This window comes from Superficieibacter sp. HKU1 (assembly GCF_029319185.1).
In the GTDB taxonomy this organism is placed as follows: domain Bacteria; phylum Pseudomonadota; class Gammaproteobacteria; order Enterobacterales; family Enterobacteriaceae; genus Superficieibacter.
On sequence record NZ_CP119754.1, the window covers coordinates 2,532,052 to 2,762,737 of the forward strand.

At 54.7% G+C, this 230,686-nt stretch carries 225 protein-coding genes, 5 tRNA genes, 6 pseudogenes and 1 riboswitch (2 of these 237 running past the window's edge); of the genes and pseudogenes, 87 read left to right on the forward strand and 149 right to left on the reverse strand.

Annotated elements, in window-relative coordinates; translation table 11 throughout:
- From purU to P0H77_RS12135, 3 genes are all read left to right on the forward strand, one after another.
- Positions 1-552: the 3' portion of a formyltetrahydrofolate deformylase gene (gene purU / locus P0H77_RS12125; RefSeq protein WP_276157165.1), read on the forward strand. It extends 291 nt beyond the left edge of the window; only the last 552 of its 843 coding nucleotides appear in the window; its start codon lies beyond the left edge, outside the window; the stop codon is at positions 550-552.
- Positions 553-713: 161 nt separating this feature from the next.
- Positions 714-798 (forward strand) — tRNA-Tyr (locus tag P0H77_RS12130).
- Between the two features lie 26 nt (positions 799-824).
- Positions 825-906: transfer RNA gene (locus P0H77_RS12135), tRNA-Tyr, on the forward strand.
- 62 nt (positions 907-968) lie between these two features.
- Here P0H77_RS12135 and P0H77_RS12140 read toward each other — a convergent pair.
- The 15 genes and pseudogenes from P0H77_RS12140 to P0H77_RS12210 all read right to left on the reverse strand — a co-directional run.
- Entirely contained in the window at positions 969-2,153 is a 1,185-nt protein-coding gene (locus tag P0H77_RS12140; RefSeq protein ID WP_276157166.1) for a glycosyltransferase, read from the reverse strand.
- Positions 2,153-2,695, reverse strand: coding sequence for a hypothetical protein (locus P0H77_RS12145; RefSeq protein ID WP_276157167.1), 543 nt, complete (start codon positions 2,693-2,695; stop codon positions 2,153-2,155). Before P0H77_RS12145 ends, P0H77_RS12140 begins: the two co-directional genes overlap by 1 nt.
- Entirely contained in the window at positions 2,692-3,819 is a 1,128-nt protein-coding gene (locus P0H77_RS12150) for a glycosyltransferase (protein ID WP_276157168.1), read from the reverse strand. Before P0H77_RS12150 ends, P0H77_RS12145 begins: the two co-directional genes overlap by 4 nt.
- The gene (locus tag P0H77_RS12155; RefSeq protein ID WP_276157169.1) at positions 3,816-4,778 is read right to left on the reverse strand and encodes an NAD(P)-dependent oxidoreductase; all 963 of its coding nucleotides are present in this window, start codon (positions 4,776-4,778) and stop codon (positions 3,816-3,818) included. Before P0H77_RS12155 ends, P0H77_RS12150 begins: the two co-directional genes overlap by 4 nt.
- Entirely contained in the window at positions 4,775-5,887 is a 1,113-nt protein-coding gene (locus P0H77_RS12160; RefSeq protein WP_276157170.1) for an acyl-CoA desaturase, read from the reverse strand. Before P0H77_RS12160 ends, P0H77_RS12155 begins: the two co-directional genes overlap by 4 nt.
- On the reverse strand, positions 5,874-6,998 hold the full coding sequence (locus tag P0H77_RS12165; RefSeq protein ID WP_276157171.1) for a sterol desaturase family protein: 1,125 nt from the start codon (positions 6,996-6,998) through the stop codon (positions 5,874-5,876). Before P0H77_RS12165 ends, P0H77_RS12160 begins: the two co-directional genes overlap by 14 nt.
- Positions 6,991-7,605, reverse strand: coding sequence for a phosphatase PAP2 family protein (locus P0H77_RS12170; protein ID WP_276157172.1), 615 nt, complete (start codon positions 7,603-7,605; stop codon positions 6,991-6,993). Before P0H77_RS12170 ends, P0H77_RS12165 begins: the two co-directional genes overlap by 8 nt.
- Positions 7,605-8,891, reverse strand: coding sequence for a F390 synthetase-related protein (locus tag P0H77_RS12175; protein ID WP_276157173.1), 1,287 nt, complete (start codon positions 8,889-8,891; stop codon positions 7,605-7,607). Before P0H77_RS12175 ends, P0H77_RS12170 begins: the two co-directional genes overlap by 1 nt.
- Entirely contained in the window at positions 8,888-9,694 is an 807-nt protein-coding gene (locus tag P0H77_RS12180; RefSeq protein ID WP_276157174.1) for an MBL fold metallo-hydrolase, read from the reverse strand. The genes P0H77_RS12175 and P0H77_RS12180 overlap by 4 nt, the downstream gene beginning before the upstream one ends.
- Entirely contained in the window at positions 9,672-10,685 is a 1,014-nt protein-coding gene (locus P0H77_RS12185) for an NAD(P)-dependent oxidoreductase (RefSeq protein WP_276157175.1), read from the reverse strand. The genes P0H77_RS12180 and P0H77_RS12185 overlap by 23 nt, the downstream gene beginning before the upstream one ends.
- Positions 10,682-11,689: a 3-oxoacyl-[acyl-carrier-protein] synthase III C-terminal domain-containing protein gene (locus tag P0H77_RS12190; RefSeq protein ID WP_276157176.1), complete on the reverse strand. Its 1,008-nt coding sequence runs from the start codon at positions 11,687-11,689 to the stop codon at positions 10,682-10,684. Before P0H77_RS12190 ends, P0H77_RS12185 begins: the two co-directional genes overlap by 4 nt.
- Positions 11,690-11,793: 104 nt before the next feature.
- The gene (gene narI, locus P0H77_RS12195) at positions 11,794-12,471 is read right to left on the reverse strand and encodes a respiratory nitrate reductase subunit gamma (RefSeq protein WP_276157177.1); all 678 of its coding nucleotides are present in this window, start codon (positions 12,469-12,471) and stop codon (positions 11,794-11,796) included.
- Positions 12,471-13,181: a nitrate reductase molybdenum cofactor assembly chaperone gene (gene narJ, locus P0H77_RS12200; RefSeq protein ID WP_276157178.1), complete on the reverse strand. Its 711-nt coding sequence runs from the start codon at positions 13,179-13,181 to the stop codon at positions 12,471-12,473. Before narJ ends, narI begins: the two co-directional genes overlap by 1 nt.
- Positions 13,178-14,713: a nitrate reductase subunit beta gene (gene narH / locus P0H77_RS12205; RefSeq protein WP_276157179.1), complete on the reverse strand. Its 1,536-nt coding sequence runs from the start codon at positions 14,711-14,713 to the stop codon at positions 13,178-13,180. The genes narJ and narH overlap by 4 nt, the downstream gene beginning before the upstream one ends.
- A pseudogene (locus P0H77_RS12210) lies at positions 14,710-15,894 on the reverse strand (molybdopterin dinucleotide binding domain-containing protein); the annotation flags it as partial. The pseudogene P0H77_RS12210 and the gene narH, both read right to left, overlap by 4 nt.
- On the opposite strand from P0H77_RS12210, the pseudogene P0H77_RS12215 reads away from it, so the two are divergent.
- Positions 15,891-16,277: pseudogene (locus tag P0H77_RS12215) on the forward strand (LuxR C-terminal-related transcriptional regulator); the annotation flags it as partial. The pseudogenes P0H77_RS12210 and P0H77_RS12215 sit on opposite strands and share 4 nt — an antisense overlap.
- A gap of 5 nt (positions 16,278-16,282) precedes the next feature.
- On the opposite strand, the gene P0H77_RS12220 reads toward P0H77_RS12215, so the two are convergent.
- On the reverse strand, positions 16,283-17,668 hold the full coding sequence (locus tag P0H77_RS12220) for a YchO/YchP family invasin (RefSeq protein ID WP_276157180.1): 1,386 nt from the start codon (positions 17,666-17,668) through the stop codon (positions 16,283-16,285).
- A 153-nt stretch (positions 17,669-17,821) separates the two neighbouring features.
- Between P0H77_RS12220 and P0H77_RS12225 the strand changes: the two genes are divergently transcribed.
- The 4 genes from P0H77_RS12225 (at position 17,822) to P0H77_RS12240 (ending at position 21,148) form a co-directional block, all read left to right on the forward strand.
- On the forward strand, positions 17,822-18,373 hold the full coding sequence (locus tag P0H77_RS12225) for a YbhB/YbcL family Raf kinase inhibitor-like protein (RefSeq protein ID WP_276157181.1): 552 nt from the start codon (positions 17,822-17,824) through the stop codon (positions 18,371-18,373).
- A 72-nt stretch (positions 18,374-18,445) separates the two neighbouring features.
- Entirely contained in the window at positions 18,446-18,799 is a 354-nt protein-coding gene (locus tag P0H77_RS12230) for a DsrE/DsrF/TusD sulfur relay family protein (RefSeq protein WP_276157182.1), read from the forward strand.
- A 106-nt stretch (positions 18,800-18,905) separates the two neighbouring features.
- A complete protein-coding gene (locus tag P0H77_RS12235) occupies positions 18,906-20,690 on the forward strand; it encodes a methyl-accepting chemotaxis protein (RefSeq protein ID WP_276157183.1) in 1,785 nt (594 codons plus the stop codon).
- A gap of 212 nt (positions 20,691-20,902) precedes the next feature.
- Complete coding sequence (locus tag P0H77_RS12240; RefSeq protein WP_276157184.1) at positions 20,903-21,148, forward strand: DUF1883 domain-containing protein; 246 nt, start codon at positions 20,903-20,905, stop codon at positions 21,146-21,148.
- Between the two features lie 35 nt (positions 21,149-21,183).
- Here the strand turns inward: P0H77_RS12240 and P0H77_RS12245 are convergent, their stop codons facing one another.
- Entirely contained in the window at positions 21,184-21,864 is a 681-nt protein-coding gene (locus P0H77_RS12245) for a gamma-glutamylcyclotransferase (protein WP_276157185.1), read from the reverse strand.
- 160 nt (positions 21,865-22,024) lie between these two features.
- Positions 22,025-22,255, reverse strand: a complete 231-nt coding sequence (gene chaB / locus P0H77_RS12250) for a putative cation transport regulator ChaB (RefSeq protein WP_276157186.1) — start codon at positions 22,253-22,255, stop codon at positions 22,025-22,027.
- A 263-nt stretch (positions 22,256-22,518) separates the two neighbouring features.
- On the opposite strand from chaB, the gene chaA reads away from it, so the two are divergent.
- Together chaA and P0H77_RS12260 are read left to right on the forward strand one after the other, a co-directional pair.
- A complete protein-coding gene (gene chaA, locus P0H77_RS12255) occupies positions 22,519-23,619 on the forward strand; it encodes a sodium-potassium/proton antiporter ChaA (RefSeq protein WP_276157187.1) in 1,101 nt (366 codons plus the stop codon).
- 109 nt (positions 23,620-23,728) lie between these two features.
- Positions 23,729-24,886 (forward strand): DDE-type integrase/transposase/recombinase, encoded by a 1,158-nt coding sequence (locus P0H77_RS12260; RefSeq protein WP_276157188.1) that lies wholly within the window; start codon positions 23,729-23,731, stop codon positions 24,884-24,886.
- A gap of 238 nt (positions 24,887-25,124) precedes the next feature.
- On the opposite strand, the gene kdsA is transcribed toward P0H77_RS12260, so the two are convergent.
- From kdsA to hemA, 6 genes are read right to left on the reverse strand one after another with little or no spacing between them, the layout of a single operon-like run.
- Positions 25,125-25,979, reverse strand: a complete 855-nt coding sequence (gene kdsA, locus P0H77_RS12265) for a 3-deoxy-8-phosphooctulonate synthase (protein ID WP_276157189.1) — start codon at positions 25,977-25,979, stop codon at positions 25,125-25,127.
- A gap of 39 nt (positions 25,980-26,018) precedes the next feature.
- Positions 26,019-26,825 (reverse strand): invasion regulator SirB1, encoded by an 807-nt coding sequence (gene sirB1, locus P0H77_RS12270; RefSeq protein WP_276157190.1) that lies wholly within the window; start codon positions 26,823-26,825, stop codon positions 26,019-26,021.
- A gap of 3 nt (positions 26,826-26,828) precedes the next feature.
- Complete coding sequence (gene sirB2, locus P0H77_RS12275) at positions 26,829-27,221, reverse strand: invasion regulator SirB2 (protein ID WP_276157191.1); 393 nt, start codon at positions 27,219-27,221, stop codon at positions 26,829-26,831.
- A gap of 7 nt (positions 27,222-27,228) precedes the next feature.
- A complete protein-coding gene (gene prmC, locus P0H77_RS12280; protein WP_276165118.1) occupies positions 27,229-28,068 on the reverse strand; it encodes a peptide chain release factor N(5)-glutamine methyltransferase in 840 nt (279 codons plus the stop codon).
- Positions 28,068-29,150: a peptide chain release factor 1 gene (gene prfA / locus P0H77_RS12285; protein WP_276157192.1), complete on the reverse strand. Its 1,083-nt coding sequence runs from the start codon at positions 29,148-29,150 to the stop codon at positions 28,068-28,070. Before prfA ends, prmC begins: the two co-directional genes overlap by 1 nt.
- A 35-nt stretch (positions 29,151-29,185) precedes the next feature.
- Positions 29,186-30,442, reverse strand: coding sequence for a glutamyl-tRNA reductase (gene hemA, locus P0H77_RS12290; RefSeq protein WP_176917871.1), 1,257 nt, complete (start codon positions 30,440-30,442; stop codon positions 29,186-29,188).
- A gap of 195 nt (positions 30,443-30,637) precedes the next feature.
- Between hemA and lolB the strand changes: the two genes are divergently transcribed.
- The 4 genes from lolB to dauA all read left to right on the forward strand — a co-directional run bounded on the left by lolB (position 30,638) and on the right by dauA (position 35,010).
- Positions 30,638-31,255, forward strand: coding sequence for a lipoprotein insertase outer membrane protein LolB (gene lolB, locus P0H77_RS12295; protein ID WP_276157193.1), 618 nt, complete (start codon positions 30,638-30,640; stop codon positions 31,253-31,255).
- On the forward strand, positions 31,252-32,121 hold the full coding sequence (gene ispE, locus P0H77_RS12300) for a 4-(cytidine 5'-diphospho)-2-C-methyl-D-erythritol kinase (protein WP_276157194.1): 870 nt from the start codon (positions 31,252-31,254) through the stop codon (positions 32,119-32,121). Before lolB ends, ispE begins: the two co-directional genes overlap by 4 nt.
- Before the next feature lie 126 nt (positions 32,122-32,247).
- Positions 32,248-33,195: a ribose-phosphate diphosphokinase gene (prs, locus tag P0H77_RS12305; RefSeq protein ID WP_012017724.1), complete on the forward strand. Its 948-nt coding sequence runs from the start codon at positions 32,248-32,250 to the stop codon at positions 33,193-33,195.
- Positions 33,196-33,345: 150 nt separating this feature from the next.
- Positions 33,346-35,010 carry a C4-dicarboxylic acid transporter DauA gene (dauA, locus tag P0H77_RS12310; RefSeq protein WP_276165119.1) on the forward strand — a complete coding sequence of 555 codons (1,665 nt, stop codon included), beginning with the start codon at positions 33,346-33,348 and terminating at the stop codon, positions 35,008-35,010.
- A 47-nt stretch (positions 35,011-35,057) separates the two neighbouring features.
- Here dauA and ychH read toward each other — a convergent pair whose 3' ends face one another.
- Positions 35,058-35,330, reverse strand: coding sequence for a stress-induced protein YchH (gene ychH / locus P0H77_RS12315; protein ID WP_276157195.1), 273 nt, complete (start codon positions 35,328-35,330; stop codon positions 35,058-35,060).
- Between the two features lie 269 nt (positions 35,331-35,599).
- Here ychH and pth point away from each other — a divergent pair, with 269 nt between their 5' ends.
- Both pth and ychF read left to right on the forward strand, forming a co-directional pair.
- Entirely contained in the window at positions 35,600-36,184 is a 585-nt protein-coding gene (gene pth / locus P0H77_RS12320) for an aminoacyl-tRNA hydrolase (RefSeq protein ID WP_276157196.1), read from the forward strand.
- A 116-nt stretch (positions 36,185-36,300) separates the two neighbouring features.
- Positions 36,301-37,392: a redox-regulated ATPase YchF gene (gene ychF / locus P0H77_RS12325; protein ID WP_194206724.1), complete on the forward strand. Its 1,092-nt coding sequence runs from the start codon at positions 36,301-36,303 to the stop codon at positions 37,390-37,392.
- A gap of 73 nt (positions 37,393-37,465) precedes the next feature.
- On the opposite strand, the gene P0H77_RS12330 is transcribed toward ychF, so the two are convergent.
- Entirely contained in the window at positions 37,466-38,218 is a 753-nt protein-coding gene (locus P0H77_RS12330; RefSeq protein WP_276157197.1) for a PhnD/SsuA/transferrin family substrate-binding protein, read from the reverse strand.
- 132 nt (positions 38,219-38,350) lie between these two features.
- Here P0H77_RS12330 and P0H77_RS12335 point away from each other — a divergent pair, with 132 nt between their 5' ends.
- The 9 genes from P0H77_RS12335 to P0H77_RS12375 all read left to right on the forward strand — a co-directional run bounded on the left by P0H77_RS12335 (position 38,351) and on the right by P0H77_RS12375 (position 49,663).
- A complete protein-coding gene (locus P0H77_RS12335) occupies positions 38,351-39,331 on the forward strand; it encodes a helix-turn-helix domain-containing protein (protein WP_276157198.1) in 981 nt (326 codons plus the stop codon).
- A 78-nt stretch (positions 39,332-39,409) separates the two neighbouring features.
- Positions 39,410-40,420 carry a type I glyceraldehyde-3-phosphate dehydrogenase gene (gene gap, locus P0H77_RS12340; RefSeq protein WP_276157199.1) on the forward strand — a complete coding sequence of 337 codons (1,011 nt, stop codon included), beginning with the start codon at positions 39,410-39,412 and terminating at the stop codon, positions 40,418-40,420.
- 129 nt (positions 40,421-40,549) lie between these two features.
- Positions 40,550-41,875, forward strand: a complete 1,326-nt coding sequence (locus P0H77_RS12345) for a cation:proton antiporter (RefSeq protein ID WP_276157200.1) — start codon at positions 40,550-40,552, stop codon at positions 41,873-41,875.
- 154 nt (positions 41,876-42,029) lie between these two features.
- Positions 42,030-42,590 (forward strand): aldehyde dehydrogenase iron-sulfur subunit PaoA, encoded by a 561-nt coding sequence (gene paoA, locus P0H77_RS12350; RefSeq protein WP_346429436.1) that lies wholly within the window; start codon positions 42,030-42,032, stop codon positions 42,588-42,590.
- The gene (locus P0H77_RS12355; protein ID WP_276157201.1) at positions 42,587-43,537 is read left to right on the forward strand and encodes a xanthine dehydrogenase family protein subunit M; all 951 of its coding nucleotides are present in this window, start codon (positions 42,587-42,589) and stop codon (positions 43,535-43,537) included. Before paoA ends, P0H77_RS12355 begins: the two co-directional genes overlap by 4 nt.
- A 4-nt stretch (positions 43,538-43,541) precedes the next feature.
- Positions 43,542-45,749 carry an aldehyde oxidoreductase molybdenum-binding subunit PaoC gene (gene paoC, locus P0H77_RS12360; RefSeq protein ID WP_276157202.1) on the forward strand — a complete coding sequence of 736 codons (2,208 nt, stop codon included), beginning with the start codon at positions 43,542-43,544 and terminating at the stop codon, positions 45,747-45,749.
- 5 nt (positions 45,750-45,754) lie between these two features.
- Entirely contained in the window at positions 45,755-46,687 is a 933-nt protein-coding gene (locus P0H77_RS12365) for an XdhC family protein (RefSeq protein WP_276157203.1), read from the forward strand.
- Entirely contained in the window at positions 46,687-47,259 is a 573-nt protein-coding gene (locus P0H77_RS12370) for an NTP transferase domain-containing protein (RefSeq protein ID WP_276157204.1), read from the forward strand. The genes P0H77_RS12365 and P0H77_RS12370 overlap by 1 nt, the downstream gene beginning before the upstream one ends.
- 10 nt (positions 47,260-47,269) lie before the next feature.
- The gene (locus P0H77_RS12375; protein WP_276157205.1) at positions 47,270-49,663 is read left to right on the forward strand and encodes a phosphoketolase family protein; all 2,394 of its coding nucleotides are present in this window, start codon (positions 47,270-47,272) and stop codon (positions 49,661-49,663) included.
- A 200-nt stretch (positions 49,664-49,863) separates the two neighbouring features.
- Here P0H77_RS12375 and P0H77_RS12380 read toward each other — a convergent pair whose 3' ends face one another.
- The 7 genes from P0H77_RS12380 to P0H77_RS12410 form a co-directional block, all read right to left on the reverse strand.
- Positions 49,864-50,616 (reverse strand): amino acid ABC transporter ATP-binding protein, encoded by a 753-nt coding sequence (locus P0H77_RS12380; protein WP_276157206.1) that lies wholly within the window; start codon positions 50,614-50,616, stop codon positions 49,864-49,866.
- Positions 50,616-51,680, reverse strand: a complete 1,065-nt coding sequence (locus tag P0H77_RS12385) for an amino acid ABC transporter permease (protein WP_276157207.1) — start codon at positions 51,678-51,680, stop codon at positions 50,616-50,618. The genes P0H77_RS12380 and P0H77_RS12385 overlap by 1 nt, the downstream gene beginning before the upstream one ends.
- Positions 51,681-51,689: 9 nt before the next feature.
- Positions 51,690-52,901, reverse strand: coding sequence for an ABC transporter permease subunit (locus P0H77_RS12390; RefSeq protein WP_276165120.1), 1,212 nt, complete (start codon positions 52,899-52,901; stop codon positions 51,690-51,692).
- A 26-nt stretch (positions 52,902-52,927) separates the two neighbouring features.
- Positions 52,928-53,980: an amino acid ABC transporter substrate-binding protein gene (locus P0H77_RS12395; protein WP_276157208.1), complete on the reverse strand. Its 1,053-nt coding sequence runs from the start codon at positions 53,978-53,980 to the stop codon at positions 52,928-52,930.
- A gap of 110 nt (positions 53,981-54,090) precedes the next feature.
- Complete coding sequence (locus P0H77_RS12400; RefSeq protein ID WP_276157209.1) at positions 54,091-54,852, reverse strand: sulfite exporter TauE/SafE family protein; 762 nt, start codon at positions 54,850-54,852, stop codon at positions 54,091-54,093.
- Between the two features lie 11 nt (positions 54,853-54,863).
- Positions 54,864-56,186 carry an MmgE/PrpD family protein gene (locus P0H77_RS12405; RefSeq protein ID WP_276157210.1) on the reverse strand — a complete coding sequence of 441 codons (1,323 nt, stop codon included), beginning with the start codon at positions 56,184-56,186 and terminating at the stop codon, positions 54,864-54,866.
- Positions 56,183-57,577: an MmgE/PrpD family protein gene (locus P0H77_RS12410; protein WP_276157211.1), complete on the reverse strand. Its 1,395-nt coding sequence runs from the start codon at positions 57,575-57,577 to the stop codon at positions 56,183-56,185. Before P0H77_RS12410 ends, P0H77_RS12405 begins: the two co-directional genes overlap by 4 nt.
- Before the next feature lie 236 nt (positions 57,578-57,813).
- Between P0H77_RS12410 and P0H77_RS12415 the strand changes: the two genes are divergently transcribed.
- On the forward strand, positions 57,814-58,467 hold the full coding sequence (locus tag P0H77_RS12415) for a GntR family transcriptional regulator (protein WP_276157212.1): 654 nt from the start codon (positions 57,814-57,816) through the stop codon (positions 58,465-58,467).
- 15 nt (positions 58,468-58,482) lie between these two features.
- On the opposite strand, the gene P0H77_RS12420 is transcribed toward P0H77_RS12415, so the two are convergent.
- Genes P0H77_RS12420 through P0H77_RS12430 form a run of 3 tightly spaced genes read right to left on the reverse strand, consistent with a single transcriptional unit; the run spans position 58,483 to position 59,816 of the window.
- Complete coding sequence (locus P0H77_RS12420) at positions 58,483-58,854, reverse strand: cupin domain-containing protein (RefSeq protein ID WP_276157213.1); 372 nt, start codon at positions 58,852-58,854, stop codon at positions 58,483-58,485.
- A complete protein-coding gene (locus P0H77_RS12425; protein WP_276157214.1) occupies positions 58,817-59,002 on the reverse strand; it encodes a hypothetical protein in 186 nt (61 codons plus the stop codon). Before P0H77_RS12425 ends, P0H77_RS12420 begins: the two co-directional genes overlap by 38 nt.
- A 34-nt stretch (positions 59,003-59,036) precedes the next feature.
- Entirely contained in the window at positions 59,037-59,816 is a 780-nt protein-coding gene (locus P0H77_RS12430; protein WP_276157215.1) for a helix-turn-helix transcriptional regulator, read from the reverse strand.
- A gap of 119 nt (positions 59,817-59,935) precedes the next feature.
- Between P0H77_RS12430 and P0H77_RS12435 the strand changes: the two genes are divergently transcribed.
- Positions 59,936-61,147, forward strand: coding sequence for an MFS transporter (locus P0H77_RS12435; protein ID WP_276157216.1), 1,212 nt, complete (start codon positions 59,936-59,938; stop codon positions 61,145-61,147).
- Between the two features lie 122 nt (positions 61,148-61,269).
- Here P0H77_RS12435 and P0H77_RS12440 read toward each other — a convergent pair whose 3' ends face one another.
- Positions 61,270-61,839, reverse strand: a complete 570-nt coding sequence (locus P0H77_RS12440; RefSeq protein ID WP_276157217.1) for an ABATE domain-containing protein — start codon at positions 61,837-61,839, stop codon at positions 61,270-61,272.
- A gap of 156 nt (positions 61,840-61,995) precedes the next feature.
- Between P0H77_RS12440 and P0H77_RS12445 the strand changes: the two genes are divergently transcribed.
- The 3 genes from P0H77_RS12445 to P0H77_RS12455 all read left to right on the forward strand — a co-directional run bounded on the left by P0H77_RS12445 (position 61,996) and on the right by P0H77_RS12455 (position 67,300).
- Positions 61,996-62,874 carry an alpha/beta hydrolase gene (locus P0H77_RS12445; protein ID WP_276157218.1) on the forward strand — a complete coding sequence of 293 codons (879 nt, stop codon included), beginning with the start codon at positions 61,996-61,998 and terminating at the stop codon, positions 62,872-62,874.
- Positions 62,875-63,309: 435 nt separating this feature from the next.
- The gene (locus tag P0H77_RS12450; protein ID WP_276157219.1) at positions 63,310-64,989 is read left to right on the forward strand and encodes an alpha,alpha-trehalase; all 1,680 of its coding nucleotides are present in this window, start codon (positions 63,310-63,312) and stop codon (positions 64,987-64,989) included.
- A 193-nt stretch (positions 64,990-65,182) separates the two neighbouring features.
- Entirely contained in the window at positions 65,183-67,300 is a 2,118-nt protein-coding gene (locus tag P0H77_RS12455) for a TonB-dependent siderophore receptor (protein ID WP_276157220.1), read from the forward strand.
- 48 nt (positions 67,301-67,348) lie between these two features.
- Here P0H77_RS12455 and P0H77_RS12460 read toward each other — a convergent pair whose 3' ends face one another.
- The gene (locus P0H77_RS12460; protein WP_176917839.1) at positions 67,349-67,600 is read right to left on the reverse strand and encodes a GlsB/YeaQ/YmgE family stress response membrane protein; all 252 of its coding nucleotides are present in this window, start codon (positions 67,598-67,600) and stop codon (positions 67,349-67,351) included.
- 198 nt (positions 67,601-67,798) lie between these two features.
- Between P0H77_RS12460 and P0H77_RS12465 the strand changes: the two genes are divergently transcribed.
- Positions 67,799-68,530 carry a flagellar brake protein gene (locus P0H77_RS12465; protein WP_276157221.1) on the forward strand — a complete coding sequence of 244 codons (732 nt, stop codon included), beginning with the start codon at positions 67,799-67,801 and terminating at the stop codon, positions 68,528-68,530.
- Here P0H77_RS12465 and emtA read toward each other — a convergent pair whose 3' ends face one another.
- The gene (gene emtA, locus P0H77_RS12470) at positions 68,531-69,142 is read right to left on the reverse strand and encodes a membrane-bound lytic murein transglycosylase EmtA (RefSeq protein WP_276157222.1); all 612 of its coding nucleotides are present in this window, start codon (positions 69,140-69,142) and stop codon (positions 68,531-68,533) included.
- Between the two features lie 95 nt (positions 69,143-69,237).
- On the opposite strand from emtA, the gene ldcA reads away from it, so the two are divergent.
- Positions 69,238-70,152, forward strand: coding sequence for a muramoyltetrapeptide carboxypeptidase (gene ldcA / locus P0H77_RS12475; protein WP_276157223.1), 915 nt, complete (start codon positions 69,238-69,240; stop codon positions 70,150-70,152).
- 97 nt (positions 70,153-70,249) lie between these two features.
- Positions 70,250-71,986 (forward strand): potassium/proton antiporter, encoded by a 1,737-nt coding sequence (locus P0H77_RS12480; protein ID WP_276157224.1) that lies wholly within the window; start codon positions 70,250-70,252, stop codon positions 71,984-71,986.
- A 787-nt stretch (positions 71,987-72,773) separates the two neighbouring features.
- On the opposite strand, the gene P0H77_RS12485 is transcribed toward P0H77_RS12480, so the two are convergent.
- Positions 72,774-73,931: a DDE-type integrase/transposase/recombinase gene (locus P0H77_RS12485; protein ID WP_276157188.1), complete on the reverse strand. Its 1,158-nt coding sequence runs from the start codon at positions 73,929-73,931 to the stop codon at positions 72,774-72,776.
- Positions 73,932-74,077: 146 nt separating this feature from the next.
- Complete coding sequence (locus P0H77_RS12490) at positions 74,078-75,007, reverse strand: Rpn family recombination-promoting nuclease/putative transposase (protein WP_276157225.1); 930 nt, start codon at positions 75,005-75,007, stop codon at positions 74,078-74,080.
- Positions 75,008-75,094: 87 nt separating this feature from the next.
- On the opposite strand from P0H77_RS12490, the gene P0H77_RS12495 reads away from it, so the two are divergent.
- A complete protein-coding gene (locus P0H77_RS12495; protein ID WP_276157226.1) occupies positions 75,095-75,217 on the forward strand; it encodes a hypothetical protein in 123 nt (40 codons plus the stop codon).
- Positions 75,218-75,232: 15 nt separating this feature from the next.
- Here P0H77_RS12495 and dadX read toward each other — a convergent pair whose 3' ends face one another.
- Together dadX and P0H77_RS12505 are read right to left on the reverse strand one after the other, a co-directional pair.
- Positions 75,233-76,303, reverse strand: a complete 1,071-nt coding sequence (dadX, locus tag P0H77_RS12500) for a catabolic alanine racemase DadX (RefSeq protein ID WP_276157227.1) — start codon at positions 76,301-76,303, stop codon at positions 75,233-75,235.
- Between the two features lie 9 nt (positions 76,304-76,312).
- Entirely contained in the window at positions 76,313-77,611 is a 1,299-nt protein-coding gene (locus tag P0H77_RS12505; protein WP_276157228.1) for a D-amino acid dehydrogenase, read from the reverse strand.
- Positions 77,612-77,932: 321 nt separating this feature from the next.
- Here P0H77_RS12505 and P0H77_RS12510 point away from each other — a divergent pair, with 321 nt between their 5' ends.
- Positions 77,933-79,465 carry a SpoVR family protein gene (locus tag P0H77_RS12510; protein WP_176918809.1) on the forward strand — a complete coding sequence of 511 codons (1,533 nt, stop codon included), beginning with the start codon at positions 77,933-77,935 and terminating at the stop codon, positions 79,463-79,465.
- A 49-nt stretch (positions 79,466-79,514) separates the two neighbouring features.
- Here P0H77_RS12510 and fadR read toward each other — a convergent pair whose 3' ends face one another.
- Positions 79,515-80,234 carry a fatty acid metabolism transcriptional regulator FadR gene (gene fadR / locus P0H77_RS12515; RefSeq protein ID WP_276165121.1) on the reverse strand — a complete coding sequence of 240 codons (720 nt, stop codon included), beginning with the start codon at positions 80,232-80,234 and terminating at the stop codon, positions 79,515-79,517.
- A gap of 286 nt (positions 80,235-80,520) precedes the next feature.
- On the opposite strand from fadR, the gene dsbB reads away from it, so the two are divergent.
- Complete coding sequence (gene dsbB / locus P0H77_RS12520; protein ID WP_276157229.1) at positions 80,521-81,051, forward strand: disulfide bond formation protein DsbB; 531 nt, start codon at positions 80,521-80,523, stop codon at positions 81,049-81,051.
- 64 nt (positions 81,052-81,115) lie between these two features.
- On the opposite strand, the gene umuC is transcribed toward dsbB, so the two are convergent.
- Both umuC and P0H77_RS12530 read right to left on the reverse strand, forming a co-directional pair.
- The gene (gene umuC / locus P0H77_RS12525) at positions 81,116-82,387 is read right to left on the reverse strand and encodes a translesion error-prone DNA polymerase V subunit UmuC (RefSeq protein WP_276157230.1); all 1,272 of its coding nucleotides are present in this window, start codon (positions 82,385-82,387) and stop codon (positions 81,116-81,118) included.
- 2 nt (positions 82,388-82,389) lie between these two features.
- Entirely contained in the window at positions 82,390-82,809 is a 420-nt protein-coding gene (locus P0H77_RS12530) for a translesion error-prone DNA polymerase V autoproteolytic subunit (RefSeq protein ID WP_276157231.1), read from the reverse strand.
- Positions 82,810-83,445: 636 nt separating this feature from the next.
- On the opposite strand from P0H77_RS12530, the gene P0H77_RS12535 reads away from it, so the two are divergent.
- Together P0H77_RS12535 and P0H77_RS12540 are read left to right on the forward strand one after the other, a co-directional pair.
- Complete coding sequence (locus tag P0H77_RS12535) at positions 83,446-83,619, forward strand: KGG domain-containing protein (protein ID WP_276157232.1); 174 nt, start codon at positions 83,446-83,448, stop codon at positions 83,617-83,619.
- 192 nt (positions 83,620-83,811) lie between these two features.
- The gene (locus P0H77_RS12540; protein ID WP_276157233.1) at positions 83,812-83,949 is read left to right on the forward strand and encodes a hypothetical protein; all 138 of its coding nucleotides are present in this window, start codon (positions 83,812-83,814) and stop codon (positions 83,947-83,949) included.
- A gap of 51 nt (positions 83,950-84,000) precedes the next feature.
- Here the strand turns inward: P0H77_RS12540 and P0H77_RS12545 are convergent, their stop codons facing one another.
- From P0H77_RS12545 to P0H77_RS12555, 3 genes are all read right to left on the reverse strand, one after another.
- Positions 84,001-84,177, reverse strand: a complete 177-nt coding sequence (locus tag P0H77_RS12545) for a hypothetical protein (protein WP_276157234.1) — start codon at positions 84,175-84,177, stop codon at positions 84,001-84,003.
- Between the two features lie 641 nt (positions 84,178-84,818).
- Positions 84,819-84,959 carry a hypothetical protein gene (locus P0H77_RS12550; protein WP_276157235.1) on the reverse strand — a complete coding sequence of 47 codons (141 nt, stop codon included), beginning with the start codon at positions 84,957-84,959 and terminating at the stop codon, positions 84,819-84,821.
- 146 nt (positions 84,960-85,105) lie between these two features.
- Positions 85,106-85,441 (reverse strand): hypothetical protein, encoded by a 336-nt coding sequence (locus P0H77_RS12555; RefSeq protein WP_276157236.1) that lies wholly within the window; start codon positions 85,439-85,441, stop codon positions 85,106-85,108.
- Between the two features lie 553 nt (positions 85,442-85,994).
- Here P0H77_RS12555 and P0H77_RS12560 point away from each other — a divergent pair.
- Genes P0H77_RS12560 through P0H77_RS12570 form a run of 3 tightly spaced genes read left to right on the forward strand, consistent with a single transcriptional unit; the run spans position 85,995 to position 86,833 of the window.
- Positions 85,995-86,156 (forward strand): hypothetical protein, encoded by a 162-nt coding sequence (locus tag P0H77_RS12560; RefSeq protein WP_276157237.1) that lies wholly within the window; start codon positions 85,995-85,997, stop codon positions 86,154-86,156.
- Between the two features lie 19 nt (positions 86,157-86,175).
- A complete protein-coding gene (locus P0H77_RS12565) occupies positions 86,176-86,274 on the forward strand; it encodes a YoaK family small membrane protein (RefSeq protein WP_103675988.1) in 99 nt (32 codons plus the stop codon).
- 4 nt (positions 86,275-86,278) lie between these two features.
- Positions 86,279-86,833 (forward strand): GNAT family N-acetyltransferase, encoded by a 555-nt coding sequence (locus tag P0H77_RS12570; RefSeq protein ID WP_276157238.1) that lies wholly within the window; start codon positions 86,279-86,281, stop codon positions 86,831-86,833.
- 19 nt (positions 86,834-86,852) lie between these two features.
- On the opposite strand, the gene P0H77_RS12575 is transcribed toward P0H77_RS12570, so the two are convergent.
- A complete protein-coding gene (locus P0H77_RS12575; protein WP_276157239.1) occupies positions 86,853-87,434 on the reverse strand; it encodes a TetR/AcrR family transcriptional regulator in 582 nt (193 codons plus the stop codon).
- A gap of 78 nt (positions 87,435-87,512) precedes the next feature.
- On the opposite strand from P0H77_RS12575, the gene bdcA reads away from it, so the two are divergent.
- Positions 87,513-88,226: an SDR family oxidoreductase gene (gene bdcA / locus P0H77_RS12580; RefSeq protein WP_276157240.1), complete on the forward strand. Its 714-nt coding sequence runs from the start codon at positions 87,513-87,515 to the stop codon at positions 88,224-88,226.
- A gap of 9 nt (positions 88,227-88,235) precedes the next feature.
- Here the strand turns inward: bdcA and P0H77_RS12585 are convergent, their stop codons facing one another.
- The 3 genes from P0H77_RS12585 to P0H77_RS12595 form a co-directional block, all read right to left on the reverse strand.
- Positions 88,236-88,682: a YcgN family cysteine cluster protein gene (locus tag P0H77_RS12585; protein WP_276157241.1), complete on the reverse strand. Its 447-nt coding sequence runs from the start codon at positions 88,680-88,682 to the stop codon at positions 88,236-88,238.
- Positions 88,683-88,775: 93 nt separating this feature from the next.
- Positions 88,776-89,435: a fumarylacetoacetate hydrolase family protein gene (locus tag P0H77_RS12590; protein ID WP_276157242.1), complete on the reverse strand. Its 660-nt coding sequence runs from the start codon at positions 89,433-89,435 to the stop codon at positions 88,776-88,778.
- A gap of 36 nt (positions 89,436-89,471) precedes the next feature.
- Positions 89,472-89,747, reverse strand: a complete 276-nt coding sequence (locus P0H77_RS12595) for a YcgL domain-containing protein (protein ID WP_276157243.1) — start codon at positions 89,745-89,747, stop codon at positions 89,472-89,474.
- Between the two features lie 126 nt (positions 89,748-89,873).
- On the opposite strand from P0H77_RS12595, the gene minC reads away from it, so the two are divergent.
- Genes minC through minE form a run of 3 tightly spaced genes read left to right on the forward strand, consistent with a single transcriptional unit; the run spans position 89,874 to position 91,680 of the window.
- Positions 89,874-90,575, forward strand: coding sequence for a septum site-determining protein MinC (minC, locus tag P0H77_RS12600; protein ID WP_276157244.1), 702 nt, complete (start codon positions 89,874-89,876; stop codon positions 90,573-90,575).
- A gap of 22 nt (positions 90,576-90,597) precedes the next feature.
- Entirely contained in the window at positions 90,598-91,410 is an 813-nt protein-coding gene (minD, locus tag P0H77_RS12605) for a septum site-determining protein MinD (RefSeq protein WP_176918827.1), read from the forward strand.
- A gap of 3 nt (positions 91,411-91,413) precedes the next feature.
- On the forward strand, positions 91,414-91,680 hold the full coding sequence (gene minE / locus P0H77_RS12610) for a cell division topological specificity factor MinE (RefSeq protein WP_049840897.1): 267 nt from the start codon (positions 91,414-91,416) through the stop codon (positions 91,678-91,680).
- A 46-nt stretch (positions 91,681-91,726) separates the two neighbouring features.
- Here the strand turns inward: minE and rnd are convergent, their stop codons facing one another.
- The 5 genes from rnd to P0H77_RS12635 form a co-directional block, all read right to left on the reverse strand.
- Positions 91,727-92,845, reverse strand: coding sequence for a ribonuclease D (rnd, locus tag P0H77_RS12615; protein WP_276165122.1), 1,119 nt, complete (start codon positions 92,843-92,845; stop codon positions 91,727-91,729).
- A gap of 81 nt (positions 92,846-92,926) precedes the next feature.
- Positions 92,927-94,612, reverse strand: a complete 1,686-nt coding sequence (gene fadD / locus P0H77_RS12620; RefSeq protein WP_276157245.1) for a long-chain-fatty-acid--CoA ligase FadD — start codon at positions 94,610-94,612, stop codon at positions 92,927-92,929.
- A 205-nt stretch (positions 94,613-94,817) separates the two neighbouring features.
- Entirely contained in the window at positions 94,818-95,399 is a 582-nt protein-coding gene (locus P0H77_RS12625) for a Slp/YeaY family lipoprotein (RefSeq protein WP_276157246.1), read from the reverse strand.
- Between the two features lie 37 nt (positions 95,400-95,436).
- Positions 95,437-96,132: a tRNA (adenosine(37)-N6)-threonylcarbamoyltransferase complex dimerization subunit type 1 TsaB gene (gene tsaB, locus P0H77_RS12630; RefSeq protein ID WP_276157247.1), complete on the reverse strand. Its 696-nt coding sequence runs from the start codon at positions 96,130-96,132 to the stop codon at positions 95,437-95,439.
- A gap of 63 nt (positions 96,133-96,195) precedes the next feature.
- Positions 96,196-98,106, reverse strand: a complete 1,911-nt coding sequence (locus P0H77_RS12635; RefSeq protein WP_276157248.1) for an ATP-dependent DNA helicase — start codon at positions 98,104-98,106, stop codon at positions 96,196-96,198.
- Positions 98,107-98,235: 129 nt separating this feature from the next.
- Here P0H77_RS12635 and P0H77_RS12640 point away from each other — a divergent pair, with 129 nt between their 5' ends.
- Complete coding sequence (locus P0H77_RS12640) at positions 98,236-98,580, forward strand: RidA family protein (RefSeq protein ID WP_276157249.1); 345 nt, start codon at positions 98,236-98,238, stop codon at positions 98,578-98,580.
- Between the two features lie 62 nt (positions 98,581-98,642).
- On the opposite strand, the gene P0H77_RS12645 is transcribed toward P0H77_RS12640, so the two are convergent.
- Positions 98,643-99,704, reverse strand: coding sequence for a hypothetical protein (locus P0H77_RS12645; RefSeq protein ID WP_276157250.1), 1,062 nt, complete (start codon positions 99,702-99,704; stop codon positions 98,643-98,645).
- 5 nt (positions 99,705-99,709) lie between these two features.
- The gene (locus P0H77_RS12650; protein ID WP_276157251.1) at positions 99,710-99,889 is read right to left on the reverse strand and encodes a YoaH family protein; all 180 of its coding nucleotides are present in this window, start codon (positions 99,887-99,889) and stop codon (positions 99,710-99,712) included.
- An 83-nt stretch (positions 99,890-99,972) separates the two neighbouring features.
- Here P0H77_RS12650 and pabB point away from each other — a divergent pair, with 83 nt between their 5' ends.
- The 4 genes from pabB to P0H77_RS12670 all read left to right on the forward strand — a co-directional run bounded on the left by pabB (position 99,973) and on the right by P0H77_RS12670 (position 105,179).
- Positions 99,973-101,334: an aminodeoxychorismate synthase component 1 gene (pabB, locus tag P0H77_RS12655; RefSeq protein WP_276157252.1), complete on the forward strand. Its 1,362-nt coding sequence runs from the start codon at positions 99,973-99,975 to the stop codon at positions 101,332-101,334.
- Between the two features lie 3 nt (positions 101,335-101,337).
- Positions 101,338-101,916 carry a CoA pyrophosphatase gene (locus P0H77_RS12660; protein WP_276157253.1) on the forward strand — a complete coding sequence of 193 codons (579 nt, stop codon included), beginning with the start codon at positions 101,338-101,340 and terminating at the stop codon, positions 101,914-101,916.
- Positions 101,917-102,078: 162 nt separating this feature from the next.
- Complete coding sequence (gene sdaA, locus P0H77_RS12665; RefSeq protein WP_276157254.1) at positions 102,079-103,443, forward strand: L-serine ammonia-lyase; 1,365 nt, start codon at positions 102,079-102,081, stop codon at positions 103,441-103,443.
- 137 nt (positions 103,444-103,580) lie between these two features.
- Positions 103,581-105,179, forward strand: a complete 1,599-nt coding sequence (locus P0H77_RS12670; RefSeq protein ID WP_276157255.1) for an EAL domain-containing protein — start codon at positions 103,581-103,583, stop codon at positions 105,177-105,179.
- 3 nt (positions 105,180-105,182) lie between these two features.
- Here the strand turns inward: P0H77_RS12670 and yoaE are convergent, their stop codons facing one another.
- Complete coding sequence (yoaE, locus tag P0H77_RS12675; protein WP_276157256.1) at positions 105,183-106,742, reverse strand: CNNM family cation transport protein YoaE; 1,560 nt, start codon at positions 106,740-106,742, stop codon at positions 105,183-105,185.
- A gap of 440 nt (positions 106,743-107,182) precedes the next feature.
- Here yoaE and manX point away from each other — a divergent pair, with 440 nt between their 5' ends.
- The 5 genes from manX to mntP all read left to right on the forward strand — a co-directional run bounded on the left by manX (position 107,183) and on the right by mntP (position 111,329).
- Positions 107,183-108,151 carry a PTS mannose transporter subunit IIAB gene (manX, locus tag P0H77_RS12680; RefSeq protein ID WP_276157257.1) on the forward strand — a complete coding sequence of 323 codons (969 nt, stop codon included), beginning with the start codon at positions 107,183-107,185 and terminating at the stop codon, positions 108,149-108,151.
- A gap of 62 nt (positions 108,152-108,213) precedes the next feature.
- Positions 108,214-109,014, forward strand: coding sequence for a PTS mannose transporter subunit IIC (manY, locus tag P0H77_RS12685; RefSeq protein WP_176918842.1), 801 nt, complete (start codon positions 108,214-108,216; stop codon positions 109,012-109,014).
- Positions 109,015-109,026: 12 nt separating this feature from the next.
- Positions 109,027-109,878: a PTS mannose transporter subunit IID gene (manZ, locus tag P0H77_RS12690; RefSeq protein WP_176918843.1), complete on the forward strand. Its 852-nt coding sequence runs from the start codon at positions 109,027-109,029 to the stop codon at positions 109,876-109,878.
- Between the two features lie 52 nt (positions 109,879-109,930).
- A complete protein-coding gene (locus P0H77_RS12695) occupies positions 109,931-110,386 on the forward strand; it encodes a DUF986 family protein (RefSeq protein ID WP_276157258.1) in 456 nt (151 codons plus the stop codon).
- A gap of 199 nt (positions 110,387-110,585) precedes the next feature.
- Positions 110,586-110,764: riboswitch (yybP-ykoY riboswitch) on the forward strand.
- 1 nt (position 110,765) lies between these two features.
- The gene (gene mntP / locus P0H77_RS12700; RefSeq protein WP_276157259.1) at positions 110,766-111,329 is read left to right on the forward strand and encodes a manganese efflux pump MntP; all 564 of its coding nucleotides are present in this window, start codon (positions 110,766-110,768) and stop codon (positions 111,327-111,329) included.
- Here mntP and rlmA read toward each other — a convergent pair.
- From rlmA to mgrB, 6 genes and pseudogenes are all read right to left on the reverse strand, one after another.
- On the reverse strand, positions 111,326-112,120 hold the full coding sequence (rlmA, locus tag P0H77_RS12705; RefSeq protein WP_276157260.1) for a 23S rRNA (guanine(745)-N(1))-methyltransferase: 795 nt from the start codon (positions 112,118-112,120) through the stop codon (positions 111,326-111,328). The genes mntP and rlmA overlap by 4 nt on opposite strands.
- 61 nt (positions 112,121-112,181) lie before the next feature.
- Positions 112,182-113,927 carry a peptidoglycan glycosyltransferase FtsI gene (gene ftsI, locus P0H77_RS12710; RefSeq protein ID WP_276157261.1) on the reverse strand — a complete coding sequence of 582 codons (1,746 nt, stop codon included), beginning with the start codon at positions 113,925-113,927 and terminating at the stop codon, positions 112,182-112,184.
- A 217-nt stretch (positions 113,928-114,144) separates the two neighbouring features.
- Positions 114,145-114,354, reverse strand: a complete 210-nt coding sequence (cspE, locus tag P0H77_RS12715) for a transcription antiterminator/RNA stability regulator CspE (RefSeq protein ID WP_001062678.1) — start codon at positions 114,352-114,354, stop codon at positions 114,145-114,147.
- Between the two features lie 39 nt (positions 114,355-114,393).
- Positions 114,394-114,515, reverse strand: a pseudogene (locus tag P0H77_RS23200) (DUF2627 domain-containing protein).
- 642 nt (positions 114,516-115,157) lie between these two features.
- The gene (locus P0H77_RS12725; RefSeq protein WP_276157262.1) at positions 115,158-115,445 is read right to left on the reverse strand and encodes a YebO family protein; all 288 of its coding nucleotides are present in this window, start codon (positions 115,443-115,445) and stop codon (positions 115,158-115,160) included.
- A gap of 72 nt (positions 115,446-115,517) precedes the next feature.
- A complete protein-coding gene (mgrB, locus tag P0H77_RS12730; protein WP_276157263.1) occupies positions 115,518-115,661 on the reverse strand; it encodes a PhoP/PhoQ regulator MgrB in 144 nt (47 codons plus the stop codon).
- Positions 115,662-115,821: 160 nt separating this feature from the next.
- Here mgrB and P0H77_RS12735 point away from each other — a divergent pair, with 160 nt between their 5' ends.
- Positions 115,822-116,058 (forward strand): YobH family protein, encoded by a 237-nt coding sequence (locus P0H77_RS12735; RefSeq protein WP_276157264.1) that lies wholly within the window; start codon positions 115,822-115,824, stop codon positions 116,056-116,058.
- 41 nt (positions 116,059-116,099) lie between these two features.
- Here the strand turns inward: P0H77_RS12735 and kdgR are convergent, their stop codons facing one another.
- Positions 116,100-116,891, reverse strand: a complete 792-nt coding sequence (kdgR, locus tag P0H77_RS12740; RefSeq protein ID WP_276157265.1) for a DNA-binding transcriptional regulator KdgR — start codon at positions 116,889-116,891, stop codon at positions 116,100-116,102.
- Between the two features lie 177 nt (positions 116,892-117,068).
- Here kdgR and P0H77_RS12745 point away from each other — a divergent pair.
- A pseudogene (locus P0H77_RS12745) lies at positions 117,069-118,441 on the forward strand (MFS transporter).
- Between the two features lie 45 nt (positions 118,442-118,486).
- Here the strand turns inward: P0H77_RS12745 and htpX are convergent.
- Positions 118,487-119,368, reverse strand: coding sequence for a protease HtpX (htpX, locus tag P0H77_RS12750; RefSeq protein ID WP_276157266.1), 882 nt, complete (start codon positions 119,366-119,368; stop codon positions 118,487-118,489).
- 651 nt (positions 119,369-120,019) lie between these two features.
- Here htpX and P0H77_RS12755 point away from each other — a divergent pair.
- Positions 120,020-120,424, forward strand: a complete 405-nt coding sequence (locus tag P0H77_RS12755; protein ID WP_346429437.1) for a DUF2778 domain-containing protein — start codon at positions 120,020-120,022, stop codon at positions 120,422-120,424.
- Positions 120,425-120,700, forward strand: a complete 276-nt coding sequence (locus P0H77_RS12760; protein ID WP_276157267.1) for a hypothetical protein — start codon at positions 120,425-120,427, stop codon at positions 120,698-120,700.
- A gap of 78 nt (positions 120,701-120,778) precedes the next feature.
- On the opposite strand, the gene prc is transcribed toward P0H77_RS12760, so the two are convergent.
- From prc to P0H77_RS12775, 3 genes are all read right to left on the reverse strand, one after another.
- A complete protein-coding gene (gene prc, locus P0H77_RS12765) occupies positions 120,779-122,827 on the reverse strand; it encodes a carboxy terminal-processing peptidase (RefSeq protein WP_276157268.1) in 2,049 nt (682 codons plus the stop codon).
- A 19-nt stretch (positions 122,828-122,846) separates the two neighbouring features.
- Positions 122,847-123,533 (reverse strand): RNA chaperone ProQ, encoded by a 687-nt coding sequence (proQ, locus tag P0H77_RS12770; protein WP_276157269.1) that lies wholly within the window; start codon positions 123,531-123,533, stop codon positions 122,847-122,849.
- 98 nt (positions 123,534-123,631) lie between these two features.
- Positions 123,632-124,129 (reverse strand): GAF domain-containing protein, encoded by a 498-nt coding sequence (locus P0H77_RS12775; RefSeq protein WP_276157270.1) that lies wholly within the window; start codon positions 124,127-124,129, stop codon positions 123,632-123,634.
- A gap of 144 nt (positions 124,130-124,273) precedes the next feature.
- On the opposite strand from P0H77_RS12775, the gene yebS reads away from it, so the two are divergent.
- The 5 genes from yebS to P0H77_RS12800 all read left to right on the forward strand — a co-directional run bounded on the left by yebS (position 124,274) and on the right by P0H77_RS12800 (position 130,324).
- The gene (gene yebS / locus P0H77_RS12780; RefSeq protein ID WP_276157271.1) at positions 124,274-125,557 is read left to right on the forward strand and encodes a membrane integrity lipid transport subunit YebS; all 1,284 of its coding nucleotides are present in this window, start codon (positions 124,274-124,276) and stop codon (positions 125,555-125,557) included.
- Positions 125,526-128,159: a PqiB family protein gene (locus P0H77_RS12785; protein ID WP_276157272.1), complete on the forward strand. Its 2,634-nt coding sequence runs from the start codon at positions 125,526-125,528 to the stop codon at positions 128,157-128,159. The genes yebS and P0H77_RS12785 overlap by 32 nt, the downstream gene beginning before the upstream one ends.
- Before the next feature lie 76 nt (positions 128,160-128,235).
- The gene (rsmF, locus tag P0H77_RS12790) at positions 128,236-129,672 is read left to right on the forward strand and encodes a 16S rRNA (cytosine(1407)-C(5))-methyltransferase RsmF (RefSeq protein ID WP_276157273.1); all 1,437 of its coding nucleotides are present in this window, start codon (positions 128,236-128,238) and stop codon (positions 129,670-129,672) included.
- A 115-nt stretch (positions 129,673-129,787) separates the two neighbouring features.
- The gene (locus P0H77_RS12795; RefSeq protein ID WP_194206617.1) at positions 129,788-130,027 is read left to right on the forward strand and encodes a YebV family protein; all 240 of its coding nucleotides are present in this window, start codon (positions 129,788-129,790) and stop codon (positions 130,025-130,027) included.
- A 105-nt stretch (positions 130,028-130,132) separates the two neighbouring features.
- Complete coding sequence (locus tag P0H77_RS12800) at positions 130,133-130,324, forward strand: YebW family protein (protein WP_194206616.1); 192 nt, start codon at positions 130,133-130,135, stop codon at positions 130,322-130,324.
- Between the two features lie 503 nt (positions 130,325-130,827).
- On the opposite strand, the gene P0H77_RS12805 is transcribed toward P0H77_RS12800, so the two are convergent.
- Genes P0H77_RS12805 through yobA form a run of 3 tightly spaced genes read right to left on the reverse strand, consistent with a single transcriptional unit; the run spans position 130,828 to position 132,432 of the window.
- Complete coding sequence (locus P0H77_RS12805) at positions 130,828-131,169, reverse strand: YebY family protein (RefSeq protein ID WP_276157274.1); 342 nt, start codon at positions 131,167-131,169, stop codon at positions 130,828-130,830.
- Positions 131,170-131,186: 17 nt separating this feature from the next.
- Positions 131,187-132,056: a copper homeostasis membrane protein CopD gene (gene copD, locus P0H77_RS12810; RefSeq protein ID WP_276157275.1), complete on the reverse strand. Its 870-nt coding sequence runs from the start codon at positions 132,054-132,056 to the stop codon at positions 131,187-131,189.
- Between the two features lies 1 nt (position 132,057).
- Positions 132,058-132,432, reverse strand: coding sequence for a CopC domain-containing protein YobA (gene yobA, locus P0H77_RS12815; protein ID WP_276157276.1), 375 nt, complete (start codon positions 132,430-132,432; stop codon positions 132,058-132,060).
- Positions 132,433-132,568: 136 nt separating this feature from the next.
- Between yobA and P0H77_RS12820 the strand changes: the two genes are divergently transcribed.
- Both P0H77_RS12820 and exoX read left to right on the forward strand, forming a co-directional pair.
- Positions 132,569-132,799 (forward strand): DNA polymerase III subunit theta, encoded by a 231-nt coding sequence (locus tag P0H77_RS12820; protein ID WP_176918866.1) that lies wholly within the window; start codon positions 132,569-132,571, stop codon positions 132,797-132,799.
- Positions 132,800-132,832: 33 nt separating this feature from the next.
- Entirely contained in the window at positions 132,833-133,495 is a 663-nt protein-coding gene (exoX, locus tag P0H77_RS12825; protein WP_276157277.1) for an exodeoxyribonuclease X, read from the forward strand.
- Here exoX and ptrB read toward each other — a convergent pair.
- From ptrB to P0H77_RS12845, 4 genes are all read right to left on the reverse strand, one after another.
- Positions 133,492-135,552 (reverse strand): oligopeptidase B, encoded by a 2,061-nt coding sequence (gene ptrB / locus P0H77_RS12830; RefSeq protein ID WP_276157278.1) that lies wholly within the window; start codon positions 135,550-135,552, stop codon positions 133,492-133,494. The two genes, exoX and ptrB, sit on opposite strands and share 4 nt — an antisense overlap.
- Positions 135,553-135,639: 87 nt before the next feature.
- The gene (locus P0H77_RS12835) at positions 135,640-136,299 is read right to left on the reverse strand and encodes a tellurite resistance TerB family protein (protein WP_276157279.1); all 660 of its coding nucleotides are present in this window, start codon (positions 136,297-136,299) and stop codon (positions 135,640-135,642) included.
- 99 nt (positions 136,300-136,398) lie between these two features.
- Positions 136,399-136,758: a protein YebF gene (gene yebF, locus P0H77_RS12840; RefSeq protein ID WP_276157280.1), complete on the reverse strand. Its 360-nt coding sequence runs from the start codon at positions 136,756-136,758 to the stop codon at positions 136,399-136,401.
- Between the two features lie 79 nt (positions 136,759-136,837).
- Positions 136,838-137,125, reverse strand: a complete 288-nt coding sequence (locus tag P0H77_RS12845; protein WP_276157281.1) for a YebG family protein — start codon at positions 137,123-137,125, stop codon at positions 136,838-136,840.
- Positions 137,126-137,265: 140 nt separating this feature from the next.
- On the opposite strand from P0H77_RS12845, the gene purT reads away from it, so the two are divergent.
- Entirely contained in the window at positions 137,266-138,444 is a 1,179-nt protein-coding gene (gene purT / locus P0H77_RS12850) for a formate-dependent phosphoribosylglycinamide formyltransferase (protein ID WP_276157282.1), read from the forward strand.
- Between the two features lie 34 nt (positions 138,445-138,478).
- Here purT and kdgA read toward each other — a convergent pair whose 3' ends face one another.
- The 3 genes from kdgA to zwf form a co-directional block, all read right to left on the reverse strand.
- Positions 138,479-139,120, reverse strand: coding sequence for a bifunctional 4-hydroxy-2-oxoglutarate aldolase/2-dehydro-3-deoxy-phosphogluconate aldolase (gene kdgA, locus P0H77_RS12855; RefSeq protein ID WP_276157283.1), 642 nt, complete (start codon positions 139,118-139,120; stop codon positions 138,479-138,481).
- 38 nt (positions 139,121-139,158) lie between these two features.
- Positions 139,159-140,970 carry a phosphogluconate dehydratase gene (edd, locus tag P0H77_RS12860; RefSeq protein WP_276157284.1) on the reverse strand — a complete coding sequence of 604 codons (1,812 nt, stop codon included), beginning with the start codon at positions 140,968-140,970 and terminating at the stop codon, positions 139,159-139,161.
- Positions 140,971-141,189: 219 nt separating this feature from the next.
- Positions 141,190-142,665, reverse strand: coding sequence for a glucose-6-phosphate dehydrogenase (gene zwf / locus P0H77_RS12865; protein ID WP_194206607.1), 1,476 nt, complete (start codon positions 142,663-142,665; stop codon positions 141,190-141,192).
- A 357-nt stretch (positions 142,666-143,022) separates the two neighbouring features.
- Here zwf and P0H77_RS12870 point away from each other — a divergent pair, with 357 nt between their 5' ends.
- On the forward strand, positions 143,023-143,913 hold the full coding sequence (locus P0H77_RS12870; protein WP_276157285.1) for a MurR/RpiR family transcriptional regulator: 891 nt from the start codon (positions 143,023-143,025) through the stop codon (positions 143,911-143,913).
- Between the two features lie 105 nt (positions 143,914-144,018).
- Positions 144,019-145,461, forward strand: a complete 1,443-nt coding sequence (gene pyk / locus P0H77_RS12875) for a pyruvate kinase (RefSeq protein ID WP_276157286.1) — start codon at positions 144,019-144,021, stop codon at positions 145,459-145,461.
- A gap of 79 nt (positions 145,462-145,540) precedes the next feature.
- On the opposite strand, the gene lpxM is transcribed toward pyk, so the two are convergent.
- The 3 genes from lpxM to znuA form a co-directional block, all read right to left on the reverse strand.
- Positions 145,541-146,515: a lauroyl-Kdo(2)-lipid IV(A) myristoyltransferase gene (gene lpxM / locus P0H77_RS12880; RefSeq protein ID WP_276157287.1), complete on the reverse strand. Its 975-nt coding sequence runs from the start codon at positions 146,513-146,515 to the stop codon at positions 145,541-145,543.
- Between the two features lie 117 nt (positions 146,516-146,632).
- On the reverse strand, positions 146,633-147,952 hold the full coding sequence (gene mepM / locus P0H77_RS12885; RefSeq protein WP_276157288.1) for a murein DD-endopeptidase MepM: 1,320 nt from the start codon (positions 147,950-147,952) through the stop codon (positions 146,633-146,635).
- Positions 147,953-147,967: 15 nt separating this feature from the next.
- Positions 147,968-148,912 (reverse strand): zinc ABC transporter substrate-binding protein ZnuA, encoded by a 945-nt coding sequence (znuA, locus tag P0H77_RS12890; protein WP_276165123.1) that lies wholly within the window; start codon positions 148,910-148,912, stop codon positions 147,968-147,970.
- Positions 148,913-148,989: 77 nt separating this feature from the next.
- Between znuA and znuC the strand changes: the two genes are divergently transcribed.
- Positions 148,990-149,745, forward strand: a complete 756-nt coding sequence (znuC, locus tag P0H77_RS12895) for a zinc ABC transporter ATP-binding protein ZnuC (RefSeq protein ID WP_276157289.1) — start codon at positions 148,990-148,992, stop codon at positions 149,743-149,745.
- Positions 149,742-150,527: a zinc ABC transporter permease subunit ZnuB gene (gene znuB, locus P0H77_RS12900; protein WP_276157290.1), complete on the forward strand. Its 786-nt coding sequence runs from the start codon at positions 149,742-149,744 to the stop codon at positions 150,525-150,527. Before znuC ends, znuB begins: the two co-directional genes overlap by 4 nt.
- 84 nt (positions 150,528-150,611) lie before the next feature.
- Here znuB and ruvB read toward each other — a convergent pair whose 3' ends face one another.
- The 3 genes from ruvB to P0H77_RS12915 all read right to left on the reverse strand — a co-directional run bounded on the left by ruvB (position 150,612) and on the right by P0H77_RS12915 (position 153,027).
- Positions 150,612-151,622, reverse strand: a complete 1,011-nt coding sequence (gene ruvB / locus P0H77_RS12905) for a Holliday junction branch migration DNA helicase RuvB (RefSeq protein ID WP_276157291.1) — start codon at positions 151,620-151,622, stop codon at positions 150,612-150,614.
- Between the two features lie 8 nt (positions 151,623-151,630).
- Positions 151,631-152,242, reverse strand: a complete 612-nt coding sequence (ruvA, locus tag P0H77_RS12910; RefSeq protein ID WP_276157292.1) for a Holliday junction branch migration protein RuvA — start codon at positions 152,240-152,242, stop codon at positions 151,631-151,633.
- A gap of 107 nt (positions 152,243-152,349) precedes the next feature.
- Positions 152,350-153,027, reverse strand: coding sequence for a hypothetical protein (locus P0H77_RS12915; protein WP_276157293.1), 678 nt, complete (start codon positions 153,025-153,027; stop codon positions 152,350-152,352).
- A 409-nt stretch (positions 153,028-153,436) separates the two neighbouring features.
- On the opposite strand from P0H77_RS12915, the pseudogene P0H77_RS12920 reads away from it, so the two are divergent.
- Positions 153,437-154,009, forward strand: a pseudogene (locus P0H77_RS12920) (YebB family permuted papain-like enzyme).
- Here the strand turns inward: P0H77_RS12920 and ruvC are convergent.
- The 4 genes from ruvC to aspS are packed head-to-tail and all read right to left on the reverse strand — an operon-like array spanning position 154,006 to position 157,554.
- Positions 154,006-154,527 (reverse strand): crossover junction endodeoxyribonuclease RuvC, encoded by a 522-nt coding sequence (gene ruvC / locus P0H77_RS12925; RefSeq protein ID WP_276157294.1) that lies wholly within the window; start codon positions 154,525-154,527, stop codon positions 154,006-154,008. The pseudogene P0H77_RS12920 and the gene ruvC overlap by 4 nt on opposite strands.
- Before the next feature lie 36 nt (positions 154,528-154,563).
- Positions 154,564-155,304 carry a YebC/PmpR family DNA-binding transcriptional regulator gene (locus tag P0H77_RS12930; protein ID WP_276157295.1) on the reverse strand — a complete coding sequence of 247 codons (741 nt, stop codon included), beginning with the start codon at positions 155,302-155,304 and terminating at the stop codon, positions 154,564-154,566.
- A gap of 26 nt (positions 155,305-155,330) precedes the next feature.
- Entirely contained in the window at positions 155,331-155,783 is a 453-nt protein-coding gene (gene nudB / locus P0H77_RS12935) for a dihydroneopterin triphosphate diphosphatase (RefSeq protein WP_276165124.1), read from the reverse strand.
- Positions 155,776-157,554 carry an aspartate--tRNA ligase gene (gene aspS, locus P0H77_RS12940; protein ID WP_276157296.1) on the reverse strand — a complete coding sequence of 593 codons (1,779 nt, stop codon included), beginning with the start codon at positions 157,552-157,554 and terminating at the stop codon, positions 155,776-155,778. The genes nudB and aspS overlap by 8 nt, the downstream gene beginning before the upstream one ends.
- A 254-nt stretch (positions 157,555-157,808) precedes the next feature.
- Here aspS and P0H77_RS12945 point away from each other — a divergent pair, with 254 nt between their 5' ends.
- From P0H77_RS12945 to cmoB, 5 genes are read left to right on the forward strand one after another with little or no spacing between them, the layout of a single operon-like run.
- Positions 157,809-158,375, forward strand: coding sequence for a hydrolase (locus tag P0H77_RS12945; RefSeq protein WP_276157297.1), 567 nt, complete (start codon positions 157,809-157,811; stop codon positions 158,373-158,375).
- Positions 158,372-159,190 carry a DUF72 domain-containing protein gene (locus P0H77_RS12950; protein ID WP_276157298.1) on the forward strand — a complete coding sequence of 273 codons (819 nt, stop codon included), beginning with the start codon at positions 158,372-158,374 and terminating at the stop codon, positions 159,188-159,190. The genes P0H77_RS12945 and P0H77_RS12950 overlap by 4 nt, the downstream gene beginning before the upstream one ends.
- Before the next feature lie 52 nt (positions 159,191-159,242).
- Positions 159,243-159,638, forward strand: coding sequence for an MAPEG family protein (locus P0H77_RS12955; protein ID WP_276157299.1), 396 nt, complete (start codon positions 159,243-159,245; stop codon positions 159,636-159,638).
- Between the two features lie 40 nt (positions 159,639-159,678).
- Positions 159,679-160,422, forward strand: a complete 744-nt coding sequence (cmoA, locus tag P0H77_RS12960; RefSeq protein ID WP_276157300.1) for a carboxy-S-adenosyl-L-methionine synthase CmoA — start codon at positions 159,679-159,681, stop codon at positions 160,420-160,422.
- Positions 160,419-161,390, forward strand: a complete 972-nt coding sequence (gene cmoB / locus P0H77_RS12965) for a tRNA 5-methoxyuridine(34)/uridine 5-oxyacetic acid(34) synthase CmoB (RefSeq protein ID WP_276157301.1) — start codon at positions 160,419-160,421, stop codon at positions 161,388-161,390. The genes cmoA and cmoB overlap by 4 nt, the downstream gene beginning before the upstream one ends.
- Before the next feature lie 81 nt (positions 161,391-161,471).
- On the opposite strand, the gene cutC is transcribed toward cmoB, so the two are convergent.
- The 3 genes from cutC to P0H77_RS12980 are packed head-to-tail and all read right to left on the reverse strand — an operon-like array spanning position 161,472 to position 163,497.
- Positions 161,472-162,221: a copper homeostasis protein CutC gene (cutC, locus tag P0H77_RS12970; RefSeq protein WP_276157302.1), complete on the reverse strand. Its 750-nt coding sequence runs from the start codon at positions 162,219-162,221 to the stop codon at positions 161,472-161,474.
- Positions 162,222-162,231: 10 nt separating this feature from the next.
- A complete protein-coding gene (locus P0H77_RS12975; protein WP_276157303.1) occupies positions 162,232-162,870 on the reverse strand; it encodes a DUF2238 domain-containing protein in 639 nt (212 codons plus the stop codon).
- Between the two features lie 54 nt (positions 162,871-162,924).
- Entirely contained in the window at positions 162,925-163,497 is a 573-nt protein-coding gene (locus P0H77_RS12980) for a VOC family protein (RefSeq protein ID WP_276157304.1), read from the reverse strand.
- A 182-nt stretch (positions 163,498-163,679) separates the two neighbouring features.
- On the opposite strand from P0H77_RS12980, the gene argS reads away from it, so the two are divergent.
- Positions 163,680-165,413 (forward strand): arginine--tRNA ligase, encoded by a 1,734-nt coding sequence (gene argS / locus P0H77_RS12985; RefSeq protein WP_276157305.1) that lies wholly within the window; start codon positions 163,680-163,682, stop codon positions 165,411-165,413.
- 42 nt (positions 165,414-165,455) lie between these two features.
- Here argS and P0H77_RS12990 read toward each other — a convergent pair whose 3' ends face one another.
- The 25 genes and pseudogenes from P0H77_RS12990 to flhD form a co-directional block, all read right to left on the reverse strand.
- Positions 165,456-165,875 (reverse strand): hypothetical protein, encoded by a 420-nt coding sequence (locus P0H77_RS12990; RefSeq protein ID WP_276157306.1) that lies wholly within the window; start codon positions 165,873-165,875, stop codon positions 165,456-165,458.
- Positions 165,866-166,282, reverse strand: coding sequence for a hypothetical protein (locus P0H77_RS12995; RefSeq protein WP_276157307.1), 417 nt, complete (start codon positions 166,280-166,282; stop codon positions 165,866-165,868). Before P0H77_RS12995 ends, P0H77_RS12990 begins: the two co-directional genes overlap by 10 nt.
- 6 nt (positions 166,283-166,288) lie before the next feature.
- The gene (locus P0H77_RS13000; protein ID WP_276157308.1) at positions 166,289-167,083 is read right to left on the reverse strand and encodes a hypothetical protein; all 795 of its coding nucleotides are present in this window, start codon (positions 167,081-167,083) and stop codon (positions 166,289-166,291) included.
- 267 nt (positions 167,084-167,350) lie between these two features.
- Positions 167,351-168,490 (reverse strand): glycoside hydrolase family 105 protein, encoded by a 1,140-nt coding sequence (locus P0H77_RS13005; RefSeq protein WP_276157309.1) that lies wholly within the window; start codon positions 168,488-168,490, stop codon positions 167,351-167,353.
- 4 nt (positions 168,491-168,494) lie between these two features.
- A complete protein-coding gene (locus P0H77_RS13010) occupies positions 168,495-170,078 on the reverse strand; it encodes an MFS transporter (protein ID WP_276157310.1) in 1,584 nt (527 codons plus the stop codon).
- Positions 170,079-170,339: 261 nt separating this feature from the next.
- Positions 170,340-170,732: a flagellar protein FlhE gene (locus P0H77_RS13015; protein ID WP_276157311.1), complete on the reverse strand. Its 393-nt coding sequence runs from the start codon at positions 170,730-170,732 to the stop codon at positions 170,340-170,342.
- The gene (flhA, locus tag P0H77_RS13020; RefSeq protein ID WP_276165125.1) at positions 170,732-172,810 is read right to left on the reverse strand and encodes a flagellar biosynthesis protein FlhA; all 2,079 of its coding nucleotides are present in this window, start codon (positions 172,808-172,810) and stop codon (positions 170,732-170,734) included. Before flhA ends, P0H77_RS13015 begins: the two co-directional genes overlap by 1 nt.
- Positions 172,803-173,951 (reverse strand): flagellar biosynthesis protein FlhB, encoded by a 1,149-nt coding sequence (gene flhB / locus P0H77_RS13025; protein WP_276157312.1) that lies wholly within the window; start codon positions 173,949-173,951, stop codon positions 172,803-172,805. The genes flhA and flhB overlap by 8 nt, the downstream gene beginning before the upstream one ends.
- A gap of 171 nt (positions 173,952-174,122) precedes the next feature.
- Entirely contained in the window at positions 174,123-174,764 is a 642-nt protein-coding gene (cheZ, locus tag P0H77_RS13030; RefSeq protein ID WP_176918909.1) for a protein phosphatase CheZ, read from the reverse strand.
- Positions 174,765-174,773: 9 nt separating this feature from the next.
- On the reverse strand, positions 174,774-175,163 hold the full coding sequence (gene cheY, locus P0H77_RS13035) for a chemotaxis response regulator CheY (protein WP_042307777.1): 390 nt from the start codon (positions 175,161-175,163) through the stop codon (positions 174,774-174,776).
- A gap of 17 nt (positions 175,164-175,180) precedes the next feature.
- Positions 175,181-176,230 (reverse strand): chemotaxis response regulator protein-glutamate methylesterase, encoded by a 1,050-nt coding sequence (locus tag P0H77_RS13040; RefSeq protein ID WP_276157313.1) that lies wholly within the window; start codon positions 176,228-176,230, stop codon positions 175,181-175,183.
- Positions 176,227-177,093, reverse strand: coding sequence for a protein-glutamate O-methyltransferase CheR (cheR, locus tag P0H77_RS13045; RefSeq protein ID WP_276157314.1), 867 nt, complete (start codon positions 177,091-177,093; stop codon positions 176,227-176,229). The genes P0H77_RS13040 and cheR overlap by 4 nt, the downstream gene beginning before the upstream one ends.
- A 19-nt stretch (positions 177,094-177,112) precedes the next feature.
- Positions 177,113-178,714 (reverse strand): methyl-accepting chemotaxis protein IV, encoded by a 1,602-nt coding sequence (gene tap, locus P0H77_RS13050; protein ID WP_276157315.1) that lies wholly within the window; start codon positions 178,712-178,714, stop codon positions 177,113-177,115.
- 42 nt (positions 178,715-178,756) lie between these two features.
- Complete coding sequence (tar, locus tag P0H77_RS13055; protein WP_276157316.1) at positions 178,757-180,406, reverse strand: methyl-accepting chemotaxis protein II; 1,650 nt, start codon at positions 180,404-180,406, stop codon at positions 178,757-178,759.
- Positions 180,407-180,498: 92 nt separating this feature from the next.
- A complete protein-coding gene (locus tag P0H77_RS13060; RefSeq protein ID WP_276157317.1) occupies positions 180,499-181,458 on the reverse strand; it encodes a spore coat U domain-containing protein in 960 nt (319 codons plus the stop codon).
- Positions 181,455-183,845 (reverse strand): annotated as a pseudogene (locus P0H77_RS13065) (fimbria/pilus outer membrane usher protein). Before P0H77_RS13065 ends, P0H77_RS13060 begins: the two are co-directional and overlap by 4 nt.
- Positions 183,821-184,585 (reverse strand): molecular chaperone, encoded by a 765-nt coding sequence (locus P0H77_RS13070; RefSeq protein ID WP_276157318.1) that lies wholly within the window; start codon positions 184,583-184,585, stop codon positions 183,821-183,823. The pseudogene P0H77_RS13065 and the gene P0H77_RS13070 overlap by 25 nt, the downstream one beginning before the upstream one ends.
- 16 nt (positions 184,586-184,601) lie before the next feature.
- Positions 184,602-185,084: a spore coat U domain-containing protein gene (locus tag P0H77_RS13075; protein ID WP_276157319.1), complete on the reverse strand. Its 483-nt coding sequence runs from the start codon at positions 185,082-185,084 to the stop codon at positions 184,602-184,604.
- Between the two features lie 71 nt (positions 185,085-185,155).
- Positions 185,156-185,716: a spore coat protein U domain-containing protein gene (locus P0H77_RS13080; RefSeq protein ID WP_276165126.1), complete on the reverse strand. Its 561-nt coding sequence runs from the start codon at positions 185,714-185,716 to the stop codon at positions 185,156-185,158.
- Positions 185,717-186,286: 570 nt separating this feature from the next.
- Positions 186,287-186,790, reverse strand: a complete 504-nt coding sequence (cheW, locus tag P0H77_RS13085) for a chemotaxis protein CheW (RefSeq protein ID WP_276157320.1) — start codon at positions 186,788-186,790, stop codon at positions 186,287-186,289.
- Positions 186,791-186,811: 21 nt separating this feature from the next.
- Positions 186,812-188,803 carry a chemotaxis protein CheA gene (gene cheA, locus P0H77_RS13090; protein ID WP_276157321.1) on the reverse strand — a complete coding sequence of 664 codons (1,992 nt, stop codon included), beginning with the start codon at positions 188,801-188,803 and terminating at the stop codon, positions 186,812-186,814.
- Between the two features lie 4 nt (positions 188,804-188,807).
- The gene (gene motB / locus P0H77_RS13095) at positions 188,808-189,737 is read right to left on the reverse strand and encodes a flagellar motor protein MotB (RefSeq protein ID WP_276157322.1); all 930 of its coding nucleotides are present in this window, start codon (positions 189,735-189,737) and stop codon (positions 188,808-188,810) included.
- A complete protein-coding gene (gene motA, locus P0H77_RS13100) occupies positions 189,734-190,624 on the reverse strand; it encodes a flagellar motor stator protein MotA (RefSeq protein ID WP_276157323.1) in 891 nt (296 codons plus the stop codon). The genes motB and motA overlap by 4 nt, the downstream gene beginning before the upstream one ends.
- Positions 190,625-190,745: 121 nt before the next feature.
- Positions 190,746-191,333 carry a flagellar transcriptional regulator FlhC gene (gene flhC / locus P0H77_RS13105; RefSeq protein ID WP_276165127.1) on the reverse strand — a complete coding sequence of 196 codons (588 nt, stop codon included), beginning with the start codon at positions 191,331-191,333 and terminating at the stop codon, positions 190,746-190,748.
- Positions 191,330-191,677 (reverse strand): flagellar transcriptional regulator FlhD, encoded by a 348-nt coding sequence (flhD, locus tag P0H77_RS13110; protein ID WP_176918922.1) that lies wholly within the window; start codon positions 191,675-191,677, stop codon positions 191,330-191,332. The genes flhC and flhD overlap by 4 nt, the downstream gene beginning before the upstream one ends.
- A gap of 784 nt (positions 191,678-192,461) precedes the next feature.
- On the opposite strand from flhD, the gene uspC reads away from it, so the two are divergent.
- The gene (gene uspC, locus P0H77_RS13115; RefSeq protein WP_276157324.1) at positions 192,462-192,884 is read left to right on the forward strand and encodes a universal stress protein UspC; all 423 of its coding nucleotides are present in this window, start codon (positions 192,462-192,464) and stop codon (positions 192,882-192,884) included.
- Between the two features lie 45 nt (positions 192,885-192,929).
- Here the strand turns inward: uspC and otsA are convergent, their stop codons facing one another.
- The 6 genes from otsA to P0H77_RS13145 all read right to left on the reverse strand — a co-directional run bounded on the left by otsA (position 192,930) and on the right by P0H77_RS13145 (position 199,740).
- Positions 192,930-194,354 (reverse strand): alpha,alpha-trehalose-phosphate synthase, encoded by a 1,425-nt coding sequence (gene otsA, locus P0H77_RS13120; RefSeq protein ID WP_276157325.1) that lies wholly within the window; start codon positions 194,352-194,354, stop codon positions 192,930-192,932.
- Complete coding sequence (gene otsB, locus P0H77_RS13125) at positions 194,329-195,135, reverse strand: trehalose-phosphatase (protein WP_276157326.1); 807 nt, start codon at positions 195,133-195,135, stop codon at positions 194,329-194,331. Before otsB ends, otsA begins: the two co-directional genes overlap by 26 nt.
- A 164-nt stretch (positions 195,136-195,299) precedes the next feature.
- Entirely contained in the window at positions 195,300-196,280 is a 981-nt protein-coding gene (araH, locus tag P0H77_RS13130; RefSeq protein ID WP_276157327.1) for an L-arabinose ABC transporter permease AraH, read from the reverse strand.
- Between the two features lie 13 nt (positions 196,281-196,293).
- Positions 196,294-197,808: an L-arabinose ABC transporter ATP-binding protein AraG gene (gene araG, locus P0H77_RS13135; RefSeq protein WP_276157328.1), complete on the reverse strand. Its 1,515-nt coding sequence runs from the start codon at positions 197,806-197,808 to the stop codon at positions 196,294-196,296.
- A 78-nt stretch (positions 197,809-197,886) separates the two neighbouring features.
- On the reverse strand, positions 197,887-198,867 hold the full coding sequence (locus tag P0H77_RS13140) for an arabinose ABC transporter substrate-binding protein (protein ID WP_176918928.1): 981 nt from the start codon (positions 198,865-198,867) through the stop codon (positions 197,887-197,889).
- A gap of 315 nt (positions 198,868-199,182) precedes the next feature.
- Complete coding sequence (locus P0H77_RS13145) at positions 199,183-199,740, reverse strand: DJ-1 family glyoxalase III (protein ID WP_276157329.1); 558 nt, start codon at positions 199,738-199,740, stop codon at positions 199,183-199,185.
- Between the two features lie 542 nt (positions 199,741-200,282).
- On the opposite strand from P0H77_RS13145, the gene P0H77_RS13150 reads away from it, so the two are divergent.
- On the forward strand, positions 200,283-200,786 hold the full coding sequence (locus P0H77_RS13150) for a non-heme ferritin-like protein (RefSeq protein WP_276157330.1): 504 nt from the start codon (positions 200,283-200,285) through the stop codon (positions 200,784-200,786).
- Positions 200,787-201,008: 222 nt separating this feature from the next.
- Entirely contained in the window at positions 201,009-202,352 is a 1,344-nt protein-coding gene (locus P0H77_RS13155) for an anaerobic C4-dicarboxylate transporter (RefSeq protein ID WP_276157331.1), read from the forward strand.
- Between the two features lie 40 nt (positions 202,353-202,392).
- Here P0H77_RS13155 and P0H77_RS13160 read toward each other — a convergent pair whose 3' ends face one another.
- Positions 202,393-202,644, reverse strand: a complete 252-nt coding sequence (locus P0H77_RS13160; protein WP_276157332.1) for a DUF2766 family protein — start codon at positions 202,642-202,644, stop codon at positions 202,393-202,395.
- A gap of 101 nt (positions 202,645-202,745) precedes the next feature.
- Complete coding sequence (gene azuC, locus P0H77_RS13165; protein WP_103676150.1) at positions 202,746-202,829, reverse strand: stress response protein AzuC; 84 nt, start codon at positions 202,827-202,829, stop codon at positions 202,746-202,748.
- A 199-nt stretch (positions 202,830-203,028) separates the two neighbouring features.
- Here azuC and P0H77_RS13170 point away from each other — a divergent pair, with 199 nt between their 5' ends.
- On the forward strand, positions 203,029-204,450 hold the full coding sequence (locus tag P0H77_RS13170) for an MFS transporter (protein ID WP_276157333.1): 1,422 nt from the start codon (positions 203,029-203,031) through the stop codon (positions 204,448-204,450).
- A gap of 143 nt (positions 204,451-204,593) precedes the next feature.
- Here P0H77_RS13170 and P0H77_RS13175 read toward each other — a convergent pair whose 3' ends face one another.
- Positions 204,594-205,232: an RpiB/LacA/LacB family sugar-phosphate isomerase gene (locus tag P0H77_RS13175; RefSeq protein ID WP_276157334.1), complete on the reverse strand. Its 639-nt coding sequence runs from the start codon at positions 205,230-205,232 to the stop codon at positions 204,594-204,596.
- A gap of 244 nt (positions 205,233-205,476) precedes the next feature.
- On the opposite strand from P0H77_RS13175, the gene P0H77_RS13180 reads away from it, so the two are divergent.
- The 3 genes from P0H77_RS13180 to ftnA all read left to right on the forward strand — a co-directional run bounded on the left by P0H77_RS13180 (position 205,477) and on the right by ftnA (position 208,794).
- A complete protein-coding gene (locus P0H77_RS13180; protein WP_276157335.1) occupies positions 205,477-207,654 on the forward strand; it encodes an HD domain-containing phosphohydrolase in 2,178 nt (725 codons plus the stop codon).
- Between the two features lie 106 nt (positions 207,655-207,760).
- Complete coding sequence (yecR, locus tag P0H77_RS13185) at positions 207,761-208,099, forward strand: YecR family lipoprotein (RefSeq protein WP_276157336.1); 339 nt, start codon at positions 207,761-207,763, stop codon at positions 208,097-208,099.
- Positions 208,100-208,296: 197 nt separating this feature from the next.
- Complete coding sequence (ftnA, locus tag P0H77_RS13190; protein ID WP_176918936.1) at positions 208,297-208,794, forward strand: non-heme ferritin; 498 nt, start codon at positions 208,297-208,299, stop codon at positions 208,792-208,794.
- A 30-nt stretch (positions 208,795-208,824) separates the two neighbouring features.
- Here ftnA and P0H77_RS13195 read toward each other — a convergent pair whose 3' ends face one another.
- Positions 208,825-209,064, reverse strand: coding sequence for a YecH family metal-binding protein (locus P0H77_RS13195; RefSeq protein WP_276157337.1), 240 nt, complete (start codon positions 209,062-209,064; stop codon positions 208,825-208,827).
- Between the two features lie 198 nt (positions 209,065-209,262).
- Here P0H77_RS13195 and tyrP point away from each other — a divergent pair, with 198 nt between their 5' ends.
- Complete coding sequence (gene tyrP, locus P0H77_RS13200; RefSeq protein WP_276157338.1) at positions 209,263-210,474, forward strand: tyrosine transporter TyrP; 1,212 nt, start codon at positions 209,263-209,265, stop codon at positions 210,472-210,474.
- Between the two features lie 230 nt (positions 210,475-210,704).
- Here the strand turns inward: tyrP and P0H77_RS13205 are convergent, their stop codons facing one another.
- The 13 genes from P0H77_RS13205 to uvrY all read right to left on the reverse strand — a co-directional run bounded on the left by P0H77_RS13205 (position 210,705) and on the right by uvrY (position 225,154).
- Positions 210,705-211,379: a YecA family protein gene (locus tag P0H77_RS13205; protein ID WP_276157339.1), complete on the reverse strand. Its 675-nt coding sequence runs from the start codon at positions 211,377-211,379 to the stop codon at positions 210,705-210,707.
- Positions 211,380-211,439: 60 nt separating this feature from the next.
- Complete coding sequence (locus tag P0H77_RS13210) at positions 211,440-211,985, reverse strand: NUDIX hydrolase (protein ID WP_276157340.1); 546 nt, start codon at positions 211,983-211,985, stop codon at positions 211,440-211,442.
- A gap of 82 nt (positions 211,986-212,067) precedes the next feature.
- On the reverse strand, positions 212,068-212,844 hold the full coding sequence (locus P0H77_RS13215) for a DUF2135 domain-containing protein (protein WP_276165128.1): 777 nt from the start codon (positions 212,842-212,844) through the stop codon (positions 212,068-212,070).
- Positions 212,845-212,857: 13 nt separating this feature from the next.
- Positions 212,858-214,507, reverse strand: a complete 1,650-nt coding sequence (locus tag P0H77_RS13220) for a DUF2300 domain-containing protein (protein WP_276157341.1) — start codon at positions 214,505-214,507, stop codon at positions 212,858-212,860.
- Positions 214,508-219,013, reverse strand: a complete 4,506-nt coding sequence (locus P0H77_RS13225) for an alpha-2-macroglobulin (protein ID WP_276165129.1) — start codon at positions 219,011-219,013, stop codon at positions 214,508-214,510.
- A gap of 50 nt (positions 219,014-219,063) precedes the next feature.
- Positions 219,064-219,660 carry a DUF1175 family protein gene (locus tag P0H77_RS13230; RefSeq protein ID WP_276165130.1) on the reverse strand — a complete coding sequence of 199 codons (597 nt, stop codon included), beginning with the start codon at positions 219,658-219,660 and terminating at the stop codon, positions 219,064-219,066.
- Positions 219,661-219,689: 29 nt separating this feature from the next.
- On the reverse strand, positions 219,690-221,399 hold the full coding sequence (locus tag P0H77_RS13235; protein WP_276157342.1) for a DUF2138 domain-containing protein: 1,710 nt from the start codon (positions 221,397-221,399) through the stop codon (positions 219,690-219,692).
- Positions 221,400-221,627: 228 nt separating this feature from the next.
- Positions 221,628-221,714, reverse strand: a tRNA-Leu gene (locus P0H77_RS13240).
- Positions 221,715-221,726: 12 nt separating this feature from the next.
- Positions 221,727-221,800 (reverse strand) — tRNA-Cys (locus tag P0H77_RS13245).
- A gap of 39 nt (positions 221,801-221,839) precedes the next feature.
- A tRNA-Gly gene (locus tag P0H77_RS13250) sits at positions 221,840-221,915 on the reverse strand.
- Positions 221,916-222,062: 147 nt separating this feature from the next.
- Positions 222,063-222,611: a CDP-diacylglycerol--glycerol-3-phosphate 3-phosphatidyltransferase gene (pgsA, locus tag P0H77_RS13255; RefSeq protein WP_276157343.1), complete on the reverse strand. Its 549-nt coding sequence runs from the start codon at positions 222,609-222,611 to the stop codon at positions 222,063-222,065.
- Positions 222,612-222,668: 57 nt separating this feature from the next.
- Positions 222,669-224,501, reverse strand: coding sequence for an excinuclease ABC subunit UvrC (gene uvrC, locus P0H77_RS13260; RefSeq protein ID WP_276157344.1), 1,833 nt, complete (start codon positions 224,499-224,501; stop codon positions 222,669-222,671).
- A complete protein-coding gene (gene uvrY, locus P0H77_RS13265; protein ID WP_276157345.1) occupies positions 224,498-225,154 on the reverse strand; it encodes a UvrY/SirA/GacA family response regulator transcription factor in 657 nt (218 codons plus the stop codon). Before uvrY ends, uvrC begins: the two co-directional genes overlap by 4 nt.
- Before the next feature lie 428 nt (positions 225,155-225,582).
- On the opposite strand from uvrY, the gene P0H77_RS13270 reads away from it, so the two are divergent.
- The gene (locus tag P0H77_RS13270) at positions 225,583-225,807 is read left to right on the forward strand and encodes a DUF2594 family protein (RefSeq protein ID WP_276157346.1); all 225 of its coding nucleotides are present in this window, start codon (positions 225,583-225,585) and stop codon (positions 225,805-225,807) included.
- A gap of 67 nt (positions 225,808-225,874) precedes the next feature.
- Here the strand turns inward: P0H77_RS13270 and sdiA are convergent, their stop codons facing one another.
- From sdiA to fliZ, 6 genes are all read right to left on the reverse strand, one after another.
- Entirely contained in the window at positions 225,875-226,597 is a 723-nt protein-coding gene (sdiA, locus tag P0H77_RS13275) for a transcriptional regulator SdiA (RefSeq protein WP_276157347.1), read from the reverse strand.
- A gap of 292 nt (positions 226,598-226,889) precedes the next feature.
- Positions 226,890-227,642, reverse strand: coding sequence for an L-cystine ABC transporter ATP-binding protein TcyN (tcyN, locus tag P0H77_RS13280; protein ID WP_276157348.1), 753 nt, complete (start codon positions 227,640-227,642; stop codon positions 226,890-226,892).
- A complete protein-coding gene (gene tcyL, locus P0H77_RS13285; RefSeq protein WP_276157349.1) occupies positions 227,639-228,307 on the reverse strand; it encodes a cystine ABC transporter permease in 669 nt (222 codons plus the stop codon). The genes tcyN and tcyL overlap by 4 nt, the downstream gene beginning before the upstream one ends.
- A 15-nt stretch (positions 228,308-228,322) precedes the next feature.
- The gene (gene dcyD, locus P0H77_RS13290) at positions 228,323-229,309 is read right to left on the reverse strand and encodes a D-cysteine desulfhydrase (RefSeq protein WP_276165131.1); all 987 of its coding nucleotides are present in this window, start codon (positions 229,307-229,309) and stop codon (positions 228,323-228,325) included.
- Positions 229,310-229,403: 94 nt separating this feature from the next.
- Complete coding sequence (gene tcyJ / locus P0H77_RS13295; protein ID WP_176918948.1) at positions 229,404-230,204, reverse strand: cystine ABC transporter substrate-binding protein; 801 nt, start codon at positions 230,202-230,204, stop codon at positions 229,404-229,406.
- Positions 230,205-230,290: 86 nt separating this feature from the next.
- Positions 230,291-230,686, reverse strand: the 3' portion of a protein-coding gene (gene fliZ, locus P0H77_RS13300) for a flagella biosynthesis regulatory protein FliZ (RefSeq protein ID WP_276157350.1). 156 nt of this gene lie beyond the right edge of the window; the window shows 396 of its 552 coding nt (coding positions 157-552); the start codon falls outside the window, past its right edge; the stop codon is at positions 230,291-230,293.

Sequence of the window (230,686 nt, forward strand, 5' to 3'; positions counted from 1 at the left end):
CTGGGCGATCTGCTGATGAAAGCCAATTATGGCGGTCTGGATGTGGAAATTGCTGCTGTTATCGGCAATCATGAAACGCTGCGCACCCTGGTAGAACGTTTTGAGATCCCGTTTGAGCTGGTGAGCCATGAAGGCCACACCCGTGAAGAACACGATCAACTGATGGCCGATGCGATTGAAGCGCACCAGCCTGATTATGTCGTTCTGGCTAAATATATGCGAGTCCTGACGCCTGAGTTTGTCTCTCGCTTCCCGAACAAGATTATCAATATTCACCACTCCTTCCTGCCAGCTTTTATTGGTGCTCGACCTTATCATCAGGCATACGAACGTGGCGTGAAGATCATCGGTGCCACCGCGCATTACGTAAATGATAATCTGGATGAAGGCCCCATTATCATGCAGGATGTGATTCATGTGGATCACACCTACACGGCCGAAGATATGATGCGTGCCGGGCGCGACGTTGAAAAAAATGTCTTAAGCCGCGCGCTTTATCAGGTGCTGGCTCAGCGGGTATTTGTCTACGGCAACCGGACGATTATTCTTTAATCGGTAATGAAATGAATTGATTAGCATTGCTGCGTTACGGATGAAAAGTACGCAAACGATTCATGTTAAGCAAAGGAATGCTTTACAGCGGCGCGTCATTTGATATGATGCGCCCCGCTTCCCAGATTGGAAGCAGGCCAGAGTAATATGCATTGCCCCGTGGTGGGGTTCCCGAGCGGCCAAAGGGAGCAGACTGTAAATCTGCCGTCATCGACTTCGAAGGTTCGAATCCTTCCCCCACCACCATTTTCAAATCACTGAGCATTACCCCTGGTGGGGTTCCCGAGCGGCCAAAGGGAGCAGACTGTAAATCTGCCGTCACAGACTTCGAAGGTTCGAATCCTTCCCCCACCATCATCTTCCAGAAAATACAAAACTTAATAATAATTCTTACCTTACCTGTTTGCCCCGACGGTTTACCCTACCAGTTTACGCAGCACATCCCCTCCCTGCTCAAGGCTGGCAAGCCCGCCACGCAACCAGACGCCTCTCCCGCTGTACTCCAGCCTCGCGGCATGGTCGAACTGGTCATAATCGACCGGATAGACCAGCGCCGGAATGTTGCGCGTCAGACAATGCCACAGAATTCCCGCGCCGCCGTGGTGGATCACCGCATCATAGCGGGATAACCAGCGGTCATAATCTACCCATGCTACCCGAGAAAAATTACCCTGCTGATGGCGCTGTACGCCCTGCCCGTCGCCGTCGGTAAAATGGAACTCCCACTCCGGCATCGTCTCCGCCAGCACGGCAATGGCACTGGCGACAGCATCTTTGTGCCAGTCCAGATGGGTGCCGAGCGTGACCAGCACATGTCTTTTGCCTTCTTTAAAGGCAGGCTCCTCATAGCCGAGCGGCGGCGTATAAAGCGCCGGGCCAATAAATCGCAGTGAATCAGGCCAACGTTGCGGGAATTCAAACTCGGGTTCACTGAGGGCGAGGATCCGCGTCGGCGAGTAGGCGCTTTCACTGCCGTCGGAACGGTAGAGACGCGTGATGCCTGTCTGGCGGATCACATCACGAAAAAGCCAGAAGACAGCGCGCTTAAAGATCCTGACTTTTTGGCGATGCACAGCGTGCCAGGCACGCTCTCTTGCGTTTTTAGCCGGCATTAAACCACCGCAGTAGGCGGGTGGACCGTCCGGGCTTTCCAGTACGCAGGGCGACGGCATACTGGTCCACCAGGGCAGCGCAAATTGATGGCAGACCTCTCCCACTATCGGTAGCGTAAAATCGGCTATAGCCAGTTCGGGAATACCGTGCTGACGCCACAGCTGCGCCAGTTCATCGGCAAAATTTTTCAGCAGCCCGACAACCGCACGGAACTGGCGGTACAACTTTATCGGACTGGATTTGATCGCATAATTCGGGTTTGCCACCGCCAGCAATGGCCCATCGTATTCACCGGGCAGGATCAGCGCCGCAAGTCCGGCCGCCTCGATCCGCTTCTGCGCCCCTGAGGTGTTGATTATTCGGACCTGATAATGCGCCGATAACGCTCTCCCCATGGCGAGAACCGGATGCAAATGCCCGGCAAATGGCGGAGCCAGCAGATCAATGCGGCTGATACCAGCGGGGATCAAATCGAGTAAGCGTTGCATTAAAGGGTCCTGATAAAACGTGTGCACCTGTCAGTCAGCTCAGGTTGAGAAAGATAATTCATATGCCCGCAGGCAATATATTCATCCACATCGCGAAACCATAACCGGGAAATCCAGTCCTGCCGTCCCTGAACCAGCAAGTGCCTGCACGCCGGGCGACGCCGGGCTACCGGCCCGAAGGCAAAAATACTCACCCGCGGCATCACTGAAGCAGGAAGCTGAAGATTATTAAACAATTCAAGCCCACAACTTCCGCACAGCAGCAGCGTATGATCGGCAGATGCCAGCAGCGCCAGCGCCCCCGCCTGATAAGCGCCGACGAACGCCGGACGGCGCGAGCCAAGATAATCTCGCGCGTTGTTGATACTCGCTCGCAGCAACGGCGTGGCTTGCCAGGCTTCGCCTTGCGCTATCCACGGGAAATTTACCGCTATGCCTTCAGTATTCTTTCCCAGCCCGGCCATAAAAGCGTGCTGTTCCGGGCTTAACGAGGTGTTTCCCGGCTGGCTTCTGCCGGTAAGAAATGCAATTTGTAAGCTCATCGTGAAATAAAACGATCGTTGCTGAAAATACGGTAGCGCCGTGAGCGCCAGTAAATGGTGTGGTTAACAAGCGCATGGAGCAAATGCAGCGGCTGGAGCAACTCGGATAACAGCGAGAGCAGCGGATGCGATGAGATATGCGTTGAAACCTCGCGTTGTACCCGGCGTAGCACAAGGTGGCGAATAACCAGAACACCCGTCATGATAGCCGCGTCAACCGCATCGCCACTCAGGGCCAGAATTAACATCGACCAGAGTAACAGCGGATGAAGGCCCTGAAGCAGGAAAATAGCCAGATTGACCGGCACCGATTTCTCCCGCATCAGCAGCGTGGCAAACAGAAACCAGCGATGCATCTGGCGGCTATAGCGCCTGAAATCCGGCACGCTGGTTTGTACCTGAACGGACGCCGTGGACTGAACGATATTGACCTTTTCACGCGCCAGCAGGCTTGCCAGCGCCAGATCGTCCGTCAAATGATGCATGATCGATGTAAACCCTCCAACCCTTTCCAGCACGGCGCGATGCAAAACATAACACATGCCGTTCAGGGTTAACGGACGAGTAAAAGGCAATAAGGGAAGATAGGTCAGCGCCGCGTTATCGTTAACGAACTGCGCCAGCAGGCGTGACGGCAGTGTTTGCGCGGCACAATAATACGGTAGCGCGGTCACCAGCGACGCGGCATCCAGCTCACTTAACATTCTGTGCAACGAGGCCGCACTCAGCGTCGCGTCATCGTCCAGCACCATCACCCAGTCAGTTTTTACCTGCGCCCTCGCCTGCTCAAGTTTGAATAGCTTGGGGTTCTGCCCTTGCGGCGCAGGCGGGTAACGAAGCAGCGTGATAGCGCAGTGCGGATTACGCTGCTGCAAATCCTGCGTGACGCGCCATCCTTGATCGTCATCGTCATCCACCAGCCACAGAAAATGCGCATCAGGTAAATGGTGCAGATTTGATTGCAGAACCGACGCCAGCGCCGGATCGCCACCGAGGATCGGTTGCATCACGGTGACGTCACCGCTGCTTAGTGCACACTCGCGCCGGGGAAGGCGCAACATCTTAAGTGCAAATCCTGACTTAAACAGGAGTATGACCAGCCACAGTAACGCTATCGCTATCATTGCCATTGCGCCTTATAGTCCTGTAAAAAACGGGTCAGACTGACGGGGAACGGGACTTGCGGCGCACCGAAATCCTCCAGCATCAGACTGACGTCCAGGGTTGCGGAGTAGCCAAAAACGCCCACGCCAAAACGGGTGATCGGCGGCTCGCCGCCGAGCGGCAGACTGCGCCAGAGCCACTCCAGCCCACCGGCAATACGCAGCGCTTTCGCCACTGAAAGCGTGCGCGTCGGCACGGGTAAATCAAGCTGGTTTAACACCGTTTGCAGCAATGCCTCCGTAGCCAGCGGATGCGCGGCAGAAATGTTATAGCAGGGTTTCAGGCGCGCAGACATGGCCGCCAGCATCAGGTAATCACACAGCGTAGTCACGTGCATTATCTCAGCCTGCGCCGGATGTTCGCTGCGCAGATTGACCAGCCTTTTTTTCCGCGCGGCCTCCAGCAGCGGCGGCAGCAATAATGCGTCACCAGCACCAAATACCGCACAGGGGCGAAAAATTGTCTTCTCTCCGGCGTAATCGTTGACCAGCTGCTCGGCCAGATATTTGCTACGCCCGTACTCGCTGGTAAAAGCGTGCCCGAGGGCCGCGTGTTCAGGCAGATGATATTGATGGGCGAACCGATAATATACCGCCGCCGTAGAGATAAAAATCAGCCGGGGTAGCTGACGGGCATGACAAAATGCAATCACCTGGCGCGTGGTCTCAACGTTATCGCGATAATATTGCGCCGCGCTGCCCCAGGGTGAGGCTCTTCCCGCCGCGTGGATCACCACATCCGGTTCAACATCAAGCGTCTGCAACTGGTCGAGCGGAAGGGCCTGATAGCTCACCCCGGGTGGAAGATCCTGCAACGTCCGGCGGCCTGTGCCATACAACGATACCCGTGGATCGGCGGCAAAACGGCGCAGAAAAGCACTGCCAATAAAGCCGGACGCGCCGGTTACCAACACCTTCATGGCCCGCTATCCGCACGTTGAGGAGATTCGCCCATCCGTTGCAGAAAGCGTTGCTGTAGCGACAGCAAATCCCGCAACGTCAGTCGCCGGTAATCCAGTCCCTGCTGACCGGCAATGCTGGCAATAATGCCGCTGAGCGCCGGATAGTGGCGATGATGCCAGTGGGGAAAGAGATGATGGGTTAAATGAAGATTAATCCCGCCAAGCCAGTACCCTATCCACGCGGGCGTGGGGAGCCAGTCAAAGGTCGTGGCAAACGTATGCTCCAATCTGCCCTGCGGCATTCGTCCCTCGCCAGGCGGAAGATAATGGTGCCCTTTAGCCCAGTGAGTACCAATGATCAGCATGACGAAAATCAGTGACGCTACCATCTGGCTGACGGCCCAGGTTATCAGCACGGCAGCTACCCCAAATCGATCCGTCAGTAGCCAAAGAAGGAGTCCGGGCGCGATAATCATATGCACGATTTTGCTGACGAGAAAACGGCTCCAGCCAGCGATACCATGATGCGTCAGATGCGGCGTGACCGGAGTCAGCCCTGCTCTGTCGAGCCAGTCGACAACCCAGATATACCAGGGGAAGGTCATCCCGGCGATCAGCGGCCAGTAAAATCGCTGTAACCGCATGAAAGGCCGCCAGCGCTGCCACGGCGTCTGACGCAGCAGGCCGTTTTCAGCGATATCCGGATCGTAGTACTCGACATTAGTAAAACCGTGATGAAACCTGACGTGGCGCACGCGCCAGCAGTCTGCGTCCAGTCCCAGCGGGAGCGCTGCGAAGAAACTGAGCCAGGCGTTCGCCCGTTTCCCCCGCAGAAAAGCATTGTGCGAGGCGTCGTGTACCACGTTAACCGCCAGCAGCATGGCGCAGAGCATCACCGCCAGATATGCCAGAAAAAAGAAAACGGCACTCTGCTGGCGAAGCGCCACGACATAGCAAATAAAGCCCGCCACGACCAGCGCCAGCGCCTTGCCGATCGCCCATCGGTCGGCATAACGATGATCGCCACGCGACGTCAATAAGGCCTGGCTTTGTGAATGCAACGCTTTAACCAGCGCCGGATTATCGGCGGGAAAGGTCAGCCGCCCCCGGGGGTTAAACAGATTCACACTTGCCTCCCGCGGTACGGGTTCCCATTCCGCAGGCCAGGATCACGCTATGTGCAACCAGCAGAAGAGTGAGGATCGGCGCAAAAGGCACCACCCCGGCAAACAGTATCGCAAAAACGAGCAGCGACAATGTCACCGCGCACCAGGCTATTTTCCCCCAGCGCTGCCCGTCACTGACGCCACCCAATGCAACGGAACCGGCCGCCAGCAGGACAAACAGCAGCGCCTGCGCCAGCGAGACATGTTGAATATCGTAGCCATAACGCTGGATGTAACCCAGCACCAGCATAAACAGCAACAATGCCCCGGTGACGATGGGCAACGTGGCGCAGATGAAGTGACGCTCAGGCGTTCGTCCGGTTTGTGAAGTACCGATCAGTTGCTGAAATGGCAGATTACTCTCCCGCAGCGGATTGGCAGAAAGCTGACTGCCCTTCACGCCAAAAGCGGTCATCTGAGACGGCGGCATGGCGCAAAGCGTACCGAATAACCGGTCCCAGAGAATAAAGGTGCCGCCATAATTCGTATCCGCGTAGCGCCGCTCGTTAAGGTGATGGACACGATGATGCCACGGGGTTATGAAAATCTTTTCAAGCCAGCCGAGACGGGGAGTCAACGCATTATGATTAAAAAACTGGATGCTGTAGTGGATGACAGAAACCGCCAGGTAGACGCTCAACGGCACCCCGCACAGCGCCAGCAGCATAAAAAAAGGAATCGAGGTCAGAGAGGAGTACCAGGAGTTTCTTACGCCCAGCGACAGGTTATAATTCTCTCCGTGATGATGCACAACGTGTACCGCCCACAACCCTCGCCATTCATGATGCAGACGGTGAAGCCAGTAGAAGCAAAAATCCCACACCAGCAACGTGAACAGCCATACCCAAACCGTAGCGATGCCGTCAAAAAGATGCAGATTAGCGTACTGAAGTATCAGCGCATAACACAGCACTTCCAGACAGCGAAACAGCCACAGAATGATGTGCCCGGAATTAATATTAAAAATGATGTCGTGCCAGTCTATTTTCTGCCGCCCCGTCACCTGCAAAAAGCAGGCCTCGCCGAATACCAGCGCGATCATAAACAGGATCGGGATCAGTAACTCACTCATAGCGTATTTCCCTGTGTTGTTTTTTCCGTATTTCCAGATGCATTGCCAGCCAGCCGCTGCCCCATGCCAGCAGCGCGCCGCCCAGCAAATCAATAAATAAGTGTCTGCGCAGTTGCAGAATAGAAAACGCAATAGCCAGCGCCCACAGCACACTTGTGGCAGTGATAAAAAAGCGTCCTCGCGCGGCGATGGCGACGACGGCAAGGATGGTCAGCGCCGCGTGTAATGAGGGGAAGCAATTTTGGCTGGAGTCGATCTCAATCAGCCAGCCCAGCACGGCGGAGGAGGTACCGTCATGTGCCACCGGTGGATAGTGCATCGTCGTCGGCCATAACACATAAATGACTCCGGCCCCCAGCGCCGATAACTGCATGGCACAGGCAAGCCAGCGTAAACGAGATAACGGCACCAGCAGATAGCCTGCGGGCACAATCAAAAAAAACGATAAATAGAGCCAGATGGCGGATGATGAAAACGGAATTGCGCTGTCGACTGCCCACGCGGTGAGCGGGTGCCCCTCGCCCTGGAGGCGATCGCAAAACGAATAAATCAACCCAACGGTTCCCCAGCCAAACAGCATCTGTTTTAGTCGCTGTACGATAGCCATTACGCCTCCCTCCACTGGCGGATGATGCGCCGCCGCTTTGCGCCGAACTGCACCTCCGGGCGCTGTGAAACCAGCTGCCATTTCAGGCGTTGCACATCTATGCCCTGGCGGGCAAAAAACGTATTTAACGCCAGCTGGCAGGCTTCCAGCACGGCGGGTTCGCAGTCCGCCGTCAAACACAGCGTACCCGCCGCCGTCTGTACCAGCCGGTAGTCTGCGCCAGGCGGTAGCGTTATCGCCAGCACCCGGCTACAGGGATCGGCAAAGACCCCTTTCCCCTGCCCGCTGGCGTCAGGTAACTGCAAACTATCGTCCTGGCGACCTTCAATACGGGCAATCGTCCGCGTCACGCTACCGCAGGGACACGGCTCCTTGCCTGCCACCAGTACGTCATCAAGCCGGTAGCGAACCACAGGCTGCGTGCGGCGGGTAAAGTCGGTAATAATGGGAATGAAGCGGTGTTCATCCAGCCACTCAGGCTCGACGTGAATAAATTCCTCGTTCAGATGCAGCGTGCCGCAGACACAGGTCGATGCCAGAAACCCTTCCGTCGCCTGATAAATCTCGCCCACCTCGCCAAATGCCTGGCGCAGCAACACGCGATCGTGATCTTCCAGCACTTCCGCTACCGAAATCACTTTTTTAACTGTAAGCATCAGGGTACCGGCAAGAACCTCCAGCGCCAGCGCGCGCAGCACCTGAGCGGGGGCGACGATAATGGTGGGGGATTGTGCCTCAAGCCGCGCCAGCTGCGGCGCAAACGGAGCGAGCAGATCGTAAAATGCCAGACTGAGCCAGCGGTTATTGACGCTGCGATACAGATTGTTATCCGCACGCAGAAAGAGCGCCACGCGCTCGCCCGCCAGTAAACCATCGGGCAGCACTTTTGCCAGAATCGCCCCCGCCCACAGCGTTTGTTCTTGCGGACTCACCACAAACAACCCGCGCCGTCCGGAGGTGCCGGACGACAAACCGACGCTGAAACGTCCGACTTTAGGCGAAAAATCACGGCTTTGTTCGCTGCGCAGTGCACATGCCATCAGCTCGTCGCGCTGTAGTCCGGCGGTGTTCATGTCATCGAAATGCGCCATCATTAACGCTTTATCCATCGTTGGCCACTCCTGAAACGGCAGCGCAAGATAGCGGCGGAACCACGGGCTTTTCGTCAGCACGCTGCGGCGAAACGTGCGCATTTTTTTGTTCTGCCACGCTTCAAGCCTCGCGCGATCGGTAAAACGCAGTTTACGGGTGCGGAAATAGTGCCAGAGCAGATGAAATGGGATCACAAATCGCCCTCGTGGCAGAGGCGAATATCCACCGAGCCCTGTTGCCAGAGCTGGTTAAGCCGCTCAAGCGTCTGGTAATAGGCCGTCGCATCCGCCATCACCAGATTTGCCAGCCGTGAGGGGCCACGCAACTCGCGGTAGTTTGCTGGCGACCAGGCGGCATCGGCTGCCAGCAGCGTCCAGCCATCGTCGGTCAGTATGAACGCACCAATGTGCCCGGCGGCGTGGCCAGGAAGCGGAACCAGAATAATTTGCCCCTCGCTCCCCGGCAGTACGTAGCCGTGCGTAAACGGCGCCAGCGCGGCGGGAAGTTGCCGCGCGTCAAAACCTTCGATAAAGGTTAATGACGTCTCAAAATCCGCCGGGAACAACCCCGGAACGAATGCCTGGCGCAGGGCCGCGAATCCACGCAGCGTTCTGACCTGCTCCCAGCCTTCGCCCGAGCAAATACACTTCACGCCGGGAAAATCACGCAGCCCGGCGACATGGTCAGCGTGAAAGTGCGACAGAATGATGCCCTGAATATCGCCGCCGACCAGCCCCTGCGCAAGCAGTTGCCGGGCCAGCGACTCTTCAGGATCGAAATACACCGGCGTAACCTGGCGGTAAATTCTGAAGACGCCTGAGCGGGTATACTGTTCAAACCAGGAGGCGTAGCCGGTATCCCACAGCCAGCGCCTGTCGCCCACCTCCAGCAGCCAGGCCCGCGACGGAAACCGACAGACGCGCAGCCCGGCCCCCTTCAGCGCCATGCAGCCAATATGAGTACAGTATCCCACTTCAAAGGCGGTGATTGTGGCCATGTTCCCTCATCCATTTTCCGGTCAACGCGATGCCATCTTCCATTGAATACCGGGGCCGGTAGCCCAGTTCCTCAATCGCCTTGTGCGCACTCAGCGTCATATCAAAACACACGGTCCCGGCGCTATAACGGGTCACCGGCGGCTCTTTGTTAAGGCAGTGGCCGAATATTTCCATGCCGCGCGCCGCGAGCGACAGCACGGGCCACGGCACATTACGGATCTGATAGTGCAGTCCCAGCTGCTCGCGCAGCAGCGCGTCGAGCATCGTCCTCAGACGCTGCGGCTGGTGGTTAGTGACGTTATACACGCTTCCGGAACGCAGGGTTCGACGAGTTGCCAGTTCCATCGCGTATACCACGTTCTGCACAAAAGTCAGATCCAGCAGCGCTTCGCCGCCGCGCGGCAACCGCAGCACACCGTTATCCCGGCGCAGCTGTTGCAGCAGGCGCGGGACAATCACGTTGTCGTGCGGACCAAATAAACCGCGCGGGCGCAGTATGACCCAGGTTGTTGATGCAAAACGCGCCACCGCATCAGTGATGACCTGCTCGGCAGCCTGTTTACTGTGGGCGTAATGGCTACTGAAACGCCGGGCGCGGTAATTTTCCGTCAAATCATAGTGATGCTGAAAATCAAAATATACAGCCGGGGTAGAAATATGAATGAAGCGCGGAACCTGAACCGTGCCTGCCGCCTGCGCCAGGCGCTGCGTGACCTGCACGTTGGTGAGCCAGAAATCAGCCCGACGGCCCCAGGGCGAAGATTTGGCCGCGCAGTGCCATACCGCATCGCAGCCTTCCACCAGCCGAATGCACTCCTCTACGCTCGCGGTGGTCAGATCGCGCGGCACAAAGGTGGCGCCCATCCGCTGAAGCTGTTCGCCCTGCGCCGGGTTACGCCCGATAGCCACTACGTCATGCCCGGTCACAAGCAGATGCTCTGCCGCATTGCGTCCCAGTCCGCTGGTGGCGCCCGTCAGCAGGATCTTCACGGCAGAAATACCATGCCTGCCAGCGTCAGTCCCGCCGCCGTACCAATCAGCATCGCCGGCTGGCCGCCAATCAACCGTCCACTTACCACCGCTTCATGTAGCGCGAAAGGAATGGACGCCGCCACCTGATTGCCATGATGCCGGTAAATATCAATCAATACCGATTCCGGCACGCGCAGTCGCCTGCGCATATGTTCGAGAGACAGGTGGCTGGCCTGATGCGGCACCACCGTGGCAAGATCCGCCAGCGTCACGCCGCTTTTTGCCAGCAGTCGGGCAAAGTAGTCGTCAATTAATGAAGAGGCGTAGCGAAACAGCGCTTTTCCCTGCATATGAAACAAAAAATCACTCTCGCTCATTCCTGCTCTGGGATTACGCCGCGTGCCGCCAGCGCGAATTTCGCACAGCTCGCTGCCGTCCGGGTACATCTCGATCAGACTCGCCATAATGCCGCTGGAGCCGTCGCCGCGTTCGACAATCGCACATGCGGCACCGTCGCCAAAAATCAGCGAGGATTCTTCATGCGCCCAGTCGATACCGCGGGAGGCAATGTCCGCAGATACAATTGCAATGCGCCGGTATGCGCCGGTATTCAGCAATCCGCCAGCGACTTCCAGCGCGGAAATAAAACTGACGCAGCTGCTGTTAATATCAAAGCCCGCTATGCCTGCAGGCATTCTGGCGGCTTTCAGAATATGGATGGCGCTACAGGGCAGCGCCTGAACGGCAATCGCCGAGGCGCAAATCAGTAAATCAATCGATGAGGGAGACAACGCTCCTGCGTTGAGGGCGTTATGCAGCGCCTGCGCCGCCAGCTCAGCCTGACTGGCGTCGTTAGTAACGTGGTAGCGCCAGGCAATACCCGAGCGTTTTTCCACATAGCCCGCTGGCTTGCCGAGCCGGATATCCAGCATTGATGAGGTAATACGCTCCGTTGGTAGCGCGGTGCCCGTTGAGACGATTTTTAGCGCGACGGTAACGCCAGGGCGGGTCGAATACTCCATTATACGTTCACTTCCTGATTCCACGATGCGCATCATGATATAAATAAAACGCAAAAAAAACCCAGGAATATTTGTTCCTGGGTTTTGCGACGCTATGCCGTTAATCAGCGGCGGGCGCGGACTATCTGGTATTTACGCGTCAGATACTCCACCGGCGCACTCCAGATATGGACCAGTCGGGAGAACGGAAACAGCAGGAACAATGTCATCCCCAGCACCAGGTGAACGCGGAAAATAAACGCCACGCCCTCGAGGTGGGAAGACGCGCCACCGTGGAATGTCACCACCGATTGCGCCCAGCCCACCAGCTTCATCATCTCGCTACCGTCCATATGTTGAGCGGAGAACGGAATGGTCAGCAGACCGAGGGCGCACTGCACCATCAGCAGGGTGAGGATCAGAATATCCGCCCCGGTGGTGGTCGCCCGGACACGCGGGCTGAACAGGCGGCGCTTCAGCAGCAGCAGGCCGCCAACCAGAGTCATTACGCCGCAGGCACCGCCGGCAATCATCGCCATTTTCTGCTTCACGTCGAGGGGTAAGAAGCCTTCATACATCCAGTGCGGGGTGAGCATGCCCAGCAGGTGCCCGGCAAAAATCCCGAGGATGCCAAAGTGGAACAGGTTTGACGCCATGTTCATGCCTTTACGATCCAGCATCTGACTGGAGCCGGCGCGCCAGCTGTACTGACCGTAGTCATAGCGCAGCCAGCTACCCACCAAAAATACCGTACCCGCAATGTAGGGGTAGATATCGAAGAAAAACGTGGTCAGAAATTGCATTATTGCTGTCCTCCAGTGGAGAGATTCAGATATTGCGGAGCAACGGCACCGGCAAAACGACGCTGGTGGTCGGAGATTTCCGACTCACCGCAGCCCTGGTCGGCAAAGAACTTCACCTGTTCCTCTTCCCAGACGGCGTCCAGCGCCTGCGGCGTATCGTCGCGGGCTTCATCGGCGATCTTCTCGGCCACTTTTGCGTTATCAATCGCGGTATTCGCCAGCTTCAGCAGCAAATCGAACAATACGGCGTAGCGGCTTTCCCGCTGCCCGAGGCGCGCGCTTAACAACGCCAGGATCGGCGCAATATCCTGCAAGCCCCCCAGTGCCTCGCTCACCGGCAGCTGTGCCAGATATTCGAGATACAGCGGCAGGTGATCCGGCAGTTCACGACTGTCGAGATGCAGGCCGTGACGCTCGTACTGCGCCAGCAAATCGACCATCGCCTGACCACGGTCGCGGGATTCACCATGAACGTGCTCAAACAGCAGCAGCGAGGTGGCGCGACCGCGATCGAACAACTCGCTGTAGGCGGATTGCACATCGAGCAGATCCTGCCCGGTTAAGTCGCGCAGGAAAATGCCCAGTGTGTGCGCGTCTTCTTTGCTGAGATTTTCCGACGCGGCCAGCGCATCAAACAACTCCTGCTGATGCTGCCACAGGGCAGCATCCGGGTATTCGAGCAGGCGCGAAACAATGACGAGTTCAATCATTGGTGCGGCTCCGTTCTGGTGGTCACATCAATGGCATCGATGCGACGGCTGTTAAACAGGTTAAATTTGCTGTCGGAACCGTGGCAGCCGTCACCGAAGGTGAAGCCGCAGCCGCTTTTCTCCGGGAAAGCGTCGCGCGCCAGTTCACGATGGCTGCTCGGGATCACAAAGCGATCTTCGTAGTTGGCAATCGCCAGGTAGCGGTACATCTCCTGCGCCTGGGCTTCGCTTAACCCCACCTCTTCCAGCGCACGGGTATCCAGCTTGCCGTCCACGGTTTCTGCGCGTTTATAGTGACGCATCGCCAGCATCCGTTTCAGCGCCAGCAGCACCGGTTTGGTGTCGCCTGCGGTCAGCATATTTGCCAGGTATTCGACCGGGATACGCAGGCTGTCCACGTCCGGCAGAATACCGTTGCTGCCCAGCTCGCCCGCGTCAGCGGCGGACTGAATCGGTGACAGAGGCGGCACGTACCAGACCATCGGCAGCGTGCGGTATTCCGGGTGCAGCGGCAGCGCCAGCTTCCAGTCCATCGCCATTTTGTACACCGGCGACTGCTGCGCGGCGTCAATCACGCTCTGCGGCACGCCGTCTTTCAGCGCCTGGGCAATCACCGCCGGATCGTTCGGATTGAGGAAGATGCTGAGCTGACGCTCGTAAAGATCTTTCTCATTCTCGGTGCCCGCCGCCTGCTCAATGGCGTCGGCGTCATACAGCAGCACGCCGAGATAACGAATACGGCCCACGCAGGTTTCGGAACAGACGGTCGGCTGACCGGCTTCGATGCGCGGATAGCAGAAAATGCACTTCTCGGATTTGCCGCTCTTCCAGTTAAAGTAGATTTTTTTGTACGGGCAGCCGGTGATACACATCCGCCAGCCGCGGCACTTGTCCTGGTCGATCAGCACGATGCCGTCTTCTTCACGCTTGTAGATGGCGCCGCTCGGGCAGGTCGCGACGCACGCCGGGTTAAGGCAGTGCTCGCACAGGCGCGGCAGGTACATCATGAAGGTGTTTTCGAACTGGCCGTACATCGCCTTCTGCATATTCTGGAAGTTCTGATCTTTGGCGCGCTTCTCAAACTCACCGCCGAGGATCTCTTCCCAGTTCGGGCCGGTGGTGATTTTGTTCATCCGCTGGCCGGTGATCAGCGAGCGCGGACGGGCGATCGGCTGATGCTTGCCTTCCGGCGCGTTGTGCAGGTGCTGATAGTCGTAGTCAAACGGCTCGTAGTAATCATCGATGCCCGGTAGATGCGGGTTAGCAAAGATTTTCCCCAGCAGCAGCGCGCGGTTGCCCATACGCGGTTGCAGTTTGCCGTTGATTTTACGGATCCAGCCGCCCTTCCACTTATCCTGATTTTCCCACTGGTTCGGGTAGCCGGTGCCGGGTTTACTTTCGACGTTGTTAAACCACGCGTACTCCATCCCTTCGCGGCTGGTCCAGACGTTCTTACAGGTCACGGAACAGGTGTGGCAGCCGATGCATTTATCAAGATTCAGCACCATGCCGACTTGTGAACGAATTTTCATTTTACGCCCTCCTGTACCTGGTCATTGCCTTCGCCATCCAGCCAGTTAATGTTTTTCATTTTGCGTACCACCACGAACTCATCGCGGTTAGAGCCAACGGTGCCGTAGTAGTTGAAGCCGTAAGCCAGCTGCGCGTAGCCGCCGATCATATGGGTCGGTTTCGGGCTGATACGGGTGACCGAGTTATGGATGCCGCCGCGCTGGCCGGTGATTTCCGACCCTGGCAGATTCACGATACGCTCCTGCGCGTGGTACATCATGGTCATGCCGGACGGTACACGCTGGCTCACTACCGCACGGGCGGTCAGTGCGCCGTTGCTGTTAAACACTTCGATCCAGTCGTTATCCTCAATCCCCAGCTCTTTGGCGTCGATTTCACTCATCCAGACAATCGGACCGCCGCGTGACAACGTCAGCATCAGCAGATTGTCGCTGTAAGTTGAGTGAATGCCCCATTTCTGGTGCGGCGTCAGGAAGTTCAGCGCTTTCTCCGGGTTACCGTTGGACTTCTCGCCCATCACCGCTTTTACCGAACGGGTATCAATGGGGGGACGGTACACCAGCAGGCTCTCGCCGAAGTCGCGCATCCACTGGTGATCCTGATACAGCTGTTGACGACCGGACAGGGTACGCCACGGGATCAGCTCGTGAACGTTGGTATACCCGGCGTTGTAAGACACGTGCTCGTCTTCAAGACCGGACCAGGTCGGGCTGGAAATAATCTTGCGCGGCTGGGCCTGAATGTCGCGGAAGCGGATTTTTTCCTCTTCTTTATTGGTCGCCAGATGCGTATGGTCGCGGCCGGTGAACTCGCTCAGCGCTGCCCAGGCTTTGACCGCCACCTTGCCGTTGGTTTCCGGGGCCAGGGTGAGGATCATCTCCGCCGCATCAATCGCCGTATTGAGCATCGGCTGGCCTTTGGCCGGGCCTTCCGCTTTGGTGTAGTTGAGCTTGCGCAGCAGATCCATTTCGCTCTGGGTGTTCCAGGCGATGCCTTTTCCGCCGTTACCGATTTTGTCCATCAGCGGACCGATGGAGGTAAAGCGTTCGTACGTCGCCGGATAATCACGCTCGACCGGAATAATGTGCGGCGCGGTTTTACCCGGGATCAGGTCACATTCGCCTTTTTTCCAGTCTTTCACGTCCAGCGGCTGCGCCAGTTCGGCGGCGGAATCGTGCTGATCACGAAGAAGATGTGGTCACGGCGCTGAAGCGCGGCGCGGACGGTTATCTGCTGAAAGACATGGAGCCGGAGGACCTGTTGAAAGCGCTTCAGCAGGCCGCTGCCGGAGAGATGGTACTTAGCGAGGCGTTAACCCCGGTGCTGGCCGCCAGCCTGCGGGCGAACCGGGCGACCTCCGACCGCGATGTTACCCAGTTAACCCCACGCGAGCGCGATATCCTGAAGCTCATCGCTCAGGGCCTGCCGAATAAAATGATCGCCCGCCGTCTGGATATTACTGAGAGTACCGTGAAGGTTCATGTCAAACACATGCTGAAGAAAATGAAGCTCAAATCCCGCGTCGAGGCTGCCGTCTGGGTGCATCAGGAGCGTATATTTTAATCGCGCTACGGCATGTTCTCATTTTTGAACGCCACCAGCGGTTCGGTCAGCGCCAGCACGATCTCATTGGATGAGACGCGCTGCCCGCGTTGATCTTCCACCGTTACCGCCAGTCTCCAGCGGTTTTCCGCACCCTCGGTATAATCCCACGCCGGCATAATAATGGTCCAGCCGTCGGCGGAGTTGCCGTTGGCCGGCGGCGTCAGGCTGAGCGGCTGCGTATCGCCCTGCCACTCCAGCGTTTTAATGCCAAAACTGCTGCGGATTTGTAACTTAAGCGCCACCGTCTCGCCAGGCTTCAGATCCCACGGCGGGGTCGCCAGGTATACCGACAGCGTTTTACGCTGGCGCGATTCCATCACCGGCAATGTGCTTCGCTGTACTGCGTCGTAACGGCTGCCGCGCAGCGAGCGGCTGGCCGCCACTTCGTTGGCCTCAAGCTGCTTTTTCAGCGGCACGCCAAAGCGATAGTTAAGCTTCAGCCCGACATCGTTCTGACTGGCTCCACCCTCACCCTGTTTGTGCTGTGCGCTGAGCGTCACCAGCGGTACCGGGGTATAATCCAGCCCCAGTTTCACCGCCATCGGGTTATGTTCGCCCGTACCGTTGCTGAACAAATCCACGCTTTCACCAAAATACTGCTCTAGGCTGAGGCTGGTATTCAAATGCTGATAAAACGGCAAACGGGCTGCGGCGGTCACGTCGTAACCGCGCGCCATCCGCTGCTGGAGGGTCATGGAGGTGTTGTGCCAGTTTTGCAGCGGTTCGTAATAATTCGCCGACAGCCGCAGGTTTTCGCCCCACGCTTCCGCGCCCAGCCCGGCCCTTGACAGGTTTTCGTCAAGCAGGTTGTCATAAAAGGTGTTGTAGCCGAGCAGCCAGTGTCCGGCGGTCCAGCGCTGACCGATGCCCGCGTTAGTCACCAGTCCCTCGTCCTGGCGGGTGACGCCAAACTGGGTCCAGCTCAACCGATGCTCAAGATCCTGCAACGGGAAAAACCAGCTACCGCGACTGCCGGAAAAGTCGCCCTCGTCATCAACGCGCAGCTCGACGCTGGCATTGGTGCCCGGTGCCAGCCAGCTCTGCAACTGCTGATTGACCTCGGAACTCAATGCGTCACGCGCCTGCCCGAGGGCAAACGTTCTGGCCTGCTCTCCGGCATCCAGCCCGTTATCGGTCATACTCGCTTCGCCAAACGCCTTCGCCATTTCAGCGAGGCTTTTTTCACCTTCATGGGTGGGCTGGGCGAGACCTAAATCCGGCAGGCCATCCTGATTATTGTCCAGCGGATTTTTCGCCTGCTCGACGAATGCGCCCTGGGCATGCGCCACACCGCCTGCCAGTAGCAAGAGTAATGACGCGGGGGATAAAAAGAGGAATTCTCTGGACATTAACCTCGTAGAGGTAAAAGCAGGCAATGACATACCCTTACCTTAGCCTTTTTCCTGCCGGTTTTCATCCCGGCACGAAATTTCAGGAAAATCCCTAACCCTGCCGCTGCGGTTTAACTACAGTTAAGGCGTAACCTACCGGAGAGCATCATCATGCTAACGACGCTGAAACCTTTATTGTGCGGCGCATTACTGATCTACGCGGGCGGCGCTGCGGCCGATTCGCTTTTTATGCTGCAATCTCCCGCCTTCGCCGACAACGGGATGATGGATAAAAAATTTGCCGGCAATGCCAAAGATAATCCTAACTGTACCGGTGAAAACAACTCTCCGCCGCTGGTGTGGAGCAATTTACCGCAGGAAACGAAAAGCCTGGCGCTGATTGTTCACGATCCTGAAGGCGCAAAGGGATTAGGAGTGACGCATCTGGTGGCGTATAACATTCCCGCCTCGGCGGCCGGGTTTACGGCTAACGCGCTGCGCGACGGCAAAGGCTTTACCGGGGGTAAAAATACGCCGGGCAACAATCGCTGGCACGGCCCCTGCCCGCCCCCCGGCAGCGGCGCGCATCATTATACATTTACCCTTATCGCCACATCCCTCGCCCCCGACCTTCCGGAGGGATTAACCCGCGAACAGCTTTTCGACAAGTTGAAAGGTAAAACGCTGGCCGCCGCCGGATTAATCGGGCGCTTCGGACAGTAGCGAGGATGTCATGCCTGCCTGTTTAGCGGTAGCATAGGGCATTCACCCCCTTCTCTGATAAGAGGAATAACGATGCAACGCCTTGTGATTATCGCTAACGGAGCGGCTTACGGCAGCGAGTCGCTGTTTAATAGTCTGCGGCTGGCCATTGCCCTGCGTGAGCAACAGTCAGATCTGGATCTACGCCTGTTCCTGATGTCCGATGCCGTAACCGCAGGCCTGCGCGGACAAAAACCCGCGGAAGGCTATAACATTCAGCAAATGCTGGAAATTCTCACTGCGCAGAACGTGCCGGTCAAACTGTGTAAAACCTGTACCGATGGCCGTGGAATAACGGCCCTGCCACTGATTGACGGCGTGGAAATCGGCACCCTTGTCGAGCTGGCAAACTGGACGCTGGAAGCCGACAAAGTATTAACCTTTTAATTCTGTAGCGCTGCTTCATATTTTTTTCTTATGACTTAACTCAGAGCATCAAGTTTACCTGCGGTGTTGCCGATAAATTTCGAAACAACACCGCAGGTAAATTACTATGTTCAGGTCCATTCGCACTCGCATCATTGCCGCAACGGCCGCCTGTTTAGCCATTGCCCTTCTTCTTAACACCGTGATTAATTACCAGGTTACCCGGCATAATAATCAGCGTTCGCAGCAGGAGATCATCGCCAGCGCGCAGGCCAGCCACGGCATGGCGATTACGGACTGGGCCAGCGGTAAACTGGCGATGATCGCCTCCCTGCAACCCGCCGCCCTGTCTGCCGATCCGATCCCGGTACTGTCGCAGATCGCCCGCGCGGGCGGATTTATTAACGTTTATGTTGGCTACGCCAGCCATACGGCAAAATTTTCCGACGCTAACGGCATTCCTGCGGATTACGATCCGACCATCCGCCCGTGGTATCAGCAGGCGGCAAAAGATAACGCTCCGGTTGTTACAGCCCCCTATGTCGATGCCGGAACCGGTAAGCTGGTGGTGACATTCGCCGTGCCGGTCAGCGAAAACGGCGAACTGAAAGCCGTTGTTGCCGGGGATGTCTCAATGGATAACGTGGTCGCTAACGTGCGGGAAATCCACCCGACGCCGGCCAGTAGCGGACTTCTGCTCGACAGTGACGGTACCATTATTGCCGCCAGCGATCCGGCCCTGACCTTAAAGCCGTTTAGCGAAATGGTGCGCGGCGCGGACGTTGCCGCACTGGCGGCAGGCAAAACCGTGGAAGGCCAACTTGGCGGCGCGGACAAAATATTGTCGGCTACTCCGGTTAAAGGCACCCACTGGCGGTTGGTCATCGCCCTCGATCGCAAGGATGCTACCGCCGGAATGGTTTCGCTGCTGAAAGCCTCGGCATTGTCATTGATTATCCTGGTGCTGCTGGGTGGCGCGGTAGTCCATGCCATCGTTGCGGCGCTACTCAGACGACTGCTGACCATCCGCGATGCGATGCTCGCTATCAGCAACGGCACCAACGATTTATCGCAGCGCCTGCCGGAAAAGGGTCACGATGAAATCGCGCAAATTGCCCATGCCTTTAACGCCTTCAGCGATAAGCTTGCGGTGGTGATGGTGCAACTGCGTGACGCCAGCGCCTCGGTCCAGACCGCGGCGCGCGAAATCGCCGCCGGTAATCAGGATCTGTCCACCCGTACCGAGCAAGCGTCCTCCAGCCTGCGTGAAACCGCCAGCGCCGTTGAGCAGATCACCGCCTCGGTCACCCAGTCCACCGAATCCGCCGCCGATGCCAACGAGCAGGCGCAAAAAGCCAGCAAGGCCGCGTCGCGCGGCGGCGAAGTGGTATCTCACGCCATTGAGACAATGCAAACCATTGAGAGCGCGTCGACCAAAATCGGCGATATCACCAGCGTGATTGACGGTATTGCTTTCCAGACCAATATTCTGGCGCTGAACGCGTCGGTGGAAGCGGCGCGGGCCGGAGAACAGGGGCGCGGTTTTGCCGTGGTGGCGGGGGAAGTGCGCAACCTTGCCAGCCGCAGCGCGCAGGCGGCGAAGGAAATTAAATCGCTTATTGATGCGACTACCGACAGCGTGGCCACCGGCTCACGCTATGTCCGGCTGGCGGGTGAAAGTATGCAGGATATCGTGGCCAGTATCGGTAGCGTATCCGGCATTATGCGCGAAATCAGCGTCGCCAGCAGCGAGCAGATGCGCGGGATCCGTGAGATAAACCATGCCGTCAACGACCTTGACCGCATGGTGCAGCAGAATGCGGAACTGGTGGTGGAATCTGCCGCCGCTGCCGGAGCGTTACAGGGCCAGGCGGGCGACCTTGCTGAAACGGCGGGTCATTTCCGCATTTAATATTACGCTGGCGCGCAATTTTCGCTTATTTGCGCGCCAGCGGAAACGTTTCAGGCATTTTGTCATTTTTGTTTAAGCTTTATACCCTTTTTTGATCAAAATCAGCATTTGTTGCCTCCCCATTTGGTGTTATGCAGAGAGTGAATTGTGAACAACATCACAGACAGGATTTTCCGACAGGGAACGCGTTGAAACTTTTGATGGGGTATAAAATGGCACTGGTGAAAGCAAGTTTAAAATTGTTTGGTGGCGATACGGTGGTCATTCGTTGTTCCGAACGTTGTCATATTCATTTAATGAGCGCGAAAGAACGCACTCAGGATCTGCAATCGGATATTCTTAGCGTGCAGGATCGTGAAAACGCTTATCTGACCGTACCGTACAGCGGAACCTGGAACGTCCTGATCGATAGCCACAGCCAGTCGCTGGAACACTCTATCAGTTACGTCGCAGCGTAATACCTGTGCCCGGTAGCGCTTACCGGGCATCATTCTCAGGCCAGCCCTGACAGCCGCGCACCGCCCAGCAGCGTGCGCACCTTCCCTACCAGCTCGTTCAGACAATCATCGTGCATACCCAGTTTGATCAGCTCTTCTTCCAGAGAAAAAAGATACTGGGCGTTAGTGCCCAGCGGACCGCTGGCTGCCGCAATCAGTGGCGCAATGGTCTGCGCGCGGGTATCGGATTCATAAAGCGGATGACGCGGGTCCATGATGAAGACCAGCGCGTTGACCGTACGACCATCGTCCAGCGCAAGCTGGCACCAGGTGGGCAGATAACAGCCGGTGATCATCTCCCGCTTCCATAGCAGGGTGAGTTCGTCCTGCAGGACGTCATCACGCAGACGATAAGCGACGCCGGTGGTGCGTCCGCCCTCTTTCAGTGCAAGCATCCGGCCAGGCTGGCAGGCGGTGCCGCGTCCGGCCGTTAACCGCAGGCAAAAGGCGCGATGCCATCCCGGCAGAGTGGCCGTCGCGGACTCGGAAAACTCAAGCGCCGGATTCCACATCAGCGAACCGTAGCCGAAAATCCATACCGGGCCGTCATCGGGCCGACAGGCCAGCGTCGCCGCCAGCGATGATGCCCGCTGTTCCGCACTCCACAACAGCGATTCCTCAATCACGCCAAATGCCGTTTTACAATCTGCGTTCAGCAGGAAATCACGGGTTAACACGTTATTCTACCTCCACCACGACTACGGCATCCTGCCACTTACGGTCATCCTTACGCTGATGCTTTATTACTCAGCCTGTCCTCACGATATGCAAAATGCAGACCGGATGCAACCGTCGCACTCTGAGGGCGAGAAAAACCGCGGTGGTGGAGGTCAGCGGCTACTTTTTCTTATGCCACTTATCGTCATCGCCTTTCTCGTAGTCATTTTTCACCGCTGCCCATGCAACGCGGTGGGCAGTCTCTTCCCGAGTGGCATCCCCTCGCCGGTCTTCTTTATCCTTATATTGATCCCAGGCGCTATTGAAGGCCTCTTTGTAGATCTCCTGCGCGTGGGCGGGCAGGACGTTGGTAACGTTATCGGGCAGATCGCTTTTGTTTTTGTACGGCATACTCTTCTCCTCTTAACAGTAAATAATAAGCCTGGTTCAGGAATGCCGTGCCTGCCAGTGAGAGAGTTAAGTGATAAGGAGAAAATCATAATGCTTTGTAATTTCGAATGAATATTTAATAAAGATAGAAATAAGGCTGCTAAAACCATTTTTTACTCCAGTAGTAAATAAAAGTAAAAAATCGCTTAAAAACACCCGTATTCTGCTACTTTATGGCTTTCGCTTATCTATAATTACAACACATACATATAGGGAGATGGTTTATGCCTCACGCCTCAGAGGCGGTTAAAACCCGCCACAAGGAGACCTCGCTTATTTTCCCGGTGCTCGCCCTGGCCGTGCTGCTGTTATGGGGAAACAGTCAGTCACTGCCAGCGGTTATCGGGATTAATGCGCTGGCATTAGTCGGTATTCTGGCCAGCGCGTTTAGCGTCGTTCGACATGCAGATGTGCTTGCCCATCGCCTGGGCGAACCCTTTGGTTCTCTTATTTTAAGCCTTTCAGTTGTTATTCTTGAAGTCAGCCTTATTTCTGCATTAATGGCCACCGGCGACGCCGCGCCGACGTTAATGCGCGATACGCTTTATTCCATCATTATGATTGTGACCGGCGGGCTGGTCGGGTTCGCCCTTCTGCTGGGCGGGCGCAAATTTGCCACCCAATATGTCAACCTGTTCGGCATTAAGCAGTATTTGATCGCCCTGTTTCCGCTGGCGATTATTGTGCTGGTATTTCCGATGGCGCTTCCCGGCGGCAACTTTACGACCTCACAGGCGCTGCTGGTGGCGCTAATTTCCGCAGGCATGTACGGCGTATTTCTGTTGATTCAGACTAAAACGCACCAGAGTTTGTTTGTTTATGAGCACGAGGATGAGGGTGACGATGACGACCCGCATCACGGTAAGCCGTCTGCACACAGTAGCCTCTGGCATACCGTTTGGCTGATCGTGCATCTGATTGCGGTGATTGCCGTGACCAAAATGAACGCTCACCCGCTGGAGGCGCTGTTAACCGAGCTGAATGCGCCGGTAGCCTTTACCGGTTTCCTGGTCGCGCTGTTGATCCTGTCACCGGAAGGTCTTGGGGCGATGAAAGCGGTGCTGAATAATCAGGTACAGCGCGCGATGAACCTTTTCTTCGGCTCGGTGCTGGCGACGATTTCCCTGACCGTGCCGGTGGTAACGCTGATTGCTTACCTGACGGACAATACGCTGGTCTTTGCATTGGGCGCGCCGGAAATGGTCGTTATGCTCGCGTCCCTGATGCTATGCCAGCTCTCCTTCTCGACCGGGCGTACCAATGTCCTGAACGGCGCGGCGCATCTGGCGTTATTTATCGCCTATTTGATGACGATCTTTGCCTGAGTGTGGCGTGATGCCGGGTGGCGCTTTGGTATGAACCGGAAACATGGGTAACACTTTAGACCGGATACATGGGTAACAGTTATAACTGGCATAGAAGAGGAGACTCGCTATGCCCTGGACTGAGACCCGACCTATGCAACGCCTTGATTTCATCCGTGCCTGCCATGCAGGTACGGATTCCTTCTCCGCTCTTTGCCGTCTTTTTGGCATCAGCCGAAAAACCGGTTACAAATGGCTTGAGCGTTTTGACCCTTCTGACCTGTCATCTCTCTCCGACCGGTCGCGCGCTCCCCATTCCCACTCCCGGACGGTTCCGGATGATATCGTCGGACATCTCACTGCCCTGCGGCAAAAACACCCTGACTGGGGGCCTAAAAAACTGCGGATGTGGTTACTCAATCATCATGTCGATTTTGCCGTACCTGCTGCCAGTACTATCGGCGATATCCTTAAGCGTAAAGGCCTGGTCCCGGATAAAAAGAAAAAACGCAGAACGCCGGGTAATCGCCAGCCCCTGACCACCATCAGTGAGAACAATCAGGTCTGGAGTGCTGATTTTAAAGGTAAGTTCAGGTTGCTGAGCGGAGAATACTGCCATCCCTTCACCCTGACCGACAATCACAGCCGGTATCTGCTGAGCTGCCGGGGAACACACCGGGAGAGTGAGTCCTTTGTCAGAGCGTGCCTGACCGATGCGTTCCTGGAATATGGTCTGCCGGAAGTGCTCAGAACCGATAACGGTCAGCCCTTCGCGGGAACAGGTATAGCCGGATTAAGTCGCCTTGCCGTCTGGCTAATCAAGCTGGGTATCAGACCGGAACGCATCAGAAAGGGTCATCCGGAAGAAAATGGCCGCCATGAACGAATGCACCGTTCCCTGAAAAGTGCGGTGAAATACGGTAACACCTTCATGACGATGGAAGAACAACAGCGGTGGTTCAGTGATTACAGGGAGGAGTTTAACTATGAAAGACCGCATGAAGCACTGGCGGGCGCAACGCCCGGAACGGTGTGGCAGCCCTCGGGTCGACACTGGGATGGCAGGGTTCCTGAATACACTTATCCGGCAGAAGGAATGGTCTACAGGGTGAAATCGAGGGGAACACTTTATATGGGTAAAAAGGGGACGGTGTTCCTGAGTGAAGCGTTGACGGATGAGTACATTATGATGAAAGAACAGGATGATGGCCTGGAGGCCATCATCTTTAATGGAATAACGCTTGCGTACTATGATCGAAAAACCCAGAGTATGATCCGGATAGACTAAAAGTGTTACCTATGTTCCCGGTCTGATCTGTCACCTATGTATCCGGTCATACACTTTGCTTACCCGGCCTACCAGACCCTCAATATACCCACCCCATTATCCATCAAACATCAGGCATCCCTCGCACACAGCAAACTCCCTCCCACCCGTAGGCCTGTGCAAGCGAAGCGCCGCCAGGCATCCTTGAACTCATGCCAATAAAAAACCCGCCGCAGCGGGTTTTTTATTCAGGTGAGGTTTAGTTGCTGGTATCCAGCTCATCAAAACCTTTCACCAGATCGTCAATCGCTTTCATTTGCCTGAGGAACGGCTCCAGCTTATCCAGCGGCAGCGCGGACGGGCCATCGCATTTCGCATTGGCTGGATCCGGGTGCGCTTCAATAAACAGACCGGCCAGACCGACCGCCATCCCGGCACGAGCCAGTTCGGCCACCTGACCACGACGGCCACCAGACGCTGCGCCAAACGGGTCGCGGCACTGAAGCGCATGGGTCACGTCGAAAATCACCGGTGAGTTGTTAGACACTTTCTTCATCACGCCGAAGCCGAGCATATCCACAACAAGGTTGTCGTAACCGAAGTTCGCTCCACGGTCACAGAGGATCACCTGGTCGTTACCGCCTTCAATAAATTTGTCGACGATATTGCCCATCTGCCCCGGGCTGACGAACTGCGGTTTTTTCACGTTGATTACTGCGCCAGTTTTCGCCATCGCTTCCACCAGATCGGTCTGGCGAGCAAGGAACGCAGGCAGTTGGATCACGTCAACCACATCGGCAACCGGCTGCGCCTGGCTGGCTTCGTGCACGTCAGTAATGATTTTCACGCCGAAGGTCTGCTTCAGTTCCTGAAAAATCTTCATGCCTTCTTCAAGGCCGGGACCACGGTAAGAATTAATAGAGGAACGATTGGCTTTATCAAAAGAGGCTTTGAACACATAAGGGATGCCCAGTTTCTGCGTCACGGTTACGTAGTGTTCACAGATACGCATCGCCAGATCGCGCGATTCAAGAACGTTCATCCCGCCAAACAGCACGAACGGCAGGTCGTTTGCGACGTTGATATCGCCAATGCTAACCACTTTTTGTTTCATAGGATCGCCTTATCAGGGTTAAATCGGAGTCATTCCAGATTAATGCAATGTAATATGTTTATGCGAAATCGCGTTAATTTGTGAGCGGATCATCTCACTGATCGGATCTTCCGGACACTGCTCGACGAAATAGTTTAAATCGGTCAATGCAATGTGATCGCATTCAAGCTGCGCGTAGATTAGGCCCCGGTCGCGGATTTCATACGGGTCTTCCGGGTTGAACGTCAGGAGCGCTTCGCTGGCCCGCAGTGCCATTTCCATCTGTCCCTCTTCCATCAACGCGGCTTTCAGGGTGTCCAGCATTTTATGCACGACTTCCGCGTTGTCGGCTTCGTCCAGATCTTCGTTAAAAAGTTCTGCAATCGGACTAATATTGCCTTTCAGCCACACTTCCAGCGTATGCTCGTCGAGCGTGTCGCCATTGAAGGGGTTAATCAGCCATAACTCTTCAGACGTTTCAGCGCGCAGTATCAATTGCGTCGGGAAAATCACCGGAGCCAGCGGCAGCGAGAGTTGCTGAGCGATCCACAGCAGGATAGCCCCCAGAGAGACTGCGCTGCCCTGACGCTTTTGCAGCACCTGATCCAGCCATAGCGCATCAGAGAGGCGATAGATCCCACGACAGGCACCAAATCCCCACTCGTCAAAAAAGAGTTCCAGCAGCTTTTCAAGCTGCCGTTCTTCACTCCAGGCCGCGCTGATCTCTTCCTGCGCAAGACTGACCAGATTTTCCAGCTCGTGATAAACGGCCTGCGTCGGAAAATCGGCGCGCACGGTTTCTGAAATGCGGATCACGCCCTCGCCCAGAGATGCTTTGTTAAATTCGAAATCGGCCAACGACCTCATAACTTACCCCAATAACGGTATTTTTGTGGTGGCGAGTTTAATGATGATGTAAAGCACCACCAGCCCCAGCATAAACGCGATAAAACCCGTTTGCTGGCTGCGCGGACAACGACGGCCGAGCGCAACAAAACCCAAAACGATGTAAATAATAACGCCAAATAGCTTTTCAGTCAGCCACGCGCCGTGTGCGGTGAAGGGCAGATAGTGCGTTATAGCGATAAGCCCGACGCCGCTTAACAACAATACGGTATCGACAATATGCGGCACCACCCGAACCCAGCGCTTTGCGGCAAGGGCATTTGCGGTATAGCGCCACCAGTAGCGCAGCACAAACAGGCTAATCGACAGAGTAACCGCGACGATATGCGTATAAAACATCAGCCTGAAAAGCGTCATTTGTGCATTACTCCTGTTGCGGTCGCAGCCCCAGCGTCAGGCGCTCATTGCCGCCGTAATCCTGACAGGTTTCCACCTGCTGATAACCCGCCGCCGTGAACAGCGCGCGAACGGCTTCCCCCTGCCGCCAGCCGTGTTCCAGCAGCAGAACGCCTTCCGGCAGCAGGTAATCGCGCGCGGTAGTGATGATATACGCCAGATCGGCCAGCCCGTTCTCCGCCGCTACCAGCGCGCTTTTCGGCTCAAACCGCACATCACCCCGATCCAGATGAGGATCGGTTTCATCGATGTAAGGCGGATTGCTGACGATAGCGGCGAAATGCTGCCCTGTCAGCGCGCTAAACCAGTCGCTGTGCAGGAGGGTGACATTACGAATAGCAAGATGCTGCGCATTGCGTGTCGCCAGCGCTACCGCCTCCGCCACGAAATCCACTGCCGTCACCTGGCAGTCCGGACGCTCCGTCGCCAGCGCTAACGCAATCGCGCCCGTACCCGTGCCGAGATCAAGGATCTGGCATGGTTCAGCGGGCAGACGCGCCAGCGCCTGCTCCACCAGACATTCGGTATCCGGGCGCGGAATGAGCGTCACCGGCGAGACAAACAGCGGCAGCGACCAGAATTCACGCTGCCCGGTGAGGTGCGCGATCGGCTCGCCGCGCTCGCGGCGGACCAGCAATGCCTCCAGCTGTTCCCGCTCGGCAGAGGTCAGCATCGTTTCGGCAAAGGCGAGAATATAGGTTCGCGCCCTGCCCGTGACGTAGCCCAGCAAAATCTCCGCGTCGCGACGCGGACTTTCGCTGGCACCTAAACGGCCAATGGCCCGATCCAGCCACTGTTGAAAATCCATCATTCCTGATCGGCCAGCGCCGCCAGTTGATCGGCCTGGAATTCCTGCACGATAGGCTCGATCAGCATATCCAGCTTTCCTTCCATGGCTTCATCCAGACGGTAAAGCGTCAGGTTGATGCGGTGATCCGTCACGCGACCCTGCGGGAAATTATAGGTCCGGTTACGGTCGCTGCGATCGCCGCTGCCCAGCAGATTGCGACGGGTAGACGCCTCCGCCTGCTGACGACGGGCGGTTTCTGCCGCGTGAATGCGCGCCCCGAGCACCGACATCGCTTTGGCTTTGTTTTTGTGCTGAGAACGCTCGTCCTGGCACTCCACCACAATCCCGGTCGGCAGGTGGGTAATACGAATCGCGGAATCGGTGGTGTTAACGTGCTGACCACCCGCCCCGGAGGAACGGAAGGTATCAATACGCAGATCCGCCGGATTAATATCCGGCATTTCGGCTTCCGGCAGCTCCGGCATCACCGCGACGGTACAGGCAGAGGTATGGATACGCCCCTGAGATTCCGTGGTGGGTACGCGCTGAACGCGATGTCCGCCGGACTCAAATTTCAGCCGACCGTAAACGCCGTCGCCGCTGACTTTAGCAATGACCTCTTTATAACCGCCGTGCTCGCCTTCGCTGGCGCTCATGATTTCCACGCGCCAGCGGCGGGATTCCGCATAGCGGCTGTACATACGGAACAGATCGCCGGCAAACAGCGCGGCTTCGTCACCGCCGGTTCCCGCGCGAACCTCAACAAAGGCGTTGCGTTCGTCATCGGGATCTTTGGGCAGTAATAACAAGTGTAACTGCTGCTCGAGTTGTTCACTTTTTTCTTTCGCATCGCGCATCTCTTCCTGCGCCATTTCGCGCATTTCGGGATCGTCGAGCATCAGTTGCGCGGTTTCAATATCTTCCTGAACCTGTTGCCAGTCAGTGAAGCAGCGTGAAACATCGCTAAGCTGCGCGTATTCGCGCGACAGCGCCCGGAACCGCTCCTGGTCGGCGATGGTTCCTGCATCGCCCAGCAGCGCCTGAACTTCTTCATGGCGCTCGTGCAGAGCTTCCAGTTTAGCAACGATAGAAGGCTTCATAGGCGTTAATGCACCCTGTTATAAGAATGGTTGTGCTACTCCAGCCCGAGGCTGTCGCGCAAAATATGCAGGCGTTCTTCGTCCCCGTCACGGGCAGCCTGCTGAAGAGATTTGGTTGGTGCGTGGATCAGGCGATTGGTCAATTTGCGCGCCAGATCCTGCATAATGGCCTGCGGATCGCCTCCCTGTTGCAGAGACGCCAGCGCTTTGGCCGTCAGTTCATCACGCGCTGATTCGGCCTGGCTGCGGTATTCGCGGATGCTGATGCTGGCGCTTTGCGCGCGCAGCCACGCCATAAATTCACTGGCTTCCTGCTCCACGATTGTCTCAGCCTGTACTGCCGCCGCCTTACGCTGCGCCAGGTTGTGCTGAATAATATTTTGCAGATCGTCAACGCTGTACAAATAAGCGTTCGACAATTTGCCGACTTCCGGCTCGACGTCGCGCGGCACGGCGATATCCACCAGCAGCATCGGCTGATTGCGCCGCGCTTTCAGTGCGCGCTCAACCATGCCTTTGCCGATAATCGGCAGCGGGCTGGCGGTGGAGCTGATAATAATATCGGCATCCTGCAAGCGGGCATCGACATCGCTTAAGGCAATCACTTCCGCGCCAACCTCTTCCGCCAGCGCCTGCGCCCGTTCACGGGTACGGTTGGCGATAATCATCTTGCTCACGCGATGCTCGCGCAGATGACGGGCGACCAGTTCAATGGTTTCACCTGCGCCGACCAGCATCACCGTAACCGTGGAGAGTGATTCGAAAATCTGCCGCGCCAGAGTACAGGCGGCAAACGCCACCGACACCGCGCTGGCCCCGATGTCGGTTTCGGTGCGCACGCGTTTGGCCACCGAGAACGACTTCTGGAACATCCGCTCCAGTTCGCTGACGTTAAGGTGCCCGCGCTCGGAATCGGCAAAGGCTTTTTTCACCTGGCCGAGGATTTGCGGCTCGCCCAGCACCAGCGAGTCCAGACCGCTGGCAACGCGCATTAAATGGCTTACGGCGTCGTTATCCTGATGCCAGTAGAGGCTGTTGCGCAGATCGTCTTCGTTAAGATTGTGATAATCACTCAGCCAGCGGATCAGCGCCTCACGCAAATCACCCTGCTCCTCAACGCTGAGATACAGCTCAGTCCGGTTGCACGTGGACAGCACCACCCCACCCTGCACCATTGGCTGCGCCAGCAGGCTTTCGAGCGCCTGATCGAGCGTATCCGGCGCAAACGCCACGCGTTCGCGTAGGGCGACAGGAGCGGTTTTGTGATTGATGCCAAGCGCTAAAAGGGTCATGGATGCGGGAGTAGTACCAGCGTTGATAAGGTTAGTCTGAGCGCATCATACAGGATGCGCGAGGTCAATAAAAGAGACGCTACCCTTTCGGAGTAATTGGTGATAATGCGATTTAAGATAACGTGAACGTAGACGGTATCTTACTGTAACGCTAGCATTAAGCGTTAACTCCGCAACGCACATCAAGGATTTAGGATGATTAAAAGCCGTTTACTTCGCCTGCTACCGCTGACCGCGCTGGTTCTGAGCGCCTGTATGACTCACCCGCCGAAAGGTCCGGGCGCCAGCCCTGATGCGCCGCAGTGGCGTCAGCATCAGCAGGAAATTCGTCAACTGAATCAGTATCAGACCCGCGGTGCGTTTGCCTATATTTCTGAACAGCAAAAAGTGTACGCCCGCTTTTTCTGGCAGCAAACCGGCCAGGACAATTATCGCCTGCTGTTAACCAACCCGTTAGGCAGCACCGAGCTTGAACTGAATGCCAAACCGGGTTCGGTTGAGCTGGTGGACAATAAAGGCCAGCATTATAACGCTGACGATGCGGAAGAGATGATTGGCAAACTGACCGGCATGCCTATTCCGCTTAACAGCCTGCGTCAGTGGATCCTTGGCCTGCCGGGCGATGCAACGGATTACAAACTCGACAGTCAGTATCGCTTAAGCGAACTGAACTACGCCCAGAACGGTAAGACCTGGAAAGTGGTTTACAGCGGCTACGACAGCAAAACGCAGCCTGCACTGCCGACCAACATGGAACTGACCCAGGGTACGCAGCGTATCAAGCTGAAAATGGATAACTGGATCGTTAAATGACGCTACGCTTGCCCTCGCCCGCCAAACTGAATCTGTTTTTGTACATTACCGGACAGCGGGCGGACGGTTACCATACCCTGCAAACGCTGTTTCAGTTCCTCGACTACGGCGATACGCTCACCTTTCACCCGCGTCAGGACGGGCAGGTCCGTCTGCTGACGCCGATGAGCGGCGTCCCGGATGAACAGAACCTGATCCTGCGCGCCGCGCGCCTGCTGATGCAGGTGGCGAGAGACAGCCAGCGCCTGCCGGACGGTAGCGGTGCCGATATCAGTATTGAAAAACGCCTGCCGATGGGCGGTGGGCTTGGCGGCGGCTCGTCGAATGCAGCCACCGTGCTGGTGGCGCTCAACGCGTTGTGGCAGTGCGGTCTGTCGGTCGACGAGCTGGCAACGCTGGGATTAAGCCTGGGTGCGGATGTCCCGGTCTTCGTGCGCGGACATGCGGCGTTTGCCGAAGGCGTAGGTGAAATCCTGACGCCGGTGACGGTGGCGGAAAAATGGTATCTGGTCGCGCACCCTGGCGTAAGCATCCCGACGCCGGTGATTTTTAAAGACCCGGACCTGCCGCGTAATACGCCAGAAAGGTCAATCGACACGTTATTAAAATGTGAATTCAGCAACGATTGCGAGGTTATCGCAAGAAAACGTTTTCATGAGGTTGATGCGGCGCTTTCCTGGCTGTTAGAATACGCGCCGTCGCGCCTGACTGGCACAGGAGCCTGTGTCTTTGCTGAATTCGAGACCGAAACTGCTGCTCGTCAGGTGCTAGAGCAAGCCCCGGAATGGCTGCAAGGCTTTGTAGCACGTGGTATGAACCACTCACTGCTACAGCAAGCCCTTTCGGAGCTCACTGAGTTTCGGTGACAACGTCACCCTGTTTCAGACGTTGCATCGCGCTCTTTAATACACCGCCTGGATGAAATCGTACCTGGCCCGCACAGTTTTTGGCACATTTCATCCACCACTGGACGCATGCCTGAGGTTCTTCTCGTGCCTGATATGAAGCTTTTTGCTGGTAACGCTACCCCGGAACTAGCACAACGTATTGCCAACCGCCTGTACACTTCTCTCGGCGATGCCGCTGTAGGTCGCTTTAGCGACGGTGAAGTCAGCGTACAAATCAATGAAAATGTACGCGGTGGTGATATTTTCATCATCCAGTCCACTTGTGCTCCCACCAATGACAATCTGATGGAACTGGTTGTTATGGTCGATGCCCTGCGTCGCGCTTCAGCAGGCCGCATCACAGCCGTTATCCCCTACTTTGGTTATGCCCGTCAGGACCGTCGCGTACGTTCTGCTCGTGTACCCATTACCGCGAAAGTCGTCGCTGACTTCCTGTCCAGCGTTGGCGTTGACCGCGTACTGACCGTTGACCTGCATGCTGAACAGATCCAGGGCTTCTTCGACGTACCGGTTGATAACGTATTTGGTAGCCCCATCCTGCTCGAAGATATGCTGCAACTGAATCTTGATAACCCGATTGTGGTTTCTCCGGATATCGGCGGCGTAGTTCGCGCGCGTGCGATTGCCAAACTGCTTAACGATACCGACATGGCGATCATCGACAAACGCCGTCCACGCGCTAACGTGTCCCAGGTGATGCATATCATCGGTGACGTGGCAGGCCGCGACTGCGTGCTGGTTGACGATATGATCGACACCGGCGGTACGCTGTGTAAAGCAGCTGAAGCCCTGAAAGAGCGTGGCGCAAAACGCGTGTTTGCCTACGCGACTCACCCGATTTTCTCCGGTAACGCCGTGAATAACCTGCGCAACTCCGTGATTGACGAAGTTGTCGTCTGTGACACTATTCCGCTGTCTGAGGAAATCAAAGCCTTACCGAACGTGCGTACCCTGACGCTGTCAGGCATGCTGGCAGAAGCGATTCGTCGTATCAGCAACGAAGAATCCATCTCTGCTATGTTCGAGCATTAATCGGGCCAGTACAAAAGACCCGCTACGGCGGGTTTTTTTTGCTGTTATGTTTATTTGTATGACTAATGCCTCCGTCATCGGTCTTATTCTTCCCCGATGATGCGCTCACGGACGATCACCATCGTGAAAAATATTCTTTCTCCAGATGTGATGCCTTTCCGCGCCCTGATTGATGCGTGCTGGAAAGAGAAGTACACCGCCTCACGCTTTACGCGCGATGTCATTGCGGGCATCACCGTCGGTATCATTGCCATCCCGCTGGCGATGGCGCTGGCTATTGGCAGCGGCGTAGCACCCCAGTACGGCCTTTATACTTCCGCCGTTGCCGGGATTGTCATCGCCCTGAGCGGCGGGTCGCGCTTTAGCGTTTCGGGGCCAACAGCTGCCTTTGTGGTGATCCTTTATCCGGTAGCGCAGCAGTTTGGTCTGTCGGGCCTGCTGATGGCGACGTTAATCTCTGGTCTGTTTTTGGTGCTCTTTGGGCTGGCGCGGTTTGGGCGACTGATTGAGTATATTCCGCTCTCCGTCACCCTCGGCTTTACCTCCGGGATTGGCATCACCATCGGCACCATGCAGATTAAAGATTTCCTCGGCCTGCAAGTGGCGCATGTGCCGGAACACTACCTGCAAAAGGTAGGCGCGCTGGTGATGGCGTTACCGACCATCAACCTGGGCGATGCCGCCATTGGCGTTGTGACGCTGGGAACGCTGATTTTCTGGCCGCGGCTGGGCATTCGTTTGCCAGGCCACCTGCCGGCCTTGCTGGCGGGCTGCGCGGTGATGGCTATCGTTAACATAATGGGATTCAACGTGGCGACGATTGGCTCACAGTTCCACTATGTGCTGGCTGATGGCTCAACAGGGAACGGTATTCCACAGCTGCTACCCCAGCTGATCCTGCCGTGGGATCTGCCCGGCTCCGCCTTTACCCTGAGCTGGGACTCGCTGCGCGCCCTGCTTCCCGCCGCCTTTTCCATGGCGATGCTCGGTGCAATTGAATCCCTGCTGTGCGCCGTCGTGCTTGACGGCATGACCGGCACCAAGCATAAAGCCAACAGCGAGTTAATCGGTCAGGGTCTCGGCAACCTCGTCGCTCCCTTCTTTGGCGGCATTACCGCCACCGCCGCGATTGCCCGTTCAGCGGCCAACGTGCGTGCCGGAGCGACGTCTCCCGTTTCGGCGGTAATTCACTCAATACTGGTTATTATGGCGCTGCTGGTGCTGGCCCCGCTCCTTTCCTGGCTGCCGCTGTCGGCGATGGCCGCGCTGCTGCTGATGGTGGCATGGAACATGAGCGAAGCCCATAAAGTGATTAACCTGCTACGCCGCGCGCCGAAAGACGACATCATCGTCATGCTAATTTGCATGTCACTGACGGTGCTGTTTGATATGGTTATCGCTATAAGCGTCGGCATCGTGCTGGCCTCGCTGCTGTTTATGCGCCGGATTGCCCGCATGACCCGCTTCGCGCCGGTTAATGTGACCGTCCCTGACGATGTGCTGGTGCTGCGGGTCATTGGTCCGCTGTTTTTCGCCGCGGCGGAAGGATTATTCACCGAGCTGGAATCGCGTATTGTCGGCAAGCGTATTGTCGTACTGAAGTGGGATGCGGTACCGATCCTCGACGCAGGTGGGCTGGATGCTTTCCAGCGCTTTGTGAATAAGTTACCGGAAGGATGTGAGCTGCGGGTATCAAACCTGGAGTTTCAGCCGCTGCGCACGATGGCACGCGCCGGCATAAAACCGATGCCGGGCCGGCTGGCGTTCTATCCCAATCGTGACGCTGCGCTGGAAGATGTCACGACGTCCAGTTAACGCTCCCCAAACGGCACTCAGATGAGGGCCGTTTTTTTTAATTCTGGTTAACTATGGCGACCGTCGCGGCGGCAGCGTTTATCGTAGTGGCGTACCCACCAGTAACGATCGCTGATCTGCTCATGCCCACTGATACGCGCTCCGGCCAGCCACAGGATAGCGCCGAGGAAAATACTGAATACCGCACCATGCGCGAAAAACTGTGGCAGGTTAAGCTGAGGTAACTGATTCAGAATGGAATATCCGACGCCGACGACCATCACGACCAGGCCCAACACCATAAGTGTATTACCGCATAACGAAGCGTTTCTACGTTTCATATGAACCTCCGGATCGTTGGGTGGAAGGGAAAACCCCTTTTCCTTGTGGATAAAGTATAGCCACCCACCCTGGCGAGGATTGCGTAGCGGATCACATTAATGAACATAAAGTCAACATAAATTTACAAATAAGCCATTGAATCGCATAAAATTCTAATAGTTCATTTTGGCAATTAATGCGCTTTTCACATCCCCGTCGCGTAATTTTGTCATTACCCCGCACAGACAGTACACTACGCGCAAAATATCGACCCTTCAGGAATAACTACGTGAGCATAAAACTGATTGTCGGCCTGGCGAATCCCGGCGCGGAATATGCGGCAACGCGTCATAACGCGGGTGCCTGGTATGTGGATTTGCTGGCCGAGCGTCACCGCGCCCCGCTGCGTGAAGAGGGGAAATTTTTTGGCTATACCTCGCGCCTGACGCTGGCCGGGGAAGACGTACGTCTGCTGGTTCCCACCACCTTTATGAATCTGAGCGGTAAAGCCGTCGCCGCAATGGCAACCTTCTATCGCATTAATCCCGATGAAATTCTGGTGGCGCATGACGAACTGGATCTGCCGCCAGGGGTGGCGAAATTTAAACTCGGCGGCGGTCACGGCGGCCATAACGGCCTGAAAGATATCATCAGCAAATTAGGCAATAACCCTGGGTTTCACCGCTTACGCCTCGGCATCGGTCATCCCGGCGATAAAAACAAAGTTGTTGGTTTTGTGCTCGGCAAGCCGCAGGCGGCGGAGCAAAAGCTGATTGATGATGCAGTTGACGAAGCGGCGCGCTGTACTGAGGTCTGGCTGAAAGAAGGTTTGACCAAAGCGACGAACCGCTTACACGCTTTCCGGGCGCAATAGGCCGCGATGTGCGGTATTTTTGTCTGGCTCCGTGTATAATAGGCTAAGTTATTTACTTTTATACAATCTGTTATCGATAACAGGTTGATTATCAAGATATTAAGGTGATCTACATCATGGGATTCAAATGCGGTATCGTCGGCTTACCCAACGTCGGAAAATCCACTCTGTTCAATGCGCTCACCAAAGCCGGTATTGAAGCAGCAAACTTCCCGTTCTGTACCATCGAGCCGAACACCGGTGTCGTTCCGATGCCCGATCCGCGTCTGGATAAGCTGGCCGAAATCGTCAAACCACAACGCATCCTGCCCACCACGATGGAATTTGTCGATATCGCCGGTCTGGTAAAAGGCGCGTCCAAAGGTGAAGGTCTGGGCAACCAGTTCCTGACCAATATCCGCGAAACTGAAGCTATTGGTCACGTCGTGCGCTGCTTTGAAAACGACAACATCATTCATGTGGCAGGTAAAGTCGATCCGGCAGAAGACATTGATACTATCAACACCGAACTGGCGCTCGCCGATCTCGATACCTGTGAACGTGCCCTGCACCGCGTGTCGAAAAAAGCGAAAGGCGGCGATAAAGACGCTAAAGCTGAGCAAGCGGCGCTGGAAAAATGCCTGCCGCAGCTGGAAAACGCCGGGATGCTGCGCGCGCTGGCGTTAACGGATGAAGACAAAGCCGCTATCCGCTACCTGAGCTTCCTGACCCTGAAGCCGACCATGTACATTGCCAACGTCAATGAAGACGGTTTTGAAAATAATCCATATCTGGATAAAGTCCGCGAAATCGCCGCGAAAGAAGGTTCCGTCGTGGTTGCCGTATGTGCCGCCGTCGAATCCGATATCGCCGAATTGGATGACGCCGACCGCGACGAGTTTATGGCCGAGCTGGGCATTGAAGAGCCGGGCCTGAACCGCGTGATCCGTGCAGGCTACGAGCTGCTGAACCTGCAAACCTACTTCACCGCAGGCGTGAAAGAAGTGCGTGCCTGGACCATCCCTGTCGGCGCAACCGCACCGCAGGCGGCCGGAAAAATCCACACCGATTTTGAAAAAGGCTTTATCCGCGCACAGACCATCGCCTTTGACGATTTCATTACCTATAAAGGTGAACAGGGCGCGAAAGAAGCCGGCAAGATGCGTGCGGAAGGTAAAGACTATATCGTTAAAGATGGCGATGTGATGAACTTCCTGTTCAACGTCTAGCCCTCTTTTGCCCTCCACAATCCACGCTCCGGCGTGGATTTTTTTTATCCACTCACGCCTCAGCCTTTTGCCCTTAGCTCAGTAATACCCTGTACGCCTCACGCGGCAGTGTACTGAATCCGCTAATCAACGTCGAGGCACAGCGTTCAGCGTAGCGGGCAGAGGTGACCAGAGTATGCAGGACCTCGCGTAAGCCCTGCACGGTTTCGCGTGGCGTCTGTGCCGCAGTAATCAGCGGCAGTCCCGGCGTTGAAGGCGTATAGCCAATCACCGCCAGTTCACGCATTCGTTGCGGTTCATCGCGCCGTAACAGTGCCAGCGTCACGCAGTCGATAGCGGCGAGATCCGCACGCTGGTTGACGATCTCCACCAGCGACTGACGGTGGCTGCCGCTTATCACGACCTGTGAGAAAAAAGCGCCCTCCTGTGCCAGCGGCGTGACCATTTTCCTCAATGCGTTAAAACCGGACTGCGAATCAACGGCATTACAGGCCGCGCGCCTGCCGAAGAAATCCGCCAGCGTCTTATTCTGGTCTTCGAGACGAACCACCAGCGCACTACGATAATTAACGCCTTCGCACCCCGGCGCGGAATAGTGAAACCCGCCCACCACCTGCACGTCCGGCAGCGCGGTCATCAACGGAAATCCACAGGTCTGGCTTAACAGCACATCGCTGCCACGCCAGTGGGCAAGCAAATCAGCTGCCGGAAAAGCCAGCCTGGCGACAATATTTCTTTCCGCTAACAGTAGCTGAATGGCCTGGAGCAAGGCGCGTGTCTCGTGGCTTTGCGGTCTGTACATTGGCAGTGAAATCGTTTGCTGCATGGGCGTTCTCCTGCTGGAAACCCGAAGGAGCATTAAGGTTAGCCGGTAAGGTAACGAATTTACCCGACTAATGTGCCAAAAATTTCCGCAGTCACAGTTGACTTATTTTATACAAGATGTACTTTTCAGGACATGAAGAAAATACTGATTATTGTCCCCGATGGCGGGATGCTGTTCGAAGCCGCCGGTATTGCGGATATCCTGATGCAGGCCAACCGTCTGCATCAGGGTGAGTGTGCTCGCTCGCGCTACAGCATCACCCTTGCCACTCCCCAGCCGCATCAGGTGATCCACGGTCAATCCGGACTAAATCTGCTGGCCGATCACCGCCTGCCGGATATTGATCCGCGAGAGCCCCTCGACACCATCATCATCACCGGGCGCGGTTTAAATGCTCAGGAAGGCACAGCGGTCGTCGACTGGCTCAACCTCGCCGCTCCCCACGCCCGGCGCGTGGCGTCTATCTGCGGCGGCGCGATGCTGCTGGCACAAAGCGGCCTGCTGGATGGACGGCGTGCGACGACGCACTGGCGGCTGCTGGAAACGATGCAGAAGACCTACCCTGCGGTGAACGTTGAAGGCGGGCCGCTCTACATTCAGGACGGTCCGATCTGGACCTCTGGCGGCGTCAGTTCCGGCTTTGATTTAACCCTCGCCCTGATAGAAGAAGATTATGGGTTTACCCTCGCGCGCGACGTGGCGCAGGATTTAGTGATGTACCTGCGCCGTCCCGGTGGTCAGCTCCAGTTCAGCCGCTTTAATCTCAAACAGGCCAGTACCTCAGGCCCGATTAGCGCCTTGCAGGGCTGGATTTTACAGCACCTCGCGGCGGATCTGTGCGTCGAAAGGCTGGCGGAGCAGGTATCGATGAGCCCGCGAAATTTTACCCGCGTCTTCACCAGGGAAACCGGTGTCTCACCTGCTCGTTACGTGGCGGAAGCGCGTCTGGCCGCGGCCCGGCAACAGCTTGAGCAAACCATGGAATCGCTGGATCGCATCGCCGAACAAACCGGTTTTGGCAGCAGTATTAACCTGCGCCGGATTTTCGAAAAGCAGCTTCACCTGACGCCCGGCGACTACCGCCAGCGCTTCCACTGCCGTAAAATGGCGTAAAGTGATCTATTTTTGTCATTTACGCCACATCTCCTGCGTCCTACAGTAACTTCAGACAACTGAGAGAAGGAGTTGATTATGGTTAAGGTCGGTATTAACGGTTTCGGCAGGATCGGACGCAACGTCTTACGCGCAGCGTTGGGCAACCCGGATATTCAGATCGCGGCAATCAACGATCTGACGGACAGTAAGACGCTGGCGCATTTGCTGAAATACGATTCGCTGCTCGGTACGCTCCCTGTCCCGGTTGAAGCGGCTGATGATGCGCTGCTTGTCGACGGCCAGCGGATCCGCGTTTTCAGCGAACGCGATCCGGCCAACATCCCGTGGCGCGACGTGAATGTGGATATTGTTATCGAGGCGACCGGCTTCTTTACCGGGCGTAAGCAGGCCGCCGTGCATATTCACCGCGGTGGCGCAAAACGGGTGATCATTTCTGCGCCGGGCAAAGAGGATGACTTAACGATCGTGATGGGCGTTAATCATCAACACTACGATCCGGCGAAACATTCCGTGGTCAGCAACGGGAGCTGCACCACCAACGGGCTGGCTCCGGCGGCGCTGGTACTTCATCAACATTTTGGTATTGAACATGGGCTGATGAACACCACTCACGCCTATACCAATAGCCAGGTACTGCACGATCAGCCGGAGAAAGATCTGCGCGGCGCGCGTGCGGCAGCGCTGTCCATCGTGCCCTATTCCAGCGGTGCCGCTAAAGCGCTGGGGAAAGTGATCCCGGAACTGGATGGCCGACTGACGGGCTATTCACTGCGCGTTCCGGTGCCGGTGGTGTCGATTGTCGATCTGACCGTCACGCTTAAACGTGATGTCACGGCGGAAGAAGTTAACGCTGCGTTTCGTGAGGCGGCGGCATCCGGTCCATTACAGGGTATTCTCGGCTATAGCGATGAACCGCTGGTCTCCAGCGATTATCAGGGCGATCCCCGGTCATCGATTATTGACGGGCTTTCCACGCTGGCGATCGGCGGTAACATGGTGAAAATCCTCGCCTGGTACGATAATGAATGGGGATTCTCTAATCGACTGGTTGATCTGGCGCTGTTTATGGCCCGGAAAGAGCAGTAATCCTTCCCGCAGGGCTGGCGACTCAACGCCAGCCTTATGGCTTCCGCCTCGTAATGTCCTCTCTTACTGGTACATCCTTTCTTTACCAACTATAACCTATTGATTGAGCTGTTCGTTTAGAGGTGAAGTATGGGGTATCTGGGGTGGACAGCGGCGACGGGCGTCTTATTACTCTTAATGTCGTTGTCCTATGGCTGGATCAGCCGTTTTGCGGTTCCGGTCTTTGGCTTGTATTTACTGGTGGGTATTGCCTGCGGTCCGTGGGGGCTGGGAATACTACGCATTGATATTGTTGAACACGCGTCGTTAACCAGCCGGATCACGGAAATTGCGATGGCGGCGTCGTTATTTATTACCGGGCTGAAAATCCGCCTGCCGCTGAGGTTCTCCTTCTGGAAAACCGGCATTATGCTGGCATTGCCGGGGATGCTACTCACTATTGGCGGCATTATGGTGGTCTCGCACTTTCTGACCGGCATTTCATGGCCGCTGTCGCTGGCGCTTGCCGCGATCCTCGCGCCTACCGATCCGGTACTGGCGAGCCTGGTGGCGATTAACGATGCCCAGGACGGCGACCGGCTGCGGATTTCGTTATCCAGCGAGGCGGGACTGAATGACGGTACGGCCCTGCCCTTTTTAATCCTCGCCCTGCTGTGGAATAACGCCGGGTCGGCGCTAAGCGGTGAGGAATTGCTGAAATGGTTTAGCGTCGATCTGGTATGGGCGCTGGTCGGCGGTTTAGCGATTGGGTTTCTTCTCGGACGCTTCATCGGCATGATGGCAACCCGTTCACGCCATGCGCAGGGCGAGGTTGCGCCGAGTGATTTTGTCGCACTGGCGTTAATCTGTCTGAGTTTTGCGCTGGCGCAGTGGGTCAGCGCGTCCGGTTTTCTGGCCGCCTTTGCCGCTGGTGTCGGGCTGCGCAGCACCGAAATCAGCGTACAAAAAAGACATGCCGATCAGAAGGAAGACGAGGATGATTTACCAGCTGAAATGCTGGTGAATCCGCATACCCGCCACGGTCTTAACGTGCAGAATCCGATCAAATCGGTAGGGCTTATCATCGGCGATGCCCTCTCTTTCGGCGATACCGTAGAACGCCTGTTTGCTGCGGCGCTCATCATCATTCTTGGCATCACCCTGGCGCAGCACTGGAGCAGCGCCGCGTTACCGCTGGCGTTTATTATTTTCTTCCTCATCCGCCCACTGGCCGTGTTGCTGGTGACCCTGCGCTCAAAAAACGCGTGGCTGCACCGACTTAGCCTCGGCTGGCTGGGGATCCGCGGTATTGGCAGCCTGAACTATATCGCCTTCGCGTATATGCACGAATTTAAGGGGGATGGCGCGAGCCTGGTGACGGATACCGCCATCACCATTGTGACCATCAGCGTGCTGGTGCATGGCATTACGGTGACGCCGCTGCTCACCTTACGGCGCAAAAAAGAACAGCGCTAACGCTAACGGGGCCGCCGGATTGACGCTGGCGCGCCCTCATCACCTTCTCCACCTCACAAGCCGAAAAGCCGTCTACGCTTAAAGATATTCCAAAAATAGCGCACCGCGCCCTTGAGTTATTGGTTTTTTGCTCCCTGAATACTGGAGAATCTTTATGTGTAAGCAATCGTCCAGCGCCACTGGCTGTCTGTCGCCAGTAGAAACGGCGCATCTGAAATTCACCGTCAATGGTGAAAAATACGAACTGGATCTTGATACCCGTACCACCCTGCTCGACGCCCTGCGTGAACATCTCCATCTGACCGGCAGCAAAAAAGGCTGCGATCACGGTCAGTGCGGTGCCTGCACTACGATCGTTAACGGACGGCGGATCAACGCCTGCCTGACGCTTGCGGTAATGCATCAGGATGCCGACATCACCACCATTGAAGGTCTCGGCACGCCGGACGATTTACACCCAATGCAGGCGGCATTTGTTAAACACGATGGTTTCCAGTGCGGCTATTGCACCTCGGGACAAATCTGTTCATCGGTAGCGATGCTAAAAGAGATTGAAGCAGGCATCCCGAGCCACGTCACAGACGATCTGCTGGCCCCTTCCGGCCTGACAGCTGACGAGGTTCGCGAACGGATGAGCGGTAATATCTGCCGCTGCGGCGCGTACAGCAACATTCTGGCCGCCATTAGCGATGTTGCCGGGGGTGAACCAAAATGAAATCGTTCACCTATGAGCGCGCCACTACGCTGACCCAGGCGGCAGCCAGCGCAGCACAGCATGCCGGCGCACGGTTTATCGCCGGGGGGACCAACCTGCTGGATTTAATGAAGCTGGAAATCGAAACGCCGGGGCATTTGATCGACGTTAACGGTCTGCCGCTGGACCAGATTGAATCGATGCCAGAGGGCGGCCTGCGGATCGGCGCGCTGGTGCGCAATACCGATCTGGCTGCCGACCTGCGCATCCGGCGTGATTATGCGGTATTAACCCGCGCCCTGCTGGCAGGTGCCTCCGGCCAGTTGCGCAACCAGGCGACCACGGCGGGCAATCTGCTCCAGCGTACCCGCTGCCCCTATTTCTACGATCCCAATCAGCCCTGTAATAAACGTGAGCCGGGCAGCGGCTGCCCGGCGCTTAAGGGCTATAGCCGCCAGTTAGCGGTGGTTGGCGCAAGCAGCCATTGTATCGCCACCCATCCCAGCGATATGGCGGTGGCGATGCGGGTCCTTGATGCGGTTGTTGAAACCGTCCAGCCTGATGGCACCCGGCGCAGCTTGCCTCTGGATGCGTTTTACCGCGCGCCGGGTGACACGCCGCATATTGAAACCAATCTGGCTCCCGGCGAACTGATCGTCGCCGTTACCCTGCCGCCCCCGGTGGGCGGCACGCATATTTATCGTAAAGTGCGTGACCGGGCATCCTATGCGTTTGCCCTGGTTTCGGTGGCGGTCATCATCCATTCCGATGGCAGCGGTCGCGTCGCCCTGGGCGGCGTGGCGCATCAACCCTGGCGCATGCCGGACGCGGAGGCAGAACTTGCCCACGGGGCGAAAGCGGTCTGTCAGCGGCTGTTCGCCGACGCCCGTCCCACGGATGACAATCAATTCAAACTGACGCTGGCAGAGCGCACGCTCGCCTCGGTCCTGGCAGAAGCGAGGGAATAAGCAGATGAAATTCGACAAACCCGCGAGCGAAAATCCCATCGACCGTCAGAACGTGGTCGGCCAGCCGCGCGATCGTATCGACGGGCCGCTCAAAACCACCGGCAGCGCGCATTATGCTTATGAATGGCATAGTGAAGTCGACAATGTGGCCTATGGCTATGTGGTCGGCTCCGCCATCGCCAAAGGACGCGTTAACGCCATCAATACCGACGCCGCAAGTCGTGCTCCCGGCGTGCTGACGGTGGTCACCGCAGAAAATGCCGGGCCTCTCGGCAAAGGCGAGATGAATACCGCCACTCTGCTCGGCGGCCCGGAGATAGAGCATTATCATCAGGCGCTGGCGCTGGTGGTGGCGGAAACATTTGAACAGGCGCGCGCGGCGGCGAGTCTGGTGGAGGTGCACTACCAGCCGCAGGAGGGCAACTTCGATTTAGCAAAGGCCCGACCGGAGGTTAACACCCCGCCAGAAGATACCCCTGACAGCATCACCGGCGACTTTTCCACCGCGTTTGCCGCCGCAGAAGTCAAACTTGATGCGACCTATACCACCCCGGATCAGTCGCATTTTGCGATGGAGCCGCACGCGTCGATGGCCGCATGGGACGGCGATAAAGTAACCGTCTGGACATCAAACCAGATGATCGCCTGGTGTCGCAAAGAGCTGGCAGCGACACTGAAGATAGAGCCTGAACAGGTGCGGATCTATTCGCCTTATATCGGCGGCGGCTTCGGCAGTAAATTGTTCCTGCGCAGCGATGCCCTGCTGGCGGCGCTGGGTGCGCGGGCGCTGCAACGACCGGTGAAGGTGATGTTACAGCGCCCGCTGATCGCCAATAACACCACCCATCGGCCCGCGACTATTCAGCAGATCCGTATTGGCACCGATAAGGTCGGACGTATTGCTGCAATTTCCCATCTGAGCTGGTCCGGCAATCTTCCGGGCGGCACGCCGGAGAACGCGGTGCAGCAAACCAATCTGCTGTATGCGGGTAACCATCGTCAGACGGGGTTGCGGCTTGCCGAACTCGATCTGCCGGAAGGCAATGCCATGCGCGCGCCCGGCGAGGCGGCGGGCCTGTTGGCGCTGGAAATCGCCATTGATGAGATAGCGGAGAAAGTCGGCATCGATCCGGTGCAATTTCGCATTCTCAATGATACCCAGGTCGATCCCACCCAGCCTGAGCGCTTTTTTTCTCAACGTCAGTTGAATATCTGCCTGCGCGAAGGGGCGAAACGCTTTGGCTGGCAGGATCGTGTTGCCCGCCCCGGGCAGGTCCGCGACGGGCGCTGGCTGGTGGGGATGGGCGTTGCCGCTGCCATTCGTAATAACATGGTGGATAAATCCGGTGCGCGTGTCCATCTGGACCCGGACGGAACATTAACGGTCGAAACCGACATGACCGATATCGGCACCGGCAGCTATACCATCATCGGCCAGACGGCGGCGGAGATGCTCGGCATCCCGCTGGAAAAGGTGATGGTGAAACTCGGCGATTCCGACTTCCCGGTATCAGCCGGCTCCGGCGGCCAGTGGGGAGCAAATACCTCCACCGCTGGGGTGTATGCCGCCTGCGTCAAACTGCGTGAGCAGGTCGCACAGCGGCTCGGCCTGAAAAGTGACGGCCTCGATTTTTGTGACGGCGAGGTCCTGGCAGGCCCACGGCGATTTGCCCTTACCGAGGCGGTAAAAGACGGGCGGCTTACGGCAGAAGACACCATGGAATACGGTAATCTGGATAAAGAGTTTCAGCAGTCCACGTTTGCCGGGCATTTTGTGGAGGTCGGCGTGGATATGTTTACCGCCGAGGTGCGCATTCGCCGCATGCTGGCGGTCTGTGCCGCGGGACGGATCCTGAATCCTAAAACCGCCCGCAGTCAGGTGATCGGCGCGATGACCATGGGTGCAGGTGCTGCGCTGATGGAGGAACTGGTGGTGGATCCACGCCTGGGCTACTTCGTCAATCACGACTTAGCGAGCTATGAAGTGCCGGTGCATGCCGATATCACCGAACAGGAGGTGATTTTCCTTGATGAAACGGACCCGATTTCGTCGCCGATGAAGGCTAAAGGCGTCGGAGAACTGGGCCTTTGCGGCGTCGGTGCGGCCATTGCCAACGCCATCTATAATGCGACTGGCGTCCGGGTGCGGGAATACCCGATTACCCTCGACAAACTGCTGGCAGAGATGCCAGAACCGGCGCTGAAAGGATGACCGCCATGTTGCAGCACGTCACCGCTCAGCACAGCCAGAGCATACCGCGAGCGGCGTTTCAGACCGACGACCCGCTGGTTATTCTGCGCTTCGCGGCCGACGCCCTGCACGCAGGTATGGCGTCGGCGCTGGTGACTCTCACCGACATTCGCGGCGGATCGGCGCGTCCGCGCGGCGCGCAGATGGCGGTGCGGGAAGACGGACAGTATTGCGGCGTGGTGTCCGGCGGATGCGTTGAAGCCGCCGCGGCGTACGAAGCGCTTGAGGCGATTCATAGCGGTCGCGATCGCGATATTGTCTACGGCCAGGGTTCACCGTATATGGATATCGTCCTGCCCTGCGGCGGCAGTATCACTCTGCATGTCCGCCTGATACGCTCGGCGCAGCCGCTGCTGGCGGTGCTCACCGCGCTGGAACAGCGTCAGACAGCAGGCTTGCGCTGGCATCCCGATGCGCCGGGCTTCAGCGCCGTCAGCCATTCACTCAAAACCGGACGCGATAAGCAGGCTTTTCAGGTGGGCTATCGCCCTCGCCCGCGCATTATGCTGGTCGGTCGCTCAGCGGCGGCTGACATCACCGCGAGGATTGCTGAAGCCGCCGGGTATGAGGTGCATTCCTGCAGCGGCGTGCATCCCGCCAGCGGGAGCGTTGATGACGACACCGCCGTGGTGCTGCTCTACCACGATCTGCATCAGGAATTACCGTTTCTTGAGGCGGCCCTGAACGCCGCGCCGTTTTATATTGGCGCCCTGGGCAGTGAACGCACTCATCAGCGGCGCAGCGAAAGCCTTATCCAGCGCGGCTACTCTCCGCAGGCCATCGCGCGTATCAACGCGCCCATCGGCCTGTTCCCGAAAGCCCGCGATGCCGGTTCGCTGGCGCTGTCGGTGCTGGCCGATGTGGCGGCGGCGCGAACGGCCATGCTGGAAGATCGTTGATGCCGGTAGTCATTATTCTGGCAGCCGGTCAGGGCGAACGCTTTTATGCGTCGGGTGGAACGCGCCACAAGCTCGACGCGCTGCTGGAAGGGCAATCGGTCCTGCAACATGTTATTGCGGCGGTGAACGCCTCCGGTCTGGACTGGCATCTGGTCCGCCCCGCGGGCGGCACGGCGGGGATGGGCGCATCCATCGCCATGGGCGTCCGGGCGACCGCCGATGCCGGAGGCTGGCTGATCCTGCCAGGCGATCTGCCGCTTATCTGCCCGCAGACCCTGCTACAGGTCGCCGATGCCCTCAAGACGCATTCCATCGTAGTTCCCCATTTTCATCAACGTCACGGACACCCGGTGGCCTTCGGACACGAACATCTGCCAGCGCTGACCTCGCTGTGCGGGGATGCCGGCGCGGCGGCCATTGTTCATACCGCCAGAGCGGAAGGACGCGTACAGGATTTAGCGCTTAACGACGCTGGCATTATTGATGACGTTGATACCCTTTCCGATCTCGCCAGGGCGCGCCGACATTTCCTTGCACGGCAAAAACGCGCCCTTGCAGAAGATAAACCTTAAGGAGAACGGCATGACTCAGGCATCCTCTTTTACCGATAACGATCTTCATCTGCTCGATCGCTACTGGCGCGCGGCTAACTATCTTTCGGTGGGACAAATCTACCTGATGGATAATCCGCTGCTGCGCGAACCCCTAAAGCCGGAACACATTAAGCCGCGCCTGCTCGGCCACTGGGGCACCACGCCGGGCCTGAATTTTATCTATGCGCACCTTAACCATGCCATTCGCCAGCGCGACCTCGATATGATTTATATCTGCGGTCCAGGCCACGGCGGACCGGGGATGGTGGCGAATACCTGGCTGGAAGGCAGCTACAGCGATATTTACCCTGATATCAGTCAGGACGCTGAAGGGATGAAAAAACTGTTTAAACAATTTTCATTCCCCGGCGGTATTCCCAGCCACGCCGCGGCGGAAACGCCCGGCTCGATTAACGAAGGCGGTGAGCTCGGCTATTCGCTGTCGCATGCGTTTGGCGCGGTGTTTGATAACCCGTCGTTAATTGCGGCCTGTGTAATTGGCGATGGTGAAGCGGAAACCGGGCCGCTGGCCTCAAGCTGGCACGGCATCAAATTTCTTAATGCCGCCCGCGACGGCATAGTGCTGCCGATCCTGCATCTTAACGGCTATAAAATTGCTAACCCGACCATTCTGGGGCGCGAAAGCGACGACAGCCTGCGTCAGTATTTCAGCGGTCTGGGCTATACGCCGCTGCTGGTCAGCGGACACGAACCGGAGAAAATGCACCGGCAAATGGCGCAGACGCTGGCAGAAGCGCTGGATGCTATTGAGCGTTATCAGCAACAGGCCCGACGCGGTGAAGCTGCCGATGATCTGCCCCGCTGGCCGATGATTATTCTGCGCAGTCCAAAAGGCTGGACCGGGCCACAAACCGTAGACGGTAAAAAAGTTGAAGATTTCTGGCGCGCGCATCAGGTTCCGGTTTCCGCCTGCCGGGAAAATGATGAGCACCGGCAGATCCTGGAGCGCTGGATGCGCAGCTATCACCCGGAGGAGTTGTTCGATGAGCGCGGACAGCTTAAGGCTGAATTACAGGCGCTGGCCCCCAAAGGGGATAAACGGATGGGCGCTACGCCCTGGGCCAACGGCGGAAGGCTGCGCCGCGAACTGATTACCCCGTCGCTGCATGACTACGCGATAGACGTTCAGTCACCGGGAGAAACCCAGGCCGAGTCCACCGACGCGCTCGGCAGCTACCTCGCTGGTATATTCCAGCGCAACGCCGATAATTTCCGCCTGTTCGGGCCGGATGAAACCGCCTCCAACCGGCTGGGTAAAGTCTTCAACGTCACCAGCCGCACCTGGCAGGAGCCGATAAAACCGTATGACGAACAGCTGGCTGCGGATGGCCGGGTGATGGAGATCCTCAGCGAGCACCAGTGTCAGGGCTGGCTGGAGGGGTATTTGCTTACCGGTCGGCACGGTCTGTTTAACTGTTATGAAGCCTTTATTCATATCGTCGATTCGATGTTTAATCAGCACGCCAAGTGGCTTAAGGTCTCCCGAACCCTGCCGTGGCGCAAACCGGTCTCTTCGCTTAACTATCTGCTGTCGTCGCATGTCTGGCGGCAGGATCACAATGGTTACAGCCATCAGGACCCGGGGTTTATCGATCATGTCGCCAATAAGAAAGCGGATATTGTGCGCATTTATTTACCGCCGGATGCCAATACCCTGCTGTGCGTGGCAGATCACTGCCTGAAAACCTGGGATCGCATAAATGTGATTATTGCCGGGAAACAACCCGCGCCGCAGTGGCTGACGCTGGAGGAGGCGCAGAAGCACTGCGCGGCGGGAATGGGCATCTGGCACTGGGCCGGAAACGAGCAGAGCGGCGGCGCGCCGGATGTGGTGATGGCCTGCGCGGGCGACGTGCCGACCATGGAAGCCCTGGCGGCGGTGGATCTGCTGCGCGAGTACCTTCCCGATCTGCATGTGCGGGTGGTTAACGTGGTTGACCTGCTGGCATTGCAAACGAAAGAGCAGCATCCGCACGGGCTGAGTGACGACGATTTTGACGCCCTCTTCACCCCGGATAAACCGGTGATTTTTGCCTTCCACGGCTACCCAAGCCTGATCCACCGGCTAACCTACCTGCGTAACAACCATCGTAATTTCCACGTCCGCGGCTTTATGGAAGAAGGCACCACCACCACCCCGTTTGATATGACGGTGATGAACGGGCTGGACCGTTTCCACCTTGCGCAGGAGGCGATCCTGCGTGTTCCGCAGTTGCAGGGTAAAGCCGACGATATTCTGGATACGCTACAGGAGAAAATCGCCGAACATCATCGCTACGTGCGCGAACATGGCGAAGATCTGCCCGAGGTGCAGGGATGGAAATGGCCGTCGCAGCAGGGCGGCGAAAATATACCGGAGTAGCGGGATGAGGGTGGAACGAATGCCGGGTGGCGGCTTCGCCTTACCCGGGCGACTTACACCATACCGTAGGCCCGGTAAGCGCAGCGCCACCGGGCATCAGGGGCACGATGCTGACGTCCATACCGGATAATACCGGGTGGCGGCTTCGCCTTACCCGGCCTACGGCCATACTCCGCATCCTTGCCGCGTATCTGGTAACGTTAATGACTCAAAATCTGCTCCAAAAACTGCCGGGTGCGCGGATGTTCAGGCTGGTTGAAGAACTGCTCCGGCGGCGCGGATTCCACAATCCGCCCGTCGGCCATCAGGATCACGTTATCCGCTACGGTGCGGGCAAAGCCCATCTCATGCGTCACGACGATCATCGTCATCCCACCCTTTGCCAAATCCAGCATTACATCCAGCACTTCCTTAATCATCTCCGGATCAAGCGCCGACGTCGGCTCATCAAACAGCATAATTTCTGGCTGCATGCACAGCGCGCGGGCTATCGCCACCCGCTGCTGCTGGCCACCCGATAGCTGAAGCGGAAATTTGTAGGCCTGATTGCCGATATGCACTTTCTCCAGATAATGCATCGCCAGCTCCGTCGCCTGTTTCTGGCTCATCTTGCGCACCAGCCGCGGGCCGATGGTGAGGTTGTCCAGCACGCTAAGATGCGGGAACAAATTAAACTGCTGGAACAGCATGCCGATGCTCAAACGAATGCGATTAATATTGCGCACGTTGTCATTCATTTCGATGCCGTTGACCAGGATCTGCCCCTGCTGATGCTCTTCCAGCCGGTTGATACAGCGAATTAAGGTCGATTTGCCCGACCCGGACGGGCCGCAAATCACCACCCGCTCGCCCTTCGCCACGTTGAGGGAAACATTGTCCAGAACCTGAAACTTTCCGTACCATTTACTGACGGCATTCATTTCAATGATCGGTTGAGGTAAAGCTGCGGACATCAGGAGGCTCCTTCTGCGTGGTGGCTGGCGTCAATGCGTTTTTCTACCCAGATGGCGTAGCGGGAAAGCATAAAGCCGAACAAAATATAAATAGCCGCGATAAAAAGATAGGTTTCGATGTAATAGCGTCGCCACTGCGGGTCCTGCATCACGGCGCTGGTCGCGGTGAGCATGTCAAACAGGCCGATAATAATGACGAACGAGGTGTTTTTCATCGCGGCGATGATATGGTTGGTCACCGCGGGCAGACAGATGCGCAGCGCCTGCGGCAGAATGATTTTGGTGGTCGTGTGCCAGTAGCCGAGATTCAGTACCGTCGCCGCCTCATACTGCCCACGCGGTACAGACTGTAAACCACCGCGGATCACTTCCGCCTGATAGCAGGCAAAAAACAGCGCAATACCAACAATAATGCGCAGCAGTTTATTCACTTCCATATTGGTGGGCAGGAACAGCGGAAACACATTCACCGCCACGAACAGAATGGTGATCAGCGGCACGCCGCGCAGCCCCTCAATAAAGACCACCGACAGTCCACGGAAAAACGGCAGCGGCGAGCGACGGCCCAGCGCCAGCGCTACCGAGACCGGCATACCGAGGATCACCGTGCCGGAAAATAGCAGCAGCGTCAGCGGCAGTCCGCCCCAGTCGGCCGATGGTACCGGCGACAGCCCCAGCACCCCGCCGCTCATCAGACAGTACATCGCCACCAGCGCGACGGCCCACAGCGGCCACAGAAACCGTGAATGCCAGCAGGCAGGCGACAGCGACAGCCCGACGCTCACAAACCAGATCAACATGCACAGCGCCGGACGCCACTGCTGCTCATACGGATATAACCCGAACAGGATAGGCTGGTACTTTTCGCCGATCACCGCCCAGCAGGCACCTGCGGCGGCCCGACACTCCGCCGCTCCGCCGCTGAATACCGCGTCCGTCACGCCCCAGCGCAGCAGTTTTGCGCCGATGGTAACGATGACCGTCAGCAGCACCAGCGTTAATACCGTCTGCAGCGCGCTACTGAACAGGTTGCGACGCAGCCAGTCAATTGCCATAGGTTGCATAGCCTCTCCTTAGCGCTCTTTAATGGCGACGTAACGGTTAAAAAGATTCATCAGCAGTGAGGTCGTAATGCTGATAATCAGATACACCACCATCATGATGGCGATCGCTTCGAGTGCCTGACCGGTCTGATTCATCAGGGTATTGCTGATGTTCGCCAGTTCCGGATACCCCACTACCACGGCAATGGAGCTGTTCTTTGCCAGGCTGACATACTGGCTGGCCAGCGGCGGGACAATCACCCGCATTGCCTGCGGAATAATGACGTGGCGGATCACATGCCAGGGCGAAAAGGAGAGCGAGCGTGCCGCTTCAAGCTGCCCTTTCGGCACCGACTGGATCCCGGCGCGGACGATCTCGGCAATAAACGCCGAGGAATAAAGCGCGATACCCAGCAGCAGCGCGGTGAACTCCGGGCTGATGGTGAAGCCGCCGCGAAAGTTGAAGCCACGCAGTTCCGGGCGATCGATGGCATGCGGCGCGCCGCTCAGCCACCAGACCAACAGCGGCAAGCCGACGAGAAGGACGATTCGCAGGCGCGCCACCGGCAGCAGGCGGCCACTCCGCTCCCGTAACCGCCGGGCCAGCATCGCCAGGGCGAGACTGAGCACCACGCCTGCCGCCAGCGCCCACAAGGTCCACACCCAGCCGGGATCGGCCTGTAACACCGCAAAGGTCAAACCCCGGTTCGTCAGATAACCGGCGCCGGCCAGCTCAATGGCCCCGCGCGGCGACGGCAGATTGCGGATCGTCACCGCCCAGAAAATCACCTGTAAAATCACCGGCACGTTGCGCAGCAACTCCACATAGCCTTCGGCCAGTTTCTTCAGCAGCCAGTTTTTGGACACCCGCCCCAGGCCGACGATAAACCCCAGAACCGTCGCCAGCACAATGCCGCAGGCCATGACATACAGGGTGTTGAGTAAACCAACCAGCACCGCGCGGGCATAGCTGTCGCGCGGCGTATAGTCGATCAGCGTTTCACCAATCGCAAAATGGGCGCTTTGGTTGAGGAACGCAAACCCGGTGGTAATACGCTGGGTTTGCAGATTCTCCACCACGTTGTGATAAAGCCATCCGCAAAAGCCGACCAGCAGCACGGCGAGCAGGATTTGATAGCACCAGGCTCGCGTCGTTTTACTGCCGATGAGCGTCGTGAGGCCAGCGGGGCTGACCTGCCCCGGCGCATCAAGCGTTTCGGTGTGTTGTGATTGTTTCATCATGTCAGGATCGGGCGCATAAACGAAGGTTAGCGGATCGGTAAGCCATACAGCAGGCCACCGTCGTTCCATAATTTATTCAGATCGCGATCCAGCGGCTCTGCGCTCTGGGGACCAAAGTGGCGGTTATAAATATCGCCATAGTTGCCCACCTGCTTAATGATGTTGTAAGCCCACTGGTTATCCAGCCCCAGCTTCTGACCGAAATCGCCACTGACACCTAAAAGCCCCTGCACATCCGGATCGGCGGATTTCAGCTGCTGATCGACGTTCGCCTGGCTGGTTTTCAACTCTTCCGCGTTAAACGTGGCATACACTACCCATTTGACGATATCAAACCACTGATCGTCACCTTTACGCACCGCCATCGCCAGCGGCTCTTTCGAGTAGATCCCCGGCAGGATCACATGGTCGTCCGGGTTTTCGGCATCCACGTTTTTTACGCCGGGTAAGGCGACTTTGTCGCGGGCCAGCACATCGCAACGTCCGGCAAGGTAGGCCGCCACGTACTCTTTATTATTTTCAATCACCACCGGGGTGTAGTGCAGATGGCGGGAGGTAAAGATTTGCGCCACGTTCTGCTCGGTGCTGCTGCCCGGCGTGATGCAGACGGTGGCCCCGTCCAGATCCTCAATTGTTTTCACGCCGCTGTTGGCGCGGACCATAAATCCGGTGCCGGTGTAAAAATTTGGCGGCGCAAAGTTGAGGCCCAGCGACACGTCGCGGGTCAGCGAGGCGGTAATATTGCGCGACAGGACGTCCACCTCACCGGACTGAATGGCCGGAAAACGCTGCGCCGTGGAGAGCGGCGTAAAGCGAACTTTTTTGGCATCGCCTAAGACCGCCGCCGCCAGGGCGCGGCAGAAATCCACATCCAGCCCGATCCACTGGCCTTTACTGTCGATGGAGGAAAAGCCGTGGCGCGCCGGATGAACGCCGCACACCAGTTCGCCCCGGGCTTTAATTTTCTTTAGCGTCTCCCCGTTGCTGGCGGGCGCGTCGGCGGCCTGCGCTGAGAAGGCAAGGTTTCCGCTGGCGATCAGCAAGACCGCCGCCAGCATTTTCATTTTTTTGATCATCATCGACCCTTTTCCCGGTTAATTTTTTGTATTTACAACGCGTCTGACTATGTTCCGCGCTACGCCCGGCCTCTGGCAAAGAAGGAATATGGCGTAGCACATGCAAAAATGATCTAACCCATCCAGCCCTGCGCGCCCTGCCACAGCAGTTGCAGGCTCAGCAGCAGCATCGTCACCCGGAACACTACGCGGAATAGCTTTTCCGGCAGGTTGTCGAGCAGCCGGGAACCCAGCCAGGTGCCCAGCGCGCCGCTGATAATCATCGCAATGAGCACCGGTAGCCAGGCCGCCCAGGCGAAGCCCATCAGACCAAAAGCGAGTATTTTTAATCCGTGCTGAAGGACCATGCAGGTCGCATGGGTGGCAATCAGCGGTTGTCTCTTCAGCCCCTGAGAACTGATAAGTCCCGCGACCATCGGCCCCGTCGCGCCCACAATCATCGTCCCGATGCTGCTGATCCCACCGCCGATGACAAAAAACAGCTTATTCGTCGGCTTCGCCTCACTGCGTTTGTGAAAGACCGTCCAGAGGATAAATAGCGCTAAAGCGATACGCGCCAGGCTGTCCGGGATCGCCGCCGCCAGCGGTGCACCGAGGGCGATACCGACCGCGCTGCCGAGCAAAAACCACAGCACCAGCGGCCAGACCACATACATGCGCTGGATCAGCGTCCGGCTCAGGTTCGATCCTAACTGCACCATCCCGTGCACTGGCATCAGGCTGGCGACCGGCATCCCCAGCCCCATCACCGCCAGCAGCGCCGTGCCGCCGCCTAATCCCATCGCCGCCGTCAGCGCCGAGGTCAGAAAACTGCAAAACACCATCACCCCGGCAAACAGCGGCGAAATGTCAGCAGGAATAAGCGATAAGGTCATAGCGGTTCCACTTAGCGATAATCGTCTTGCAGCAGGCGGGCATACAGCGCCTGCGCGTCTTCGGCAGACATCACGCGAGTGGCACAATCGATAAATTTTTGCGCCAGCACGCCCTCCGCCAGCGGGTTATCCGGGCTGGAGCCCCGCGCCCCGGCAATCGCCTGTTGAAATTGACGCCCGTCTGTGGTGGTCAGGGTGACATAGGCTCGATGCGTCGTCGCCTCGTCATGGCAACCCAGCGTGACCTTGTGCATTAACGACTGCGTTGCCGGATCGGCAAAACGCGCCGTGTCGATAAAATCGTCCAGCGTCAGCGTCCCGGCGACAAAGGCCCGCGCCACGCAGTAGTGCAGACTGAATTTTCCTGCCAGCGGAGTTTCCGGCTGCGGAATATTGATATGCGGGAAGCGGATCGGATGCACCTGCACCTCAATGCGTTCGATCTGTTCTGGTTTCAGGCCCGTCTGCTTGCGCAGCGCCAGCACGCCGTCCACCGGCGAAAGAATGGCGTAACAGCAGGAGAAGTACTTAAAGTTGTTGCTCTTTTCGGTGTCAAGAATGTACGGCGTGCCGTCCCAGCGTTCGGTCAGCGCGGCAGGATCGACATTTTCGCTGCCGTTAAAAACGTTGAAATAGCCATGATGATGTTCCAGCGCCGTTTGCCCGGCGCTGAAGCCTTCCCTGGCCAGTTGCACCGCCATCACCGCACTGCGTGCCGCCTGACCGACGACCAGCGCTTTGGTCTGGCTGCCAAAATTGGATTTAATGCCGGACGCGAGCGAGGCACATATCGATAGCGCCGTCGCGGTGTGTTCTGGCGTTAAGTCGAGCAGCACCGCGCAGGCAGCGACGCCGGCAAAAATACCCACCGTGGTGGTAGGGTGCCAGCCGTGCCGGTACTGGAACGGGCTGACCGCTTTGCCCATCCGCACGGCGGTTTCATAGCCGCATAAATAAGCGCGGATAATCGCCTCGCCGTTAAGCGCGTGCTCGTCCGCCAGTGCCAGCACCGCAGGCAGGACGGCAACCGAGATGTGGCCGTGCAGCCAGGAATTTGAATCATCATAATCCAGCAGATGCGATGACGTGCCGTTGAGCAGCGCGGCATCCAGCGCGTTAAGCCGCAGATCGGTGCCGAAAACCCGGCTATTCCCGGTCGCGGCAGAAGGAACAATGACGCGGCGCAGCTTTTCCGCCCCGTCCTGCACGCCGCCCGCCAGCGTCACCCCGAGGGTGTCAATAATAGCGGTTCGCGCCTGCTCTCGGGCTGCTGGCGAAAAGCTTTGCTGCGAAAAGCGCAACAGATTTGCAGCGAGTTGTCCGGCAATACTCATACCTCTGCTCCTTTAAAATCATTGTTTTCGCCTGCCAGTAGCGCGGTGAGGGTTGCCAGGGCGCCCGGACGCTCAAAATGCGCCGCCGCCTGATACAGCGCTTCACTCTTCTGCGCCCCGAGCGCCGGGATCGCCAGCGAATCAAATTTGGCGCGCAGCTCCTCATCGGTTAAGGGGTTTTGCGCGTGACCGCGATACACCTCAGTATGGGCGTGCAATACCTCGCCATCCTCCAGCCAGACGTCAATAAAGGCCGAACTGGCGGATTGCCCTTCGACGGCCTCAACATTCAGTAACTCCAGCAGCGCGCGCGGCGCGGGATCGGCCACCGTTTGCGGCGTGAAATCGGTATCGGTCAGCGCATATCCGCTCAGCGCCAGCACGATGCAGTGCGGGATACTGAATTTGCTCTCCAGCGGCGTTTGCGGATTGAGGATCCCGGCGTTAACCATCCCCATCGGATGCACTTTGGCGTCAATGCGAATAATGGCGCGGCCTTGTAGCTGCGGGTAAAGCTGTCGTGCGGTTTCAATGGAAGCATGGGTCCCCCGGCAGCTGGCATACAGCTTGTAGCCGTTGGTCAGCAGTTCCCAGCTTTCGCCGAAATCCAGCGGCGGTATTTCCGCGCTGCCGTCCTGGATAAAGTTTTTCACCCAGCCGTCCGTTTCATAAAAATGATGCGCGCCGACGAATCCTTCCGCGGCCAGTTGCGCCGCGAGGATCCCGTCCATCGCGGCTTTTCCGGCATGGAAAGGCTTGCCGTGCGTACCCGAGGACTTTTGCAGCCCACCCATCATGGTTGCCGCCGCGCCGAGCGCGTTTTGAATTTGTGGCTCGCTAAGCCCGAGAAGCGAGGACGCCACCGCTGTCGCGCCCGCGCGTCCGACGATGGCGGTCGGATGAAAACCGCGGCGTTGCAGATTACGCCCCACCCCCGGCACCCAGCCGCCGCCAAGTTTTGCCATCACTTCAAATCCGGCGATAAAGGCTTTCAGTACCTGTTCCTCGCTGACCGGATGCGCCTGCGCCATCGCCAGCGCCGTTGACCAGCACGGCCCCCCCGGATGGCCCGCTCCCGCAGGATGGGTATCGTCATAATCTGCCGCATGGGCCATAGTGGCATTTATCAGCGCCGCCAGTCCCGGCGCGGTGGTTTCGCCAAGAATAACCCGCGCCGCGCCGGTGGCATTCCACTGGCGTGCCACCTGGCGCACGGCGCGCACCGCATCATCATTCACCGCGCCCAGCGCTACGCCGAGGTAATCAATCAGCGCGCGTTTGGCCTCATGCAACACCGTCTCCGGGATCGGCATCGTATGAGCGCGATGGATAAAATGACTGAGTTGATCTGCCCGGGGATAAGCGCCAGATACGGTGTCTGTTTTGGTCATGGTAAAATTCCCTGATGCTGACAAAAAACTTATAAAACAACAAGATGATTAATTGAATTCATTTGTATACAATAAATCAGGCCCTCAACATACCAGCGATGGCGCGAAGGTCAAAAGACGATTTTTAGCTATGCTAAGAACAAATGAGCGATGAAACATGATTTACTGTGGCAATATGGCGCTACATTCATGGTACGCGCTTCTGGCCTGTAAACTGGAAAAAAACCTCTGAAATTATGAACGTAAAACCTGGCGAGCGTGATGTGACGTTGTCACCTTTCGAGATACTGATCACGGCGATTGAACGCGGCGAGCTGCTGCCCGGCGAACGACTACAGGAAACCCGGCTGGCCGCACAGTTTGGCCTTAGCAGAACCCCTATCCGCGAGGCACTGCATCGCCTGGAAACTCTGGGCCTGGCAGAGCCGGGGCCGCAACGCGGTTTGATCGTCGCCAATATCAGCTATGACCGTCTGCGTCAGCTTTTTGCCGTCCGTGAAGGACTGGAGAAGATTGCCATGCAGCTGGCGGTGGCAGCCGCCTCTGATGAAGAAATCGCGCTCCTGCAACGCATGGTGGATGCAGAAAAAACGCTGACCGACAGTAAAGCGCTGCACGATCATAACCGCCTGTTTCACCGGCAGATTTATCGCTCCACCCACAATCCGTATCTTAATGAGATGCTGGATAATCTGCGCATTCATCTGTCACTGCTGCGTGGTACCACCTATGCGCTGTCGGACCGGGCGGAAGAGGCAAAGTGCGAGCATCAGGCGATGGTTGATGCCCTCACCCGCCGCGATGCTGAGGCGGCGCAGGACGCTGCCTGTCAGCATATCCGCAATGGCTATCGCGCCCGCCTCGCAATTATCAGTCAACTGGATAACTAAACCAGCTGCGAAGCCCTATTTCCTTGACCGCTGCCAGTATTCGCTAAGGGCAGGCGTCATACCATTCACCGGATCGCTGTCAGGAAACGGCAGCGAGGCAATACGGGCCAGCATCTCCGGCGTCGCCGCCGTCTTACACAGATCCGGCTCCTGCCCGGGTGGATACGCGCCAACCACCAGAAAATCGTCGGAGGCGGATAACCGGCGATGCCCGGTGCCCGCCGGCAGCAATATCACATCGCCTTTACGCACGTTGAATTCTTTACCGCCCGGACCACCCAGCAGCAGGCGAGCCGAACCGGCGGCAATGCCCAGTACCTCATGCGCGGTAGAGTGGTAATGATGATAGTCAAAGACGCCATTGCGGCGGCCAGCCGTTATCGGCAAAACGCTGCTCAAACTGGCTGGCGATATCCCCTTCGGTCACCACGCGCTGATAAAGCAGCACCGTCAGAAAAGGATGATTAGGGACCCATTCATGGGCAACGAAATGTTGCGTCTGCGGTAAAACCGGGGGCTGATGATGGTCGGGCATCGTTATTCTCCTTTGTTGTCGACACCCTTTAATACTAGTCGTTATTGAGATACTGCCCCGGCGTAGTGCCAAGGGTCTTTTTGAACATGGTAATAAATGCCGTTACCGAGTCGTAGCCCAGTTCCCAGGCGGTATTCTGCACCGACATTCCGGTCACCAGCAGGCGAATAGCAACCAGCACCTGAAGCTGCCGCCGCCAGCGGCCAAAGGTCATGCCGGTCTCTTTCAGTACGAAACGTTCAAAGCTGCGGGGACTCATTGCCAGGCGGCTGGCCCATACCGCGAGCGGGCAACGATCTGCCGGATTGGCCATCAGACTGTCCGCCAGCTGTTTGATCCGGGGATGCTCGCTGATTGGCAGGCTCAGCTGTTCTACCGGCATCAGGGTTAATTCATGCAGCATCACCTGCGCAAAACGGGCAACGGGGCTGTCGGACAAATAATCCTGCGGCAGATCGGCAAAATGTTTCAGCATCTCGCGCAGCATGGGGCTGATTTGCAGGGTGCAACACGCCTGCGGCATACCCTGTACGTCCGGCTCAATATATAAAAATAAAACGTCGCCAGAAGGCGTTACCCGGTTGCTGTGAGCTACCCCGGCGGGGATCCACGCGGCGCAGTTAACCGGGATCATCCAGTATGCCGTCGGTGCCAGACAAGTAACGCCGCCGTGCAGCGTCAGAATCAGCTGCCCTTTACGATGGCGGTGAAACGGCACCTCTTCCTGTTGCCCGGCAGAGTGCACCTTCAGCGCCACCACCGGATTCGGGTTGCGATCGATAGCAAAATGTTCAAGGGAATGCAGTAACGACATAGCGAGAATGTGCTGCGCCAGTGTTGGCGAAATTTAGCGATAGATTGTTGTTATATCGATATTACGGCAAAGCGGCAAGCCTTTATAGTAAGGCTGAAATTTGATTCAGAGCAAAAATCATGCGTAACGTGCATAAAAAAAACCTGCTGCTTATTGTTGGCATTCTGCTGATCGCCACTAACCTGCGCGCGCCGTTTACCAGCGTCGCACCGCTGCTGGAGATGATCCGTGCTGAACTGGGCTTAACGGCGACCCTGGCGGGCCTGGTGCAGACGCTGCCATTACTGGCTTTTGCCGCCTTCTCACCTTTCGCTGCCGGAGTAGCGCACCGGTTGGGGATGGAGAAGGCGTTATTTCTGGCGCTGATCGTTATTGCGGTCGGTATCGTAGTGCGCTCGTATGCCGGGCTACCCGGACTGTATGCCGGAACCCTGATCGTGGGCTCAGGCATTGCTATTGGTAATGTGCTGCTGCCCGGTATTTTAAAGCGCGATCTGCCGCATCGCGCGGCGAGCCTGACCGGGCTGTATGCCCTGACCATGGGACTGGCCGCCGCGCTGGGGTCGGCGGTGATGATCCCCCTGGCGCAACCGCTTCACGCCGGGTGGCATAATGCGCTGCTGAGCACGTTGCTGCTTCCGCTCATCGCAGTAGCCGTCTGGCTACCGCAATTATCGCGTCATACGCCGCGGCCTGCGGCACAGCACGGCGAGCATCGCCGTCACGCGTCAGGAGTCTGGCGTGCGGCGCTGGCCTGGCAGGTCTCCCTGTTTTTCGGCCTTAACTCATTTATTTACTACATTATTGTTTCCTGGCTCCCCGCGATGCTGGCAAACCTCGGCTTTAGTACCGCAGAAGCCGGATCGCTGCACGGTGTTCTGCAACTGGCGACGGCCCTCCCCGGCTTTTTTATCGGGCCGCTGCTCGGCCGACTGCGCGATCAGCGCGTGCCGGGGGTGGGTTTCGCCCTGATCGGCGCGATCAGTCTGGGCGGCCTGCTGCTGGCGCCATCGCTGGCAACGTTATGGGTGGTGCTGATTGGGATAAGCACCGGCGCGGGCGTGATCCTCGGGCTTGCCTTTATCAGCCTGCGCTCCCGTAATGCGCTACAGGCGGCGACGCTCTCCGGAATGGCGCAGTGCGTGGGTTATCTGCTGGCAGCTGGCGGGCCGCCGCTGGTGGGCCTGCTGCACGACAGTCTGGGGGGCTGGAAACTGCCGCTGACTGGCTGCACCGTGCTGGCACTGGTTCTGTCGCTGCTCGGCTATCTGGCTGGCAGAGCGCGTCATCTGCCGCTTGTGGACGCGGTGAAGACTGAGCAACACGCGTAGTGCAATGTGAGCCGTTATAAGAGATGCGCGCACCGACGCCATCCATATGACTGAGGGTTTGGGGGGCGCTCTGTTATCCGACGGGCCCTCCCTTTTTTCATGCTGTATGCCCTTTCCCGCCGCTATTTTTGCTGCTCGCGGAAACGCGCCACTTTGGCGCGGTTGCCGCACAGCGCCATGCTGCACCAGCGGCGGCGATGTGATTTGGTGTGATCGTAAAACCACAGCGTACAGTCGGGATGCTCGCAGGTTCTGATGAGGCCAAAATCGGGTTCAGCGAGCAATGAAGCCGCCAGTTCCGCCACCGGTCCCAGTAAATGCGCCGCACTGTGGCCGGGATAGATTTTCACTATCTCTACGCTATCACCGCTGCCGCTACGCAGTTGTTTACAGGCGGGGATCGACGCCAGGAAATGATTCAGCGCCTCCGGCTGCAATGTTTCCCCCGCTTTCTTCTGCGCCACCAGGACGCGAATCGTTTCCCGTAGTTGTCGCGCCTGTTGCAGTAACTCGCCCGCGGCCCACGACGCTGTCTCAACCGGACTTGCCAGCCCTGCATGGGTAAGCCAGGCCATGACATCCTCGTCTGACTGCCACATGTCCTGCGGCTGGCCGTTTACCTGCATAACCGTATTCAGAAAATCCAGCGCAGCATGATCCGCCAGAAATAAAGGGGCGTGGTCAGACGTCATAGAACACCTCAATAATAAAAACACTTTCACTTATGGTAGCTGAAATACGCGCCGATGTAACCCTTAAAAAACAATTTGACTGGTTACTTATTTTGCGCATACTGACACTGTGTAACCACATATTGTCATTTTAACAGTTACATCCTGGAGGCATTGATGACTACCAACATTCATTATCCGGTTCGCTATCAGTTTGCCGAGGCCGACGGCGTGCGCGTATTTTACCGGGAAGCCGGCGATCCTTCGCTGCCGGTATTGCTGCTGGTCCACGGGTTTGCCAGTTCTTCCCATCAGTTCCGTGAGCTGATCCCGCTGCTGGCCGATAAATTCCACCTGATAGCTCCCGATCTGCCGGGCTTTGGCTTTACCGAGATGCCGGATGCGCGCGATTATCCCTATTCCTTTGACGCCCTCGGCCAGACGCTGACCGCGTTTGTTGATGCGCTGGATCTGAAGCGTTATGCGCTTTACGTGTTTGATTACGGTGCGCCCGCCGGGCTGCGTCTGGCCCTGAATTATCCTGAGCGGGTCAGCGGTCTGATTTCGCAAAACGGTAATGCCTACCTTGAAGGGCTCGGTGATGCGTGGGAGCCGGTGCGCGCCTACTGGGACGATCCGTCGCAGGCCAATCGTCAGGTGGTCAACGATGCGGTGTTAAATATGGAAGGAATTCGCTGGCAGTATCTGCACGGCGTGCAGGATCCGCAGAGTGTCGCGCCGGAAACCTGGCATCTGGATACGCTGCTGATGGAGCGGCCGGGCAACAAAGCGATCCAGCTGGATCTGTTCCTCGACTATGCCAACAACTTAACGCGCTACCCGGATTTCCAGGCTTTTTTCCGCGCCAGACAGTTGCCAACGCTGGTGATCTGGGGCAAACACGATCCGTTCTTCATTCCACCCGGCGCGAAAGCCTGGCAACGTGATAATCCGCACGCGGTGGTGGAACTGCTGGATACCGGTCATTTTGCGCTGGAAACCCATGTGGGTTATATCGCTAAACGCATTCGCGAAGTCATTGGCGAGGCGGTGTAATAAGGTAAAACCGCCGCGCCGCGACAGTGCGCGCGGCAGTTTTATTAATCCTGTGCTGGTGCGGTGGCGACATCTACCCGCACCCGTAGTCCTGTCAGTAGTCCCGCGACCAGCATCACTACGCCCACCGCCATGCTCCAGAAAACCCAAGGGCAATACCTCACAGGCCGCATTCAGTCGGGCGTTTAAACGGGTTACCGGGCAGCCGCCGGGAGCCAGCCGACTGAAACTCGCCGCCGGTAATGATTAAAACCGACGCCGCTCCCAACAAAGCCGACCCACGCGTCATTTTTTGCCGCCATTTTGCGACATAAAAATGTCTGCCACGCCGCAAAATGCCACATTCGTCACGCGCTGCGGGCGATATTCGTCTAAGGTTTTCAGATGGTTGATTGCAGCGGATCTGCTGATCGCCTGGCCTAAGGAGAATAATCGATGACAATACCTGCTACGCGCCGCCCTTCTGTGCTCGCGCTGAACATTGCCCTCGGCACGCTGCTGTTCGCTGCCGAAGCCGCACTGGCGGATGATGCGGTCAAACAACCGCCAGATATCCTGCTCGGCCCGCTTTTTACCGATGTGCAGAGCGCCAAACTGTTCCCCGATCAGAAGACTTTTGCCGATGCGGTGCCAAAGGGCGATCCGCTGATGATCCTCGCCGATTACCGGATGCAGCGCAGCCAGCGAGGTTTTGATCTGCGCCACTTTGTGGACGTGAATTTTACGCTGCCGGGCGAAGGTGATAAATATGTGCCGCCTGCGGGCCAGACCCTTCGCGCGCATATCGACGACCTGTGGCCGGTGCTGACCCGCACTACCGATAGCGCGAGCAAGTGGGATTCCCTGCTGCCGCTGCCTGAATCCTATGTGGTTCCCGGCGGACGCTTCCGCGAGGTCTATTACTGGGACAGCTACTTCACCATGCTGGGTCTGGCAGAGAGCGGTCACTGGGATAAAATCGAGGATATGATCGCCAACTTCGCCTGGGAAATTGATACCTTCGGACATATTCCGAACGGCAACCGCAGCTACTATCTCAGCCGCTCGCAGCCGCCGTTTTTTGCGTTTATGGTGGAGTTGCTGACCGATCACAAAGGCGATGAAGTGTTAAAACAGTATCTGCCGCAGCTGGAAAAAGAGCACAACTACTGGATGGAAGGCGCGGATTCGCTGGCCGCCGGGCAAACCAATAAACGGGTGGTTAAGCTGGACGATGGCGCGGTGCTTAATCGCTACTGGGATGAGCGCGACGCGCCGCGTACCGAATCGTGGCTCGACGATGTGACCACCGCGAAAAATACGCCGAATCGGCCGGCGACCGAGGTTTATCGCGATCTGCGCGCCGGGGCGGCCTCCGGCTGGGACTTCAGCTCCCGCTGGATGGACGATCCGAATAAGCTCGGTACTCTGCGTACCACCAGCATCGTGCCGGTGGATCTGAACTCGCTGATGTTCAAGATGGAGAAAGTGCTGGCCCGCGCCAGTAAAGCCGCGGGCGATAGTGCCAAAGCCAGTCAGTATGACGCCGAAGCCAGCGCGCGCCAGCGGGCGATGGAAACTTACCTGTGGAACGATAAAGAGGGCTGGTACGCCGATTACGATCTGAAAACGAAAAAGGTGCGCAATCAGCTTACCGCCGCTGCGTTGTTCCCGCTGTACGTGAATGCGGCGGCGAAAGATCGGGCGGATAAAGTTGCCACCGCCACCGCCTCACAGTTGCTGAAACCCGGCGGCATTACCACCACCACTGTCAACACCGGGCAGCAGTGGGATGCGCCGAACGGCTGGGCTCCGCTCCAGTGGGTGGCGACCGAAGGACTGCAAAATTATGGCCATGAAAAAGTGGCGATGGATGTGACCTGGCGCTTCCTGACCAACGTTCAGCACACTTACGACAGAGAGAAGAAGCTGGTGGAAAAATATGATGTCAGCTCCACCGGTACTGGCGGCGGCGGTGGCGAGTATCCGCTGCAGGATGGCTTTGGCTGGACTAACGGCGTCACGCTGAAAATGCTTGACCTGGTTTGTCCGAAGGATAAACCCTGCGACAACGTGCCTTCCTCTCGCCCTCAGGCGGCAAATGACGATTCACTGACCCAAAAACAGGCGCAGTAATCGCTCTGGCCCACTACCCGTTCTGGTAGTGGGCCATCTCTTGCATCATTAATTTTCCTTTTCTGATATCGACTTAATGCTGAATCCCTTGATTTGGCAAGGCTTTCTGCGCCTAAAATGCTTGAACACTGAAACGATAACAATAATAATTCGCATTCCATTGTTACGATTTTACACAACCCCGGAATGTGCGATGACCCGATTGATTGCTAAACGCTCCACGCTGGCCTGCGCCCTGGCGCTGGCGCTGCCTCCTTTTGCGCTGGCGGAAGAAACGGTGGTGGTGACCGCCGCCCCCGTTGAGTCTGCCGTTGCGCCAACCAAAGGCTACACCGCGAAAACCTCGCGCGGCTCCACGAAAACCGATGAACCGCTCATTACCACCGCCCAGTCGGTCTCGGTGGTCACGCGTCAGCAGATGGACGATCAGGGTGCCAATACCATCAGTCAGGCACTCAATTATACGCCGGGGGTGTACTCCAATTTTAGCGGCGGCGCGACCCGTTTCGACACCGTATCACTGCGCGGCTTCCACGGCGGCGACGTGGATAACCTGTTCCTCGACGGCATGCGCCTGATGAGCGACGGCGGCAGCCATAACGTGATTCAGATCGACCCGTGGTTCATTGAGCGCGTGGACGTGGTGAAAGGGCCGTCGTCGGCGCTGTACGGGCAGAGCGTGCCGGGTGGGCTGGTGAATTTGACCTCTAAGCGTCCGCAGTTTACGTCAGAAGGTCACGTTCGCCTGAGCGGAGGCACGCAGAATACCAAAGGCGGCGCGTTTGATTATACCGATGCCATCAACGACCAGTGGGCGTACCGTATCATCGGTATGACCCGCACCAGCGATACCCAGTACGACCATACCCGCGAAGAGCGTTATGCCATCTCGCCTTCCCTGCTGTGGCAACCGGACACTGACACCAGCCTGCTGCTGCGCGCGTATCTGCAAAAAGATCCGTCCGCCGGCTATCACGGCTCGCTGCCGCTGGACGGTACGCGCTACGCGCACAACGGTCACAAACTGTCGAACAGCACCAATGAAGGCGATCCGGGCGATGGCTATAAGCGCCGCGAGCAGATTTACAGTATGGAATTCGACCATCAGTTTGACGATATCTGGTCGGTGCATTCCAGCGGCAGCTACACCCACTCCAATGTCTCGCTGGATCAGGTCTATCAGGTCGGCTGGATCGACGGTTCCGACAATCTGTCTCGCGGGTACAGCGGCTCGCGCGGCTCGCTGGATGCCTGGTCAACCGATAACCGCGTTCAGGCTGATTTCTCCACCGGTGAGGTGGCACACACCGTTGTCCTCGGCGGAGAATACCACCGCTTCCGCAATGATTTGTGGACCGGCGCAGGCGATGCCGCCGCGCTGAATCCGTATACCGGCTATACGCCGCAAACCGGACACACTATTACCTACAGCGACTATAACAATCGTCGTTACTATCAGACCGGGGCGTATCTGCAGGATGAGATGGTGTGGAACCGCTGGCATCTTGACTTATCCGGACGCTTCGACCGCATTGTGTCTGAGCAGGTCAGTGATACCAACAGCACCAAAAGCCGTCGCTCGGACGATCATGTCAGCACGCGCGCGTCACTGCTTTATGCTTTCGAAAACGGTTTATCGCCGTATATCAGCTACAGCGAAGCCATCACCCCGGCAACGCTGGCGGGTGCCGACGGCACGCTGCTGAAACCGACCACCGCCGAGCAGTACGAAGCTGGTCTGAAGTTCCAGCCGCCGGGAACGTCCGATCTGTATAGCGTGGCGATTTATGATTTAACGCAGAAAGATGTGGCAACCCGCGATATTAACATCGCCACCGCGACCTTTATTCCGGCCGGTAAGGTGCATTCGCAGGGCGTGGAGCTGGAAGCGCGTAATCAACTTACCCCTGAGCTGAGCACCATTGCGTCGTACACCTGGAACCGTCTGCGCTTCCAGGATTCGCTCGACGGCAACGACGGTAATATGCCGCAGCTGACGCCGGATCAGATGGCCTCGTTCTGGGCGCACTACCAGTTTGCGGGCGGGATCAGTGTCGGTACCGGCGTGCGTTACATTGGTAAGCAGTGGGCCGACGATCAGAATACCGAGCGTCTGCCGTCAACGACCCTGCTGGATGCCTCGGTACGAGCCGATCTGGGCGCGTGGACGCCATCCCTGAAAGGGGCATTTGTCCAGGTTAACGCTAACAATCTGACCGATCGTGACTATGTGGCGGGCTGTTACGGAACAGGGAACTGCTATGTGGGAGCGGAACGAAGCGTGATTGCGACGGTAGGTTACAACTTCTGATGAATGTGCCGGGCAGCAGACGCTGCCCGGCGAAAACGGCAATACAGGTTATCGGCGCACCATACGGAAGATAGCCAGCACCACAATGGCACCTACCACCGCGACCATAAAGCTACCCAGGTTAAAGCCGCTTACCGGGCCGCCAATACCAAACAGCGTACTCAGCCAGCCACCGACCACCGCACCAATAATCCCGAGGATACAGGTGAGGAAGAAACCACCCCCATCGCGTCCCGGCATGATCAGTTTGGCAATAATACCTGCGATAAGTCCAAATACGATCCAGGCAATAATACCCATTAGTCCATCCTCCTGTAAGTCACACAAAATGCAGGTGTTGTTTCCCTGCGCTAACGTTTCAAGTATAGGTAGATCCTGATAAAAGTGCGGCGACGGAGAAAATTTTTCTCACTGGCAAAAAAATAAATCGCTGCTATGAAGTTCTGCCGCCAGCCGCCGATACTTCAGCAAAGAAATATCATCAGGGAATTATTGAGCGTGACTCATCACAGTGAACAATTTCTTAAACAGAACCCGCTGGCGGTCCTGGGCGTGCTGCGCGATCTGCATAAGCAGCAGATCCCAATCCGCGTGTGCTGGGCATCCGGACAATTTATCAGTCGCATTCTGGACGTGACGCAGGAACAGCTGATCATCGATTTCGGCAGCCAGGATTATGAAAATAGCGCGGTTCAGCGCGCGCAGGGTATTGAGATCACCGCCGAGACCCAGGGCGCGAAGGTGGAATTTCATCTGCCCGCATTGCGTAGCGCTGCCTGGCAGCAGCTTCCGGCGTTTGTTACTCCTCTGCCGCCGTCGCTGTGGTTTTTGCAGCGCCGGGAATATTTTCGCATCAGCGCCCCCCTGCACCCGGCCTATTTCTGTCATGCAACACTTGCCGATAACAGCGCCCTCCGCTTTCGTTTATACGATTTGTCGCTGGGCGGGATGGGGGCATTAATGGATAACGCGCCGCCGGACTGTTTGCAGCCAGGCGTGCGTCTGTCGCAGATTGAACTGGATATGGGTGAATGGGGGCGTTTTCATTTTGATGTGCAGCTGATCGCCATTACCGAGCGCAAGGTGGTGGACGGTAAGAATGAAACCATCAGCACGCCGCGCCTGAGTTTCCGCTTTCTTAACGTTAACCCGGCGGTGGAACGCGAACTCCAGCGGATTATTTTCTCGCTGGAGCGCGAGGCGCGCGAACGCGCCAAAAAAGTCCGCTGATTACATGGCGTCCATCGCTTTCTGCACCTTCCAGATGTAGCGCGGAGCCTGCGGCGATGGATGTTTGTCGGCGACGTGCTCAACAAATTCGTCCGGGCTTAAATCGTTAATTTCTTCAATCGCTTCTTTACGATCGGATGAAAAGGTTCTGAGCAATGCGCCTGCCCCGTTGGCATATGCCACCACCAGCGCGTATTGCATGGTTTCCGGATCTTTGATCCCCGCCAGCGCGCCGTGTTCCAGAATGCTCAAATAGGCGGTGCCCATCGAGATATTGCGCTCCGGATTTTTCAGCTCGCTGGTGGACGGCTGTCCGCTCCAGCCCATATGGCGATACACGTCGCGCCCCGACGTTGAGGCTTTAAGCTGCATCAATCCTACGGCATTAGATTTGCTGACCACCGTCGGATTACCGCCGGATTCGATGGCGATAATCGCCGTGATCAGCCGCGGGCTGACACCCCACGCCTCACCCGCTTTCTGGCTTATCGGCATCCACTGCATCGCCCGTTTCACCGGCACTTCAGGGTTCCACGGCGGGTTGGTATAATCCTGTTTTGACGAACATCCGGCCAGTAATACAATCAAAAAAGCAAACCATCTTAATTTCACGCATCAATCCTTTTATACCTGCAATCCGCCGCTGCGGATGACAACGGTTGGGGTTAAATGCATGATAACCGTTTCATTCCCAGCAAGGAAATGCCATGTCTCTGATTCATCTTATTGCCCCTTCCGGCTATTGCATTAACCAGATTGCCGCGGCGCGTGGCGTTGAACGTCTCGAAGCTGCCGGGCATCAGGTGGAAAATCGTGAGGTCATTCTGCGCCGCGAGCAGCGTTTTGCTGGCCCGGAGCAGGCCCGTCTGGCGGATATCAATGCCCTGGCGACGCTTGTAGGGGAAAACCGGATCGTAATGGCGGTACGCGGTGGCTACGGAGCCAGCCGCCTGCTGGAGGATATCGACTGGCCAGCGCTGGTCGCGCGCCAGCAGCAGGATCCGCTGTTGATTTGCGGCCACAGTGATTTCACCGCCATTCAGATGGGCCTGCTGGCGGCCGGTAACGCGATCACCTTCAGCGGCCCGATGCTGGCCGGCAATTTTGGCGCAGAAACGCTGGACGCGTTTACCGAATACCATTTCTGGCAGGCGCTGCGTAATCCGGTCTTCACGCTTGAGTGGAACGGCGGCGGCCCGGCCTGTAAGGCCTCCGGCACGTTATGGGGCGGCAATCTGGCGATGCTGGTCTCGCTTATCGGCACCCCCTGGCTGCCCGCGATTGAAAACGGCATTCTGGCGATCGAAGATATTAACGAACATCCGTTCCGCGTTGAGCGCATGCTGCTCCAGCTTCATTATGCAGGCATCCTTAACCGTCAGCAGGCCATCGTGCTGGGCAGTTTTAGCGGCGTTGCCGCCAATGACTATGATGCTGGTTACGATTTGCAGAGCATGTGCCGCTATTTGCGTTCGCGTCTTCGCGTGCCGGTGATTAGCGGACTGGATTTTGGCCATGAGCCGCGCACCGTAACGTTACCGCTCGGGGCGCAGGCGACGCTGGTTCACCACGGGACAACCTCGACGCTGACGGTGAGCGGTCATCCGGTGCTAAATACCTAAAAAAATCCATTCATGGCACGTATTAGTCTCATCGAATTCTTGCAAATATGGTACTTTTTTGCAAAGACCATTCACGAAGATGAGGAGTACGTGAACTTTGGACGCCACGGCGATAATTAGTCTGTTCATTCTGGGTTCGGTGTTAATCACCAGTAGCATTTTATTGAGTTCATTTTCGTCGCGTCTTGGTATTCCTATCCTGGTTATCTTTCTGGCTATCGGCATGCTGGCAGGTGTCGATGGCATTGGCGGCATTCCCTTCGATAACTATCCGCTGGCTTATATGATCAGTAACCTGGCGCTGGCGGTGATCCTGCTTGATGGCGGGATGCGTACCCAGGCCAGTTCGTTTCGCGTGGCGCTGGGTCCGGCCATTTCACTGGCGACCGTCGGCGTGTTAATCACCTCCGGGCTGACGGGCATGATGGCGGCGTGGCTGTTTAAGCTCAATATGATTGAAGGTCTGCTGATCGGCGCGATTGTCGGCTCGACCGATGCGGCAGCGGTGTTTTCGCTGCTTGGCGGCAAAGGGCTTAATGAGCGTGTGGGGTCAACGCTGGAAATTGAATCCGGCAGTAACGATCCGATGGCGGTATTTTTAACCATTACCCTGATAGAGATGATCCAGCAGCATGAAACCGCGCTGAGCTGGATGTTCGTGGTGCATATTATTCAGCAGTTCGGGCTGGGTATTGTGATCGGGCTTTCCGGCGGCTATCTGTTACAGCAGATGATTAACCGTATTAGCCTGCCTGCGGGATTGTACCCGCTGCTGGCACTGAGCGGCGGGATCCTGGTCTTTGCGCTGACAACGTCTCTTGACGGCAGCGGCATTCTGGCGGTGTATCTTTGCGGCTTCTGGCTGGGGAATCGTCCTATCCGCAACCGCTTCGGTATTCTGCAAAACTTTGATGGCCTGGCCTGGCTGTCGCAGATCGGCATGTTCCTGGTGCTGGGCCTGCTGGTAACGCCGTCGGATCTGCTGCCTATCGCCGTGCTGGCCCTGATCCTGTCGGCATGGATGATTTTCGTCGCCCGCCCGCTGTCGGTGTTCGCCTCTTTGCTACCGTTTCGCGGGTTTAATCTGCGCGAACGTATTTTTATCAGCTGGGTGGGCCTGCGCGGCGCGGTGCCGATTATTCTGGCGGTGTTCCCGATGATGGCGGGTCTGGAAAACGCGCGGCTGTTTTTTAACGTCGCCTTCTTCGTGGTGCTGATTTCGCTGCTGTTACAGGGGACGTCGCTCGGCTGGGCCGCGAAAAAGGCCAAAGTGGTGGTACCTCCCGTCGGCTGGCCGGAATCGCGGGTCGGGCTGGATATTCATCCGGATAACCCGTGGGAACAGTTTATTTACCAGCTCAGCGCCGATCAGTGGTGCGTCGGTGCCGCCCTGCGCGATCTGCACATGCCGCGTGAAACGCGCATCGCCGCGCTGTTTCGTGATAATGCATTGCTGCATCCGACAGGCAGTACGCGGCTGCGGGAAAACGATGTGCTGTGCGTGATTGGCCGCGAGCGCGATCTTCCGGCGCTCGGTAAATTATTCAGCCATTCACCGCCGGTATCGCTCGATCAGCGTTTCTTTGGCGACTTTATCCTTGAAGCCAGCGCCAAATTCGCCGATGTGGCAATGATTTATGGGCTGGACGGCGGTGAAGAATTCCGTGATAGCCAGCAGTCGCTGGGTGAGATTGTGCAGCGGCTGCTCGGCGCTGCGCCGGTGGTGGGCGATCAGGTGGAATTTGCGGGTATGGTGTGGACAGTGGCAGAAAAAGAAGATAACGACGTGCGTAAAGTCGGCGTGCGCGTGGCGGAAGAGGACGCGGTGGGATGACATGCCGTTAGCTGGCGGAGATGTTGGCTATGGTGGACGCGATGCCGGGAGGCGGCTTCACCTTGCCCGGCCTACGGTAAAGGTTGAGTCTGGCACTAAGATTGTAGGCCCGGTAAGCACAGCGCCACCGGGCAGGCGGTACGGCGTTGGCTATTGTGGGCGCGATGCCGGAAGCGGCTTCGCCTTGCCCGGCCTACGGTAAAGGTTGAGTCTGGCACTAAGATTGTAGGCCCGGTAAGCGCAGCGCCACCGGGCAGGCGGTACGGCGTTGGCTATTGTGGGCGCGATGCCGGAAGCGGCTTCGCCTTGCCCGGCCTACGGCAAAGGTTGATTCTGGCACTAAGATTGTAGGCCCGGTAAGCGCAGCGCCACCGGGCAGGCGGTGCGGCGTTGGCTATGGTGGACGCGATGCCGGGAGGCGGCTTCGCCTTGCCCGGCCTACGGTAAAGGTTGAGTCTGGCACTAAGATTGTAGGCCCGGTAAGCGCAGCGCCACCGGGCAGGCGGTACGGCGTTGGCTATTGTGGGCGCGATGCCGGAAGCGGCTTCGCCTTGCCCGGCCTACGGCAAAGGTTGATTCTGGCACTAAGATTGTAGGCCCGGTAAGCGCAGCGCCACCGGGCAGGCGGTGCGGCGTTGGCTATGGTGGACGCGATGCCGGGAGGCGGCTTCGCCTTGCCCGGCCTACGGTAAAGGTTGATTCTGGCACTAAGATTGTAGGCCCGGTAAGCGCAGTGTATGACCGGATACATAGGTGACAGATCAGACCGGGAACATAGGTAACACTTTTAGTCTATCCGGATCATACTCTGGGTTTTTCGATCATAGTACGCAAGCGTTATTCCATTAAAGATGATGGCCTCCAGGCCATCATCCTGTTCTTTCATCATAATGTACTCATCCGTCAACGCTTCACTCAGGAACACCGTCCCCTTTTTACCCATATAAAGTGTTCCCCTCGATTTCACCCTGTAGACCATTCCTTCTGCCGGATAAGTGTATTCAGGAACCCTGCCATCCCAGTGTCGACCCGAGGGCTGCCACACCGTTCCGGGCGTTGCGCCCGCCAGTGCTTCATGCGGTCTTTCATAGTTAAACTCCTCCCTGTAATCACTGAACCACCGCTGTTGTTCTTCCATCGTCATGAAGGTGTTACCGTATTTCACCGCACTTTTCAGGGAACGGTGCATTCGTTCATGGCGGCCATTTTCTTCCGGATGACCCTTTCTGATGCGTTCCGGTCTGATACCCAGCTTGATTAGCCAGACGGCAAGGCGACTTAATCCGGCTATACCTGTTCCCGCGAAGGGCTGACCGTTATCGGTTCTGAGCACTTCCGGCAGACCATATTCCAGGAACGCATCGGTCAGGCACGCTCTGACAAAGGACTCACTCTCCCGGTGTGTTCCCCGGCAGCTCAGCAGATACCGGCTGTGATTGTCGGTCAGGGTGAAGGGATGGCAGTATTCTCCGCTCAGCAACCTGAACTTACCTTTAAAATCAGCACTCCAGACCTGATTGTTCTCACTGATGGTGGTCAGGGGCTGGCGATTACCCGGCGTTCTGCGTTTTTTCTTTTTATCCGGGACCAGGCCTTTACGCTTAAGGATATCGCCGATAGTACTGGCAGCAGGTACGGCAAAATCGACATGATGATTGAGTAACCACATCCGCAGTTTTTTAGGCCCCCAGTCAGGGTGTTTTTGCCGCAGGGCAGTGAGATGTCCGACGATATCATCCGGAACCGTCCGGGAGTGGGAATGGGGAGCGCGCGACCGGTCGGAGAGAGATGACAGGTCAGAAGGGTCAAAACGCTCAAGCCATTTGTAACCGGTTTTTCGGCTGATGCCAAAAAGACGGCAAAGAGCGGAGAAGGAATCCGTACCTGCATGGCAGGCACGGATGAAATCAAGGCGTTGCATAGGTCGGGTCTCAGTCCAGGGCATAGCGAGTCTCCTCTTCTATGCCAGTTATAACTGTTACCCATGTATCCGGTCTAAAGTGTTACCCATGTTTCCGGTTCATACCCAGCGCCACCGGGCAGGCGGCACAGGATAAGCAAATTGATTAATGATGAGAGCCGTTTTCACTCTCAGGAATGCAGTTGCTTTAATTCTCGCTCACTCAAACCGGTGACTTCCAGAATGACGTCGTGCGATATCCCCTGTTGTAATAAATTACGGGCTATTTTCAGCGCTTCGTTGATTCGCCCTTTTTCCATGCCTTTCTCAATCCCTTTCTCAATCCCTTTCTCAATCCCTTTCTGTTCCAGTTGTTGTGCAATGGTCATGAGTTTATCTCCGTGCTGCGGCACACGCTGTGCCAGTTCGCGTAAAAAAGCGTCTGCGTCTGCCGATTCCCCTACCTGTATAATGTAGTTTACCAGCGATATTACCTGTTGTCCGGTATTGTAATCCGCCCGCAAAACCCGCCCCAGTTTATCAATAAGTTCAATTAAATCGCGCTGGTAAATGTGTTTTTGTAGCAGGGTGAGCGCCGCCATGCTGCGGTGTTCCATGATCTCATCGTCCGGGATGACCGTGACATCCACCAGCGGAAAGGCATTATTGTATAATTTTTCAGCCAACGCAGGGTTATCAAATTCCTGAAGCCAGCACGTTGAGTATGGATAAGGGCTGCGTTTTCCGGCGTAAAACAGAACCGGGATCACCAATGGTAATTTTTGATGTCCGGCATCCAGATGGCGCTGCATCGCACCGATTGCATACCTCATCAGGCGAAACGCCATATGGCTGTCGGGCCTGCTTTGATGTTCAATCAGCACATGAATATAGCCATTCCCCGTGGTGGTTTTAAGGCTGTACAGCACATCGCTATAATATGGGCGTAAATCATCTTCAAGAAACGACCCTGATTCCAGTTTCAGGGTATTTAAATCACAGTGGCTGCGCAGTTCGGTGGGTAAATGTAGTTCCATAAAATCTCTGGCGGTGTCAGGATGCGCCAGAAACTGTTTAAACATCGCATCGTGGGGAGTTGGTGTGACCTGTTTTTTCGTCATGTTCGCGGCTCCTTTGCGTAACCGCTGTATATTACCACAGTGCTTTATATTTTATAGAGTGCCTTTTTTATTAAGGATGATGACGGTATGCAGAAAAAAATTGGCCTGCTGGTGGTACTGGCGCTGCTGTTACCAGGCAGATACTTCCGTTTCCGGGGCGGGAATTTTACGTTAGATTTACCGATCGGACAGTACATCACCAGCCAATAGTGACACCACCAAACGTTACACCGTCACAACCGGCACCCGCGCTGCCAGGGCGCACATTAATTCATAACCGATAGTGCCAGCGGCGGCTGCGACCTCATCAATTTTGATCTCCTGTCCCCACAACTCAACCGAGGTGCCAATACCTGCCTGGGGGCACGGCGTGAGATCAACTGCCAGCATATCCATCGACACCGCGCCAATCAGCCGGGTGCGTACGCCGTCTACCAGCACCGGCGTGCCGTCAGGTGCGTGGCGCGGATAGCCGTCGGCATAGCCACAGGCGACAATCCCAATCCGCTGCTCTCCACCTGCACGATAACGGCTACCATAGCCAACTGTGTCTCCTGCTTTCAAATTCTGCACGCCAATGATCTCGCTGCGCAACGTCATCACCGGCTTCAGTCCGCTGTCGGCGATATCCTGCCACTGTCCGGAAGGCGAGGCGCCGTACAGCACAATCCCCGGACGTACCCAGTCAAAATGGGCTTCCGGATGCCATAACGTCGCCGCCGAATTAGACAGCGAGCGTGGCGCGTCAATTCCCTCGGCCGCCTGTTCAATATGCTGCATAGCATGAGTAATGCCGTCGGGTTTTTCCGCATCGGCAAAATGCGCCATCAGCGTCAGTCCGCCGACGTTGCTCAGGCCTCGCAGCTGCTGCCAGACCGTGTGAATGCGATCCGGCATAAAACCGAGACGGTTCATACCGCTGTTGATTTTCAAATAAACATCCAGCGGCGCATGCAGACGGGCATTCTGAATCACTTTGATTTGCCAGTTACTGTGTATGCTGGTGGTCAACCGGTACTTATCAAACAGCTCCAGTTCATCTGCGTGGAAAAAGCCTTCCAGCATCAGGATCGGCCCTTTCCAGCCGCGCTCACGTAACAGAATCGCCTCTTCCAGATTAAGCAGCGCAAAGCCATCGGTCGCGCCTAAGGCGTTCCATACACGATCCAGTCCATGCCCATAGGCGTTTGCCTTAACAACCGACCAGATGCGGGCATCGGGCGCGGCGCGACGAACAATGAGCAAATTCTGCCGCAGCGCGCTGAGATCCAGCGTGGCAAGAACGGGTCGGGACATAACGGCTCCTTATGAGTGTGCACCGTGCAAATGCGTGGAAGAGGACGGTCTGAAACCCGCCCCGTAGCGCGCCACGCCAAGATCGTCGAACGGAATGGCGGGCGTCCGCCCGGAGATAAGGTCGCTGATAAGCTGGCCGGAGCCGCAGGCCATGGTCCAGCCCAGCGTACCGTGACCGGTGTTCAGCCACAGATTTTTATACCCCGTGCGTCCGACTATCGGCGTGCCGTCCGGCGTCATCGGTCGCAGACCGGTCCAGAAGGTTGCCTGTTCAACCTTTCCGCCGCGTGGAAAGAGATCGCGAACCACCATTTCCAGCGTTTCCCGACGCGGCTGCAATAGCTGGGTATTAAAGCCGACAATTTCCGCCATCCCGCCGACGCGAATACGCTGCTCAAAACGGGTAATAGCAATTTTGTAGGTTTCATCAAGGATAGTTGAAACGGGCGCACCATCCTCTTCGGCAATGGGAATAGTTAGCGAGTAGCCTTTCAGCGGATAGACCGGAATATCGACCAGCCCTTTGAGTATTGAGGTTGAATACGAGCCAAAGGCCATGACGTAAGCATCGGCTTTGACGATCTCATCGCCGCATTTCACCGCATAGATTTTATTACTTTCATACAGTAGCCGATCTACTGGCGTGTTATAGCGGAAGACCACGCCTGCCTGTTGCGCCATGTCCGCCAGACGCTGACTGAAAAGCTGGCAGTCGCCGGTTTCGTCATTAGGCAGCCGCAGCCCACCGGTGAGACGGTGCGAGACCTCCGCCAGCGCAGGCTCGGCTTCCGCCAGACGACTGGCTTCCAGCAACTGATACGGCACGCCCGCCTCTTCCAGCACCGCAATATCCCGCGCGGCATTTTCATACTGCTGCGCGGTGCGGAATAACTGAAGCGTGCCCCCCTGCCGTCCTTCGTACTGAATGCCAGTCTCAGCACGCAGCACCTTCAGGCAATCGCGACTATACTCGGCCAGACGCACCATCCGCCCTTTATTTTCCATATAGTGCCGGGTGTCGCAGTTGCGCAGCATTTGCCACATCCATTTGAGCTGTGACGGCGTGCCGTCGAGGGAGATGGCCAGCGGCGCATGACGCTGAAACATCCACTTGATCGCCTTGAGCGGCACACCGGGCGCGGCCCACGGTGCAGCATAGCCGGGGGAAATTTGTCCGGCGTTGGCGGCGCTGGTCTCCAGTGCCGGGCCGGATGCCCTGTCGATCACCGTTACGTCGTGCCCTGCCTGACGTAAATACCAGGCGCTGGTCACGCCTACGACGCCACTTCCCAGTACGACAACGTGCATATCCACTCCATCATGAGTAAAAGAACAATCGTCTGATTACAAATTGATAACTCAGATGAAAATATTATTCAACATTCGACTTTTTTATGGTGAGCTACCTCACATCATGCCCGTCAGCTATGGCAAGCCCGCTTTTGGCATCTCCTGCTGGAGGATATTTTTATCCAGCATAAAAAACCGGAAAAAAATAGTTTTTTATTATGTTGCTCTGGAAAGGCGGTAAAGAAAAGATTTCTTACCCTGCACGCATTTTATCCGGTGTTCTATGCTTGAAATGAGGCTCTCCAGACAGAGAGGGCCGCCAACAATGAGGGCGCGCTAATGGCAACGATTGATTCCATGAATAAGGACACGATACGTTTGAGCGATGGACCCGACTGGACGTTTGAGCTGCTGGAAGTGTATCTCCAGGAGATTGACCGCGTCGCAAAGCACTATCGGCTGGATACCTACCCGCACCAGATTGAAGTCATCACCTCTGAGCAGATGATGGACGCCTATTCCAGCGTCGGGATGCCGATTAACTATCCGCACTGGTCGTTCGGTAAAAAATTCATTGAGACGGAGCGACTGTATAAGCACGGTCAGCAGGGGCTGGCGTATGAGATTGTGATCAACTCCAATCCCTGCATCGCCTATCTGATGGAAGAAAATACCATTACCATGCAGGCGCTGGTGATGGCGCATGCCTGCTACGGCCATAACTCCTTCTTTAAAAATAATTATCTGTTTCGCAGCTGGACCGACGCCAGCTCCATCGTCGATTATCTGATTTTCGCGCGCAACTACATCACCCAGTGTGAAGAGCGTTACGGTGTGGATGAAGTCGAGAAGCTACTCGACTCCTGTCATGCGTTGATGAATTACGGTGTGGACCGCTACAAACGTCCGCAGAAAATCTCGCTTCAGGAGGAGAAAGCGCGGCAAAAAAGCCGTGAAGAGTATCTGCAAAGCCAGGTGAATACCCTGTGGCGCACGCTGCCCAAACGCGAAGAAGAAAGAGCGGTAATTGAAGCGCGCCGCTATCCTTCCGAGCCGCAGGAGAATCTGCTCTATTTTATGGAGAAAAATGCGCCGCTGCTCGAACCATGGCAGCGTGAAATCCTGCGTATTGTGCGCAAGGTCAGCCAGTATTTCTATCCGCAAAAACAGACGCAGGTGATGAACGAAGGCTGGGCAACGTTCTGGCACTACACCATTCTCAATCATCTTTATGATGAAGGGAAAGTGACCGAACGGTTTATGCTGGAGTTTTTGCACAGCCACACTAACGTGATTTTCCAGCCGCCGTATAACAGTCAGTGGTATAGCGGTATTAATCCTTATGCGCTGGGATTTGCGATGTTCCAGGACATCAAACGGATTTGCCAGTCGCCGACGGAAGAGGATAAATACTGGTTCCCGGATATTGCCGGTTCCGACTGGCTGGAAACGCTGCATTTCGCGATGCGTGATTTCAAAGACGAGAGTTTTATCAGCCAGTTCCTGTCGCCAAAGGTAATGCGCGATTTCCGCCTGTTTAGCGTGGTGGATGACGATCACCATAATTATCTGGAGATCTCCGCCATTCATAATGAAGAAGGCTATCGTGAACTGCGCTCGCGTCTCTCCTCGCAGTATAACCTGAGCAACCTTGAGCCGAATATTCAGGTCTGGAATGTGGACCTGCGCGGCGACCGTTCGCTGACCCTGCGCTATATTCCGCACAATCGCGTACCGCTGGATAAGGGGCGGCGCGAGGTGTTGAAACACGTGCATCGTCTGTGGGGATTTGATGTGCAGCTGGAACAGCAGAATGCCGATGGCAGCATTGAACTGCTGGAGCGGAGTTCGTCGAAGATGAGTTCGCTGTAAGATGGAGCGTGCCGGGTGAGCGTCGAGCCTCACCCGGCCAGTCCGTAAATTATCGGCCCTGAATAGCTAAATCACCCGGCAACGTTTTTTGCATCCGATGCCAGATCTCACCGCTTTCACGTCCGTAGCGACGGATCGTTTCATACACCTGCTCATGCAGGTTCTGCTCGCAAAGCTCCACCAGCCGATGATAAAACCCCAGCGCCAGACTGCGAGCTTCCGGATTGGCGAAATAGTGGCGACCAATGCGCGTATAAAGCCCTTTCATGCCGTTGAGGATCAGGCCATAAATCGGATTGCCGGACGCAAAGGCCAGCCCGCGGAAGATATTGTAATCCAGCTCAGCAAAAGCGTCGGCGTGATCTTCAATTGCCCTGGCGCTATTCAACACCTCCAGCGCACGCTCCGGATGCTGACGGAAGGCGGTGCGGATAAAGATGGTTGAAATATTGGTGCGTACCGAGAGCAAATTGTCGATCAGCTGCGGGACGCTTTCATGATCGAGGCGCGCCAGCGTTTCGAGAATATTCAGACCGGACGTTTCCCAGAAATTATTCACTTTTGTCGGCTTACCGTGCTGAATGGTCAGCCAGCCATCACGTGCCAGGCGTTGCAATACTTCACGTAAAGTTGTGCGCGTTACGCCAATTAATTCAGAGAGTTCGCGTTCAGCAGGCAGGATAGATCCCGGAGGGAAACGGCTATTCCAGATGCTTTCAATAATGTACTCTTCAGCGAAACCCGCCGGGCTTTGCGCCTTAATTACCATAGTGATGTTTCCATTACTCAGCGTTGCAACGTTCACTCATCATACCAGAGCTCCCGCGGGGCAGATAGCACGGTTAATCAATTAAAAAGGGATCGCGGTTTCATTTTTTAGCTTTTATTTCGTCGGCTGGCATAGCGATTTCTTATCCTTCGCTGGCAGCTTTGCCGTTTGATTTGACTTTCTGCATAGTAAGTACGCATTTATGCAATATTTTCCGTACTGCTAGTGGCGTCCTGAATGATTTCGTTTACACTGCGGTCTCTTAGCATGTTCCAGGGAAATGATTATGTTGCGATTTTTAAACCAGTGCTCACGCGGTCGCGGAGCATGGTTGTTGATGGCGCTGACCGCCTTTGCGCTGGAAATGGTCGCGCTGTGGTTCCAGCACGTTATGCTGCTCAAGCCCTGCGTGCTGTGTATTTATGAACGTAGCGCGCTGTTCGGGGTGATGGGTGCGGGTCTGGTTGGTGCGATAGCGCCTAAAACGCCGCTGCGCTATGTCGCGCTCCTCATCTGGCTGTATAGCGCCTGGCGCGGTGTCCAGCTGGCGTGGGAACACACCATGATCCAGCTGCATCCGTCGCCGTTCCAGACCTGCGACTTTGCCGCACGCTTCCCGAGCTGGTTGCCGCTGGATAAGTGGCTACCGCAGGTGTTTGTTGCTTCCGGCGACTGTGCCGAACGTCAATGGTCTTTCCTGACGCTGGAAATGCCGCAGTGGCTGGTCGGTATTTTTGCCGCGTACCTGGTTGTCGCCGTCCTGGTGCTGATAGCTCAGCCCTTTAAGCCGAAAAAACGCGATCTGTTTGGCCGTTAATTCTGCCTGACCTGCACTCCCCGTTAGTCAGCCCGGCAAGCGCAACGCTGCCGGGCTTTTTTTGTTACCTCAGGCGCACACGCGGTAAATCAGAAAAGCGCGTGGTATAGCGTGGCGAGAGCATTTCACGCTTCATCTGCCACTGCTGTTCAATGCCCTGCCCGGCAAAAAATAGCGTTCCTTTCCCCTGCTTCTTATTCAGCGCATCCAGTACCGCCATCAGCGGCTCGCTATTGACGCGCGGCGCATTGCTGTCAAACAGGTTGAGCTGCGCCACCCCCTGGCTGAAAAAGTCGCTGAGCATAACGCCCGCTTTCTGATAGCGATGCCCTTCCCGCCAGATGGCGTCAAGACACTTTATGGCCGCGTCGATGATGTCGCGCGTATCCTGGGTGGGAACGTGAATACGCACGGAAGCGCTGTTGTCGTAGCGCGCGGGATACGGCTCGTAGGGTGAGGTTTTAATAAACACGGAAATAAAGCGGCAGTATTGATGCTGACCGCGCATTCTTTCAGCGGCCCGGGAGGCATAGCTGCTTACCGCTTCACGCATCGGCTGATAATCGCTTAAACGCTCGCCAAATGAGCGGGAGCACATGATCTCCTGCTTTTCAGGGATGAATTCGTCTATTTGCAGGCAGGGTTCGCCGCGCAGTTCACGGACGGTTCTTTCCAGAATGACGCTAAAATGTTTTCTGATAAAGCGGATATCTGCATCGGCCAGTTGCAGCACATTTTCGATACCCATTATCGCCAGTTTTTTAGCAATCCGCCTGCCCACGCCCCATACTTCGTCAACCGGCAGGTGGGCCATCAGTTTACGCTGGCGTACGGGATTTGACAGGTCGACCACCCCGCCGGTTTGCGGCCATTTTTTAGCGGCATGGTTTGCCAGCTTAGCCAGCGTTTTCGTCGGAGCGATGCCCACGCCGACGGTTAAATGCGTTCTCTGGCGCAGGATGTTCCGCACGTCGATGCCAAACTCCGTCAGATCCCGGCAGTGGTTCACCCCGGTCAGATCGCAGAAAGCCTCATCGATACTGTAAATCTCAATACCGGGCATGATGTCCTCCAGAATCGACATCACCCGCTGACTCATGTCGGCGTAAAGCTCATAATTGCTGCTGAAAACTGCAATCCGGTGCTGCTGAAAAAGCGCACGTTGCTTAAAGTACGGCTCTCCCATTTTAATCCCCAGCCGCGCGGCCTCGGCGCTGCGGGCAATAACGCAACCGTCGTTATTTGACAGCACCACCACGGGCCACCCTTTTAAATCGGGTCGGAAAACCGTCTCGCAGCTGGCATAAAAAGAATTTACATCCACCAGCGCAAACATGGTCAGCCTGTCGCTTTGACGATGTAAGTCACGACGCCGAATATTTCCAGCACCTCGTCACAGCCAATCAGGATAGGAACGTAGGCTTTATTGAGCGGATTTAAGCGGATGACCGGACGTAACTGGAGTTGTTTTACCGTAAACTCGCCTTCTACCGAGGCAATAACGATGTCGCCATGTTCGGCTGTTCTTGAACTATCGACGATCAGTAAATCCCCGTCGCTAATTCCTCCTTCAATCATTGAGTCACCGGAAGCGCGGACAAAATAGGTGGCGCTGGGATGGTGGATCATCAGTTCATTAAGATCGATGCGCTGTTCGACATAGTCCTGCGCAGGCGAGGGAAAACCGCACTGGACCAGGTCACTAAACAAGGGCAGCAAAACGACCGGACGCAGTTCCGCTGGTTGAATAAACATCAAAATGAACACCTCAATAAATTACTGTATATTTAAACAGTAATTTGAGTTACCTTCGAGATCAAGACAGGGAATAACTATTAATTTCTGACACTGAACGAAGCCATTCACGAAAGCGGTGAAAAACCGCTCAACGAATACCCTCAGGCGATACTCACTCCTCTTCTTGTAACGGCGAAACGGGATAAGATGCATACAGGTAAAAATCCAGTTTATACCGCCAGTTCTGTTGAAATTATAAAAAAATTTAACAATATACGTAAAACCTATGGCCAGACTCCCAATCTCTGCCATTTTTTCCCATTATCGCAGACGAAACATCACGGCACGATTAGTAAGGCTGGTAATTAAAAACGGCCTGAAAAAAAGGCTAACCTGTAAGCAAAAGTAAGCAGCATCAAATTTACAGGGAAAATTAAAATACCAATAAAAATAATATTGCTTAAAAAAGGTGTGTTTTTCATATTGTTATAAATGAGTGTTTCCTCAGCGAAGCGGCAATATCTACTAAGCGAAGCGGTAATTAAATGTTTGTGGTAATTTGACGGCCTGTATTTTTAGACTAACTTTAAGTACTGAAAGCAGTCGATATGCATCATAAGTATCGATTATATGTCTAACATACAGTGGAGATATATTATGGCTGAACATCGTGGTGGTTCCGGTAACTTTAAAGACGATCCGCAGAAAGCTTCCGAAGCCGGTAAGAAAGGTGGACAAAGCAGCGGCGGCGGCGGTAACTTCAAAGACGATCCGCAGAAAGCTTCTGAAGCCGGTAAAAAAGGCGGTCAGAGCAGCGGCGGTAAAAAATAAGGCTGCTGAATAACGCTTGAAAGCAATGTAAATTTATAACTGAAAATACATTATTTTTATAGCTGCAATGGCGAGTCGTTATTGGCTCGCCAGATTCAAAATCTCCCCTCCTTGCCGTAATTTCACGCCATAAAACCAGTAATAAGTTATTCCTTTTTATTACGGTTATTCAACTTATCCCGGAGAATGATCATGACTAATCAAGAAAATTATCTTGACTGGTTACGTGACGCGCACACCATGGAAAAATGGGCGCTGGATCATCTTCCCGACGTAACGCAGCAGTTTCTTCTATGCTCTGAAGCGCCCGGTGTTGAAGCCAAAAAGTAATCGCAACGGTTTACCGCTAACAAAAGAAAAGGTCACGCCTGAGCGTGACCTTTATTTATATGTTTTAGTGGGCCTTAAAAAAAGCAATGCGACAGGAGCCACCCAGTGCATTACTTTAATGCCGACTAAAACAACTCTGCCGCCTGGTGTTGGCGTAACAGCAGAGTCAGGTGAAATCTTACGCGCATAAATAAATTTATCAATCAAAACAATCATATTGATCGTCATAACCGATCAATAGTATAAAAAACAATCACCTTAAAAACTTTCACGTTCGCTCACGATTGATTTCTGTTAGTTATCATTAACCATCATAAATATTTCATTGGTTATCATTTTTCACGACAGGGTTAACAATTTTAGTTAAAGCAAGAAAACGGGCTTCTCTGCCTTCACTGGCATCAGAAAGCGCTGAAGCGGCTGCCGGACATGGCTGAATAATGTGCAGATTTAACCTATTATCTGGTCACTTTTATATAACAGGGTAATAATTAAGCAAATAAAAACCAATAACGCCAACAGGCCTTAAGGGTAGAAAAGTCTAAGAGGTTTACGTAAATCAGGGAAGTGAATAAAAATAAAATGGACTGACCTCGCGGAATATTCCAACTAGCTACCAATCCATGGCGACGAGGTCAGTGCGCTGGATAATATACAGTCCATTACTACTATTTTTAGCTCTGCGTGCTTAGCAAAGCTAATTTTAAACAATTAATAAAAAAAGCGTCATTTATTCAAAATGTCATTCAACGCGTTGATCGAATAATCATCGATTCTTTTAGATGATACTTAAGACACCCTATCAGGTACAAGAATAAATCCATAAAGACATCCTCAGGTCTTTCTCATGCTGACCTGAGGATGACGATTTACTTATCTTTATAAGGGTCTTCTTTATGATCGTTACTGCTATCACGCGTGCGCGGGATCTCACCGTGATCTTTTGGGTTACCGGTGACCGGACGGTCCTCTTCTTTTTTGCGATCGCGGTCGGCGTGGTGCTGGCTCATTTCACTTCCTCCATTTAGCCTGTGTTAGTAAAGCCTGGAAGAAAAAACACGTTTTAACAAGAAATTATCATTATAATGAAGGCCGATTCTGACATCTGACAACCGAAACCGACTAAATACAATACCCTGCTGGTTGAGGCATTTTCTTACCACGTCAATGTTCTGCGTTTCCATACGGTAACGTTTTTCTTTTTTTCCTGTGCCAGCAATGTGCGATTAACCGAGAACCACGCCGCCAGTGATAACAATACGCAGATTGCCGCCAGGAGCCACACATGCTCGATAAAAAAGAACGCCAGCAAAAATACCGCGGCAGGAACAGCCGCTGCGATACCGGCCAGCATTCGTATTTTTGTGCGGGCTTCGCGCGAGACATAGTTATTTATTTTATGAGCATGGCAATGCTCACAAACCTTAGCCTCGCTGGGGATAAGCTCATTGCACGAAGGGCAATGAGTATAGGCTATGGGTGCTTCTGTCATATTTCTCTCCCGATGCGATGAGTTACTTTTCAATTTTTAAATTGGAACTCAATACTACATTTTTTTTACCGCGCTTTTTTTAGAAGCGCACGAAAGGTAAATAAACATAGTTCATTGCAAGAGCACGACAATTGCTGATGTAATCAAAATAATGCTTTTATAACAACAGGTTAATCTTTACCTTCGTTATAAAAAACAGATCTTAGCTGGTTATTTTTTAAGAAAATTCTAGCATTTCAAGGGATTATTATTTCAGTGTTCATGGCAGCTAATATCCAATGCATTGTAAATTGATTTCCCTGTCAACGTCCAACACCTTTTAAATCGTAGCCGCACTTTTCCTACCATAAATGGTGGATGAATTCATTTACTCTTTCATTCGAAGGCGGGTAACGGCTATAAAGAGTGACTCAGAAGAGGTACAGAAACAAAAAGCATATAGCCAAAAAAAGATACATATAGATTAGTCTTATATTCAAAGTTATAGTGACATCTTCCGGCGGTGTCGTCAGAGGATGAAACATCAGACATGTATTTCATTCAGGAGAGAATAATGTCCACGTTTGCTATCATCGCGATACCCTTTTTTGTCGTTTCGGTCGTTTTTCTGTTGTTAGCCTTCCGGCAGAGACAAAAGGTCTGGTTTATCCTCGGCGGCGTATTTATGGCGTCCTCGCTGGTTAATGCGGTGATAGGAATGGCGGTACAACATTAACGTTTATAACAGGGGATTTATGAGATTAGGTATTGCTTTTCCAGTGGTCATCTTTTTTGTGGCGGTAGCGTTTCTGACGTGGTTTGTTGTTGGCGGCTATGCCACGCCAGGCTCATAACGCTATGCAGCTAACCAGCACGCGATTACTGTTAAGACCATTGACTACCGGGGATGCCGACGATCTTTATCGTATTTACGGCGATCCTGAAACAAATACGTTTAACCCCGTCGGTCCCTATCCCAGTCTTCATTATGCGCAACAACGGCTCGCCGTATGGATAGCGGAATACGAGCGATATGGTTATGGCAACTGGGCTATCGCGTTGCGTGAAACGCCGGCACGGATCGTGGGTTTTGCCGGGATAACGGTCAGGGAGCTTGATGGCGCGTTGACGCATAATCTGGGCTATCGTTTCTCGCCTGAGACATGGGGGAAAGGCATCGCCAGCGAATTTTGCCATTTCGCCGTGCGCTACGCGTTTACCACACTTGATTTGCACGAGCTAACCGCGGTGGTCAGGCCCGCACATCTGGCCTCACAGCGGGTGCTGGAAAAAGCAGGCATGATAAAAACCGCGACGGTAAATGATGTTCCGGATGCGGCTCCCAGCCTGGTCTATCGCCTGACCTCGTTAAAATGGCGGGAATATTGTTCACGCCAGCCTGGCGGCAGGTAACCGCCAATCCGCCAGATCATTACTGCTTTGCCAACGCCTGCCCTGCCAGGCGCGCAATCGCCTGCAAACGCTGTGAGTTATATCCTGCCCGTGATTTGGCTGAAAGGCCGGCCATAACTGTTCCCACGAAGTCGGTAAGCCGCTCTGCATCCTCCGGGTGACGTTCGGCGATATAGCGGCGAATGAGCGTCTCGGCGGCGGAATGAAAACCGCAGGCGGCTTCACGAGCAGAAGGATCGTCGCAGTGCGTCCCTTCCAGCACCAGGCATCCCGCGGCATCAGGGTTGGCCGCATAAAGCGTGGCGGCCTCTTCCAGCACGCGAGCCAGGCATTCCGCAACCGGCCTGTCGGCGCGCAAGAGCGTCTGCAACGGGATGGCGCCAGTACAGGCATAGCGATCCAGCACCCGCGTATACAACCCCATTTTGCTACCAAATGCCGCGTAAAAGCTCGGCGGCTTAATGCCGAAAGCGTCGGTAAGATCCGCAATGCTGACCGCATCATAGCCGCGTGAATGAAATAATTGCTGAGCCGTCGCGATTGCCTCTTCGGGATCAAAGCGACGGGGACGGCCCGGAGTACGACCTAATTTTTTAGTCATCGATACATAATTCCTTGACAGGCTTCTTCTCTGAATCATATTGTAACGGTCACTACAATATGATTCAAGGAAACGCGCATGTCTGTATTTCAACATAAATCGGTTCTGGTGCTCGGCGGCAGCCGGGGAATTGGCGCGGCCATCGTACAGCGTTTTGCCGCTGAAGGTGCTTCTGTGGCCTTCAGCTATGCCGGCTCGCGCGACGCGGCATTGCAGCTGGCGAAAGAAACGGGCAGCACCGCTATTCAGGCGGACAGCGCTGACCGGGAGGCCATCATTAAGCTGGTACGCGACGCCGGGCCGCTGGATATCCTGGTAGTCAACGCCGGGATCGCCCTGTTTGGCGATGCGCTGGAGCAGGATCCTGACGCAATAGACCGCCTGTTCCGGATCAATATCCACGCACCGTACCATGCCTCCGTGGAAGCGGCGCGCCAGATGCCGGAAGGCGGACGGATTATCGTGATTGGTTCCGTCAACGGCGACCGGATGCCCATTCCGGGCATGGCGTCTTATGCCGTCAGTAAATCGGCACTGCAAGGCTTAGCGCGCGGACTGGCGCGTGATTTCGGTCCACGCGGGATCACGATCAATATTGTACAGCCCGGCCCGATCGATACGGATGCCAACCCGGCTGAGGGGCCGATGAAAGAACTGATGCACAGCTTTATGGCGATCAAACGCCACGGACGTCCTGAAGAGGTGGCGGGAATGGTGGCCTGGCTTGCCGGACCGGAAGCATCATTTGTGACCGGCGCGATGCATACCATTGATGGGGCGTTTGGCGCGTAGCGCAGTCGATCACTGCGCCCAGTCAGGTTTGTTGAGGATGTGATCCTGCCAGTCATGTACTTCAGACTCACGCACGGCGATGTGGCGTACGGAAATGCGCTCGCCGTGCATGGCCGCCTTCGAGCCGGTCAACAGCGGGTGCCAGTGCGGCAGGTCTTTACCTTCAGCCAGTAAGCGATAGGCGCAGGTATGCGGCAACCATTCAAAGGTAGGCAGGTTTTCGCGCGTTAATTTAATGCAGTCCGGCTCATAGTCAAAACGACGCTCATAGTTGCGGCACTGGCAGGTCTTGATGTTGAGCTGGCGGCAGGCGACATTGGTGAAGTAGATCTCATCGGTGTCTTCATCCATCAGCTTATGCAAACAGCACTGTCCGCAGCCGTCACACAGTGATTCCCACTCTGTGTCAGACATCTCGTCGAGGGTTTTGCTTTGCCAGAAGGGTACATTGCTCATAAAGACGTCCACGATTAAGATTCAGGGTGCACCTTATAACCACTCTGGCACCCTGATGCAAGTATTGCCGCCGGAAACAACGGCAAGAGCGCGTTACAGCACGCGGGTGGTCAGCGAATTGCCGTTAAAACTCACCTCAAGCTCGTCGCCGCTTTGTAGCGGGCCAACGCCGTCCGGCGTGCCGGTTAAAACTACATCACCGGCTTTCAGCGTAAAGAAGCGGCTCATATAAGCAATCAGCGGCACGATTTTGTGGATCATATCCGCAGTGGTGCCCTGCTGGCGAACCTGACCGTTCACTTTCAGTCCCAGCGGGGTAGCCTGCGGGTCGCCGCTAAATTCTGCCGCCGGAATAAAACCGGATAGCGGACACGAATTATCAAAGCCTTTGGCTTTTTCCCACGGTTGACCCGCCTTCTTCATTTTCCCCTGCACGTCGCGCAGAGTAAGATCGAGGGCAACACCATAACCAGCAATCGCTTTAGCGACGTGTTCTTCCGAGGCCTGACGAAGCGTAGCCCCAATCAGCACCGCCAGCTCCACTTCATGATGCACCGAGCCATAGCCCTGAAGCAGCACCAGGGGCTGACGGATGTCGCATAGCGCCGTTTCAGGCTTGATAAACAGCACCGGCTCTTCCGGCACGTCACTGCCCATCTCTTTTATATGCTTCGCGTAATTACTACCAACACAGACCACTTTGCTAACCGGGTAATCCAGCAGAGCGCCCTGCCAGTTATGATGCTGATACATATTTTCCCCTACAGTTAATCAAATGTTCGATTGACATTATTTTTTGTCTGCCGACGCCAGATGCTGCTTGAGTAGATTTTCCGGCGGTGGCGGAAGTTGTAAATAATAGCCCTGCTCCGTTAATGCCTGCTTCACTTTATCCAGATCCGCACCGGCTAATTTCTTGCGACCGTCGAGCGGCAGAAGCATCGTGAGTTGCGGCTTGCCAAAGCCGTCCATCAGTTCAGGCGGCACGCGCGAGAAATCGTCCTTTTTTTCAACATACAAATAGGTTTGCTCGCGTCGGGTGCTTCTGTAGATCACACAAAACATAACTTTTACTCTGAATTAAGAGGGAGGTGGCTTGCCTCAATATAATAGTGACTATAACATGCCAGAGAGTCTTCGGAATATCATCCCACATCGGCGATGGTAAAAAGCAAATTGAGTAAGGCCAGGATGTCAAACACGCCAATCGAACTTAAAGGAAGTAGTTTCACCTTATCAGTGGTTCATTTGCATGAGGCAAAGCCGGAAGTTATTCGTCAGGCGTTAGAAGACAAAATCGCTCAGGCACCGGCGTTTTTACGTCATGCCCCGGTTGTGGTTAACGTAAGTACGCTGGAGGCTCCCTTCGAGTGGTTGCCCATTCAGAAAGCAATAACAGCAACAGGTTTGCGTATCATCGGTGTGAGCGGCTGTAAGGACCCTGCACTTAAGGCAGAAATCGACAGAGCGGGTTTTCCTCTCCTGACTGAAGGTAAGGAAAAAGTGGTCCGCTCTGCCCCTGTTGAAGTGGAGACGCCACCGCCAGCGGCTGTTACTCCCATCGCAAAAACACGACTGATTGACGTTCCGGTTCGTTCTGGTCAGCGCGTCTACGCTCCACAGTGTGATTTGATTGTCACCAGTCATGTCAGCGCGGGTGCGGAATTAATTGCCGATGGAAATATCCACGTGTATGGCATGATGAGAGGACGCGTTCTCGCAGGTGCCAGCGGTGACAGAAATGCACAAATATTTTGTACGCACCTGACGGCGGAATTAATTTCCATCGCCGGGCAGTACTGGCTGAGCGATCAAATACCAGCCGAATTTTACGGCAAAGCCGCGCGTTTACGTCTGACGAATGATGCTTTGTCGATCGAACCCTTAGAGTAATCCCTTTTAACAAGGAATTTTTATGGCACGCATTATTGTAGTTACTTCGGGTAAAGGGGGCGTTGGCAAGACTACCTCCAGCGCGGCCATCGCTACAGGTTTAGCCCAGAAGGGTAAAAAAACCATCGTTATCGATTTCGATATCGGCCTGCGTAACCTGGATTTAATCATGGGTTGTGAGCGCCGCGTGGTATATGATTTCGTTAACGTGATTCAGGGCGATGCCACGCTGAATCAGGCCATGATTAAAGATAAGCGCACGGATAACCTCTATATCCTTCCCGCGTCGCAAACGCGTGACAAAGACGCATTGACCCGCGAAGGCGTAGAGAAAGTGCTGGAAGAGTTGAAAGGGATGGATTTTGATTTCATCGTCTGCGACTCCCCTGCCGGTATTGAAACCGGGGCGCTGATGGCACTCTATTTTGCTGATGAAGCGATCATCACCACCAACCCGGAAGTTTCTTCGGTCCGTGACTCAGACCGTATTCTGGGTATTCTGGCCTCAAAATCCCGCCGAGCAGAAAATGGCGAAGATCCGATTAAAGAACATCTGTTATTGACCCGCTACAACCCAGGGCGCGTGAACAGAGGTGATATGTTAAGCATGGAAGACGTACTGGAAATCCTGCGCATCAAATTAGTTGGTGTGATCCCGGAAGACCAGTCTGTTCTGCGCGCTTCCAACCAGGGGGAACCTGTGATTCTGGATACGATTTCAGATGCGGGTAAAGCATACGCCGATACGGTGGATCGCCTGTTGGGAGAAGAACGCCCTTTCCGCTTCGTTGAAGAAGAGAAGAAAGGTTTCCTCAAGCGCCTGTTCGGAGGATAAGTTATGGCATTACTCGACTTTTTTCTGTCACGGAAAAAGAATACGGCTAACATCGCTAAAGAGCGATTGCAGATCATTGTAGCGGAACGTCGTCGTAGCGACGCCGAGCCGCACTACTTGCCGCAGCTGAAACGCGATATTCTGGAAGTGATTTGCCGCTACGTGCAGATCGACCCTGAAATGGTCACCGTGCAACTGGAACAGAAGGGAGATGATATCTCTATTCTGGAACTGAACGTCACTCTGCCTGAAGCGGAAGAGTCAAAGTAGCCGCAATCGTACCGGGCGGTCTCTTCCGCCCGGTGCCCTTCCTGGTTTAACTACGCGGATACTCCGCCAGCAGCGCCAGCAATGGCTCGCTCATCAGTTCCCCACGCCAGCCAGAAATCAGTTCAGGTAATAACGCCGACGTTTTAAGTTTCCAGTGCCAGTTAAGTAACTGGTTAATCTGACGACGGGACGCCAGCAGCTCAGCGCTAAGCCCTTTGGCCACGCTAATGTCCTGAACAATTGTCTTAATGTCTTTGAAGACTTTGCGGTAACCGGGCATGTCCATCAGGTTCAGGAGCGGCTCCGGCAGCGTCTCTTCCGCCATAGCCTGCGCTTTTTCCACCAGGCTCAGCAGCGTTTTGCCGTGGAAGCGAATTTCGCTGCCTGACAGACCCAGGCCGTCCAGCTCGCCGAGACTGCCTGGCATATAGCGCGCCACGGCCCACAGGTGTTCTTCACGAACCACGAAATTAACCGCCATATCACGGTCCCGCGCTTTACGTAAACGCCACGCCGCCAGCAGTTGCAGGCAGGCCAGCTGACGAGGACGCAACTGCCAGGCATTAGTAATGTCACGCCACGCGTCGTCGGGTTCGAGAATATCCTGACGGCGGTTTTTCATCAATTCACATTCGTCCAGCGCGGCGGACAGCCAGCCCGCGCGGTCGGTTTCGGCCAGCAGCTGATGGGCGACAGGCAGTAAATACCAGACGTCAGCCGCCGCGTAATCACACTGGCGCTCGGTTAGCGGACGGGCCAGCCAGTCGGTGCGCGACTCGCTTTTATCCAGCTTCAGACCGGTAAATTCTTCAACCATGGCGGCAAAGCCCCACGATCCAGGACGGCCACAAAATGACGCCAGGATCTGCGTATCGATGAACGGCTGCGGCATCACGCCAAATTCATTGAGAAAGACTTCCAGATCTTCGCTGCCCGCGTGAAGGTATTTAATCACTTCATTGTTCTGTAATAGCGCCCGCATCGGCGACCAGTCGGTAATGCCGAGCGGGTCGATCAACGCCACGCGCTGTCCATCAAACAGCTGAAGTAAACCCAGCTGCGGATAGTAGGTACGCGTACGCACAAACTCGGTGTCCAGCGCGATAGCCGGGGCATTGCGCGCCTCTTCACACAGGGCGAGTAGCGCGTCATTGGTGGTGATCATCTGGTAATTCAAATCATAGTCTCTTAACTTGCGCCCATAAAAAACGCCGGATTAACCGGCGTCTGGCGACGTGATCGTGGCTCAGGCTTTATTGTCCACTTTACTGCGCGCTTCGTCACGCAGTTCTCGTCGCAAAATCTTACCGACGTTGGATTTTGGCAGCTCGGCACGAAACTCTACCTGTTTCGGCACCTTATAGCCAGTTAACTGGCGGCGACAGAAGGCGATCAGGGAATCTTCGCTGAGCGTCTCGTCTTTCTTAACCACAAAAATCTTCACCGCCTCGCCGCTGCTGCCGGACGGTACGCCGACCGCTGCCACTTCCAGCACGCCCGGATGCTGCATCACCACATCTTCAATCTCATTCGGGTAAACGTTAAACCCGGAGACGAGGATCATATCTTTCTTCCGGTCGACGATGCGCAGGAAACCTTCATCATCCATTACTGCGATATCACCGGTGTGCAGCCAGCCGTCTTTGATGATTTCATCCGTCGCATCCGGACGCTGCCAGTAGCCCAGCATCACCTGCGGACCTTTAATGCACAGCTCACCCGGCTCGCCAGATGCCACTTCGTTATCGTCATCATCCACCAGCTTCACTTCGGTGGACGGCACCGGCAGGCCAATGCTGCCGCTGTGGTAATCAATATCATGCGGGTTAACGCTCACCAGCGGTGAACACTCGGTCAGGCCATAGCCCTCCAGCAGATATTGTCCGGTCAGTTTCACCCAGCGGTCGGCCACCGCCTGCTGCACCGGCATTCCGCCCCCCGCAGAGAGATGCAGCGTGGAAAAGTCGAGCTGCTGGAACTCTTTGTTATTCAGCAGCGCATTGAACAGCGTATTAACGCCAGTCATCGCGGTGAAAGGATATTTCGCCAGCTCTTTCACCAGGCCCGGAATGTCACGCGGGTTGGTAATTAAGACGTTTTGCCCGCCCAGTTCAATAAACAGCAGGCAGTTCATGGTCAGGGCGAAAATGTGGTACAGCGGCAGCGCGGTGATCACCAGCTCGCTGCCGCGATGCAGAAGCGGCCCATAGGTAGCATTGACCTGCTCCAGGTTGGCCAGCATGTTGCGGTGGGTCAGCATCGCGCCCTTCGCCACGCCGGTCGTGCCGCCGGTATATTGCAGGAAAGCCAGATCCTCGGGCACCAGTTCCGGCTTAACGTACTGCATGCGGTAACCGTTATGCAGGGCGCTGCGAAATGAAATCGCATCCGGCAGGTGATATTTCGGGACCAGCCGCTTGACGTATTTGACGACAAAATTCACCAGCGTGCCTTTGGTCGCCGAGAGCTGGTCGCCCATACGGGTCAGAATGACGTGCCTGACCTGGGTTTTGTTAACCACTTTTTCCAGGGTATGCGCAAAGTTTGAGACAATGACAATCGCCGTCGCGCCGCTGTCATTAAGCTGATGCTCAAGTTCGCGCGGCGTATACAGCGGGTTAACGTTCACCACCGTCATCCCGGCACGCAAAATGCCAAACAGCGCCACCGGATATTGCAGCAGGTTGGGCATCATCAGCGCAACGCGGTCGCCCTTTTTCATCCCCAGCCCTTGCTGTAGCCAGGCAGCAAATGCCCTACTACGCTCCTCCAGCTTGCGGAAGGTCATCACCTCCCCCATGTTGACGAAGGCAGGCTGGTCAGCATAGCGGTTCGCTGAATGTTCAAACAGTTCGATCAGGGAATGATAACGGTCAGGATTGATCTCCGCGGGGACATCCGCGGGATAACGGTTTAACCAAACCTTTTTCAATGCATCACCTCTAAAACCAGAATTTGTCGTCATCACAACCCCAGATAATAAACAAGCCGTTAACATTATATTAACTCAGCGTACCAGTTTATTAATCAACCAGAATTCAGGTTGCGAAGCGCGTCACTATTTATTTTTATTGTTCAGGTTGAGCATAAAGAAGCAGCGGACCGGCCGCTGCTTCTTTGCTTTATATTACAGTGAGTTACTCGGTAACTACACTCTGTACCTGGGCCGGGCCAGGGTTATACCAGCCACCGTAGCCCCAGCCCCACGGGTGCGGCCCCGGTCCCCAGAACCAGGGATCAATCGGCTGCGGCGGCAGCATAACCTGCTGCGTTACGCGCCAGCGTTTGTAACCGTTGACCTGCATGACCATAAATTTGTAAGGCGTGTTACCCACCTTGCCTTCAGCCGTACCGGTAATCGGCCCGACGACGGTAACGAGCTGGTTGCGGAAATCGACCGGGTCGAGAAAGCCGCTGACATCCGCGTAAATACGGCCACGCGACGGTTCACCCAGAACCGGACGTGCGCCGTCATCCAGTGAAACCGTCGCAATTTCCAGCCGGGTCTTGCCCTGCTGGTTTTCAATACCGACCACTTTCCCGCCGAAGCGTGCCTCCTGGCCCACGTAAAGCTGTGGCGCATTCATTACCCGGACCAGATCCTGCTGTGGAGTGGGACTGGAGCCTTTAATGGCATCAGGAATAGTGACACATCCGCTTAATGCCATGGCCAGCGCACCCGCGGCTATCCAGCGTACACTCTGTTTTTGAACCGCCATGATACAACCTCTTTTACTGAGTCTCTGTTACTGAGATTCATTCCCGGCCAGGAAGTTTCTTCCATGCGACTTCATTACGTAAATAGATCGGCTCCGCCGCCTCGACCGCGACGGTTTGCTGACGAGCCAGTCGCTGACAGGCCAGCGGTAGCATATCTTCGGCAACCGGCAGCAGGATCTCGCCGTCGGTCAGAGTAAGTCCGCAGCCCTGAGCTAAATCAGGCCATGCAGGCCAGCCAGTGCCTACGGTAGCCCAGTTACCGCTCAGGTTTTTCAACCGCGCGTTAACCGCGTCTGGTTTGAGTACGGATTCGGTCTCTTCGCCGTGCCAGACGCCCTCTTCATCGCGCTGATACTCTGCCCAGTAGACCTCGCCCATGCGGGCATCAATGGCCGCCAGCACGCGAGTGGCGCCGGTTTTGCGCCAGGCCCCCTGCGCCATCGTCATTAACGTCGAGATGCCGATCATGGGCAGGTCAGCACCCAGCGCCAGACCCTGAGCGATGCCAATGCCAATACGCACGCCGGTAAAGCTACCCGGCCCGCGCCCAAACGCCAGCGCGTCGAGATCCGCCAGCGTGACGCCGCCGTCGCTCAGTTGCTGCTGTACTAAAGGCAAAATACGTTGCGTATGTTCTCGTGGACACAGTTCAAAATGAGCACCGGTTTTACCGTCATTCCACAGGGCAACGGAACAAGCCTCGGTGGCGGTATCAATAGCCAGAATTCGCATGGGGATCGCGTCTTACACTCCAGATCAATAAATTGGGCTTATTTTACCACAGCCGCGCGTGAATTACCGCGCTGGCGGAACGGCCAGAAAACGCACGGCGCGGCTAATGTCGCGGGTGCGCGGCGTCGGCGGCAGGCTGGCAAGAAAAACCGCGCCGTAGGGACGCATCACCAGCCGGTTGTCGCAGATCACCAGCACGCCGCGATCGTCGACGTCGCGGATCAGACGCCCCACGCCCTGCTTGAGGGTGATCACCGCGTCCGGGAGCTGGACCTCATCAAACGGATCGCCGCCGCGCAGACGGCAATCTTCCATTCGCGCTTTTAACAGCGGATCTTCCGGCGAGGTAAACGGCAGTTTATCGATAATCACCAGCGACAGCGTATCGCCGCGCACGTCCACGCCTTCCCAGAAGCTGCTGGTGGCTACCAGCAACGCGTTTCCGGCGCTGACGAACTGCTGCAAAAGCTGCCCCTTGCTGGTTTCACCCTGCAGCAAAACCGGCAGCGTCATGGTGGCGCGGAACTGCTCGGCCAGATCGCGCATCATCGCGTGCGAGGTACAAAGCATAAAGCAGCGGCCATTGTTGGCTTCAATCATCGGCTTGAGCATCGCCGCCAGCTGGCGCGCTGCGCCGGGCTGGTTGGCGGTTGGTAAATTACGCGGTACGCACAGCAGAGCCTGATTCGCGTAGTCAAACGGGCTTGACAGCAGCAGCGAATGAGCCTCATCAATGCCGAGCCGCGAGGTGAAATGGTGGAGGTCGTCGTTTACCGACAGCGTGGCGGAGGTAAAAATCCAGCTGCCGGGCTTCTGCGCCATCACCTCTTTGAATTTGTCCGCCACCGTCAACGGCGTCAGCGCGAGGGTAAAATGACGCGAGTTACATTCATACCAGTAGCTATAGCCTGGCTGGTTAATCTCTTTCAGCCGCTTTAACCGGGCGCGGTACAGCGTGGCGCGCTCAAAAGCAGCATCCAGCAGCGCCGAGCGCCCCAGCGAAAGTTTCGCCACGTCGTAACAAAGTTCAAGCGCATCATCAAGCAGCAGCAGCGCGCGCTGAATATTGGCGTCAGCTAAAAGCTCGCGCAGGTTGCCGCGATAGCCAGGCTCGCCCAGTTGCAGACGAAAATCCTGCGCGCTTTGCGCCAGCCGGTCGGCGCATTTTTGCAGCTGTTGGGTATCTTTAACCTCGGTCCGGTAGGCAATGCTGATGTCCTTCGCCAGATCCAACAGCTGACGGCTGGAGAGCGACTGCCCAAAATACTGGCTGGCGATATCCGGAAGCTGATGCGCTTCGTCGAAAATCATCACATCCGCCTCGGGGATGAGTTCACCGAAGCCGCTGTCTTTAACCACCATATCGGCGAGGAAAAGATGGTGGTTTACTACCACCACATCGGCGTCCATCGCTTTCTTACGCGCCTTCACCACAAAGCAATCTTTATACAGCGGGCAGTCGCTGCCCAGGCAGTTGTCGTTAGTGCTGGTGACCAGCGGCCAGGCCTGGGAATCTTCCGCCACGCTGGCGCAGGTGCTGATATCGCCGTCAATGGTATTGTTGGCCCACGAGCGCAGGAGGATCACGTCGCTGAGCGTCTGTACCGGCAGGTCACCGCCCGCCAGCGCCTGCTGCTCCAGACGTTCAAGACACAAATAGTTAGAGCGCCCTTTCAGCAGCGCCAGCCTGCCGGTAAATTCCAGCGCTTTCGAAACGGTAGGCAGGTCGCGACTATAAAGCTGATCCTGCAACGCTTTTGAGCCGGTGGAAATAATGACTTTTTTTCCCGCCCGCAAGGCAGGTGCAAGATAAGCGTAGGTTTTCCCGGTCCCGGTCCCCGCCTCCACCACCAGCGGCTGCGTTTTCTCAATCGCCTCCGCTACGGCCACCGCCATCTGGCGCTGTGGCTCTCGCGGCTTAAAGCCCGGTATGGCTTTGGCTAACTGGCCGTCTGTTGCAAAATCGTCCGTCACGCTACCCCCTGGTTAAATCGCCAGTGATTATGTCAGGGGACAGCCGCTTTAGCCAGCCGAAGAGATGACGAAACGCAGACAATATGGCAGTCTTAAGCACTATCTATGAGAATTTAAAAAGGAAATCCCATGACCATTACCCGTATCGACGCCGAAGCACGCTGGTCAGATGTCGTTATCCACAATCAGACGCTGTATTACACCGGCGTACCGGAAAATCTTGATGCCGATGCTTTCGAACAGACGGCCAACACGCTGGCGCAGATTGATGCGGTGCTGGTGAAGCAAGGCTGCGATAAGACTAACATTCTGGACGCTACGATTTTTCTCGCTAATGCCGATGATTTTGCGGCGATGAATAAAGCGTGGGACGCCTGGGTAGTGGCAGGCCATGCCCCGGTGCGCTGTACCGTACAGGCGACGCTGATGAAGCCGCAGTATAAGGTTGAGATTAAGATTATTGCGGCGGTGTAATGTTATTTCTGTCATAGCGGCATTCGCTGCTATGACAGCGAACTCATAAACCGGAACAACCTTTACTCCATATCCAGAAAATCATCATATTCACTATAGTGGTTCAGCGCCCTGATGATCTCCCCTGCACTGGCTTCCGGCTTCTGCTCGATGGCTAATTCCACCACGCTGCGAAACTGATCCCCGGCATACGCATAATGCAGCGTAACGCCATCCACCTGAAACGTTAGCGGATCGTCCTCTCCCGTTTCAGGACCGGCAATAAAAACCTGCTCGCCCGCCTGAAAAGGCTCCTCGCTGGCGGAATAAATAGCGTAGTCAGTGTCCGTTTCCTGCCGGGATTTAACGCAGTCGATCAGTTCTTCCAGAGTAAAGAAGGCATCCAGTTGAAAGGTTTTCAGGCGCGGACCGTCGGGCTGAAATTCCACGCTCGCGCCGAGCGCGACCAGTGCCTCTTCCAGCGGGCGCAGGCGGATATGAAAATCCTCACCGGCAACGATCGGCAGTTGAGCGACAAACGCCATCACTTCAGAGAGGGGAAGGTTCAGCGTTTTGCGCAGGAGATGAATAACCTTGAGTTTTTGCGGACCTGTAGCAGTGATAACGAGACGCCCCTGCTGCCACGCCGCCGGATCGGGTGGCGCACAGAGGTCTTCTTCCTCTTCACGCGCCAGCCTTTCGCTGCGGACGTCGGACCAGAACGGCGACTGAGCGTCGGGAAGCGTATCGAGGTACTGCAGAAATGCAGCGTCATCGTCTGCCGCATCACGCAGGGCCAGCAGCCGCTCGCTAAAGCTGGCAAGCGTCGGCGCAATGCGTTCAGCATTCCAGCGTCCTGCGCCGTGAGGGGCATAATAGACCGGAAAGCCCTGAGCGGATTCACTGGAATCGATAAAAAAAGGATCGTCAAAGCCGTTAAGCGCGATGACGTACCAGCCGGGCTGCCACTCGCCCGCACGGCTGGCGGTCAGGTTCTCTCCCGTGATGCCATGCACGCGAAAACCACGCTGTTGCGCCTCCCACCGCTCAGGCGTTGAGTAGTGAAAAGGCAGTGTCATCTCGCCGGGCGTTACGGCTGCATCAAGAAACGCGTGGATGGCATCGGGTAAAGCAGCGTGAGACATACGAGTTACTCGTCTTCATCCTCAAAGCGCGCGACGATCCGCTCGCCGGTGTGCGTTGCACGTAGTTCATCCGCCACCTGGGAAATGGCCTGACCGCTGCTCATGCCCTGCGCCATCAGTTCCTGGATACGCTCGACCGCTTTCTGCTGCTGCTCATGGCTGAGCGAAGGTAAACCTGCAAACATGACATACTCCTGCTACATTATTGGCGCTTATTATTCCATGCTGTCCGGCGCATAGCCAGCAGGACAGCAAAGAGTCAGGTATCATGAACACGCATTCTCCCACCGTTATCACTTTACCGTGGCACCCGGACGCCGCCGAACGTTATTTCTCCGCGATTAGCCATCTGCCGTGGGCGATGCTGCTGCATTCAGGCCATGCCGATCATCCGCACAGCCGGTTCGATATTCTGGTCGCCGATCCGCGCACAACGCTGATTACCCGGGGCGAGACCACCCTCATCGCCAGCGACGGAGAAGAACGCCGTTCCCGGGACAATCCGTTAACCCTGCTGCAAAACGTGCTCGACGCGCTGCATTTGCAGCCTGGGCCTCAGGACGATCTGCCTTTTCAGGGCGGCGCGCTGGGGTTATTTGGTTATGATTTAGGACGACGTTTCGAGACGCTGCCAACAAAGGCTGAAGCCGATATTCCGCTGCCGGATATGGCGGTGGGGATTTATGACTGGGCGTTGATTGTTGACCATCAGCGCCTGCGGGTCACGCTGCTCAGTCATGGTAATGTCAATCAGCGGCTGGCCTGGCTGGCAGACAGACGCTTACCGGAACCGGCGGATTTCCGCCTGACCTCCGGCTGGCGGTCAAATATGACCCGCGCCCGGTACGGGGAGAAGTTCCGCCAGGTACAGGAATACCTGCACAGCGGCGACTGCTATCAGGTGAATCTGGCACAGCGTTTTCAGGCTCGTTATGAAGGCGATGAATGGGCGATGTTTTGCCAGCTCAATGCCGCCAATAAAGCGCCTTTCAGCGCCTTTTTACGCCTTGATGAAGGTGCAATTCTCAGCCTGTCGCCGGAGCGCTTTATCCAGTTGCGTGATGGTCATATCCAGACCCGGCCCATCAAGGGTACCCTGCCTCGTCTGAATAGCGCCGAGGACGATGCGCAACAGGCGGCAAGACTGGCCCGTTCGCCAAAAGATCGCGCCGAAAACCTGATGATTGTCGACCTGATGCGTAATGATATCGGACGCGTCGCCGTTCCCGGCACGGTAAAGGTCCCTGAACTGTTCGTGGTTGAACCGTTCCCGGCGGTGCATCATCTCGTCAGTACCGTTACTGCAACACTGCCAGAACATTTACACGCCAGCGATCTGCTGCGCGCCGCGTTTCCTGGCGGATCAATTACCGGCGCGCCGAAAGTACGGGCGATGGAGATCATCGACGAACTGGAGCCGCACCGTCGCAATGCCTGGTGCGGCAGCATCGGCTATCTGAGCCTGTGCGGCAATATGGACACCAGCATTACTATCCGTACCCTGACGGCGTATGAAGGCCAGCTATACTGTTCCGCAGGCGGTGGTATTGTGGCGGATAGTCAGGAGGACGCCGAATACCAGGAAACCTTTGATAAAGTAAATCGTATCCTGCAGCAACTGGAGAAGTGATCCGTGGATGTTCCCAATCTGACGCTTGATGATTTTCTGTCGCGCTTTCAGCTCTTACGCCCTCAGCTCGGTCGCGGCACGCTTAATAGCCGTCAGGCGGCGGTATTGATCCCCGTCGTTCGCCGGGAACAGCCGGGACTATTATTGACGCAGCGCTCCCCTCACCTGCGCAAACATGCCGGACAGGTGGCCTTTCCCGGCGGCGCGGTGGATGCCAGCGATGCCTCTTTGATTGCTGCCGCGCTGCGCGAAGCGCAGGAGGAAGTCGCCATTCCACCTGACGTGGTCGACGTGATCGGGGTGTTACCGCCCGTCGATAGCGTTACCGGGTTTCAGGTCACGCCGGTGGTCGGCATTATTCCGCCCGACCTGCCATGGCACGCGAGTGAAGACGAAGTTGCCGCCGTATTTGAAATGCCGCTGGCAGAAGCCCTGCGTCTGGGCCGCTATCATCCTCTCGATATTCACCGACGCGGTAATTCGCATCGCGTCTGGCTCTCCTGGTATCAGCACTATTTTGTCTGGGGCATGACCGCTGGCATTATTCGTGAGCTGGCGCTACAAGTGGGAATCAAACCCTGACTATAGTTGTGATGGCGGGGGGCGGTACTCATTAGTAAATCAGTGGTTACTCATTAGTTTAATTCATGTGAATAGTCGGGCTGAAATTGCCGTTCCCTCTTACACTAAGCCCAATTTTTACATCGTTACTGAGAATCAGTAACCCTGTCAGGAGTACATACCGTGATTAGTCTATTCGACATGTTTAAGGTGGGGATTGGCCCCTCATCTTCCCACACTGTAGGGCCAATGAAGGCCGGTAAACAGTTCGTCGATGATCTGGTCGAAAAAGATCTGCTGACAAGCGTCACTCGCCTGACCGTCGATGTTTACGGCTCGCTGTCGCTGACCGGTAAAGGTCACCACACTGATGTCGCCATTATTATGGGACTGGCGGGTAATCTGCCGGCCACCGTTGATATTGACAGTATTCCGGCGTTTATACGCGACGTCGAAACGCGCGGTCGCCTGCTGCTGGCGCACGGGGCGCATGAAGTGGATTTCCCCGCTAATGACGGGATGCATTTTCGCAGCGAAAACCTGTCGCTGCATGAGAACGGCATGCAAATTCACGCGTGGAACGGCGATAAGGTTATTTACAGCAAAACCTATTATTCCATTGGCGGTGGCTTTATCGTTGATGAAGAGCATTTTGGTCAGGATGCCAGCAGCGAGGTTAACGTACCGTTTCCGTTCAAATCGGCGAAAGAGATGCTGGGCTACTGTAAAGAAACCGGCCTGTCGCTGTCCGGTATGGTGATGCAGAACGAACTGGCGCTGCACAGTAAAAAAGAGATCGAAGACTATTTCGCCGACGTCTGGCAGACGATGCGCGCCTGTATCGATCGCGGTCTGAATACCGAAGGCGTGCTGCCGGGTCCGCTGCGCGTGCCGCGTCGCGCCCCCGCCCTGCGTCGGATGCTGGTGTCCAGCGACAAGCTGTCTAACGATCCGATGATCGTTATTGACTGGGTAAATATGTTTGCCCTGGCGGTGAATGAAGAAAATGCCGCAGGCGGACGCGTGGTTACCGCGCCGACCAACGGAGCGTGCGGTATAGTGCCAGCAGTCCTGGCGTATTACGACCACTTTATCGAGTCGGTCAGCCCGGATATTTATATTCGCTACTTCCTCGCCGCAGGCGCTATCGGCGCGCTGTATAAAATGAATGCCTCCATTTCCGGTGCTGAAGTGGGTTGCCAGGGTGAAGTGGGCGTCGCCTGCTCAATGGCTGCGGCGGGTCTGGCTGAGCTGCTGGGCGCGAGCCCTGAGCAGGTCTGCGTTGCCGCAGAGATTGGCATGGAGCATAACCTGGGGTTAACCTGCGATCCGGTTGCCGGCCAGGTTCAGGTGCCGTGCATTGAGCGTAATGCTATCGCTTCGGTTAAGGCGATTAACTCAGCAAGGATGGCCATGCGTCGCACCAGCGAGCCGCGCGTTTCGCTCGATAAGGTCATCGAGACGATGTACGAAACGGGTAAAGATATGAACGCTAAATACCGCGAAACCTCACGCGGAGGCCTGGCGATCAAAGTGCAGTGTGATTAACCCCTTCTTTCGCCCACCTGTCACAGGTGGGCAACCTGTTCGCTATTTTCTCGTCGCATTAGCCTTTCCGCACTACAATTTTAGCTAAGGTACCGCTGGCACCTTCGCCAGTTTCGCGAGAATGATCCAAACCAACTATGCAGACAGCGCAGCGGATTATCGTCAATTACCAGCGTAAACGATTTATCGTCAGCGCCATCGTGGCACTGGTGACGCTGAGTCTGACATTAGGCATACGATTTATTTCGCAGCGTAGCCTAAATCAGGAACGGATCCACGAGGCGGCGACGCAGGCCGTATCGACGCTTGATAAAATCCTGCTCCCCCTGGAAGATGGCCGGGAAGAAATCATACATCTTGTGGGATTGCCCTGTGATGAAGCACAGCCGCTGATCCGTAAAAAAGCGGCGGTACTGCAAACCGTGCGCTCGATTGCGCTGGTGAAGTCCGGGATCCTGTACTGCTCCAGTATTTTCGGCAGCCGCGACATGCCGGTAAATCAGCTACAGCCTGCGCTGCCTGCCAGCGAAGCGCGATTGCTACTCTCAACCGATCAGTCCTTGTTGAAAGGCTCGCCGATCATGCTGCAGTGGTATCCGGTCTCGGCTGATGGCGAAGACGGCGTGATGGAAAGTATTAACATTGAGTTGCTGAGTAGTCTGATCCTCAGTCCGCGCGCCCCGCTCATCTCTGCCCTGAGCCTGACGTTAGGCGATCGGCACTATATAGACGGTCTCGGCGTCGTCGACCGGCTGCCGGAAGATCCGGATCATCCTTTTTACCGTCTGGCGTCGGCACATTTTCCGTTTACCATCAACGTCAGTACCCCCGGTGCCACCGCGCTGGCGCTACGCGATTTGCCCGGTCAGCTTCCGCTGGCACTGATCCTCAGTAGCCTGCTGGCGTGGATCGCCTGGCTTGCCACCGCGGGACGGATGAGTTTTAGCTGGGAAATTAACCTGGGGATCGCCGCCAGGGAATTTGAGGTTTTTTGCCAGCCGCTACTCAATACCCGAAATAATCAATGTACCGGCGTGGAAATTTTGCTGCGCTGGAATAATCCCCGTCAGGGCTGGATTTCACCGGACGTTTTTATTCCGATTGCTGAAGATCATAATTTAATTATTCCCCTGACGCGGTACGTCCTTGCTGAGACCATGCGCAATCTGGCCGTTTTCCCGGCAGACAGTCATTTTCATATTGGTATCAATGTAGCCGCCTGTCATCTGCGCCGCGGGATGCTGCTGAAGGATTTGAATCACTACTGGTTCAGCGCCCATCCACCGCAACAACTGGTTGTGGAGTTGACCGAGCGTGCCGTACTGGACGATGTGGATTACCGTCTCGTGCGCGAGCTGCATCATAAAGGCGTTAAACTGGCGATAGATGACTTCGGTACCGGCAACAGTTCACTGTCGTGGCTGGAAAAGCTGCGTCCCGACGTGCTGAAAATAGATAAGTCTTTCACCGGCGCGATTGGCACCGATGCGGTTAATTCGACGGTAACGGATATTATTATTGCCCTTGGGCAGCGGTTGCGTATTGAACTGGTAGCGGAAGGCGTGGAGACGGAACAGCAGGCGACGTATTTACGTCAGAACAACGTGCAATTATTGCAGGGCTATCTGTATGCCCGGCCCATGCCACTTGCCGAGTTTCCAAAGTGGCTGGCGGAAAAGTCCTCTCCGCCAGCACAGCATGAGCGTCATCCGAATCCAATTATGCCGCTACGTTAACGATTACTCTTCTTCATCGTGTTCTGAAGGTTCTTTAACAACGCGAACCAGGTCGACGCGATAGTCATTGGCTTTAACAATAGTGATCCGCAGCGGAGCCAGTTCAATCACCTCGCCTGCGGCAGGAATATGACCGTTTACCGCGATCACCAGACCGGCAACCGTGGCGATATCGTCTTCATCGTTAACCAGGCTATCCAGCTCCAGCGCATGTTGTAGCGCATGAAGATCGGTTCCGCCCTTCACCAGCCAGCCATCGCCATCGGCAATGATTTCCGGTGTTTCATCCGCATCCGGGAACTCGCCGGCAATCGCTTCCAGCACGTCCAGCGGCGTGACCAGCCCCTGCACCACCCCGAACTCGTTGGTCACCATAACAAAACTGCCGCGCGCACGGCGCAGCACGCCTAACAGGTTGATGGGATCCAGCGTCTCGGGAACCACGATCGCCGGAGAAGCAGACGCCATCGCCGCAACGTCTTCACCCGCTTCCAGCGCCACCAGCAGCTCTTTTGCCCGTACGATACCAATCACCTCATCCAGCTCGCCCCGGCACACCGGGAACAGGCTATGCGGTGAGGAAAGAAGCTGTTGGCGGATGGCCTCAGCGCTAAGGTTGGCATCCACCCAGCTAATGTCTCCGCGCGGGGTCATAATGCTGCGCAGCGAGCGGGAAGCCAGCGTAAGAACGCCGTTGATCATATAACGTTCTTCGTCAGCAAAGGCTCCTTCCGGGATCGGAACGTGGGTATGGCTGTCCGACTCGCTTTGGGTACCGTTACGTTTGCGTCCGCCCATCAGACGCAGGATCGCGTCGGCGGTGCGGGCGCGCAGCGGCAGCGTTGACTGATGACGGATAAAGTTACGACGCGCCACCTGGTTGAAAAATTCGATAATAATCGAGAAGCCGATCGCCGCGTACAGATAGCCTTTCGGAATATGGAAGCCAAACCCTTCTGCCACCAGACTCAGGCCGATCATTAACAGGAAGCTCAGGCACAGCACCACCACGGTCGGATGCTGGTTAACAAAGTGGGTTAACGGTTTTGACGCCAGTAGCATTACCGACATCGCGATCACCACCGCCGCCATCATCACCGGCAGATGATTGACCATACCAACCGCCGTAATCACCGCATCAAGGGAGAACACCGCATCAAGAACGACGATCTGTAATACAACCACCCAGAAACTGGCGTAACCTTTACCATGTCCGCCGTCATGCTGGCGATTTTCCAGCCGCTCGTGAAGTTCCGTCGTCGCTTTAAACAGCAGGAACAGGCCTCCCAGCAGCATAATTAAATCGCGGCCAGAGAAGGCGTAATCCCAGACGCTGAAAAGCGGTTTGGTAAGCGTCACCATCCACGAGATAACCGACAGCAGCCCCAGTCGCATGATCAGCGCCAGCGACAGGCCGATTAAACGGGCTTTATCTCGCTGTTTAGGCGGCAATTTATCCGCCAGGATGGCAATAAAGACCAGGTTATCAATGCCAAGAACGATCTCAAGGACGACAAGCGTAAGTAGCCCGACCCAGATTGAGGGGTCCATTAACAATTCCATGATCTGCTCCTGCTGGCGACGTGTTTAGTCAACGCCAGGGGTAATTCAGGCGTGACAACGACGAAAGGAATAATGAACGGGTGACGGGTGGCACGAGCGTGCGTGAATGTAAAAAGACGTCGGTGACGGTCCATATGACGGGCAGCTGCCCTGTTCTCCTGCTATGTTAAACGAAAGGTAAACATAACAGACAGAAATAACATTTGGCAAAGATTTACCTGTCTTTGCAATCTGTGCGATTTTTTGCGCTGCGAAATTAATATCCGTACAAATTTAAATTACGGATCTTCATCACATTATTTATTTTTTTACTAACTAAAATAATTCACTGTAGTAATCATTTTGGGCCAGAGCAGAGATCTGAATCGATTCGGTTTCTGACGACGATTCGCAATGCATCTTATTAGTCGATGTATTAACGATAATAAAGGAGGTAGCAAGTGACGATTGCTATTGTAATTGGTACACATGGTTGGGCTGCAGAACAGCTGCTCAAGACGGCAGAAATGCTGTTGGGCGAGCAGGAAAACGTCGGCTGGATTGACTTTGTCCCGGGCGAAAATGCAGAAACGCTGATTGAGAAGTACAACGCTCAGTTAGCGAAACTTGATACTGCTAACGGCGTGCTGTTTCTCGTCGATACATGGGGAGGCAGTCCGTTCAACGCTGCCAGCCGCATTGTCGTCGATAAAGAGCACTATGAAGTTATCGCTGGCGTCAATATCCCGATGCTGGTCGAGACATTAATGGGTCGCGATGACAATCCGACGTTTGATGAACTGGTTGCCCTGGCGGTCGAAACGGGTCGTGAAGGCGTGAAAGCGCTGAAAGCGAAACCGGTTGAGAGTGCCGCGCCAGCCCCTGTTGCAGCAGCGCCACGCGCGGCGGCACCGGTGAAACCAATGGGTGCAAATGACTATATGGTCATTGGCCTTGCGCGTATTGATGACCGCTTGATTCACGGTCAGGTCGCTACCCGCTGGACGAAAGAAACCAACGTTCGTCGCATCATCGTCGTCAGTGACGAAGTCGCGGCAGACACCGTGCGTAAAACCCTGTTAACCCAGGTTGCGCCTCCTGGCGTAACGGCGCACGTGGTTGACGTTGATAAAATGATCCGCGTTTACAACAACCCAAAATATGCGGGTGAGCGCGTCATGCTGCTGTTTACCAATCCAACCGACGTTGAGCGTCTGGTGGAAGGCGGCGTGAAAATTACCTCCGTTAACATCGGCGGCATGGCATTCCGCCAGGGGAAAACTCAGGTCAATAACGCCGTTTCGGTCGATGAGAAAGACATCGACGCATTCAAAAAACTTAACGAACGTGGCATTGAACTGGAAGTCCGTAAGGTCTCCAACGATCCGAAACTGAAAATGATGGAGCTGATTGGCAAAATCGGTAAGTAACGCGTCGCGCTGGTTATCATTCAATTTTCATATTTTAGTCTTACGTTTATAGGAGAAGTACAATGGAGATTACCGTTCTTCAGATTGTGCTGATATTTATCGTAGCGTGTATCGCGGGTATGGAGTCGATACTTGATGAATTTCAGTGCCACCGTCCGCTGGTCGCCTGTACCCTCGTTGGTATTGTTCTTGGGGATATGAAAACCGGTATTATTATCGGGGGTACGCTGGAAATGATCGCCCTTGGCTGGATGAACATCGGTGCTGCGGTTGCACCTGATGCCGCGCTGGCATCTATCATTTCTACCATTCTGGTTATTGCCGGTCACCAGGGTATCGGTGCGGGTATCGCGCTGGCTATCCCGCTGGCAGCGGCAGGCCAGGTTCTGACCATCATCGTTCGTACTATCACCGTTGCTTTCCAGCACGCTGCAGATAAGGCGGCTGAAAACGGCAACCTGACGGCACTCTCCTGGATCCACGTCTCTTCCCTGTTCCTGCAGGCGATGCGTATCGCGATCCCGGCGGTTATCGTCGCGGTTTCTGTCGGGACCAGTGAAGTTCAGAACATGCTGAACGCTATTCCGGAAGTGGTCACCAGCGGTCTGAATATCGCCGGTGGTATGATTGTGGTCGTTGGTTATGCGATGGTCATCAATATGATGCGCGCAGGCTACCTGATGCCGTTCTTCTATCTGGGCTTCGTGACTGCGGCCTTTACCAACTTCAACCTGGTTGCGCTTGGTGTTATCGGCGCGGTGATGGCAGTGCTGTACATTCAGCTGAGCCCGAAATACAACCGTTCCGCAGGAGCCCCGGTTCAGGCGGCTGGTGCAAACGATCTTGATAATGAACTGGACTAACAGGTGAGCGAAATGGTTGATATCACTAAAACTACCACCGAGAAAAAACTGACTCCGGGTGATATTCGTGGCGTGTTCCTTCGTTCTAACCTGTTCCAGGGTTCATGGAACTTCGAACGTATGCAGGCGCTGGGCTTCTGTTTCTCCATGGTACCGGCGATTAAACGCCTGTATCCGGAAAACAACGATGCGCGTAAACAGGCTATCAAACGTCACCTGGAATTCTTTAACACCCATCCTTACGTTGCCGCGCCGGTTCTCGGCGTAACGCTGGCGATGGAAGAGCAGCGTGCTAACGGCGCTGAGATCGACGACGGTGCCATCAACGGTATCAAAGTAGGTCTGATGGGGCCGCTGGCAGGCGTAGGCGACCCGATCTTCTGGGGCACCGTACGTCCGGTGTTTGCCGCGCTGGGTGCCGGTATCGCGATGAGCGGCAGCCTGCTTGGGCCACTGCTGTTCTTCATCCTGTTTAACGTAGTGCGTCTGGCAACCCGTTATTACGGCGTCGCTTATGGCTACCGTAAAGGGATCGATATCGTTAAGGATATGGGCGGCGGCTTCCTGCAGAAACTGACTGAGGGGGCGTCAATCCTCGGCCTGTTTGTTATGGGGGCACTGGTCAACAAATGGACACATGTGAATATTCCGCTGGTGGTATCGCGGATCACTGACCAGACCGGTAAAGAAAACGTCACCACGGTTCAGACGATCCTCGATCAGCTGATGCCGGGCCTGGTGCCTCTGCTGCTGACTTTCGCATGTATGTGGCTGCTGCGTAAGAAAGTTAACCCGCTGTGGATCATCGTTGGCTTCTTCGTCATCGGTATCGCCGGCTATGCTGTTGGCCTGCTGGGTTTGTAATTCAGTATTATCCTGCCGGGGCTCTGCCCCGGCTTTTTTTTGAGGAAAATAAATGACCCTGACCGATATCGTGCTGGTCGTGTTTATCGCCCTGCTGCTGGGATTTGCACTCTACGATCAGTTCATCATGCCCCGCCGTAACGGCCCCACCCTGCTCGCCGTGCCCCTGCTGCGCCGTAGTCGCATCGACGGTATTATCTTTGTCGGTTTAATTGCTATTCTTATCTACAACAACGTGAATGCGCACGGTGCAATGATAACCACATGGTTATTAAGTGCGCTGGCCTTAATGGGTCTGTATTTGTTCTGGATCCGCATGCCAAAGATCATCTTCAAAAAAGAGGGCTTTTTCTTTACTAACGCCTGGATAGAATATAACCGTATTAAAGAGATGAATTTATCTGAAGATGGTGTACTGGTGATTCAGCTGGAGCAACGCCGCCTGCTGGTAAGGGTACGAAATATAGACGATCTGGAAAAAATATATAAATTACTCGTTACAAATTAACAGGTTATATTTATAGCCGCTGCTATATTTTCTTCACGTTCGTGTTTCTGAATATAGCCACGGCTATATTCGTTATGAAATACGCCTATATTTATTAACGTTTTATTTACCCATAAAACTAAATGAAAATCGTTATCAACCAGATAGCGAAATAATCAATTTTTGTTATTGTCTGATATTAATTAAATATGTTAAGGTTGCGCCCGTCATTGGGGAGTAGCCGATTTCCATATTCCCGGAAATGTACGTGTCAACATACTCGTTGAAAAACGTGGCACGTACGGTTCGCAACACTGCGTTCAGGCGAGACCATAGGCGCATCAACCGCTGTTTGCTGGGGGTGGTGGTGTGTTTAATGGATCCCGGTCAGGACGTTTTTATGAATTTATCCGCCACTGTTCTTCTTGCCCTCGGCATGTCGATGGATGCCTTCGCCGCCTCTATCGGAAAGGGTGCCACCCTCCATAAACCCAAATTTTCTGAAGCCCTGCGTACCGGCCTTATCTTTGGTGCCGTTGAAACGCTGACGCCGCTGATTGGCTGGGCACTGGGCTTGCTGGCTACCCAGTTTGTTCTGGAGTGGAATCACTGGATCGCCTTTTTCCTGCTGCTGTTTTTAGGCTGCCGTATGATATTTGAAGGTTTTCGCGGCAATGAAGAAGAGGAAATGCCGACGCACCGTCACGGTTTCTGGCTGCTGGTGACCACCGCGATCGCCACCAGTCTGGATGCGATGGCCGTCGGCGTGGGTCTGGCGTTCCTGCAGGTCAATATTATTACTACCGCGCTGGCAATTGGCTGTGCGACGCTGGTGATGTCCACCACCGGAATGATGATCGGTCGCTTTATTGGCCCGCTACTGGGCAAGCGGGCTGAAATTCTGGGAGGGATGGTACTGACAGGTATCGGCATCCAGATCCTCTGGAGCCATTACGCCGGTTAACTCTCCCGCTGCCAGCAATGGATGCTGAAATCCGTCTGGCAGCGAAACGCCGACTGCGCTTTTAACGTTTCCCATACCTGCGGCTTTGCCCGCCACGCAAAAGGCGTCATTTGGAGTAGCGCGACCGCTTCAGCACCGCTGAGCGTCATGTCATAACCCAGCGTGTCATGCTGGCGCAGCGCAAACCCTGCAAGCTGCTCATTCGACAGTTCATGCAGATGGACCCGATCGTAAATCAGCCCTTTTAATTCCATAAGATGTCGGGGTCCCGGCGTTACTGTTATTACCCAACCGCCCGGTTTGATCACCCGCGCCAGCTCCTGCGGATTGCATGGCGCATAGATGCGAATAATGACATCCATGCTTTGCGTGGTAAACGGCAGCCGCTGGCTGGATGCAACGCAAAAATTCACCTGGGGATAGCGTTTTGCCGCCGGACGAATGGCGGCTTTTGCCACGTCCAGTCCCCACGTTTCTCCGGCAATATCGGCAAACGCATGGGTGTAATAGCCTTCGCCACAGCCGATATCAAGCAGCGCTGCCGGTTTCCGTAAACGCAGCTTTTCCACCAGCGCATCGCGTAGCGGCTGGTAGTGCCCGGCATCAAGAAAGGCGCGGCGCGCCTGCATCATATCTGCACTGTCTCCCGGATCGCGTGAACGTTTATGCTGTACCGGCAGCAGGTTAACGTACCCTTCTTTTGCCCGGTCAAACTGATGCCGTTGCGGACAAAGATAGCTGTTTTCATGCCGGGCCAAAGGGGCATGGCAAAGCGGGCAACTGTAGGACATAACGACTCCGGGAAAAAATGAAGGGCGAAAGTGTAACGCTTATCGCCCCGTGAGGAAATCATTACAGTGCGGGAGACGCCGCTGGCGAGGAATGCATCACCAGGAGATTTTTTGAATCAGCAGGCATGCCATCCGGCATAACGTTTTCCAGACGCAACACATCCCCCATAATCTGACTAAAAACAGGTGCGGAAACGGCCCCGCCGTAATAGCTGCCATTTTGCGGATCGTTGATTACCACCACCAGCGCATAGCGAGGATGGCTGGCAGGTGCGACGCCCGCCGTGTAGGCGACGTATTTATCAATGTATTTACCGTCATCACCGATCTTCTTCGCTGTCCCGGTCTTCACCGCCACGCGATAGTCGCGCACCGCTGCTTTGATGCCGCCTCCGCCCGGTAGCGCCACGCTTTCCATCATATGCTCCACCTGATGAACAATGTCCTCCGGCATCACCCGTTTGCCTATCACCGGCGGATCGATACGGGTAATCGACAGCGGTCTCTCCAGGCCGAAACTGCCAATGGTCGCATAAACGTGCGCCAGCTGTAGCGGCGTTACCATCAGGCCGTAGCCAAATGCAAAGGTCGCCCGGTCGAGTAACCCCCAGTATTGACGCTGTGGCAGCAGGCCGCTGCTTTCCCCGGTCAGGCCAAGCCCTGTGGGTTCGCCAAAACCAAAGCCCTCATAGGTATCCAGCAGATGCTGAACGGGCATGGCCAGCGAAAGCCGGGAAACGCCGGTATCACTCGATTTTTGTAAAATGCCGGTCAGTGTCAGTTCCGGGTAGTAGCCCACATCGCGGATGCGATGGCCGTCCAGAGTATAAGGATGGGTATCGACTACGCTGCCGGGCTGTACGATCCCCTGCTGAAGGGCGGTCATGATCACCAGCGGTTTTACCGTCGAGCCCGGCTCAAAGGTGTCGCTAATCGCCCGGTTGCGAAAATCATCCAGCGTCGCATTTTCCCGGTTGTTCGGATTAAAATCCGGGTAGCTCGCCATTGAGAGGATTTCCCCGGTATCGATCTTAATTAATACTGCCGCCCCGGACTGCGCTTTATTCCAGCGGACGGCATTATCCAGTGCATCCTCCGTCACGGTTTGCAGACGTTCATCAATGCTGAGCTGAATATTGTGAGCCGGCACCGGCGTGACGTCGTTTAGATTTTCAATCACCTGCCCGTGACGATCGCGGCGCACCAGGCGCGCGCCCGCTTTGCCGGTAAGCTGGGCATTAAAGCTTTTTTCCACCCCTTCTATGCCCTGACCATCAATGTTGGTAAATCCAATCAGATTAGCCGCCACGTGACCTGCGGGATAAAAGCGTCGGGACTCATCGCGCAGATTAATCCCCGGCAGATTCAGCTTGCCGACCCATCGCGCCTGCTGCGGATCGACCTGACGTGCCAGGTAAAGGAAACGCGAGTGCGGATGTTCATTAATGCGCTGTGCAAGCGCGTCTAAGGGCATGTGTAACAGATTTGCCAGCGCCTGCCAGCGGGCATCTGTCCCCGGACCGCCTTTTTGCAGCAGCGTATACGGGTCGGCCCAGATGGCGCTGACCGGAACGCTGACTGCCAGCGGCCTTCCATTACGATCTTCAATCATCCCGCGCGGTGCTGCTGACGGGATCTCACGCAGCGAGCGCATATCTTCTTGTTGAACCAGCTTCTCCGGCTCAACAATTTGCAACCAGCCGACGCGCACCAGCAGAATGCTCAGACACCCTAAAATCGCAACGCACACCAGGCCAAAACGTATTGCCGTGAAATGATTACCCGAATTAATGCTTTTATTTTGCACGCAGACTCCATTCGTCCATTACAAGGCTATGATTGGGCTGGAGAATACCTTGTACGGTGGGTCAGCGGTGAGAATTTAGATGTCGTTTTGCAACAAACCACGACGAGGAGAGGCGTACTGTAACAATTTGAAATGTAGCGTAAAAAAGCCCCGCAATGGCGAGGCTTTAAAGCTGATAGTGATGCGCCTGCGCGCGACAAGATCAGTGGTTTTGAACTCAGATTGCGGTTACGTTAACAGCAGCCGGGCCTTTCTGACCGTCCTGAATTTCGAACTCAACGTTCTGGCCTTCAGCCAGAGTTTTGAAGCCGTTACCCTGGATTGCAGAGAAGTGTACAAACACGTCTTTGCTGCCATCAGCAGGCGTAATGAAACCAAAACCTTTAGATTCGTTGAACCACTTAACTTGACCTTTGATCTTCGCCATTTGCAAAATTCCTTAGAGAGTTTTCTTCGCCCGGAGGCTCTAACATGGATAAAACTGAGACATTACATTACTGCATGAGGCACTAATAAAAGGTTCGGCAGAGAAGTAGTATTCAACGCAAGGTGTTTACTCAGGACTTCTTTACTGAAAATGCCACACATAAACAGAACTGTACCTCGTTTAACCTGAATGTGTTATCACATACAACGTTAATTATGGCAAGCCATTTTTAAACACGTATCGATCCATCGCACATATTTATTAGTTCTTCTTTGACCAACCCGCATTTTATGCGCTTTTTTGGGTAGCCTGAGCTGTCCCTCCCTCCGCTGCGGACACGAGTGCGCAGAAGGCGAAGCGGGATTTTGCGCGGTAGCTCATTAAATTCCGCTGGTAAAGGCCGTTACTGACGCCAGCGACATTTATCAGCGACTTAGATGATTTTGTGCATAGTTATGCGCAAAAAATCATAGACACCAAATAGCTTTGGCATACTTCTTAGCCACAATAGCTAAAATTTAATCAATGCGTAATGTTAATTAAATACTTCTACAATATGCACCAAAATAATGAAGCGTGGAAAGTATTGCATCATTGAAAGGCAATAAAAACGTTTCGATGAAGATAAGCTCTTTCTTAATGAGATAATGACAAGAGGATTTTGGTTTATACAGCTGCGGCAGGTCAGGGATTATAATGCCGTTTTAAATGGTCAGGTTATCCGCATGAGAGAGAAGCTGTTTGCACCGCTAATGTGCAGGAGGGACCGGCAACGATAATGCATCGCTGCCGGGAAGCGCTGATTATCGTTCTGCAACCAGACGAATAAAATCGTCCTCTTCTGCTTCAGGCTTTTCAGGCTGTGCAACGGCTGCCGGCTTTTCAGGTTCATTAGCTTCACAAAGCCGACGCAACAATGCATTCTGCCTTTTTTGCTGATCGAGTAATGCTTCCAGCAGTTCTATTTGCTCACTGGTACGAGAACTTGCCCGGTTAACAAAAAACCACAGCACCAGACCGACAACAAGGATGACCAGAGAAACCAGCAGTGAGGCCAGATTAAGCGCCCCGGTACTCATTAAATCATTCATTTCACCACCTCAAAGGAAACACGCTATCTTACCACTCGCGGCGGGGAAGGAAATCACTGATGAAAAAAATGCTTACCAGGGGATGAATTTGTTTACTGCACAAATACCGCTGAAAAACTGAACGTCCTGATCGCACAGGATATTGAGCAACTGGGTCCAGATGAGCAAACCGATCACGATTGCCCCTATCAGCACCACCCACCTAAATTTTTTCACTCCGGACTCCAGATCATCACTCCAGACAACCAGGTTAACATGCCTATCTTAAACAGGGAGTTAACTGCGCGTATGTCATCTTATTTAAAGAATTATCGCCTTGCACCAGGCAATCAGCCCGGTAATCTGCATTCACGACGAAAGTACAAAAGGGGTTTTCATGCGGCTTATCATACGCATTATCATGTTACTGGCGCTGGTATGGATTGGTTTATTGCTCAGCGGTTACGGGGTATTAATTGGCAGCCATGTTAACGCGGCGGGCATGGGTTTGCAGTGCCAGTATATCACTGCCCGCGGCACCAGCACCGCTCAGTACGTGCACTCGGATAGCGGCATTATCGGGATGACGCATTGTCCGCTGCTGCGTAAAAGTGACACGGTGATAGCGCAGTAGTCTTCGCCTGAATCACGCCGCCACAGGCGGCGTGATCTTCATCAGAATGGATAGGCGTTGTAGCCCATTTGTTCTGAAATCTTACGTGCCGCGGTGTGCAGCATGGCCACATACTCGTGCAAACGTTCTTCAGAGAAACGCAGCGTCGGAAACGAGATGCTTAAACCGGCAATCACTACGCCAAAACGGTCGAATACCGGTACCCCGATACAGCGCAGCCCTTCTTCCTGCTCTTCGTTATCTTCGCCAAAGCCCTGCTCCCGGACCTGATCAAGCATCGGCAGTAAATCTTCCGTGCTGGTGATCGTGCGTTCGGTGCTGCGCTTGTACTCAACGCCGTCAAGGATTTGCACGACTTCATCACGATCGCGCCACGCCAGCAGCACTTTGCCAATCGCGGTGCTGTAAAGCGGGTTGCGACGGCCAATGCGTGAATACATGCGCAGATTGTACATGGAGTCGATTTTATGAATGTAGACAATACTGTCTTCATCCAGCGCGCCAAGGTGAATGGTTTCTTTCGTCAGACGCGACAGTTCACGCATCTGGATATCCGCACTGCGAATTAAATCGACGTTTTGCAGCGCGCGGGCGCCCAGTTCAAAGAGTTTAAGCGTCAGCGAGTACTTCTCCGACTCTCCTTCCTGAGCGACGTATCCCAGTGATTTCATGGTTTGTAAAAAGCGATAAACGGTGCTTTTCGACATCATGACGCGCTGCGACAGCTCGGTAATGCCAATTTCACGCTCTTCACCAAGCGCCTGCAGGATGCCAAAAACCTTCAATACTGAAGAGACAGAATCTGGCTGCTTGTCCAAATCTGCGAGTGCCATTTATCACCTCTGGGGTTTGTTTTATAAAAATCAGAACGAGTTTTTATTATAAATTCGTGCACCACTGGCCGCAACGGTTCTTCGGCGACTTCCTTACAATTCTGCGAACTAACATTGAATTATCAGTGCTAAAATTATGACCTGAATAATAATTTTCTCACCTTATCGTTTTACACTATGGATAAAACCTTTTCTGACGGCCTGCCCGTTGCTCAACGCTATGGGGCAATTGCCACCATTATTCTCGGCATTGCCATGGCGGTACTGGATGGTGCCATCGCCAACGTGGCGCTGCCGACTATTGCAGGCGATCTCAATGCGTCACCTGCCGCCTCTATCTGGATAGTCAACGCCTATCAAATTGCGATTGTTGTCTCGCTATTGTCGCTGGCGTTTCTCGGCGATATGTTTGGCTACCGGCGTATTTATAAATCGGGCTGGTGATTTTCACCTTTTCGTCGCTGGCGTGCGCGCTGTCGGACTCGCTATTGACGCTGACGCTCGCCAGGGTTGCGCAGGGGTTTGGCGGCGCGGCGTTAATGAGCGTTAATACTGCCCTGATCCGCCTTATTTACCCCCGGCATCAGTTGGGGCGCGGCATGGGAATTAACTCTTTTGTGGTCGCCGTATCGTCAGCCGCCAGTCCGACCATCGCGGCAGGTATTCTTTCCGTGGCGTCCTGGAAGTGGTTATTTTTGATTAACGTCCCGCTCGGCGTGATTTCACTAGTGCTGGCCCTTCGCTTTTTGCCACCCAATGGCGCGCGCAGCGGTATTCCGCGTTTTGATTTGCCCAGTGCGGTGATGAACGCGCTGACGTTCGGCTTGTTGATTGCCGCCCTGAGCGGCTTTGCACAAGGACAATCGATAGAACTGATTATGGCTGAAGTTGGGGTGATGCTGATCGCAGGCTTTTTCTTTGTCCGTCGACAGCTTCACCTGCCGGTGCCCCTGCTGCCTGTCGATCTGCTGCGTATTCCGATTTTTTCATTATCCATATGTACCTCCATCTGCTCGTTCTGTGCGCAGATGCTGGCCCTGGTTTCTCTGCCCTTTTTTCTGCAATCCATGTTGGGCCGCAGCGAAGTCGAAACCGGACTGCTGCTGACGCCGTGGCCACTGGCAACGATGGTAATGGCGCCGCTGGCGGGCTATCTCATTGAGAAAGTGCACGCGGGTTTGCTCGGGGCGCTGGGTATGATCGTGATGGCCTGCGGGTTATTCGCTCTGGCATTGTTGCCCGCCACCCCTTCTGACTGGAATATTATCTGGCCGATGATCCTGTGCGGGGCCGGTTTTGGCCTGTTTCAGTCGCCTAACAACCACACCATCGTCTCTTCCGCGCCGCGCCAGCGCAGCGGTGGTGCCAGCGGAATGTTAGGCACGGCACGCCTGCTGGGACAGAGCATCGGTGCCGCGCTGGTGGCGTTGATGTTTAACCTGTCCGGCAACGCTGGCACGCATACTTCACTGCTGCTGGCCGGGACTCTCGCCACGGTGGCAGCCATCGTCAGCGGTTTACGCATTACTCAGCCACGGGCGCAGGCATAAAAAAAGCCCGACCGTAAAACACGGTCGGGCTTTACCGTTCAGAAATTACTTCAGGTATTCGCCGCTGCGCAGCGCTTCAATCCGTTTATCCAGCGGCGGATGGGTCATAAACAATTCGCTCAGCGATTTGGATTTCCCGTTGATGCAGAACGCCATCATGCTGCTCGCTTCCTGCGGCTCATAGCTGGTTTTCAGCCGCTGCAAGGCAGCGATCATTTTTTCACGCCCCACCAGACGCGCCGAGCCGGCATCGGCATGGAACTCACGGTGGCGCGAGAACCACATGGTGATCATGCTGGCGAGAATACCGAACAACAACTCCAGTACCATGGCCACGGCGAAGTAGATCAGCGGATTGCCGTTGTTGCCTTCACCTTCATCGCGGTTGCCGCCGAGGAAACCGGCTGCAATCTGGGCGAGGATACGGGAGATAAAGATCACGAAGGTGTTCACCACCCCCTGAATCAGGGTCATCGTCACCATATCACCATTAGCAATGTGGCTGATTTCATGGGCGATGACGGCTTCCGCCTCGTCACGGCTCATGTTCTGCAACAGCCCGGTACTGACCGCCACCAGCGAGGCGTCACGACGCGCGCCGGTGGCAAAGGCGTTAATATCCGGCGCATGATAAACCGCCACCTGCGGCATAGCGATACCCGCCTGACTCGCCTGGCTGGCAACGGTCTGCATCAGCCAGCGCTCGGTTTCGTTACGCGGCTGCTCAATGACTTCACCGCCGACGGATTTGAGCGCCATCCACTTCGACATCAGCAGCGAAACGATCGAACCACCAAAACCAAACAGCAGCGCCATGATTAACAGGCCGGTCATACTGCTCGACTGAATTCCCGTCAGGCTTAGCACCAGCCCAAACACAACCATGACCGCCAGGTTGGTCATCAGGAAAAGCGCGATTCGCATCATAATATTTTTTAACCTCAGTTTAACAAAACGCACTATGCGATACCCATATCGTATGGGTATTACGGCGATTTTCAAGCAAAGCACAACGCTAAGTCACGAGAATCACGCAACTTTACACTTTGAAGGGGATTTCTTACGTCAGGCAAGATATGTAAAAAAACAGGCACAATTTCTTGTGCCTTAGATTGGTGACGAACCTGGTTTTGCTATTATGGATGCTGTTTTGCTGGGTAACAGCTATGCCTTCCTCGGCCTACGAAAGTCACCAATGTTAACGCTCTATTCGCAATCTCCAGGCCTGTACAAGCGCAGCGCCGCCAGGCATCATTCTGTGGTATGACGTTGTCCGTCTTGCAGCATTTTTGATTGTTGAGTTAAATTTTTTATTAATTAGGCATGCACATATAAAGATGGGAATACATATATTTAGGTAATATATGTATTTTATATAACACATTCTGCCTAACTGCATTGAACATTATAGATACACAATAATTCATTAATAGTTCTTTAGTTTCTATAGCGGTTATTCAGGAAAGAGTCCATTATCATGATATCTTTAATTTAGAGGAATACCAATTTGATAAGTTGCACATTTCGCCTTAATGGTGGAAAAATGTCCACATTAAGCTGCCCCGGATTAGGATTTTTTTGGCTTATTCAGGAAGCGCTGGTCCAAACAGAAACAATCCGGATGCTGCAAATATTAAAAACGTTGGTCCGTTGCCACCAGGACGCTACTATATTGTTTCACGCGAACCTGGGCCATTTGGCTCCCGGCTTAAAACGCTTGCAAAATCTATGGCATCGGGTTCAGATCATACGGTATGGTTCGCGCTCTACAGAGATGACAATAAAATTGATGATATTACATTCTACAAAAATACCGAGCGAGGAAACTTCAGGCTTCATCCGGCAGGCTGGAGAGGTATCAGCAATGGCTGCATTACCTTGCCCAACGTTGATGACTATATGACACTTTATAGAGCTCTGTTATCCACGCCAACAATGAGGATCAGTTCATTTACCGCTTTTGGTACCATGCAGGTGTATTAAATGAAACCCTTTCATTTTGTTTTATTCTGGACCTACAGCTTTATAACTTTTTTAATATTACTTTTTTTGCTATACATGTTCTCTCCGGAGTTATTTCTCTTTAATTGGTTTACCGAAAAGATCCGCTTTATTCCAGAAGAAAACTGGAATGAGATTTATGGATATGGTAGTTTTGCTTTCTGTTATTTTTTGAACTGTATCGTCGTTTGGTTAACAGTAAAAATTAAAATCACTAAAAAAATGAAGCCAGAGGAGAGGACAAAGCAACGTGCCTGATAATTTGAAAGGGGATCTTAAATATCTTACCCTATGGCCAAAAGAAAGCACCGAACGTAAATCGTTCGGTGCTTATCGTTATTTGCTTTTCGCGGGTTGGGCCGCAGGCTGCTCTTTTTCCAGATGGGCGAGATCGAGCGCGATATGCACCGTCTCATCAAGATACGGATCCGGCTCCTGATAATCCTTCGGCAGATCGTCGAGTTTTTTCAGCAGCGGCTTACCTTCGCGTTTGAAGCGGTCGTTAATCCGCGCCAGACGCGTGGCATCATCTTCGGCATTCTCTTTTTCACGCTGGGCGTAATTCAGAGAAACCGTGTTCCGCTTATCCTTCAGCGCATTGAAACGCGCGATGTCCTTGATGATGTACTGGAACTCGTGATCTTCAGCGATACGCGCGTTGTGATCTTTCAGCAATTCAGGACCAAACGGCGTCAGGTCGCCTGACTTGACGAAAGTTGCTGCGTTGATACTGTCCCACGGCAGCGCATTATCTTCGAACTTCTCACCGGTTTCCGTCTCTTCCGTGCCGGTCGGCATGAGAATATCCGGCGTGACGCCTTTACGTTGCGTACTACCGCCGTTCACGCGATAGAACTTCTGGATGGTGTACTGCACGGAACCCAGCGCCGGCCATTCAGGACGCAGCATCTGATCGTAAATACGGTTCAGAGAGCGGTACTGTTGAACGGTGCCTTTGCCAAAAGTGGGCTCGCCAACAATCAGCGCACGGCCATAGTCCTGCATCGCGGCGGCGAAGATTTCAGACGCCGAGGCGCTGAAGCGATCGACCAGCACTACCAGCGGGCCTTTGTAATACACCACGCCGTCGGTATCGCTGTCTTCGCGCACCTTACCGTTGTTGTCACGCACCTGCACTACCGGACCAGACGGGATGAACAAACCGGAAAGCGATACCGCTTCGGTCAGCGCCCCGCCGCCGTTAGTACGCAGATCGATGATCACGCTGCTGACGTTCTGTTTTTCCAGCTTTTGCAGTTGAACCTTAACGTCATCCGTCAGGCCGACATAGAAGCCCGGAATATCCAGCACGCCGACTTTCTCTTTACCGACGTTTTTCACCGACATTTTGACCGCACGGTCTTCGAGACGGATACGTTCACGGGTCAGGGTGACAATGCGCGTTTTCGTGCCTTTACCGGCAGGCAATACTTCGAGGCGAACCTTACTGCCTTTCGGCCCTTTGATCAGCGCCACTACGTCATCCAGGCGCCAGCCGATAACATCGACCATGCTCTGTCCAACCTGACCTACGCCGACAATGCGATCGCCGACAGCGATGGCTTTACTTTTCGCCGCCGGACCGCCCGCAACCATCGAATTGATCACCGTGTAATCATCATCCATCTGCAATACCGCACCAATCCCTTCGAGCGACAGGCTCATTTCGGTATTGAACTGCTCGGTATTCCGCGGCGACAAATAGTTGGTGTGCGGGTCAATCTCATGGGCAAACGCGGTCATCGCCAGTGAGAAGACATCTTCGCTGTTGGACTGCGCCAGACGACGGATCGCGAATTTATAACGACGGTTCAGCGTCTCGCGGATCTCTTTGTCGTTCTTACCGGTCAGCTTCAGGCTCAGCTCGTCATACTTAACCTTACCATCCCACAGGGCGTTCAGTTCGGCTTCATCTTTCGGCCACGGGGATTTACTACGATCGAGGTTAAACGTGTCGTTGCCGGTGAAATCCATCGGACGTTCCAGCACTTTTAATGCGTACTGGTAACGTTCGAAACGTCGCTGTTGCCCAAGATTGTACAGCGCGTAGAACACGTCCAGCTTGCCGGAACGCAGCTCGTCGCCGAGGGTCGTTTTTTTATCGGCAAACTTTTCTACATCGCTGGCGAGCAGAACGTTGTGGCTGTAATCGAGCAGGTTCAGATAGCGATCGAAGATTTTGGCGGAAAAGGCCTTATCCAGATCGAACTGGCGGTAATGCGAGCGCGTAAAGCGCGAGGTAACGCGCTCGCTTACCGTAGAGTGCTGAACGTCTTCCTTAAGAACCGGAATTTGATCGGCACGGGTGATCTCGTCCACTGCAAAAGCATGGCCTGCCGCTAAAAACATGCCTGCAATTGCAGTGAGCTTAAAAAATGTGTTCATGCCAGGCCTGGCCTCCGTTTCAGAACACCAGGTGTTCTGCGCGTACAATCATTGACATACCAGACGTCAGCTGTACTCGAACGCCATCTTTGGTGATTTCCAGGATGGTGGCATCCATGGCGTTATTCCCTGCCTTCACCTTCAGGGACTGACCTACGGACAACGTAGACAGATCTGAAACTGGAGTGAGTTTTTCTTCACGAGCCACAGGCTGCGCTTTAGGCGTCGGTTTGGCGGCGCGAGGTTTGCGTTCACCCTCTTCTTTACGACGCACCTGAGGACGTGGCTTACGCTCGCGACGCGGTGCATCAGTAGCCTGCTGGCCTTCACCTGCGGCTTCACGTTTTTTTGCCTGCTGCTCAGCACGCTGGGCCTGCACGCGTGCTTTGGCCTCTTCCAGCTGTTGACGAGCGTGAAGCACGTGCTGTTCGTCCAGTTCGCCACAGGCGTTACCGTCGAGATCGACACGCGTTGCGCCAGCTTTAATACCGTACAGATAGCGCCAGCTGGAAGTGTACAGACGCAGGGCAGAACGGAGCTGGGTCTTGCTGAGGCTCATTTCACCTTCAACGCGGGCGACCAGATCCTGAAAAATGCCGATTTTAAGCGGACGCGCTTCCCCTTCAGCACTGAAGCACTGAGGAAAACGTTGGGCCAGAAAAGCGATAACTTCTTTACTACTATTCAACTTAGGTTGATTTTCCATGAAATTTCCTGATTACAACGGACGTAGCCAACAAGCCCGCAGGCATGAACAGGCGTCATTATAATGACGCTATCGGTAATTGCTACGTTATCCGTTGATTATCCTGCTTTGAGGGCAAAGAATTTTTGATAATCGCTGGCAGCAAGCAGCTTCTCAAGATGCCCGACCAGTTCGCTCAGCCCCTGCTCGTCCTCGGTTGTAAAGCGCGAGAAGACCGTGCTGTCGATATCCAGAACGCCAATAATATGATTTTCTACCGTCAACGGCAGGACGATTTCAGCATTGCTGGCGGAATCGCAAGCGATATGGCCAGCAAAGGCATGGACATCTTCAACCCGCTGGATGCGGTTTTCAGCAACGGCGGTGCCGCAAACGCCCCGTCCCACCGGGATACGCACACAGGCAATTTTACCCTGGAAAGGCCCTAACACCAGCGTGTCGCCTTCCAGCAGGTAAAATCCTGCCCAGTTAACCCCTTCCAGACGCTCAAAAAGCAGCGCGCTGGTATTGGAAAGAATCGCCAGAAAACTGGTTTCACCTGCCATTAATGCCTTTAAATCACGGTTCAGATCCGCGTAAAATTCTGTTTTGTTCATTATCCAACCATCTGTATTCATCCGGACGTCGGTTCTTTGCCCGACTCTTTGCCCTATAAAATAAGCATTAAATGCGTTTATGCTCAAGGTGAATCCCATTCATGAGTTAAGATAGTGTTATATATTCATTCCTGTTCTCACTAAATGGCACTTAAAGCAAACACGATTACACCGACAAAAAAAATTATCGTACATTCGGTTAGCGATCCGCTGCCCCGCGCACATTATCAACGTTGTCCGCAATGCGATACGCTTTTTATGTTGCCGGTGATGAAATCACACCAGAGCGCATACTGCCCGCAGTGTGAAGCGAAGATCCGCGACGGTCGCGACTGGTCACTTACCCGCCTGGGGGCAATGGCGATTACCATGCTGCTGCTCATGCCCTTTGCCTGGAGTGAACCGCTATTACGAGTCTATCTGCTGGGCATTCGTATTGATGCCAACGTGTTTCAGGGGATCTGGCAGATGAAAGAGTTGGGCGATCCCATCACGGCGGCGATGGTCTTGTTTTGCACCGTCGCCGCGCCGTTGGTACTGGTCTGCGCAATTGCTTATCTGTGGCTGGGCAATGTACTGGGTATGAATCTGCGCCCGGTACTGCTGATGCTGGATAAACTCAAAGAGTGGGTAATGCTGGATATCTATCTGGTGGGTATCGGCGTGGCGGCAATAAAAGTTCAGGACTATGCCTTTCTGCAACCGGGTATCGGTCTGTTGGCGTTTATTTCGCTGATGCTGCTGAGCATTTTGACGCTGATTCACCTCAACATCGAGCAGCTCTGGGAGCGATTTTATCCCACCCGCCCGGCTACCCGCGCCCATGAAAATCTGCGCGTGTGCCTGGGATGCCATTTTACCGGCCTGCCGGATGAGCGTGGCCGCTGCCCGCGCTGTCACATACCGCTACGCCTGCGCCGCCGTCACAGCCTGCAAAAATGCTGGGCCGCGTTAATCGCCTCGCTAATCTTTTTACTGCCTGCTAACCTGCTGCCTATCTCCGTGATTTATCTTAACGGCGGGCGTCAGGAGGATACGATTTTTTCAGGCATCCTTTCACTGGCGAGCAGTAATATCGCCGTGGCGGCCGTGGTGTTTGTTGCCAGTATTCTGGTGCCCTTTACCAAGGTCATTGTGCTGTTCACTCTGCTGGTTAGCATCCATTTTAAATGGGCGCACGGGCTGAGGTTGCGCATCAATCTCCTGCGCATGGTGATTTGGATCGGCCGGTGGTCGATGCTGGATTTATTTGTTATTTCGCTGACGATGTCGCTTATTAACCGCGACCAGTTACTTGCGTTTACCATGGGGCCAGCTGCGTTTTATTTCGGCGCAGCGGTAATTTTGACTATTCTTGCTGTTGAATGGCTGGACAGCCGCTTACTTTGGGATGCACATGAGTCAGGAAACGCCCGCTTCGACGACTGAAGCGCGAATTAAAACAAAACGGCGCATTTCGCCATTCTGGCTGCTGCCGGTGATCGCATTACTGATTGCTGGCTGGTTAATCTGGAACACGTATGAGGATCGTGGCACGACGATCACCATCGATTTTATGTCTGCTGACGGCATTGTGCCGGGGCGCACGCCTGTGCGTTATCAGGGGGTGGAAATCGGTACGGTACAGGAGATCCGCCTGAGTGACGATCTGAAAAAGATTGAAGTCAAAGCCAGCATCAAAAGCGATATGAAAGACGCGCTGCGTAGCGAAACGCAGTTCTGGCTGATCACGCCGAAAGCGTCTCTGGCGGGCGTCTCGGGGCTTGATGCGCTGGTCGGGGGTAACTATATCGGCATGATGCCCGGTAAAGGTGAACCGGAAGACCACTTTACCGCGCTGGATACCCAGCCTAAATATCGCCTGAATAACGGCGAGCTGATGATCCATCTGCACGCCCCGGATCTGGGTTCTCTGAACAGCGGTTCACTGGTCTATTTCCGTAAAATTCCGGTGGGCCGGGTCTACGATTACGCCATTAATACCAATAAAGAAGGCGTGACCGTGGATGTGCTGATTGAACGCCGCTTCACTAATCTGGTGAAAAAAGGCAGCCGTTTCTGGAACGTGTCGGGCGTTAAAGCAGATGTGGATTTTAACGGCGCAAACATTCAGCTTGAAAGCCTGGCGGCGCTGGTCAACGGGGCGATTGCCTTCGACTCCCCTGAAGGGTCGAAACCGGCCACGCAGGACGATGAGTTTGGTCTGTATGAAGACCTGGCGCACAGCCAGCGCGGCGTGCTGGTCAAGCTCGACTTGCCCAGCGGAAGCGGCCTGAAAGCGGGCTCCACTCGCCTGATGTATCAGGGGCTGGAAGTCGGCGAGCTGAGTAAAATTAAACTTGATCCCGGCGGTGCCGTCAGCGGTGAAATGACGGTGGATCCGAGCGTGGTCAATCTGCTGCGGGAGAACACCCGCATTGAACTGCGCAGTCCGAAGCTGTCGCTGGATAATGCCAGCGTCAGTTCTCTGCTCACCGGCAGCACGTTTGAGCTGGTGCCAGGTGAAGGAAAACCGCGCGATCACTTCGTGGTGCTCCCGGCGAATAAAACGCTCTTGCAAGAACCTAACGTACTGACGCTGACGCTAACCGCGCCGGAAAGTTACGGTATTGATATCGGTCAGCCGCTGATCCTTCACGGTGTACAAATCGGTCAGGTGCTTGAACGCAAGCTGTCCAATAAAGGCGTGTCGTTTGCCGTCGCGGTCGATCCGCAATACCGCGATTTAGTCCACGGCGACAGTAAATTCGTGGTTAACAGCCGCGTTGATGTCAAAGTCGGTCTGGACGGCGTTGAGTTTCTGGGTGCCAGCGCCAGCGAATGGGTCAGCGGCGGTGTTCGCATTCTGCCGGGCAATAAAGGCGAAATGAAATCCAGCTATCCGCTGTATGCGAATCTGGAAAAAGCGCTGGAAAATAGCCTGAGCGATTTACCCACCACTACCCTGACGCTGACCGCCAGTACCTTACCTGACGTCCAGCCGGGTTCGGTGGTGCTGTATCGTAAGTTTGAGGTCGGCGAAGTGATCACCGTACGTCCGCGCGCCAACGCCTTTGATATTGAACTTCACGTGAAGCCGGAGTATCAAAATCTGCTGACTAAAGACAGCGTCTTCTGGGCCGAAGGCGGCGCTAAAGTACAGCTTAACGGCAGCGGCCTGACGGTACAGGCATCGCCACTCTCTCGCGCCATCAAAGGGGCGATCAGCTTTGATAATCTGAACGGCGCGGGCGGTGGTTTACGTAAAGGCGATAAGCGCATCCTCTACGCGTCAGAGACGGAAGCGCGCGCGGTGGGTGGGCAAATCACGCTGCATGCGTTCGATGCCGGTAAGCTGGCGGCCGGGATGCCGATTCGCTATCTGGGGATCGATATCGGCCAGGTCCAGACGCTCAATCTCATCACCTCGCGCAATGAGGTGCAGGCCAAAGCGGTGCTCTATCCGGAATATATGCAGACCTTTGCCAGAGCAGGCACCCGCTTCTCGGTGATAACGCCGCAGATTTCCGCCGGAGGAGTGGAACATCTGGATACCCTGCTGCAGCCCTACATTAACGTTGAGCCGGGTCAGGGCAATGTCCGCCGCGAGTTTGAACTTCAGGAAGCGACCATCACCGATTCACGCTATCTCGACGGTCTGAGTCTGGTGGTGGAAGCGCCGGAAGCGGGTTCGCTGAATATTGGGACGCCGGTGCTGTTCCGGGGTATCGAAGTCGGTACAGTGACCGGCATGACGCTCGGCTCGCTTTCAGACCGCATTATGATCAATATGCGCATCAGTAAACGTTATCAGCATCTGGTGCGTAATAACTCGGTCTTCTGGCTGGCCTCCGGCTACACGCTGGACTTCGGCATTACCGGCGGCATGGTGAAAACCGGCACGTTTAACCAGTTTATTCGTGGTGGCATTGCGTTTGCGACGCCACCGGGCACGCCGCTGTCGCCAAAAGCGCAGGAAGGTAAACACTTCCTGCTGCAGGAAAGCGAACCGAAAGAGTGGCGTCAGTGGGGAACCGCCCTGCCGCGTTAACCCTTTCTGCTCCGGCGTACCTGCGCCGGAGCAAATGTGGTACACTGCGCACCCGTTTTTTTCTCTGGTGTGCGCCGTGTCTACCCATTCTGTCTTCTTTCCTGATGAATTTCTGACGCAAATGCGGGCGATTATGCCTGCGCATCTGTCATTCGATGATTTTATTGCCGCCTGCCAGCGCCCTTTACGTCGCAGTATCCGGGTAAACACGCTCAAAATTTCAGTGGCGGATTTTCTGACGCTGGTTGCGCCGTACGGCTGGCAACTGACGCCGGTTCCCTGGTGCGCAGAAGGCTTCTGGATCGAACGTGAGGATCAAGACGCATTGCCTCTTGGCAGCACGGCAGAGCATCTGAGCGGGCTGTTTTACATTCAGGAAGCCAGTTCAATGCTGCCCGTCGCGGCCCTTTTTGCCGATGGCGCAGCACCGCAGCGCGTCATGGATGTTGCTGCCGCGCCGGGATCTAAAACTACGCAGATCGCGGCCAGAATGGGCAATCAGGGCGTTATTCTGGCTAACGAGTTTTCCGCCAGCCGGGTGAAAGTGCTGCATGCCAATATCAGCCGCTGCGGCATCAGTAATGTCGCGTTGACTCATTTTGACGGACGGGTCTTCGGGGCCGCCCTGCCGGAAGCCTTTGATGCCATCCTGCTGGATGCGCCCTGCTCCGGTGAAGGTGTGGTGCGTAAAGATCCCGGTGCGTTAAAAAACTGGTCCACGGAGAGTAATCTCGGGATCGCTGCCACCCAGCGCGAGCTGATAGAAAGCGCGTTTCACGCCCTGCGTCCCGGCGGCACGCTGGTTTACTCCACCTGCACCCTGAACCCGCAGGAGAATGAAAACGTGGTGCAGTGGCTGCTGTCCCGCTTTCCTCAGGCGGTCGAGATTGCCCCGCTGGGCGATCTTTTCCCCCAGGCCGAAGCTGCGCTTACCCCGGAAGGTTTTCTGCATGTCTTCCCGCAAATTTTTGACTGTGAAGGCTTCTTTGTCGCCCGTCTGCGTAAAACCGCCGCCATCGAGGCGCTGCCTGCCCCGGGGTATAAAGTGGGCAAATTTCCTTTTACGCCTGTGAAAACCCGCGAGGCCGCGCTGGTGGTCAATGCCGCCAGTAGCGTCGGCCTTCACTGGGACAACGGCCACACGCTGTGGCAGCGCGATAAAGAGATCTGGCTGTTCCCTGGCGAAGTAGGATCCATGCTGGGTCAGGTCCGTTTTTCACGCATCGGTCTTAAACTTGCCGAAACTCACAACAAAGGATTTCGCTGGCAGCATGAGGCGGTAATTGCCCTCGCCGACCGTGAAAAATGGCCTTTTGAACTCACCGCCGCAGAAGCCGAAGAGTGGTATCGCGGCCGGGATATTTATCCGCAACACTCCCCGTCCACGGACGATGTGCTGGTGACTTTTCAGGGTTTCCCGCTGGGACTGGCGAAGAAAATCGGTTCGCGCCTGAAAAACAGTTACCCTCGCGAGCTGGTGCGCGACGGGCGCTTATTCGCGGGCCAATCATAACGACACGCAAAGATTCAGCATCTTCTGACTGGCTATTTTAGTGCCGTTGACTACGCTAAAAGGTGGGCGACAGAACTGGTCGTACCACATTTTTAGCAGATCAACGGAGAGCAATATGACGAAAACCAATGTGCGTATCGGTGCCTTCGAGATTGAAGATGCTGAACTGAAAGGGGATGTCCAGGGTGAGCGAACGTTAGTGATCCCCTGCAGCTCTGACCCGGATTTATGTATGCAGCTTGACGCCTGGGATGCGGACACCAGCGTTCCGGCTATCCTTGACGGGGAACATTCCGTTCTTTATCGCGAACATTATGATCAACAGACCGATTCATGGGTAATGCGTCTTGCCTGACCCATAATGAACCCGTCCATGAGGCGGGTTATTTATTCTCTGATCTTTCCCCCGCATCGTTTCATCCCCTACACTTAATTTATGTTTTGCAGGCCTGAGGACAGGATGTACGCACTGGTATTGTTTATTTGTTATCTGGATGGCGGCTGTGATGACATCGTGGTAGATGTCTACAATACCGAACAGCAATGTATCGTGGCCATGCACGATCAGCGGCTGCGTCATGGCGGATGCTATCCTGTTGAAGAATTTATTGATGGTTTCTGGCGTCCCGCTCAGGAATACAGCGACTTTTAATCCTCTCTTTCTCACTGCTTTTCACTCCGGGTCATTCACTGGCCCTTTCAGCTGACGTGTCCAGCATGGTCATGCAAGCAGATAATCTCATCGCCTGCTGGCTACAAAAAATGGCTAATGTGCCGAAAAAGAGTAGACGCACGTAGGGCCGAGTATGATATGGTTTACAGCGAGTACGGAAAATCCAGGCGATTTTCGGGGAATGTAAAGGGATGTTAAAAAAAGCCCAACGTATTTAAACAGATAAAAAGAGACCGAATACGATTCCTGTATTCGGTCCAGGGAAATGGCTCTTGGGATAGAGCCGTGCGCTAAAAGTTGGCATTAATGCAGGCTTAGTCGCCATGCCTTATAAGAATAGTTGACCGTGCCAGGTTTTCCAGTCTGCTGTAAAAACGACCAGAAAAACCCTCTGTCATTAGCGTCAAAAAAGAAAAAAACCGCAGCTTTTCATAAAGATAAGCCTGCGGTTTTTTTATTGGGAATCAGCCAGATATTTCCCGTTACTGACAGAGTTTTTGTGCTCGCTCAATAAACGGGGCCAGACTCATTTTTTGCCCCGGATGATTGGGGTCGTCAATTTGAATCACGCTTAACGGCTGCCCGCTCATCTTGCCGTCTTTAATCTGCTGTTCAGCGACATCGTTCAGCGGATATTGCACCAGCGTCGAAGGATTAATGACAACCAGCGCATTGCCGGGTCGGCACGTCAGCATCACTTCTTCGCGATCGAACGCCCATTTATCCTTACCAATATCGAAACGGCTGACGGTAATCAGGCCGGGCGCAGCCAGCGCCGCGGCTGACGTTGCCAGTAAAACAGCAGAGATCATCATTTTTTTCATGGTTTTCACCAGGTTATTCAGAAAGGTTCCCACGTTGCGAACACGCTAACGGTAGCCAGCACCAGTGCGCCGAGGACTATTTCAGCGTGCGTCATACGAATAAAAAGCGTCTGTACCCGCGTACTATCGCGTTTCATTTTTGGTACCAGAACATAACGGTTCACCAGCGCAATAGCTACCATCAACGCCACAAGCGCACATTTCAACAACAGCGCACGGCCATAGGCTGACGCGCTTAGCAGCGTGCCCTGCACAAGCCAGGCGTTATTAATACCGGTAAACAGCATCCCCGCCACCGCCAGATGCCCGTAGCGCGAAAAGCGCATCATGGTGTAGATAGCGGGCTGTCGCCAGCGCCCGTTCGCCAGACGCAGACACCAGATAAAAGGCGGTAGCCCGCCGAGCCAGACTGAGGCGCACAATAAATGCAGCGCCTGATTTGCCCGGTGCAGCACTCCGGTCATTCCGCTGTGCATCGCCGTGTGGCCGGTACTTGCCTGAAGAACTAACTGGACGCAGAGCAGTACCAACAATAAAGCAAGTTTGCGCCGGGGGCGGAGCATGGCAATCACCAGCGTTAACCCGCTCAGCACAATCTGCCAGAGCCAGATATTGCCAAACCGGGTACCGATTACCGCCCACCAGACGTCGGGCCGCCAGACATCCGGCCAGCCGCCAGCCATCATCCCGCCCTGCACCATTAATAACAGCAGCGCGCTTATCGCATTAAGCGCAAGCAGGAAGCGTAGCGGTAAACGAAAACGGCGGGTAAGGCGCTGGCGAATCGCATCGGGAGCCAGCCACGCGCAAAAAAACACCCCACCAGAGGCTAACATCAGCGCCGTAAAGTGTAAAAAACGCAGCCCGACCCACGCCAGTTCCAGCATATTATTTCACGCTAAAGTGATATTGCCCCTGCGTCTTATGCCCGTCGACAGACACGACATGCCAGTCAACGGTATACTGACCCGGTTTGAGGGGCTGATTCAGCGGAACAATCAGCTGGGTGCGATCTTTTTCGTTACGCTTTGCTTTACCGGTGTCGATAACCGCCTGCGCCGGTCCGGTTAAGGTTACGCCGCTGAAGCTGGCTTCAACGCCTTCAGAGAAATTAAGCGTCAGCGCCTGCGGTGCTGCGGCCACTTCCGCATCGGCAGCCGGATACTGGTGTTTAAGATGGGCATGAGCCAGAACAGCCGGGGACGTCAATACTATCGCCAGCATAAGCATGGTGTTACGCACAGAAGAGGCGGTAAAGGCCATTATGTCATTCCTTTTTGTTATGTAATTGCATCAAAGAATAACGCTGTATAATGCCTTAGTCGAGAATAGTCATCGGCAGGCTTGTTATTCTGCGGCAGTCTTAGTAACTTTTGCGTGTTTGAAAAAGGAGAGACCGATGCAAACCAATCTGGCCCAGCTTTCCCAGCAGGAAATGGATAAGATCAACGTCGACCTGGCGGCCGCTTCCGTGGCGTTTAAAGAGCGGTACAATATGCCGATCGTTGCCGAAGTGGTGGAGCGAGAGCAGCCTGAACATTTGCGCGACTGGTTCCGCGAACGGCTGATCGCCCATCGTCTGGCGTCCGTTAACTTGTCTCGCTTGCCCTGGGAACCCAAAGCAAAATAAGCGCGATTTTTTAGGCTAATTCAGGAGTAAACCATGCTGCGCGTTATTGATACCGAAACCTGCGATTTGCAGGGAGGAGTGGTTGAAATCGCCTCGGTGGACGTGGTGGACGGAAAGATCACCAACCCCATGAGCCATCTGGTTCGCCCGGACCGCCCCATCAGCCCGCAGGCAATGGCTATCCACCGGATCACTGAAGCGATGGTCGCCGATCAGCCGTGGATTGAAGACGTTCTACCGTTTTATCAGGGCAGTCCGTGGTATGTCGCGCACAACGCCAGTTTTGATCGTCGGGTATTACCTGAGATGAGTGGTGAGTGGATTTGCACCATGAAAATGGCACGCCGCCTGTGGCCGGGGATCAAATACAGCAACATTGGTCTGTATAAATCGCGTAATCTGAACGTGCAAACGCCAGCGGGCCTGCATCATCACCGTGCGCTGTACGATTGCTATATTACGGCCGCGCTCCTGATCGATATTATTAACACCACGGGGTGGACGCCGGAAGAGATGGTCGACGTGACCGGGCGTCCGGGGCTTATTTCAACGTTCAGCTTTGGAAAATACCGGGGCAAACCGGTCGCTGAAGTCGCCGAGCGCGATCCGGGCTATCTGCGCTGGCTATTCAACAATCTCGACCGAATGAGTCCGGAGATGCGCCTGACGCTCAAGCACTATCTCGACAAAGCTTAACGCTCCGCATTTCCGGGTAGCGTGCCCTGGGCAAGTGCAATGAGGAACGTGTATTCCATGGCGACACCTTCATAGCTCTTAAAGCGCCCGGACTTGCCGCCGTGCCCGGAGTCCATATCAGTACAGAGCAGCAGCAAATTTTCGTCGGTTTTCAGCTCGCGCAGCCGCGCCACCCACTTGGCCGGCTCCCAGTACTGCACCTGTGAATCATGCAGCCCTGTTGTCACCAGCAAATGCGGATAGGCCTTCGCATCGATGTTGTCATAAGGGCTATAGCTTTTCATGTAGTGATAATAGGTTTCGTCCTTCGGATTGCCCCACTCCTCAAACTCACCGGTGGTGAGCGGAATAGATTCATCCAGCATGGTGGTCACCACATCGACAAACGGCACCTGAGCAATGACACCGCGAAACAGGTCCGGACGCAGATTGATGGCGGCACCCATTAACATGCCGCCCGCACTTCCCCCCATGCCAAAGCAGTATGTCGGATCGCCGTAGCCCTGTCTGAGCAACGCGTCGCAGACATCAAGGTAGTCGTTGAAGGTATTTTTCTTCTTCAGGAATTTACCGTCTTCGTACCAGTGCTGCCCCAGTTCTCCGCCGCCGCGCACATGCGCAATAGCGAAAACAAATCCCCGATCGAGCAGGCTCAGGCGACTACTGCTGAAATCGGCATCCATACTGGTCCCATACGATCCGTAGCCGTAAACCAGGAGCGGATTTTTACCCTTGCGGAAATGCTGCCGGTGATAAACCAGCGACACAGGCACTTCAACGCCATCACGCGCGGTGATCCACAGATGCTCGCTGCGATAGAGACTGCTGTCAAAACCAGCCACTTCTGACTGCTTTAACACCTGACGTTCACCGGTATCCATATCCAGTTCAAACAGCGTATCGGGCGTGGTCATGGATGAATAGCCGTAGCGCAGACGCGAGGTTTCCGGCTCCGGATTGTAGGCCAGCCAGGTGACATATGCCGGATCGTCAAAGGCGATGCCGGTTACTTCCCGCGTTTTACGATTAATTTGCCGCAGGCTGGTCAGCCCTCGCTGGCGCTCTTCCACCACCAGCCAGTCGGTAAAGAGCGTAAAACCTTCCAGCATAATGTCTTCCCGCGCTGGAATGAGGACTTCCCATTGCCGTTCATCACGCACGCGGCTGCGGTAAAGACCAAAGTTTTTACCGTCGCGGTTAGAGCGAATATAAAATTTATGCTGGTAATGGTCGATGCTGTATTCATGATCTTTACGACGCGGCAGAAAAGGATGTGGCTGCGCGTCAGCCAGCGATGCATCCAGCAGTAAAATCTCACTGGTGGTGGCGCTGGAGAGATAAATCACAATGAAATGCTGCGAGGTGGTTTTATGCAGGCCGACGTAAAAGGTCTCATCGCGCTCTTCGTAAATCAGCTCATCCGATGCCGATGAGGTGCCCACCATATGCCGCCAGACCTGGTACGGCAGCAGCGTGACCGGGTGTTTACGCACGTAATAAAGCGTCAGCGAATCATTGCCCCAGACGAAATCAGGGGAAATGTTATCCAGCAATTCCGGATACCAGTTACCGGTTTGCAGATTACGCAGACGCAGGCCGTACTGACGCCGCGACAGATAATCTTCCGCCAGCGCCATAATGGTATTATCCGGAGAAACCGCCATGCCTCCGAGGGTGTAAAACTCGCTGTGCGCCGCGCGTTTATTGGCGTCCAGCAATAGCTCCCACTCATCCCATTCCGCAAGCAGCACCGACTGGCGCTGATAAATAGCGTATTCGCAACCGGGCTCATAAATATGCCGGTAGCGATAGCCGTTTCGGGTCCAGGGAGCAGACACCTCTCGCTGCGGGATACGCGCGACAATTTCCTGCAAAATACGATCCTGAAGCCCCTGCTGCGACGCCATGACCCGATGACCGTAACTATTTTCCTGCTGTAAATAATCAAGAACCTCAGGATCGGAACGCGAGTCATCGCGCAGCCAATAGTAATCATCGGTACGTGTGTCGCCGTGGAGGGTTATATTGTGCGGTATACGTCTGGCTTTCGGTGGCATAGATCGGTTCTTTTGCGTTTTTACATCCTATAAGGTTGGCAAAAGACGCCAGCGATGCAAGCGGAACGCCGGCACTTTCCGCACAAATTACTCAGGAAGCGACTGTTTTTGCTGCTTAAGATCCTGTTCCACCCCATTACGCACTTCCTGGGGTATTTTCAGCGCATCACCGAGGGCGTTAAGATAGCTGCGCTCCATAAAATGATCGGCATCAATAGCAGCACAACTGAGGAAGTATAACTCGAGGGCTTCTTCTTCATTCGGCACATCGCGTGCCAGTCGCTGCGGATCGAGAGGCTGATCCATGGCCTGTGCCACCAGCGCTCTACCCTGCTCTTCAACACCCGCTTCACGCATCTGCAGTTCAATAGCTTCCCGCTCGCGGTCGTCAATATGCCCGTCGCTCTTTGCGGCAAATACCAGTGCCAGAATGAGTCGCTCCGTCCGCTTATCGAGCGGACTGCTTTGCCTGCCGTACTGCGGTTCCTCCTGATGCGCGTCGCGGATCTTGTCCTTGTATTTATTCCATAATACGGTCCCGGCAACGGCACCGCCGCCCATCAATAACGCGCCAGAGCCATATTTACTGAGAAGCTTACGGGATGATTTATTGCCCACCAGCAGACCGGCAAGACCGCCAAGCGCACCGGGTACCAGCAGCTTATTCAGCCCCTGCGTACCAGAGGAGGAAGAGGAGGCGCCATTTTGCGCCAGGAGAGACTGTAGCTGATTAAGCCAGTTTGCCATACGGATGGTCCCTTCAGTTACTGATAACGATAAGTTCAGAATAAGCGAAGGGACGTCAGAAATTGTCAAGCCGGCAAAAGGTGCGCAAATTACTGTCGACTACCGGCTCTGATAGCTGGCACTGCCTGCGGCACAATCAACCTGCACGAGATAGTGGATATCCGCACTCTTACCGCGTACGGTGACAGGCACTTTCCATTTGCCTTTCTCTCCCGTCACTTCATTGGCGTCTACCCACACCACGGGATCGGCCTGGCCGATTTTCTGCCGATCTTCAGCCCAGCGGACGATGCGGTTTTGCTGATAGTCACGTTTCACGCTTGCCGCAATGCCATCCGCATCCAGCTTTTCACAGTTGGGAAACTTGACCGTCTTCGAATGCGGATCCTGACTCACCGCGTGCACTGACGCACTCCCGGCCAGCAGCAGCAGACAGAAAAACGCTCCACGCGTATTCATTGTTTTCTCCTTAAGACCCGTTATTACCCAGGGGTTAAAGAAAAAGCATGGTACAAAACGGCGGGAGTGCAAGTGGCTATTACGCCGCTTTGGTCCGCTTCGCGGGCGCATCCTCACTCACGGCTTTAGGCGCAGGCAATTTTCCGGCTTTCAGCAGATTAGCGAGCACATCTTTTTGTTCGGCAAGCCACATCGCCATGATTTCACGCTGATCGTCTTCCAGCGTTACCGGCGACTGACCAAGCCAGTTCCCCAGCACTTCCGCCAGATCGAGCATTTTGTCATAAGCATCGGCTTCCTTTTTGCTGGCAAAAGACATTTTTTCCTCACCTTCACGGATCACAACGTATTTAACTTCAACCGCCATTTTTGCAGCCCCATATCACTGTAATTTTATACAGTATAACACCTCATTTTCAGCGAATCAATCGGTGAAAAGCATGCCGGCAAAGACAGACGCAAACGTTTTCGTTTATACTGCGCGCAAATGCATTAAGGGGAAAGGTCATGATTCAATTAGGTACCGCGCTGCGCCCGGCAGCCACTCGCGTGATGTTATTAGGTTCTGGCGAATTAGGAAAAGAGGTGGCGATTGAGTGTCAGCGCCTGGGACTGGAAGTAATTGCGGTCGATCGCTACGCCGATGCTCCCGCCATGCACGTCGCGCACCGTGCGCACGTCATTAATATGCTGGACGGTGAGGCGCTGAAGGCGCTGGTCGAAGCCGAAAAACCGGATTATATCGTGCCTGAGATTGAAGCCATCGCAACCGATATGCTGGTTGAACTGGAACAGTCCGGACAGAAAGTGGTGCCCTGCGCCCGCGCTACGCAACTGACGATGAATCGCGAAGGCATTCGTCGGCTGGCGGCGGAGACATTATCGCTTCCTACCTCGGCGTATCGCTTTGCCAGTGATGAAGACAGTTTCCTGCAGGCCGTGCGCGAAATTGGCCTGCCCTGCATTGTGAAACCGGTGATGAGTTCCTCCGGTAAAGGGCAATCTTTTATTCGAACAGAAGATCGGCTCAGCGAGGCCTGGCGCTATGCCCAACAGGGGGGACGCGCCGGAGCGGGACGGGTTATCGTTGAAGGGGTGGTGAATTTTGATTTTGAAATCACCCTGCTGACCGTAAGCGCGGTGGATGGCGTCCATTTCTGTGCGCCAGTAGGACACCGTCAGGAAGATGGCGATTATCGCGAGTCGTGGCAGCCCCAGCAGATGAGCCCGCTTGCGCTGGAGCGGGCACACGCCATTGCACGCGACGTGGTACTTGCCCTCGGCGGTTTTGGTCTGTTTGGCGTGGAGCTTTTCGTCTGCGGCGACGAGATTATTTTCAGCGAGGTCTCACCGCGTCCGCATGATACCGGGATGGTGACGTTAATTTCGCAGGATCTGTCAGAGTTTGCCCTGCACGTTCGCGCTTTCCTCGGCCTGCCAGTGGGCGGCATCCGTCAGTATGGCCCGGCAGCGTCGGCAGTGATCCTGCCGCAGTTGACCAGCCAGAACATTACGTTTAGTCACGTCGAGGCTGCTACCGGCGCAGGCTTGCAGGTGCGTCTTTTTGGTAAGCCGGAGATTGAAGGCACGCGTCGTTTAGGCGTGACGCTGGCAACCGGTGAGAATGTTGAAGACGCCATCGCACGGGCAAAAACGGCGGCGGCAAACATCAAGGTAGCGGGATAAAGAAACGGGCGCGTAAGCGCCCGTCATTGTCGACTTACTGCTTCGCGCCTTCGACGGCTTCACGCGCCAGTTGGGTAATGCGGTCATAATCACCCGCTTCCAGCGCGTCCGCCGGCACCAGCCAGGAACCGCCGATACACAGCACGCTTTTCAGCGCCAGATAATCACGGTAGTTTGCCGGAGAAATACCGCCCGTCGGGCAGAAACGAACCTGGGAGAACGGGCCCGCGATCGCCTGCAGCGCTTTCGTGCCGCCGTTAGCTTCCGCCGGGAAGAATTTGAATTCTTTCAAACCGTAGTCCATCCCCAGCATCAGTTCAGAAACGGTGCTGATGCCCGGGATCAGCGGAATCGTTCCTTCGGTTGCCGCTTTCAGCAGCGGCTCGGTCAGACCAGGGCTGATGGCGAACTGCGCACCTGCTTCGGTCACTTCCGCCAGTTGTTGCGCGTTCAGCACGGTACCGGCACCGATGATCGCATCCGGGACCTCTTTCGCAATCGCGCGGATAGCGTCCATTGCACACGCGGTACGCAGCGTCACTTCAAGTACGCGCACGCCGCCTGCAACCAGCGCTTTCGCCATCGGAACAGCGTGTTCCAGCTTGTTCACTACGATAACCGGTACAACCGGACCGGTGGTCAGGATTGCTTCTGCACTTGTTTTCCAGTTTTTCATCAGACTTTTTCTCTCGCCAGAATTACAAATTTATCATCTTAAAAAGTGATGCAGGTTGCCCCCTGCTCGGCACCGGATAGCTTCTCACGCAGTGCACTAAACAGTTCACGCCCCGTCCCCACACGCAGTGCGCTCAGGTCAGGAATATGCGGCTGTCGGCTCGCAAGTTCCTGTTCATCGACCAGCAGCGTCAGCTCGCCCGTCTGTCCGTTCACGCGGATCATGTCGCCATCACACACTTTTGCCAGCAATCCGCCGTCATACGCTTCCGGCGTCACATGAATAGCCGAGGGCACTTTACCCGACGCGCCAGAGAGGCGGCCATCGGTCACTAACGCGATTTTGAAACAGCGGTCCAATAATACACCAAGTGGCGGCATAAGTTTATGTAATTCTGGCATACCGTTCGCTTTTGGTCCCTGATGGCGAACCACCACAACGCAGTCCTTATCCAGCAGACCGGCTTCAAAAGCTGGCAGCACGTCATGCTGGCTCTCGAAAACCACGGCTGGCGCTTCAATCACCTGATTTTCAACCGGCACCGCAGACGTCTTCATTACCGCACGTCCCAGATTGCCGCTCATCACTTTCGTGCCGCCATGCTGAGAAAAGGGCGTGTCGATGGAAGCAATAATGCTGGTATCCAGCGAAGCCTCTGCGCCTTCCCGCCATTCCAGCTTGCCTTCGTTAAGCCACGGCTCCAGCGTATAGCGAGAAAGCCCAAAGCCCGCGACGGTGTTGACATCCTCATGCAGCAGACCGCCTTTCAGCAGTTCGCGGACCAGCACCGGCACACCGCCTGCGGCCTGGAAGTGATTAATATCTGCCGGACCGTTAGGATACAACCGCGCCATCAGCGGCACGATAGCGGACAGATCGGAGAAGTCGTCCCAGTTAATAATAATGCCTGCTGCCCGCGCCATCGCCACCAGATGCATGGTGTGGTTGGTAGAACCGCCTGTTGCCAGCAGCGCCACAATCCCGTTGACCACTACCTTTTCGTCGATCATTTTACCCAGCGGCATGTATTCCGCGCCGTTACTGGTCAGGCGCGTCACCTGCCGCGCGGCGGCAGACGTTAACGCTTCGCGCAGGGGAGCATCGGGCTGAATGAATGAGGAGCCGGGTAATTGCATCCCCATAAACTCAATCACCATCTGATTGGTGTTCGCCGTACCATAAAAAGTACAGGTGCCTGGCGCATGATACGACGCAGCCTCTGATTCCAGCAGCGCCATTCGGTCAACCTTACCTTCGGCATAAAGCTGGCGGATCCTGACTTTTTCTTTATTTGGCAGACCGCTGGCCATCGGCCCCGAGGGAATAAACACCGACGGCAAATGACCAAAAGAGAGCGCCGCCATCGCCAGACCGGGAACAATTTTATCGCACACGCCAAGCCACAGCGCGCCGTCAAACATGTTATGCGACAGCCCTACCGCCGCGGACATAGCGATCACTTCGCGGCTCAGTAAAGAGAGTTCCATCCCGTCCTGCCCCTGCGTGACGCCGTCACACATTGCCGGTACGCCACCAGCCACCTGCCCGACCGCATTCGCCTCGTGCAGGGCGTTGCGCAGAATATCCGGATAACGCTCATAGGGCTGATGCGCTGAAAGCATATCGTTATAGGAGGTAATGATGGCGATGTTGTTGCGCAGCATACTTTTTAAGGACGCTTTGTCATCCGGCTGGCAGGCCGCAAAACCATGCGCCAGATTTCCACAGGCAAGCGTTGAACGTTGTACGGTACTGCTTTTGGCTGCGTCAATGCGAGCGAGGTAGGCAGAGCGGGTTTTATGTGAACGTTCAATAATTCGTTTTGTTACCCGTAACAAATGAGGATTCATAAAAGCTCCTTAACATTTAATCTTGTCAGCGGCACCATAAGCGGACATTCACTACGTGGTAAATAGCGTATCGGCAGGATTAGCGCAGCTCAGAGGTAAATTACTGGCCGTAGTGTAATAAAAAAAGCCCTACGGGGAAATCCACGCAGGGCTTAAATGTTCGAAAATCGCGCGACAATCTGAGTTAGATCATGTTACCGGTAAAATAACCCGCAAGGATTATTCGAACTCGTTCCAGGAACGGCCATCGCGGGTGATCATCGCCACTGAGGCAACCGGTCCCCAGGTCCCCGCCTGATACGGTTTTGGCGCATCCTGATCGGCAGCCCAGGCTTCGGTAATAGAATCCACCCATTTCCACGCCTCTTCCACTTCGTCACGACGCACAAACAGCGCCTGGATCCCACGCATGGTTTCCAGCAGCAGGCGTTCATAGGCGTCTGCCAGATGCGTTTCGTTGAAGGTTTCGGAGTAGCTCAGGTCAAGTTTGGTGGTTTGCAGATTATGCTTGTGATCCAGCCCCGGTACCTTGTTGAGGATCTGAATATCAACCCCTTCGTCCGGTTGCAGACGAATGGTCAGCTTGTTCTGCGGCAGCTCCTGCCACGACTCTTTAAACAAATTGAGTTCCGGGTTTTTAAAATAGACCACCACCTCAGAACATTTGGTCGGCAGACGTTTACCGGTGCGCAGATAGAACGGTACGCCCGCCCAACGCCAGTTATCGAGGTCGACGCGGATCGCCACAAAGGTTTCCGTATGGCTGGACTTATTCGCGCCCTCTTCTTCCAGATACCCCGGCACTTTTTTACCCTGTGCGAATCCGGCGGTATATTGCCCGCGCACCGTTTTTTCACGCACGTTGGTACGATCAATGCGGCGCAGTGACTTCAGCACCTTCACTTTTTCATCACGAATGCTGTCCGCGCTCAAATCGGCTGGCGGAGACATGGCAATCATGCACAGAATTTGCAGCAGGTGGTTCTGGATCATATCGCGCATCTGACCGGCCTGGTCAAAGTAGCCCCAGCGACCTTCGATACCCACCTCTTCCGCCACGGTAATTTCAACGTGGTCAATGGTGCGATTGTCCCAGTTATTCACAAACAGTGAGTTGGCAAAGCGCAGCGCCAGCAGGTTAAGTACCGTCTCTTTACCAAGGTAATGGTCAATACGATAGACCTGGCACTCTTCGAAATATTCCCCGACCTGGTCGTTGATATCGCGAGAGGTTTCCAGCGAGGTGCCCAGCGGCTTTTCCATCACCACGCGCGCGGGTTTGGCATTTAGCTTCGCCTTACCCAGCCCTTTGCAAATGGCACCAAAAGTATCTGGCGGCATGGCAAAATAGTTAATCGTGACGCGATTTTCCTGATCCAGCATTTTGCCCAGACGCGAAAATGCCGCCGTATCATTGACATCCAATGTGCAGAAATCCAGACGGGCGCTGAGCTTATCCCACAGGCCCTCATCGATTTTTTCTTTCATGAAGGTTTCCAGCGCCTCACGGACAACGCTGGTATAGGCTTTTTTATCCCAGTCCGCCCGTCCTACGCCCAGAATACGGGTGTCATCATGAATTTGGCCTGCTTTTTCAAGCTGATACAGGGAAGGCAGCAATTTGCGACGTGCCAGATCGCCTTTCGCGCCGAAGATAACCAAATCACATGCATGAGCCGTTTGCGTTACCGCCATGTCATTCTCCTCAATTGGACATCCTGGTACTTATGCCAGGTCTTACTTGTAATTTTCTTACACTGCACTGTACTGTGTTTACCAATAACCTGAAACCCTTGCCCCTGGCGAGTGCCAGTAAAAGGCATAATTGGGAAAACGCGCGGGCTGCGCTTTAGGCATCTCCCTCATTTTCCTGTTACTTTTGTCCGGAATGTTGTGCCTGAAATCCGACCGCGATCATGTAATGAAAAAAAACAACACCATTTTGCCGCCTCTCTTCACCGTTCGCGATGTCGCCGGGGTATATTCGTGCTTAAACGCACGACAATTCTACTTATTAAGCGATCCTTTATCACCGTGAGCGCACCGTAAATAATGAATATGCTGGAAAAAATTCAGTCTCAACTGGAACACCTTAGCAAATCCGAGCGTAAAGTGGCGGAAGTTATTCTTACCGCCCCTGCACAGGCCATCCATTCCAGCATCGCGGCGCTTGCGGTGGAAGCCGGCGTCAGCGAGCCGACCGTCAACCGCTTCTGCCGCAGCATGGATACCCGCGGCTTTCCCGATTTTAAATTGCACCTTGCGCAAAGCCTTGCCAACGGGACGCCCTATGTGAATCGCAATGTGGATGAAGACGACAGCGTCGAGTCCTATACCGGGAAAATATTTGAATCAGCCATGGCCAGCCTCGATCATGTGCGTCAGTCTCTGGACATGGCCGCCGTCAACCGCGCCGTCGATCTACTGACCCAGGCCAAAAAAATTGCCTTCTTTGGGCTGGGTTCTTCCGCTGCCGTCGCCCATGACGCGATGAATAAATTTTTCCGCTTTAACGTCCCGGTCGTTTACACCGACGACATTGTTCTGCAACGCATGAGCTGTATGAATTGTAGCGATGATGATGTCGTAGTGTTGATTTCCCACACCGGCCGCACCAAAACGCTGGTCGAACTGGCAGAGCTGGCGCGTGAGAATGACGCCATGGTCATTGCGATTACCTCGCCAGGTACGCCGCTTGCCCATGAAGCCACGCTGGCTATCACCCTTGATGTACCGGAAGATACCGACATTTATATGCCTATGGTTTCCCGATTAGCGCAATTGACCGTCATTGACGTGCTGGCTACCGGATTTACCTTGCGTCGGGGGGCAAAATTCAGAGATAACTTGAAGCGTGTCAAAGAAGCGTTAAAAGAATCGCGTTTTGATAAAGCACTACATACTTATGGGGATCTCCCCAGAAAAACGATAACAAAGCTGTAACTTATTGCGTCATTCGGTTAAGTTCTTGCAGTGTTGTTTTAACGCAGAACCGCCGAATTCCTGTTCAGGCAACACCACAAATTGATTCAGTCAACGGAGTATTACATGTCCAGAAGGCTTCGCAGAACCAAAATTGTTACCACGTTAGGCCCGGCAACCGATCGCGATAATAACCTCGAAAAAGTTATTGCCGCCGGTGCTAACGTTGTGCGGATGAATTTCTCGCACGGCACCCCGGAAGACCATAAATTACGTGCCGATAAAGTTCGTGAAATTGCCGCTAAACTCGGTCGCCATGTGGCGATCCTCGGCGATTTGCAGGGCCCTAAAATTCGCGTATCAACCTTTAAAGAGGGAAAAGTGTTCCTCAATATCGGGGATAAATTCCTGCTGGATGCCAATCTGGGTAAAGGTGAAGGCGATAAAGAAAAAGTCGGTATCGATTATAAAGGATTGCCTTCCGACGTGGTGCCGGGTGACATTCTGCTGCTCGACGATGGCCGCGTGCAACTGAAGGTGCTGGAAGTTCAGGGGCTGAAAGTCTTCACCGAAGTGACCGTGGGTGGCCCACTGTCCAATAACAAAGGCATCAACAAACTGGGTGGTGGCCTTTCCGCTGAAGCGCTGACCGAAAAAGATAAAGCAGACATCGTTACCGCGGCGCAGATTGGCGTGGATTATCTGGCCGTCTCCTTCCCGCGCTGCGGCGAAGATCTGAACTATGCCCGCCGTCTGGCACGCGATGCCGGCTGCGATGCAAAAATCGTCTCCAAAGTAGAACGTGCGGAAGCCGTGGCAACTCAGGACGCAATGGATGACATTATTCTCGCCTCCGACGTAGTGATGGTTGCGCGTGGCGATCTGGGCGTGGAAATCGGCGACCCGGAACTGGTGGGTATCCAGAAAGCGCTTATCCGTCGTGCCCGTCAGTTGAACCGTGCGGTGATCACCGCGACGCAGATGATGGAGTCGATGATCACCAACCCGATGCCGACCCGTGCGGAAGTGATGGACGTGGCAAACGCCGTGCTGGATGGCACCGATGCCGTGATGCTGTCTGCAGAAACCGCTGCCGGGCAGTATCCATCAGAAACCGTCGCCGCGATGGCGCGAGTCTGTCTGGGCGCAGAAAAAATTCCGAGCATCAACGTTTCCAAACACCGCCTCGATATTGAATTCGATAACGTAGAAGAAGCGATTGCGATGTCGGCAATGTATGCGGCTAACCACACCAAAGGCGTGTCGGCGATTATCACCATGACCGAATCGGGCCGCACCGCGCTGATGACCTCGCGTATCAGTTCCGGCCTGCCGATCTTTGCCATGTCCCGCCATGAACGCACGCTGAACCTGACCGCGCTATACCGTGGCGTGACGCCGGTCTATTTTGACAGCGCCAATGACGGCGTGGTCGCCGCGACCGACGCGGTTAATCTGCTGCGCGATAAAGGTTATCTGGTGTCGGGCGATCTGGTGATCGTGACCCAGGGCGATGTAATGAGCACCATTGGTACGACGAATACGACGCGTATTTTGACGGTGCAGTAAGCAACGTTAGTTGATTCTGACCCGGTGGGATTACGCCGGGTCTTTCCCATAAAAAAGGGCCTCATCAGAGACCCTTTTTCTATTTCTTCTTCGGATACAACTCCCGCCGCCGGTACGGCTCGGTCTCGCCAGGTTTACGCGTCTTCAGCAGTTTTAAAAGCCAGGTATATTGCTCCGGATTTGGCCCTACCAGCTTTTCCACCTCTTCATTCATGCGCCGGGCAATAGTGCAATCGTCGGCGGTCAACAGGTCGTCCATCGGCGGGCGAACGTGAACGGTGAGGCAGTGCGTTTTACTGTCGTAGACCGGGAACAGCGGCACGACGCGCGCCTTACACACTTTCATCAGACGGCCCACGGCGGGCAACGTTGCTTTATAGGTACCGAAGAAATCGACGAATTCGCTCTGTTCAGGGCCGTGATCCTGATCGGGCAGATAATATCCCCAGTAGCCCTGGCGTACAGACTGAATAAAGGGTTTGATACCGTCGTTACGCGGATGTAAGCGGCCACCAAAACGTTGCCGGACCTTATTCCAGACATAATCAAAGACGGGATTTCCCTGATTATGAAACATGGCTGCAACCTGTTGCCCTTGCGATGCCATCAGCATCGCCGGAATATCCACGCCCCAGCCGTGCGGTACCAGTAAAATAACTTTTTCATTGTTGAGCCGCATCTCATCAATGATTTCCTTCCCCTGCCAGAGAATACGATCCTGCACCTTTTTTGCTTTACGCAATGCCAGCTCAGCCATAAGGACCATTGCCTGCGGCGCGGTCGCGTACATATCGTCAATAATCGCTTCACGCTGCTGTTCGCTCTTTTCAGGAAAGCAATAAAGCAGATTAATCTGCGCACGGCGGCGGGCGCTCTTACCCAGCCTTCCTGCCAGACGTCCCAGCTTGCCTAAAAGCGGATCGCGAAAGGCCGGAGGGGTCAGGGCGATACCTGCAAAGGCAAAAATGCCCAGCCATGCCCCCCAGTAACGCGGGTGCAAAAAGCGTTTCTCATAGGTTGGAATAAATTCACTATTGTTTTTCTTAGGTTCCATGCACGTTCCGGTCTGAGAAGTGACGTCAGAAATAATGTCTTAGTGTAGCGAGGCTGTGGGTGACGCACAAAAGAAAAAGCCGGTGCGCTGAGGTCACCGGCTTTATATGACTGCTTTTTAATCAAAACGCAGTTGTGGCATCACCTCTTTAACCTGCGCCAGATAATCAGTACGATCTTTGCCGGTCAGGCCCTCGGTGCGCGGCAGCTTCGCCGTCAACGGATTCACCGCCTGCTGGTTGATCCATACTTCATAGTGCAGGTGTGGACCGGTAGAGCGTCCGGTATTGCCGGAGAGGGCTACGCGATCGCCACGTTTAACTTTTTGCCCCGGTTTAACCAGCAGTTTACGCAGGTGCATATAGCGGGTGGTATAGGTACGGCCATGGCGGATCGCCACATAATACCCTGCCGCCCCGCTGCGTTTTGCCACCACGACCTCACCGTCACCGACGGCGAGCACTGGTGTTCCCTGCGGCATCGCAAAATCGACGCCACGATGCGGAGCAATGCGCCCCGTCACCGGGTTCAGGCGACGCGGATTAAAGTTGGAAGACACGCGGAACTGACGTGACGTCGGGAAGCGCAGGAAGCCCTTCGCAAGCCCGGTACCGGTACGGTCATAGAACTTACCGTCTTCTGCGCGGAAAGCGTAATAATCTTTACCATCAAGGCTCAAACGGACGCCAAGAAGCTGGCTTTGTTCGGCTTTCCCGTCCAGCATTTCACGCGACATCAGAACGGCAAACTTATCGCCTTTCTTCATTTTGCGGAAATCCATCTGCCACTGCATCGCTTTCACTACCGAACTAACTTCGGCACTGCTCAGCCCTGCGGCCTTCGCGCTGGCAATAAAACCTGATCCAACGGTTCCTTTCAGGCTACTGTTAACCCAGTCGCCCTGCTGCAGCTCGCTGCTCATTTTAAAACCGTTGGCGGTACGATCGTACGTGCGGGTTTCGCGGCGGGACATTTCCCAGGTCAGACGTTGTAAATCGCCGTCAGCCGTCAGCGTCCAGGAAAGCTGTTGACCGATTTTTAAATTACGCAGCTCTTTATCAGATGCGGCAAGCTGAGTGATATCTCCCATATCAATACCGTACTGATTTAACACGCTGCTCAGGGTATCGCCGGTTGAAACCACGTATTCATGTACGCCGGATTCGTTACCGATTTTGTCATCCAGCTCATCCTGCGGGATGGCTTCATCTTCCTGCGGTGCCTGATCGATAGGTTCACTGGCTTCGGGAAGCAGCGACCTGACCTCATTTTTCTCCAGCTCGATAACTTTAACAATCGGCGCGGACTGAGGATGGTAGACGTAGGGTCGCCAGACGGCGACCGCTAATGTGAGAACAGTAAGCGACCCCAGCATGACGCGATGAGGTCGGGGCAGATTATTAAATGCCAGGGCGACAGAGCGGGCTATCTGTTGCACGTATTCACTTCCTCGTTAATCTCCTTTCAGGCAGCTCGCATACTGATTCGCAAGCTGGGTCAGGAACTGGCTATAGCTCTCTTTACCCAACTTGATACTGGTGCCAAGAGGATCCAGCGTTCCCATTCGAACGGAGGTGCCTCTGGCGACCGCTTCAACGACCGCTGGCCTGAACTGTGGCTCAGCAAAAACGCAGGTTGCTTTTTGCTCAACCAACTGTGTTCTGATTTCATGTAAACGCTGAGCACCGGGTTGAATTTCGGGATTCACGGTAAAATGGCCAAGCGGGGTCAGCCCATAATGTTTTTCGTAATAGCCATAGGCATCATGGAATACGAAATAACCTTTACCCTTCAACGGTGCCAGCTCAGTACCCACCTGCTTATCGGTAGCGGCGAGTTGCGCCTCGAATGCCTGCAGGTTGGCGTCAAGTTTGGCTCGACTTTGCGGCATAAGTTCCACTAATTTTTCATGGATTGCAACCGCACTGGCCTGGGCGATCTCCGGGGACAACCATAGATGCATGTTATAATCCCCGTGATGGTGATGATGGTCACTGTTTTCACCATCATCATGATCGTGATCGTGCTCATCGCCATCATCGTCTGACCCTTTTTGCAGCAGCGGTTTCACCTTTGCCAGCTCAGCAATAGTGACTTTTTTTGCCTCCGGCGTACCCTTAACGGATTTGGTCATGAACGCTTCCATATCCGGCCCAATCCAGACCACTAAGTCTGCGTTTTGTAAGCGTTTTACATCGGAAGGACGCAGAGAATAGTCATGCTCGGAAGCACCATCCGGCAGTAAAACTTGCGTGTCTGTTACGCCGTCAGCAATGGCTGAAGCAATGAAACCCAGTGGTTTGATCGAAGCGACTACCGCAGCATCCGCACGCTGTGCTGCGCTACCCCAAAGTGCTACGGATAAAGCAGCGAAAAGAAACGTATTTTTATGTAACATAATGCGACTTATAATCATAATGGATAGGTGAATTGTGATATTATAACATTCATCATCTTGTGCAACCTTTAATTGAAATGACAAATCTAATCACTCTGGAAAAGGTCTCCCTCTCCTTTGGGCAACGCCGCGTACTGTCGGATGTCTCACTAGAGTTGAAAAGTGGGAAGATCCTGACGCTGCTTGGCCCTAACGGCGCAGGTAAGTCCACGCTGGTGCGCGTGGTGCTGGGACTGGTAGCACCTGACAGTGGCGTCATCAAGCGAGACGGCAAGCTGCGTATTGGCTATGTGCCCCAAAAATTACACCTCGATGCTACCCTGCCGCTGACCGTTAAACGGTTTATGCGTCTGCGCCCGGGAACCCATCAGGATGATATTTTGCCTGCGCTTAAACGCGTTCAGGCAGCTCATCTTATCGACGCCGCCATGCAAAAACTGTCCGGCGGCGAAACACAGCGCGTGTTACTGGCCCGTGCCCTGCTCAATCGCCCTCAACTGCTGGTCCTTGACGAACCCACGCAGGGCGTGGACGTTAACGGCCAGGTGGCGCTTTACGATCTTATCGATCAGCTGCGTCGTGAACTGGATTGTGCCGTGCTGATGGTGTCCCACGACCTGCATCTGGTGATGGCAAAAACCGACGAAGTGCTGTGCCTTAACCAGCATATTTGCTGCTCAGGAACGCCGGAGGTGGTGTCATTACATCCGGAATTCATTTCGATGTTCGGCCAGCGCGGCGCGGAACAGCTTGGCATCTATCGCCATCATCATAATCACCGCCACGATTTACAGGGCCGTATTGTATTGCGCCGGGGAAACGGACACTCATGATTGAACTTTTACTGCCCGGCTGGCTGGCCGGAATAATGCTCGCCTGCGCCGCCGGTCCGCTGGGATCGTTCGTGGTCTGGCGGCGAATGTCTTATTTTGGCGATACGCTGGCCCACGCCTCGCTGCTTGGCGTGGCGTTTGGCCTGCTGCTGGATGTGAATCCGTTTTATGCGGTTATTGTGGTGACGCTGTTGCTGGCCGCGGGGCTGGTGTGGCTGGAAAAACGTCCGCATCTGGCGGTGGATACGCTGCTCGGCATTATGGCCCACAGCGCCCTTTCGCTGGGCCTGGTAGTGGTCAGCCTGATGTCGAATATCCGTGTCGATTTGATGGCTTATCTTTTTGGCGATCTGCTGGCGGTTACGCCGGAAGATCTGATCGCTATCGCGGTGGGGGTTGCCGTGGTGCTGGGCATTTTGCTCTGGCAATGGCGCAATCTGCTGTCAATGACCATCAGTCCGGACCTGGCGTTTGTCGACGGGGTGAAGTTACAGCGGGTTAAGCTGCTGCTGATGCTGGTAACGGCGCTGACCATTGGCGTGGCGATGAAATTCGTCGGTGCGCTGATTATCACCTCACTGCTGATTATTCCGGCGGCGACCGCGCGTCGATTCGCCCGTACGCCGGAACAAATGGCCGGGGTGGCCGTCGGCGTGGGGATGATAGCCGTGACCGGCGGTTTAACCTTCTCTGCCTTCTACGATACGCCTGCAGGGCCGTCAGTAGTATTGTGCGCCGCATTGCTGTTCGTGTTTAGCATGATGAAGAAAACGGCGCAGTAACCCTTGCCTTCTTCCCCGGTGGCGCTGCGCCTACCGGGGTCACGCTATTTTTTCAGGCTGGACAGGGCACGGTTAAGGCCCACTTTACGGCATTTGCGGTGGCGTAATACCGAAGTGATCCCACGCCCGCACCGTTGCCATACGGCCGCGCGGCGTGCGCTGTAAAAAACCCTGCTGGATCAAATACGGCTCCAGAACATCTTCGATTGTTTCACGCTCTTCACCGATGGCGGCCGCCAGATTATCCAGCCCTACGGGTCCGCCGAAGAATTTGTCCAGCACCGCCAGCAGCAGCTTACGGTCCATATAGTCAAAACCTTCCGCATCAACGTTCAGCATATCCAGCGCCTGGGCAGCAATCTCCGCCGAAATAGTGCCGTCATGACGTACTTCAGCAAAATCACGAACGCGTCTGAGCAGGCGGTTGGCTATACGCGGCGTGCCGCGCGCCCGGCGGGCCACTTCCAGCGCGCCCTCTTCGCTCATTTCCAGCCCCATAAACCGCGCACTGCGACCGACGATATATTGCAGATCCGGCACCTGATAAAACTCCAGACGCTGCACAATCCCAAAGCGGTCGCGCAGCGGTGATGTCAACGAACCGGCGCGGGTGGTCGCCCCAATCAGCGTAAACGGCGGCAAATCGATTTTAATCGAACGCGCAGCCGGTCCTTCGCCGATCATGATATCAAGCTGATAATCTTCCATCGCCGGATAGAGCACTTCCTCCACCACCGGCGACAAACGATGAATTTCATCGATAAACAGCACATCGTGCGGTTCAAGGTTGGTCAACATCGCGGCCAGATCGCCCGCTTTTTCCAGCACGGGTCCGGAGGTGGTACGCAGGTTAACGCCCATTTCGTTCGCGACAATATTTGCCAGCGTGGTTTTTCCCAGGCCCGGCGGACCAAAAATCAGCAGATGATCGAGCGCTTCGCTACGCAGCTTCGCCGCCTGGATAAAAATCTCCATTTGCGAACGTACCTGCGGCTGGCCGATATATTCTTCCAGCAATTTAGGACGAATAGCGCGATCCGCAACGTCTTCAACCAGGGTATTGCCTGCTGAAATCAGGCGATCTGCTTCTATCATTGTTTACCTCATAGCGCCGCGCGCAGCGCTTCGCGGATCAGTGTTTCGCTGCTGGCATCCGGACGGGCAATTTTGCTCACCATCCGGCTGGCTTCCTGAGGTTTATAACCCAGCGCCACCAGCGCAGCAACGGCTTCCTGCTCTGCATCCTCAGTCGCCGGGCTTGCCGGAGAGGTCAATACCAAATCCGCCGCCGGGGTGAACAGATCGCCGTGCAGCCCTTTAAAGCGGTCTTTCATTTCGACAATCAGGCGTTCGGCAGTTTTTTTACCAATACCCGGTAGTTTCACCAGCGCCGCCGGATCTTCACGCTCAACGGCATTAACAAACTGCTGCGCCGACATACCGGAGAGGATCGCCAGCGCCAGTTTCGGCCCGACGCCGTTGGTTTTAATCAGCTCTTTAAACAGGGTGCGTTCCTGTTTGTTATTAAAGCCGTACAGAAGCTGAGCATCTTCACGCACAACGAAATGCGTAAAGACAATGGCTTCCTGCCCGGCGTCCGGCAGCTCGTAGAAGCAGGTCATTGGCATATGCACTTCATAGCCTACGCCGCCCGTCTCCAGCAGCACGATCGGGGGTTGTTTTTCGAGAATAATGCCTCTGAGTCTGCCTATCACGTAACGCTCCTGCGTTGATGGCTCACAATGTCAGCGTGTATCATACAAAAAAGGCTGGATAGATATCCAGCCGAAAAACGGGTTATTACGATTTTTGTCCTGTTCACTCACAGATCGAGTTTCCTGCGCCCTTTTCGGCTTCGTACATGGTAATTGGCGCATTTTATCATCGCTTTTTTACCGCCCGAAACAACGGCTTCCAGCGTCGTGTTGCTGGCTCGCAGACGATAGTGGCCCTTACGGATAAACTGCATGGCGTCTTCTGCAAGTCGCGTTTCGAACAGCAGATGAAACGACTTATTGTAAACGCGATATAGCTGCGGTTCTTCGGGCACAGAAAAACGCCGCTGCTTAAATTTGAGCATTAACATCGTTAAAAAAATAAAGCCGAGAACGGCCCATACCGTGATGACCGCCGGCAGATGACTGTCATTAAAAAAAATATTCTTACAGGGTTTGCCGATCTGTGGATTTTCCGGGACAACATGGACGCATTCAACGGCTGAAGGCTTCTCACGCTCATCGTCTGCATGATAGACATAGTCTTTATTCTGGCTGTACCAGGTGATGTCATAATCATAGCGCGCTGAGCAATCTTCCCTGCCACGGAAGTGAGTACAGGTGTCAGTCATTCGCCGCTCGGCGCTGCTGGTATAAACTACGTTCGAAACGATCCCGGTGGCGATACGGGCATGATGATGGTGCTGGTATTCGGTGAATACGCTATAGCCGGTAAACATCAGCCATAAAATAAGAAATATTTTTTTCAGGGTTCTGACGTTCATACTGGCTTTGCTGCTCCGGAATTATACTGGTGAAGTATAGTTTTGCATTATCATCGAAACATAACAATGTGTTAGTAAAAGATCCATTGATCGCCGGGGCTGACTGCCAGTCACCGCCTGCACGCATAAAACCATGGGATTGCGCCCAATAGCAAGGTGCCATGGCTTAAATAATCGGTGATATATATAGCTTCAAAAGAAACTTTTAAATATATCAACCTGATAATTCCCGGCACGATATCGCATTGAAATATTTCCGCCAACAATTAATAATACACATTCATTTGAATTTCTCATGCCTGTATCAAACTCAACCATTGTAATAATTGAATCTTTATTTAATCATATTGATCTTTTGCATTATCAGGCAGATGTTTGCCTTCAAATTATTAATTCAGAGAATGACATGATGACTATTCATTATCCAGCCAAATTTGAAACCGGCGATATTGTTTTCACCTGTATTGGCACCGTATTATTCGGGCAAATTTCAACCGCGTCGCTCTGCTGGAGCAATCACGTTGGTATTATTATTGGACACAACGGTGAGGATTATTTGGTCGCCGAAAGTCGGGTTCCGCTCTCGACCATTACCACCCTCTCCCGCTTTATTCAGCGCTCCGCAGAGCAGCGTTACGCCGTACGGCGATTGCAGGGGGGACTCTCGGACGAGCAAAAGCGGTTGATTGTAGAACACGTCCCCGCCCGCCTGCATAAGCTCTATCACACCGGCTTTAATTATGATTCTCCACGCTAGTTCTGCTCAAAGTTTGTGTTCGATATTTATAAAGAGGCGCTATGTATTCCTGTCGGCGAAATTGAGACGTTCGGGAAACTGCTGCACAGTAACCCTGACGCAAAGCTGACGTTCTGGAAATTCTGGTTTCTCGGGACCATTCCGTGGGAGCGAAAGACTGTCACGCCAGCAAGTCTGTGGCACCATCCGAATCTGGATCTTATATATGATAGCCGCCTGTATTAGCGCAGCCTTCCTCGCGCCAGATTCAGCCGCGATTCACTCATTTGCATCGCATTCTGACTAACGTGGCAGTGAGTGATAGCGATAGCCAGCGCATCGGCGGCGTCGGCCTGAGGGTTAGCGGGGAGTTTTAAGAGCGTGCGCACCATATGCTGCACCTGACTTTTCTCCGCGCTGCCCGTTCCCACAACCGTCTGCTTCACCTGCCGGGCGGCATATTCAAACACCGGTAAATCCTGATTCACCGCCGCGACGATGGCCACACCGCGCGCCTGGCCCAGCTTCAGCGCCGAGTCGGCATTCTTCGCCATAAACACCTGTTCAATGGCAAAAAAATCGGGCTGGAACTGGGTGATAATTTCCGACACGCCTGCATAAATCAGCTTCAGGCGTGACGGCAAATCATCGACTTTGGTGCGAATGCATCCGCTGCCCAGGTAAGTTAATTGCCTGCCCACCTGGCGGATCACGCCATAGCCGGTAATGCGCGAGCCGGGGTCAATACCGAGAATAATCGACACGCTATGCCCCCTGCCCGCAGGCGTTTAACAGCGCCATCACAGGGTCGCCGCCACCTCATCAGAGATTTCGCCGTTGTGGTAGACTTCCTGCACGTCGTCACAGTCTTCTAGCATGTCGATCAGGCGCAGCAGTTTCGGCGCGGTCTCGGCATCCATGTCAGCTTTGGTCGACGGGATCATGGAGACTTCTGCTGCGTCCGCTTTGATACCTGCTGCTTCCAGCGCATCGCGTACGGCCCCCATCTCTTCCCAGGCGGTATAGACGTCAATAGCACCATCGTCGAAGGTGACAACATCTTCAGCACCCGCTTCCAGCGCCGCTTCCATGATGGCATCTTCATCACCAGAAGCAAAAGAGATCACCCCTTTTTTGCTGAACAGGTACGCCACTGAACCATCCGTGCCCAGGTTACCGCCGGTTTTGCTGAAGGCATGACGCACCTCTGCAACGGTACGGTTACGGTTATCGGACAGGCACTCTATCATCACCGCCGTGCCGCCAGGACCGTAACCTTCATAAATGATGGTTTCCATGTTCGCGCCTTCGTCACCGCCCACGCCACGTGCGATGGCTCGGTTGAGGGTGTCACGCGTCATGTTGTTAGACAGCGCTTTATCAATCGCCGCGCGCAGGCGCGGGTTTGAGCCAGCATCTCCGCCGCCCAGACGGGCTGCCGTTACCAGCTCACGAATGATTTTGGTGAAAATTTTACCGCGCTTAGAATCCTGTGCCGCCTTGCGGTGTTTGGTGTTGGCCCATTTACTATGACCTGCCATAAATCTCTCTCCACGAAACTGCCTGTTCAGGCGGTATGAATAATAAATTCTTCAATCGCCTGCCGGTTACTCCACGACTTGGTTAATGCAGCCGCAGCGGGCGCATCAAGCCAGCGGTAGGTCAGATGTTCGGTAAACACAATCTGCCTTTCGTGAGGCAGCGCAAGACAGAACCAGGATTCCATATTGCGCTCAATCCCCGGCGCATAGCGATGACGTAAATGACTGAAAATTTCAAACTCCACCGTGCGCTGACAGTCGAGTAAGGTCAGTTGCTCGGCGGCAACATCAATGGTGACCTCTTCATTTACTTCACGCACGGCGGCCTGCCACGCGGTTTCTCCCTCTTCCAGGCTGCCGGTTACCGACTGCCAGAAATCGGGATCGTCGCGTCGCTGCAACATCAGCACCCGCTTCGTGTCCCGGGCGTAGATCACCACAAGGACAGAAACGGGACGCTTATAGCGCATATTACGTATTCTCCGGTGACTCTTTCTTGATCACGTCTATACCCAGCTCGGTCAGCGCAGCCTGATTGGCGAAGCTTGGCGCTTCGGTCATCAGACAGGCGGCAGCGGTGGTTTTCGGGAACGCGATGACGTCACGGATGTTGTCGGTGCCGGTCAGCAGCATGGTCAGACGATCCAGACCAAACGCCAGGCCCGCATGCGGCGGCGTGCCGTATTTCAGGGCGTCCAGCAGGAAGCCGAATTTTTCGCGCTGCTCCTGCTCGTTAATGCCCAGAATGCCAAACACGGTTTGCTGCATATCGCCGCGGTGAATACGCACGGAACCACCGCCCACTTCATAGCCGTTAATGACCATATCGTAGGCGTTCGCCACCGCGTCTTCCGGTGCGGCTTTCAGTTCATCAGCCGTCATGTCCTTCGGCGAGGTGAACGGGTGATGCATCGCCGTCAGGCCGCCTTCACCGTCATCTTCAAACATCGGGAAGTCGATGACCCACAGCGGAGCCCATTTGCTCTCGTCGGTCAGGTTCAGATCTTTACCCAGTTTGAGACGCAGCGCGCCCAGCGCATCGGCAACCACTTTCTTGTTGTCGGCACCGAAGAAAATCATATCGCCGTCTTGTGCGCCGGTACGTTCCAGAATCGCTTCAACAATGTCGGCATTCAGGAACTTGGCGACCGGGCTGTTGATACCTTCCAGACCTTTTGCGCGCTCGGTCACTTTGATATACGCCAGGCCTTTCGCACCGTAGATTTTGATGAAGTTGCCGTAGTCGTCAATCTGCTTACGGCTGAGCGTTGCACCGCCCGGCACGCGCAGCGCGGCAACGCGACCTTTGGCATCGTTAGCCGGACCGGCAAAGACGGCAAACTCAACGTTTTTCAGCAGGTCGGCAACGTCGACCAGTTCCATCGGGTTACGCAGATCGGGTTTATCAGAACCGTAACGACGTTCGGCTTCAGCAAAGGTCATTACCGGGAAGTCGCCCAGGTCAACGCCTTTTACGTCCTGCCACAGACCGCGCACCAGAGCTTCCATCACCTCACGCACCTGCGGCGCGGTCATGAAGGAGGTTTCCACGTCGATCTGGGTGAATTCCGGCTGACGGTCAGCACGCAAGTCTTCGTCACGGAAGCATTTAACAATCTGGTAGTAGCGGTCAAAGCCGGACATCATCAGCAGCTGTTTAAACAGCTGGGGAGACTGCGGCAGCGCGTAGAATTTACCTTTATGAACGCGCGAGGGCACCAGATAGTCGCGCGCGCCTTCCGGCGTGGCTTTGGTCAGCATCGGGGTTTCAATGTCGAGGAAACCGTGGTCGTCCATAAAGCGGCGCACCAGGCTGGTAATTCTGGCGCGGGTTTTCAGGCGCTGCGCCATTTCCGGGCGACGTAAATCGAGGTAGCGGTATTTCAGACGCGCTTCTTCGGTATTCACGTGATTGGAGTCGAGCGGCAGCGATTCTGAACGGTTGATGATGGTCAGCTCGGTGGCAAACACTTCCACTTCACCGGTCGCCATCTCTTTGTTGGTGTTTTTTTCGTCACGCGCACGCACGGTGCCCGTGATCTGGATGCAGAACTCATTACGCAGTTCAGAGGCCAGCTTGAAAGCCTCGTCACGATCCGGATCGAAGAAAACCTGAACGATGCCTTCGCGGTCGCGCATATCAATGAAGATAAGGCTGCCAAGATCACGACGACGGTTGACCCAACCACACAGAGTCACCTGCTGCCCCACGTGGGACAGTCGAAGCTGTCCGCAATATTCTGTACGCATGAGATATCCCTTAACTTAGCCGCAGGCTGGTTGTCGCCTGCCGTGCAGGCAATACTGTCGCAGCTTGAGCTGAATGTCACAACTGGATGAAAAAAGGGGGCTATTATACTGGAATTTCTGCCTCGCGATAAGTCCGATACGCACTGGAAGCGCGTTTGCTGCGCGGTTATTGCGTATTCTCACAAAAATTAACAAAATTTGGCGCGCTGACCGCGTAGGATTAACGGCTCACGTCATAAATTATGGGGAAGAATATGCTGGAATTGAACGCGAAAAAAACGGCACTGGTGGTGATTGATTTGCAGGAAGGTATTCTACCGTTCGCGGGAGGCCCCTATGCGGCTGACCAGGTGGTCGATCGCGCCGCCCAGCTGGCGGCAAAATGCCGTGAGCAGGGTTCGCCGGTCGTACTGGTTCGCGTCGGCTGGTCCGCTGACTTTGCCGAAGCACTAAAACAACCGGTTGATGCGCAAGCGGGCGGCGGAGTGCTGCCGGACAACTGGTGGCAGTACCCCGCCGCGCTTGGCAAACAAGACGGCGATATCGAAGTCACAAAACGCCAGTGGGGCGCGTTTTACGGCACCGATCTGGAGCTACAACTGCGCCGTCGCGGAATTGAGACTATTATTCTTTGTGGTATCTCCACCAACATCGGCGTGGAATCCACCGCCCGTAACGCCTGGGAACTGGGTTTTAATCTGGTGGTGGTTGAAGATGCCTGTAGCGCCGCGAGTGCCGAACAGCACCAGGGCAGCATGAGCCATATTTTCCCGCGCATTGGCCGAGTGCGCAGCACTGAGGATGTTCTTAACGCCCTATGATTTACATTGGTCTGCCGCAGTGGTCGCACCCAAAATGGGGACGGCTGGGAATTACCAGCCTTGAAGATTACGCCCGCCACTTTAACTGCGTGGAGGGCAATACCACGCTCTACGCGCTGCCAAAAGCAGACATCGTCGAGCGCTGGCGCGAGCAGACCCATGATAATTTCCGCTTTTGTTTTAAATTTCCGGCCACCATTTCTCATCAGGCCGCGCTGCGCCACTGTGACGACCTGACCGATGAATTTTTGCGCCGCCTGTCACCGCTGGCGGATCGCATCGGCCAGTACTGGCTACAGCTTCCGGCAACCTTTGGCCCGCAGGATCTCCCGGCGCTGTGGCATTTTCTTGACAGCCTGCCCTCGACCTTCACCTATGGCGTTGAGGTGCGGCATCCGGAATTTTTTGCCAAAGGCGATGCCGAGCTGCAATTCAACCGGGGACTTCATGAGCGCGGGGTCAACCGCGTGATCCTCGACAGTCGTCCGGTACATAGCGCGCTGCCCCACAGCGAAGCGGTGATTAAGGCGCAAAACATGAAGCCTAAAGTGCCGGTTCATGCGGTCGTGACCGCCAGCGATCCGATGGTAAGATTTATCGGCAGTGACGATATGGCGCAGAATCAGGCGCTTTTTGCAGAATGGCTGAAATTACTGCCGCAGTGGCAGGAAACCACCACGCCGTGGCTTTTTTTGCATACGCCTGACATTACTTTTGCCCCGGAACTGGTCGATACGCTTTGGCCCGCCTTGCGGGCGGCGCTCCCTACTCTTGGCGACGCTCCCGCCATCCCGCAACAATCTTCTCTTTTCTGATGGCAGCGCCTGGCTTAGACTGTGCGGCATGCCTGCCTGAAAGGAAATGTGTATGGTAAGCGCGCTGTATGCCGTACTGGGTGCGTTGTTGTTAATCAAGTTTTCGTTTGATGTCGCACGGCTGCGTATGCAGTATCGCGTTTCCTATGGTGACGGCGGATTTAGCGAACTGCAAAGCGCTATCCGCATTCAGAGTAATGCGCTGGAATACATTCCTGTTGCGCTGGTGCTCCTGCTGTTCATGGAAATGAACGGCGCGGAAACGTGGATGGTTCACGTCTGCGGTCTGCTGCTGCTGGCAGGACGATTGCTGCATTATTACGGGCTGCACCAGCGGCTGGGTCGCTGGAAACGGTTGGGCCTGAGCGCCACCTGGTGCTCGCTGTTGCTAATGGTGCTGGCTAATCTCTGGTATATGCCGTGGGAGTTGGTTTTCACCCTCCATTAGCGCACAATACGCCACTTTTTTTATTTTAGGTTTTAACGTTATGTCTGATCGCGACACGCTTTTTTCTGCGCCTATCGCCAGCCTCGGTGACTGGACCTTTGATGAACGGGTAGCCGAAGTCTTCCCGGATATGATCCAGCGCTCGGTTCCCGGTTACTCTAATATCATTTCGATGATCGGCATGCTCGCTGAACGTTTTGTTCAGCCGCAGACGCAGGTGTACGATTTGGGCTGTTCGCTCGGTGCTGCCACGCTCTCTATTCGCCGTAATATTGCACATGAAGGCTGTCAGATTATCGCGATTGATAACTCACCCGCGATGATTGAGCGCTGCCGCCGTCATCTTGACGCGTATAAAGCGCCCACGCCGGTTAACGTCATTGAAGGCGATATTCGCGACGTGAAAATTGAAAATGCCTCAATGGTCGTGCTGAATTTTACCCTGCAATTTTTGGCTCCCCCTGAGCGTCAGGCATTGCTGGACAACATTTATCAGGGACTGAATCCCGGCGGCGCGCTGGTGCTGTCGGAGAAATTCAGTTTCGAAGATGCGACCGTTGGCGAATTGCTGTTCAATATGCATCACGACTTCAAACGCGCCAACGGCTACAGCGAACTGGAGATCAGCCAGAAGCGCAGCATGCTGGAAAACGTAATGCTCACCGATTCGGTGGAAACCCATAAAGCGCGTCTGCGCCAGGCCGGTTTTGAGCACAGCGAACTGTGGTTCCAGTGCTTTAACTTTGGCTCGCTGGTGGCGCTGAAGGCCGGGGTTGCGGCATGATCGAGTTCGGAAGTTTCTATCAGCAAATCGCCAAAGGCCCGCTGGCACACTGGCTGGAAACGCTGCCTGCGCAAATCGCCAGCTGGCAGCGCGAATCGCAGCACGGGTTGTTCAGGCAGTGGACCAACGCCGTTGAATTTCTGCCGGAGCTGTCACCCTATCGTCTTGACCTGCTGCACAGCGTCACTGCCGAAAGCGAAACGCCGCTCAGTCAGGGCCAGTTGACGCGCATTGAAACTCTGCTGCGTAACCTGATGCCGTGGCGTAAAGGTCCGTTTTCGCTTTATGGCGTGGACATCAATACCGAATGGCGCTCCGACTGGAAATGGGATCGCGTTCTGCCGCACCTTTCCGATCTCAGCGGGCGCACTATTCTCGACGTCGGCTGCGGCAGCGGGTATCACCTGTGGCGGATGATTGGTGCTGGCGCGCAGATGGCGGTCGGCATTGACCCGACGCATTTGTTTCTCTGCCAGTTTGAAGCGGTGCGTAAGCTGCTGGGCGATGACCGACGCGCGCATCTGTTGCCGTTAGGGATTGAGCAGCTTCCGGCGCTCAACGCCTTTGATACCGTCTTTTCGATGGGCGTCCTGTACCACCGCCGCTCGCCGCTGGAGCACCTGTGGCAGCTTAAAGATCAGCTGGTTAAAGATGGCGAGCTGGTGCTGGAAACGCTGGTGGTGGAAGGCGACGAGAACACCGTGCTGGTGCCGGGCGATCGCTACGCGCAAATGCGCAACGTCTATTTTATTCCTTCCGCCCTGGCGCTGAAAAACTGGCTGGAAAAATGCGGTTTTGTTGACGTACGCATCGCCGACGTTTCTGTCACCACCTGCGAAGAACAGCGTCGTACTGACTGGATGATCACCGAGTCGCTGGCCGACTTCCTCGATCCGAATGACAGTCAAAAAACGGTCGAAGGATACCCCGCGCCGCTGCGCGCGGTGCTGATTGCCCGCAAACCCTGAAGATAAAAAAAGGCCCCTGTAAATGCAGGGGCCTGGTACAAGCAAGCATCATATGGGCGACATGATGCGCGGTAAAAATCGTTAATGCTGTTGGCTGAAACGCGTGATAATCGCCTTCATCTCTGCTACCGACTCTCGGTTAACGACGTAACGCTGATATTCATCCGCGTTCGGGTCCGTCGACATAGATAATCCAGGATTACGGTAGCGCATTGTGGAGGGAACCCATCCGCCAGCGGAGCTATGGACCTCTTTAACACCTGCGTTGAGAAACGTTTCGAGATTGCCAGCGCGAACGCCGGATCCGGCCATAATGATTGGAACACGGGAACGGGCAATAAGTTCCGCAATTAATGAAACTCCTTTTTCCGCATTAGCCTGTTGACCAGACGTCAGGATGCGCGCGACCCCAAGTTTGTTAAGGTTATCAAAAGCCTGAACGGGATCGGCACACATATCAAACGCCCGGTGAAAAGTGACGGACAGCGTGCCAGCCGCGTCCATTATTTGCGCCATCCGGGGTAAATCGACATTGCCGTCTTCATCCAGCACGCCGATCACCAGTCCGGGAAACCCCAGCTCACGCACGGTACGGACATCTTCCAGCATGGTGGAAAACTCGTCGTCACTGTAGCAAAAGTCTCCCCCGCGCGGTCGGATAATGGGATGAACCGGTATACTCACCTGCTGGCGAACCGATTTCAGTACCCCGAATGAAGGCGTCAATCCCCCTTCCCGCGGCGCGGCGCAAAGTTCGATGCGGTCCGCGCCGTGTTGCTGGGCGGCAATCGCGCACTCCAGGCTGTAACAACAAATTTCCAGCAGCGCCATAGGTTCTCCTTTAGTCCTTTACGGGTGTAAGTAAGCGATAGTGCAGAAGCTGCCGCGTGTGCCAGCCTGCTAAAATCAGCACCGTGGTCAGCGCGCCGAGCAGCGCACAAAACATATCCGACTGGGTATCCCACGGATCGCCCTGGGTGCCGAGAAAATCATCCGCGCCCTGCCCCATCGCCAGCGCGGCCCACCACTCAATCAGTTCATAGGTGGCGCTGATTGCCAGCGCAATGCAGCAGACGATAAATGCCAGCATTTTCTTGCCGCGGATAATCTGCCCACGCAGCAGGATCTCCCGCGCCGCCAGCGCCGGAACCAGCCCCTGAAAAAAGTGCCCCAGCTTATCGTAAGGGTTACGGCTCAGACCAAACCACGCCTGAACGTCGAAACCTATCGGCACTTTGGCATAGGTATACATTCCGCCGACAATCAGGATGATGGCGTGGAAAAAAATCAGAATATAAAGCAGCGGCGTCAGCGGATAGCGCCGCTGCGTCAGGAGCAATAGCGGAATAACGATAATCACCGGCGTCACTTCCATTAGCCATGTCGCGCCATCGTGGGTCGCCACCCCGGTATAGACCAGGATAAGTAACAGGATCAGCACGCCGGTTTTCATCATCAGCGGAGTTAGCGTCGGGGTCATTGCGGTTCCATCAGTGGCAAAAGAGGTTAACTATCAACCCTGCATGAAAAATTTTCAATCCTCTGTCTGCGTTTCGCTGGCAACGATGGCCTCAATTGACCACGGATGAAATTTGATGGTGATCTTACCGTCGGTAACCGCCAGCGTGGGGTTAGGCAGACGTTCATTATCGCCCTTCGGCGAACTGGTTTTCACCGCAATCCCAGGTTGACTAAGCCCGTCATCAGACAGCAATGCCAGCGCGCGGGCATTCAGCGTTTCCGGTGCGCCCGGCAGCACAATTTCAATATGTTCCCAGCCCTCATGCGGATAACGTTTTTCGCCGGGCCAGGGCAGCTCCACCACCGTGAAGCGCCAGGTGCCGACCTCAACAGGTTCCGCCAGTTTGAAAAGACAGATGGGGCGGCCATTGATGATATTCTCTGACAGTAATGCGCCACACTTTTCAAAACCGCGCCGCCAGCGTTCCGCAGTGGTATTTTGATGGCAGCGCAGCGAAATATGATCGGCGTCCAGCGGCGTAATATCCAGCCCCAGGCGGGCGCTGAGTTGTGTCAGCGCCTGGGTGAAACGCGGTAGGTCCGCGCAAATATCCTGCAATTCTTTTATTGTCTGCCAGTGGGCCATGGTCGTCGCCTGCAATTATCTGTAAAACCGCTAATTTACCCTGTCACCCCTGGCGAACCAACCTTTGATTAGCGTGTGCTGACGCTCCCTGGCAAATGCAGTATAATGACGGGCTAATTTTTCTCATGTCGGCGCGGCGCGGTATATTCCACGACGCCACGCCATCAACGTAAGGTATTCCGGTGAATATTCAGGCTCTTCTCTCAGAAAAAATCAGCCAGGCGCTGATTGCGGCAGGTGCTCCCGCCGATTGCGAACCTCAGGTTCGCCAGTCGGCTAAAGTGCAGTTCGGCGATTATCAGGCAAACGGCGTTATGGCCGTCGCCAAAAAACTGGGCATGGCACCGCGACAACTGGCAGAACAGGTTCTGACTCATCTCGATCTTAACGGTATCGCCAGCAAAACCGAGATTGCCGGGCCGGGCTTTATTAATATCTTTCTGGAACCCGCATTCCTCGCGGGACTGGTAGACGATGCGCTGAAATCTGAACGTCTGGGCGTCGAACAGCCGGAACCACAGACCATCGTGATCGACTACTCCGCGCCAAACGTGGCGAAAGAGATGCACGTTGGTCATCTGCGTTCAACCATCATCGGTGATGCAGCGGTACGTACTCAGGAGTTTCTCGGCCATCACGTGATCCGCGCTAACCACGTCGGTGACTGGGGCACGCAGTTCGGGATGCTGATCGCGTATCTGGAAAAACAGCAGCAGGAAAACGCCGGTGAGATGGCGCTGGCGGACCTCGAAGCGTTTTACCGCGACGCCAAAAAACATTACGACGAAGACGCTGAATTCGCCGAGCGCGCGCGTGGCTACGTGGTCAAGCTTCAGGGCGGCGACGAATACTGCCGCGAGATGTGGCGCAAGCTGGTGGACATCACCATGGCGCAAAACCAGATCGCCTATCAGCGCCTGAATGTTACGCTGACCCGCGATAACGTGATGGGTGAAAGCCTGTATAACCCAATGCTGCCGGGCATCGTGGCCGATCTGAAAGCCAAAGGGCTGGCGGTCGAGAGCGAAGGCGCGACGGTGGTTTTCCTTGATGAATACAAAAACAAGGAAGGCGAACCGATGGGCGTGATCATCCAGAAAAAGGATGGCGGCTACCTTTATACCACCACCGACATCGCCTGTGCCAAATACCGTTACGAGACGCTGCATGCCGATCGCGTGCTGTATTATATCGACTCCCGCCAGCACCAGCATCTGATGCAGGCATGGACCATCGTGCGCAAAGCGGGCTATGTGCCGGCGTCCGTGCCGCTGGAACACCACATGTTCGGCATGATGCTCGGCAAAGACGGCAAACCGTTTAAAACCCGCGCGGGCGGCACGGTGAAACTGTCCGACCTGCTGGACGAAGCGCTGGAACGCGCCCGCCGCCTGGTGGCCGAAAAGAACCCGGAGATGCCTGCCGACGAGCTGGAAACCCTGGCAAATGCGGTCGGTATTGGCGCGGTAAAATATGCCGATCTGTCGAAAAACCGGACCACTGACTATATCTTCGACTGGGATAACATGCTGGCCTTTGAAGGCAATACCGCGCCGTATATGCAGTATGCCTATACCCGCGTGCTGTCCGTTTTCCGCAAAGCGCACATTGATGAGCAGCAACTGCTGAATACCACGGTGCGCATCCGTGAAGATCGTGAAGCCCAGCTGGCGGCCCGCCTGTTACAGTTCGAAGAAACCATCACCGTGGTGGCGCGTGAAGGCACGCCGCACGTGATGTGCGCCTACCTGTACGATCTCGCCGGCCTGTTCTCTGGCTTCTACGAGCACTGCCCAATCCTCACCGCGGAGAGCGAAGAGGTGCGTAACAGCCGCCTGAAGCTGGCGCTGCTGACGGCGAAAACGCTGAAGCTGGGTCTGGATATGCTGGGAATTGAGACGCCAGAACGGATGTGATATCAGTCGGATGGCTCTGCTTTTCGCAGGGCCATTTCATTTTTATAGCAGCGGCTTTTGACAAGCGTGAGCAATTTTTATTAATTTTCCGTTGTCTTTCAGCCAGACGAATCTCTCATCTATATCAACGATTTCCCAGTCATAAAGTTCATCATAAAAACTTTTAAGATGGGGGCGGACCAGGCGGCTGAAACAGGGGCGTCGTAAAAATTTTTGCCAGCGATACTGGTAAATATTGACGTAAATATCAGCATATTCCTGATTGCCATAACCAAATGTTTCATCGTATGTTTTTTGTATAGTGAAATTATTTGCGTTGATACTCACCGCATAGTTATCAACCCATCTAAACGCAATCGTTTTATAATAGCTTTCTATAACCGTTATCGAATGGAAAATGAACCAAACGAATAACGCACAGAGAGTATATCGCCATAAGGATCTCATATAGTTCAGTTCCATCGGATAAAATCTTGCGGAAGGATATAGCCCTTATTCCCAATTTCAATATTACCGTCTGTTTTACAGACTATTTTGCTCCACTCTTTTTGTGCGCTTCGCTTATCAGCGACGACGGCAATCGGTTTTGAATAATTTAACCAGTAATTATCGAATATACTGGTTAAAAGTGCGTTATAAACTTGTGCACGTAATATATATCGTCCATCTTCCAGTTGTTCAGTATACAGATAGAACCCCAAATATTTTTCCCAAACCTGCTGTTGTATTAAATCCCTTCCATAACACCACTTTATAGCTATAATCTCATTAGTTTTAAGCAACTCATCTTTAATGACGACACATGACAGCATAGCCGCTGCAAAGATAAAAATGAAAATTAAATCTATAATTTTTTTTATTATATTCATGATAATTTAAATCGTCCCTTCCAGCCAGGTATATTGTTCAGAAAATTTCCCCCATATATTATATTCTCTGGCAAGCCCTAACTGGTGATAGCGGCCAAAATCATTGTCAGTCACTGGAGATAATAAACCAACGCGCTGCCCTTTATTCCAGTTATAGCGATCAAATAAGACAAACTCAAATATTAACTGATACTGATAGCGTGCGCGATTGTGGGTTCTACCAAATTTGTCATAAAAATAAAATGCCTTTAAAGAACTAGCCACCTCCTTATAATATAATTTTCCTTTTCCCCAAAACTGATATCCTCCTATTGCAAGAAAAAGATCTTCATTGCTTCTTATAAAATTACCTTGACCAACAGATGATGAAGTTATGTCGTACCATTTTTCAGGTGGATTGCTCAGTGATATTTTTTCGCAAAAACGTTTGGCTTTGATAAGCTCACGATTAAATATAGTGTTCAAATCTAAAGAAACATCCATGAAATATTGCATGGCTTTTTTCTCATAAAATATATCTTCGGGATCAGATCGTAATCCTCCATGATTTTCAAAATAGTGTTTAAGATGACTGGTCGCAACAGGATAGCGCACTTTAATATAATTGCCATCTTTGTTAAGGTATTGCAGGATCCTTTCAACCTCTGCAGTCTTTCTGATTTTTTCAAAACTTAACAGTAATGATTTAAACATCGACCATACATGCCCGTTTGTATGCTCTGAGCAAAGTGTACACCACGGGCCGGAACCATAGTCTTCGATGTAGTGGGGGTCATCCTTCCCGAGTTTATAGTCTGGCATTGATAAGATTCCATTATCCTGTATCAGGAAAAACAGCATGTGCTTTTGCAATAAGTATTGCAACAGAATTTCATGAAAACCTTCTATAAAAACCTTACCATTATTTTAAAAGAGAAAATATTTAACTTATCAATGCAATAACTAATTTCTATCCGCTTTTAATACATAACTATGATTTATGATTATTAACTTTAAATATTTAGTAAATATATCTTTGCAAAAAAAGCCAGTCAGTTTCCTGACTGGCTCATTCACCCTGCAAAAGTATCAAAAATACTTACGCAAATACTCCGTCAGGCACAAATTCGCCATCGCCTGCCCATAAGGCATCGAGGTCAGCGGGATCTGGCGATAAAAATCCAGATCTGACCCCATACCCGTACCGAAAGAGGTTTGCAGCAACTCCCCTTCCGGCGAAATGTGCGCCACAATCCCTTTAATCGCTTTCTCGGCGATCTCTGCATACTCCGGTCCAACGTAGCGTTTACGCACTGCCTTCAAAATACCATAGGCAAAACCGGCGGTGGCTGACGCTTCCAGGTAGGAGTGCGGATCGTCCAGCAGTGTATGCCACAGGCCGCTGTCGTCCTGGCATTTCGCCAGCGCGGCGATCTGCGCGTTCAGGACCTGCACCAGATAACGGCGCACCGCATTGTTGGCTGGCAAGTCCAGCAATTCGAGGAAATCCGGGATCACAATGGTTAACCAGCTGTTGCCACGCGCCCAGCGGGCGTTAGCAAAGTTATGGTGTCCGTCATAATTCCAGCCGTGGAACCACAAGCCGGTTTCCCGATCTATCAGGTTCTGCACGTGAAGCAGGAATTGATAAGTCGCCTCTTCAACGTACTCCGGCCGATTAAGTAATTTACCGATTTTCGCCAGCGGCAGAACGGTCATCATCAGCGTGTCGTCCCACATCTGCTGATGGTTCTCTTCCGCCAGGGTGATGTGCTGCATTCCACCGTGTTCGGTGCGCGGCATCTCGTACATAGCCCATTCCGCCCACGTCTCCAGCCATGGCAGATACGCCGGGTTGTGACTCTCCTCATAGCGATAGGCCAGTGTCAGGAACGGGGCCATGGTATTGACATTTTTGGTGGTCGCGCCCTGGGCAAAACGGTCGGCGAACCAGGCGTCGATAATATCACGCATCTCAAGATCGCCCGTTTGCTGGTAATATTGCCAGATACCGTACAGACCTACGCCGTGCGTCCATTCCCATCCGGCCCAGCCCTTAGTGTCGATCACCCGCCCGTCATCCAGCCGCAGCAGAAATTCACCGCTTTCATCATGAATATTGACCAGATTGTGGGTCACTTTCTGGATCAGCGCCTGAAGTTCCTCCTTGCTGATAAAACGCTCTGGCTGACGGAGTAACGCGCTATGTTTGACAGGCCAAACCTTCATATCCTTAACCTCTGTTGTATGTCGAATTCAATGGAGCACCCTGGCTGAGCGGACGCGCAGCGGGTTTATTACGATTGAGATAACCAATGTTGTTATTTCCCCACAGCGTGTCGTAGGGCAACCCCGCCAGCATTTCGACCGTCGCACGCGCCTCCGGCGTCACGCGTTCCGGCAACGCGTGTCCCGCCTCGCGCATCTTCGCGGTTTCTTCCCGCAGGACGCTGTGGGTTTTTAAATTCAGCTTGAAGCGCAGAGAGACCAGGAAACCGCAGGCCAGCACGATAATCGTGCCCACGCTGAGGATCATCAGAATGGTGTGGCTGACTTCCGCTGGCTGCGTTTTCTGCCCGGAGACGAAGCCGGACATCTGCATAATGATCCCCACCAGCATCACCGCACCCGCCTGCGAGGCTTTACGCGTCAGGGTCATAATCCCGGCGAAAATCCCTTCCCGACGCTGCCCGGTAATAACTTCATCTACATCGGCGATATAGGTATAGGTGTTCCAGGGTACGTAGTTGATCCCTCCGCGTCCCAGCCCGGCGACGGCGGAAAGCAACAGCAGCAGCGAATACACATCGCTAAGGCCCGCGTAATAGAGCACGGCATAGGAAATCGAGGCGAGACCAAACAGTACGACGACCATCCGGTAAGACGGCGCAGGCCCGAAACGGATACACAGCGGGATCATCGCAATCACCGCGATGAACTGGAAAATCGCCATCGTGCCCAGCAGATTCGAGGCCAGCGAGGCTTCCTGCATCAGTACGAAGACCACATAGTAGGTAAAGACCGCGTTAAACACGTCCTGGGCGATATAGCCGCCAAGATACATCCCGAGATGCTGACGGAAAATCTTAATGCGCAGCGTGGAGGAAAGCTCAATCACCAGCCGGTTCAGACTCTGGCCGAGCGTCAGGCTGCGTTTCTCTTCTTCCGCCCGCAGCGCCGCCTCGGTCCACGCTTCACGCGGACGCTCCCAGGTAAAGCACCAGACCAGGGTCAGCATGATCGCGCAGAGCACCGAGAACACCAGGCTCGCATAAAAGAATGAAACCGGATTATCTTTGCCAAACGCAGTCAGCAGTACGCCCGGCAGGAACGAGGCCAGAATAGCCGACATCTGCGCCATTGAAATTCGTGCGCCGGAAAATTTGGTTTTCTGTTTGAAGTCATCGGTCATCTCCGGCACCAGCGTTTCATAGGGCACCAGGATCATGGTATAGACCACGTCAAAAATGAGATAGGTCAGCAGGTAATACCAGAAACTCATCTCGCCTACCCACATCAGCGAATAGCTAAAGACGCAGGGAATGCCGAGCAGAATAAAGAATTTACGGCGGCCAAAACGCTTGCCGAGCCAGGTGGAACCGAAGTTGTCGGTTAAAAAACCCATCAGCGGGCTGACGACCGCATCCAGTACCCTGGCGGTCGCAAAAATAAAGGTGGCTTCAATCGGCGTTAAGCCGCAAAAGGTGGTGTAGAAATACAAAAGCCATGCGGCGGTGAGCGCTGTGGTTCCCGCGCCAAGGAAGTCGCCCGATCCGTAAGCGAGATAGTTAACGAGTCCTGGTTTGCGTGTATTCATTGCCGTACCCTTTTTTATTTTGGGATACCCCCGGCAATTTGGCTTCGCCAAAGGGAGTTATTACACGGCTACAGTAAAAGTATGCAGAATGGCTTACCTTTTCGTTTTTGCCATTACCTGGCCGTCAATGGCAAAAACGCAAAGAGTCGCGCCACTCACCTCACTGATTTATAAAACAGCGTTTCTTTTGTATCAAAAGGACGGGTCAAAAATGAGAGCCGGCCATCAGATTTGCCTGACGACCGGTGAAAAAGGCAGCGATTAGCGGTAGTTAACGATGACCTGATTGCTGGAGACGTTCAGCGCGGGTAGCAGGCGGCCTCCCCCCGGCACATCCCAGACGAAGCGCAGCGGCTCCACGGCAGGTACGCCGGTTAATCCACGGGTGGTACCGCTCTGTCCGTCCAGCGGCACACAGCGGCTTTGCGAACATAAACGCACATTCAGGCCGGCGGGCGTCGGGCCGTTCAGTTCGTAGCGCCAGGCCACGAGGGTTATGAGTCCGTTCACCGGTTGAGAAGAGGAAAGCGGCGCGGAGGAGGCCGCCACGCCGCGATGATTTAGCGTCACCCCTCGCCCGCTGGCCTGCCAGGCTCCCTCGCCCGCGGCCATAGCACTCAGCGGCAGCAACAGTAACCAGAGCAGGCTGCGCATTATTTGCCTCCGATGGTGGCGGTCATGCGGATGTTGCGGTTATCCGACAACTCCATATTCGACAGCACAACCAGCTGCGGCAGGCTGCGGCGCAGGAAACGCGCCAGCAGCGGACGCAGGGCATGATTCACCAGCAGCACCGGCGGCGCGCCCAGCATCTCCTGACGTCCCAGCGCCTCCTGGGTTTGTGCCAGCAGGCGATCGGCCAGACCCGGCTCCAGTCCGCCGCCGCCCTGCAACGCCTGAAGCAGCAGGCGCTCCAGCGGCGTATCCAGACCGATAACCTGAACTTCTCCGCTGCCGGGGAACCATTGTTGGGTAATGGCACGGCCCAGCGCTACGCGCACCACCGCGGTAAGCTCGTGCGGATCGCTCTGCACCGGCGCATGTTCCGCCAGCGTTTCAAGAATGGTGCGCATATCGCGGATTGGGATTTTCTCTTCCAGCAGGTTTTGCAGCACTTTATGCAGGGTGGTCAGCGTGACCACCCCCGGCACTAAATCTTCGGTCAGCTTCGGCATTTCCTGCGTCACCCGGTCAAGCAGCTGCTGCGCTTCCTGACGGCCAAACAGCTCTGCCGCAAACTGGCTGATCAGATGATTAAGATGGGTGGCCACCACCGTACTGGCTTCCACCACGGTAAAGCCCTGGATTTGCGCCTGCTCTTTCAGCGCGCTCTCGATCCAGATAGCGGCCAGGCCAAATGCCGGATCCACCGTCTGCTCGCCGGGCAACGACCCTGCGGCGGTGCCGGGGTTAATGGCCAGCCAGCGTCCCGGATACGCTTCACCGCTGCCGAGCTCCACGCCCTTCATTAAAATGCGGTAACGCGCCGGAGAGAGATCCATATTGTCGCGGATATGCACGACCGGCGGCAGGAAACCTAAATCCTGGGCAATCTTTTTACGGATACTGCGGATGCGTCCCAGCAGTTCACCATCCTGCTGAAAATCGACCATCGGGATCAACCGGTAACCGACTTCCATCCCCAGCGTATCTTCAAGCTGCACATCGCTCCACGTGGCTTCGGCGGCCTGATTATTTTCCGGCAGTTTCACTGGCGCAGGTTCGGCCTGTACTTTCGTCTCGCGTCCGCGACTCCACCATGCCAGCCCCAGCAGAGCGGCGGTGAACAGCAGAAAGACAAAGTTCGGCATTCCCGGCACCAGACCGAGCAAGCCTAATACCCCGGCGCTTAACATCATGACGCGCGGATTATTAAACAGCTGCGTCACCATCTGCTCACCGACATCCTGTTCGGTGCTGACGCGGGTAACGATAACGCCCGCCGCCGTCGAAATCACCAGCGCCGGGATCTGTGCCACCAGTCCATCACCGATGGTCAGCAGGGTGTAAGATTCCGCCGCCTTTGCCATCGGCATACCGTGCTGTAACACGCCGACCAGCAGGCCACCGATGACGTTGATCACCATGATCAAAATGCCGGCCACCGCATCGCCGCGCACGAACTTACTTGCCCCGTCCATTGATCCGTAGAAGTCCGCTTCCTGGGTTACTTCCGAACGGCGTTTTTTGGCTTCATCCTCACCGATAAGCCCGGCATTAAGATCGGCATCAATCGCCATCTGTTTGCCCGGCATCCCGTCCAGCACAAAACGCGCGCCCACTTCGGCGATACGTCCGGCACCTTTGGTGATAACCATAAAGTTGATGATAACGAGGATAATAAAGACCACGATCCCGATGGCAAAATTACCGCCGACGAGGAAGTGTCCGAACGCCTCGACCACCTTCCCTGCCGCCGCGCCGCCGGTATGCCCGTCCATCAAAATGATACGCGTTGAAGCGACGTTAAGCGCCAGACGCAGCAGCGTGGTGAACAGCAGGATCGTCGGGAAAGCGGCAAATTCGAGCGTGCGCTGGGTGAACATCGCTACCAGCAGCACCATAATCGACAGCGCAATATTAAAGGTAAACAGCAGGTCGAGAATAAATGCCGGCAGCGGCAATACCATCATCGACAGGATCAGTAGAATCAGCACCGGCCCGGCCAGCACCTGCCATTGGGTCGATTTCAGGTTGTTGGGCAGACGTAACATTGCCACCAGGTTAGCCATCAGTGTCCTTCTCATTCATAAAATCCAGCGCCTCTGGCACCGGAAGATTTTCAGGTTTTTGCGGGCGCTGCCCACCCGCCAGCCGCCAGCGTTTAAGCTGCCAGACCCATGCCAGCACCTCCGCCACCGCCGCATACAGCTGGCCGGGGATCTGCTGGCCGATTTCCGCATGGCGGTAAAGCGCACGCGCCAGCGGCGGTGCTTCCAGTACCGGCACCCGATGTTCAGCCGCAAGCTCACGAATACGCAGTGCCACCAGCCCCGCCCCTTTCGCCACCACTTTTGGCGCACTCATTTTGTTTTCGTCATACTGCAACGCGACCGAGTAATGGGTGGGGTTGGTAACAATCACATCGGCTTTTGGCACATCGGCCATCATCCGTCGCCGCGCCGCCGCACGCTGCATCTGGCGAATGCGCCCCTTCACATGCGGGTCGCCCTCGCTTTGTTTAAATTCATCGCGGATATCCTGACGCGACATACGCAATTTTTTCAGGTGACTGTGGATTTGCCAGAAAACGTCAAACCCCACCATCGGGATCACCCCGAGCGCCACCAGCAGCGCGCACAGGCCGACCAGATCCAGCGCGTTGCCCATCGCCGTCAGCGGCGACTGGCTGATTAAATGCATCATATCCGGCCAGTGCGACCAGAGATAAAACCCGGTCACGCTGCCCACCAGTACCGCTTTAAGCAGCGCTTTTACCAGTTCTGCCACCGACTGGGCTGAGAACATGCGCTTTAGACCGGGCAACGGGTTGAGTTTATCGAGTTTTAAGGAGAGCGACTTGCCGCTAAAAACCAGCCCGCCCAGCATGACCGGAGCCACCAGAGCAACGATCACCACGCCGGTAATCAACGGCAATAGCCCGAACATCGCCTCGCGGATCAGGCGGATAATTTGTCCGAGGATAAGGTTGGGATCGTTAATAATGCTGTGGTCAAAGCGCAGCCCGGTTGACAGCAAGCCCGCCAGCCTGCGCGCCAGCGATTCCCCGCCGATCCAGATGACGCTCACGCCGACCAGCAGGATCAACAGCGAGGTCAGTTCACGGGATCGGGGGATCTGCCCTTCCTCACGCGCTTTTTCAAGTCGCTGGGGTGTGGGGGACTCTGTTTTGTCCTCGCTATCTTCTGCCACGCGTTATGCTCGCCCTGCCTTTTACCAGCCGTTATCATGCCAGAATCAATAGCGGCTAATGCGCAGAATAGCTGAGGTAAAAAGGGCCTTTTAGGATGTTAACCTTGTGGGAAGAAAAGCGATTTGCTTCAGAAAGGATGCGCCGCTTTCGAAAAAGCGGCGCACAGGACATCAAAAACCCAAACTGTCCAGCAGGTCGTCAACCTGGTCCTGGCTGGCGACCACGCCAACTTTGGACGCATCAACCTGCGGGCCGTTGAGCAGGCTTTCGTTTTCACGTTTCGCCCGCGCGCCCGGCTCCGGCATGTTCTCCAGCAGCACCATTAACAGCTGGCGCTCGATTTCCTGGATCACATCCATCATGCGTTTAATCACCTGACCGGTGAGATCCTGGAAATCCTGAGCCATCATGATTTCCAGCAGTTGCGCGTTGGTGAAGCTGGTATGGCCCGGCACGTCCGCCAGATAGCTACGGGTGTCACTCACCAGCTCGCGAGCGTCCGACAGCTCAATCGGATTTTCAAACCACTGGTCCCAGCGCCCGGACAGCGCTTTGGCCTGGCTTTCCATCTGGTTCTGGTGGGGCTGGGAAAGCTCCACACAGTTCAGCGCGCGCTCTGCCGCCTGAGCGGTCATTTGTACTACATAGTCAAGACGATCGCGGGCATCGGGGATCGCCTCCGCCGCTTCGGCGATAGCCTGATCCAGACCCAGTTCGCGCAGGCTGTCACGCAGCATACGGGTCAGACTACCGATGCGGGCAATAATATCCCCGGCTGAATGTTCTTCAGCAAGATTGAATGATTGCATCATAACTGGTCCTTACATGCCAAGTTTCTCGAAAATCTTATTCAGCTTTTCTTCCAGAGTGGCTGCGGTAAACGGTTTAACCACATAGCCGCTGGCCCCCGCCTGCGCGGCAGCAATGATGTTTTCCTTCTTCGCTTCTGCCGTCACCATCAGTACTGGCAACGACGACATGCCGCCATCAGCACGAATGGTTTTTAACAGCTCCAGGCCATCCATATTGGGCATGTTCCAGTCGGAGATCACGAAGCCAAAGCCACCCGCCTGCAATTTGTTCAGTGCATCCACGCCATCTTCTGCTTCTTCAACATTGTTGAATCCCAGCTCTTTCAGCAGGTTACGCACAATGCGACGCATGGTGGAAAAGTCATCCACAACCAAAAACTTAAGCTCTTTATCCGCCATAAAAAATTACTCCTGGTTCAAATACGTATTGCCTGTCCGGCACTGATTTTCGCCAGCATCTGCTGGCTTATCTGACTAAGATCGACCACTTCGCTCACACCACCGTTATTGATGGCTTCGCGCGGCATGCCGAACACCACACAACTTGCTTCGTTCTGGGCAATGGTCCAGGCTCCCGCCTGGTACATCGCCAGCATTCCGGTCGCGCCATCGTTGCCCATTCCCGTTAGGATCACCCCGACGGCGTTGCGCCCCGCATGTTTCGCCACCGAATGAAACAACACATCGACTGACGGACGGTGCCGGTTAACCGGCGGACCGTCATGAATTTTGATTTGGTAGTTGGCCCCGCTGCGCGCCAGTTCCATATGCTTATCGCCGGGCGCAATGTAGGCGTGCCCCGGCAGCACGCGTTCGCCGTCTTCAGCCTCTTTCACGCTGATCTGGCAGAGTTTGTTCAGACGCTCGGCAAAAGATCGGGTAAACCCCGGCGGCATATGCTGGGTGATCAACACCGCGGGGCTGGAAAGCGGCAGCGGCTGAAGCACATGGCGAATCGCCTCGGTGCCGCCGGTGGAGGCACCAATTACCATCAGTTTTTCCGAACTCAACAGCGGCCCGGCCTTCAGCGTCACCGACGCCGCAACCGGTTTGTGCGCCGCCAGTTTGGCTCTTGAGGCGGTGCGCACTTTTTCGGCGATCGTCTCGCTGTAGGCCAGCATCCCTTCGCGGATGCCTAACTGCGGCTTGGTCACAAAGTCAATGGCCCCCAGCTCCAGCGCGCGCAGCGTAACCTCAGAGCCTTTACCGGTCAGCGAGGAAACCATCACCACCGGCATCGGGCGCAGACGCATCAGCTTTTCCAGAAAATCCAGCCCGTCCATGCGCGGCATTTCGACATCCAGCGTCAGCACGTCCGGGTTATATTTCTTGATGAGATCGCGTGCGACCAGCGGATCGGGTGCAGTCGCCACCATCTCCATGTCGCTATGGCTGTTTATAATTTCGGTCATGATTTGGCGCATCAGCGCCGAGTCATCGACCGAGAGCACCCTGATCTTGCTCATGCTTTTTCCTTACTCAGTGCGTAAACCGTCTGCCCGCGCAGGGTAAAATCGCGCACCAGCTGGCTGAAGTTTTCCGAGTGTCCGGCAAACAACAGCCCGTCGGGTTTGAGCAGCGGTACAAAGCGGCGCAGAATGTCCTGCTGCGTCGTTTTATCAAAGTAGATCATCACGTTACGGCAGAAGATAGCGTCAAAGGGTCCCTGCACGCTGTACTGCTTTTCCAGCAAATTTAACGGCGAAAACTCGACATAGTTCGCCAGCTCCTGCCGCACCCGCACCAGCCCGGAATGCGGCCCGGTGCCGCGCATGAAGTAACGCTGAAGCTGCTGTGGCGACAGGGTTTTTAACTCCTCCTGACGGTAAATCCCCTCCTGCGCTTTACGCAGTACTTCGGTATCAATATCGCTGCCGTAGACCTTCCAGCGCCCCGGCGCGGTTCCCAAGGTATCGGCGAGGGTGATCGCCAGCGAGTAAGGCTCTTCACCGGTAGACGCTGCCGCACTCCAGACGCGGTATTCCCCCTGGCGTTTGCGGGCATGCTCCGCCAGCACCGGAAAGTGATGTCCTTCCCGGAAGAAGGCGGTCAGGTTGGTGGTCAGCGAGTTAATAAACGCCTGCCACTCAGCGCTGTTGGGATTCGCTTCCAGCATGCCGAGATAATGACCGAAGTCTTCCAGCCCGAGGGTGCGTAAACGGCGCACCAGGCGGTTGTAGACCATGTCACGCTTGTGGTCCGCCAGCACGATCCCTGCGCGCTGGTAAATCAACTGACATATCCGACGAAAGTGCGTGTCGGACAGCGCGAGGCGCTGCGTCATCTGCATAAGTAAAGACGTTTGCCCGGCGGGCAGCGATGATGTCATAGCGCCTTCTCAATTACCTTCAGGAGATCTCTGACGCCACAACGGGCGGCGTCCGTACGTCTTGCGTTGCAGGTTGCTCTTCAAGCTGAAATCGGGAAACCAGTGCGGTCAGGTGGTTCGCCTGGCTGGTTAATTCACCGGTGGCGGCAGCCCCCTCTTCGACCAGCGCGGCGTTCTGCTGGGTGACCTGATCCATCTGGCTGACCGCCAGCGCCACCTGCTCAATACCGCGACGTTGTTCATCTGAGGCTGAGGCAATTTCGCCCATAATGTCGTTAACCTGGGTGATGGAGCGGACGATTTCACTCAGGGTTTTGGCGGCGGTGCCTGCCTGGGACGATCCGTCCTGAACTCGTGAGACCGAGGCTTCAATCAGCACTTTGATCTCCTTCGCCGCCTGCGCGCTGCGGCTGGCGAGGTTACGCACTTCACCCGCAACTACCGCAAAACCGCGCCCCTGTTCACCGGCACGCGCGGCTTCTACCGCCGCGTTCAGCGCGAGGATGTTGGTCTGGAAAGCGATGCCGTCGATAACGCTGATGATGTCGCCAATCTTCTGCGAGCTGGTTTCGATATCACGCATGGTATCGGCGACGTGCGCGGCCTGTTCGCCGCCTTTTTTCGCCGTGTCTGCCGCGCTGCGCGCCAGTCCGGATGCCTGACGAGCGTTGTCGGCGTTCTGCCCGACCGTGGCGGTTAACTGCTCCATGCTGGCGGCGGTTTCTGCCAGCGAGGCCGCCTGCTGTTCGGTACGTGACGAGAGATCGTTATTACCCTCGGCGATTTCTGAAATGCCCGTATGCATGGCAAAGCTGCCCTGGCGGACTTCGCTCACGGTGGTGCGTAGCGCCGTCTGCATCGCTTTCAGGCTGGCGAAAATCGCCGAGATTTCGTTTTTGCCGTACACCGCGACCGGGCGCGCAAGATTGCCCTGGGCAATACTGTCAAAGTGGCTGGAAATAATTGCCAGCGGCTGAACGATCATCCGTCGTGACCAGAACAGCGAGGCGGTGGTCAGCAGGCCGGCAATGATCACCATCGAGATAAAAATCGCTGCCGACATGTGGTAGTTCTTTTCGCTGCCCTGACGCGCCTGCGCCATCAGCTGGTCGATATACGTCTGCCAGGCGGTGAAGTTTTTATCAAACGCCTGCTGGGATTGCTCAACCGGGGCGCTCATAAAGTCGGAAAGCTGGTTGCTTTCAAGCCAGGTGGCCTGATGTTCCAGATCGTTACGCCAGGCGGTAAAGCTTTTTTTGGTTTCTGATTGCAGCGCCCTGCCGGTATCGGTTGCCGCAGGCAGCGCCATCAGCCCGGCAATGTGGGTATCCGCCTGCTTCATGCTGTCACGGGCGCGGGCCATCAGCGCCTTGATCTCTTCAGGCGGATAGCTCAGGGCCGTCAGCGTTCCCGCCTTATTCAGCGCGTTACTGGCCTGCAGCATCACCGCCCGGCTTTGCATCAGCAGCGTGCGCTGATGGTTGCTACGCTCGATTTGGTTAACGTTCTGCACGCCGTCGCGAAAGGCCCAGAATGACAGGCCGTTGCTCCCTACCTGTAGCACACCACAGAGTACGAGGATCAAAAATAACGTGGTCGAGATACGAATACGATTAAACATCAACGCTCCCATTACGCGGCAACGCGCCGCCATCACAAAAAATTAAAAGGTTTCCCAGTTATTATCAGCACCGACGATTGCCGGACGTGAATGCTGTGCTGCCACCGCCACCGGCTGTAAAGACGCGGTCTGAGCGGTGATGCCGGAGAGACGAAACGCCGATACCGCCTGGGTCAGTCGGCTTGCCTGCTCCTCTAATTCTGCGGCGGATGCAGCGGAACCCTGCACCAGCGTGGCATTTTGTTGGGTAACCCGATCCATTTCGGCTACTGCCAGCGCGACCTGATCGATGCCGCGGCTTTGTTCGTCTGAAGCGGAGGCGATTTCGCCCATAATGTCGGTCACTCTGGTCACGGCATTAACAATGTCGGCCATAGTTTCGCCCGCGCTTTCGACCAGTACCGATCCGGTATCGACGCGCGAAACCGAATCATCAATCAGGGCTTTGATTTCTTTTGCTGCCTGCGCGCTGCGGCTGGCAAGGTTGCGGACTTCGCCCGCCACGACGGCGAAGCCGCGCCCCTGCTCGCCGGCGCGTGCGGCTTCTACCGCGGCGTTCAGCGCAAGGATGTTGGTCTGAAAGGCAATGCCGTCGATAACGCTGGTGATATCAGCGATTTTTTTCGAGCTGGCAGCGATGTCGTGCATGGTGCTGACCACGCCGTCTACCACCTTGCCGCCGTGTTGAGCGGTATCGGATGCGCTGCGGGCCAGCCGGGAAGCCTGACGTGCGTTATCGGCATTTTGTTTCACCGTCGCGGTCAGCTCCTCCATACTGGCAGCGGTTTCTTCCAGCGCGGCGGCCTGCTGCTCGGTACGGGAAGAGAGGTCGTGATTGCCGCGGGCGATGTCGGTCATGCCGCTATAAATAGCATCCGAACCGCTGCGGACGTTGCTCACCGTATTGATGAGTTCCTGCTGCATATGATCGACCGTCCCGGCAAGCTCGGTCATTTCATTGCGCCCGGAAAGCGTTACACGTTGGGTCAGGTCACCGCCGGCGATGTGGCGCAGATGGCGCATAATCGCCGCCAGCGGGGTGAGTAAACTATGGCGAATGGCGTACCAGACCCCCACCAGCACTATCACCAGTACCACCGCCAGGATCGCCAGTTGCCATTGTGCAAAGCGATAATCCTGCGCGCTGGCGGTAAACGCGTCGTGGTACAGCGATTCGCTGAGCGCCGCATATTGCGTCATCGCCTCGCCCATTGCATTCTGCATTCCCTGCGTGGGCTGAGCGAAGTAAGCCTCCATCTGACCGCGTTCGAGGAACTGGATCAGTTCCGCCAGCGCGGCGTGGTATTTCTGGTAACTGGCGTCAAGCGTCTGACTGGCGGCCAGCATCTCCTTTGGCTGCGGCGTGCGCTGGAAAGCGGCGTAATGACTGGCGGCGTCATCAAGCGTGCTGCGGGCATTTTTCAGCAGATCGGTTTTCGCGCTGCTCTGCTGATTTGCCGCGTCCATCATCATGCGGGCGGAAGAACGGCTAAGGTTAATGCGCGTTTGCAGCATCAGCGCCCAGGTTTTATTGATTTCAGCCTGGTGGGTACGAAGATCGTTGGACAGGACAAAGCTCTGCTGATTCTGCTGTAAAGAAGAGAAAAGCAGACCGCCGGACAACAGTTGCAACAGCGCAAAAACGCCCAGCACCATCATCAGCAATGTGACAACGCGGATACGATTCAACATACATCACCTTCTCAATGGCTTGTTATCGAAGTTATCGGCACGCCGAAACGGAACTTTATGTTTGCGTTACGGAATAATCTTACAGGGGGTTTTCAGAAAGCGATGTCGATCAGCAGCGTGTCGCTGTAGTCGCCAACGGGGGGCGTCGTTTGCCCGCCCAGGATCCGGGCGGTGTAATTATAGGTGCGCAGTAATCCGTCCTGGCTTACTGCCGAAGAACCAGCGCTGTCCCAGCGTTCCGCGCCGGTGCTGCCCCAGCGGTTAGTCGTGCTGCCTTTGTAAATGTCATAGCTCAGCCGGTTGGTACCGAAAGCCATATTGCGCACGTTCCCGTTTGCCCAGCTTCCGTTATTAATCCCTACCGTGTAGTTACTGCCTTTAGTACAGGTAATCCCGACAGACTGAGAAATGACGGGAAAATCACGCACCATAGGTGCGCTGCCAAAGTTAACGTTGGGCGCATTGATGGTAATGCAATCGTTGGTTACGGTCAGATCGACCTGCGTACTCAGGGTTCGGGTGCCGGTTTGCGCGGTGGTGCAAAGTAACGATATGCCCAGTGAACAGACGCTGTAGCTTACCGAGAAATTGAGCGTCGCCCGGTAAGGCCCGGCGCTAACGCTTTGCCCACCCACAAGGCGTAAATAGAGCGGCAGGGTATAGCGTCGCGAGGTCAGAAGCGTAAGTAATGTATTCCCGCTCCAGGTATAGCTTTGCCCGGTAGTCACCTCAGTGGTAGAAGAACAGTTTTGCTGCCCACACAGGCGTACGGGGATCGCATCCAGGTTCGACGGAGCGTCGGTGCGTCGTAGCGCGGCGCGGCTGCCGGTACTGAATGAGGCGCTGGTATAGTTAAGCGTCACGGCATCGTTGGTCAGCAGATTAAGGATGGTGTCGCATTCCACCACCAGGTTAAAGGCGACCTGCGGCTCGCTGCCGCTGACGGCAAAGGAGGTGAGCGTGCCGAAAGCGCCATTACCGATACTCAGGGTGCAGGCCGCCTTCCCTCCTGAAGCGACCAGCATCAATAACACTATGAAGAAGCGCATCATGCCGCACCTTCTTTACAGATCAACGGCCCGTAAGTCTGCAGTTTATGCAGCGGATTAGCCTGTAGCATCAACGTGACGCGGCATGCCTTTCCGTCAGGTTTAACCACTTTCAGTTCATTCATTTCACTAAGATTTTCCAGCCACGCCAGTCCGTCATAGCCAACGACCGTGGTTGGCTGCATGGCACGGTACACCTGACTTCCTACCGGAATATCCAGCCCCTGTTCGTCGTGGAGGATCACACTGGCGACTTTGGTTTGCGTCATCGGAAACTCCACCAGATAGCCGCTGTTACGGCGCAGCGCTATACGCCGCTCGGTTTCGCGCAGGCGCGTGTCAGCGGGCAGATTCAGTGCATCAATACGGTAACTTGCCGGATAGTAAGCCGACACGTTGCTGATCAGCAGGTAGCCGTTTTGATCCGTTTTGCCGATTGACTGGTTTTCGTAGCTTACCGGGACATCCGGATAACCATCGGTGCTGATCACTACAAACGCGTCATTAATCTTATTGGCTGCGAAGAGTTGCCCCTCCATCAGCACCAGCGACCCCATCGCCTCGCCCCACCAGGTCATCATATCCCGTTCACCGTAGCCGCCACCCTGCAACTCGACGGTATTATTGCGCCAGCCAAGCGACGCCTGTTGATACTGACTGGCCTGCGACTGTCTGGCCCACGCAAGATTCCAGCTCATTCCGCCGTCGGTTGGCATTGCATGACTGTAATTAATGCGTTGCGTGCTGCCGGCGTCTGGCGTTTTTTCAAGGCTTATCCCCGCGCCGTCGCGTTCCCCAAGCGGTATCTGAACGGACATTGTCATTGTCCAGTCATCCCGTTGCTGATCCTGGCTGGCAGCCACGTAAATGCTACTGCTGCCCCACAGGTTACGGCTCCAGGATAAATTCAGCAGTTCGGTACGCTGGCGATCGAAGCTCTGCACGCCGATCCAGGCTGCGCCAATATTGCCAAACTCGCCCATATTAAGAGAAAGTGAGTACTGGTCGGCGCTTTTGCTCAGGCTGGCAATGGGTTCGTTATTTGCATCCATCATGACCGGGCGATCGTACAGCGCCAGGTTGCCGAAACCTTCGTTACGCCGGGTGTGCTGGGTTCCGAGGCTGAAGGTGCTGGTATTGTACTGATATCCCCAGTTAAGCTGATGCCCACGCTGGCCGCGCATCTGGCTCTCGCTCCACGCGCTGTTTACCACGCCGTAACGTCCGAGTTTGATGATGCTGCCTGCGCCGCCCAGCCCCAGCGCTTCCGCGGCTTCAGCATGGCTTTCCAGCGTCAGCCAGTCGGTAACGCCATAGCGGTACGATCCACTCCCCACCGCCGGGCCGTAGTCAACATTATCCATGCCATAACGTCGGCGCAATGCGCCCAGGGTGAGCGCACCGTCGCTCAGGCCCGGACTTAACAGCTCGCTATCAACATAAAAAGGCAAAACGGTACTGACCTGGCGGCCAAGCGCATCGGTCGTGACCAGCACCGCGTTACCCGCTCCGTTCACAAAGGGCAGATTTGTCAGGGAGAAAGGTCCGGGTTGCAGCTGAGTGGCCCCAGCGCGGTAGCCATTGATAAACAGATCGACAGATGTTGGCACTGCCGCCTCACCGGAAAAGGCGGGAAGCGGCCAGGTCACCAGATCCGGACGCAGGGAAAAATCACGGCCATAGCGAAGGCCCCCTATACGCACACTATTGGTCCAGTTCAGGGATTCGGAAATAACATCACCGACACTCTACTGCGTGGCATCATGCTCATCATTGATATCGAGCGTGGTGTCATAGCGAATATATCCATCCTGTTGAGGATAGTTGCCGCTCAGGGTGCGTCGTAAACTGCCCGTCGAGGAAAATGTCCCGGCATCGTAGAAATAGCGAAGTTCGTGCCAGGCAGAAATTTGCCCTGCGCCATGCTCGGTCTGACTGGTATAAATATCGTAATTAAGCACTCCCCCCGTGCCATTCACCGGCTCGACATGCGGCGGGGCATCCCGGAAGGCGGTGGCCCGTTCGGGGATCCATTCACGCGGCACGCGCAATAACAATCGCTGCCCGCTCCCGTCGTACTGAACGCGCACGCCAGGCAGCGTTGAGAGGTTAACGTCCCCCTGCGGCAGATGTTCCGCAGACAGTCCGGCGCGCTGCAAATCAGCGCTGGCAACATAATAGTCGCCCTGTCTCTGCGCCACCGGCACCACCTGTTGGGTATCATAATGATTGACCACCAGCGCCAGATGAAAGATTGCCTGGCGATCCAGCGCCGCCGCGTCCGGCGGCGGAGGCAGTGCATCATCGGCTTCCTGCGCGCTGGCAGCGGTGATACTGGTGAGAGAGGTCAGCAGCATTAGCACACTCAGTTGCCCGGAGCGGAGCGCCATTTTGCATCCCGTGCATTAACGGTCGCGGAAAGTTCGTCAGGTCGACTGACGCCCGCAGGTAAAGGCCAGCGCCGGGACTGGCCGGGCAGGACATAGCCCAGCAATCCTTCCGCCAGTTTATATTTTTGCCCTCCCTGATGAACCACGACCTGGCTTAACCGAAGATGTACCTTGCCGCTGTTCGTTATCTCCACCGCCGGATTGCCATTCTGCTGAACCCTTCGCCAGCGCAGGCGCTCTTTTTCCACATCGGCATGGTCGGGCGCATTGACCCGCGTGGGGATCCCGCTGCCGTATACAAACAACGGCAGGGAATAGCGCATTTGCAGTTTGATGCCCATCTGCGGCGTTTCTGCCGCGTTCGGCTGGGGTATTTCATCAATAATAATGCGATAGGCTTTTTCTGTCCCTGCGGGTGCAGCCGTCTGTTTGATCAGGCGAATAAGCTGTTTACTGCCGCGATCGATACGCAGAATGGGCGGGCTGGCAACCACGTCCTGCTGTGCCTGATAACGCTCATAGCCGTTCTCCTGCGTCCAGCGGACGACGCGTATCTGCATCGTGGTTGCTGTGCTTCCCTGGTTTTCAATCCACAGTTCCGTTGCGGTCATCTCCGCTCCCAGCCAGGGATCGATGGGCCACAGCAGGATAGTGGCTGCGGCACTGGCCTGCTTAATTGCGAAAGAGGAACCCACCATTAACAGGCAACTCATGAGTACCGATGCGGTAAAATCTCTCATGTTTCTTCTCCCTGCATCACCACGATAATGTCACGGTGAGTCGATCGTTATACACGCCAGCCGGATTCAGTCCCGTTAGCTGCGCTACGCCGAACAAGGTAAGCGCAACGTTATTGGTATCGTTTAGCGGGACGGTAACCGCCTGATTAACACCGATTTCACTGTCTGCTGCCAGCGAGCTGCTGCTGTAAAGCCGATAGGGAACCTGCTCCGTTCCATCGGTCCGCTGCAAATTGCGCACCGTGGTGTAGTGCTGGCCGCCGTTAATACTCATGCTCAGCGCGACTCCCGGCGTGCATGCCAGCGAAAGTGCGGTGTCGGGTACAAACCGGGTGCTGATCGGCCCGGACGTCACGCCTGAACGGGTACCAAAATTGAGCGTACCCAGTTCTCCCCCTGCACCACCGATCACCGAACAGCCAGGGACGATCGACGCATTAACCTGAAAAGATTGCGTCGTGACCGCCTCTGGCGAGATCAACGGAAAAAGGTTTGTCATCACGACCAAAAGGCGCAAGAGTGTCCCGGCTCCCGCTAAGGAGCCTGATTTTTTTCTCCACATGCCTGAAGCTAATAGGTAACGCTGACGTTAATGGTGTCGGTATAAGTTCCAGGGGCGACGGTGACATTATTACCGCCCCCCTGTATCCGGCCATAAAGGGTGTAGTAATCTACCCCGCCAGTATTGGAAGCAATGGGAAGTTCTGCTCCATCAGCGATTTCATCATTGAAACCACTGTCATTGTACAGGGCGTAGGCCACGCCCCGGGTAGTGTCATCGGTATTGACCAGATAGCGGGGTGCGGCACCTGGAGTGCCGACTGAATTTCCGGGATCGGTAACGTGCGTATTTCCGGTTATCTCAACCCGGTAACTTTCTGTGGTACATTGAATGCCAAAGCTATTACCGCCAGTGGCGCCGGTAAGTTGTGTCGTCAGCGTGGAAAAGGTCGCAGGATGCGTCCCGAAATCCAGTGTACCAAAATTAATCCCGTTCTGGCTGGGAGAGCCGTTAATTAAACAACCATTGGTTAACGTTAACGTAGCGCCAATTGTGCCGCTACTGGTCACCGCCTGTACCTGACTACTCATCAATACCAGCATACCGCCCGTAACAATATAAAGACGCATTCGGTTCATAGTACCGTCTCCGGTAAAAGGATGATTTCAGCGCATTTATTTACGCTGCTTTCCGAAAATAGCTGATGCTGCATATGCGCAGCCGTCTGGTTAAAATCTAGATTACATTTATCAGTTCAGGCAAGCAGGCTATATATTACTATTTTTAGTAGCTGAAATATTAAATATTAAAATTCATAGGCTTAAATTTTGAAATATTATTTCATCACTTTATTTCATGGATAATACGCCGGTTTTGTGATTTTTATCACAATGTCTGTACTGGTGCTTTTCCTTTTTTATACAGTAATACTGGCGTGAAGAGTTTATGCCTGAAAAAATGCCCCTGTCCTGTTACTGGAATGAGAGTGTAAAAACGTCTGCCATTATTATTTAACGGCTGCTTAATTATCTGGTAATACTAATTAATAGCGAGGAGAAACTATTCAAAATGATAGTATTTACCGGAGGGCATAAGGGACACAATATTGATTAATAAGAACGAACACGCAGATCGGTCAGGATAATAAGAGTTTCAGTGAGATCCCTTGCCCACGTTTCGGGGCAAGGAATTCAGGCCCGTCAGGCAGCGTGATTCGCAGCCGAGTCAAGCAGCGCCATTTCTTCGCTGTTCAGCAGTTTTTCGATATTGACCAGAATCAGCATCCGCTCGCCGATCGCGCCGAGTCCGGTGAGGTATTCGGTCGACAGCGTCACCGCGAATTCCGGTGCCGGGCGGATTTGCTCGGCCGTGAGCGACAGTACGTCAGAGACACCGTCAACCACAATGCCCACCACGCGCTGACCGAGATTAAGCACGATCACCACCGTGTTGTCGTTGTACTCCACGTCCTGCTGCTCGAATTTCACCCGCAGATCGACTATCGGCACGATCACCCCGCGCAGGTTAGTCACGCCTTTAATAAACGCAGGCGTGTTAGCAATGCGCGTGACCTGATCGTAGCCGCGAATTTCCTGCACTTTCAGAATATCAATGCCGTACTCTTCATCGCCCAGCGTGAAGACCAGAAACTCCTGGCCCGATGGCTCACCTGCCAGTTTTGTCACGTTATTCATACCGGTCATGTTTTTACCCTTTTACCTTAATCAGGCTGCTGTGTGCGCCATACGTTGTTCACGATTTAATCCCTGAAGCGCTGAGACATCAACAATCAGCGCGACGCTGCCGTCGCCAAGAATGGTCGCGGCAGAAATGCCAGGAACTTTACGGTAGTTGCTCTCAAGGTTCTTCACCACTACCTGATGCTGACCGATAAGCTGATCGACCAGCAACGCATAACGCCGTCCGGCCGTTTGCAGGATCACCACAATGCCCTGCGTAGCCTCGGTTCTGGCCCCCTGCACGTCAAAGACTTTCCACAGTTCGACCAGCGGCAGGTATTCGCCACGCACTTCCAGCACGCGCTCGCCACCCGCCAGCGGATGCAGATCTTCTTCGCGAGGTTGCAGCGATTCCATCACCGCATTCAATGGCAGGATAAACACTTCGTCGCTCACTTTGACCGACATGCCATCGAGGATCGCCAGCGTCAGCGGCAGCAGAATGCGGATGGTGGTCCCGGCCCCCTGCTTCGACTGGATCTCCACGTGGCCGCCCATTTCCTGGATGTTACGTTTCACCACGTCCATGCCGACGCCGCGCCCGGAAACATCGGTTACCTGTTCAGCGGTAGAGAAGCCCGGCGCGAAAATCAGCATGCCGACTTCTTCATCACTCATGTTGTCATGAACGGGCATACCCTGTGAAACGGCTTTGGCAAGGATGCGTTCGCGATTCAGCCCCGCGCCATCGTCGGTGACTTCAATACAAATGTTGCCGCCCTGATGCTCGGCGGACAGTACCAGATTCCCCACCGCGGATTTCCCGGCGGCAAGGCGCGTCTCCGGCGATTCAATGCCGTGATCGAGGCTGTTACGCACCAGATGCGTCAGCGGATCGATAATGCGTTCAATCAGGCTTTTATCCAGTTCGGTAGAGCTACCCATCAGGGTCAGTTCCACCTGTTTATTCAGCTTGCTCGCCAGATCGCGCACCAGCCGCGGGAAACGGCTGAAGACGTATTCCATCGGCATCATGCGGATGGACATCACCGATTCCTGTAAATCGCGCGCGTTGCGCTGGAGCTGCCCCATGCTGGTGATCAGATCGCCGTGCGTAACCGGGTCCAGTTCATTCGAACGCTGTGCCAGCATCGACTGGGTGATCACCAGTTCGCCGACCAGGTTGATCAGTTGATCGACCTTCTCCACCGCCACACGGATGCTGGAGGATTCGCTGACGCGCGCCGGTTTTTCGGCGCTATTGCGCCCGGCCGGTGCCTCTTTTGGCACCGCGACCAGCACCGGCGCGGCAGGCGCTGGTGCTTCTGCGACCGGTTGCTCGTCCTCTTCAGGCTCGTCGGCTTCCACTCCCTCAAAAGCGATTTGATCCGCTTCAATAACAAAGCACAGCACGGCGACGATGTCGTCCTGCTCTACGCTGCCGTCGAGGATCGCGGACAGAGAATCTGCGGTTTTTTCCACCCCGGCGAGGGTCGCCAGATTACCTAACTCCTCTTCCAGCAGATCCGGTTCGCCGGCTTTCAGGCGTGAAAGGATAATACGCGTCTGCCCGCTGGCGCTCGCCTGCGGCGCTTCTTTCTCTACTACCGTGAGTTTGGCGGCAGGTGGCGGGACAACCTCACCTTTTGCCTCCAGCGCTAACTGGCGCAGCGCAGCACAGATATATTCAAAGCTGGCAGCGTCCGGCTCCTGAGAGCTTTTATAGGCATCGAGCTGTTCCTGCATAATATCTTTGGTTTCCAAAAACAGGTTGATAATGTCGGTGTTGAGCTGCATTTCCCCACGCCGGGCTTCATCCAGCAGGTTTTCCATCAGATGCGTGGTTTCCTGCAAAACGGAGAAGCCGAAGGTGCCCGCTCCCCCTTTAATGGAGTGAGCTGCGCGGAAGATCGCATTCAGCTGTTCTCCGTCCGGCGACTCAGGGACCAGATCCAGCAGGTGCTGCTCCATGTCGGCCAGTAATTCATCGGCTTCATCAAAAAAAGTCTGATAAAAATCGCTAATATCCATGCTCACGCTATCACCTCGGATCGGCTTGTGGCGATGTGGGACTGGCCGCCTGCGGCGCGGCCGCAGATGACGATAATTCACTAAATGGCACGTTCTGGCTTTCGGCATTCTCATTGAGAATGGCCTGTTCGGTTCGTTTGTTGAGGACGACAAGGCTAATGCGGCGGTTAATGGCATCATCGCCCCCGCGGTCGGACAGGCGCATGGTCGCGGCCATGCCTACCACCCGCAGCACCTTGCCGCTATCCAGACTTCCGGCCACCAGCTCGCGACGCGAGGCGTTGGCGCGGTCGGCGGACAGTTCCCAGTTGCTGTAACCCTTGTCGCCGTTGGCGTAAGGGAAGTCATCGGTATGCCCGGACAGGCTGATTTTATTGGGGATCTCGTTCAGCACCGGCGCGATGGCGCGCAGAATATCGCGCATATACGGCTCCACTTCTGCACTACCGGTTTTAAACATTGGCCGGTTCTGGCTGTCGATAATCTGGATGCGTAAGCCTTCCTGCACGAGGTCGATTTTGAGGTGCGGCCTGAGCGCTTTTAGCTTCGGGTCGGCCTCAATAAGCTGGTCGAGTTCGCCACGAATTTTTTTCAGGCGGCTGATTTCCATCCGCTCCCTGAGCTGTTCCACGTTGGGCTGTTTATGCACTTCGCCCTGCTGCTGAGTGTAATCATCGCCGCCGCCGGGGATCGGGCTGTCGCTGTTGGAGACGCGTGGCCCGCCCGTCACCGCCGTTGCCAGCGGAGTGCGAAAATATTCAGCAATCTGGATCAGCTCTTTCGGGCTGGAGATTGAAATCAGCCACATCACCAGGAAGAACGCCATCATCGCCGTCATAAAATCGGCGTAAGCGATCTTCCACGACCCGTGAGCGCCGCCACCATGACTTTTATGTTTTCGCCGCTTAACAACGACGATGGGATGCGCCTGATTCTTCATGCGTCCTCAGTCGTGGTTTGTTGGGCAGAAGGGTTTCTCACCGCGCGCACGTGTTCTTCCAGCTCGACAAACGAAGGACGTTCGCTGGAATAAAGCGTTTTACGGCCAAATTCGACGGCAATCGGCGGCGCGTAGCCGTTGAGATTCGACAGCAGCGTAATTTTGACGCACTGCATCATCTTGCTGGTTTCGGCACTTTTTTGCCGCAGCACGCTGGAAAGCGGCGAGATAAAACCATACGCCAGCAGAATGCCGAGGAAGGTTCCGACCATCGCGTGCGCGATGAGCGCGCCCAGCTCCGCCGCCGGACGATCCGCCGAGGCCAGCGCATGTACCACGCCCATAACCGCCGCCACGATACCGAACGCAGGCAGCGAGTCACCGACAGACGCCAGCGCGTTTGCCGGCACCTCGGATTCACTTTCGTGCGTTTCAATCTCCTCGTCCATCAGCGCTTCAATTTCGAAGGTATTCATATTGCCGCTGATGATGAGGCGCAGGTAATCGATAATAAAATCCAGCATTACGCCGTCGGCGAGAATGCGCGGATAGCTGGCGAAGATTTCACTTTCCTGCGGGTTTTCGATATCCCGCTCAAGCGAAAACATCCCCTGCTGGCGCGACTTGGCCATCAGGCGATAGAGCAGCGCCAGCAAATCCATATACATGCTTTTGGTGTATTTCGAGCGACGGAACAGCAGCGGGATCGCCTTCAGCGTTCCTTTAATTGACTTACCGTTGTTGCCAACGATAAACGCACCCACGCCTGCCCCGCCGATAATAATAAGTTCAGCCGGTTGATAGAGTGCTCCAAGGTGTCCGCCGGTCATCATGTAACCGCCGAAAACTGTACCGAGAACGACCAGGTAACCCAATAAGATAAGCACGACATCATCCTTTCTGTTGACCAGAGCAGGATGCACAAATCGACCATTAACGCGTCAGGGAGGCAAAAAAAAGCAGCGGTAATTGCTTACCGCTGCTGGAGTGTTGACCACACCGTATCGGTTAAACAGCCTGTTCGATCTGTTCATCCAGCAGTTGTGGAGTACTATCGGCAATATCACGGGAAAGTTTACGTCTTTTTACGGCACGGGATGGCGGCTGGCATAAACTGCATACGAAGCTGCCCACCGGCTGATGGGCGTGAGTAATAAAATTGCCGTTACAGCAGCTGCAATGCGACAGCTGCAGCATTCCGCTTTCAACAAAACGCACCAGCGTCCAGGCGCGGGTGAGCGCCAGCAGCGGCGCTTCGCCGTCCAGCTGCGGGCACTGTTCAAGATACAGGCGATACGCTTTGATCACCGCATCAACGCCGCTGCATAACCCCGTTTTAAGCAGGTACTGCCAGGCATTACAGAACATGGATGAGTGAATGTTCTGTTCCCAGGTCATAAACCAGTCGGTAGAAAACGGCAGCATGCCTTTCGGCGGCGGGCTACCGCGCAGCTCTTTATACAGTTTGATAAGACGACCACGGCTCAGCTGTGTCTCACTTTCCAGCATCTGTAAGCGAGCGCCCAGCGTAATCAGCTCCATTGCCAGCTGAATATCACGGGCTTCCTGAACAATGCTTTTTTCGCTCATCCTCAGGCCCTTTTTTTGCGCGCGGCGGCAGCCTGGCCCGCGTCAGAGAGCAAACGGGTAGAAAGAAGGATCCCGGTATGAATTTGTTGCAGGTCATCGACGCGCGAATCCTGCGTCAGCCGGTTGATGGTCTCGTGACTATCAAATCGGAATTCACAAATAAGCTGATTAGTTTCAGCCAGTTTCACCATTTGTGGCAGCGTCAGTTCAACCAGCGTTGTTGCCATCTCTTCATTAATCCCGAGACGGAACATGGCTGACGGTTTGTCCTGACTAATCAGACGTTGAGCAAGGAGCAAGTATGACAGGTTGATGTCATAAATATGTTTTAGCAACTCGGATGTATGCATTTTACCCATCCAGCATAACCAACCATTGTTTTATGCGGCATAACCGCACCCCGTGATGTCGCCGGGAAAGTCCCGGTAAAAAAGAAAAGGTCAAAATGCATAGTTGTACTTAGATGCTACCGCAGTGGAAAAGTCTCTTTGTGGTGGACTATGTCATCAGAAACATGTTAAAGAATTCTTACAAATGTCTAAGATTTTTCCTAATTCGCCGCAACTTTACTCGTCAGCCTTATCACATACAACGAGTCACCGCCGTGATTTTAGGAACTATGTGATCGACATCACATAATGTACGCAAATATTAATCATAAATCCATCAATACCGATTATTAGTTGATGTATTTTTATGCATTTCTTCCGCTTACCTGTTCCCGCAAGACTGGCGGACAGGTCTGAAAGCGAAATAACATTATGTTAATTTTCTCAATGTCGCCATGCAGAATGAAAAAAATAAATTCCGTCTCTATTGTAGAAACTTATGCATAAAAAAACATGCATAAACATAAGCTTAGTATTTAATGTAACAAAAATAATTGCCATACGTAATTATCGCTCAAATGTTAATTTTGCAGCAATTAATTAACATTAAATGATAATAGTTTTCATATACGCACAACGTTCGCGCCTATTTTAGGGTTATTGCTGTCCATAAATGCATTTTATAAGAATAATTAATGAATAGTTTGACGCGCGGCGCAAACGGCAGCCTGAACCCTTGAAGTGAACGAATAAATGGAGTAATGAAAGAAGATAGCCCGGTTTTATGCGTCTGAAAGGAGGTCCGATGCGTTATCAACACCTGCTTGTGGCGGTTGCCGCTACCCCGGAAAGCCATCGTCTGGTAGCAAAGGCCGTCTCAATTGCCCGCCCGCTTAATGCGCGTGTCAGTCTTATCACCCTCGCCACTGACCCCGAGATGTACAATCATTTTGCTGCGCCAATGATGGAAAATCTTCGTGACGTGATTCAGGAAGAGACCCGGCAATTTTTAAGCGATATCGCGCAGCATATGGATTACCCCATTGCCGAAACCATTATTGCCTCCGGTGAATTGAGTGAACATATCAAAGATTTTTGCCGCACGCGGCAGGTAGATTTAGTCGTCTGCGGCAATCACAACCACAGCTTTTTTTCTCGGGCGACCTGCTCGGCCAAAAATGTGATTGGCAATACGCATGTGGATGTCCTGCTGGTGGCGCTGGAATAAAAAAGGCCCGGCAGCACGCGCTGCCGGGCCAGAGAGTTACGTTATTCAGGCCAGCTTCGGAAATGTCGCCACTTTATGTTGCAGCTGACTCTCTTCGCTGCGTGGCGCGATCTGCTTTAGGTCGCGAATAAACCTCTCCTGCCAGTGATTGATATCGTTCTTATGAATAACATCCATCATTTCAGCATGACGAGAAATACGCTCGGCCAGCGGCATATTCAGCGCGCGGTGTAACGCCGCCGCCACCTCATCCCGATCGTAAGGATTCACAATCAGTGCCGAGGTCAGCTCGTTCGCCGCGCCGGCGAATTGCGAAAGCACCAGCACGCCAGGGTTTGCCGGATCCTGCGCAGCCACGTACTCTTTTGCCACCAGATTCATACCGTCGCGCAGCGGCGTAACCAGACCGACATCCGAATAGCGGAAAACTTTCATCAGCAGTTTCCGATCGAAGTGCTGATTCAGATAATACAGCGGGGTCCAGCCCAGTTGTCCGTAACGTCCATTGATTCGCCCCGACAAATTTTCCAGCTGATGACGAATATCCTGATACGCCTGCACTTCACCACGTGAGGTGGGCGCTATCTGCGTGTAGCGGATTTTACCGTGATGCTCCGGGTATTTTTCCAGCAGCGTTTCATAGGCCATGAAGCGCTCCGGCAAGCCTTTGGAGTAATCCAGACGCTCAACGGAGAAAATGTTCTGGACATTCTTCAGTTCGTTTTTAAGCTGCGCCAGCTTCGGCGGCAGCGGACCGGTGGCCTGACGCGCGATTTCTTCAGGCTCAATACCAATCGGGTAGACTTCGGTACGGAAGTTTTTGCCCCACGCGGTATGGGTATTGCCATCGCGGGTGGTCAGACGCGTTTGCGCCGCGACGCATTCAAGGAATGCCTGACGGTCATTTTCAGTCTGGAAGCCCAGCAGATCGTAATCGCATAATTGTTCCAGCAGTTCAGCATTCGGTGGCAGCGCGTTGAAAATTTCCGGCGTCGGGAAAGGGATATGCAGGAAGAAACCAATTTGATTGTGAATGTTTCTTTTGCGCAGTTCACTGGCGAAGGGAAGCAGATGGTAATCATGGATCCACAGGATGTCATCGTTTTCTACCAGCGGCACCAGCTTGTCTGCCAGCAGTGAATTGACGCGCTGATAGCCTTCCCACGCGTCCCGCTGAAAGTTGACTAAATCGAGGCGGTAGTGAAACGCGGGCCACAGCACGGCGTTGGAAAACTGGCTGTAGTAATGTTCATAGTCCTGTTCGCTCAGATTAAATGAGGCCCAGGTAATGTTGCCTTTACTGACGGTCTTTAGAGGCTGGTCTTCGTTACCTACCTCCCCGCTCCAGCCAAACCACAGACCGCCTGCAGCTTTTAACGCGCCGAGAACCCCTACCGCCAGGCCACCGGCGCTGGCCTTCTTATCATCGGGCGGGGCAATACGATTAGATACTACGACTAAGCGACTCATGGCCATCTCTCCTGTCTGTTAGCGCTTTTTCTTGTAATAGTTGGTTATCAGCAATAGTTTGTAGCCACTGATGCACATCGGCGACACTCGCCAGACGCCACTGCGCCTGGGTTGCCCCCGGTCCTACTTTGATGGAAATCCCGTTGAGCTGGTTAACCACCCGGAACCCGGCTTCATCAGTGAGATCGTCACCCACGAAGACCGGCGTCCTACCGCGAAAAGGTGCTTCCTGCATAAAGGCAGCAATCGCTTCACCTTTGCTAATCCCCTGCGGTTTTAATTCGACAACACATTTACCCGGCTGGAGTGCCAGCTGCGGATACAGTCCCACAATACCTTGCGCCAGCGCCATAATGCGCTCTTCAAACTGCGGTGCCTGACGATAGTGCAGCGCAAACGCCATGCCTTTCGCCTCAAGCTCGCAGCCTGGCATCACCGCCAGGGCGGTGGTCAATTGATCGTTAAGCGTATGCACAACGTCCGCAGGCAGTTCTACGGTGTGCGTCTTACCATGAAAATCACGTCGCTGCGCGCCGTGCACCCCGGCAAGCGGAAAATGCAGCGGACTGGCGAGCGCGTCGAGTTCGGCCATAGAGCGCCCGGAGACCAGAGCCACCGCGCCCTCATTTTTCTCTGCCAGCAATTGCAGCGCGCTACGAACCTCGGAGGTCAGGAATACCTGATCCGGGTGCGGTTTGATTTCAGCGAGAGTACCATCGAGGTCAAAGAACCAGGCGTGATTTCCTTTAAGTACAGGCGGTACAGATAACTGGTCAGCCACCCTGATTTCCTCCTTACATTTACAGCCCAAAGCGGGTAATTAATCAAACGTTAGCAATGTAAGTATAGACAGTGTGACCAGCCTCGCCATTTTCAAATGAAAACGCCAGCGACATTGGCCGCTGGCGTCAGGTTAGAAGTAGACTTAAAAGTTAGGGCAATTTATCAGACGGTACGTTTCGCTTTTTGTTTGTAGCGGTCAAAGATCACCGCCGCCAGCAGGATCAGACCCCGCACCACATATTGCGAGAACGGCGAAATGTTAAGCAGGTTCATGGCATTCTCCACGGTGCCGAGAATTAAGATCCCCGCCACCACGTAAGAAATCTTACCAATTCCCCCTTTCAGCGAGACGCCGCCAAGCACGCAGGCAGAAATAACGATCAGCTCATAGCCGATAGACGTCATCGGCTGGCCGCTGGTCATGCGTGAGGCGAGAATAATACCCGCCGCCGCCGACACCAGCCCGGAGAGGACAAAAATAATTATTTTCGTCCGCACCACCGGCACCCCGGCCAGGCGCGCCGCTTCTTCATTACCACCGATGGCCAGCGTATTACGGCCAAAGGTGGTTTTGTTGAGCAGCAAACCGAAAATAATCAGGCAGCCTACCGTTAACCAGATAGGTGCGGGCAGTCCCAGCCAGTTCGCATAACCGAGCGCAAAGAAGCGCTCGTCTTCAATCCCCACCGCTTTCCCGTCAGAAATAATGTACGCCAGGCCACGCACAATCTGCATCGTGGCCAGGGTGGTGATCAGGGCGTTAATCTTCAGTCTGGCAATGACAAAACCGTTCACCAGGCCGCATACGACACCGAGCATCAACCCGGCAAATACGCCGAGCCACAGGCTTTCGGTCTGGTTAATCACTACCGCCGTGGTGACGCCCGCGCAGGCGATGACCGACGCGACGGAGAGGTCAAAGTCGCCGGAGGCCAGGCAAAACAGCATCCCGCAGGCCACCATCCCGGACATCGAGATAGCCAGCCCCAGCCCTTTCATGTTGATAAACGAAGCAAAGTTCGGCACAAAAATCGCGCAGGCCAGAAAGACCACGGCGAAAACGACCAGCATGCCGTACTGATCCCAGATCCGCCCGATGCTCATTGACGACTTCGACGCGCCCGTTGTGGTTACAGATGACATTTTCAACTCCTTCTCAGGCTACCGCCTGGCTGACTTTAGGCATCGCAAGGCTGAGCGCCTGCTGTTCTTTGGCGTCGTGATGCAGAAGTTCACCGGCCACCTCTCCTTCGCGCATTACCACGATGCGATCGGCAACGCCCAGCACCTCCGGCAGGTCGCTTGAAGCAAAGAGGACGGCGACGCCGGACGCGGCAAGCGCATAGATCACGTTATAAATTTCATGCTTCGCCCCCACGTCGATACCGCGTGTCGGCTCGTCGAGCAAAATGACTTTCATGTCTTCGGACAGCCAGCGCCCGAGGATCGCCTTCTGCTGGTTTCCTCCGGACAGGTTCATGATCAGCTGTTCCGCGCCCGGCGTTTTGATATTCAGCGACTGGATATGGTGCGCAGCGTTACGCGCTTCCCACGTATTGTTAATGACGCAGCCGGCGCGAATGTGTTTACGACGTGCGCTGATATTGATGTTGTCCTTTACCGAATGGACCGGAATGATGCCCTCGGCTTTACGATCTTCCGGACAGAGCATTATCCCGGCGCGAATGGCCTGGGACGGTTTCTCAATAGATATTGGCTGGCCGTCGATATAGACCTGCCCGCCAGTGATGCGCGTGCCGCCAAACAATCCTTTCATCAGCTCGCTGCGCCCGGCGCCCACCAGCCCGAACAGGCCGACGATTTCACCGCTGCGCACCGACAGACTGATCGGCATGCGCACGCCGGGTGCCTTAACGTTTTCCAGCCGCAGCCGCTCCGCGCCATAGTCGCGTGGCTGCCAGCCGTAGATATCGCCCAAATTGCGCCCCACCATCGCCTGCACCAGCGCGTCGTGATTGACCTTCTGCATGTCGGTAAAGGTACAAACGTAGCGACCGTCTTTAAACACGGTAATGGCATCGCTGAGGGCAAAGATTTCTTCCATCCGGTGCGATACATAAATGATGACCCGTCCTTCCTTGCGCAGCTCGCGGATCACCCGGAACAAATTGTCGATTTCTCGTGCGGAGAGGGAGCTGGTCGGTTCGTCGAAGGCAATTACTTTGGCATTGCGCGCCAGCGCTTTGGCAATTTCCACCATTTGCCACTGACCTATCGACAGGTACTTCAGCGGCGTTTGCGGGTCGATATCCAGACCCAGATGTTCCAGTTGTAATCGCGCTTCATAATTAAGCAGTGAGCGATTAACGATCCCGCCTTTGTGCGGGAGCTGCCCGAGGTAGATGTTTTCCGCCACGGTCATTTCCGGAATCAGATGCAGTTCCTGGTAAATAATAGCGACACCCGCATTCAGCGCGGCGGTAGTGTCGCTAAAAGCGACCTCTTTCCCCTGCAGCGCCAGCGTGCCGCTGGTCGGGGCATAATTGCCGCTGAGAATTTTCAGCAAGGTGGATTTCCCGGCACCGTTCTCACCCATCAGGGCGTGGATCTGCCCGGCATAGCAATCAAAGCTGATGTCGGAGAGCGCCTTTACACCGGGAAAGGTTTTGCTGATACCGCGAAATGAGAGATAAGGGGTAGACTGCTGCATAACGACTCCGCCATTCATAGTGGTACGTAAACGGCCCCTCGCTAAACGAGGGGCTGATTCATGGTTGACTGAAATCGATTAAAGACCTTTCTTCGCCAGCTCTGCTTTGAAGTTATCGCGGGTGATCAGCACGACGTCGGTGACCGCGGTGAATTTCGGCGGCTCTACGCCCTTCTCTACCCAGTTGTAGAGCATTTCACTGGTTTTGTAGCCGTGAATATCCGGACTTGGCAGCAAGGAGCCAAAGAAGCCGGTTTGCTGATTTTTCGACAGCTCGCTGACCGCATCCACGCCGTTGATACCGATACCGATCACGTCCGGGGCTTTGAATCCCTGACCTTCGGTGGCGCGAACGCCGCCAAGCACGGTGTTATCGTTCATGCCGACGATCAGCCAGTGTTTCACTTCCGGATGCTGAACCAGCAGCGAGTTGCCGGCATCGAATGCACCGGGGATATCGTTAGATTTGGTTGGCACCTGGTAAATTTGTTTTTCCGGGAAGCCTGCGGCTTTCAGGGCGTCCATCGAGCCTGTCGTACGGCGACGCGCGGTGTCGAGCTCGTTAGCGGTAATGGCCATGACGCCGGTTTCTTTCACGTCCCAGCCGCGTTTTTGCATCTCTTTATACAGCTCCTGCCCCTGACGCGCGCCAATTTCGCTGGCGGCCATCATCACCAGCGGAACGCTCTCCATCGGCTTCCCTTTCGCGGTGACAAACTGATCGTCCACGGCAATCACTTTCATGTCGTAGCCGCGTGCTTTAGCGACAATCGCCGAGCCGAGTTTCGGATCAGGTGTACAAATGACAAAGCCTTTTACGCCGCTGGCGGCGAGGCTATCAATGGCATTAAGGGTCTTTTCACCGTCAGGTACGGCAATCTTAACCACTTCAAATCCCAAATCTTTACCGGCTTTATCGGCGAATTTCCACTCCGTCTGGAACCAGGGTTCTTCCGGTTGTTTAACCAAAAAGCCCAGCTTCATGGATTCCGCAATAGCCGATTGTGACATAATCGCAGCCAGTCCGATGGCTGCCAGTGCTTTAGTGAATTTGTGCATGTTAAACTCCAGCGTTAACATTCTTCTATGTAGGGTAAATTCGTACTCAAATTTTTTTATCAGACATAAAACAACGCATTAGCATCAGAAGCCTGGTGAATGCTTTTGCTGGAACATTAATAGCGGGAAATTAATTCTCCATAGGAGAGCGGCATCACATCGCAGGATTACAGTTATTGCGTACATATATTCAGCAATAAATGACATAAAACGGAAGGGTATTGTCGGACAATTAAATGATGCTGTAACAGGATTGTCTATATCCTTAGCGAGCTTATCCTTGTCCCGGATGGGCGGCGCATCCGGGACCCGATATTACCAGGGATAATAAATATGTTCGGCGTGCTCACGCGCGGGGGCTTCATTACCCAGCAGGCGTGCGGCGACGGTCAGGGCAAAGTCAAATACCCGCCCCAGTCCCTTGCCGCTGATCAAATTGCCGTCCTCAACCACCGGCGCGTCCACATACTCGCCATCGGTTACCGATTGCCATAAATCGCCAGAGCACACATAGCGACGGCCTTTCAATAACCCATTGCCGCCCAGCACCCGGGCCGCGGCGGAACAAATGGGGCAAATAAGCTTACCGGCATTGTCGTGCGCCATGACAAACGCCACAACGTCCTCACTGGCCGCCAGATTAATACTGCCCTGTGGCCCGCCGGGCAGCACGATAGCGTCATAGCGATGCGCCTGACGCTCGGTCAGCGTCGCGTCGGCGACCAGCGGAATATTATGGTAACTGACCACGGCACGTGATTCGGCGCACGCCAGCGTTTCTACGTGAATATGCAAACGGCGTAATATATCGATGGTGACAATGGCTTCCGCTTCTTCAAAACCGGGTGCCAGTAAAACGGCAACGCTCTTCATTCTTTATCCCTTAAATTCATCTGTGAATGTCAAAACGCTCATCAGACCTTCAGGCTCAAATACCGGCGTCTGAGGACAATATCTGGTAAGAATAAAAATGATCTGGCGCAATTTATCACGGATTATGGAATATCATGAGCACGGTCAACATTGATGTACCGCACAGACGAATCGCGCCAGCTTTCATTCTCATTGCCATGCTACGCTTTTTAAAACGCTTTTTCAACTATTACAAAATATCGTTATTATTATATTTATCAATATGTTAACCATAAATATAAGTATTTAATAGTAGTTATAATTCTTTTTTCAGAAGTTGTAACCAGTAATGAATTCCGTGCGTTGAGACTTTTCTTAGCGACGGGATCGTTTTAATCTTGCGACAGGAATTACGGAAAATTCATCACCGATCACATACAGCAGCGGCAGAATGTATTTATTCTGTGGAGAGTAACGGTGGTGCATGAATAACGTCGAACCCGACATTTTCATGAATTATACGATTTCGTATAAATCGTCCCCCAGGTAATAAGGATATTGGTATGCTAGCTTTAGGAATGGTTCAAAAACTCAACGTCCAGATGAACCTGGAGTATAACGCGTCCAATCGCTACCTTCGTTTAAGCGAGTGGTGCGCTAAACGTAAACTGACTGGCACCGCCATTTTTCTGCGCTCGCAGGCGCAAATCAACGTTACCCGCATGATGCGCGTGTTTGATTTTATAAAAAAATCTGGCGCGAATCCGGTGGTCGCGACGACAAACCCTATTGAGGAGCAATGCACCAATCTCGAAGAACTCTTTTCCCAGACCATGATGGATTTTCAGCACCGCAGTGAAACGCTGACCAAACTCATAGAGGAAGCCCGGTCGCAGAACGATGCGGCTACGCTGGCTTTCTTAACCCAGATAGCCACTGAAAGGGAGGAGCACGGGCTTTTGTTGCAAACCATCTTTGAAGAAGTGCGTCATGCGGGTCAGGCCGGAATGAAAATGGAACAGACCGACCAGCACCTGTTAAACGTCGTTAATTACCAGCAACATTAATTTCTTAGTTCACCCCGGCCCGCTCATGGTCCGGGGTGGAATAGCACCTCTTTCCCCTCTTTACTGCTGATCTTGTCGCCTCACACCAAATACAAATGTTAATGAAATGTGTATAACGTGATGTTTTAATTAACATTTTATAAATTAGATCTATCTCTCATCGTTTACCCTTACAAAATGCAATGCTTCAGGGAAATCTGATGATGTTGCAAAAGGTGCTCTATGATTACCCTTGAGTTTGTGGTCATTATCCTCTGCCTGCTGGTGGGTACGCGCTTCGGTGGGATGGGACTGGGTTTAATTAGTGGGATCGGCCTGTTTATCCTGACCTTTGTTTTTGGTCTTGAGCCTGGCAAGCCGCCGGTTGATGTTATGCTTACTATCCTGGCGGTCATTGGCTGTGCCGCCACGCTGCAAACGGCGGGCGGGCTGAACGTCATGATGCAGTTTGCCGAACGCTTACTGCGTAAACATCCGCAGCATATTACTCTGCTGGCACCTTTTACCACGTGGTCCCTCACCTTCCTGTGCGGCACCGGGCATGTGGTCTACACCATGTTTCCCATTATTGCCGATATCGCGCTAAAAAAAGGTATTCGTCCTGAGCGCCCAATGGCGGTGGCGTCTATCGCCTCGCAAATGGCGATCACCGCGTCGCCGGTGTCGGTGGCGGTGGTCTCACTGGTATCGATTATCGGCGCAAATCACGGCGTGGGTCAGGCGTGGGGGATCCTGGAAATTCTGGCCGTCTCCGTTCCGGCCTCGCTGTTTGGCGTCGCTATTGCCGCTTTGTGGAGTCTGCGCCGTGGTAAAAACCTGGAAGACGATGCGGAGTTCCAGGAAAAGCTCAGGGATCCAAAACAGCGCGAGTTTATTTATGGCAGCAGCGATACCCTGATGGATCAGCGCTTCCCAAAACAGGCCTACTGGTCAACCTGGATTTTCTTTGCCGGGATCCTGGTGGTGGTACTGCTTGGGGCCATCCCGGAACTGCGTCCTTCATTTGAGTTGAAAGGAAAACTGACACCGCTATCCATGAACCTGACGATCCAGATGATGATGCTGATCGCCGGGGCCATTATGTTGATGGTGTGCAAAGTTAACGCAACAACGATTTCGAACGGGGCGGTATTTAAAGCCGGGATGGTGGCGATTTTCTCGGTCTTCGGCGTCGCGTGGATGAGCGATACCTTCTTTCAGGCCCATTTGAGCGAATTAAAAATGGCGCTGGAAGGAGTGGTTAAAACGCATCCGTGGACCTACGCCATTGTTCTGTTTCTGGTATCAAAACTGGTAAACAGTCAGGCTGCGGCGCTGACGGCTGTCGCCCCCATGGGATTGATGCTCGGCGTGGAGCCCAAAATGCTGGTCGCCTTCTTCCCGGCGTCCTATGGCTATTTTGTCCTGCCAACCTACCCAAGCGACCTCGCCTGCATTGGCTTTGACCGCTCGGGCACGACGCGCATCGGCAAATTCATCATTAACCATAGCTTTATTCTGCCAGGACTTATCGGCGTCAGCTGTGCCTGTGCCGCAAGTTACCTGCTGGTACAAACCTTTTTCTGATGCTGCCACCACGAAAAAAGCCAGGCTTGCGCCTGGCTTTTTAATGGGCTTCATCCTGCGGGGTAAATTTCATTTCGATCAGCGCAATGGCTTTTTGTATGCCACGCAGCGTGACGGGATCGGCGGCGGCGGGATGCATCGTGAAATCAATCGCTTTTAACTGGGCTGACATCTTTTCGCGAACCTCAGCGGGGGCGATGATTTCAATAACATCAAGAATTTGTTTAATGACCAGCTGGCAGGCTACGATATCGGATACCAGTTCCTGATCGGCACTCAGATTGTCGGACATATTGCGCTCCTTGTTCAAGGGGCGTAATAGTATCGCACGCGCGCTGAAATGTCAGAGCGGAAATTCAGACATAAAAAAACCTGCCGTGGCAGGTTTTTTTATCAGAACATAGCGCCTGGCGGTACGTCTTTGAAGGTTTTGCAGTAGTTTTCAAACATGCTTTTCAGGATTTTGCGAAATTTCATTTTGTACTCCGATTTTTGTTATGCAGGTGTTACTGTCTACACGTCTATAATATGACCTGCGTCACAAAAATCAACCACAACGTGATAAAAATCACATAAATTTTACACGTATTGGTAAAGTATTAAACAAAAGTTATGTCAAATCTGCGGCTTATCCGCGCCTTTACTGGATTTTTTTCTTTATGGTGGCAGGCATATAATGAGTGAATCAGTCTCTGACAAGGAAAAGCGCGGATTATCACCCGCCGCTTTACTGGTTGCTGGCGCTTTTTTTATGGAGTTTCTGGACGGTACAGTCATCGCCACAGCCCTGCCCGATATGGGGAAAACCTTTGGCGTAGAGGCGGTTGATCTTAACATTGGCATCAGCGCATATCTCATCACGCTGGCGGTATTGATCCCGGCGAGCGGCTGGATTGCCGATCGGTTCGGTGCCCGGAAAGTCTTTACCCTGGCGCTGGCCATTTTCAACCTTGCATCGGTACTGTGCGGCCTGGCAACCAGCGTGGAGAGTTTTGTTGCGATGCGCATTTTTCAGGCCGCAGGCGGCGCGCTAATGGTGCCCGTGGGACGGCTGGCGGTGCTGCGCACCACGCCAAAACACCAGCTGATCACCGCCATCGCCACCCTCACCTGGCCTGCGCTGGTCGCACCGATTATCGGTCCTCCGTTGGGCGGCTTTATTACCAGCTATGCGGACTGGCGCTGGATCTTCTTTATTAATCTGCCGATTGGCTTAGTTGCGATCCTGTTATCGCTGCGAATTATTCCTGACATACGCGATGAACAGCGCCGTCCTTTCGATTTGCCCGGTTTTCTCGCCACCTCGGTCGCAATGATAAGCCTGGTCTATGCGATGGAAGCGTTGGGAGCGGAAAACGTTCAGGGAGGGATCACCACGGCGCTGCTTGTTATCGGTGGGGTAGCGTCATTTTACGCCCTGCGCCATTTTCGTCATGCGGCATGGCCAATGATCCGCCTGGAAGCGATGCAGGTCCCGACCTTTCGCGTCACGATGTACGGTGGTTCACTGTTTCGCTCGTCGATCAGTACCGTGCCTTTTTTGCTGCCGCTGCTTTTTCAGGTCGGTTTCGGTATGGATCCGTTTCATGCCGGCTCGCTGGTGCTGGCCGTCTTTGTCGGCAACCTGACGATTAAACCGGCCACCACGCCCCTGATCCGCTGGCTGGGATTTCGCCGTCTGCTGTTGATCAACGGCGCGCTGAACGTGCTGGCGTTGCTGGCCTGCGCCTTTTTAACGCCGACTACCCCGGTCTGGCTGGTGCTGCTGATCCTGTACCTGGGCGGCGTTTTCCGTTCGGTGCAGTTTACCGGCATTAGCACGCTGGCCTTTGCTGACGTCCCCTCCAGCCAGATGAGTTATGCCAATACCCTGTTCAGTACCGCCACGCAACTGGCGGTCGGACTGGGGATCACCCTGGGTGCGATTGGTATTCGCCTCGGTGAACGCATCAGCGACTGGTTCGCACTCACCGCTATCCCCGGCATCAGCTTTCGGCTGGCATTTGGGTTTATTGCGCTAATCTGTCTGGCAGGAATGGCCGATACCTTCCGGCTGACCAGAGATGCGGGAAGCTCGGTGTCGAGAAAGAGGAAGTGAGGGGCTGTAATGGTGTGCTGAGAGGATAATGCCGGGTGGCGGCTTCGCCTTACCCGGCCTACAAAGACTGCAATATCAGATGGTTACATAACAATCGTAGGCCCGGTAAGCGTAGCGTCACCGGGCAAAACAGCGCGAATGGATCAGCCAATCATTTCGCGAACGAACGCTTCAATCTCTTTGTTCTGGCTGTTCTCAAAAAAACACTGCTGGAAGCGCGGGCCGGAAACCGCCGTCTTCACCAGCTCCGGATCGATAGCGCGCAGGGTATCCAGATAATTTTCTTTCACTACCGCTGCTTTCACCTGGTTGAGAATACCCGCGTTGCGCACCTGCGGTTCTTTACGCTCCGGCGGATAACCTTCACCGGTCCGGCCGGTAAACGCTTTTTCGAAAATGAAGCGCACATTCAGCTCGGCGCCCCAGCCAAAACCTTTGGCAAAAGGCAGCGCCAGCGCGTTACCGTTGTTAATCTGGGCGAAGAGGAACGCATCGGCGGGATCGATACAATAACCGCAAATCACCCCTGGATGGATATTCAGGGACATCAGCGCGCCCTGCCCGGTACCGCAACCCGTGACCACAAAATCGACCGCTTTCGAATTCAGCAAAATGCTGGCCATAATCCCCAGATGGATATAGGTCAGGTGATGATCGTTCTCATCGCTCATGCCGACGTTATAAACCGGGAAATTTTTCTCGCTTGCTACCGCGTTCAACTCATTGAGGATAACAGCGTTTTTGCTGGCCTGACTATTTTCCATCATCAGTGCAATTTTCATTTCTAACTCTCCTGAGTGCTGCGCGGGATGCCCCGCCTTGATGTCAGATGAGGTCAACTTTACTACCTGCCAAACATACTTTCAAATTTAATGAAAAATTGTTTTAAAAATCACAGATGGCATCACGTTTTTCCGCCACTGGCGGTGCAGCGCATTTTTCTCTCATATTCAAAAAATATCTATTCGCTGTGCTGAGGGTTGGTTAGACTTCAAATTAAACAAAACAATAACAGGAATCATCTGAGTGGATCAGCACAGCCCGCCCTCCCGACCCCTGGTATTTTTCGGAGCCCTGCTATTTCTGGCGCTGCTGTGCGTATTTCCCCTTTTTGCCGCCCCTTCTCCCCCAAAGGAGGCGGTTCCGGTCTGGCTTTATGACGCTCCGAGCTACGAGTTCTGGCGCGATCCACACGGTCATTATCAGGGGTTTTATCCACAACTCATTCAGGCCATAAATCAAAAATATGGCTACAACCTGCAAATCCAGCCCATCAGCGGTAATGAAATTAGCCAGAGTTTTAATAACGATCGCTATGGCCTGTATGCTGGCGTGATCCGAACGGAAGCCCGCGCACGAAACAAAATTCTCTCAGCCCGTATTTTTAGTAATGAAGTGCTCGCCGCCAGCCTGACCCGCACCATCACATCCGCCGATGAGCTAAACCAGAGCCGGGTGGTCTTTCGCCGCAATGATGCCACCTGGGATCAGGTTAATATGCGTTATGCCGATATCCACTTCAGTCAGGTCATTTTTGTTACCACCAGCGAAGAAGCCTTTCGCCTGCTGAGTGAAAATAAAGCTGATTTTTATATTAATGACGCTACCGAGATGGAAGATACGCTGCGTTATTACACTATCTCTCGTCCCTTTCCCGACCTGCACATCGCCTCGGTGCTGGGGTTCAGCCCTGAGCTGCGCGGCCTGAGAACCAATGTTAATCAGCTCATTAATGACTGGCAGCGCAATGGGAAATTGCGAAAACTGGAAGACCAGACGCGGCGTGATTTCCTGCTCAGCCGGATTGTGCTTAGTGAGGAAGAAAAGCGCTGGCTTGCCGCCAACACGCTCACCGTCTGGCTGCCCAAAAACGAGAATTTTGCGCCGCTAATCTGGAAAGATGCGCAGGGATATCACGGTTCGGTGGTGGATATGATTAACGACATACGCGATCTGCTGCACGTGAAAGTGGACGTTCAGTATGTTGATAATTACGTCTTGCGCATGCGGCAAGAAAAATGGCCCGTCCGCCTGGTTAATCTGGTTAATACCAACGATGCCAGCCAGTCGGATGGTATGATTGGGCCCGTGACGGCCTGGCACAATGTGTATTACAACCGCATCGGCCAGCCGTTCCTCTGGGATGAAGAACAAATTCGTCATCAGCGGGTCGGGGTGCTGCGCGGCTCGTTTTCCGCGCTTTATCTCAGGCAGCGCTTTGGCAATGAGATTTTTATCGTCAGCGGTGCCTCGGTTGAAGAACTGCTGGATGCCATCGAAAACCATCAAATTGATTATATCCTTGGCGATCTCAGTTCACTGGAGCTGTCATTACGGGGAAATGAACTGTTTCGCGGCGTGCTGAAAGTGGCCGGCCTGACCCGTATTGATTATGAGATTGGACCCTGGGTTGATCCCGCGCATCCGCTACAGCGTTTACTGGCGCAGATCCACCGTATTTCCAGCTTCCGCACTCAGATGGAGCGGCATGTCGAACCCACCCTGATGCCAGAACTCACCAAAAACACCTTTAAAATGATCAGCATTGTGCTGCTCATTACTGCGCTATTCAGCGTGTGTTTGCTCATCATCATGTGGCGGCAAATGAAGCAGAACCGGGCGGTTAACCGCAGTATTGTGGAGGCGATGGAAAAGGTGAACCGGGCGCATGATGACGAGACCGGCAGCCATATCCATCGCGTCGCTCAGTATTGCGGTTTGATGGCGCGGGAATTAAAACTGCCGCGGCGGATGGTGCATGAAATCGAGCATTTCGCCTCGCTGCACGACGTCGGTAAAATTGCGGTACCGGAACGCATTCTGCGCAAGCAAGGACCGCTTTCCCCGGGAGAATTTAGCGAAATGAAACTGCATACCCTAAAAGGCTGGCGCATTATTCAGGGGCTGGGGCTGGGTCCCGTTGCCGAAAATATTATTCATTTCCACCATGAAAAGTGGGATGGCAGCGGATATCCGGAAGGGCTGCGTGGTGAACAAATTCCCATCGAAGCGCGGATCCTGGCGCTGGCAGACGTCTATGATGCCCTGCGGCAAAAGCGTGTCTATAAACCTGGCTATTCGCACGAGCGCGCCTGCGAGATGATTTTTCAGGGGGCAGGACATCATTTTGACCCGCAGCTGGTAGCGCTTTTTCGCCAGCAGCATGTGAAATTTCAGGCCATTTTTGACTCGCAGGCCGATTAGCGCCCGCCGTTGTGATAACTGGGTGTAGATCCGCTGGCTATTCTGCGGATTGCGGCTGGCAGTAAACGGTAGGATAGGCAGACTCCCTTAAAAGCAGAACCGCGTAATGAATAAAGCTGCCATTCTTATTTCCCTGCTGACGCTTGCGGGCTGTTCGGTGAACCGACAGGCTGATGTCAGCGATGTTGATACCACCAGCGGCATCGTGCGTTTAACCTACGGACAAGCCATGCTTCAGTCCGCTACCACCGATCCTTACCTCGCGCAGGGTACCGCAACGCGGCAGTGCCAGCAGGCCGGTTACGCCACCGCGGTTGCCTACGGCCAGCCCATTACCACCTGCACGGTGACCAGCGGTTCGCTTTGTCTGAATGAAAAAGTCACTCTGCAATATCAGTGTCGCGGCGTGGCCGTTAGCCAGAATTCCGTGGTGAATTACTGGTGATCCGTGTGCCAGCGTTGCCGCTGGCGCTATTTAAACGGAATTATTCTTATTCTCGCGTTTATATTAAATAACGCAAATGCGTATTATTCCTGGTCGCATTTTAACAAATCAATTTTTTATTTAACCTTTTGCAAATAATTAAATAACAAATTATAGTGGCGGTATTATAACCCCTGGCAAATATTGCGGAGCGCGTCATGCTTAAAGCCGATATGATCGAAAAATTAAATGCACAAATGAACCTTGAGTTGTTCTCCTCTCTGCTTTATCAGCAGATGAGCGCATGGTGTAGCTATCACAGTTTTGAAGGGGCCGCCGCTTTTCTGCGCCGCCACGCGCAGGAAGAGATGGGGCATATGCAGCGCCTGTTTGACTACCTGACCGATACCGGTAGCCTGCCACAAATCACTGCTATCGCCTCGCCGTTCGCGGAATATGAATCGCTCGACCATCTGTTCCACGCCACCTATGAGCATGAACAGCTGATCAGCAGCAAAATTAATGAACTGGCCCATGCGGCAATGACCAGCCAGGATTACCCGACCTTTAATTTCCTGCAATGGTATGTCGCTGAACAGCATGAGGAAGAAAAACTGTTCAAATCCGTTCTCGATAAATTATCGCTGGCAGGCAAAAGCGGTGAAGGTCTTTATTTTATCGATAAAGAACTCTCCACCCTCGACGCGCAAAACTAATTCAGCGGGCCAGCTTCGCGCTGGCCTGAATTAATGTCGGCAAATTTTACTTTCGTGAGTGTTAAATCCATCCGGCTGCGCAATGAATTTGCCTTTTTGCTGTAAAAACGCCACTAATTCTTTGGCCGTCATATTTTCAGCGGAACAGGTGTGAAACCGCGCTAGCTCGCCAAAACGGGCAATAATTGCCGCTTCCAGACTGGCAGTGGTGTAACGCTCGCCAGAATTAATCATCATGTTCAGTACATCGTGACCGTGTATGGATGCCATAACCCCTCCTGAAAAAAGCCAGCATAGCCTTGCCGCCGTCGCGATGACTTGCGTTAAAACAGGTTCCGTTCTGTTGAACAAAGAAAAATGTAAAGATTTAAATACAGAGACTGTAATCCTGATTTGACGACCTTCATGAATTCCCCTATTCTGCGCGGCATAAATAACCATCAAATGCCGTTAGTAGCAGAGGAATTAGTGAGAAACCGCGCTCTGGGAAGTATTTTAATCGTTGCGGGCACCACCATTGGTGCAGGAATGCTGGCGATGCCGCTGGCGGCGGCAGGCACCGGTTTTGGTGTAACGCTGGGGTTACTCTTCGGATTATGGGCGCTGATGTGTTATACCGCGCTGCTGCTGCTGGAGGTCTATCAGCACGTTGCCGCCGATACCGGGCTTGGCTCACTGGCTCAGCGCTATCTTGGCCGCTATGGTCAGTGGCTGACCGGTTTTAGTATGCTGTTTTTAATGTATGCCCTGACGGCCGCCTACGTCAGCGGCGCAGGCGAATTGCTGTCGTCGAGCCTTAATGACTGGCTGTCCCTCACCCTGCCTCCCGCCATCGGCGTACTGCTGTTTACCCTGGTCGGCGGCGCGGTGGTGTGTATCGGGACATCACTCGTCGATCTCTTTAACCGCTTTCTGTTCACCGCAAAAACGATTTTCCTGGTGGTGATGCTGGCGCTGCTGTTGTCGCATATTCATCAGGTCAACCTGCTCACCCTGCCGCTGGAAAAAGGGCTGGCGCTGTCGGCGATCCCGGTCATTTTTACGTCGTTCGGCTTTCACGGCAGCGTGCCGAGCATCGTGAGTTACATGAATGGCGATATTAAAAAACTGCGGCGGGTCTTTATGGTCGGCAGTTTTATTCCGCTGGTAGCGTATATTTTCTGGCAGCTGGCGACGCTCGGCAGTATTGGCTCTCCCGCGTTTGCGGCCCTGCTGGCGACCCATGCGGGTCTCAACGGATTATTGCAGGCGATCCGTGAAGTAGTTGCGTCACCGCACGTCGAACTGGCGGTACATCTGTTTGCCGATCTGGCGCTGGCAACCTCTTTTCTTGGGGTGGCGCTGGGACTATTTGACTATCTGGCCGATCTTTTTCAGCGTAAAAATAGCCCGCTGGGGCGTCTGCAAACCGGTTTACTGACCTTCCTGCCCCCGCTGGCGTTTGCGCTGTTTTATCCGCGCGGATTTGTGCTGGCACTGGGTTATGCTGGCGTCGCGCTGGCGGTGCTGGCGTTGATCATCCCTTCCCTGCTGGCGATGCAAAGCCGTAAACGCTATCCGCAAAGCGGCTATCGTGTCGCGGGCGGCCAGGCGGTATTGTGGCTGGTCCTGGGCTGCGGCGTGGCAATCATCGCGGTGCAGTTTTCGATAGTTGCAGGCTGGCTGCCTGCGGTAAGCTGATCAAAAACGTCGATGGATATCCATTCTTCAGGTTGAGGGCACACCTGGCTTTGCTATTGTGCACGCCGTTTTGCCGGGTGGCGGCTTCGCCTTACCCGGCCTACAAAACCCTCAATATCAACAAATTATTCTGAATTGTAGGCCTGTGCAAGCGAAGCGCGGCCAGGCATCATTCCACGCTATCACGTTTGTCGCCGACTAAGGGACGATTATCCGTCCCTGATGAAGGTTTAATGCAGGCAGCACTGCTTGAATTTTTTGCCGCTGCCGCAGGGACAGGGATCGTTGCGGCCAACCGTTTTTTCTGCCCGTAACGGCTGCTGTACCGGGGTAGCCGGAGCGGGGATCTGATGGGTAGACCAGTAAGCGAACAGATTGAGTGCCGCAGGCTCCAGCTTATCAATACTGCGATCGCGCTCCTGCGGCGTCAGCGTATCCAGTTTATCGAAGTTAGCTTCCAGACCATGTAAGGCGATGGCATCAAGCTCAGGGCGCAACGTTTCCGGCAGCGATGACCAGTCGGCCAGCGCAACGCCGCGCATATAGCCAAAACACCACTCTTCAACAATCGTAAATTCACTTCCTTCGATTTCACGCGTGCCAAATACCGGTTCAAATTGCTCAGGATAATGTTCAAGCCGCTCGGCAATGTCGGCCATATGCTGAAAACACAGCGCCATAAACCGCTCCATCTCCCGCTCCGATTCCCAGGCAGGCACGTTTTGCGCACCACCCCAGATAGCCAGCAGCCAGTCGGTCGGCTCAATCTCATGCGGCGCAGAGAGCACGGCGGTGAGCAGTCCATCCAGTTCAGAGACGTCAAGAACGCCGTCGTCAGTGCCATATTTCACCAGCACATCATCGAGCCACTCCAGCTCAGTTTCGTTCAGTGGTCCGGTATTCATAAAAGGTTTCCTCTGCGACGGGCAATGTGGATGATAGTAACCTAATGGCGGACACAAGTCCTAAGCAATCAATCCCCTGGCCTTTGCCAGAAGAAAAGCCGTAACCGACGTGGCATCGGTGACTTTGCCATCAAGGATCAACTGCATAAAATCGTCTGTTTTGATTTTGCGGGCGGTGAGACCGTACTCTTCGGGATCGAGCGACGGCGCATGATGGGTTAATTCGGTTGCCAGATAAATATGATAGCCCTGCTGCGAATAGCCCTGCGCCAGCTTTTGATAGCCGACGCGGATCATCTTCCCGGCGACTAATCCGGTTTCTTCGCGCAGCTCACCGGCGGCAACCTGTTCAGGCGTGGCGGTTAACGTATGCTCCCAGGAGCCCTGCGGAAGCTCAATCGTTCGCTCTCTCAGCGGATAGCGAAATTGCTCCACTACGAAGATCGCATCATCTTCGACCGGCAGGATCACCACAAAATCCGGCTTTTCGATAACCGAGTAAATCCCCTGACTGCCGTCCGCCCGGAGAATGCGATCTTCGCGCAGCGCCATCCATTTATTACGGTAGATCTCTTCAGTCGAGAGCGTTTTTATTTCCATTGTCATGCCGGCCTTCGTTGGCAAAAGATTTACCATCAGCATACCGTTTGCAGGGTAGAGTATGAAGGGGTTTGCATAGCGACCCACGTTACCAGTTAAAACTTTTCACCAGCGTCAGTTCTCCGGCTTTGCGCATAGGGACGATGAAGGTTTCCTGCTTTTCACTGGCAGAGCCTTCATCACTGATAATGGTTAATTGGGCGGTGGTCAGTTCCGTCTCGCTACGGCCACCGTAGTAATTGATATACACCAGATAACGCCCCTTGACGGGCGCAGGCATTGCAAAAATCTCCGGGCCGTAGCCGGTTGTCACATCAATATCCAGCGCGCCGCCATTATTCAGCACGGGATTGCCATACCAGGCATGTTCACCGTCCGGCGTCACCACGTGCATGTCTAAATCGGTGTTATCGGTATCCCACGACAGAACCAGCCGCAAACGGGCACGGATTGCGCCGGCGCCCGGCGTTGAGTAAAACTGCATGCGGTTACGGCTCTTACCGTCAGGGCTGACGACTTCAATACTGTTACTGCCTTCCGGGAAAATATAAGGGCGCGCAAAGGAGCCGTCATCTTCAAAACGCTGCGGCATGCTGACGCCGTTGACCACCAGCCTGCCGGGTGCTTTTTTACCCGTTGGTGAGAAATTTTTGATCTGCCCGCGAATTTGCGCGGAGATATTTTGATCGCTGGCCATATTCACCGTTGACGCCGGGTAGTTCACCGACTGCGAAAATGCCGCATTGTCGCCTTCCGCCGCACGCCACCCGGACAGCGGTGCGTCGATCTGTACCTCCTGACCTCCCGCGCTGTCCGCCAGCGCCGGGAGTGAGATAAATAACAACGGAAATAAAATACGAGACACTGTACGCATAGCATTAGTCCATTAATAAATGACGGGCCAGGTTTTCCACATAAGACTCATCCAGCCCCGAGGGATAACCGTCGAAAGCCAGATGCAGGTACTCATGCGTGACATCCAGCCTGTCCTGTAGCGTAAAAAAATTGCGGATATACAGACGCTTTTGCTGCCTGTCGGTAAACGGAAAACCTGAAACCAGTTTGCAAACCGCAAATTTTGACGGCTCGCTGTAGCCAGGCTCCAGGTCCAGTTGCCTGCGCCACTGCTCCCTTTTCGCAATCAGCCAGCGTTTTGCCTCCGGCATCGGCAGACAGGTGGAGTGGGGATCGTCCCGGCGGCTCAGACTGGCGTAAGGAAAGGCTGCAGAGAGGATCGCGTCAAAGCGCTGTCCCTGCTCTGCCTGTTGACGCGCGTTTTGCCATGAGAGTAATCCGGCAGCGGCACGATCCCGGTGATAATTGACCGGCCCGCCCGCCAGGATTATATCCTGCGTCCAGGCCGTGACCTCACGCGCCGCACGGCTGGCAGGCGAAGGCGAAACGCGCTGGCTGGCGCTACTGTCGCTGATGCTCAGACACTCTCCCTCACGCTGCGCGTTTTGCAATAGCCACGTGCGGATGACAATGGTCATTGCTTTCGCCGCTTCCAGCGGCGTGCTTGCCGCTTCGCGATCCAGTACTCTGGCAACGTACTCTTCAAGGCCGAGGTGGGCCTCAAGATGCAACGTTCCTTTTTTTGCCAGAAGCAGGGTTTCGCCGTCGCTCACCAGGGTACTATGATTGCCATTGGTGAATGTCACCCGGTAGCGACCAAACAATGGACCGGCGGTAACGTTCTGACCAGTGTTTTCGTTGATTACCGACTGCACCGGGTAGCGGGCAAACATATCCACCTGCACACACTGTCCACTGGTGCCGCCTGACGGCACGGGCAGCAGTTGATTAAGAACGGTGGCATAGCGCATCAAGACCGTTTTGCTGGTGCCGCTACCGCCAGCCCACACTGGCGTACCGTCCGTCAACCAGCCAGCGAATCCTCCTTCACGGGAATGCGCTTTGTCACCGGCAAACCAGCTCCAGGTTTTTACCCGCAGCCGTCCGCCAAGCTGTGCGGCCACTCCGTCTTTGGTGTTATCCAGGAGCACATCCAGCAATACGTTCCGGGCTTTTTGCTGCGCGGGCAATATGGCTAATGAGTCGAGCAGCGTTTTAACGCTGACCTGCGTTTGCGGGCCGAGTGAGGACAGCGAGCCCACCCATGGCGGCGCATTGTGCTGTTGCCAGTATCCATCCCATGCGCTTTCATCAATATGTAACCGCGAGGGAGCAAAATAAAGCCCACACGAGCGAACCAGTGCCGTATCACGGGTGATGCTTTCTCCGGGATGGCAACAGTACACTTCCTCGGGATCGCCCCCCGTACACTGATAAGGCTGCTCCACCTGGTGGGTATCCTCCAGCCAGGCGTAAACATACAGTTTCCATACGCTACCCAGTGGAGAAAGCGTCTCTTCCGGCAGCGCCGAGGCATGGCTTATTCCCGCCTCGGTTAACGTATAGAGCCGGTCGCCCTCCGCCTCACGAATCGCCAGACGCAGAGACGATCCCTCTGCCGTTGCCAGCAGGGGGAGGAAACAAAGTAGCCATATCGCCTGTGCCAGCCTCACTTATTTCACCTGCATTTCAGTCCAGTCCGTGTCGGCGGCCAGGCTCTGCTGGTCAGGGGCGTAGCTGCGTACATAGCGAACGGGGGGTAATACAAATTTTCCTTTTTGCGAAAAGCGCAGCAGATGACGAAAGGTGGTGGTTCCGGTCAACGTGTTTACCGGGATCATATAGGCCAGCTCGCTTATTTCATTGCGTGCTTTTTCCAGCAGCTCACCTTTCTGGTTTTTCCCGCCCGGCTTGCGGATGGAAATCCCCCATGTTGTGCGCTCGACGTCGGCACCCGGCGGCAGCGGGACCTCAACCTGGCCGTAACGCAGCGGTGAGGTTTGCTCACTGGTCAGCGTAATTTCATCAAGATAGAGCGCGTCACTGTCAATTTCATTGCCCGCGACGGGTTGCAGGGTAAAGTCCATCGCCTCCTCACCCACTACCAGTTTGAATAAATGACGTTCGACTTTCACCGCGACGTTATTTTGCCGCGCGTTGTTGGCTGGTTCACGCCAGCGGATCTGCACGTTCTGCGGAGTCACGATATCATCCGGGAATGAAATAGCCTCCGGCACGCCCTGCCCGATCCAGCGCCAGTCGTCGCCTCCGTTCGCCGCATGGCGCTTCGCCCATGCGCCAGCAGGCGCAGGAAGCGTGGCAGCCGGCGTTGAACGCATCAGGGTCGTTAGCCAGGTCAATGCCAGCGCGCGATCCATGCCCGATTGCCGGGCGGTTAAGCTGCGCAGAATGGAGGCTGCCTGGCTCGCATCACCATTACCACTGAGCAGGACCACCGTGCGGGCCAGCGGCTGATTGCTGTCGGTCGCCAGACGCAGGGCAGCTTCTTGTGCGGTCTGACCGTCAACCGACGCCAGATTCACTTTTTTCAACAACGTGGTGGTCAATACTCTTGCCACCGCGTTGCCCAGCGCAGAATCAGGTTGCCAGAGGATCAGGCTGGCATTGTCATCCCCCTGCCAGGCGCCCGATGTCGCTGCACTGTTGGTGAAGGCTTCATCAAGGCCCTGCAACAGACTCTTCACCGGCAGGCCCATTTCCTGTGCCCAGGCCAGCACCAGCGCCCGATGCAATAGCGGCATGGCGTTTGCCTGCCCGGCGTAGCTGTCCAGCATGTGCTGCCAGTATTCTGTTGACTGAGGGACGCCCAGCGCCTGACTGGCGTGCCAGTCAGCGTACCAGGCCCAGGCGGTCAGCAATGCGCTACTGTCTTCACTGTCTCCCCACCAGGCAAAACGCGCCCCCGGCCCCGCCAGCTGCATCAAACGCAGACGGTCACTTTGCATCATCTGCCGCAGATCGTTGGCGGCTGCGCCGTCATGAGTGGGCAGCGCGCGCCAGGCCAGACTCAATGGGATCAAACGACTGGCCGTGTTTACCACGCCGCCGTAGGGCTCATCGACAAGCTCATCAAGGTTATTACGGAAGATGTCCTGCACACTATCACTGCTTTGCAGGCGAATGTTGCGCGCGTGTTCCGGTAGATCCAGCGCATTATCTCTGCCCGTTAACACTACGTTTTTTTGCTCATCCACCAGCCAGGCGTTATCAATAAAGTCCAGCTTCGCACTGATGCTGTCCTGGGGCTGGCCGTTTTGCAGCAGTTCCGCGTTGAACAGGCCAGACTGCTGAAAATGCTGGGTCAGTGGAATGTAGTTTGCTCCCTGATGGAGCGTCAGCGGCTGACGCTGTTCTTGTCCGGCAAAATGCGTTACCAGCTCAACGGCTGCGTTATCCTGCTGGCTGAAAATAAACACCCCGGACTCGGGCTGATCGCCTTCCCGGAACACTGTCGGCATGCTCAGCTTCATGTAGAGGTTTTTTTCTGAGCGCAGAAAGGCACGACGCTGCCCTACCAGACCGTCAGCATTCATTCCACGGGCGGTGATCCGCCAGCGGGTCAGGGAGTCCGGCATCAGGAAAGTAAAGTATGCTTTGCCCTGTTTATCCGTTTTCAGAGAGGGCTGCCACGCGGCGGTATCCACATCTTCGCGACGCGGACGTTCGAGCATTTTCACCCGCCGCTCGCTGCGGTTGGTCGCACCCGGCATCGTGGGTTCGCTGGAGAGCGCCTGATCGTAGCTAATAAATGATAAGCTGGCGCTGGTACGCACATTATTACGCCCCAGCGGATAGAAAAATGTGCCAATATTCGGCGCGATTTCCGGCTGGAGCGCATAGATCATTTCATCCACAACCCCGACCGTCAGCGTTGCAGGAGCCGGTTTGCCCTCCAGCAGCGACGTCAGTTCGACATTTACCAGCTCACCGGGTTGGTAGTGGGTTTTATCCGTTTTTACCTGAATATCCAGATGCGGCGTCACCACTTTAATGCCCGCATTCTGAAAACTGTACTGTCCGTTACGCGTATAAAGTACGGAAAACGTCGTATTGGGCGCAAAGGCGTCAACGACCGGTACCTGAGCAACGTACTGGGTATCATTCAGACGCTGGATCGTCAGCCAGCGTGCCGGGCGCGATAGCAGCGACTGCTTCTCAACGCTATCCCGCTCCAGCGTCAGCAACGCGTCCTGTACTGGCTCGGGGAAGGTAATGAGCATCTTCGCGGTTTCACCCGGCTGGTACTGGGTTTTGTCCGGTGTGATATCAATGGTTCCGGTTTGCGCCTTACTGCCAGGGCCCGTCACAGTATGTGTGATAGCACCGATGATTAAATCGTCTTTATCACGTAATGTCAGGGTGTAATTACCGGGCTTATCAAACCGTACGGTGAACGATTCTCCGTCTGCAGCGACATTTCCCCGTTGTGTTTGACGATCTTCAAGGCGGATCCATTCGTATTTCACCGGCTTCTGCTTCTCTGACGTCAACGCGGAATAGTGGAAAACCACATCATCTCCAGGCGTGCTGAACTGCGGCGCACTTTTCAGGGAATAGCTCGCCAGCCCGCGTTCAATCAGGATCTCTTTGGTCGAATTCACCCGATACGCTGCCCCGTCGCTGGCGGAAACAGTCAACAGATAGCGGCTGGGTTTTGCCGCGGCAGGCAAGTTTAGCGCCACTCGTCCGGCCTCATCAGAGGTCATTTCAGTGCTGGCGAGTTCAATCGGGAAATGCCCGGCGTAGCGGAGATCGTTACCGACCATCGACAGCTGCTGAGACCGGAGGCTTAACTGAATACGGGCATTTTTTACCGGTTTACCATCCGGATACAGCAGTAAAAGATGGCCCTTCACCTCTTCTCCGGTTTTGAACTCTTTTTTATCCAGCGTCAGCGCTACCTCGAAGTGCGGTTTGATATAGCTCGCCACCCGGAAAGCGCTGCTGTAGAGATGATTACGATACGCCAGGCGCAGTTCATACCCGCCGGAAACTGCGTTATTGGGCAGGCGGAGACTGACCTGCCCTCCTTTATCGCCATCCAGCATTATTTTCTGTGATTGCAGCACGCTGCCATTGGCATCAATGACGGAAAGGGTTGCGGGCGCGCTGATGATAGCCGATGAGTGCAACGGGTCGTGGAATTCGCGACCAAGCACCTTGATATCAACCCGATCGCCGGCACGGTAGAGTGGCCGATCGGTGAAGATATAGAGACGGGTGTTATAAATTTCACTGTCGTAGTAGAAGTTCTCAGAGACGAAAACACCGCCTTCAGCATCTTTACCCAGAATGTAGGATCGCTCCGGCGAAAGGTGTTTTAGCCGCAGGAGACCGTCAGCGTCCGTTATGCCACTGGCTAATACGCCCAGACCGTCCGTCCATAAAATATCCGTGCCGGGCTTCGCCTCACCGTTCGTTTTTCCTGCCGTCCATACCAACAGCTCGTTACCGGAAACTTTGCTGAGCGCGACGGTACTGGAAACGAAAACGACGGTGGTTGCCCGATACTTGCCGATCGTGGCCTCGACCAGATAAAGCCCAGGCTCCAGCTTACCGAGGGGAACATAAACGTTGCCTGGCTGGGCCTCTATAACGTTACTCGACGATCCTTCCAGCCTGACCCCGTCCTGCGGTTGAATCGGAGCCGCATCCCAGAGCGGATAACGAAACTGCTCAACCAGCGGGTATTTTTTCAATGGTGAGAACGGGTTCACCTGAACGTATTGCGATGGCATCGTTAACGCGTTGCCAATCTGTAATTCTGGCAGCGCCTGCGTCACTTTCTGGCGAGACTGTGCAGAAAAAGAACGCTGCATGACGCGACGTGATTTCCCGTACCAGTTATCCCATAAAAAGGTGAGCGTGTTCGCCAGCCCGTCACCCAGGTATTGCGGCTGAACAACAATGCGGTGCAGGTTTTTCTGCTGACGCAAAAAAGCCATCGGATCGGGAATGCGATAGAGACGAATATCTGCCCCACCATAGTCTTCCATGCGGTAGCGCTGATAATCGCGACCAGGCACTTCAAGTCTGACTTTAGCCTCTTCAGTACTGGAAAAACTGCTGTCAGCCAGTAAAAAGAAGCTGTCTCCCGTAAGCGATGAATAGCCGCTCGAGGGAAGCTCATCTCCGGCATGGGCAGGAGGTAATCCCAGCGCCGCCGCAATCAACAGCGGAAGACAAAGGCGAGAAAACGGCTGTCTGCTTACCGCGCCAGAAAATTTAAGCGATAAACGCCAATGAAATTGGGATTGGAGTCGTTGGGTATCCATCGGGTATCGTTCCATGTCATGAGTTGTTGCAGACTGACGGCGCGCATTCCATTATCCGCGTGGGTAGCACTTCCGGTATGGTAGATGACGTAACGCCCCATCCAGACCATCAAATGCTGATCGTCGCCCTGATCAAAAAAAATCATATCCCCAGGCAGCGCCTGGTTTATATCCCGGCCAACAAAACGGCTGTTGTACTGGACTAATTTAATCGCATTGACATACGGGCCGGATTGACCGTTGCCCTGATCCCAGTTCTGCGCCAGCTGGCGTTGCTGGGGCGTCAGCGTCATTTCCGGCGGTAAAAAGCGGTTTGAAAGGCCGTTACTGCGCAGCCATTGGCTGTTATGCGGCTTCAATGCTTCGTTGGCGGCAAACCGCACCAGCCCGGCACAATCCTGCTGATACCAGCGCGGACTGGGGCCCTGGCGCAATTGCTCTTCCGCGATACGCGTAAACCACGAGCGAAACAGCGCAGACTGCCCGGCATCCAGCGTGACGGTTTGCGCCGCTATCGCCATCGTTGACATCAGCCAGCAAAATGCTGCCAGCAAACGGATCATAATGCCTTCCAGGTCACCGGTAGCCACTGCCAGGCGTCACCGGGTTCAGGATCGGCAAGCGACATGGCATAACGAGGCTGTTCGGCTAACGCGTCGAGTTTTGGCATCAGCAGAGTTTGTGCGGCGTTAAAGAAAACCGGCTCAACATTCTTCGGCAGGCTCTCCAGCGTCTCGCGCCGTAATAGTTTTGCCATTCCCTGCGGGTTGATATAGAGCGGCACCGTGCTGCCAGTGGGAATAACATCTGCCATCGGGGAACGCGTTTTATTCAACGTTTGCAGCGCCTGGTTGACTAACGTGTCGTCGAGAGAAAATAAAACGGTTTGATCCTGCATCGCCAGGGATACGCGAAAGAAAGAGGCCGACATCAGTTGCTCAGGCGCTGCCGATAGCGCCGCCGGATACTGGCCATAACGTGAGCTGACCTCACGCTGCCAAAGCGTGGCCGCACCGGACTGCGTTTTTTTCACCGCTATTACGCCCTGCGGAGCATTGATTTCACGCGCTCCGATGGCCTTTTCAAACAGCGCGGCGGGAAGCTGCGCCCGTTCAGTGCCGCCGTTAATTTGCCCTACAAATAAAGGGCTCTGGAGTTGGGAATTCTCATACCAGCAAAGTCCGCCAGCGCCCTTCAGCAGTCCGTTAAGAGGGTGTTGATCTGCGTCCAGCCGGGCAAGCATCTGCTCAGCAATACCGTGGGAATACGGCACGGCAACGCAAAAACTGGCGCCTGAGGGCATTGCAGCCCAGACCGGGGCGGAGTCAAAGCTGGTATCAACGCTGGCAGATTTGTCATCGAGCGCCAGCCAGCTGTGCCATCCATCAGCTGACATGTCGAACCGTACGCCAGCAAACGCCGGGATCAAACGCTGATAGCCAAAGCCCAGCAAATTAGCGCTGACCACGATCCGTTGACGCACCGGCTGTTTCTCGCTGGTGGACGGCAGACGGGGCGCCAGCCCAAACCGGGTATTCCAGTGTTTTTCCCCACTTAACAGGCCGCGGGCGATATCCGTGGCCGTTGCATCCTGCTCGTCACCTTTGAACAACATATCGCTGCTGGAAAAAATCAGCATATTGTCATGCCAGGCAGCAAACAGCAGAGAACGATTACCGTTATAACGCAGCTGATAAATGGGAACGGTATCGTTATTGATTTTGATGCCGCTGATTTCAGTTTTGCTCAACTGCTTGTCGCTGGTCGCCGCAAACAGAATCGGCTCCAGCAGCTTGCTCAGCCCGCTACGCTTAATCAGCACCATATAATGTGACAGACGGCCTTTTTTATCGTGCCACAATGCCGCCTCGGCAGGCTGATCGAGCAGGGAGGTTAACAGCTTGTCCTGAAGCTTCAGATCGTGCTCATAGACAATGCGCCGGACGCTACCTTCGATCCCAAGGCGGTCGGCATTGTTCTGGTAATAGAAAACGACGTCTTCGCTGAGAACATCATGCAGAAAAGGGATCGTCAGGAGATCCCGGGGAAGTTGACTTAATGAGTTGCTGTCAATCAGCACATCCGGCGTGTTCAGGTCGATCTGCAAATTGGTTTGCACAACCCAGGGCGTCAGCGTTTTTTCCGCAACGTGCGCATAGTGCTGCCATCCCCAGACGGCGGCTGAAAGCGCCACGAGACCGCCTGCGATAATAAAAGCATACAGTTTGCGCCCTTTCGCTTTTTTAGCGGGTGACGTTAATTCGGTCATGACTACCATCCCTGACATATTTTATTCCGCTACTTCCAGGAGCGGAGGCAACACCCTCTCAGTGTCTATATGATGACATTAAGATGGGCTTCTGTTCTGACGAGCAAGACTACCTTTTCGTCCGGCAAAATCAATATCTGATAAAAGACCAGTTTCGGACACAAAAAAACCACCCGAAGGTGGTTTCACGACACTGCTTATTGCTTTGATTATTCTTCTGATTTCCCATGGTGCCCGGGGCGGGACTTGAACCCGCACAGCGCGAACGCCGAGGGATTTTAAATCCCTTGTGTCTACCGATTTCACCACCCGGGCGCGGGAAAAAATTGGAGGCGCGTTCCGGAGTCGAACCGGACTAGACGGATTTGCAATCCGCTACATAACCGCTTTGCTAACGCGCCTTTATTACTGTAACACCCGCAATTGCCGATGCTTTAAACTGGAGCGGGAAACGAGACTCGAACTCGCGACCCCGACCTTGGCAAGGTCGTGCTCTACCAACTGAGCTATTCCCGCAGTATCAAGTTAGATAATCACTTGATTTTGTTATCGTCTGGCATTCAGTGCTGCCGTTCGATGCGATGCATTCTACTTACCTGAGGCGATGAGTCAACGATATTTTTTACAACGACGGATCGTTTGCTGAAATTTACGGCGAAACGATCATGGTTCGAGCAAATCGCCGCGCGCCGCGTTCAGGTATTGCAGCATCGACCACAGGGTCAGCACTGCCGCCACGAAGAACAGCGCAGTACCCGCCCACGTTACCCACTCGTTTGGACGCCACAGCAGCCAGGTCAGCGCCACCATTTGCGCGGTGGTTTTTACCTTGCCTATCCAGGATACCGCCACGTTGCTGCGCTTGCCCAGTTCCGCCATCCACTCACGCAGCGCGGAGATAATGATTTCACGGGCGATCATCGTCGCGGCCGGCAGGGTTACCCACCAGCTGTGATAATGCTCGGCAACCAGCACCATCGCAATCGCCACCAGCACCTTATCGGCGACCGGATCGAGAAAAGCACCAAAGCGCGTGCTTTGATTCCAGCGACGGGCCAGAAAACCGTCAAACCAGTCCGTTACCGCCGCAATCAGGAAAATCAGCGCGCAAGCAAAGGGAGCCCAGACGAACGGCAGATAAAATGCCAGCACGAAAAAAGGGATCAAAATAACGCGAAACAGAGTAAGCAACGTAGGGATATTAAATTGCATAGTGACGGGTAACTATCTGTTGTCAGTAAAAATTAGCCCTATGTTGCTACAGAGCACTTAATGTTTCAACGAGTAGAAGATCTTTTCTGCCAGTCCTTGCGAAATACCCGGCACTTTTGCGATCTCTTCAACGCTTGCGTTCTGCAAACCTTGCAAACCGCCCATGTATTTTAGCAGCATCTGCCGCCGTTTGGGTCCTACGCCTTCAATCGTTTCCAGCGAGCTGGTATTTTTCACCTTCGCGCGCTTTTTACGATGTCCGCTGATGGCATGATCGTGAGATTCATCGCGGATATGCTGGATCACATGCAGCGCTGGCGAGTCCGGCGGCAGGCTGAATCCCTCCCCTTCCGGCTCGAAGAACAGCGTTTCCAGCCCGGCTTTACGGTCAGTCCCTTTGGCAACCCCGAGCAGAATGGGATGGTGTTTATCCCATTCCACGTCCAGCTCGGCAAACACGTTCTTCGCCTGACCAAGCTGGCCTTTCCCCCCGTCGATCAGGATCACGTCGGGAATTTTGCTTTCTTCGATCGCTTTGCCATAGCGACGACGCAGCACCTGATTCATGGCGGCGTAGTCATCACCCGGCGTAATACCGGTAATATTGTAGCGGCGGTATTCCGCCCGCAGCGGGCCATTGCTGTCAAAGACCACGCACGAAGCGACCGTCTGCTCGCCCATCGTATGACTGATGTCGAAGCATTCCATTCGTCTGACCTCGGGCAGCTTCAGCATCGTTGCCAGCGCCACCAGCCGCTGATGTACCGTCGACTGCTGCGCCAGCTTCGTGGTCAGCGCCGTCGCCGCGTTGGTACGCGCGAGTTTCAGGTAGCGGGCACGGTCGCCGCGCGGTTTGGTCTGCACGTTCACGCGCCGTCCGGCAAGCGTGGTGAGCGACTCTTCCAGCAGGGTTTTATCGTTGAGATTAAAATCGAGCAGGATTTCGCCCGGCAGCGTGCGCATCTGACTGCCCTGCAGGTAAAACTGGCCGACGAAGGTTTCCACAACTTCGCTCAGTTCCGTGCCTCCCGGCACTTTAGGGAAATAGCTCCGGCTGCCCAGCACTTTGCCCTGGCGGATGAACAACACGTGGATACAGGCCATTCCAGCGTCAAAGGACACGCCGATAACATCGAGATCGTCGCCGTTGTTGGAGACAAACTGTTTTTCCGTCACCCGGCGCACGGCCTGGATCTGGTCACGTATGCGCCCGGCTTCTTCAAAGTCCAGATTCTGACTGGCTTTTTCCATCCGCGCGATCAACTGCGTTAACACCTGATCGTCTTTGCCTGCCAGGAACAGACGAACGTAATCCACCTGCCGGGCGTAGTCCTCTTCGCTTACCAGCCCTTCGACGCACGGGCCGAGACAGCGCCCAATTTGATATTGCAGGCAGGGACGCGAGCGGTTGCGATAGACGTTGTTTTCACATTGCCGAATGGGGAAAATCTTTTGTAGCAATGCCAGGGTTTCGCGCACCGCATAGCCATTGGGAAACGGGCCGAAATACTCGCCTTTGGCGTGTTTTGCGCCGCGATGAGTCGCCAGACGCGGATGCGTATCGCCACTCAAAAAGATAAACGGGTAGGACTTATCATCACGTAGCAGGACGTTATAACGAGGCTGGTAAAGCTTGATGTAATTATGCTCAAGTAGCAGCGCTTCGGTTTCCGTGTGGGTAACCGTGACGTCTATTTGAGCAATCAACGCGACCAGCGCTTCCGTTTTCCGGGACGCAAGGTTGCCACGAAAGTAGCTGGACAGACGTTTCTTCAGGTCTTTGGCTTTACCAACATAAATAACGGTACCGCCGGCGTCGTACATGCGATAGACGCCGGGTTGACTGGTTACCGTTTTCAGAAAGGCTTTTGAATCAAATACATCACTCACAGATTTGCTAACGACTCCGCATTACACAGGCCATGGCGGATTGCCAGGTGAGTCAGCTCGACATCGCCATGAATGTTCAATTTGCTAAACATTCGGTAACGATAGCTGTTCACCGTTTTAGGACTGAGATTCAGTTGTTCTGAGATCTCATTGACCTTCTGACCTTTGGTAATCATCAGCATAATCTGCAATTCACGTTCAGACAAACTGGCGAACGGAGATTCCGTTTTTTCTGGCTTGATTTGGCTGAGCGCCATTTGCTGCGCAATATCTGAGGCGATGTAACGCTGCCCGGAGTAAACGGAACGGATCGCACTAATGACTTCCTGCGGCGCCGCGCCCTTACTCAGATAGCCCGCTGCACCGGCCTGCATGACCCTGGCAGGTAGCGGATTTTCAGTATGAACAGTGAGCATGATGACTTTAGTGTCTGGTGCTGCACGAGCGATTTTGCGGGTCGCCTCCAGGCCACCGATGCCAGGCATATTCATATCCATCAATACGACGTCAACGGAATTAGCCCGACACCATTTGACGGCGTCCTCACCACAGCAGGCTTCACCGACAACTTTTATGCCCTTAATATCTTCAAGAATGCGTCGTATCCCTGCGCGCACCAGCTCGTGATCATCAACAAGAAAAACGTTGATCAAAGGAATAATCTCCTGAAAAGGGATAACGCTAGTGACAACTTATCGGGAGTATATTAACGGGTTTTAGCTAAACATTGAAATGCAAAAAAACACCAGCGATAAGATTTCGCTCGCGTTTTTCAAAATTGAACGTGGTACAGGGCGTGGCGTAAGGCGAGAATGGGGTTTTGAATCTGACTTTTTTTCATCTTCGGCGTGATAACATGAAAAATACTTAACCAGACACTTAACAATAATTAACCATATGAGAACATAAAACAATTATTGGATACCCGGATTTAATCTTGATACTCATTTTCGTTATTCAGGATACCCACCGGTAACAGAACAAAAAACAACCACTGCATTTTTTGACTCAGCTTGTGATATACTCCGCCGCCTTTACTTTTACATCGCGCCAGCGCGCAGGAATCACACGAGGAAAATAAATGAGCGCACCCGATTTTTCCACTTCTGACAGTACTCAACAACTGGCTCAGGAAGTCTCTTGCCTGAAGGCGTTGCTTACGTTGATGCTACAGGCGATGGGGCAAGCCGATGCAGGCCGCGTAATTCTTAAAATGGAAAAACAAATCGCGCAGATCGACGATGAAAATCTGGCGGCGGTCTATTCCAGCACGGTTAAGCAAATTAAACAGGCTTACCGGCAGTAGCAGGAAGACCGGCTAAGAGTAAAACTCCTGGCCGGTTTTGCGTCTGGCACGCAGAACGTGGATCCCTTCAGATCAGACCAATGGCTACGGCGTAGCAGGCAATTTGCGTTTTATTGGGCGCATTGAACTTGCGCTGCATATTCTTCTGGTGAAAATTTACCGTATTCTCTGAGATGGAGAGAATAATCGCGATCTCTGCGGAGGTCTTGCCCTCGGCGGTCCACTTCAGTATTTCCAGTTCACGCTTACTAAACTTCATCTCCGGTGAGGCGACGAGTTCATCATTCAGACGCAGCAATGCTTCGGTACTTAATTCAATTAAGGTCCTCAGACGCAACTCTGTTTCATCGTCGCTGACCTTCTTATTGTGTACGTGCTGACTGGCGACTGACAGAAAGCCAGTGGCCCGATTCGGTAACACCGCACACTGGGTGATGCCGCCGCGCAACCCGTGGTCGCGAGCCGCATCCCAGAGATTCAGCGCCTCGGAGAACAAATCATCGCTCCAGTTCACGCAGCCATGTTGATAATTGTCCGTTTTTAATACGGGATCTATCGCAAAATAGTTCTCGGACTGATAATGCTTCAGCCAGGACGCCGGATAGGTTGCATGGAGCGATATTTTAGGCCGTGTAAAGGGCACCGGATGCCGGATACACAGCGAAAAAAAGTCATATTCAAGCCACTGAATTTGCTGTTGCAGCAGACTATAAACGTCCTCTGCCGCCGCCGCCGATTGAAAACGGTACAGCATGTCCCGCCGCCACGCGAAAAAGTCATTCTCCCTCATAACTGCCAGTAATTCCCCTGCACTTCAATAAATATTATCAATACATCAAGCTAACACATAAAACTTATTTATTAATATAAAATATCCGTTCTGCCCAAATAAACCGTGTTATCTGGGAAGTCGGATACCGATAAGTCAAGCTGACTCACGATATTTTTGATTTTTCAGGCCGAATGAAGGCAGGAAGGATTTTAAAAACGAAGCGGCAATGCGCTAGCTTAACTTAAGTTAAATTTATATTCCCGATAACCAGCGGCGCATCCACTGAGAGTGTGAATGCGCCAGAGCGGCATTAGCGGGTAAGAAATTTTTCCAGAAATTGCTTTGTGCGCGGCTGTTGCGGCGCGGTGAACAGGTTTTTTGCTGGTCCCTGCTCAATGATACGGCCCTGATCCATAAAAATCGCCCGATCCGCCACATCACGGGCAAAACTCATTTCATGGGTCACAATGACCATCGTGCGTTTCTCAAGCGCCAGCTGGCGGATGGTGTTCAGCACCTCGCCAACCAGTTCCGGATCCAGTGCAGACGTCGGTTCGTCAAACAGGATCACATCCGGGCGCATTGCCAGAGCACGGGCAATCGCCACGCGCTGTTGCTGTCCGCCGGACAGACGCTTTGGAAAGCTGTTCTCTTTCCCGCTTAATCCTACTTTTTCCAGTAGCTGCCGCGCGCGTAAGGTGGCCTCCTGCTTATCTTCGCCTTTAACGATGACCGGGCCTTCAATAATGTTTTCCAGCACCGTACGATGCGGAAACAGATTGAAGCTCTGGAAAACAAATCCGACATGCTGACGCAGCGTGCGGATCTTCTCTTTTTGCTGTCCCAGCGGGCGCGCGGTATCGATGGTAATGGTGCCGACCCGAATCGTTCCGCCTTCAGGCTGCTCCAGCAAGTTAATACTGCGTAATAGCGTGGTTTTGCCTGAGCCGCTGGGGCCGATAATAGCCACGACTTCGCCCTCTTCCACGTCAAGATCGATACCGTGCAGCACCGTTTGCCCGTGAAATTTCTTCAGCAAATTTTTAACTTCAATGGCACTCATTGCGGATCTCGCTCCTGACGGTTTAACCGATACTCGAAGTGGTTTTGCAGGGCAGAAAGCGCCGTCGCCATCACCCAGTAAATCAACGAGGCTGCAAGGTACATGGTAAACACTTCCAGCGTACGGGAGGTGATAAGCTGCGCCTGGCGGAACAGTTCCGGCACCTGGATAGTGGCGGCCAGCGAGGTGTCTTTCACCAGGCTGATAAAGCTGTTACTCAGCGGCGGCAGCGCCACGCGTGCGGCTTGCGGTAATATAGCCCGGCGCAGGGTCTGACCCGGCGTCATGCCGATACTGGCGGCGGCTTCCCACTGGCCTTTATCAATCGAGGAAATCGCGGCGCGCAGGGTTTCCGAAGTATAAGCAGCGGTATTTAACGACAGGCCAATCATTGCCGCCGGGATCGGATCCAGTTCAATGCCAAACTGCGGCAGGCCGTAGTAGATCATAAAGAGCTGGGCGATAAGCGGCGTACCGCGAAAAATGGAGATATAAAAACGCGCCAGCCAGCGTATCGGCAGCACGGGCGACATTCGCATTAGCGCCAGAATGAAGCCCAGCAGCAGGCCGAAGAACATTCCGCCAATACTCAGCTGTAGGGTAAATACCGCGCCACGCAGCAGGAACGGCGCGGAATCGAGGATTAACTGGAGACTCTCTTGCATTATCGTTGTTCTGCCTTAGACGTGCGGATGGTAGGCAAAGAGCGCAGGCGCGCCGCCGGTATGAATAAACAGAATCGGGCCGTCATCCTTAAAACGTTGACGGCTGATGCCATCAATCAAACCCGCCATAGCTTTACCGGTATAAACCGGGTCCAGCAGAATGCCTTCCAGCTTCGCCAGCAGCTTAACCGCCTCCAGCCCTTCCTCGGTTGGCATCCCATAGCCGGGGGCGAAATAGTCATCCCACAGCTGGATTTCTGCCGTAGCGGTCAGTTCCAGGCTCTGCGCCACAGCCTGTTGCAGGGTAACCACTTTAGGCTGCTGATCGGCCACCTTACGTGACACCGTCACGCCAATCAAATCCGCTTCCGGCATGAGCTGTTCCAGCCCAACGGCCAGCCCGGCATGCGTGCCCGCACTCCCCGAGGCCACAACTACCGAGGAGATAGTCACCGCGCCTTCGCACTGTTGCGAAATCTCCAGCGCGCTCTCCACGTAACCTAATGCGCCCAGCGCGTTTGAACCACCCACGGGGATAACATAGGGCCGAAAACCCTGTGCCTCGAGGCGGGTCGCCAGGTCACCAAGCTGCTGGTCAGGATTGTCCAGCGCGTCGCACATTTCAACCTGGACGTTGAACAGATCCAACAGCAGACGGTTGCCGTTAGTAAGATAGTTTTCTGCGGTAGTGCCAATCGGATTTTCCAGCAGCGCCACGCAGTGCAGGCCCAGCTTCGCCGCCACCGCCGCCGTCTGGCGAACATGGTTAGACTGGATCGCGCCAGCGGTGATTAAGGTATCCGCCCCTTCGCGCAGGGCGTCGGCGGCAAGAAACTCCAGCTTGCGCAGTTTGTTACCGCCGAGAGCCATCGGCGTCACGTCGTCCCGCTTGATAAAAATCTCGCGGCCTAGGTAGTCCGAGAAACGCGGCAAATATTCCAGCGGCGTCGGTGCGCCGATCAGTTCAAGACGGGGAAAACGCGTTAAATTGTGCAATGATATACCACCTCCTGGCTTATTTGTTTTTATTATGCACGCTATGCGCGAGAAATAAAAAAAGGCGCTGTGAATAGCGCCTTTTCTGTCCGGAGCGGGGTTATTTGGTCACGTCCGCGCCAAACCATTTTTCTGACAACGCCTTCAGGCTGCCGTCTTTCTGCATATCTGCAATGGCACTATCGACCGCTTTCAACAGATCTTCGTTGCCTTTACGCACCGCGACGCCAGCTTCCTGACGGGAGAACGCATCGCCGGCCACGGCCAGGGTATCTTTGGTTTTCTTTACCAGATCCAGCGCGGCCAGACGGTCAACCAGAATGGCATCGATACGGCCGACGCGCAGATCCTGGTATTTCGTCGGATCGTCATCATAAGTACGGATGTCCACGCCCTGCACGTTCTGGCGCAGCCACTCTTCATAATTGGTGCCCAGACCCACGCCGACTTTTTTGCCTTTCAGATCGGCGGCCGATTTGATGTTGCCTTCGTTGCCTTTTTTCACCAGCGCCTGAATACCCGAAACGGTGTACGGCGTGGAGAAGTCATATTTCTTTTTACGCTCGTCGGAGATGGTCACCTGGTTTATCACCACGTCGATACGTTTGGAATCCAGCGAGGCCAGCATCCCGTCCCATTTGGTCGGTTTAAGCGACGCTTTCACGCCAAGGTGCTGCGCCAGCTGTTCGGCGAATTCAACTTCAAACCCGGTCAGCTTGCCGTCATCACCCTGAAAGCTGAATGGCGGATAAGTGCCTTCCAGACCGACCAGCAGCGTGCCCCGCTCTTTCACTTTATTCAGCAGACCTTCGTCGGCGAAGGTTTTCGCGCTCACGCCTGCCATCAATGCTACTGCCATCACGCCCATCAGCGCCTGACGACCCAGAAGTGCTAGTTTCATAATTGCCCCGACCAGAGAAAAATTGACTGTATTGTAAGGCGTTAGCACAGGATCGCCAGCACCTTTGCGCTACAACTTATTCACTTTTAATATATATCACAAACTTCAGGGTACGCGAGCGCCTCTCTGTCCATCGACGCGCGGTGCCTTTGAAACTGGACATACTTACGCAGGGCAATTCGATAGTTATTAGTACTGGTGGTCGGCAGCCAGGGTTCGAGGTTTTCATCAGGGAAACCTTCATCCAGCAGCGTGCGGGAGATATTCTGCCCGGTCAGATGGCTACCAAGGCGGCGCAGGCGCACCACATATTCGCGCACGGTGCCGTGGCTCATCTCAGTGTGATCGAAAAGGTATTGTTTAAAGCCGATGATATCGAAGTAGTCGCTCTGCGTTTTGCAGTGCAGGTCGCCGCAGAAGCGGCACAGTGCGACCCATTTTTGTCGTTCCACCTGCCAGGTCTCATCATCAATCAGCATGTC

Coding starts and splice junctions, on each gene's coding strand:
- P0H77_RS12140 (WP_276157166.1), bottom strand. CDS start 2,153: ATGCAACGCTTACTCGATTTGATCCCCGCTGGTATCAGCCGCATTGAT.
- P0H77_RS12145 (WP_276157167.1), bottom strand. CDS start 2,695: ATGAGCTTACAAATTGCATTTCTTACCGGCAGAAGCCAGCCGGGAAAC.
- P0H77_RS12150 (WP_276157168.1), bottom strand. CDS start 3,819: ATGATAGCGATAGCGTTACTGTGGCTGGTCATACTCCTGTTTAAGTCA.
- P0H77_RS12155 (WP_276157169.1), bottom strand. CDS start 4,778: ATGAAGGTGTTGGTAACCGGCGCGTCCGGCTTTATTGGCAGTGCTTTT.
- P0H77_RS12165 (WP_276157171.1), bottom strand. CDS start 6,998: ATGAGTGAGTTACTGATCCCGATCCTGTTTATGATCGCGCTGGTATTC.
- P0H77_RS12170 (WP_276157172.1), bottom strand. CDS start 7,605: ATGGCTATCGTACAGCGACTAAAACAGATGCTGTTTGGCTGGGGAACC.
- P0H77_RS12180 (WP_276157174.1), bottom strand. CDS start 9,694: ATGGCCACAATCACCGCCTTTGAAGTGGGATACTGTACTCATATTGGC.
- P0H77_RS12190 (WP_276157176.1), bottom strand. CDS start 11,689: ATGGAGTATTCGACCCGCCCTGGCGTTACCGTCGCGCTAAAAATCGTC.
- narI (WP_276157177.1), bottom strand. CDS start 12,471: ATGCAATTTCTGACCACGTTTTTCTTCGATATCTACCCCTACATTGCG.
- narJ (WP_276157178.1), bottom strand. CDS start 13,181: ATGATTGAACTCGTCATTGTTTCGCGCCTGCTCGAATACCCGGATGCT.
- narH (WP_276157179.1), bottom strand. CDS start 14,713: ATGAAAATTCGTTCACAAGTCGGCATGGTGCTGAATCTTGATAAATGC.
- P0H77_RS12220 (WP_276157180.1), bottom strand. CDS start 17,668: ATGTCCAGAGAATTCCTCTTTTTATCCCCCGCGTCATTACTCTTGCTA.
- P0H77_RS12225 (WP_276157181.1), top strand. CDS start 17,822: ATGCTAACGACGCTGAAACCTTTATTGTGCGGCGCATTACTGATCTAC.
- P0H77_RS12230 (WP_276157182.1), top strand. CDS start 18,446: ATGCAACGCCTTGTGATTATCGCTAACGGAGCGGCTTACGGCAGCGAG.
- P0H77_RS12235 (WP_276157183.1), top strand. CDS start 18,906: ATGTTCAGGTCCATTCGCACTCGCATCATTGCCGCAACGGCCGCCTGT.
- P0H77_RS12240 (WP_276157184.1), top strand. CDS start 20,903: ATGGCACTGGTGAAAGCAAGTTTAAAATTGTTTGGTGGCGATACGGTG.
- chaB (WP_276157186.1), bottom strand. CDS start 22,255: ATGCCGTACAAAAACAAAAGCGATCTGCCCGATAACGTTACCAACGTC.
- chaA (WP_276157187.1), top strand. CDS start 22,519: ATGCCTCACGCCTCAGAGGCGGTTAAAACCCGCCACAAGGAGACCTCG.
- P0H77_RS12260 (WP_276157188.1), top strand. CDS start 23,729: ATGCCCTGGACTGAGACCCGACCTATGCAACGCCTTGATTTCATCCGT.
- kdsA (WP_276157189.1), bottom strand. CDS start 25,979: ATGAAACAAAAAGTGGTTAGCATTGGCGATATCAACGTCGCAAACGAC.
- sirB1 (WP_276157190.1), bottom strand. CDS start 26,825: ATGAGGTCGTTGGCCGATTTCGAATTTAACAAAGCATCTCTGGGCGAG.
- sirB2 (WP_276157191.1), bottom strand. CDS start 27,221: ATGACGCTTTTCAGGCTGATGTTTTATACGCATATCGTCGCGGTTACT.
- prmC (WP_276165118.1), bottom strand. CDS start 28,068: ATGGATTTTCAACAGTGGCTGGATCGGGCCATTGGCCGTTTAGGTGCC.
- prfA (WP_276157192.1), bottom strand. CDS start 29,150: ATGAAGCCTTCTATCGTTGCTAAACTGGAAGCTCTGCACGAGCGCCAT.
- hemA (WP_176917871.1), bottom strand. CDS start 30,442: ATGACCCTTTTAGCGCTTGGCATCAATCACAAAACCGCTCCTGTCGCC.
- lolB (WP_276157193.1), top strand. CDS start 30,638: ATGATTAAAAGCCGTTTACTTCGCCTGCTACCGCTGACCGCGCTGGTT.
- ispE (WP_276157194.1), top strand. CDS start 31,252: ATGACGCTACGCTTGCCCTCGCCCGCCAAACTGAATCTGTTTTTGTAC.
- dauA (WP_276165119.1), top strand. CDS start 33,346: ATGCCTTTCCGCGCCCTGATTGATGCGTGCTGGAAAGAGAAGTACACC.
- ychH (WP_276157195.1), bottom strand. CDS start 35,330: ATGAAACGTAGAAACGCTTCGTTATGCGGTAATACACTTATGGTGTTG.
- ychF (WP_194206724.1), top strand. CDS start 36,301: ATGGGATTCAAATGCGGTATCGTCGGCTTACCCAACGTCGGAAAATCC.
- P0H77_RS12330 (WP_276157197.1), bottom strand. CDS start 38,218: ATGCAGCAAACGATTTCACTGCCAATGTACAGACCGCAAAGCCACGAG.
- P0H77_RS12335 (WP_276157198.1), top strand. CDS start 38,351: ATGAAGAAAATACTGATTATTGTCCCCGATGGCGGGATGCTGTTCGAA.
- gap (WP_276157199.1), top strand. CDS start 39,410: ATGGTTAAGGTCGGTATTAACGGTTTCGGCAGGATCGGACGCAACGTC.
- P0H77_RS12345 (WP_276157200.1), top strand. CDS start 40,550: ATGGGGTATCTGGGGTGGACAGCGGCGACGGGCGTCTTATTACTCTTA.
- paoA (WP_346429436.1), top strand. CDS start 42,030: ATGTGTAAGCAATCGTCCAGCGCCACTGGCTGTCTGTCGCCAGTAGAA.
- P0H77_RS12355 (WP_276157201.1), top strand. CDS start 42,587: ATGAAATCGTTCACCTATGAGCGCGCCACTACGCTGACCCAGGCGGCA.
- paoC (WP_276157202.1), top strand. CDS start 43,542: ATGAAATTCGACAAACCCGCGAGCGAAAATCCCATCGACCGTCAGAAC.
- P0H77_RS12365 (WP_276157203.1), top strand. CDS start 45,755: ATGTTGCAGCACGTCACCGCTCAGCACAGCCAGAGCATACCGCGAGCG.
- P0H77_RS12370 (WP_276157204.1), top strand. CDS start 46,687: ATGCCGGTAGTCATTATTCTGGCAGCCGGTCAGGGCGAACGCTTTTAT.
- P0H77_RS12375 (WP_276157205.1), top strand. CDS start 47,270: ATGACTCAGGCATCCTCTTTTACCGATAACGATCTTCATCTGCTCGAT.
- P0H77_RS12380 (WP_276157206.1), bottom strand. CDS start 50,616: ATGTCCGCAGCTTTACCTCAACCGATCATTGAAATGAATGCCGTCAGT.
- P0H77_RS12385 (WP_276157207.1), bottom strand. CDS start 51,680: ATGCAACCTATGGCAATTGACTGGCTGCGTCGCAACCTGTTCAGTAGC.
- P0H77_RS12390 (WP_276165120.1), bottom strand. CDS start 52,901: ATGATGAAACAATCACAACACACCGAAACGCTTGATGCGCCGGGGCAG.
- P0H77_RS12395 (WP_276157208.1), bottom strand. CDS start 53,980: ATGATGATCAAAAAAATGAAAATGCTGGCGGCGGTCTTGCTGATCGCC.
- P0H77_RS12400 (WP_276157209.1), bottom strand. CDS start 54,852: ATGACCTTATCGCTTATTCCTGCTGACATTTCGCCGCTGTTTGCCGGG.
- P0H77_RS12405 (WP_276157210.1), bottom strand. CDS start 56,186: ATGAGTATTGCCGGACAACTCGCTGCAAATCTGTTGCGCTTTTCGCAG.
- P0H77_RS12410 (WP_276157211.1), bottom strand. CDS start 57,577: ATGACCAAAACAGACACCGTATCTGGCGCTTATCCCCGGGCAGATCAA.
- P0H77_RS12415 (WP_276157212.1), top strand. CDS start 57,814: ATGAACGTAAAACCTGGCGAGCGTGATGTGACGTTGTCACCTTTCGAG.
- P0H77_RS12425 (WP_276157214.1), bottom strand. CDS start 59,002: ATGCCCGACCATCATCAGCCCCCGGTTTTACCGCAGACGCAACATTTC.
- P0H77_RS12430 (WP_276157215.1), bottom strand. CDS start 59,816: ATGTCGTTACTGCATTCCCTTGAACATTTTGCTATCGATCGCAACCCG.
- P0H77_RS12435 (WP_276157216.1), top strand. CDS start 59,936: ATGCGTAACGTGCATAAAAAAAACCTGCTGCTTATTGTTGGCATTCTG.
- P0H77_RS12440 (WP_276157217.1), bottom strand. CDS start 61,839: ATGACGTCTGACCACGCCCCTTTATTTCTGGCGGATCATGCTGCGCTG.
- P0H77_RS12445 (WP_276157218.1), top strand. CDS start 61,996: ATGACTACCAACATTCATTATCCGGTTCGCTATCAGTTTGCCGAGGCC.
- P0H77_RS12450 (WP_276157219.1), top strand. CDS start 63,310: ATGACAATACCTGCTACGCGCCGCCCTTCTGTGCTCGCGCTGAACATT.
- P0H77_RS12455 (WP_276157220.1), top strand. CDS start 65,183: ATGACCCGATTGATTGCTAAACGCTCCACGCTGGCCTGCGCCCTGGCG.
- P0H77_RS12460 (WP_176917839.1), bottom strand. CDS start 67,600: ATGGGTATTATTGCCTGGATCGTATTTGGACTTATCGCAGGTATTATT.
- ldcA (WP_276157223.1), top strand. CDS start 69,238: ATGTCTCTGATTCATCTTATTGCCCCTTCCGGCTATTGCATTAACCAG.
- P0H77_RS12485 (WP_276157188.1), bottom strand. CDS start 73,931: ATGCCCTGGACTGAGACCCGACCTATGCAACGCCTTGATTTCATCCGT.
- P0H77_RS12490 (WP_276157225.1), bottom strand. CDS start 75,007: ATGACGAAAAAACAGGTCACACCAACTCCCCACGATGCGATGTTTAAA.
- P0H77_RS12495 (WP_276157226.1), top strand. CDS start 75,095: ATGCAGAAAAAAATTGGCCTGCTGGTGGTACTGGCGCTGCTGTTACCA.
- dadX (WP_276157227.1), bottom strand. CDS start 76,303: ATGTCCCGACCCGTTCTTGCCACGCTGGATCTCAGCGCGCTGCGGCAG.
- P0H77_RS12505 (WP_276157228.1), bottom strand. CDS start 77,611: ATGCACGTTGTCGTACTGGGAAGTGGCGTCGTAGGCGTGACCAGCGCC.
- P0H77_RS12510 (WP_176918809.1), top strand. CDS start 77,933: ATGGCAACGATTGATTCCATGAATAAGGACACGATACGTTTGAGCGAT.
- fadR (WP_276165121.1), bottom strand. CDS start 80,234: ATGGTAATTAAGGCGCAAAGCCCGGCGGGTTTCGCTGAAGAGTACATT.
- dsbB (WP_276157229.1), top strand. CDS start 80,521: ATGTTGCGATTTTTAAACCAGTGCTCACGCGGTCGCGGAGCATGGTTG.
- umuC (WP_276157230.1), bottom strand. CDS start 82,387: ATGTTTGCGCTGGTGGATGTAAATTCTTTTTATGCCAGCTGCGAGACG.
- P0H77_RS12535 (WP_276157232.1), top strand. CDS start 83,446: ATGGCTGAACATCGTGGTGGTTCCGGTAACTTTAAAGACGATCCGCAG.
- P0H77_RS12540 (WP_276157233.1), top strand. CDS start 83,812: ATGACTAATCAAGAAAATTATCTTGACTGGTTACGTGACGCGCACACC.
- P0H77_RS12545 (WP_276157234.1), bottom strand. CDS start 84,177: ATGACGATCAATATGATTGTTTTGATTGATAAATTTATTTATGCGCGT.
- P0H77_RS12550 (WP_276157235.1), bottom strand. CDS start 84,959: ATGAGCCAGCACCACGCCGACCGCGATCGCAAAAAAGAAGAGGACCGT.
- P0H77_RS12555 (WP_276157236.1), bottom strand. CDS start 85,441: ATGACAGAAGCACCCATAGCCTATACTCATTGCCCTTCGTGCAATGAG.
- P0H77_RS12560 (WP_276157237.1), top strand. CDS start 85,995: ATGTCCACGTTTGCTATCATCGCGATACCCTTTTTTGTCGTTTCGGTC.
- P0H77_RS12565 (WP_103675988.1), top strand. CDS start 86,176: ATGAGATTAGGTATTGCTTTTCCAGTGGTCATCTTTTTTGTGGCGGTA.
- P0H77_RS12570 (WP_276157238.1), top strand. CDS start 86,279: ATGCAGCTAACCAGCACGCGATTACTGTTAAGACCATTGACTACCGGG.
- P0H77_RS12575 (WP_276157239.1), bottom strand. CDS start 87,434: ATGACTAAAAAATTAGGTCGTACTCCGGGCCGTCCCCGTCGCTTTGAT.
- bdcA (WP_276157240.1), top strand. CDS start 87,513: ATGTCTGTATTTCAACATAAATCGGTTCTGGTGCTCGGCGGCAGCCGG.
- P0H77_RS12585 (WP_276157241.1), bottom strand. CDS start 88,682: ATGAGCAATGTACCCTTCTGGCAAAGCAAAACCCTCGACGAGATGTCT.
- P0H77_RS12590 (WP_276157242.1), bottom strand. CDS start 89,435: ATGTATCAGCATCATAACTGGCAGGGCGCTCTGCTGGATTACCCGGTT.
- P0H77_RS12595 (WP_276157243.1), bottom strand. CDS start 89,747: ATGTTTTGTGTGATCTACAGAAGCACCCGACGCGAGCAAACCTATTTG.
- minC (WP_276157244.1), top strand. CDS start 89,874: ATGTCAAACACGCCAATCGAACTTAAAGGAAGTAGTTTCACCTTATCA.
- minD (WP_176918827.1), top strand. CDS start 90,598: ATGGCACGCATTATTGTAGTTACTTCGGGTAAAGGGGGCGTTGGCAAG.
- minE (WP_049840897.1), top strand. CDS start 91,414: ATGGCATTACTCGACTTTTTTCTGTCACGGAAAAAGAATACGGCTAAC.
- rnd (WP_276165122.1), bottom strand. CDS start 92,845: ATGATCACCACCAATGACGCGCTACTCGCCCTGTGTGAAGAGGCGCGC.
- P0H77_RS12625 (WP_276157246.1), bottom strand. CDS start 95,399: ATGGCGGTTCAAAAACAGAGTGTACGCTGGATAGCCGCGGGTGCGCTG.
- tsaB (WP_276157247.1), bottom strand. CDS start 96,132: ATGCGAATTCTGGCTATTGATACCGCCACCGAGGCTTGTTCCGTTGCC.
- P0H77_RS12640 (WP_276157249.1), top strand. CDS start 98,236: ATGACCATTACCCGTATCGACGCCGAAGCACGCTGGTCAGATGTCGTT.
- P0H77_RS12645 (WP_276157250.1), bottom strand. CDS start 99,704: ATGTCTCACGCTGCTTTACCCGATGCCATCCACGCGTTTCTTGATGCA.
- P0H77_RS12650 (WP_276157251.1), bottom strand. CDS start 99,889: ATGTTTGCAGGTTTACCTTCGCTCAGCCATGAGCAGCAGCAGAAAGCG.
- pabB (WP_276157252.1), top strand. CDS start 99,973: ATGAACACGCATTCTCCCACCGTTATCACTTTACCGTGGCACCCGGAC.
- P0H77_RS12670 (WP_276157255.1), top strand. CDS start 103,581: ATGCAGACAGCGCAGCGGATTATCGTCAATTACCAGCGTAAACGATTT.
- yoaE (WP_276157256.1), bottom strand. CDS start 106,742: ATGGAATTGTTAATGGACCCCTCAATCTGGGTCGGGCTACTTACGCTT.
- manY (WP_176918842.1), top strand. CDS start 108,214: ATGGAGATTACCGTTCTTCAGATTGTGCTGATATTTATCGTAGCGTGT.
- manZ (WP_176918843.1), top strand. CDS start 109,027: ATGGTTGATATCACTAAAACTACCACCGAGAAAAAACTGACTCCGGGT.
- P0H77_RS12695 (WP_276157258.1), top strand. CDS start 109,931: ATGACCCTGACCGATATCGTGCTGGTCGTGTTTATCGCCCTGCTGCTG.
- mntP (WP_276157259.1), top strand. CDS start 110,766: ATGAATTTATCCGCCACTGTTCTTCTTGCCCTCGGCATGTCGATGGAT.
- rlmA (WP_276157260.1), bottom strand. CDS start 112,120: ATGTCCTACAGTTGCCCGCTTTGCCATGCCCCTTTGGCCCGGCATGAA.
- cspE (WP_001062678.1), bottom strand. CDS start 114,354: ATGGCGAAGATCAAAGGTCAAGTTAAGTGGTTCAACGAATCTAAAGGT.
- P0H77_RS12725 (WP_276157262.1), bottom strand. CDS start 115,445: ATGAATGATTTAATGAGTACCGGGGCGCTTAATCTGGCCTCACTGCTG.
- P0H77_RS12735 (WP_276157264.1), top strand. CDS start 115,822: ATGCGGCTTATCATACGCATTATCATGTTACTGGCGCTGGTATGGATT.
- kdgR (WP_276157265.1), bottom strand. CDS start 116,891: ATGGCACTCGCAGATTTGGACAAGCAGCCAGATTCTGTCTCTTCAGTA.
- htpX (WP_276157266.1), bottom strand. CDS start 119,368: ATGATGCGAATCGCGCTTTTCCTGATGACCAACCTGGCGGTCATGGTT.
- P0H77_RS12760 (WP_276157267.1), top strand. CDS start 120,425: ATGAAACCCTTTCATTTTGTTTTATTCTGGACCTACAGCTTTATAACT.
- prc (WP_276157268.1), bottom strand. CDS start 122,827: ATGAACACATTTTTTAAGCTCACTGCAATTGCAGGCATGTTTTTAGCG.
- proQ (WP_276157269.1), bottom strand. CDS start 123,533: ATGGAAAATCAACCTAAGTTGAATAGTAGTAAAGAAGTTATCGCTTTT.
- P0H77_RS12775 (WP_276157270.1), bottom strand. CDS start 124,129: ATGAACAAAACAGAATTTTACGCGGATCTGAACCGTGATTTAAAGGCA.
- yebS (WP_276157271.1), top strand. CDS start 124,274: ATGGCACTTAAAGCAAACACGATTACACCGACAAAAAAAATTATCGTA.
- P0H77_RS12785 (WP_276157272.1), top strand. CDS start 125,526: ATGAGTCAGGAAACGCCCGCTTCGACGACTGAAGCGCGAATTAAAACA.
- P0H77_RS12795 (WP_194206617.1), top strand. CDS start 129,788: ATGACGAAAACCAATGTGCGTATCGGTGCCTTCGAGATTGAAGATGCT.
- P0H77_RS12800 (WP_194206616.1), top strand. CDS start 130,133: ATGTACGCACTGGTATTGTTTATTTGTTATCTGGATGGCGGCTGTGAT.
- P0H77_RS12805 (WP_276157274.1), bottom strand. CDS start 131,169: ATGAAAAAAATGATGATCTCTGCTGTTTTACTGGCAACGTCAGCCGCG.
- copD (WP_276157275.1), bottom strand. CDS start 132,056: ATGCTGGAACTGGCGTGGGTCGGGCTGCGTTTTTTACACTTTACGGCG.
- yobA (WP_276157276.1), bottom strand. CDS start 132,432: ATGGCCTTTACCGCCTCTTCTGTGCGTAACACCATGCTTATGCTGGCG.
- P0H77_RS12820 (WP_176918866.1), top strand. CDS start 132,569: ATGCAAACCAATCTGGCCCAGCTTTCCCAGCAGGAAATGGATAAGATC.
- exoX (WP_276157277.1), top strand. CDS start 132,833: ATGCTGCGCGTTATTGATACCGAAACCTGCGATTTGCAGGGAGGAGTG.
- ptrB (WP_276157278.1), bottom strand. CDS start 135,552: ATGCCACCGAAAGCCAGACGTATACCGCACAATATAACCCTCCACGGC.
- P0H77_RS12835 (WP_276157279.1), bottom strand. CDS start 136,299: ATGGCAAACTGGCTTAATCAGCTACAGTCTCTCCTGGCGCAAAATGGC.
- yebF (WP_276157280.1), bottom strand. CDS start 136,758: ATGAATACGCGTGGAGCGTTTTTCTGTCTGCTGCTGCTGGCCGGGAGT.
- P0H77_RS12845 (WP_276157281.1), bottom strand. CDS start 137,125: ATGGCGGTTGAAGTTAAATACGTTGTGATCCGTGAAGGTGAGGAAAAA.
- purT (WP_276157282.1), top strand. CDS start 137,266: ATGATTCAATTAGGTACCGCGCTGCGCCCGGCAGCCACTCGCGTGATG.
- kdgA (WP_276157283.1), bottom strand. CDS start 139,120: ATGAAAAACTGGAAAACAAGTGCAGAAGCAATCCTGACCACCGGTCCG.
- edd (WP_276157284.1), bottom strand. CDS start 140,970: ATGAATCCTCATTTGTTACGGGTAACAAAACGAATTATTGAACGTTCA.
- zwf (WP_194206607.1), bottom strand. CDS start 142,665: ATGGCGGTAACGCAAACGGCTCATGCATGTGATTTGGTTATCTTCGGC.
- P0H77_RS12870 (WP_276157285.1), top strand. CDS start 143,023: ATGAATATGCTGGAAAAAATTCAGTCTCAACTGGAACACCTTAGCAAA.
- pyk (WP_276157286.1), top strand. CDS start 144,019: ATGTCCAGAAGGCTTCGCAGAACCAAAATTGTTACCACGTTAGGCCCG.
- lpxM (WP_276157287.1), bottom strand. CDS start 146,515: ATGGAACCTAAGAAAAACAATAGTGAATTTATTCCAACCTATGAGAAA.
- znuA (WP_276165123.1), bottom strand. CDS start 148,912: ATGTTACATAAAAATACGTTTCTTTTCGCTGCTTTATCCGTAGCACTT.
- znuC (WP_276157289.1), top strand. CDS start 148,990: ATGACAAATCTAATCACTCTGGAAAAGGTCTCCCTCTCCTTTGGGCAA.
- znuB (WP_276157290.1), top strand. CDS start 149,742: ATGATTGAACTTTTACTGCCCGGCTGGCTGGCCGGAATAATGCTCGCC.
- ruvB (WP_276157291.1), bottom strand. CDS start 151,622: ATGATAGAAGCAGATCGCCTGATTTCAGCAGGCAATACCCTGGTTGAA.
- P0H77_RS12915 (WP_276157293.1), bottom strand. CDS start 153,027: ATGAACGTCAGAACCCTGAAAAAAATATTTCTTATTTTATGGCTGATG.
- P0H77_RS12930 (WP_276157295.1), bottom strand. CDS start 155,304: ATGGCAGGTCATAGTAAATGGGCCAACACCAAACACCGCAAGGCGGCA.
- aspS (WP_276157296.1), bottom strand. CDS start 157,554: ATGCGTACAGAATATTGCGGACAGCTTCGACTGTCCCACGTGGGGCAG.
- P0H77_RS12945 (WP_276157297.1), top strand. CDS start 157,809: ATGCTGGAATTGAACGCGAAAAAAACGGCACTGGTGGTGATTGATTTG.
- P0H77_RS12950 (WP_276157298.1), top strand. CDS start 158,372: ATGATTTACATTGGTCTGCCGCAGTGGTCGCACCCAAAATGGGGACGG.
- P0H77_RS12955 (WP_276157299.1), top strand. CDS start 159,243: ATGGTAAGCGCGCTGTATGCCGTACTGGGTGCGTTGTTGTTAATCAAG.
- cmoA (WP_276157300.1), top strand. CDS start 159,679: ATGTCTGATCGCGACACGCTTTTTTCTGCGCCTATCGCCAGCCTCGGT.
- cmoB (WP_276157301.1), top strand. CDS start 160,419: ATGATCGAGTTCGGAAGTTTCTATCAGCAAATCGCCAAAGGCCCGCTG.
- cutC (WP_276157302.1), bottom strand. CDS start 162,221: ATGGCGCTGCTGGAAATTTGTTGTTACAGCCTGGAGTGCGCGATTGCC.
- P0H77_RS12975 (WP_276157303.1), bottom strand. CDS start 162,870: ATGACCCCGACGCTAACTCCGCTGATGATGAAAACCGGCGTGCTGATC.
- P0H77_RS12980 (WP_276157304.1), bottom strand. CDS start 163,497: ATGGCCCACTGGCAGACAATAAAAGAATTGCAGGATATTTGCGCGGAC.
- P0H77_RS12990 (WP_276157306.1), bottom strand. CDS start 165,875: ATGGAACTGAACTATATGAGATCCTTATGGCGATATACTCTCTGTGCG.
- P0H77_RS12995 (WP_276157307.1), bottom strand. CDS start 166,282: ATGAATATAATAAAAAAAATTATAGATTTAATTTTCATTTTTATCTTT.
- P0H77_RS13000 (WP_276157308.1), bottom strand. CDS start 167,083: ATGCCAGACTATAAACTCGGGAAGGATGACCCCCACTACATCGAAGAC.
- P0H77_RS13005 (WP_276157309.1), bottom strand. CDS start 168,490: ATGAAGGTTTGGCCTGTCAAACATAGCGCGTTACTCCGTCAGCCAGAG.
- P0H77_RS13010 (WP_276157310.1), bottom strand. CDS start 170,078: ATGAATACACGCAAACCAGGACTCGTTAACTATCTCGCTTACGGATCG.
- P0H77_RS13015 (WP_276157311.1), bottom strand. CDS start 170,732: ATGCGCAGCCTGCTCTGGTTACTGTTGCTGCCGCTGAGTGCTATGGCC.
- flhA (WP_276165125.1), bottom strand. CDS start 172,810: ATGGCTAACCTGGTGGCAATGTTACGTCTGCCCAACAACCTGAAATCG.
- cheZ (WP_176918909.1), bottom strand. CDS start 174,764: ATGATGCAATCATTCAATCTTGCTGAAGAACATTCAGCCGGGGATATT.
- cheY (WP_042307777.1), bottom strand. CDS start 175,163: ATGGCGGATAAAGAGCTTAAGTTTTTGGTTGTGGATGACTTTTCCACC.
- P0H77_RS13040 (WP_276157313.1), bottom strand. CDS start 176,230: ATGAGCAAGATCAGGGTGCTCTCGGTCGATGACTCGGCGCTGATGCGC.
- cheR (WP_276157314.1), bottom strand. CDS start 177,093: ATGACATCATCGCTGCCCGCCGGGCAAACGTCTTTACTTATGCAGATG.
- tap (WP_276157315.1), bottom strand. CDS start 178,714: ATGTTTAATCGTATTCGTATCTCGACCACGTTATTTTTGATCCTCGTA.
- tar (WP_276157316.1), bottom strand. CDS start 180,406: ATGTTGAATCGTATCCGCGTTGTCACATTGCTGATGATGGTGCTGGGC.
- P0H77_RS13060 (WP_276157317.1), bottom strand. CDS start 181,458: ATGATGCGCTTCTTCATAGTGTTATTGATGCTGGTCGCTTCAGGAGGG.
- P0H77_RS13070 (WP_276157318.1), bottom strand. CDS start 184,585: ATGAGAGATTTTACCGCATCGGTACTCATGAGTTGCCTGTTAATGGTG.
- P0H77_RS13075 (WP_276157319.1), bottom strand. CDS start 185,084: ATGACAAACCTTTTTCCGTTGATCTCGCCAGAGGCGGTCACGACGCAA.
- P0H77_RS13080 (WP_276165126.1), bottom strand. CDS start 185,716: ATGCGTCTTTATATTGTTACGGGCGGTATGCTGGTATTGATGAGTAGT.
- cheW (WP_276157320.1), bottom strand. CDS start 186,790: ATGACCGGTATGAATAACGTGACAAAACTGGCAGGTGAGCCATCGGGC.
- motB (WP_276157322.1), bottom strand. CDS start 189,737: ATGAAGAATCAGGCGCATCCCATCGTCGTTGTTAAGCGGCGAAAACAT.
- flhD (WP_176918922.1), bottom strand. CDS start 191,677: ATGCATACATCCGAGTTGCTAAAACATATTTATGACATCAACCTGTCA.
- uspC (WP_276157324.1), top strand. CDS start 192,462: ATGCGTTATCAACACCTGCTTGTGGCGGTTGCCGCTACCCCGGAAAGC.
- otsA (WP_276157325.1), bottom strand. CDS start 194,354: ATGAGTCGCTTAGTCGTAGTATCTAATCGTATTGCCCCGCCCGATGAT.
- araH (WP_276157327.1), bottom strand. CDS start 196,280: ATGTCATCTGTAACCACAACGGGCGCGTCGAAGTCGTCAATGAGCATC.
- araG (WP_276157328.1), bottom strand. CDS start 197,808: ATGCAGCAGTCTACCCCTTATCTCTCATTTCGCGGTATCAGCAAAACC.
- P0H77_RS13140 (WP_176918928.1), bottom strand. CDS start 198,867: ATGCACAAATTCACTAAAGCACTGGCAGCCATCGGACTGGCTGCGATT.
- P0H77_RS13145 (WP_276157329.1), bottom strand. CDS start 199,740: ATGAAGAGCGTTGCCGTTTTACTGGCACCCGGTTTTGAAGAAGCGGAA.
- P0H77_RS13150 (WP_276157330.1), top strand. CDS start 200,283: ATGCTAGCTTTAGGAATGGTTCAAAAACTCAACGTCCAGATGAACCTG.
- P0H77_RS13155 (WP_276157331.1), top strand. CDS start 201,009: ATGATTACCCTTGAGTTTGTGGTCATTATCCTCTGCCTGCTGGTGGGT.
- P0H77_RS13160 (WP_276157332.1), bottom strand. CDS start 202,644: ATGTCCGACAATCTGAGTGCCGATCAGGAACTGGTATCCGATATCGTA.
- azuC (WP_103676150.1), bottom strand. CDS start 202,829: ATGAAATTTCGCAAAATCCTGAAAAGCATGTTTGAAAACTACTGCAAA.
- P0H77_RS13170 (WP_276157333.1), top strand. CDS start 203,029: ATGAGTGAATCAGTCTCTGACAAGGAAAAGCGCGGATTATCACCCGCC.
- P0H77_RS13175 (WP_276157334.1), bottom strand. CDS start 205,232: ATGAAAATTGCACTGATGATGGAAAATAGTCAGGCCAGCAAAAACGCT.
- yecR (WP_276157336.1), top strand. CDS start 207,761: ATGAATAAAGCTGCCATTCTTATTTCCCTGCTGACGCTTGCGGGCTGT.
- ftnA (WP_176918936.1), top strand. CDS start 208,297: ATGCTTAAAGCCGATATGATCGAAAAATTAAATGCACAAATGAACCTT.
- P0H77_RS13195 (WP_276157337.1), bottom strand. CDS start 209,064: ATGGCATCCATACACGGTCACGATGTACTGAACATGATGATTAATTCT.
- P0H77_RS13205 (WP_276157339.1), bottom strand. CDS start 211,379: ATGAATACCGGACCACTGAACGAAACTGAGCTGGAGTGGCTCGATGAT.
- P0H77_RS13210 (WP_276157340.1), bottom strand. CDS start 211,985: ATGACAATGGAAATAAAAACGCTCTCGACTGAAGAGATCTACCGTAAT.
- P0H77_RS13230 (WP_276165130.1), bottom strand. CDS start 219,660: ATGTCAACGATGGCGATAGCGGCGCAAACCGTCACGCTGGATGCCGGG.
- P0H77_RS13235 (WP_276157342.1), bottom strand. CDS start 221,399: ATGACCGAATTAACGTCACCCGCTAAAAAAGCGAAAGGGCGCAAACTG.
- pgsA (WP_276157343.1), bottom strand. CDS start 222,611: ATGCAATTTAATATCCCTACGTTGCTTACTCTGTTTCGCGTTATTTTG.
- P0H77_RS13270 (WP_276157346.1), top strand. CDS start 225,583: ATGAGCGCACCCGATTTTTCCACTTCTGACAGTACTCAACAACTGGCT.
- sdiA (WP_276157347.1), bottom strand. CDS start 226,597: ATGAGGGAGAATGACTTTTTCGCGTGGCGGCGGGACATGCTGTACCGT.
- tcyN (WP_276157348.1), bottom strand. CDS start 227,642: ATGAGTGCCATTGAAGTTAAAAATTTGCTGAAGAAATTTCACGGGCAA.
- tcyL (WP_276157349.1), bottom strand. CDS start 228,307: ATGCAAGAGAGTCTCCAGTTAATCCTCGATTCCGCGCCGTTCCTGCTG.
- tcyJ (WP_176918948.1), bottom strand. CDS start 230,204: ATGAAACTAGCACTTCTGGGTCGTCAGGCGCTGATGGGCGTGATGGCA.